Here is a 230686-nt window from a genome sequence, read left to right as displayed (position 1 = left end):
GGGTACCGGTGGAAGATGTTTTTGATAAAGGGATAGGGGATATGTTCGTGGCCCGTGTGGCCGGGAATTTTGTGAACGAGGACATCTTGGGCAGTATGGAATTTGGGTGCAAGGTATCCGGGAGCAAGGTCATCCTTGTTTTGGGCCACGAGCACTGTGGGGCCGTAAAGGCCGCCATTGGCGATGTGAAACTGGGCAATATCACCGCAATGCTCACCAAGATCACCCCAGTGGTAAAGGCCACGGATTTTGATGGGGACAAGACAGCGGACAATCCCGACTATGTACACTTGGTCTGTGTGAACAACGTACTGCACACCATGGAACAAATACGTGAAAAAAGCCCCATTCTAAAGGAAATGGAGGAAAAAGGGGAAATTAAGATCATTGGCGGCGTGTACGACATGGACACCGGAGTGGTCGATTTTCTCTAGTCCCGTACAGCGCTTTTTTAACCAACCCATTTAGTTACAGCCATGCTTAAATCTTTGTATGACACCCAGTTCTTAAAAGGGGACATAACCGGCGGCCTGGTGGCCGGGGTCGTGGCCCTTCCCTTGGCCCTTGCTTTTGGTGTACAATCTGGCCTTGGCGCCATTGCGGGCCTCTACGGGGCCATTGCCGTGGGCATCTTGGCCGCCATTTTTGGGGGTACCGCCACCCAGGCCAGTGGGCCCACCGGCCCCATGACCGTGGTCTCGGCCGCCTTGGTGGCCAGCGCCATTGAAACAGCGGGGAGCCTACAGGACGCCATGGGCATTATCTTGCTCAGCTTCCTCTTGGGCGGCGCCCTTCAGATTGTTTTTGGTCTGATCAACATTGCGGGGTACATCAAGTATTTTCCCTATCCGGTCATTTCTGGTTTTATGAGCGGGGTGGGCCTGATCATTGTGATCCTTCAGATTTTTCCCTTTGTGGGGCTGGATTCGGCCAAATCCACCTTAAAGGTAATGGCCGATCTGCCTCGGCTCTTCAGCGATTTCAATTGGCAGGCCTTGGCCTTGGGGGTCCTCACGGTGCTCATTTACTACCTTTTCCCAAAAATTACAAAAGCCGTTCCCAGCGCCTTGGTGGCCCTTATTGCCGTATCCTTGTTCGCCTACTTCATCCAATGGGACGTTCCCATAATAGGCGAAATACCGTCCGGACTCCCTTCCCTGCAACTCGAGGGACTTTTTAACGTGGATGCCAGCAACTACTTCATGATCTTGGAATACGGTATGGTGCTCGCGGTATTGGGTTCCATAGATTCGCTGTTGACCTCCGTCATTGCCGACAACATGACCAAGACCAAGCACAACAGCAACCGCGAGCTCATTGGGCAGGGCATTGGCAATATGGCAGCCGCCCTCATTGGGGGCATCCCGGGCGCCGGCGCCACCAAAGGCACGGTGGTGAACATCAATTCCGGAGGGCGCACCAGGCTCTCTGGGGCATTGCACGGTGCCTTTTTGTTGGCCATCCTTTTGGGACTCAGTTCCCTGGCCGCCTACATTCCCCTGGCGGTCTTGGCGGGAATCCTTATTCCCATAGGATTCAAGATCGTGGACACCAAAGGTCTAAAACACCTGAACAAGGTGCCCAAGGCAGACGCTGTGGTGCTGATCTTGGTGTTGCTGTGGACCACTTTTGGCAGTCTCATACAAGCCGTGGGCATTGGCGTTACCTTGGCCGCCCTGTTGTTCATGAAGCGCGCCAGTGACATTGGGGAGAAAGGCATGCAAGTGGGCACCTTGGCCGGTTTTGGGGGAGAAAAACCATGGCCGGACGAAAAGGAGTTTCATGAGCGGTTTAAGCACCAAATTTTTATAAAGCATCTCTACGGGCCCCTTTTCTTTGGTTTTACCTCCCATTTCCAGGAACAGATCAAGGCCATTGAGGATGGCATCAGGGTACTGGTGATCCGGATGGACCGGGTTCCCTACGTGGATCAATCCGGGATCTATGCCCTGGAAAACGCCATTCTGAACCTGAACCTAAAAGGGGTAAAAGTAGTCTTCACGGGGCTCCAAGAACAGCCCAGGGACTTGTTGCGCTCCATAGACATCATTCCCAACCTGGTTCCGGAACATCAGGTCTTTGCATCCATGGAAGACAGTTTTGAATGGATGGAAAATGAATTGGAACAGCCCTAGAACACCGCCAAAACACGGAACACAAGTTCGTTGTTTCACCGACCAAAAGCGGAGCGCCGTAGCCAACGCTCCGTTTTTTTTTGGTCCCAAAATCGTTAAGGGCAAGGATGCCGTTTTGCTTTGAGGGTGTCCGGATCGATGGCCCCTGCCCCATCCAGGACACCTCAATTTTAAAAAAAATATAACATCCCATATTTTGTGGCCGATTGCCCATTGGTTAGCTTGAAAAAAAATAGAGATGACAACCTTAAAAAACAAAGTGGCCTATATCACGGGCGGATCCAAAGGCATTGGACTGGGAGTGGCCAAAGCCCTGCTCAACCAGGAAATGCGGGTGGCCATAGGCGGCAGGAGCGAAGAGCGACTGGCAGCGGCCAAAGCAGAGCTCAACCAGGACAAACGCGTCCTTACCCTGGTGTCTGATGTGGCCAAAGCGGATGACGAGGAAAACGCCATAAAGGACATCGTGTCCGCCTGGGGCCAATTGGACGTGGTGTTGGCCAATGCCGGGGTGGGGCACTTTGCCCCGGTGGACGAACTTTCCCTGGAACATTGGACGCAAATGATAAACACCAACCTTACCGGCGCTTTCCACACCCTGAAGGCGGCCGTGCCCCATCTAAAGAAAACGGAGGGATACTATATGACCCTGGCCAGTTTGGCCGGAACCAATTTCTTTGCTTCGGGCGCAGGCTACAATGCCTCCAAATTTGGTGTGGTGGGCTTTACGCAGGCCGTGATGCTGGACCTTAGGCAATTTGGCATTAAGGTGAGCACGATCATGCCGGGCTCGGTGGCCACCCATTTCAACAACAATGACCCCGGGGAAAAAGATGCTTGGAAAATACAGCCCGAGGACATTGGCACTCTGGTCGTGGACCTCTTGCGCATGCACCCCAGGACCTTGCCCAGTAAAGTGGAGGTACGGCCCACGAGACCCGACCTCAAAAAGAAAAATTGAGTCCAACCCAGCGCTTGGGGCACGTGGTGCATCCCTTGCCCAGGAAGATGCTAGCTCCGGCCGGCAAGTCCCCGGAACATCTTGGGCCCTTGGAACGCGTTCATTACTTCTTTTCCTTGAAGGGGATGTCCGTGTCCGTCATCTCATAAAGAAGCGCGTAGAGCATCTCCAGGAAAGCATCTAAGGTATCTTTGGTGATGCTGGGGTCTTTTTCCCGTGCCCTGGCAGAGGCTTTTTTGGCAAAGAACATGGTGCCGGCCGCGAGATTTTTAAAGGAGACGATCCCTGCCCGCATGGGCAATGCGTCCCGTCCTTGGGAAAACATCAGCGCATAGCACAACAATTGAAACGCGGTCTTGTGCCTGTCCTCCCTCCAGATATCTTCCCAAAGGAAGACCGAAACATCCGAGGCATTTACCCTACCGGTCTTGTAATCAATGATCCTCATTTCCCCATTGCACTGCTCTACCCGGTCCAATTTTCCGTGAAGGAACACCTCTTGGCCCAGAAGCGGCTTGGGCAAGGCCATTCGCAGGTTCAGTTCCAGGCCCAACAACTTTACCCGGTTCTGTTCCACATGTTCCATTTCCTGATCCAAGAACCGCTGTATGTACTGCTGTATGACATGATAGGAAAGATAGTTCTTCCCCCTTGCCAACTCACTGTTTCCGTAGGTCTTGTCAAAATTACGCTTCACCACCTTGGGAACGTCCTGTTTTGCCCCCTTTAGAAAGGCCGGGGTAATGTAGTCTCCCAATATGGGCGTATAAAGGGTCTCCAAGGCGTCATGCACAATGGTGCCAAAGGTATTGGCGGCCATGGTCTCCTCTACTTGATCCATCTCCCCGATCCCCAAGAGATCTTGTTTGTAAAAGGTCATGGGGTCTCTAATATAGTTGCCCAGAGCACTGGGCGACAGCCCTTTGGCCATCTTTTCCCGAAGCAGCTCCATAAGGGCCGGCGTCTTTGGAATTTCCTTGACCTTGGGCTGTGCGGCACCTACCTTCGCCGCCACGATCACCTCCCGCACATCCGTTCTTTTGGGATCCGTGAGCAGTTGGGTGATCAGGCGGCTGCGTTCCCCACCTTCCAAACTATCCGGCTCGGTATTATAGAGCAGGTACACTTTTTTGGCGCGCTGCAGCAAGCGATAAAAATGATAGGTATAAACAGCGTCCTTTTCCTTGTACGTGGGCAGGCCGTAGCGCAGTTTCAAATCATGGGGAACAAAGGAGTTCGTTACTTTTCCCGCCGGCAGAATGCCTTCATTGACCGAAGTGATGATCACGGTTTCAAAATCCAGGTTCCGGCTCTCCAGCATCCCCATGATCTGTAGCCCCTGCAGGGGCTCACCCTCATAGTCCAGGCTGTCCGCGGCCAACAGCTCTTTGAAGAACTGTACCAAGGTGCCCATATCCTTTACAAAAGGAAAACGCTCCACCGTGGCTTCCAGCCGATTTACCACGGTCTGTATGCGGTACAGTTCTTCCATGGCCATTGCGTCTTCCTTGGCAGACAATAGCTTCCGCAGATGGGTTATGAGCAGTTGCAGTTGGGTCAGGACCTGGGATATGGTGGCCCCGTCGGCCTCCATTAAACGTTCCACGATGTAGGCACGGCCCTGCGTCTTAACGGTTAGAAAGGCTTTGTCCACATAGCTCCTATTGGCCTCCTTGATTGCGGCCGCGAGCCGTTGCAGGCCGTTTTGTTCCTCAGGATCCAACATACCACCGGGATGCTCCAGAAACCCCAACAGGTCTTTGTGGAACCATCCCCTGTCTCCATGGGCCCGAAGGAGTTCCAGGAACGCCAAGAAATAGGATGCCAGGGGCGTACTGGACAAGGGCATCCCCATGGTAATATTGGCGTGGGGGATGGACTGTGGGATGGCGTTCATTATGGGTTGCAGCAGGTTTTCGTCTCCCAGCACCAAAGCGGTGCGTTCCACTGCTTCCGCCCCGGAATCATGCACATCCTGCAAGATTTTGCCAACATACTTGGCCTGCGCCACACTGCGGGAAACGCCAAAGACCCGTATCTCTTTCTTTGCCAAGTAGCTCCGGTGCACCCCCTCTAGCCCCCCATCCTTGAGGGTGTTCCATTGCTCTCTATATCTTCTGATAAAAAACCCCGCGTCATGCACCGGATCATCCAAGAAATACGGGTCAATGTCCCAATAGATGGTTGAATTGGAAGATTCCAATAGGGCACGGATTAGACGACTTTCGGCGGCATTCAACGCGTTGAACCCCACAAAGCAGTGGGGCCGGCCCAATTCCAGGTAGGGTGCCAGGGAATCCACCGCCCGCCTATAGACCATGCCCTGATTGCCCAGGCCCTTGGCCAAAAGGTCTTTGGCAAAACGCTGGTACAACGGATATAGGCTGTTCCAAAACTTAAGATAATCTTGCACCAACTGGGTCTTCTCCTCTGCCAGGGACCAGTGGTTCAACTCTTGCACATCGGCCAGGTTGCCAAAAATGTCCTTGGCGTTGACCAAGTGACGGTCCACCTCATTGAAATCCTGTAGCAGCGTCGGTGCCCATTTCAGGAAAGCCTCAAAGGTATCCTTGTTGGGGAGGTCCAACTTCAAATAGGACTCATAGAGCAGGAACAAAAGCTGATCTTGTGGGGCGTAGGCTATTCCAGACAATTGCTCCACAAATTCTTCAATACTGTAGATCTCCGGCGCCATACGGACCTCCTCGCTTGCCTTTCCCAGTGCCGCCCTTAAGAAGTTCCCTGCCCGCTTATTGGGCAAAACGAACACCACTTGGCCCAGGTCGCCATACTTGCCCTTTGCAGAGGCCACTACTTCTTCCAAAAAACTACGCATACGCCAAAATAAAAAAAGCTCCGCGAATTGCGGAGCTTTTAGATATAAAACACTTAAGTTTTTAGAAACGCCCTTATTTGATAAGGTTGATTTCCGTCCTTCTGTTCTGAGCCCTGCCAGCGCTGGTATTGTTCGTGGCAATTGGCTTGTCCTCACCGTAACCGATGGCCGTTAACCTATCGGCAGAGATGCCTTCTTTGATCAAGAAGTCACGTACGGAGTTGGCTCTCTTTTCAGAAAGGGATTGGTTCAATTTAGCACTACCACGGCTGTCTGTGTGTCCTTCAACAGTAAACTTGGCCTGTGGGTACTCCCTCAAAATTTTGATGATGTCCACAAAAACAGATACTGTTTCGGTTTTCAATGTAGCTTTACCGGTATCGAACAAAATGGTCTTGGCGTAATCGTTCAATTGCTTCTGAACCTCTTCGGTCACCTCGGGGCAACCATTGTTGGCCACGGTTCCGGCAACGTCTGGACAGGCATCATCCTTGTCCAATACACTGTCGCCATCCTTGTCTGGCCATGGGCAACCATTGTTGGCGGAAGGACCGGCCTCGCTTGGGCACTCGTCATCCTTATCGGCAACACCGTCACCATCGGCATCTGGGCATCCTGCAAGTGCAGCAGTACCAGCCTCGTTTGGACAAGCATCGTCCTTGTCTGCAATGCCATCACCGTCCGCATCTGGGCAGCCGTTCATTTCCATGGAACCTGCCTCGTTGGGGCAGCTATCTTTGCTGTCCTCGATACCATCGCCGTCTGCATCTGGGCAACCGTTGAAAGCCTCTAGACCGGCAACTTCTGGACAAGCGTCGTCTTTGTCATAAACACCGTCACCATCCGTATCGGTTCCGCCAAATTTAACGGAAAGACCGGCCAAGTGCTGAAAATGCTTCACGCCATAATCCTCAAAAGCGTGCTTGTAGTTGGATTGTAGTGTTAGACCGATGTTCTCAGTGAACCAGACATTGAAGCCCAAGCCCCCGTTCACGGTACCGGCACCAATCTCATCTACCCAGGTGTAACCACCACCGATCTCAATAAAGGGATCGATCACGGTTTCCCTTTTGATGAAGTTATATTTAATGGTACCATCCAGAGCATAGTGCGAAAGATCGTCCACCGCATCATCTCCGAATTTGCTGATTTTATTTAATGATCCCCTAGCTCCGATGGAGAAACCATCGCCGATAGACCTGGACACACCAATGAAGGAGATGGAAGGAAGGATGTTCCAGTGGTCTGTGGCATTGAAGAACTCATTGCCAAAAGAACTCACATCCCCAGTGGGATACACGTCTATGGCGTTAACCCCGAACTGCACTTGCCAAGGATTGTTCTCGTCCTGCGCCTGCATGCTGTTAAATCCTACAAAAAGTAGGGCAACAACCAATAACTTGCTAAGATGTTTCATGTTTAAATTTTTAAGTTTAAGTGTTTATTAGCTGCAAATGTAAGTTGTTAAGGATTATTAACAAAATCAATTTCTTATTTTTTTTAACGCATTTAGTGGGATAAATACAGCATTTAAACGATTTTTAAGGTTTGTCCCACCTCCGTAAATGCCCTTATGGCCCGATCGAGATGGCCTTTTGTGTGCGCCGCCGATAACTGAACCCGTATGCGGGCCTTGCCCTTGGGCACAACGGGATAAAAGAACCCAATGACATAAATGCCCTTTTCCAGTAGCATATTGGCCATTGTCTGGGACAGTTTGGCGTCATAGAGCATGACGGGAACTATGGCAGAATCCCCTTCCATGATCTCAAAACCGGCCTCTTTTATGCCTTTTTTGAAATAGGCGGTATTGGACTCCAACCGGTCCCTCAGGCTCGTGTCTTCCTTGAGCATCTGGAACACCTTGATGGATGCGCCCACGATGGCGGGCGCAAGGGAATTGGAGAAAAGGTAGGGCCGGGACCGCTGTCTGAGCATTTCTATGATCTCTTTCTTGCCCGTGGTGTAACCGCCCATGGCGCCCCCCATGGCCTTGCCCAAGGTTCCGGTGATAATGTCTATGCGGCCCATGACCTTTTTGGCTTCCAGGGTGCCCTTGCCCGTGGCACCGATGAACCCCGTGGCGTGGCATTCGTCTATCATGACCAGGGCGTCGTGGGCATCGGCCAGATCGCATATCTTGTCCAGGGGCGCCAAGAGCCCGTCCATGGAGAAGACCCCGTCCGTGACAATGATCTTGAAACGGGCGCCATCTGCCTTGGCCTGCAGGAGCTGTTTTTCCAGATCTGCCATGTCATTGTTGGCATAGCGGTACCGTTTGGCCTTGCACAAACGAACACCGTCAATGATGGAGGCGTGGTTCAGCGCATCTGAGATAATGGCGTCCTCAGCGGTGAGCAGCGGTTCAAAAAGGCCTCCGTTGGCATCAAAGGCGGCCGCGTACAAAATGGTGTCCTCGGTTTGGTAGAATTCCGCTATTTTCTGTTCCAGTTCCTTGTGAATGTCCTGTGTACCGCAGATAAAGCGCACGGAAGACATGCCAAAACCGTGGGTGTCCAGGGTATCCTTGGCCGCCTGCACCACCTCCGGGTGCGAGGAAAGGCCCAAATAGTTGTTGGCGCAAAAATTGATGACCTCTTGGCCGGAATCTATTTTGATCACCGCGTCCTGTGGGGTCACGATGATGCGCTCTTCCTTGTATAACCCCTCTTCCTTGATTTGCTCCAGCTCCTTTTTTAAATGCTCTTGTATTGCTCCGTACATGTTATTGAATTTGTTCTACAGTTATCTTATCTGAAAGATACACAATGATTTTTTGGGCCACAACAAAACCCATTTCTTTATAGGCATTGGCGTAGCGTTTCAGCTGTTGGGCGTATATTTCCTGAGGCTTTCCTGTTTTATAGTCCACAATGGTCACGGCACCCTGAACCAGTACCACGCGATCGGGCCGTAGGTTCTGGCCGTTGGGAATGAAGAGTTCGCGCTCGTTCCAGACCGTGTTTCCCTCTTGATACAAATGTGCCAGGTCCGGGTGGTCCATGACCTGCGCCATCAGTTGCCCCACGTCCCGGGCCTCTTCCTCTGCCAGGCTGCCTTGCGTCACGGCATCTGCCACCACCTTCGCCAGGTCCTTGGCAGTCTTTACCCTGCCAAATAGGGCATGCAACAGATTTCCCCGGTCCAAGGCCTTGTCCCTGCCATTGTCCCAGAGCATGCCGGCCCTTGTCATTACCCGGAATCCCGGTCGGTCTTTTTGGGTATATATATAAGGTATGCCCTCTGGGTGGGTTTGCCCCCCAATATTTTGCGTGCCGCCCTTTCCTTTGGGCAATTCCCCAAAGGTGTAGGTGTCCCTTTCCGGTTGCCATTGCCCAATGGAATCCAAATAATGCATCAACAGGCCCGCGTAGCCCTCTGTCTTATAGTTTCCCTTGTTGTCGGTATCTTTTGGGCTTATGACGTACAGGGCCATTTCGGCACGCGTCATGGCCACATACAGCACGTTCATGCTGTCCAATTGCAATTTCTCGTCCTCCCGGCAGTACCTGTCCCGGGCCAACTCACTGTATTCCAAAACGGTTTTTCTTTTGTTGATCATTACCTCGGAAAAACCATTGAAATGCTCCGCCTTCACGGGAAGCCACATCTTTGGGCCCCTTTCTTCCTTAAGTGGGGTGTTGGCATAGGGGAAGATGACAATGGGAAACTCCAGGCCCTTGCTCTTGTGAATGGTCATGACGCTCACGGCGTCCATGTTTTCCGGGGCACTGATGTTCTTTTCATTTCCCTTCTTCTCCCAAATGGCAAGGAAAGACTGCAGGTCGCCGCCCTTTTTTATGTACACATCCAGCACCAGGTCCATAAAGGTGGTGAGGTGCGCATCGGAAGCCGGGGCCAGATCAAAGGCCTTTATGGCGTATTCCATGGCATCGTACACATGGCTTCCCTTGAATTTCCTCAATGAAAATCCAAAATGTGCCCGCAAATGACTTTCGGGGTCCTGCAAGACCGCTTGCACAAAAAGGTGCTTGTCCTTAACATCTTTGCACAGAAAGTAGGCCAACTCAAAAGCAACGTCCCTAGCGTTTGGTTGTAGGGCGTAGGTGGCCAAATTGACCAAAAAGGCCACTTTAGGGTTGCCCGCCAAGGTCAGTGAGTCTGGGGAGACCACGGGTATGTTGGCTTCCATAAGCCCATTGGCCAAGGCTTTTCCGTGGGCCTTTTTCCGGGTGAGCACGCAAATGTCCGAATGGGCATGGCCCTCCCGGAGGGCCTCATGAATGATGTTCACCGTTTTTGCTATGTAGGCCTCGTCCCCATCATCTTCCAAGAACGTGAGCGACACGTAACCGCCGTCCTTGGCATTGGCCTCTTGGGCATTTCCTTCTTTGTAGAACGCCTCATAGTCTGGCCGGTTCAAAAATTGGCTGGCGGATTGGAAAAAGGCATTGTTAAAATGAACGATTTCCGCGTGGCTGCGATAGTTTCTGGGCAAGACATTGACCTGGGCGGCCACGGAGAACGGATGTTCCTTTTTATTGGCCAGATCAAGGAACTGTTCTGCCTTACCGCCCCTCCAACGATAAATGGCCTGTTTTGCATCGCCCACCAGGAAGAGGCTTCCCTGGCGGCCCTGCATGTCCTGGCTCTCCAAGGCGCTCGCGATCAGGGGCACCAGGTTCTGCCATTGCATGCTGCTGGTGTCCTGAAACTCGTCCATAAAGTAATGCCGGTACTTTTCCCCGAGCCTTTCGTAGATAAAGGGAGCGGGCTGATTTTTTATTTCCTCTGAGATGATGGCATTGAATTCAGAGATCAACATCTGATCCCTTTCTTCCTGGAGGCCCTTTAGCTCTTTCTGTATGTTCCTGAGCAGTCCCAAGGGAACCAGGTTGGCACGCACATTCTTTAAAAAATCATATTGATGAAGTTTCTCCTTGATCTCCAAGTAGGCCTTTAGCAGGTAATCCCCATGCTCGGCCGCATCATGCTTGGCCTTGCCGTTAAAGAACTTGCCAGTGGCCAACTGCTCCTGGAGGGTGTTGGCATACAGGGCACGCACATCCAGGTCTCCCCGGAGCACCTTTGTAAAATGCTTGGGCAGGGTGCCCCTTGAAAAGTCGGCTTCCTCCAGGCCGTTATCGGCCAAATAGGCCACAACCCCTTTTGCGGTTTCCACGCATTGGGCGCCCAGCCGCCGCATGCGTTCCAAAAGTTGCTCCTTTAGCACCAAAAAATCGGTTGTTTCCCGCTTTTCCAGAAGGTGCAGGTGGTGGTGGTAATCTTCCTTAAACAAAATTTGGCCAATGCCAACCAGGTCAAAACCAATGTCCCATGAACGGTCGTCCTCGGTTTTTTCCAAGGCAAAATCCAGCAATATGGAAGTCAGTTCCCGATCCTCCCCGGCCTTGGCCACCACCCTGCCCACGGCCTCGTCCAACAACAGGTCTTTGTTGAGCACCACCTCAAAGGTCTGGGATATCTTAAGGTCCTTGGCAAAGGTACGGACCAACCGGTGCGTAAATTTATCTATGGTGCACACATCAAAAAAAGCATAGTTGTGCAAAAGTTCTTTTAAACGTTCCCTGCACAGGGCGCGCAGTGCGGGGGCGCTCAGTCCCAGTTTGGCCGCCAGCTCCCGAAACATTGGATCCTTGTCACGGGGTGCATCTTCCCTTCCAAATTCGTGGAGGCTGTTTACAATGCGGTGCTTCATTTCGTTCACCGCCTTGTTGGTAAAGGTAATGGCGAGAATGCGCCCAAAGGCCCCTTTTTGGCGAAGTACAATTTCCAAATAGGCCCGGGCAAGCGCATAGGTCTTGCCAGATCCCGCTGAGGCATTATATAGTTTGAATGGGTGGTCCAGTGCTGCTTTTAATCTGCAAATTAAGGATTATGCACCGGTTCTTAACAAATAATTATAGGAATCTAAATGTTAAATTCTCTACATTTGGAAACGTTTGATATTAACCCAAAAAAAATTAAAATTATGGCTTTTGAATTACCAAATTTGCCCTACGCCTATGATGCTTTGGAGCCCCATATAGACGCAAGGACAATGGAGATACACCATACAAAACACCACAACGGCTATACCACCAAGCTAAACGGTGCCATTGAGGGCACCGACCTTGCCGGAAAGTCCATTGAGGACATTCTTGCCCATTTGGACATGGACAACGGGGCCGTACGAAACAATGGCGGTGGTTTTTACAACCACTCCCTGTTTTGGGACATCCTTTCGCCCAATGGTGGCGGGGCCCCCAGCGGGGAATTGGCCAGTGCCATCAATGAAGCCTATGGGTCTTACGAGGCCTTTAAGGAAAAATTCAGTGCGGCGGCCGCCACTAGATTTGGTTCTGGTTGGGCCTGGCTGTGCGTGCATCCTGGAGGCAAGGTGGAGATATGCTCCACTCCGAACCAGGACAACCCATTGATGCCGGGGGTTGGCTGCGGGGGCACGCCCATTTTGGGCCTCGATGTTTGGGAGCACGCCTATTACCTCAATTACCAAAACAGAAGGCCGGACTACATCGGTGCCTTTTTCAACATTGTCAATTGGGACGAGGTGGCCAAGCGTTACGCTGCCGGAAAATAAGCTCTTGGGCAACCGGCAAACTGCCGGTGTCCACTACAAAGAAAGAAACCACTTGGGAATTTCCCAGGTGGTTTTTTTTTAGGTCAAAAATTGAAATAGAAAAGGGCGGAGAAATCTCCACCCTTTTCGTCCCAAATCTTACCATAAACTTAACCTACTTATGCTATGGCAAGACTAAATTACTGGTATTGTGGCAAATAAAAAAAGAATTTTGTTAAAATTTTTCGTTTTGAAAAAACAGATGCTGTGGAAAAACATCCATAAAATGAAAGAAACCAATTGATAGCCATGGAGATACAACATAAAAAAGGCGGGGCATGGCCCCACCTTTTTTCCCCAAATCTTACCATAAACTTAACCTACTTATGCTATGGTTCCCCAAAAGTAATCCCCTTTTGGTTCTTGGTCAAAGGATATGGACAAAGAACAAAAAACTTGGTTAAAATACCCTTATTGCCATGATTTCCCCAAGGCGCTGCCCTCATGAAGCACCATAAAAGACGGTAAGGGCAAAACAAAGAAGGAGCCTGGTTAGGAAATCCCGGCATAGCTTCCAAGGACTTGGTAAGGAAAGTGGCCGAGCCCGGAACAGGGCCCATAGGCTGCCCGCCATTTAACCCAGATTATGCACTGGACTTTCGTTATGAGGGTGTAAAGCCCAATAAAATCAAGACTTTTGCGATTGAGGCGCCCGCCCGAACGTATCGTTCGGTACGGGCGGGTAGCCATCGCTACGGTGAGTGAGCAAAAGTCAGTGCAACGATTGATTTTGAAGGGATTTACAGCCGTAATAGAATTTCTATTGCTTAATCTGGGTTTAAAGGGGTTAACAGGTTGGATGTGCAGCATTGGTGCTTTGGTCAGCGGCACCCACTTGAGAATGGGCAAGTGAACTGTTACTGCCTTTGGTGTTTGGAGATTCACGGCCAAATAAAAAGGCGGAGCAATGCTCCGCCTTTTCCCCAAATCTTACCATGAACTTAACCTACTTATGCTATGGTTCCGTAAAGGTAACCTGCTTCTTGGCCACGCAAAGCACTTCTTTGTTCAACGGTCCAAAAATTGGTTGTAATGCCAGGGGTGCTCAAAGATCGAAACAATACCTCCTGACAAAGGCTGCCTGTGGGCCCGAAATGAGGGAAACATTCAGGACAAACAGGTATCATGGGCAATATAGCTGGTCCTTGAGTTGGAAAATTGAGATCGTTCTGCCTTTGGCGCGCTGGTGTAAAGTGGGCTGCTTCCGGAACTTGGCCCAATGAATGGGCCTCCCAAGTCATTGGTCATGGCCCAGCAAGCCAATTTGTATGGAAGCAACGGATACGGGACGTCCTGAAACGGATTGGTCAAGGTGCAAGGAAGCGCTACGTTTTCAACCAATAAAAAAGGCGGGGAGAACCCCACCTTTTTTGCCCCAAATCTTACCATGAACTTAACCTACTTATGCTATGGTAAAGACTAAATATAGTTCGGGCCGATAGAAGCGTGCCCAATGCTCGTTAAAAGTATCGTTTTAATCGATGAACGGCACATTTGCGTACCTTTCCTACACACTTCCCGATCCCCTACCTTCAATACGCCCTTTGGTTTTTTCCTTCGTAAAAATTGATGAAGGCCCGGTTCACCACCCGGTTGCCTCCCGGCGTGGGGTAGTCTCCGGTAAAATACCAGTCTCCCAAGTTCTTGGGGCAGGCCTGGTGAAGGCCCTCCACACTTTGGTAGATGATCTCCACCTTTGCCTTAATGTCGTCAGGGCTCAACAGCTCCCCTATCTTGGTGGATATTTCCTTTGCCGAAAAGGGGGCGTAAAATTCCTTGACGTAGTTTTTTACTTCCTTGTCCGGGGTGGTGGTCTGTAACAGACATTTCTCGTAGATTTCCTTTACCCTGTGCATGGTATTGCGATCGCGGTGCAGCTCAAGTGCCGCCCTAAAGGCAATAAAATCTTCCAACTTGGCCATATCAATGCCGTAGCAATCGGGGTAGCGTATCTGTGGTGCAGAGGAGACCACCACGATCTTCTTGGGCAAAAGCCGGTCCAGAATACGCAAAATGCTCTTTTTAAGGGTAGTGCCCCGGACAATGCTGTCATCAATAATGACCAAGTTGTCCCCTTTTTTTACAGAGCCATAAGAGATATCGTACACGTGGGCCACGAGATCGTCCCTACTGTCGTCCTGGGTAATGAAAGTGCGCAGTTTGGCATCCTTTATGGCCACCTTCTCTATCCGGGGGCGCACATCCAGTATCTGGTGCAGCTGCTCACTGGTAATTTTTGGGCCCAAGGCCAGGATCTCTTCCTCTTTTTTCTTGTTCAGGTAATTCTGGGCCTCTTTGACCATTCCAAAAAAGGAGGTCTCTGCGGTATTGGGAATGTAGGAAAAGACCGTTTTCTTCAAGTTGCCTCCTATGGCCTCCAAGATTTGGGGAAACACCAGTTTCCCCAGCTCTTTTCGCTCTTGGTAAATCTCCTTGTCGCTGCCACGGGAAAAATAGATGCGCTCAAAAGAGCAGGCCTTTCTTTCCACAGGGGGCAATATTTCCTTTATGCTGCACCGGCCGCTCTTTTTTATGATGATGGCGTGGCCGGGCTCCAGCTCCACCACCTTTTCATAGGGCACATTGAACACGGTCTGTATGGCCGGGCGCTCCGAGGCAATGGCCACGACCTCATCGTCTTTATAGTAGTAGGCCGGCCTTATTCCTGCGGGGTCCCGCAACACAAAGGCATCCCCGTGTCCCAACAGGCCCGCCATGGCATAGCCCCCGTCGAAATTCTTGGTGGACCGCTTCAGGATCTTGGCCACCTTGAGCCTTTCGGCAATAATGGGGGAGGCCTCCTGTTTGGAGTAGCCCTCGCGCTTAATGTCCCGGTAGAGCTTGGCCACGGCATCGTCCAGGAAGTGCCCAATTTTTTCCATCACGGTAACGGTGTCCGCCATTTCCTTGGGGTGTTGGCCCAGTTGAATGAGGTTGTCAAAAAGCTCATCTACATTGGTCATGTTAAAGTTGCCCGCAACGATGAGGTTTCGGTGCATCCAATTGTTCTGCCTTAAAAAAGGGTGCACGCTCTCAATGCTGTTCTTGCCAAAGGTGCCGTACCGGACATGGCCCAGGAGAAGTTCCCCAATGTACGGGATGTGCTTTTTTTGCAGGGCCACATCATCCTCATATTCCGGATGTTCCTTAAAGGCCTGGTTGATCCGCCCGTTTATTTGGCCAAAAATATCCTGTATGGGCTGTTGTTCACAGCTCCGAACCCTGCTCATGTAACGTTGACCGGGCGCCACGTCCAATTTAATGCTGGCAAAACCGGCGCCATCCTGTCCGCGGTTGTGCTGCTTTTCCATCATCAGGTACATTTTGTTCACCCCATAAAAAGCTGTGCCGTACTTTTCCTTGTAGTATTCCAGGGGTTTCAATAAACGGATGACCGAGATGCCACACTCATGCTTAATAGCGTCACTCATTGGTAATTGGGTATTAAAAAACCCCAATATGGGGCCGTTTCAATTTATTTCAATTCAATATCAAATTGGGTCAAGGCCTTGAACTGGTGCAACCTACGGGACACTTCTTCCCGTTTCAGTTCCAAGAGGCGTTCCGTGCCAAAGCGCTCCACACAAAAGGAGGCCATATTGGATCCGTGGATCACCGCATTTTTCATGTTCTCAAAAGAATGGTTGCCCGTGCTGGCCAAATAGCCGGTAAACCCACCGGCAAAAGTGTCCCCGGCCCCTGTGGGGTCAAACACTTCCTTTAGTGGCAGTGCGGGCGCAAAGAACACCTCGTCCTTAAAAAACAACAGGGCACCGTGCTCCCCTTTTTTTATCACCACGTACTTTGGCCCCATTTCAAAGATCCTTTGGGCGGCGGTGACCAGGGAATATTCATTGGTTAGCTGGCGTGCCTCCTCGTCGTTAATGGTAAGGACGTCCACCTTTTTTATGACCTCCATAAGGGGTTCCAGGGCATTGTCCATCCAGAAGTTCATGGTGTCCAACACCACCAATTTTGGTTTTTTGGCCATTTGCTGGATCACGCCCATCTGTACGCTGGGGTGCAGGTTGCCCAGCATGACCACCTCTGCGTCCCTGTGGCCCTCGGGAACCACCGGGGAAAAATCTGCAAGCACGTTCAGTTCCGTGACCAGGGTGTCCCTTGAGTTGAGGTCATTGTGGTACTTTCCCTTCCAGAAAAAGGTCTTGCCGCCCGGAACCACTTCCAGGGCAGAAACATCAATGTCCCGGTCCGTAAAGATATCCAGGTATTCTTTGGGAAAATCATCGCCCACTACGGAGACAACGGCTGCATCCACATTAAAATGGGAGGCGGCCAGCCCAATAAAAGTGGCTGCCCCGCCCAGGATTTTGTCCGTTTTTCCAAACGGAGTCTCAATGGCATCAAACGCAACGGTACCCACAATGACCAATTTTCCCATACTGCCCTAAGTTTTTTAGGCTGCAAATATAAGGTTTTGCAAAGCCACTTGTACCCTTACGTTTTCACAAGTTATTAAATGCGGTGCCCTCCCCGGGGCATTGTCCAATTCCTTGGCGTGTTCATGGGCCTGGCAAGTGTGGGTCCGTGCCGCTCCAACCCAAGTGATGTACGGGACTTTCGCAATGCAGGTGCGGGGCCCAATGAAAGGACCACCGTTGCGGTCTAGGCACGGCCATCACTACTGGCATTGTATGAAAGAAAGCGCAGCAATGGGGTTTTGTGGGGATTTGCAGCCGCCATAAAATTCCAGCGCCTCATTGGGGTTGGCGCCAGGCCGGCCTTTAAAGTGATTTTACCTGTATGTTCCTGAACCAAATGGGCTTGCCGGCATGCTTGCCCTGAAAACCAATGTGGCCCTTGGTGGGCAGTTCAGATTTGGGGACCGAAATCCATTCTGGCACTTCACTCCCATCTGGGTTTATGATGGTGGAGGTAAAGTCTTTCATGTTGATGTGGTTGATCTTCCTATCGTTCAAAAAAACCGTGATTTCCGGACCCTTGGCAATGATATGGTAGGTGTTCCAGATTCCAGGTCGGTGCACCAATTGGGTGTCCACCGCGGCTTGATGCCCAAAAATGGCGCCACATTGCCAGTGTTTGGGGCTGTTGGCCCATTGGGGGTCATGATCGTCCGCAATTTGTATCTCCACGGAGTAGTTGATCCATCTGGGCACATCGCCATAAATAAAAACACCGCTGTTGCTGCCCACATCATTTTTAAATTCCAGCTTCAGCTCAAAGTTTTCATATGTTTCCTTGGACCAGATGGCTTGGTCCTCAGTGGCCGTGAGCACCCCGTCCGTTAGGCTCCATACCCCTTCCGGCCTTATGGTGTTGGACAGGTCCTGGGCAAAAAGCGGTTGCCACCCTTCTTTGGGCGCAGCTTGCTGTTGGGCCTTGCAACCGGATGAAAACAATAGGGCCAGTCCGGCAAAAACCATGGTTCGAAAACGCGAAAGTGAAATCATGGACAAGAAGGTGTTAAAAAGGCAAGAGGCCCAATATCAGGTCTAAAATAGCCATAATAATCCATATAGCGCCCAGCTGCTTGGCCATAAGGGTTTTGGAGATGGATGGCTCCCCCCGTAATAGGCCCTTGGCCAGCTAGGCCCCAAGAACAACAAACGTATTTTTGCCCATTTACGGGAGCCATCAACTACTTTCTGCCAAAATCTGCCGGAATCTCGCCCCAGGCCTTCGTCTCCCATTTTACAATGGGGGTGGTGTAGCTGTTTTTGTTCAACCAGTCCACGGCACGCCTAACCAAATGGAAAAGCTCCCTGTTTTTGTCCGTCTCCACCAGCTTGGTGTTGCACTGCTTCTTGCGCACCCAGCCCATCGCGGTCCTGGAGTCGGTGTAAATGATGCGGTCGCTTTTGTGCTGCTTTAAAAAGGCGAGTCCGTGCACAATGGCCAGAAACTCGCCAATATTGTTGGTGCCCTCCTCAAAAGGCCCTTGTTTAAATAGTTTTCTGCCGGTCTTGGTGTCCACGCCCTGGTATTCCATACGGCCCGGGTTTCCGCTGGATGCGGCATCGACGGAAATGGAATGGTAGTTGGGCCGTCCGATCACGGCCAGTTCTTGGGCCGTAAGTGTCCCTTTGCCCTTACTGCTGCCCTTATGCTCGTCATAACTGCCGTTAAGGGCCCTTTTGGCACTTGCAAGGTCTGGAAAGGACTTGAACTGGGCGCCCGCATAGCCCGCAATGGCCTTTTTACATTGCTCCCAACTGGTATGTATGCCCTCTTGGTGGCCCTTCCAGACCACGTAATATTTTTTCTTTTTAGCCATGGTGTCCTGTTAAGCGCTCCCTTCTTCCGGCCTTTTCCCGGATCCCGTTAACAGACCTTCCAGGACCTTTGGAAAATGGGCGTGTTCCAGGGCATGCACCTTACGGGCAATGTCTTCCGTACTGTCTTGGGGGTGCACGGCCGTGGTTGCCTGGAAGATAACGGCACCCTCGTCATAGTGTTCGTTCACATAATGTATGGTGATCCCGGTCTCTGCCTCGCCGTTCTCGTGTACGGCCCGGTGCACGTGGTTCCCGTACATGCCCTTGCCCCCGTATTTTGGCAATAGGGAGGGATGTATGTTTACCATGCGCTTGGGAAAGGCCCGGACCATGGCCTGGGGTATTTTCCACAGAAAACCGGCCAGGACGATCAGGTCCGGTTGCAGGGATTGCAAGACCTGTAGCACCGTATGGGTCTCATAAAAGGCCGTTCTGTTAAAATAAAGGGCCGGGACCTTGAGCCGATCGCAGCGGTCCAGCACCGGGGCATCTTTCTTGTTGGAGAGCACGGCCACCACCTCCACCTGCCCCCGATGCTTAAAAAAGTGGACAATGTTCTCCACATTGGAGCCGGAACCAGAAGCGAAAAGTACAATTTTATGGGTTTTCAAGAACAAAGATTTTATAAGGTTGTGCCCAGATAATCCGGTCGCAAAGCTACGGAGCCCCTCCTTGGGCAGGTGCCCCGTACAAGACAGCAGGGACGGGCACCGCAGGACCAAAAATACAAAGCACGGAAGAAAAAAGGAGGGAACCAAAACGGGAAGACAAATCCCGATGACACCCGCCCGTTTGTGCCTTAGGGGAACAAAAGGTGTTTTTTTGATTCAAAAACATTAGGCTTTGTCCTTTAATTTACTAAATTACCGTACATTTTGGCGACAAAGGACGTAATTAATCCAAAGTTTTTTACTTTTGCCAACAATTTAAATTTTTAAAACCAATATTATTATGTCAGACATTGCATCAAGAGTCAAAGCTATCATTGTTGATAAACTAGGGGTTGATGAAAACGAAGTGGTATCAGAAGCTAGCTTTACGAACGATTTAGGGGCAGATTCATTGGATACCGTTGAGTTGATCATGGAATTCGAAAAGGAATTTGATATACAGATCCCGGATGATCAAGCTGAAAATATAGCCACTGTTGGCCAAGCCATAAGCTACATAGAAGAAGCAAAGTAATCTCATGGTTTTTTAGAAAGCCTATACATTATCCATGCGGAAAGATTTTCCGCATGGATATTTTTTTTAAATTACATTTGGTTTGTCTTTTAACTTAAACTAAGGTCCATGCAACTAAAGCGAGTGGTGGTTACCGGTCTGGGCGCACTGACGCCCATTGGGAATACGATAGGGGAATATTGGGACGGTCTGGTGAACGGCAAGAGCGGGGCTGCGCCCGTGACCTACTATGATGCGGAAAAATTTAAGGTGAAGTTTGCCTGTGAGCTCAAGAACTATGACGTCAATGACCATTTTGATCGCAAGGAAGGGCGCAAACTAGATCGTTTTGCCCAATACGCACTGATCTCTTCCGATGAGGCCATTGCCGATTCCAAATTGGATCTGGAGCGCCTGGACAAGTTTAGGGTAGGGGTCATTTGGGGGGCCGGCATAGGCGGTCTGGAGACCTTCCAGAACGAGGTGATGAATTTTGCCAAGGGCGATGGCACACCCCGTTTCAACCCCTTCTTTATCCCCAAGATGATCGCGGACATTGCCCCCGGCAACATTTCCATAAAACACGGCTTCATGGGCCCCAACTACACCACGGTCTCTGCCTGTGCGTCCTCGGCCAATGCCATGATAGATGCCCTGAACTACATCCGTCTGGGGCATTGTGACGTCATTGTCACCGGTGGCAGCGAAGCGGCCGTGACCATTGCCGGAATGGGAGGTTTTGGCGCCATGCACGCCCTCTCCACCAGAAACGACAGCCCGGAGACGGCCTCCCGCCCTTTTGATGCCACCAGGGACGGCTTTGTGTTGGGGGAAGGTGCCGGTGCCCTTATCCTGGAAGAGTATGAACACGCCAAGGCCCGTGGCGCAAAGATCTATGCCGAACTGGCCGGTGGCGGAATGACCAGCGACGCCTACCACATGACGGCCCCCCATCCAGATGGCATTGGCGTGGTGCGGGTCATGCAGAACTGCCTCCAGGACGCCGGAATGGACATTGCCGAAGTGGACGCCATAAACACCCATGGCACCTCCACCCCACTGGGCGATGTGGCAGAGCTCAAGGCCATCTCCCAAGTGTTCGGGGAGCACGCCAAGAACATCAACATCAATTCCACCAAATCCATGACGGGCCATTTATTGGGTGCCGCAGGGGCCATTGAGGCCATCGCTTCCATCTTGTCCATGGAACACGGCATGGTGCCGCCCACCATAAACCACGCCACGGTAGATGAGAACATTGACCCTGAACTGAACCTGACCCTGAACAAGGCACAAAAACGGGAGGTAAAGGTGGCCATGAGCAACACCTTTGGCTTTGGGGGGCACAATGCCTGTGTGGTCTTTAAAAAAATAGGATAATCCCAGTTTATGCCCTTTCCCAAGAACATATTCAGTCCCCATCCAAAAGGTGATGGGGATTTTTCTTTGGGCATCAAAAAAATTCTGGGATTCAAGCCCAAGAACATTCAATTTTACAAAAAGGCCTTCCTACATCGTTCCATGAACGCCAAGGATGCGGACGGCAATGCTATGAACTATGAACGCCTGGAATTCTTGGGAGATTCCATGCTGGGCACCATTATCTCCAAGCACCTCTACACGGCCGTGCCCCACGGGGATGAAGGCTACCTTACAAAAATGCGTTCCAAAATTGTGAGCAGGAAACACCTGAACCAACTGGGCAAGGACCTGGAACTGGTAAAATACCTGAAAAGCCGTATTCCCCAGAGCCATTTTGGAGAGAACATACACGGCAATGTCTTTGAGGCCCTGGTAGGTGCCATTTATCTGGACCGCGGGTACAACTATTGCGAAAAATTCATCACGCAGCGGGTAGTGGAACCCTATGTGGACATTGAGCAATTGGAGGGAAAGGTCATAAGCTACAAGAGCCTCATGATAGAATGGTGCCAAAAAAAGAAGAAAACCTTCACCTACACCGTTTATGAAGACACCGGAAATGATGAGAACAAGCACTTTGCCGTAAAGCTCTCCATAAATGGGGACGTGGTGGCGAAGGCCCGCGAAACCTCCAAGAAAAAAGCGGAGGAAAAAGCCTCCAAAAGGGCCTTTTTTGCCCTGCAGAACAAAATGGAGCCAAGACCGTGAAAAGACGGGGTGGCCTTTTGCACAAGAAACAAGTATCTTCCAATGCCCGGGCCATTTTAGGCTTTGTATGTGAATAACGCTATCTTTGTTCCTATTATCATTGCTATAATGGCAGTCCATAAAATCAATGACGCCCTCTATGACGAACCCTTTCTCTTGGTGGCCCTGCACAGCAACCTAAAGGACTATGCCCTGGCGTACGCCCTTAACAAGATGGCGAACACAGGTTTTAAAAGGGCCAAAAAGGATTTTGAGCTCAATGCAGACAGTTCTTTTCCATATTTCGTTTGGGAAGACACGAAAAGCGAGAGCTACTGGGCCCTGGTGGCCAACCAAAGCACAACGGCGGCCCTGACCGTTAACAACGACCTTTTCCAGAACCAGAGCACCCTTTCTTACCAGAGGTTGTTGCCAGAACTGAAGGAAGTGGATTTTTTTATAAAAATTGAAGAAGGGGAGTACGTTGACAAAAAAAAACTGATAGAAAACATAATGGCCGTGCCCAACATAAGGGCGGCCTATGAAATTGATACCGACAAACTGAAATCTAAGAACAACTTAATTTTTTAATAATGCCAAGGAAGAAGAAGACGAAGATAGTGGCCACCTTAGGACCCGCAACCAGCCAAAAAGACGTATTGAGAAACATGATATTGGAGGGTGTGGACGTCTTTCGCATCAATTTCTCCCACGCGGATTATGATGATGTGCGCCAGCGCGTTGAAATGATCAGGGAGCTGAACGAAGAAATGCAGGCCACCACCTCGATCCTTGCAGACCTGCAGGGACCCAAGCTCAGGGTGGGCGTCATGGCCGGGGAAGTGGTCGTAAGCCCCGGGGATGAGATCACCTTTGTCACCGGCACCCCTTTTGAGGGCAATGCCGAAAGGGTGTACATGAACTACAAGGAATTTCCCAGGGACGTAAAGGCCGGAGAGCGTATTTTGTTGGATGACGGCAAGCTCATGTTCGAGGTGGTCACCACCAACCAAAAGGACGAGGTCAGGGCCAAGGTGATCCAGGGCGGCCCCTTAAAATCCAAAAAAGGGGTAAACCTGCCCAACACCAACATTTCCTTGCCGGCCCTTACCGAAAAAGACGTGAAGGATGCCGAGTTTGCCATTTCCCTCAATGTGGACTGGATCGCCCTTTCTTTTGTGCGGTTCAGCCAGGACCTGATCGATCTTCAGGAGATCATTAAGAAACACTCCGAGCACAAAATTCCGATCATTGCCAAGATAGAGAAGCCGGAGGCGGTGAAGAACATAGACAAAATCGTGGCCTATTGCGATGGGCTAATGGTGGCCCGTGGCGATCTTGGCGTGGAAGTTCCCGCCCAAGAGGTGCCCCTGATCCAGAAAGAACTGGTGCTTAGGGCCAAAAAGGCCCGTATCCCGGTGATCATTGCCACGCAAATGATGGAGACGATGATCACCAGTCTTACGCCCACCCGTGCAGAGGTGAACGATGTGGCCAACTCCGTCATGGATGGGGCCGATGCGGTAATGCTTTCCGGAGAGACCTCCGTGGGCAACTATCCGGTACAGGTCATACAGAAAATGAGCAGCATCCTGACCAGTGTGGAGGGTTCCAGCCTCATTAAAGTGCCCCATGAACCGCCGCACGTGCGCACCAACCGCTACATTACCAAATCCGTCTGCTACCACGCGGCGCTGATGGCCAATGAAATCGAGGCCCGGGCCATTTCCACCCTCACCAACAGTGGCTACACCGCCTTCCAGATATCCGCTTGGCGGCCCAGCGCCCATATTTTGGTGTTCACCTCCAATAAGCGCATCCTGACCCAACTGAACCTTTTGTGGGGCGTACGCGCTTTTTATTACGATAAGTTTGTCTCCACGGACCAGACCATTGAAGATGTGAACAGCATTGCCCATAACAAGGGCTTTGTACAAGTGGGAGATATGGTGGTGAGCCTGGCGGCCATGCCCATAAAGGCCAAAGGTATGGTAAACACCCTGAGGGTCACGGAAATTGAGGAAGCCGTGGTGAAATAGGGCAATGGGCCATCGCCGTGCGCCCCCATTGAAAAAACTTGCCGTGCAAACCAAAAAAAACGCTGCATGTCCCTAGGGTCAATGCAGCGTTTTCTTTAGGCCAAAAGTCTTTGGGGGGCCCCTTATCTAGGCCACCTCCCTTTCAAAGGCCACAAAGTTGGTCAACTCCCCGTCAGTGTTAAAAATGGGCCGGCCCTTGATCCAACATTTATAGGGCTGGCCGTCCCTTCTATAATTGAGCACCACCTTCTCAAAAGGACGCCGCTCCCGTATGGCCTCTGAAATCTCTTTCAAGGTCTTGGGGCAGGTATCCTTTCCTTGAAACACTTTGGGTTTCAGCCCCACTACTTCTTCCGGGTGGTAGCGGTTCATTTCCCAGATGTTCTTGGTGGCATACACAATGTTCAGCTGGGCATCCGTTACCACGGCAATGTGTTTTTTGGTGCCCACTTCCTTTTCGAACAGATCGGGCTCCAGGTTCCAATTGTTCTTGTTCCGCATTTGGTTAAGGGCCACCACATCACTGGAAATGGCACAGTCCTTGGCAAACTGGTCGCCGTAAAAATCCCAAACGGTTATAGGCAGGGAATTATAGCTCAGGGTCTGGCCAAAGCGTTGCACGGCCTCGTCATAACTCTTCAGTTCTTTCATAACAATAGGGTAATATTCAACTCTTGACTTGATCGGGATGAGTGAAGCATGCATTGGAATCTTTCCTTTCACAATCAATAAGGGACAATCCAAAAAAACCTTTGGATTGTCCCTGACCATCTCATACCAATTTTTAATAAAGCTATAAAAACTGGCACATCAGAAAAAAAAAAAGGATATGATTAACAATAATGTTTAAGCAATTGCGGCAGTGTAGGGGCCAAACCACAACAAAGTTTGAACAGTGAGTTCCCTGTTTTCACGCTTTTTGGGAAGGCAAATGCCCCTGTGGCCGCTTTGAAGCCGTGCTGTTCCAAGCAGGTTTTTCCCCGTTTTGCACCAACGTTCCCCACTTGGCAAAGTGGGGCAAGATAATCTAAAGTTTAGCGTTTGTTTGGCTGTGGGTTTGCTTATTTCTATCTAGTTTTGCAAAAATTTTACAAAGCATGTTAACAGATTTGATCATGGCAGTGCTCTGGAGCCTTTCGCCCTTTGGCGAGGCCAAGGTGGGCATTCCCTACGGCATTGCCAAAGGGGTGAACAGCCACTTGGTCTTTGTTAGCTGTTTCTTGGCCAATGTGCTGGTTTTTCCCATCATGCTCTTTTTTCTGGAATACATTAACCGGCATCTGGTGCGGTGGCGCTTTTACAAAAAGGGGGCCCTTTGGGTGGCCCGGCGCGCAAAGGCCGGATCCAGTACCAATATCAAGAAATATGGTTTTCTCGGGCTTACCCTCTTTGTCATGATTCCGCTTCCGGGAACCGGGGTGTATGCGGGCAGTATTGCCTCCTATCTCTTTGGCATGGAGCGCAAGCGGGCCTTTTTGGCCAATGCCATTGGCATTTTCTTCTCTTCCCTCATCGTTTGGGCCGTGAGCGTATCGGTGAGCGCCTCCTAAAAATCAAAGGTCAATTGCACGGAGTACTTGGCTTTTTTGTCCTTTGGCCCCCCGCTGTCTTTCCCCGTGTTCAGATTGGCCAGGGAGATGCCCAAAAGGCGTACCGAATTTTGCATTTCCTCTTGGTAGAGCAGGTCCTTTGCCGTGTCCAGGATCAGGTCTTTGTCCGCAATGAAAAAGGGAAGGGTCTTGCTGCGGGTCTGCAGGGTAAAATCGCTGTACTTTATTTTTAAGGTCACCGTTTTTCCGGCCATCTGGGACTTCTTGAGCCTGCGCTCCAACTCCGTGGCTATGTGGTCCAAGCGCTCCAACATAAAGACCTCACTGCTCAGGTTTTGGTCAAAAGTGCGTTCCGCCCCAACTGATTTGGGCGTTCTGTGGGGTTTTACGGGACTATGGTGCACGCCCCGCACCACTTGGTAAAAAAAGGCCCCGCTCTTGCCAAAGTGCTCCTCAAGAAAGGAAGCCGATTTCTGCTTGAGGTCCGCTCCCGTAAAAATCCCCAACCGGTACATCTTCTCTGCCGTGACCTTGCCCACGCCATGGAACTTCCTGATATCCAACGCTTCCAGAAAGGCCTCCACCTCCTCTGGGTTCACCGTCTTCTGGCCATTGGGCTTGTTGACATCGCTGGCCACCTTGGCCACAAATTTATTGATGGAAATGCCCGCAGAGGCCCTTAATCCGGTACGCTCATAGATCAAGGAACGGATTTCCCGGGCCATTAAGGTGGCAGAGGGGTTGCCCTTTTTGTTCTGGGTAACGTCCAGGTAGGCCTCGTCCAGGGACAGGGGTTCCACCAGATCGGTAAATTCATGAAAAATGGAGCGTATCTCCTTGGAAACTTCCTTGTAGCGATCAAAACGGGGTTTCACAAAAATGAGGTCGGGACAATTTTTCTTGGCCAAAAAACCGCTCATCGCGGAGCGCACCCCAAATTTTCGGGCCTCATAGCTGGCGGCCGAAACCACCCCGCGCTGCGCTCCCCCGCCAACGGCCACGGGCTTGCCCCGCAAACTGGGATCGTCATGCTGCTCCACCGAGGCATAGAAGGCATCCATGTCCACGTGTATGATCTTTCGTAAGGGAAGGTCCAAGGCCATTCCCCAAATTTAATTTTTATTTGCGGGTTAAGGGCCAATGCGCATTAAATCCCGATGGGGGGCAATTTTCCGCAGAATGTCCCCATTATTGCTCCCGGGGATGTATCTTTAGCCAAAGACGGGAAACGGTGCACCCCATGCACAACAAAATCCCAAGATCATTGTCCATGGAGCCACAGTCAAAAAAAACGGCCATACTTCTGGGTGCCACCGGCCTTACGGGCGGTATGCTGCTTGGGAAGCTGTTGGATGATGGGCGGTACCAAAAAATCAAGGTCTTTGGCCGGCGCCCCCTGCCCGTGGAGCACCCTAAATTGGAACAGCACCAATGCGACCTCACCCAATTGGTGCGGCAACGATCCCATTTTACCGGGCACGAGGTGTTCTGTTGCATAGGCACCACCAAGGCCAAGACCCCGGACAGGGAAGCTTATGTGGCCGTTGACAAGGGCATTCCCGTCAGTGCGGCCGTTCTCTGCAAAGAGCAAGGGATCCCCACCTTTCTGGTCATCTCGGCGATGGGGGCCGATCCCAAAAGCGCGGTGTTCTACAACAGGACAAAGGGCCAAATGGAAGCTGCCGTGCTAAGCTTGGGCCTCGCCAAGGTCCATGTGCTCCAGCCTGGACTGATCAATGGGCCCCGGAGCGAAAAAAGAACCGGAGAGGACTTCTTAAAGTCGGTCATGAAATTCCTGGACCCGCTCCTTGTGGGCCCTTTAAAAAAATACCGCAGCATTGCCCCCCAAGACATGGCCCGGGCCATGGTGTGGCTGGCCAACCACCCTTACGGGCGGGAACGCATCCCCAATGACATCATTCAAGAACTGGCAAAAAACCAATGACATGCTGGAAGTGGAACGTAAATTTCTGGTGACCTCGGCGGCCTACAAACAAGGGGCCAAGAACAGCACAAGAATAGTACAGGGCTTTCTGAACACGGATCCGGAACGCACCGTACGGGTGCGCATAAGGGACAATGCGGGCTTCCTTACCGTTAAGGGCAAGGGCAACGATACCGGCACCACCCGCTTTGAGTGGGAAAGTGCCATTTCCCTGCAAGACGCCACGGACCTCATTGACCTGTGTGAACCCGGCATCCTGGAAAAAATTAGGCATGAAGTCCCTGTGGGCGACCATCTTTTTGAGGTAGATGAATTCCTGGGCGAGAACAAGGGCCTGGTCATTGCCGAGGTGGAACTGAAGCACGAGGACGAGGTCTTCGTAAGGCCGCACTGGCTGGGGAAAGAGGTCACCGGCCAGGCCCGGTACTACAATTCCCAATTGGCCAAGTTTCCCTTTCGCCAATGACAGTCCTGAGCAAAGCCATCCCAAGCTTTTCCAGGAACCAGACCGGCCCCCTTCCGCTCCCTTTTTAGATGCTTCAAGAACTTGGTACGCTCGTTGGAAAACTTCACACAAATTTAAAGTGGTGCCTTCCTTGAAAGTGTATCAAAAAACCTAACTTAACAAGTTCAACCATCAAGACCGAGCCATGGACAAAACGATACTGGAACAGGAAGGGCTGCAAAAGATACGGAACGACTTTGCCTACCTGATGAACAGCTTTAAGGAAATGTTGGTTTCCTTGGGCGAAGCGGACATTGCCGCGATGATCCCCCTGGAAAATGAAGACACGCCCAAGACCGTGCAACAGGTATCCAACCAAAAGCTGGCGCAGGCCATTGGCATGTCCTTTGAGCTATTGAACCTGGTTGAGGAAAACGCGGCCACCCAATTTAGGCGCAAAACGGAAACGAAGCTGGGATTGGAGACCACCCGGGGCTCTTGGGCAGAGACCTTTGCCCTTTGGAAGCAAGCGGGCCATGACCCCCAAAAAATGGCTTCCCTACTGCCCCAGATCACCGTGACCCCCGTGCTCACCGCCCACCCCACGGAGGCCAAGCGACTTACCGTGCTGGACATCCACAGGGAGCTCTATGTCCTCTTGGTTAAGCATGAGAACCCCTTATGGTCCGCATCGGAAAAGGCAGGCATTAAAAAGGACATTAAAATTGTTTTGGAACGCTGGTGGCGCACCGGGGAGATCTATTTGCAAAAACCCCGGCTGGAAGACGAGCGGAGCAACCTCATGCACTACTTTGTGAACGTTTTTCCCGAAGCCCTTGAGTTAACGGACCAGCGCCTGCTGAACGCGTGGCAATACTCGGGCCTGCCCACGAATCTCTTGGCCTGGCCCGAGCAGTTCCCCAAACTCCAGTTTGGCAGTTGGGTGGGCGGCGACCGTGACGGACATCCCTTTGTAACCCCCCAATTTACGGCAGACACCCTGGCCCTGCACCGGCAGGCCGCGCTTAAAATCCTCCGCAAAGAATTGGTGCAATTGGCCAAGGCCCTGAGTTTTTCGGAATTCCTGAACCCCTTTCCCGAAGATTTTTTGGGAGAATTGCAACGCCAGGCAGCGGCCCTGGGCACAGAAGGAAGGGCGGCCCTGGAACGGAATCCTTCAGAGCCCCTGCGCCAAATGCTGAACCTTATGCTGGTGCGTCTGGACCGCACGGCGCAAGAGAACCTTGGCGGGGATGAAAACACCTTTTACAAACAACCGGAAGCCTTGGCAAAAGACCTAACCAACCTGCGCGCCCTGTTGGTGGGCCTAAAGGCAGAGAACATTGCCAAGCACCACCTCTTTAGGGCAGAAAGGACCTTGGCATCATTTGGCTTTCACCTGGCAAAATTGGACATACGCCAAAACAGTGCCTATCACGAAATAGCCATGGAACAGATTTTAAAGGCCTCTGGTGCGGAAGACCACGCCTATGGCAGTTGGAGCGAAGAAAAAAGACTGGTTTTCATCCACGCGGAACTGGAGCGCAACCGCCCCTTTTTGGTGGCCCACACCCGCTGTGGCGAAGAGGCGGACAATGTGTTGGGCTACCTCAAGGTGGTAAAAAAATATGTTGATGGTTACGGAACGGCCGGCATTGGTTCGGTGATCGTGAGCATGACCCGCAGTCTCAGCGACCTGCTGGTGGTGCACCTTTTCTTGCGCGAGGTGGGCCTCAAGGAGGCCAAGCTTTCGGTGGTGCCCCTCTTGGAAACCATAGACGACCTTATGGCCGGACCGGACATTTTGGAGGCTTTCCTTGGCCACCCCTTTGTGCAGGAGCAGCGGGAGGGAAAAACAGACTTTGTGCAGGAAGTGATGCTGGGCTACAGCGACAGCAACAAGGACGGGGGCATTCTTACCAGCAAATGGAACATTTACCGGGCAGAGGAAAAACTGACACAAACAGGGAACCGCTTGGGGGTAAAACTGCGCTTTTTCCACGGGCGCGGTGGCACCATAAGCCGTGGTGGCGGCAAAATCCACCGTTTTTTGGAGAGCATGCCCCCAGGGGCCATGAGCGGCGATGTAAAGATGACGGTCCAGGGAGAGACCATTGCCAACCAGTTCGCCAACCGCATCAATGCCAGCTATAACCTGGAAATGTTCCTCTCCGGTACGGCGCGGCAGGCCATGCTGCGTCCCAACGGAAAAGAGCACGAAGAACGCTTGTTCGGCATATTGGATAGCCTGGTGAACAGTTCCAGGGAACAGTACCGGCGGCTGCTGGACCACCCGAAATTCATATCGTTCTATAGCCAGGCCACGCCCATAGATGTCTTGGAACAGAGTAAGATCGGATCACGGCCCGCCCGCCGGACCGGCCAACGTTCGCTAAACGATCTGCGCTCCATTCCGTGGGTCTTTAGCTGGAACCAAAGCCGGTTTAACCTCACCGGTTGGTACGGCACCGGTACCGCCCTGCGCAAACTAAAGGAACAACAGCCCAATGATTTTAATTTCCTGAAGGAGAAGGCCGCGGCTTGGCCCTTTTTAAAATTCGGGCTCATACAGATCGAGACCAACCTCCTGAACAGCAATACCCGCATCATGCAGGTTTTTGCCGAGCTGGTAGCGGACACGGAGACCAGGGCCAGCCTTATGGAAATGATCTTGGCAGACTATCACAGTGGGCTGGAGCACATAGAGGAACTTATGGGCGAGCGCGCCTCAGAACGCCGCGTTTCCAGATTGGAGAACAACAAATTGCGCAAAGCTTCCCTGGATGTTTTGCATCGCATACAAGTGGCGAGCCTAACCGAGTGGCGCAGCCTAAGGGAAACCGATCCGGAGGCCGCCAATGCCATGTTGCCCAACCTGTTGCTGTTGGTGAACGCACTGGCGGGAGGGCTCAAGGCCACGGGCTAGGGAAAAAGTACAAAACCCACTATCTGCAAGGTGTGGAACCGCTGTGCACATTTGCTGTGTATGGGCCAAACAACATATGGAACCCTTGTTCCCGGACAGTCCGCAAGATACCTTGTAGCCTTACCATCTTTGGGGGTAAGCCCCAATGCCTTTTCTTCATCGGTTAAAACGTAAAGGGCATGCATCATCTGGTCCTTTTCCTTTTCTGTTTGGTAAATCTGCGATGGACATCTTTTAAATCCACTGCCCTATCCGAAAAACAAGCGGTAAAAGGTCTTAAGCCCAAATGATGTGTTGGCACTTCGTTTTTAAGCTTGGAGCTACCATCCATACCGGGCTTGCATTGATATAAATATGGCATCGACAGGGCTACAACGCAAAAAAATAGGGCAGCGATAGTATTTGCCCCAGCTCGCGGCTGCAATAGTTTTGCCAGTGCAAATTTTGGACTAAACATCTCTTTTAACGGGTTTTACATCAATTGGGAAGATGGTGACAACATCCATGATTGGCCCTGCCAACATAACCGTATTTTTAACCCTTAGCAGAACAGCGTGCAAGAAGCACGGTTGTTTCCAACTTTAAAACCAGCGACATGTTAGCGGCATGCCAAGTGCAGCGTCATTACAAATCAGATGGTAGCCACTGCGCCACTGGTAGGGGAGGCCCATATCTTGTCCTCTTTTTTATACTTTCCCTTTTTTGCTCCAATGGCCTTTTTGCACAGACCGCCACCGATGATTTCAGTGCGATCGGCAATGTGTTCGGCGGAAGTGTCAGCGGAAGCGGTTGGGTAAACGACAGCTGGGTAAGATCGGGAAACAATGGCAATGGCGCAGATGTAAGGGCCCTTGATCCTACAGATCCCGATGACAACATTGGCGGAAATTTATTACAACTTGATGATGAAGATGCAGGCGCATACAGAATAGTGGATCTGAGCGGAGCCACTTCCGCTACCCTGAGCTTTGAGTACGACTATGACAATGCAATGGATGGTGGTGAAGAATTATTGATACGAATGGATCCAGAAAATGACGGCACCTACATCACCCTACAAACAATAACCGCAACCACTACATCGCCCAACCCAAAAGTTCCCGTCACCATTACCGTAACTCCCGCCAATTTGGGAGGGGCCAACACACGTATCCAATTTATTACGGGCACAAACAGTTCCATTAACGCCAATGGAGAGGATTGGTGGATAGACAATGTAACCCTGAACTATACCCTTGCCATAGATACGGATGGCGATGGCGTTCTTGATCCGTTGGACCTGGACGCCGACAATGACGGCATCCTGGATGCGGTTGAAAAATATGAAATAAGCCCGCACACCTTGGAAACCGGAGGGGCCACTACGGTAACCACAGGGCCAATGACTTCCATGGTGCTGGAGGTAAGCTCCTTGGACAACAGCTTTAACCTGAACATAAACGGGGTGCCTTTGGTTCCCACGGAACTACAGTTCAACCCACAAACTTCCCCCATAGGCCGATCCTTGGCCCGTTTTGCCTCAGACAATACATCCCACAACTCAAATGGAAATTCCAATATCTGGAGTTTTAACTGGGACAACGGCAATCCCAATTTTTTGTTGATGCGCATTGTAATTGATGAAAATGGGGCGGTAAGCCTTCAAGGAAAACGTACCATTTCCTCCCCTTTGGAGGATATGGTCATCAACGCTCCCGATCCCGGCTTCAACACCATACCCTTGAACAATACGGGATCAAATGTGATATCCTTTACCCAACATGTACAGGGGCCTACCCATTTTTATTCCATTCTTTATGCCAGACAGATCGTGGATACAGATACGGATGGCGTCCCGGATTACTTGGACCTTGATAGCGACAATGACGGAATACCGGACAATGTGGAAGCACAGACCACTGCGGGCTATGTTCCGCCCAATACCGACACAAACGCGAACTATACCAACAACAATGGGGTAAACTCTGCCTATTTGGGCGGGTTAACACCCGAAAATACGGATGGCACCGACACTTGGGACTTTAGGGACACCAACTCGGACAATGAAGGTGCGAACGACACTACCGAAGCCGGAATTGCACTTTCTGGAATGGATGCGGACAATGATGGTTTGGATGATGCCATAGACACCGATCTATCCGGTTACGGAGATCCCGGCGGAACCATTGATGGCCCCCTTAATGCTCCGGTGCAGCTTTTGGATGCCGATAACGATGCCAACAGCGGTGGGGATGTGGACTTTAGGGACGCTACGGACAACAGACCGGACAATGATATGGACGGTATTGTGGATGTCCTTGATTTTGACGATGACAATGACGGCATTCTGGATGCGGACGAAGGTTGTGGCAATTTAGTGATGAACCCCTCTTTTGAACAGCAAGATTTTTCGAATGCAACCCTGTTCCCAAATGGGGGCACCAGCGCAGCGGGCACTTTCATAGGTTTAAACCTAAACACCAACACCCTGGCCGGATGGAACTATACCCAAAACCTGGACGGATGGATCGAGGGCCAATCCCCATCTTGGGACACCAACAACGTTTTTGCCCAAGCCTATCATGGCTCCCAGTTCATAGATGTTATAGGAAGTAATTCCCAAAATGGCCTTAACAACACCCTGACCCAGACCATACAAACCGAGGTGGGACAAACCTATACCCTTGCCTTTTTTTGGGGAGAAGATATTGGTCATGCCACCGGCGCACCCGTACAGCTTGAAGTTGCCGTTATGGACAGCGGCAATGTAAGCCTCATTGCCCAGACCCTTACCAACGCCGCAGAGGGAATCATAGCAAACGTCAGGGGACCAAAAAAATGGTACTATTTTGAGCGGGAGTTCACCGCGACCACAACAAATACAACCCTTCAGTTCATAACCATTCCCGATGGGCCGTTCAACGGTGCTGCACTGGATTTTGTGAGTGTCACCAAAAATGGGGCTTGCCAAGACACCGATGGAGATGGCGTAGAGGACGCCCATGACCTTGACAGCGACAACGACGGCATATATGATGCCGTGGAGGCAGGCCACGGCCAAGCCCATACCAACGGAGTTGTGAACGGAGCGGTTGGCAATGATGGCGTTCCCGACACGGTACAGAACGCACCGAACAACGAAACCATAAACTACGCCATCAGTGACTCGGACGGCGATGTCGTTCATGATGCTTTCGAAACGGATAGTGATGGCGATGGCTGTGCCGATACCCTTGAAGCAGGTTTTACCGATGGAGACAATGATGGTTTCTTGGGCACATCTCCCATTACGGTGAACGCCAATGGTCTGGTAACGGGACAAGGTGGCTACCTTGCCCCAGCCGACGCCAACGCAAATACCACCTTCGATTTTCAAGAAGTGGGAATAGCCCCCACCATAACCACGGAGCCCTTGGACACGACCACCTTTACCGGCAATGGCGCTTCCTTCTCAGCCGTTGGGGACAATACCATTACCTATCAATGGCAAATTAGTGTTGACGGTGGCTCTACGTTCACCGATTTAACCAATGGTGGGCCGTACACAGGAACCGCTACCCCAAGCCTGAACATAGCCACAACGGACATCGGCATGAACAATTACCAGTATAGGCTTGTGGGCACAAACACGGCCTTTATTTGCGCCACACCCGTACTTTCAAGGGTGGCTGTCTTAAATGTTAGGGTAAGAACGGTCATTACCAACAGGAGAATCACCCACAGGGTGAACGGGAATTAATCCCATTCTCCATTTGAAAATCTGCCTATAAAAAGCTTTTTTTTACACATTCGCCGTCGCCAAATAAAACAATGGCTGCGGCCATCCTTGGATTTTATTCCTGAACCGGTAAACATATTTCAAATTTTCAGTGCGATTTTTAAAACCTAAGTGGCAACCGTTTGAAACACGTCTTCACGGATATGTTTCAAAAAACGCCCGACTATTTGAAAACTAGTAAGTCACAGCTTTTGTATGATGCGGAATATAGTGGAACCGGGGACCCAACATCCAACAAAACACCAAACAAAAACACGGAAATGAAAAAAGCACCGCCGTTGCGGTGCTTTGTGTGGAGAATACCGGAGTCGAACCGGTGACCTCTTGCCTGCCAGGCAAGCGCTCTAGCCAGCTGAGCTAATCCCCCGTTTTAATATTTTTCTTGCGCCATCTGCGGCCCGCTGCTGATTTCATATATTTTTCTCTAACTCTTACTTCTTGTTTGCTCTCGAAGACTTCGGTATGAACAATTTTCCAAGGTTTGAATGCCTTGGTACTCTTTACTTGACCCAAGTTATGAACTTCTAACCTTGCCGCTATTTCATTGGCAATGCCAATGTAAAATCTACCAAATTTATCACTGTAAAGAACGTATTGGTAAACCAAGCTACTAAGTTTTCGCTCCCCGCCCGTACCTAACGGCACGTTCGGGCGGGTAGCCAGCCGAGCTAATCCCCCATTTGACTGGCGCAAAGGAACTACATTTTCAGAAAGTATCAAAATAGTTGGGCATCTTTCTTGTCCTGCACGCGTGGGTGGGAAAAGGGAAGGTGGTCGGGGCATTTTTAAAGGAAAAAAAGCGATGGCCCAAGGAGCCTGTGCACCAAGGACAAGCCTTGCGGCAAACTAATTTTTCGGCTATCTTTTGCCCATGATCGTGCCCGCCGAAAAAAAAGACATCACAGCCCTGCTCCACATTGCCCAGGCGTGCCGCAAGCATATGGAAGCGCAGCACATTTATCAATGGACACCACGGTACCCCGCCCGCCACCACTTTGAAAATGACCTGGCGGACAAGGGACTTTTTTGTCTCAAGGACAACGAACGCATCATTGGCTGTGTGGCCCTTTCCACAAAGATGGACAAGGTATATGGCACCGTTCAATGGCGCACGCCCACAAGCCGCCATCTCTACGTGCACCGCCTGGCCGTTCACCCCCATTTCCAAGGCCAGGGAAATGCCCGGAAATTAATGGATTTTGCAGAAAATAAAGCCCGTATGGACCAAGCGGTCTCCGTAAGACTTGATACCTTTGGCGGCAATAAAAGAAACCAACGGTTTTACGAGCTTCGTGGCTACCAAAAGTTGGGCAAGGTCTATTTTCCCCAACAAAGCGCGCAGCCGTTCCACTGCTACGAACTCATACTTGCACCCAGTTTATGATCAGCACCACGGCGGTCACCTTTAGGAACATAAACCGTTTGGCCATACCCGCCACCATTTCGGGCATCGCCGAGCCCATACTTTCCATAACGGATACGGCCATTGTGGGCAACATTCCAGAAAACGGACTGGAGTCGCTCGCGGCCGTGGGCATTGTGGGCTCTTTTCTCTCCATGCTCATTTGGGTGCTGGGACAGACCCGCAGCGCCATCTCCGCCATTGTTTCCCAGTATCTGGGCGCCGGACGGCTAGAGGATGTGAAAGACCTCCCCGCACAAGCTATTTTTTTGAACATTCTGTTGAGCCTTATCATCCTTTTTGGCACCATTTTTATCGCGGAGGGCATCTTTTCCCTTTTTGGCGCCTCGGGGAAAATTTTGGAGTATTGTGTATCGTACTATACCATCCGCGTCTGGGGCTTTCCGCTCACCCTGTTCACTTTTGCCCTCTTTGGCATCTTCAGGGGACTGCAGAACACCTATTATCCCATGCTCATAGCCATTATTGGGGCCACTGTGAACATTGTCCTGGATTTTGCCCTGGTGTTTGGCATTGAGGGCCTGATCCCCGCCATGCACCTGGAAGGTGCCGCCTGGGCCAGCTTGATCGCCCAGGGCACCATGGCCCTTCTGGTGTTCTTCCTGTTGCGGGCCAAGACCAACATTGGCCTAAAGCTTCAATTTCCCTTTAACAGGGAACTGAAACGCCTGATCTATATGAGCCTGAACCTCTTTGTCAGGGCACTTGCCCTGAACACGGCACTCATCCTGGCCGTGCGGGAGGCCACGGTGCTGGGAGACCGTTATATAGGTGCCCATACCATTGCCATAAACCTCTGGCTCTTTTCGGCCTTTTTCATAGACGGCTATGCCGCCGCGGGCAACAGCATGTCCGGGAAACTGTTGGGCGAGAAAAACTACAATGGCCTATGGTTGCTGGCCAAAAAGATCATGGGTTACGGGATGGTGGTCAGCGTGCTGCTGATGCTGGCCGGATTTGTCTTTTATGAACCCTTGGGCAACATCTTCTCCAATGAGGAAATGGTGCTCAGCACCTTTTACGGCATCTTCTTCATTGTGATCATTGGCCTGCCCATGAACACCATGGCTTTTATCTATGACGGTCTTTTCAAGGGCCTGGGCGAAATGAAGTACCTGAGGAACGTACTGTTGGCGGCCACGTTCATGGGCTTTGTGCCCACCCTGTATTTTGGCAAGTTCATGGGCTGGGGCCTACAGGCCATTTGGATCGCCTTTGTGGTATGGATGGCCATTAGGGGCGGGGCCCTGGTCTGGAAATTTAGGCGCATGTTCCGGCCGCTCCTAAACCCATAAAATGAGCAGGTATTGGGGTGCGCCAAAAGGTCTACACTTTAATGAAGATCTTGCGCTGGTACAGCACGTAGGCCAATAGGCAGTAAAAGGCCACCACGGTCAGGGCATAGAGCAAGGACGACATTTGCAGGGAAAGAAAATCATGCACATAAAGGGTGTTAAAGAGCCATCCGTGAAGGGATTGTGCCTCGTTCACCTTAATGAGCCCCATCACCTTTGTAATAAAGCTCGATAAAAAATACACCACAATGGCGTTGGCCCCGGCATACCGGAAAATACTGCCAAATTTAATGCCCTTTACATCGGTGAGATAGTATATCAAGGCAAGGGTTAGATTGGCCCATCCGGCGGTGACCAGCACAAAACTGCTGGTCCACAGGGCCTTGTTGATGGGAAAAAAGAGGTCCCAAAGATGGCCAATGATCAAGAAAGATCCACCGATGCCCACCAAAATCGTGGCCTTCTTGGGTTGTTTGGAGGTCAGGACAAGGCCGGTAAAAGTGCCCAGCAGCGCGCTGGCAATGGAGGGCAGGGTGCTCAAGAGCCCCTCTGGGTCATAGTCCGGCTGCCACATATGGCTCCCCAAAATGTTCAGGTCCAGATAGTTGGCCAAGTTATTGGCTGCCCGATCAAAGGTTGGGGGCATTCCGTCCACGGGAACAAAGGCCATCAACAACCAATAACCCACCAAAATGGAGATGCAGATACCGATCAAGGTCTTCCAATGTAGGTTGATGAACAGGATGGCGGCAAAAAAGAACACCACCCCAATGCGCTGCAGCACACCGGGAATACGGATGTCTGCCCAATCTTTTATAAATGGGAAACTCAGGGTAAAGGCCCCCAAGAACAGTCCAAGGCCGATCAATTTTAAGCTGCGCACGGTAATTTTCCGGTAGGTGCCGGCATTGACCGCCCTGTTTTTGTAGGAAAACACAATGGACGTGCCCACAATGAACAAGAAGAAGGGGAAAACCAGATCCGTGGGCGTATAGCCATGCCATTCGGCGTGCAACAATGGCGCATAGACCGCGGACCAAGTGCCGGGGGTGTTCACCAAGATCATCAAGACAATGGTGGCCCCCCTAAAAATATCTACCGAAAGAATGCGCTGTTTCATATCATCTACCGCTGTTGGTTAAAAAAATTCGGTACGGTTCTGTAATTTTCATGATGCACGATCGGTTACAGGATATGGTCTTTCATGCGGTTCCATGCCTTGACCAACAAAAAGGCCGAGACCGCGGCCACACCGGTCAAAACCATGGCCGAAGTGGTTTCCCCATAGATCCAGTGCCCCGTGGCGAACATGATGGAATAGATGAGCACGCAGCCAATGAGCATGGCCGTAATGCCGGATGGCACGCTCCACTTCTCTTCCCTGTTCACAATGTTCTGGTTCTCTGCCTTTGCGTCAGACACCACTTTGGTCCATCCAGGTCCGCCGGGCTGTATTTTTCTGTAAAAGCTGCGCAATACCTCTGGTGATTCCGGTTGGGTCATGAATGTGGCCGCCAACCAAATGGCAGTGGTCACCAACACCACAAAAGGGTATTCTGCCCAACTGGGAAAGACGCCCTCTCCCGCGGCAAAAAGCCAGGGCCCCAGGGCCGTGGTCTTGAGCAAAATGGAAATGATGCCCGAGGCGAACATGGCCGTGATTTCGCTCCATGCATTGATGCGCCACCAGAACCACCGCAAGATGAAGATAAGGCCCGTTCCCGCACCAAACACCAACAATATTTCAAACAGCTGAAGGGCGTTCTGCAGGGCCAGGGCCAAAATGGCGCTGAGCACCATGAGCACCACGGTGCTCAAACGGCCCACCGCCACCATTTGCTTTTCCGTGGCCTCGGGGTTTACCTGTTGTTTGTAAAAATCGAACACGATGTAGGAAGAGCCCCAGTTCAACTGCGTGGATATGGTGCTCATGTATGCGGCCACAAGAGAGGCCAACACCACGCCCAGGAGCCCACTGGGCAGTTTGGTGAGCATGGCCGAGTAGGCCAGGTCATGCCCCAGTTTATCTTCCGTTACATTGGGAAAGGCCTCTTGGATACTGGCCAGGTCCGGATAGACCACCAAGGAAGCCAAGGCCACCAAGATCCAAGGCCAGGGACGCAGGGCATAGTGCATGATGTTAAAAAAGAAGGTGGCCCCAATGGCGTGGTTCTCATCCTTGGCCGCGAGCATGCGTTGGGCAATGTAGCCCCCCCCTCCCGGTTCCGCCCCGGGATACCAAGAGCTCCACCACTGCACGGCCAGGGGAATGATCAGCAAAGTGATCAGCGCCTCGGTGTTGCCCAGATCAGGCAGAATATTGAGCTTTCCCTGAACGTTCTCGTGGGCCATCAAGGAGTTTATACCGCCCACCTCGGGTATGTTCACCAAGTAATAGGCTGCACCGATGGCCCCCGCCATGGCCACAAAAAACAACAGAAAATCGGTATAGACCACGCCCTTAAAACCTCCAAGGGCACTGAAGGTCACCGTAATGAGGCCCGCACTGACCACGGTTTGCCAGGGCTCCAGGCCCAGCATGACGCTTCCGATCTTTATGGCGGCCAAGGTCACGGCAGACATGGTGATCACATTGAAGATGATGCCCAGATAAACGGCCCTGAACTTTCTCAAGAAACTGGCCGGTTTGCCGCCGTAGCGCAGTTCATAAAATTCCAGGTCCGTGTTCACGTTGGATTTTCGCCAGAGCTTGGCATAGACAAAAACGGTGAGCAGCCCCGTAAGGAGAAAGGCCCACCACACCCAGTTTCCAGAGACCCCATTGGTACGGACAATGTCCGTGACCAAATTGGGCGTATCGGTGGAGAAGGTGGTGGCCACCATGGAAAGGCCCAACAACCACCAGGGCATGGTGCGGCCAGAAAGAAAAAACTCGGAGGAGTTCTTTCCCGACTTTTTGGACACGAAAATCCCGATGCCTAAAACAATCGAGAAAAATACAATGATAAAGCCGTAATCCAGCGTACTGAGCTCCATAGGTTGGGTTTTGGTTTAAAGGTTAAAGATATGTTTTTTTAACTACCTTTTACCATTTGGAATGCACAGGGATGCACAGGACGGAAACAGTCTTTTGGCTTTCAGAACATAGGGGAGGGAAATTACAGCCCACAGACCCGTTCCAAAGAGGGGTTTTAGCCTCTATCCCTGCCCCTGTCCGCGAAACGTGCACATGTCCAAACGGCCCCAAGGGAACGTTTTGTGGGTTCCAAAAACAAAGAGCGAACCAACGTACATGCATTCCAGAACGGGACAAAACGGCCGGCGCGAACGCCATTGGCCTCCCAACGTTCAAGAAAGATGTCATCCATAAATATCCATACCGTTAATTTCTTTTGCTTTAACTTGCCGCTTGCAAACAAACACGGAGCCAAACGCCTGATAAAATCGGGATGTCTCGGTCTGTAAAAAGTGCGGGCAGACCATGGACAACAACAGGCCCTCCCAGTTCATTAATTTCCAAAACCATTACAATCACACCCTATTTCATAGCATTGCAACCCGGTTTAACGCCCACCCAATGGCTTTTGGGGTTTGCGGCCGCATTTGTCATTGGTATTTCCAAGGCGGGCATAAAAGGGGTGGCCGTGATCAATGTTACCTTTATGGCCCTGGCCTTTGGGGCCAAGGAATCCACCGGTCTGGTGGTGCCCTTATTGGTGCTGGCGGACATCTTTGCCGTGATCTACTACAACCGCCATACCCAGTGGCACTATGTCTTTAAAGTACTCCCGTGGATGGTCCTGGGCATTGTTCTTGGCACCCTGGCGGGCAAGGACCTGCCGGAACAGCTTTTTAAAATAGGTATGGCCATCATCATCTTTGTCACCGTGGGCATGATGTATTGGTGGGACCGCAAAAAGAGCAAGACCGTGCCCACCCACTGGGGCTTTGCCAGTACCATTGGCACATTGGCCGGGTTTACCACCATGGTGGGCAACTTGGCGGACGCCTTTGCCAACATCTATTTTTTGGCCATGCGCCTCCCCAAGAACCACTTCATTGGCACCGCTGCCTGGCTCTTCCTGATCGTGAACATCATTAAACTGCCCTTTCACATCTTTGTTTGGGAGACCATAACCGTGAACACCCTTGTGGTGGACCTAAAACTGCTGCCAGGCATCTTTCTGGGCTTTTTTGTGGGGATCAAGATCGTTAAACAAATTAATGAGGCCTTTTTTAGGAAAATGATTCTGGTGCTTACCGCCTTGGGCGCCTTGCTCATTCTGTTTCGTTAGTGGGCAACAAAGGGTGATTATATAGGGCGAAAGGCTTCAGCCCAATCGAATTTACCTTTACAACATATTGTTATACAGATGTCTGAATATCTTATTTGATTTTTAGGGCCAAGGTTGAAGGGCAAGGCGCACAACGCACTAACACCGCTTCTTACCTCCTTTTACATCCTGCCGGAACCTTTCCCTTTCCCTGGGAAATCAACTCCCAATTATTTGTTAATTACATTGTTTTTGTTTAACTTTATAAAGGATGGATTTTTAAACTGAATGTCATGGACAATTACGAAAACACATTGGACGAGAAGGTCATCATGGATGTGGTGATTTTTGTTTTGGTATTGCTCAGTGCCTTCATCTTGCTGCAGCATGCCGGGGAGATACAACGGGACATCAACACCATTATCATTGGGGTGCTGGAAGATGCGGGCAACTCACTTCCGGCCGCTAACTAAGCCTTTTCTGAATACACGCGCACCCATGGTTTGATGGCAACGGGTCACGAAGGTGATGCTGTAGCAATGTATATGGCCCACGGGAGCATAAAGACCTTTTGGTCTTTATTATCTTTGTGAAAGTCCATTGCCTTTTCCAATGGCTTTATCATTCAATGTTCATCTTAAGTCGCGTTACCCCATGGGCACATCTCCCTCCAACCACATAGAATCCCTTCTCTTGGGCTTACAAGCCCCAAAAACCGATTGGCAGAAATTGTTGGGCCAAATTTTAGAACACTTTGATTGCAGCACCGGTACGCTCCATTTCCTGGATGCTGAAAGTAAGCTGTTGCACGTAGCCGCGCACAGCGGGGTGCCCGATTTTCTGGTGCCCAAACTGGCTGTGATTCCCGTGGGCAAGGGAATGGCCGGAATCGCTGCCCAACGAAGGGAGCCGGTGCAACTGTGCAACTTGCAAACGGACAGCTCCGGAGTGGCCCGCCCAGCGGCCAAGGAGACCAAGGTGGAAGGTTCCCTGGCCGTGCCCATGCTGCATGATGGGAAGCTGTACGGGGTCTTGGGCATTGGCAAACAAGTTCCTTACGATTTTACGCAGGAGGAGACCCGGGCACTGCTGTCCGTTGGAGAGGCCATTGCGAAACAACACGGGCAAAGCTGACCCAGCGGGATACCGTTGCCGGACATAATCACTTCAAGTCCTTGATCTTCAATTGGGGGCTCACCTTTCCCTGCCATTCATTTTCTTCAATGGAAAAGACGGCGTCAAAGGGCTTGCGGCCGCTCACCTTACCGAGCTTGTGCCCCAGGTTAAAGCCTATGCCCCCTATCCGGTGGGTGCCGTCTTGGGTAACCGTAACCTTTAAATGGGCGCCGTCCGATCCAACGCCCTTGGCGTAGCCCGTGTCCCGCAATCTGTTGGCCATAAAGGTGGGGGTCATGTTGCCCGGCCCAAAGGGCGCGAACTGTTTAATGATGCGCATGGTCTTTGGGGTAATGTCCCTCAGGTTTACCTGGGCATCCACTTGGATCTCCGGCACCAGCAATTGGGCATCCATCGATTCCTTCACCACTTTTTCAAATTGCCGCTTAAAGGCTGGGTATTGGTCCTCTTTAAGGGTAAGACCGGCGGCATATTTATGTCCGCCAAACTGCTCTATGTGCGCTGCACACCCCATCAGGGCGTTGTACACGTCAAAACCCTTTACGGACCTTGCCGATGCTGCCAACCGGTCCCCGCTTTTGGTGAACACCAGGGTGGGCCGGTAATAGGTCTCGGTGAGCCGGGAGGCCACAATACCTATGACCCCCTTGTGCCAACTCTCCTTGTACACCACCGAGGTAAAGCCTTCCTCCTCCCCGTTCTCCCGGATCTGTACCAGCGCCTCTTCGGTGATCTGTTGGTCCAGGCCCCGCCGATCGGTATTGAACTTGTCTATCTTGGCCGCCATGATCTGGGCCTTCTCCATATCGGTTTCCGTGAGCAGGTTCACCGCATGCTGTCCGTGCTGCATGCGTCCGGCCGCATTGATCCGCGGGGCAATGATGAACACCACGTCCGTTATGGTCAGGGCAGATTTGTTCACTTGCTCCAAGATGGCCCTAAAGCCGGTCCTGGGCGCCGTGTTGATAACCTGTAGGCCATAAAAGGCCAATATTCTATTCTCCCCGGTTATTGGTACAATGTCTGCCCCTATGGCCGTGGCCACTAAATCAAGGTATTGCGTCAAAACCTCCATGGTTTCGCCTTTTCGGGAGCCCAGGGCCTGTATGAGCTTAAAACCCACCCCACAACCACAAAGTTCATCGTAGGGATAGGTACAATCCGTTCGTTTGGGGTCCAGAACGGCCACGGCGTCCGGTAGGGCCCTTCCCGGTCTGTGGTGATCGCAAATGATAAAGTCAACGCCCTTTTTCTTGGCGTAGGCCACCTTGTCCACGGCCTTTACCCCGCAATCCAGCGCAATGATCAAAGAGAACCCATTGTCCTCCGCAAAATCAATGCCCTTGTAAGACACCCCGTAGCCCTCCCCGTACCGGTCCGGGATGTAGGTGGCCACATTGGGGTAACGCTCCATCAGGTAGGAAGAGACCAGGGCCACGGCCGTGGTGCCATCCACATCGTAGTCGCCATAGACCAAAATGTTCTCGTTCTGGGAAATGGCCCGCTCAATACGGTGTACGGCCACGTCCATGTCCTTCATTAAAAAGGGATCGTGGAGTTGGTCCAAGCGTGGCCTAAAGAAATCCTTGGCCTCATGGTACGAGCCAATGCCCCGCTGCAAAAGCAATTGTGCAATGAGCCCGTCCACGTTCAGGGCCTTGGCCAACTGATCGATCTGTTCCCCTTCCGGTTTTGGTTTTATGGTCCAGCGCATTTTAAAAATTCAAGTTGACGACCAAGCCAAGATGATGTATTTGGAATGATGGTCTCCACGGCCGGGGTCACCGCCAGCAGATGAGCCACGGATTTTCGAGTCCATCCGTTCACCCCACCGTTTTGCCTTCAATCTTGCTTCTTGTCTCTTGCGTCTTTTTTTTATTTCTGATGAAATACCGTCTCTATCTTGAGCTCGGCAAACCTTCGGAACATTTCCATGACCCCACAATATTTCTCCACGGAAAGGTCCACGGCTCGTTGCAGTTTTTCTTTATTGAGCGCACCGCCCGTAAAATGGTAGGCTATGGTCACCTTGTCATAGTACTTCGGATGCTCGTCCGTAAGGTTGGCAATGGTCTCGATGCGAAAGTCGTCCACTTCCAATTTCATTTTTTTCATCAGCATGGCCACGTCCAGCCCGGAGCAGCCCGCCAGGCCGGAGAGCATCAGTGCCTTGGGCCTAAAACCGCTGCCGGCACCGCCGTCTTCGGGTGCCACGTCTATGTTCACCGGATGTCCGGACGGATTGGTGCTCTCAAAGGCCATACCGCCTTTCCAAATTGTTGTAATGTGATTGGTTGTTGCCATCTTCCAAATTTTTTATTGTTGGGCAAAAATACGACAATCCGCTTTGGGCCGTGGGCCTGGTGCCCCAAACAGGGTGCCACAGTATTTGATGGTGATGATGGAAGGAAACAAGCGACGGCGGTACCACAGGGGAGGCCGGCCCGGAAAGTGGTGTGCGGGAAAGCCGTCCATGCACCCACCGCAAACCTTAAAAAAGACATTTTATTTGTCATTATGTAAAGTTTTATATGCATTTAGACCAAAAATATAGCGAAATGAACTTTCAGATCCTGCCCAATTGGTGCAAAAAACTAGGAGCTCTCCTGTTCTTTGTCTGCCTAGTGCTTTCAGGCTATGACGATTTTATGGACGGATTCCTTGGTGTGAATTGTAATTGCAGTGCAGCGGACAGCCTTGAAACGGACGGGGAACGACTCTTTCCCCGGGAAGTGACATCGGCATTGAACATCTTGGCCATGCTGGGTCTTTTTATATATGTGATATCAAAGGAAAAAGTGGAAGATGAGCTCATTGAGCTGCTGAGACTTAAAGCCTTTCAGACCTCCATTTTCATCTTTATCCTGTTGTGTTTTGTCCTCTACATGTTTGACAATGAACTAAAATTTACCCCGGACTATTTCCTATTCCTGTACATGGCGCTCTATCTCCTGATTTTCCGCTTCAAAAAAACGGGCATCACATCATGAAGAACCTTGTAAAAGTAGAGCGCGCCCGCTTGGACCTTACCCAGGCCCAATTGGCGGAACGGCTGGGGGTGTCCCGCCAGACCATCCACGCCATTGAGAAACAAAAGTTCAACCCGTCGGTGACCCTGGCCCTGAAAATGGCTAAATTGTTCAAGCTTTCGGTGGAAGAGCTCTTTACTTTGGATGAGGAATAATGCCTTGGATTTTACTTCGGCAGCACTATTTGAACCAGAACCACCAGCATGTCACAGGCCGTGTTCGGCGCTGTGAATGTTGTCTTGAAAAAGAATCTATCCGGGGCATGGATGGCCACAACTACCCGGCACATGCCCATCATTAAAACCGGCACCCATTGATTTCAATTGCGTTAAAACCAATTTTAAAACGCCATGATTGTTCATTGTCACGAACAAAAACTATTCTAATTTGTCTGTGCTCGCAAACAATTCCATGCAACGCACCGATTTTTTGCTGTAAAAAAGGGTTGCACAACAACATATAAAACAGTTTACAATAGCTGCCGTACGCGTTTTTGAAGGGCTGGTACCACCGCATCCTCATACCAGGGGTTCTTGCTGCGCCAAAAATGATTTACGGGAGAAGGGTGCGGAAGCGGAAAGTAGCGGGGCAGAAAATCACGGTAGTGCGCCACGTTGTCGGTGAGGTTTTTTCTGGAAGTGGCCCCCAAATACTGGTCTTGGGCGTACTTGCCAATGAGCAATACCAATTTTACATTTTTAAATTGCCCCCAGACCCTCTGATGCCATAATGGGGCGCACTCATTCCTTGGGGGCAGATCGCCGGTCTTGCCCTTGCCGGGATAACAAAAGCCCATGGGCAGCACCGCAAAATTGTCGGGGTCATAAAATTGGTGCTCCGTGACTCCCAACCATTCCCGGAGCTTTTTGCCGCTGGGGTCGTACCACGCCTTGTTTTGGATATGGGCCCTTTTGCCCGGTGCCTGGCTCACCATCACAATCTTTGAGTTCTTGGAACCCGAAACAATGGGCTTGGGGCCCAAGGGCAAAAAGTCTGCACAGAGAGTGCAGGTTTTTATCTCCTTTATAAGCTGCTGCATGCCTTGGTGCTATTGTTTTTGTAGCGGCCTCCAAAACCTTTAAAACGGTTCACGTGCCTTTTTTAGCCTTCATAATGGGCTTCCGGTGCCTTTGGAAATTGAATTTGAGGAGGGTGCTGCGCCCATTTATCTCTTCCCTGCCACAGCAATGACGATCTCCCCCTTGGGCGGCCTTTCCGTAAAGTGCCGCAACACCTCTTGCGCCGTGCCCCTTATGGTCTCTTCGTATAATTTGGTCAGTTCGCGTGAAACGGAGGTGGGGCGGTCTGCCCCAAAATATTCCACAAACTGGGTCAGGGTCTTTATCAATTTATGGGGAGATTCATAAAAAATGATGGTCCTGTCCTCGTCTGCAAGGAGCTTCAAGCGTGTTTGCCGCCCTTTTTTCACGGGAAGAAATCCCTCGAACACAAACTTGTCATTGGGCAGGCCACTGTTCACCAAGGCCGGGACAAAGGCAGTGGGGCCGGGAAGGCAATCCACCGGAATGCCCTTGGCGATAGAGGCCCTGACCAACAGAAAACCGGGATCGGATATGGCCGGGGTGCCCGCATCGGAAATCAAGGCCAGGGTCTCCCCATTTTCCATTCGCTGCACCAGGGCGTCCACGGTCTTATGTTCATTGTGCATGTGGTGGGACTGCATTTTGGTGCCAATGCCATAATGCTGCATAAGTTTTCCGCTGGTACGGGTGTCCTCGGCCAAAATGCCGTCCGCTTCCTTCAGCACACGTACGGCCCTAAAGGTCATGTCTTCCAAATTGCCAATTGGCGTTGGCACTAGGTACAGTTTGCCCATAACTATTTTGCATTAACGTCCATGCCCCAAAATTAGGGAAATGTTGCCGCGCAGGGCCAAAAAGATCATATTCCTGTTTTTTATGGGTATTTTTAAGGTGCCTTGACAAAGCTGTTTTTGGATGCGCTGTGCCCTTGTCTCCTTTTTGGCCAATATGTATAAGTCCGCCGGTGGCCGCCTTTTTTTTGTGGTCTGTGGGTTGGGGCCATTGCTGTGGAACTGCCACGGTGCCAAAAAGCTCCCGTCCCCGATCGGGGCCCAGTACCCTGCTCCCATGCAGGAGGCCCTGCGGGACCATGACCGGCGCCCAAACCAAATGCCTCCCGGCAAGGTGGTGGTCATTGAAGGCCTGTTGTCCCGCCCGGTCACGGTCTATCTCTCCGAAAAAAGTGCCCTGACGGACACCCTGGACCTTTTGGTCCATTTCAATGGAGCGGCCCATATCCCTGCTCAGGCCGTGCACGCCCTGGAGCACCCGCCCGCTTTGGCCGTGGTACATGAAGGTGCGGGCTCCTCTGCCTATGCCAAGGCCTTTAAAGATCCCCTTGTGTGGCAACGTTTGCGGGCTGAAATCCAGTTGCGCCTGGGCTTACGGTCCCTGGGACAGGTCCATTGCAGTGCTTTCAGTGCCGGCTACGGGGCTGTTCGGGAGCTGTTGGGACAAGACGGCAATGCCATCGCAGGACTCTTATTGTTGGACGGCCTCCATACCGATTATGTGCCCAAGGGAAAGTCCCTGGCGCAAGGGGCCCATCTGAACACCGAAAAATTACGGCTGTTCTTGGCATTTGCCAGAGAAGCGGCGGCAGGGAACAAAAAGATGCTGCTTACCCATTCTGCCATATTTCCCGGAACCTATGCCAGCACCACGGAAACGGCCCATTGGTTAATGCGCTCCCTGGGCATAAAACCAAGGGCAGTGCTGCAATGGGGCCCCGGAGGAATGCAGCAGTTGGGGGAGGCGCAGCGGGGCAATTTTCAAGTGATGTCCTTTGCGGGGAACACGGCGCCCGATCATCTGGACCACCTTCACGGCCTGCCCGAATTTCTACGTATATTATTGGTACAAAGGTAAATGGGGGTTAGGCAAACCTACGGGCAATGAGGTCCATGAACCTTTTCTCATAGGCCTCTTTCCCCGTCCAATGTCCATAGTCCGGTTTTACCATGTTCACGACAAAGGCAACGGAGCGTTCCTCGGAATCTATGGTGCTCAGTTGGGACATGACCCGGTTAAAATCTTCCGTGCTGCCGTTGAAGAGGTGCTTCACAAAGGCCAGCCGATCGTTCAGGTCCACCTTGAGCTCTTTGTTGCTGAGCCTGTCATTCAGTGATTTGGGTGCGGAAGGCCTTACCTCGCCCTCCGCGGGCATGAAGAGCTCCTTGTCGTTCTTCATGAGTTGTGGCTTGCCCATAAACTCTTGCAGCACTTCGTCCATACCATCTGGACTGGGCATTTCGGAGACCATGTCCTTAATGGTGTCCATTCCCGGCACAATGATGTCCTCTTGGTGGGGGTTGCTCTCTGGAACCGAAGAATTGGCACTGAGCACGGCATTGGCCATGCTCTCAAACTTTTCGGCAATGACGTTTTTGGAAACATCCACCTGGATGTCGTTGAGCTCTTCCTCTATGAACTTCAGCACGGCCAACTTTTCATAGAGCCTTTTGGCGGCTTCGTACATGGCGGGCAGATTGTCCAGGTCCCTGGACGTAATGATCTCCGTGGACATCTTGATCAGTTCCTCTCTTAATTTCTGTTTCATCTGTACACTTGTCTTTGTTGCGGATGCTCCATTTCTGCTCCCCCAGGCCGCCTTTTACGGCCCCGCATGGGTGCTCGAGCCTAAAAAGGACAATCAAATTAGTAAAAATTGGCTCGGGTGGCCGCCATTTTTTAATAACTTTAGCATTCCTTAGCATCAAGAACGGAAAAGCCCATAATTTAGTCTAAAATTACAAAATGTTTCTTGAAAACACCGTTAACCACAAAGAACAGTTCGGTTGGATCGAGGTCATAGCGGGGTCCATGTTTTCAGGCAAGACCGAAGAATTGATCCGCAGGCTAAGGCGCGCCCAATTTGCCAAGCTCAAGGTAGAGATCTTTAAGCCCATGGTGGATACCCGTTATGATGATGAAATGGTGGTATCGCATGACGCCAATGAAATACGTAGCACCCCGGTGCCGGCAGCGGCCAACATCCGTATTTTGGCAGATACCTGTGACGTCATTGGCATAGATGAGGCCCAATTTTTTGACGATGGCATCGTGGCCGTCTGCAATGACCTGGCCAACAAGGGCGTGAGGGTCATCGTGGCCGGGCTGGACATGGACTTCAAGGGCAATCCTTTTGGCCCCATGCCCGCGCTGATGGCCACTGCCGAATACGTTACCAAGGTGCACGCCATCTGCACCCGTACCGGCAATCTGGCCCATTACAGCTTTAGAAAATCCAACAACGCCAACATTGTCATGCTCGGGGAAACCGAAGAATACGAACCCTTGAGCAGGGGCGCCTTTTACAAGGCCATGCTCAGGGACAAGGTAAAACACCTCACCGTGGATGCACAAGAAGTGGGCACCAACAACAACAAGCCCAATGCCCAAGGTTAAGGAAACGGTGCTGCAGTTGGATCTAACCGCTCTGGAACACAACTACCGCCATCTTCGCTCCAAACTGGACCACGGTGTAAAATTTATGGCGGTGGTAAAGGCCTTTGCCTATGGGAGCGATGCCCAAAAGGTGGCCCTTCATCTTCAAAGCCTGGGCGCAGAATATTTTGCCGTGGCCTACACCAAGGAAGGCGTGGCCTTGAGGGAGGCGGGCGTTACCCGGCCCATCATGGTGCTGCACCCACAAGAATTGCACTTGGAAGATATTGTGGATCATTGCTTGGAACCCAGCCTGTACTCGCACCATATTCTTTCGGCCTTTCTTAAAATGGCCGGTGAAAAGGGATTCAAGGACTATCCCATTCACCTAAAGTTCAATACCGGACTTAACCGCCTGGGCTTTTGCGAAAGGGACACGGTGCACCTTTTGGAGATGGCAAGACAAAACCCGGCGGTAAGGGTGGCGTCCGTGCTGTCCCACCTGGCGGCCACGGAAGACCCGGCCGAGAGGGAATTTACCCTACAGCAGATCCACAGGTTCCATAACATCCAAAAAAGAATGACGGAGGCACTGCCGGCGCCGTGCATGGCCCATCTGCTGAACACCTCGGGAATTCTCAACTACCCCCAGGCGCAGTACAGCATGGTGCGGAGTGGCATTGGCCTCTATGGTTATGGCAACGGGGCGGATGAAGATCTGCAAATGCGACCTGTGGCCACCTTGAAGACCATCGTTGCCCAAGTGCACCATTTGGAGGCCGGGGAGAGCGTGGGCTACAACCGCGCCTATACCAGCTCGGAAAAACGCACCACGGCCACCCTGCCCTTGGGGCACGCAGATGGTATTGCCCGTATCTATGGCCATGGCCGGGGCCAGGTCATGGTAAACGGCCAAAAAGCCCCCATTGTGGGCAATGTGTGCATGGACATGCTCATGGTGGATGTCACTGGGATCCCCTGCAAAGAGGGGGACGAGGTGCTGGTCTTTGGTCCGGGCCACACGGCCGCAGCCTTTGCCGAAGGTGCGGGAACCATTTCCTATGAGCTGTTAACAGGGATTTCGCAGCGGGTGGCAAGGCAGTACCATTACGGGCCCCAAGATGCGGACCCCTAAAGAATGCGGAGTGAGGTTGCCGCTTGGGACCAAACCCCTTGTTTTGGACAGTTATAGGTTCAGGGACGCAGGCGGAAAGCGGGCGCCTGTGGAACAAAGGCCACATTGTTTGGAATACTGTGCGGATAGTTCCCCAAACAATTGGTTTTTTTCATACATTGCAACTAAATAACCTAAAAATACATAGCCATGCTCAAAGAATTCAAGGAATTTGCAATGAAGGGAAACCTGGTGGACATCGCCGTGGGTTTCGTAATGGGCGCCGCCTTCAACAAGGTAGTGGCCTCATTTACCGGAGGCATTGTCTCCCCGCTGATCGGTTTGCTGTTTGACACCAACTTCAACGATCTAAAACACATCTTAAAAGAGGGCACCATGAACGATGCAGGGGAAAAAGTGGGCGAAATAGCGCTGCTTTACGGAGAGTTCCTTACCAATGTGCTCGACTTTATCATTGTTGCCTTTGTCATGTTCTTGATCGTAAAGGGCATCAACAATATGAAAAAGAAGGAAGAGGAAGCCCCGGCACCAGCAGGGCCTACCCAAGAAGAGCTTCTTATGGAAATCAGGGACGCCCTGAAAAAATAAATCCCTCGCGGAAGAGGGGCACCGCTCACAAGCGTTTAACATCAAAGCCGTTAGTCTGGAATTCGCGATCCGGACCGACGGTTTTTTTTCGTTGGACCATCTCGCGAAACCTCCTATTGGAAAAGGATTGATGCCAGATTGAACCAACAAAATGTGCCAAATATAACTTTTTGTTATATTTTTAATATTTCGATCTGTTTTGTTTTGGCATCCCCCGTTAATCCGTATTTTTGCCGCTTCATTGGCACCGCCAACGGGTTTGATGCTCAGTGGCCTGCTCGAAATTAAAATTCAGTTTCTTATCAATGCCTCGTGGCTTGCCCCGAGGTAGTTTACTTAAAACAGGTTTACCATGAAAATAGCAGTTGTTGGTGCCACCGGAATGGTGGGGGAAGTCATGTTGAAGGTCTTGGCCGAACGCCAATTTCCCATCACAGAACTCCTTTTGGTGGCCTCGGAGCGCTCCGTGGGCAAAAAGATACCTTTTAACGGAAAGGAACACACCGTTATTGGCCTGGCCGATGCCGTGGCCAAAAAGCCGCAAATTGCCATTTTTTCGGCCGGGGGCGATACCTCGCTGGAATGGGCACCAAAATTTGCCGAGGTGGGCACCAAGGTGATCGACAATTCCTCTGCCTGGCGTATGGATGCCACCAAAAAGTTGGTGGTCCCGGAGATCAACGCACATACCTTGACGGCCAAGGACCACATCATAGCCAACCCCAACTGCAGCACCATACAATTGGTCATGGTCCTGGCCCCCTTGCACAAGAAATACCAGATGAAACGGGTGGTGGTATCCACCTATCAGTCCGTTTCCGGTACCGGGGTAAAGGCCGTGCAACAACTTGAAAATGAGATTGCCGGCACACAGGGAGAAATGGCCTACCCCTACCCCATAGCCAAGAATGCCCTGCCCCACTGCGATGTGTTTCTGGAAAATGGCTACACCAAGGAAGAAATGAAACTGGCCAGGGAACCCCAAAAAATTCTGGATGATCGCAGCTTTTCCATCTCCGCCACAGCGGTGCGCATCCCCACGGCCGGAGGACACTCGGAATCCGTGAACGTGGCCTTTGAAAACGATTTTGAGCTCAACGAGGTGCGTGGCATTCTCAATGATGCCCCAGGGGTAACGGTACAGGACAACCCCGACACCAATACCTACCCCATGCCCATCTATGCGCACGACAAAGACGAGGTTTTTGTGGGGCGCATCCGCAGGGACGAAACCCAGCGAAACACCTTGAACATGTGGATCGTTGCGGACAACCTGAGAAAAGGGGCGGCCACCAATGCCGTACAAATTGCAGAGTACCTCCTTAACGAAAAACTGGTGTAAAAAAGCCTTCCTCCGGTGCATGCCTTGAATAGGCTGTTTTTTAACCTCCAAAATGGGCCCTGCCCTGAATGTTAAAACCTTCAAAACAGCAGGGCCGGGACGGTTTATTAGTCCTATTTTTAAAGCGCTAATATCAAAAAACACCATGAAAACCTCCATCTTTAGCAGCCTGCTATTGGCGTTTGCCTTTACAGCATGCCAAAACGAAAAACAAAGAGAAACCATCGCCGTGAACTATCCCAATACCGCCAAGGTCGATACCGTGGACACCTATTTTGGAACCGAAGTGCCAGACCCTTACCGCTGGCTGGAAGACGATCGTAGCGCCCAGACCGAGGGCTGGGTCACCGAACAGAACAAGACCACATTTGGCTATTTGGACAAGATACCCTTCAGGGAAGATCTGCGCCAGCGCTTGGAGCAGCTCTGGAACTATGAAAAGCTGGGCGCGCCCTTTACCGAAGGGGACCATACGTATTTTTACAAGAACAACGGACTTCAGAACCAGTATGTGGTGTACCGTAGCAAAGGGGACGGCGAGCCCGAGGTTTTCCTGGACCCCAATACCTTCTCTGAAGATGGCACCACCTCCCTGGCCGGGCTCAGTTTTACCAAGGACGGTACTTTGGCCACTTACATGATCTCTGAGGGCGGAAGCGATTGGAGAAAGGCGATCGTGATGGACACCGAGCGTATGGAAATACTGGAAGACACCCTGACCGACATCAAGTTCAGCGGGATTTCGTGGAAGGACAATGATGGGTTCTACTATTCCAGCTATGACAAGCCCAAGGGTAGTGAGCTGTCTGCCAAAACGGACCAGCACAAGCTCTACTACCACAAATTGGGAACGCCCCAAAGCCAGGATCGGCTCATTTACGGTGGCACTCCGGAAGAAAAACACCGCTACATCAGCGGCAGTGTCACCGAAGACGGCAGGTACCTCTTCATATACCCGCGCATTTCCACCTCCGGCAACAAATTGCTGATGCAAGACCTTACCCGGCCCAACGCCCCCTTGGTCACCATATTGGATCATGCCGATACGGACACCTACGTGCTGGAAAACGAGGGGAGCAAACTGTTTTTGGTGACCAATATGGACGCCCCCAACCAAAAGATCGTAACGGTGGACGCTTCCGATCCGGGGCCCGAGAACTGGGAAGACTTCATTCCCGAAACGGAGCACGTGCTCTCCCCGAGCACGGGCGGTGGTTACTTTTTCGCGGAATACATGGTCGATGCCATTTCCAAGGTCTATCAGTACGACTATGATGGCAATAGGGTGCGCGAGGTGTCCCTGCCTGGTTTGGGCAGTGCCAGCGGTTTTGGGGGCAAGAAAGAGGAAAAGGAGTTCTATTTCTCCTTTACCAACTACAGCACGCCCGGCTCCTCTTACAAATACAATGTGGAGACCGGCGAGTACACGCCCTATTGGAGCCCGGACATTGATTTTGACCCCAGTGCCTACACTTCTGAACAGGTCTTCTACACCTCAAAGGACGGCACCAAGGTGCCCATGATCATCACCTATAAAAAAGGCCTGGAGCGCAACGGGAAAAATCCCACCATACTTTATGGCTACGGCGGTTTCAACATTAGCCTTACCCCCTCTTTCAGCATTGCCAATGCGGTGTGGATGGAACAGGGCGGCGTCTATGCCGTCCCCAATCTAAGGGGCGGGGGCGAATACGGCAAAAAATGGCATGACGCCGGCACCAAAATGCAAAAGCAAAATGTTTTTGACGATTTTATAGCCGCCGCCGAATACCTCATTGCCAACAACTACACCTCTTCGGAACATTTGGCCATACGGGGCGGAAGCAACGGGGGGCTCTTGGTGGGCGCCACCATGACGCAACGTCCGGACCTTGTGCAGGTGGCCCTTCCTGCTGTGGGCGTGTTGGACATGTTGCGCTACCATACCTTTACCTCTGGCGCCGGATGGGCCTATGACTATGGGACCGCAGATGAGAGCGAGGACATGTTCCGGTATCTCAAGGGCTATTCCCCAGTGCACAATGTCAGGGCAAACACCGCCTACCCGGCCACTTTGGTCACCACCGGCGACCATGACGATCGCGTGGTTCCGGCACACAGTTTTAAGTTTGCCGCGGAACTGCAGGAAAAACAGGCGGGAGACGCCCCGACCCTGATCCGCATTGAGACCAATGCGGGCCACGGTGCCGGGACACCCGTGAGCAAGACCATTGAACAATATGCAGATATTTTTAGCTTTACACTGTTCAACATGGGGTATGACGCCCTTCCCAACCAAGCCGTGCTCAAGGACTTTAAAGAATGATGGGCACCCCGGGACACCCTAAAAATCCGTTGTATTTTTACTGACGGATTTTTTTGTGTCGCAATGCGATCTTTATGCTACAGATAGAAAACGTAACCTTTGCCTACGGGAACACAACGGTTTTGCACTCCATTTCCGTCACGGCGCAGCGCGGTGAGCATTTGGCCGTAGTTGGGGCCAGCGGCTGTGGCAAGAGCACCCTGCTAAAACTTACGTACGGCCTTATGGACTTGGAACAGGGCCACATTGCCTGGAAGGACAAGCCGATCTTGGGACCGGCCCATAACCTCGTGCCCGGCCCCAAGTACATGAAATATCTGGCACAAGATTTTGACCTGATGCCCTTTCTCTCGGTACGGGACAATATTGGCCAATTTCTTTCCGTCTTCTATCCAGGGCAATTGGTGCAGCGTACGGAAGAACTATTGCAGCTCATAGAAATGACGGCCTTTGCAGATAGAAAGGTGAACACCCTGAGCGGTGGCCAACAACAACGTGTTGCCCTGGCCAGGGTCTTGGCCCAGCGCCCCGAAGTGCTGTTGTTGGACGAGCCCTTTGGCCACATAGACAATTTTTTGAAAAATGGACTGCGTCGCAACATTTTTGGATATTTGAAGGACAATGTCATTACCTGCATAGTGGCCACGCATGACCCCCTGGATGTCTTGCCGTTTGCAGACAACACCCTAGTGCTCAAGGAAGGCCGTATGTTGGCCCAAGGTGCACCCATGGCGCTGTACAAAAGGCCCGGCAGCCCCTATGTTGCTTCACTGTTCGGGGAGGCTTCCGAAGTATCCTTGGACCACTTTATCCCAAACGCCAACAGGGAAGACACCCTTATGGTCTATGCGCACGAGTTCCGGGTTTCCGCCAGCACGGGTATCCCTGTCAATTTGCTGAAATCCTATCCCATGGGCTCCCACTATCTCTGCAGCGGTAGGGCCAAAAACGGGAAGATCCTTTTCTTCAATAGTGCAGAGCCTTTGGAGAACGGGAAACGCGTCTTTCTCAACGTGCCCAACAGCATCATTGAGGGGCGGCTTTAGGTTCCGCTCCATAAATGGAAAAATCCCCTGCCGTTAAGAACACGCCCAACCCTGCAAGGGAAATTGTCCCTTTTTGCTTCGTTCGGCAAATGTAACCCAGATAACGAAGGCCCTGTACTGTCAATGAGGATGTTTCAGGCTACTGCTCCTGCCACTCCGCTATGAAGAGATTGGTGTCTCGGGTACCGCCGTTGTTTCGGTTACTGGAAAAGGCCAGGTACTTGCCATCATTGGAAAACACCGGGAAGGCATCAAAGGTTTTCCCGTGGGTTACCCGTTCCAAGTTCTTGCCGTCCGTGTCTATAAGGTACAGATTAAAGGGGAAGCCTTCTTCCGCCTCGTAATTGCTGCTAAAGAGTATTTTCTTCCCTGAAGGATGGAAAAAGGGACTCCAGTTGGCATTTCCCAAAAAGGTGAGCTGGCGCAGGTCGCTGCCATCGGCATTGCAGATAAAGAGCTCCATGTCCGTGGGCTCCACCAGGCCCTCGGCCAAAAGGTCCTTATACTTCTTTATGGCTTCGGGGGTCTGGGGCCGCGATGCCCTAAAGATCAATTGGGTGCCGTCCGGTGAGAAAAACGCACCGCCATCGTAACCGAGCTCGTCCGTGATCTGGCGCACGTCACTGCCGTCCAGGTTCATGGTGTAGAGTTCCAGGTCGCCGCTGCGGTCCGAGGTAAAGACGATTTTGTCTCCCTTGGGAGACACGGTGGCCTCGGCGTCGTACCCGGGCTCATCCGTTAGCTGCGCCGTGATGTTCCCTTCCAGGTCGGCCACAAAAATATCAAAGGTGTCATAGACCGGCCATACGTAGTTCCCGTTCCTTCTCAGGGGCACCTCCGGGCATTCCTCACCGCCCAAATGGGTAGATCCGTACACATAGTGTTTGTTGTCCGGCATAAAATAGGCGCAGGTGGTACGCCCCAGGCCGGTACTGATCATGGGCGGTTGGCGGTCCTTGAAATCCTCTTCCACGTTCATCAGGAACATCTGGTCGCAGCCCACGCCCCAGGCCTCGTTGTTGCTCTGGAAGACCATCTGCTTGTCGTCCCAGCCCCAGTAGGCCTCGGCATTGTCGCCACCAAAGGTGATCTGCCTAATGCTCTTGAAATATTTCTCCTCCGGATAGATGAGGGTATCGGCGCCGGCCATCAGGGATTGGGGGGCTTCTTGGTTGTCCGCAGGCCGTTTTGGATCGGTTTTGCAGCTGCCCAAGACAAATAGGGCGCATAAAACAAAGGAAAATCTCATTGTGATCTGTATTTTTGGGTAAAAATAACCGCTATGTTGCGTATTCCTTCGTTTTTTCTGCTAATTTTTATGGTGTTCGCTTCCTGTAAGCAAGAGCCTCCCAAAAAAGTGACCTTAAAAGAGGACATTGCCTTCTTGGCCAACGACAGCCTACAGGGACGGGAAACCGGCACCCCCCAAGAGCTGATGGCGGCCAATTACATACGGCAGCGCATGGAAGGTCTGGGGCTGCTGCCCAAGGGCCATGCGGGCACCTACTTCCAGACCTTTAGTTTCAAGCCCAAGACAGACCCCCATTCCGAGGCCCAGTTCGTGTCCGGGGACGGGACGATCACCGGCACCAACGTCATTGGCTATTTGGACAACCAAGCCCATAAGACCGTGGTCATCGGTGCCCACTACGATCACCTTGGCCTGGGCGGCGAGGGATCCCTTTATACCGAAGGGGATGCCGTTCACAATGGTGCGGACGACAATGCCAGTGGCGTGGGCATCATGCTGCAGCTGGCCGAACGGCTTCGCGACAGCCTGCCGGGCAGCAATTATCTGTTCATAGGGTTTTCGGGGGAGGAAATGGGGCTCTTGGGGAGCAACTATTTTACCAAAAACCCCACCATTGCCCTTGAGAAGGCCACCTATATGATCAATCTGGACATGGTGGGACGCCTCCGGGAAGACAAGACCTTATCCATAACCGGTACCGGAACCGCCCCGATATGGAACCAAGTGCTCAACAGCAATAACCCGGGCTTTAAACTGGTGCTGGGGGAATCTGGAATGGGGCCCAGCGACCACACCTCTTTTTATCTCCAAGAGGTGCCCGCCCTCCATTTTTTCACGGGCCAGCACGAAGACTACCACAAACCCTCGGACGACCATGAAAAACTCAACTATGAGGGCATGGAAATGATCACCGATTACCTAATGGCCATCATTGCCGATTTGGACGATGCCCCCAAGCTGAGCTTCCGAACCACCAAGAACGAGAGCGAGGAAGTGCCCCGTTTTAAGGTGGGGCTGGGCGTTATGCCCGATTATCTCTTTGACGGTGAGGGGATGCGCATAGACGGGGTCACCGAAGATCGGCCCGGTGCCAACGCCGGCCTGCAAAAAGGGGACATCGTCATTCAATTGGGAGACAGCACCGTGGTGGACATGATGAGCTATATGCGGGCCCTTTCGGCCTTTGAAGAGGGCAGCACGGCCAAAGTGGTGGTTGATCGGGACGGAAAAAAGGTGGAAGCTGAGGTGAAGTTCTAAGTTGAACCGAAAAGGAGACATCACATAAAAATACCAAGATGATCAAGAATTACAGAAAGGAAATATGGAAGCCCATTGTGTTCGATGACAAGATCGCCGATAATTTCAAGTTCAAGATCAGTAACTACGGCCGTGTCATCAACTGCAACGGGCCCCAAGAATATTTGGTGAAGAAGCAGTACATAAACGGATACCAAAACCTTCCGTTGAAACAGAAAAAGAACGGGAAGAGCACCAGCCGCTACGTGCACAAACTGGTGGCCCAGCACTTCCTGGAAAAGAAGGAGGGCGATCGTTTTGTGATCCACCTCAACTACGACAAAACGGACAATAGGGTAGAAAACCTAAAATGGGCCACCAAGCGCGAAAAAGAAGTGCACCAGTTCACCAACCCGGTGTATTTGAACACGCCAAGAAAACGCTGCTACGCCAAATTGACCGAAAGCAAGGTAAAGCTCATTAAGCGCAAGATCAACGATCCCAACCGGCGCACCAGAATGAAGATGATCGCCAAGCAGTTTGGCATCTCTGAAATGCAGTTGTACCGCATAAAATCTGGCGAGAACTGGGGCTCCGTGACCGAGTACTAGCCGTTTAGGGGGCCTCCCAAGCCCACATCGCTTTATTTTTAGTACCTTTGCCGCCCCAAACCAAAAAAGTCCGTATGCCCAAGATAGGCAACATACAACTACCGGAATTCCCCTTGTTGCTGGCGCCCATGGAAGACGTGAGCGATCCCCCCTTCCGTGCCCTCTGCAAGGAGCAGGGCGCAGATGTGGTCTATACCGAGTTCATTTCTTCCGAAGGGCTGATCCGGGACGCCGAAAAGAGCGTTATGAAACTGGACATCTACGAAAAGGAGCGGCCCGTGGGCATCCAGATCTTTGGGGCCAATATGGATTCCATGCTGCAAACGGTGGACATTGTGGAAAGGAGCAACCCGGACATTATAGACATCAACTTTGGCTGTCCCGTGAAAAAGGTGGTGTGCAAAGGCGCCGGCGCCGGAATATTGAAGGACATTCCGCTTATGGTAAAGCTCACGGAAGCCATGGTAAAGCGCACCCATCTGCCCGTAACGGTTAAGACCCGGTTGGGATGGGACCACGACAGCATCATGATCCAAGAGGTGGCAGAGCGTCTCCAAGATGTGGGCTGCCAGGCCATTTCCATACACGGGCGCACCAGGGCACAGATGTACAAGGGCGAGGCGGACTGGCGGCCCATAGCCGCCGTAAAAAACAACCCGCGCATGCACATTCCCGTCTTTGGCAACGGCGATGTAAATTCTCCCGAGGCCGCGGTACGGATGCGGGACCAATACGGTCTGGACGGCGCCATGATCGGCCGTGCCAGTATTGGGTATCCTTGGTTTTTCCGGGAGGTGAAGCACTTTTTCAGAACCGGTGCCCATATGCGGCCGCCCAGCATGCAAGAACGCGTGGAAGCCGCCCGGAGGCACCTACGGATGAGCATAGATTGGAAGGGTGAAAAACTCGGGGTCTTTGAAACAAGGAGGCATTACACCAATTACTTTAAAGGTATTCCCAACTTCAAGGAACACCGCATGAAAATGGTGACCAGTGACGATGCCGCAGATGTCTTTGCCGCCTTTGACGAGGTGTTGGAGAAGTTTGCCCACCATGAATTTGTGGCCTCTTAAAAACGGGGCTGACTATTCTTCCCGCTCCAAAAACGAAAGGGCCGCTTTCATATAGCCCATGGCATAGGCCATACCGGCATACCAAGGGGCATCACAGCTCATTTGTGGGGTGTGATCGGGGATGAGAACCCCTTTAAAATTGTTCTTTTTCAATATCCTTAGAATCTTGAACATATCTATATCGCCTTCATCCACAAAGACCTCCTTGTACTTGGGCACCTTGCCCACAACGTTCCTGAAATGAACATAGGCGATCTTGTTCTGCTTGCTATAACGTTCCGTGGCCCGGTACACGTCTCCCTCCGTCATTTCTGCTATGGACCCCAAACAAAATTCAAGGGTATTGCAGGGGCTAGGCTTCATATCGATCAGTTTTTGATACAAGTCCGGTTGGTACACAAGGCGTGGTGTCTCCCTAATAAAGGGCATGGGCGGATCATCTGGGTGGGCCGCCAATTTTACCCCCGCCTCCTCTGCCACGGGGACCAGCTCATTTAGAAAATATTGGAGACGGCTCCAGAGCTCATCGTGATCTATTCTGGGCAAAGTGCCCTTGGGCGCATTTTCATCATAGACCATGTTCCACACCATTCCCTTGGGCACTGGTGTATTGTCTGCACCTTCCATTCCCACAGAAATGGCATTGCCCCTGGCATAAGGTGCGGTGGTTCTCGCCGCAACGCCCGCCAGTGAAAAATTATAGCCGAACACCGGAATTCCCGCTCTGCCCACATCCCTTATGAGCTGCTTTAAATTCGCCATCTGTTCTTCCTTTTTGGGCCCGTCCAGCAAAATGTCATGCCAGTGGGCGGGGTCAAAATTCTCAATGGCCTCCAGCTCCAGGCCATGCTCGTTTATTTCTTTTTTGATGGCCACCAACTCTTCGTAAGACCATAGCCTGTCTGGGTCGCCCGCCTTGCCCCAGCCTTGCTTTCCGCCTATGGGTTGATCGGCATTTTCTTTGTTGTGCCCAAAATAATCTACCAAATGAATGACCAAATGGGTGGCGCCGCACTGCTTCGCAAAATTATAGTGCTGCGTATTCAACATATGTTTGTAAAGCCCAAATCCTAGTTTCATTGTCTGTTAGGTTTAATTGTTGCGTTTATATTGTACGTTTTCCAAGATGTGTTTCGCTACCCTTGTTCCATCCTTTTATAAAAATACCGCACATACAGGGGAGAATATCCCCAGGGTCCGAAAACGCTCCTCCAAAGTGCCGTCATGCCCAATTTCATAAACAACGGTGTCATGCGAGTTTTGGTGGCAAGCTATAAGCCATTTACCGTCCGGGCTTAGATTTATTTCGCGCAGTTCCACGCCCCGGGTATATTGGTGGCCCACCAAGACCAAGGTGCTGTCCTTGGTCTTAAAAATGGCTATTGCCCCAGAGGCCCTGTCTGCCGCGTATAAAAAACGCTGGTTGGGATGTATCCTGATGGCAGAGGCACTGGGCATACCGTTAAAGCCCTTGGGAACGGCCAGATGCGTTTCCTTCTCCAAAAATACGCCCTGCTCACTTTCCAGTAGGGATATGTTGCCGCTGAGCTCATTGAGCACATAGGCCAAGCTGCCCGTTTCATTGAAGACCATGTGCCGCGGCCCACCGCCAGGTGACAGGACAACATCCTTGGCGCCATTGGGCACCAATGTCCCTTGATCAAGCCGATACCCCTTGAGCATGTCCAGGCCCAAATCACAAACGTACACATCCTCTTGGTTGGGGTGCAGCGCCACTTGATGTGCATGCGGCCCTTCTTGCCGCTCTTTATGGACGCTTGAACCCTTATGGGCATGTTCCGCCTTTTGGGGGCCTAACCCTCCCGAAGCGGTCACTGGAAACTGCAGCACATTGCCCGTTGCGTAACAGGCCACCAACAGCTGACTTTCCACAAGGGCCAAATGGCAAGGATAACCACCGGAAACGTTCTGCTCGTTAAGGAAGCGCAATGAAAAATCGTCCTGTACGGCATAGGCCACCACCTTGGGGCCTTGGCTTTCGTCCAGTTCGTTCACAGCATACAAAAACCGCCCGTCCTTGCTTAGGGCAAGGTAACTGGGGTTGCGGGTCATGGTGGCGTGCAAGAGTTCCAGGGTACCCGTTTCAGGATGTAATTGCACGGAATAGATCCCTTGCCCTATTCCCCCAAAACCTGGAACGGGGAATTCCGTATAACTACCCATAAAAAAGGTTAACGGTGCTTTGTTCATAATTGGCAGCTTTAAGTTTGATGGCAATCAATGGGTGGTTAGGTGTATCAAGTTCATGTAACGGCAATGATTTCAGAAGGACCACATTCCACCTACCATTTTTCCATTAGGGAATGCCCAACCATACGAGCACTGACAGCGACAACCGCTTCTTGTTCCAATGGTTTATTATCTAGTTTAAATTGTATGATTCTACCTTGTATCCCAATCTTGGTCCCTCTTGCACTTTGCCCTAATGGGGGCACGCCCTTTAGGTAATGGATGTGGCTAAAAAATGGTAGTGCTCCCATTACAAGTTTCCTTATTGTTCCTTTGACCTGTACAGCTCGTTCAAGCGTTTCATTAAAATTCCCGATTCTTCGTCCTTTAGGATGCCCTGGTGCAAGAGTTCCGATCCCCGTTCTTGGAATCCGTTCCAGCCGGGATGCCGCGGGCGCACGTAGGCCCTTTCCATTGTGCCTTGGGTGTTGTGAAAAAACCCTTGACACAGCTCATTGTTTTCCTGGCTTTGCCAAGCTTTTATATTCGCTGGCTGCCCGCCATTTTCTGTGTACAGCTTCTCTTGGGTTTGGGCCTTTGCCACAAAATGGGCGTAGGCCGCAGCGATATCGGGGTGTTCGCAATATCTTGAAACGGCGAGCCCCACGCCGCCCAAGATGGTGGAGACCTGGTTCTTTGGGTTTGCCGGACTATCCAAAAAATGGACAATTTCCTTGGCGAACCCCAACCTGGAATAGTTGGTGTACCCAAAGAGAAATGGACAGTACACAATATTGTCCTTGTTGGCCATTTCATCCAGCACCTGTATGGGGTTCCAGTACAATGACTGTGGATGCACATATTCCAAATGCCCTTTCAATTCATTTAAGACGGCACTTCCAATCTGTTCATCAATGGTCCCTTGCTCAATGAACTGCCTGTTCCCATCCTGGGCACAAAGCGACAAAAAAGAACACCAAAGATCTGTGGCGCACAAGGGCCATGCCACGGCAAGGCTCTGGGGCAAACCTTGGTAAAACTCCCTTAACTGTGATCTTGTTTTGGGGGCAACAAGGCCATAACGGGCCATTAGATCCGTTCTGGAGGCCGCTACGATCGCTGCGGCATCTATGGGCACAGCATATAAATGGTCATTATAGACATAGGTGTCAAAGCTTGGACCAACGGATTCCGCTTTCAGTTCGCGCAGCGCCTCTTTGGGCAAGCTTTTTTCCAGGGGCAGTAACAAGTTGTTCTTATGTGCCTGCCCCATATAGGGGTGATCTATGGTAATGAGATCATATTGGCCTATGAGGTCTTCTATGGGCATGTCCCCAAAAGCTTTCAGGGATCGAATGTCCCAGGTAATGGTCACGCCCGGATTTTCCCGGGAAAATACCTTGGAGGTGGCCCGCAATGGCTCATAACCGCGCGGGTGGTCCCAAGCAATGCCCCTTAATTCTCGTTTTTCTGCCATCGCTGTCTTTATTCTCCTTGATCCCCGCGGGCTGGCCTGGGATCATAGGGTATGGTGCTGTTCATATAGGCCCCATCTATATAGATGTCCGTGCCATTGATGTAATCGGCCATATCACTGGCCATAAAGGCCACGGTCTGGGCCACATCGGCCACGTTGCCTATGCGGCCCTGGGGGATCCAATCTTCAAACTTATCCTTGCCAAATTTGGCGATCTCGTCTCGGTTCATGTCCGTTTCAATGGCACCCGGCGCTATGGAAACCACCCTTACGTTCTTATCTGCCAACTCCAAGGAAAGACATTTTGAAAACATTTTTAATCCGGCCTTGGCAGAACAATAGTGAATGAGGCCCAAGCGCGGCACCACATCATGTATGGAGCTAATATTGATGATCACACCGCCGCCGTCCTTCTCCATTCTCTTTCCCGCTTCTTGGGAACATAAAAAGGGGCCTTTTAGATTAATGTCCAACACCCTGTCCCACTCGGCCTCTGCCATCTCCAGAACGTGGCTCACGGATTCACTTCCGGCATTGTTCACCAAGATATCAATACCGCCAATTTCCTTGTCCATTTGGGCAAAGAGGGCTTTCACCGCTTTGGCATTGGCCACATTGGCCCCTCCGTAGGCCATCTTTACCCCGTGGCGCTGTTCCAATTCCTTGGCCAGGGAGCGCGCCTTTTCCTCATTGCGGTTATAATTGATGAACACCGATGCCCCGCAAGCGGCCAAATGCCTACAGATTTCCGCACCAATTCCTTGGCTACCTCCTGTGACCAAGGCCCGTTTCCCTTTTAAATCAATCCTGTTCATAGCGTTTGTACTTCTAGTATTATGTTTTTTGCCCTACTGCCCCTGTCAATGTCATTGTTTTATGGAGCGCCAATACTTTTGAATTTGCTCCAGGGTCTTCCCCTTGGTCTCGGGAACAAATCTGTAAATGAACCAAATGGCGGGAAGTGTCAGTGCCGCATATAGGAAAAACGTTCCTGACGGGCCTATGCCCTCAATGAGGATGGGGTTGGTAAGGGTTATGACAAAGCCGGTGAGCATGAGCGAAAAACTGCCCAGGCCAACCGCCAGGCCCCGAATGCGCGTTGGGAAGATCTCGCTTATAATGACCCAAACAATGGGACCGTAGGAAAAGGCAAAACTGGCCACGTACATTAACAAAGGCACAATGACATATTGCGAATCCATGGCGAAAAGAAGTCCCACGCCGGCCAAAGAAACAAAGGCCCCCACAACGCCGATCAACAAAAGTCTCCTCCTCCCAAACTTTTCTATGTTCATTATGGCCACAAAGGTAAAGGCGCTGTTAACCACGCCTACCAACACCGCCCCCAGGAAGGCACTTTCCACACGCTGTACCGACTCGTTGATAATGTTCGGGGCAAAGTACATGATGGCGGCAATACCACTTAAATGGGAGAACATGGGCAGCAATACCCCTATTAAGAGCGGAATGCGCAAAAAGGGCTGTAAAAGTTCCTTGAGCCCCCCTTGTTCTTCCTTGGCCAGTTCCTTTATCTCGATCATTTCAGATCGGGCGTGCTCCTCCCCGTGAATTTTTATCATAATGATCTCGGCCTCATTGCTCCTGCCCTTACCTGCAAGCCATCTCGGGGTTTCGGGCACAAAAAAGAGCAAAAAGAGAAAGAGCAGGGCTATGGGAATTTCGGTGCCGAACATGCCCCTCCATAATTCCTCCACAAAAAGCCAATGGAACATATTGGTGTTGCTTCCGGAGATGACCCCGGCGGCCTCTCCGGCGCTGCTCAACACCAACCAATCTACCAGAAATGCCAATAGGATACCTAGGGTAATGGACAGTTGGTACAGGGAAACCATACGCCCCCTGCTCTCCGGTCTGGAAAGTTCGGAAATGTACACGGGGGCCACCACCGATGTAATGCCCACGCCCACACCGCCAATGATGCGCACCACGATCAAGAAATTGAACGCGGTGTCCGTGTTTGAGGTGATCCAAAAGGCTTGGTCCATGGTTCCAAGAAACTGGGGCGGCAGCATGGAGCCCACGGCAGAAACGGTGAGGCAACTGGCGGCCAAGATCAAGGCCTTCTTTCTTCCCAGTGCATCCGTAATGCTTCCGGCAATGACGCAGCCCAAAATGGTGCCCAAGAGGGCCGATGAAACAATCCATCCAAGGGCGGCCGCATCGAGTTCAAAATGCTGCTCCAAAAAGGTGTTGCACCCGGAGATGATGGCCGTGTCATACCCAAAGAGAAACCCTCCTATGGTAGATACAAAACTGATTCCCAACAAATACCTTGATTTTTGAGCTGGCATTTTTTCTGCTGTTTGATGGTTTTGGGCAACAAGTGGTGCCTCACTACATGATGCCAAATTTGTTAAAGGCCTCCACGGTGCTCATGCCCTCTTGCAAGGCTTTCTTCACGGTTTGCTCCCCTCTGGCTTTTTCAATGGCTCCCGTAAACGCTTCGGTAACGGTATCCTTGGGCACGATCAACACCCCGTCCATATCTCCATAGACGATGTCTCCAGGGTGTATCCTTACCCCACCAAACTCAATGGGCACACCATAATCGATCACCTTCCCGCGCGGCCCTTGGTCCTGGGCGTACCCGCCCAGGGAAAAGCAGGGGAAACCCAGTTCCAAAATCTCTTTGGTGTCCCTGGACCAGCCGTTCACCACGGCCCCGGCAGCACCGAGTTTCATGGCCCTGGTGCTCATGAGTCCGCCCCAAAGCGCGTATCTTGGAGAGGCTCCCGAACAAATATAGACCTGGCCCTCCTTTAAGCTGTCCAGTGCCTCGAACATAAGGCCAAAGGGTTTTTGCATTATGGAGCTGTGACCGCTTTCCGAAGACTCCTCAAAAACATCTGCCTCCAAGACGGGCATGGCCCTTCCCAAAACCGTAAAATTCTGGTCCAAGGGCTTTATGTGCGGCGGCAAAAATTGGTGCAGGTGGCCCATTTTATCCAGTATATCGCCCACAAGGGCCACAAAAAGTTCTTCCCTGGCAATCTTAAAAAGCTCTTGGTCGTTCTGCCATAAAGGCGCGGAATGGTTTGTCATCTTTCTCTGAGTTCGTTATTTTGTCCATGGGCCGTGGCAAATTGCCGCGCCCCAAATTCTTTATTTTTCCACCTGTAGGCTAAAGGTCTCAATACTGTACTTGCCCACTTTTAATTCTGGCGCCACCTCTACCGGGTTCTCCTCTATGATATTGGTCTGCTTATAAGAGGCCACGTTAAAAAAGGATTGGACATTTACCCGCTCCTGGGTTTCCTCCACATTGTACATGCGCATGATCAAGTCCTCTGTATCCTCGGCCTTTTTCACCGTGGTGATCATCACGTTCTCCGAATCTATGGAAAAAAAGCTTGCCCTCTCCGGCAAATTGGCCTTGGCGGAAGTTTCAGGATATACGGTAACGTGCAAAGGCTCATTTTTTTGCTTGGCTATTTTCTGTCCCCGGATGCTTCCGGCCTCATTGGAGGTAAGCACATTGTTAAAGTCATGGTGTCCCGCCTGGGAATACTCATTGCCCTCCCAATGGCAAGAGACCCTGCTGGCCAAAAGCAAATGCTGTAAAACCGGTCTCTGGGCATCGTGGTTGGTTGGGTCTATCCAATCTGCGGCGGCAACGGAAGAGCTCAGGGTTATGGAAACCTCATCATCGGTCGCGGAGATCCAATCTATGATCGCCCTGGGGTGCACATCCTTGCAAAGGGGCGTGTAGCGCTCCCCGGCCGTCTCGATCTCGTCCTTGCCCACCCTGACCCTGCCAAAGGGAACTTCATGGGCGATCTCCGCATTTTCCATGTTTACCGGGAAAGCCGTCCTGAATTCCCGGAAGAGCTCCCCGGACCAGTTGCGCAAGGCAGTGTCAAAGTAAATGCGCTTTAGCTCATGATAGACCGTAACCTCTTGTATGGCCACGGCGTGCAAAATCTGCTGTTGTAAACGGTAGGTTGTAAAAACGGGGCCGTCTTCCACCAAGGTCCACTCTGGGGCGTGTTGGCTCACCTTGTCAAAATCTACCATTCTAGGTTGTTGTACGTCTCCAAATTCACCGGCCCCGTTACCAACGGACTCTAGGGTAAAAATATCGCCCACCTTGAAGTTGTCGGTGAGAAAAAGATCCTTGTTCAGTTCTTTGTCATGGATCTGGGCAATGCCCCCTTTGTCAAAAGCCACCTTGTAAAAGGCGTTTTCATAAGCGGAGGCCGTGGCTCTTTTAAAAGATGTTTCCTTGGCCTTTTTGTCCTCACTGAGGTAATAGGTGGCATAGCCTATGGCCGGGATGTCCTTGGCCACAAAAGTGATATCGGCACTTTTTATGCTTCCATCCGCAAAACGTTCCACATTTTGTGTTTGCAAGGCCACCTTCTGTTTTTCCGAAGTGCTCAGGGAAAGGGATCTGTACTGCCCCTGCACGAAGTTTACCGTAGTGGTGACCGGATCGGTACGGGTCCATGACAAGCTGTTGAAAATTACAATGGGCATCCCCTTTTTTTCATCTTTTTTGATGTTACGGGAAAGAAAGTCCACCCCTTTGTTCAAGAGGTTCTGGCCCATTGCCCTGGACTTTACCAAATTTTCCTTGAAGAGATTGTCCGTAATGTCCCCGTCATGGCCTCCCCAACCGTGATCTGGGTAAATTTTTGCCTGCCAGGCCTCATCCAGTTCCTCAAAAGGATAGGGCATCCTTTTGGGGTCCATGATACTGGCCACGGAAAGGAATTTTTCGGCCGCCGGAAGCAATTTTGAGGCTTCCCGGCTCGCCGTAAGTGCTTCCCGATGCCCGGGCCCGTGAATGTACACCCACACATTGGGCCGTTCGCCCATAATGGTATCTACCTTGGTGGCCTTTTGTTCCGCTAGGGGCATGAACTCGTCCATGGTCATCAGCTCCATGTCCGGCAGAAAGACCTCTCGGTCCACACCCTTTTCGTCCTTGACCGACTCAAAACTGTTCCAGTTGTCTATGAACCCGGAATAATCAATGGCCGGAAGCATGTCCTGGCTGGACAATAATGGCGTTTGGATATTGCCGCCATCAAAACTGTTTTCCCAGAACAGCACCTGTTCGGCACCGTATTTCATCTTGTTGTCCATGTCCCTGGAAAGGAAAAGGAGGTCGTTGCCATAGTGCCCTGGGGAATAGGTAAAGACAGAACTGCCATCTGGGCTGGCCCAATGGAACATTCCCTTTGCGTGCCTACTGATCACCATATAGTCCACACCCGCCTTTTTCAATATTTGCGGAGTCTGCAATGATTTTCCGGGCACATCCACGTTCCAGTACACCTTGGAGTCATAGCCCCCAAAGTGCTTCTTCACCCATTTCTTGCCAAGGTATAGTTGACGTACCTGATCCTCGGCATCGTACATGTCCTCGTAAGGGCAGTTGTAGGTGGCCCCAACGGACAGTAATTTTCTGTTCAGTAGCTCCGTGATGCGCTCTTTTGAATCTGGATGCCTTGCCAGATACTCCCGCAAAATAAGGCCATCCTCAATATCAAACCCATAATCTTCCCTGGCAAAGGCGTCCTTAATGACCGGGGTGAGCAATAAGGTGTCCCGCAAAATGATGCAGACTTCCGGACGATCTACCCAGGCAATGTCCTGGTGGCTGGAGTTCATGATGGACACTTGCCCGGCCTCATACTTTTTATCGAAAAAATCTTCATAGGTCCTAAAAAACTCGGGTTTGTACAATTTGGTCAAAGAGGCCCTCCACCCGTTGCTGAAGCCCGATATGTTGTGGTAAATGTAATTGCCCACAATATTGGTCTTGGAAAGGGTGCCGGTGCCATCTTCAAAGGCCATGACTATTTCATCGTCCCCGAACAAAATGGAAAAGGAATTTTTTGGCGGAGACATCCTAAAAGAGGCCTTTGCTATTTCGCCCAAGGGCCTAAACCGCTGCTGTTCGCTCTTATTGCCATCGCTCACCAGCTGTACCTTTCTGCCCTGAAAATGTGCGGGGGCGTCCACGTAGAGCATCCCGTCCTTTTCCTTAATGACAAATGCCGCCTCCGAACGCACCGATCGTTTAATGCGATCCACCACATCCGGTGCCTTAAAGATCATGATCCAGCAATTGCTGTTCTCCCTGTGGCCCACAAAACGTACTTTGGCGCTCTCGCCCTTTTTAATGGATGCAGTGGGAACCGTGAGCCTTAAAACACCTATTCCGTCGCCGTTCAAGTCCCTTTTTACCAAGACAAACTCCACCTTGCCCTTTCCGGGATTGTCCGTGATGGTCAAGGTGCCGTCCTTGTTGGAGTTGAAGGTCAAGAGGGGCTGGTTGTTCACCTGCACGTCAAAGGATTCGCTGAGGTTCAGATCCACATCGGCCAGCATTAGAAAGGTTACCGTATCTTCCCCATGGTCCTTTGGCACTTGGCCCGTAAGGAACTCAAACCCCATTTTTCCCGTGGTGGCCCTTGCGATCATGGATACATTGATGTCTTCGCGCAGCGAAGGGTAGAGGTAAAATTCCGACCCGGACAACATTTCACTATAGCCCTCAATATCGTTTTTCACAATATTGTACAGCATGTAGTTGGTGTTAAGCTCTTGAATGTGCGCATTGCCGTTGCCTTCATGGAACGGTGCCCGATCGGGTAGTGTGGATCCGGGCCATGTTGGCGCAGCAATGCCAGTGTAAAATAAAAGCGAAAGGGAACAGACAAAAAAGGCTGCTCTACGGGCGATGTTCTTCATAACGTTTTTGAATTAATGACCTACTAAATCGGTTTAGTATTTGTTAAAAAATTAAGAGCCGCAAGATTTTCGCACCATCAATTGGGTCTCTAACCTCCTTTGGCCCTTGGGCGCAGCGGTTTTCTTCTCTATTTCGTGCACCACCAACTCCACGGCAGTGTTGCCCATAAGCTCAACCGGTTGCTTGCTTGCGGTTATGGGCGGGCTCACCAGGTCAAAGGCCCCAAGTTCATCAAAACTTATAATGGCCACTTCCGTGGGCACCTTTACCCCAAGGGCTTTAAGTTCCCTTAGTCCGGAGGCTGCCAGATAATGGGTGGTGAACATGATGGCGTCCACGCTGTCCTGGCCCTTGACCATGTCCAAAATTGCTTGCCCCATCTCTTGGGCATGGTTCTCCGCGTTGAGCTCTTTTATGTAATTGCCGGGAGCCTTGTGCCCAGCAATGGACAAAGCGTGCTCATAGCCCAATCTCCTTTGCTGCATGGCATCCAGCCCACTTTCTATGCTCACTAGACCTATACGGGTCCTTCCATTTTTGATAAGGTGCTGCGTCATCTTCTTGGTGCCTTCAAAATTGTCTGCCACCACATAGTTCGTCTTCAGGTCTGGATAATGCCTATCCACCAGGACAAAAGGGAACTTCAACTGTTGCAACTTCACCATGTCTTCCCTGTTCTTCTGGGTAGAGGCAATGATGAGTCCGTCCACTTGCCTGTTGAGCATGGCCCTGATCAGGCCGGTCTCTTTCTCCGGTCGCTCCTTGGAGCTGCTAAAGATAACGGTATAACCCAATTCCATTGCTCTTTGCTCCACACAACCCGCCATTTTGGCATAGAAGGCATCGGAAATATTCGGGATGATCAATCCTATGGTTTCCGTTTTTCCCCTGCTCAGGGCCCTTGCCAACTGATTTGGCACGTAGTTGTGCTTTTTGGCGTAGGCAATGATTCTCTTTTGGGTTTCCTGACTGATTTTATTTTCATCGCCTTTATTGTTGAGCACCAAGGAGACCGCCGTCTTGGAAACGCTAAGGTCTCTGGCTATATCTTTTAGAAATACTCTTTTCAACGGCTTCCTTGTTGCTTGCGGCCAGGCAGCCACAACACCTTTTTTAAAAGTCCCGGTTCTCCATGACCTTCGCCATACGCAGGAACCAACATCTTTTGCCCTAAAAAATTTGGGCATACCACCAAAGATATCCAAAAAAGATGGGGAGTCAAAAAATATTAACGCACGCAGGACTCCTTTGTTGGAGCCCCTAAAAAGGCAGCTTGCCCCTTTGAGCGCCTTGCCCTTTGGCGGCTTTTATACCCAGATGATGCCCTAAAAATGCCCCGCCTGAAAGGAACGGGCAGGTATCACGGTCGCAAATACCTGCAAAATCAACCGCTGACTTTCGCCCGATCACCATAGCAGTGGCTACCCGCCCGTACCGAAGGGCAGGTTCGGGCAGGCCCGCCCGACCCTGCCATTCAGGCGGGTGCCTCAATCGCAAAAGTCTTGATTTTATTGGTCCCGAATGCTCGGGATGCACACTCATTACGAAAGTCCAATACATAATCCGGATTAAAGAGAAAAAGCAGTTACAAAGTTTTGTAACTGCTTTATTTTTATGGTGGTCCCACATGGGCTCGAACCATGGACCCCCTGATTATGAGTCAGGTGCTCTAACCAGCTGAGCTATAGGACCTGCAATTTGCGAGGGCAAAATTAAGGTTTATTTTTTTATGGGCAAAGCTTTTATTGGGGTTTGGCCCGGTTACCGCAGGGGCTGTCCCCCATGGTCATTGGAAGGGACCTCTTGGCAAAGTTCCACCAAAATGCCGTTGGCGGTCTTGGGGTGCACAAAGGCCACCAGTTTGTTGTCTGCCCCCCGTTTGGGCGCCTCGTTGAGCAAGACAAAGCCCTGGGCCTTTAAACGGGCCATTTCCGCTTCAATATCCGAAACTTCAAAGGCCACGTGGTGTATGCCCTCTCCCTTTTTGGCCAAAAACCGGGCAATGGGGCCGTCTTCCGTGGTGCTCTCCAAAAGCTCGATCTTGTTGGGGCCCTTTTTAAAGAAGGCGGTGCGCACCCCTTCCGAGGCCACTTCCTCCTCTTTGTAGGGGCCCACGCCCAACAGCTTTTCAAAAAGGGCATTGGAGGCCTCCAAGCTCTTCACCGCAATGCCCAAGTGCTCTATTTTTTTCATCTGTGGATTCTTACTCATTTTTTAAGATTGTCCCGAAACTGTGGGAGCAAGGGTTCACATGGTCAATGATTGCCCTTTAAGGGTGTTTTTTGGTCTTGGCCGCCAGAATGGCAAAGGCGCATTTCACAGCTGCTCCATTTGTCCCAAATGCGGAGATCATTTCCCTAAGATAGTTTATTCTATGTACTTTTGTGGCATGGAAACGCAAAGACAGCGAAAAATTGCCGGGGTGATCCAAAAGGATATTGTGGACATCCTACAAAAGGCCGCCCTGGAAGGGGGGCTAAAGGGCACGTTGATTTCCGTGAGCAAGGTTTCCGTGACCACGGACCTCTCCATTGCCAAGGTCTATGTGAGCATTTTCCCCACCAAGGGCGCAAAGGAGCTTCTGGAGGGCATACGATCCAACCAGCCATTGATAAAGCATGCCCTGGCCCAGCGCACCCGAAACCAATTGCGACGGGTGCCCGAGCTGCACTTTCACCTGGACGATTCACTGGATTATATAGAGAACATTGAAAAATCCCTTAAGGGTGAAGAAAACCCCATAGAAAATCGCGACCTATTGCCCAGAAGAAAAAAATCCTGAGCTTTGAACTTCTCCCTGTACATTGCCAAAAGGTACCTGCGGTCCAAGAGTTCGCAAAACGCGGTGAACATCATCAATTTCATTACTTTTCTGGTCATTGTCATTGGCGCTGCGGCACTGTTCATTGTCCTTTCGGGCTTTGCCGGGCTCAAGGACTTTAGCCTGTCCTTTACCACCTCTTTTGATCCAGAGCTCAAGGTGGTTCCGGCACAGGGCAAGTTCTTTACCATAAGCCCGGCACAGGAACAACAGCTTTCGGGGTTGGGGGGCGTGGCCAGCTTTGCCAAGGAAATTGAGGAAAAGGTCTATTTGGAGCATCGCGGAAAAAACCACATTGCCTACCTAAAGGGGGTGGACTCCAACTTTGTGGCCGTTACCGGGGTGGACAGCACCCTGTATTTGGGAGACTGGACCATTAATGAGCAACAGGTGGTGGCGGGCATAGGCATCACCAATATTTTGGGGGTAACGCTAAACCAGTTCCGAAGCCCCTTGCAGATCTATGCCTTTAAACCCGGCAAGGGCTCCATTTCCCAACAGGGCGTTGCCTCCTTGTACAATCAGAAACCCATGGTCATTGGCGGGGTCTATGCCATTGAAGCAGACCTGGACAATAAGTACGTCTTTGGTTCCCTGCCCCTGGTACAGGCGCTTTTGGAAAAGGAGGCGCACCAATTCTCGGCCATCAACATCAAAATGGCCCCGGGAGCCAGTGAGTCCCAACTTAGGGAAGCCCTGCAAAAAGTTTTTGGGCCTTCCGTGACCGTGAAGAACAGACAGGAACTGAACAGCACCCTGTACAAAATGCTCAACACCGAGAACCTGGCCACCTACCTCATCTTTACCCTGGTGCTGATCATTGCCCTCTTTAACGTGGTGGGCGCCATCATCATAATGATCCTGGACAAGCAGCTGAACCTGAAAACGCTGTACAGTTTTGGTGCCACCATTAAGGAACTGCGAAACATCTTCTTTTTGCAGGGCCTCTTGGTCACCGGTCTGGGAGGGGCCTTGGGCGTGCTCTTGGGCAGTTTGCTGATCTGGTCCCAAATTGCCTTTGGCTGGTTAAAGATCACCCCATCATTGGCCTACCCCGTGGCCTTTAAGCCCGTTAACGTGCTCATTGTCCTGGCCACCATTCTGGTCCTTGGGGCCCTGGCCTCCAAAATTGCCAGCGGACGGGTGAACAACGCCCTGGTGGGGGCGGCCTGAGTTTTTTCCCTTGCCCGGCGGGAGATGGGCCATGCCCCTATCCCCCCTTGCCCACCCCTTTCCATCCGTGCCCTGCACAGACTCAGACACCGTATGTCCTGTGGAGGTTGGCCACCAAGGGCCGGGACCCTGGTCTTGGCACCAGTCCTGGAAAAAGGGGCGCACCAAAAGATTTAACGTTTTGGCAACGGCGCAGGCAGCCCATGACCCCGTATATACAGCGTTATGAGGCGAATACGGATCGGCAGCACCTTAAAAATCATCTTCAGTTATCTGGTGCTCATTGGCCTGGCCCTACTGGCCGCCTTTTTGGTATATGGCGAGTTGAAACGCTATATGGCCGTGGGGAACACGCTGGAAAACGAGACCAAATTGTTGATGGTAAACGGCCTGCTCACCCAACTGCACGAGGCCGAAGCCTTCTCCAAAATGGCCCTTCGGTCGCAAAAAGAAACGGACATCAGTGCCTATTTGCAAAAAATTGACTCCGTGCAAATGCACATTGCCTCCCTGCAAGGGCTTTCCCAAGATGGAAACCAATACCAGTTGCTGGACAGTCTCCGTTTTTTGTTGAACGAAAAAGTGGAGAACAACCGGGCCTTGATCGCCCTAAGTTCAAAGGACCGGACCAAAACGGCCATTGCCAATGCCCTACAACAGCTAGACACCCTGGAGGCCTCCTTGGGCATTATAACCCCGGAGGCCCTGGTTCCCAACCTGGCCACCCTGCCCCCAAGGGTAAGGGAGACCATTGAAAAAATGGCCCAGCTCTTGAACGAGAACGTGCCGGAGACGGACACGGACGGCGATGCCACCAAAAAAGTGGACAGCCTTTTCTCCCTGGGCAGGAACATCCTAAAAGGCGTTCAGAACGAAACGGCCCTGGCCGCGAGGAGCCTGGCCAAACAGGAAAACGCCATGCATGCCACGGACCAAGAACTATCGCTGCAACTGAGGTCCATCCTTTCTTCCTTGGAAAAAGAGCTTCTGGTGAAGAGTTTTGACGAGAACCGCCAAAGAGAGGCGGTCTTGAGGCGCAGTGTGCAATGGGCGGGAATTGCGGCCGCCCTGGGCCTATTGGTGGCCATTGCCTTTGTGCTGATGCTGAACCGGGATTTCTGGAGGGCCAAAACCTACCGGAAACAATTGGAGGAAGAAAAGAGCCGTACGGAATCCCTATTGGAGAACAGGGAGCAGATCATAAAGATGGTGAGCCATGACGTACGCACCCCGATCAACACCATTTTTGGGAACAGCGAGCTGTTGGCCAGCTCGGACCTTACGGACCGCCAGCGGGAACAGGTGGGCCAAGTGAGGTCTGCCGCACATTATGTACACCGTTTGGTGAAAGATCTGTTGGACCTTTCGCAATTGGAAGCGGGAAAGTTGAGACCGGAAAAGACCCATTTTGATCTGGGCGCGCTCATCTCCGAGGTGGCAGAGCGCATGGCCCTGTACCACAATAAAAAAAGCCTTGCCCTGCGCTTGGACATTGCTCCCGTACAACCGCTTACGATCCACAGCGATTCCCTGAGAATACGGCAGATCCTGACCAACCTTTTGGACAATGCCCACAAATTCACCGATCAGGGGGAAATTGTGGTGCGCGCAAGGCTTTTGGGCCCGTTGGCCCAGGGGGGCGCCGTGGAAATCTCCATTTCAGATACGGGCCGGGGCATTCCCGAGAAGCAGCTGCACCGCATCTTTATGGAATTTGCCCAAGCGCACGAGGAAACGGTGGGCAGCCCCAAGGGGTATGGCCTTGGCCTTACCATTTCCAAAATGTTGGCCCAGCTCCTGGGCGGACAACTCAGGGTAAGCAGTGCCCTGGGCAAGGGGAGTGTCTTTACCCTGACCTTGCCCGTTGCACAAGACAAAGGAACGGCGGGGCAAACCTTCACCACGGCCGGGCCCATGACGAATCTCGCCGGTTCCATCTTGGTATTGGAGGACGATGCGCCCATGCGCCAATTGATCGTGGAACAATTGGCCCGTTTGGGGCTGGAGGCTACGGCCCTGAGCGGCGGCGGGGCACTGCACACCCTGCCAGACCTTAACTACGATTTGGTGCTCACGGACATTGAAATGCCCGGAGCCACGGGCTACGAGGTATTGCAACAGCTTCGTTCCGGCAGATGGAAACACTACCGGGAACAGCCCATTGTGGCCATGACGGGAAGGCAGGATCTGGCCCCGTCAGAACTGCTGGCAGAAGGCTTTTCCGGTGTTTTAAGGAAACCCTTCGGCATGCATCAATTGGAAAAGGTCTTGGGCACTTTCTTGCCGCTGGAAACGCCCTTGCCGCCCAGCAAGCCCAAAAGCGGTTCCCGAAACCAGGAGCCTTTCCGCACGGCAAGTGTTGAAGCATTTTTGGGGAACGACAGCGAAGCATTGGAAGGATTGCTGTTGGCCTTTGAAAAGGACACCAAGGCCCACCGGGCCAAACTGGGAAAGGCCCTAAAGGCCAAGGACGTGGATTCCATTGGGGCATTGGCCCATAAAATGTTGCCCATGTTCCGCCAATTGGAGGTGGTGTCATGCATTGGCGCCCTGGAAACCCTGGAGAAAATGGGGAAGGGGGGAACCATTGGGGAAATAAAGCCCGTCCTGAAAGCCCTCTTCCCCGCCCTGGACGCCCTATTGCAAGCCCTGGCCGAACACCGTGGCGCTACACGTCCAATCCGTACTGATTGATGCGGTTGTAGAGTGTTTTACGGGTAATGTTCAGAAGCTTGGCCGCTTGGGACTTGTTGTGCCCGGTGCGCTCCAAAGCCTTTAAAATACGCTCTTTTTCGTAGGCAGCTTTGGAAAGGGGGGCTCCTTGTCCACGGTCATGGCCCACGTCCAGGTTTCCCGTCATTTCCAAGGGCAGCACGGCAGTTTCCAGAACCTTGCCAGTACTCAGGAGCACCCCCCGTTTGATCACGTTCTGGAGTTCCCTGATGTTGCCCGGCCAGGAATAGCTTTTAAAAATGGCCCAAACGGCCTCGGAACAATGGTGCACCCCCCGATGCAGTTCCCTGTTGGCCCTATCCAAAAAATGGTGCACCAGGACCTCAAGGTCCCCGTCCCTTTTCCGCAGCGGCGGAAGGCTCAGCGAAAATTCATTGAGCCTATGGTACAGGTCTTCCCTAAAACTGCCTTTTTCCACCGCTTTTTTCAAGTCTTCGTTGGTGGCCGATATGATGCGCACATTCACCTCGATTTCCTTATTGCTGCCCACGGGCTTCACCTTGCGCTCTTGCAGGGCACGGAGCAGGTGAATTTGGTTGTCATAGGACAGATTGCCCACCTCATCCAAGAAAAGGGTGCCCCCATCGGCGGCCTCAAAACTGCCAACATGATCGGTAATGGCCCCCGTAAAACTTCCCTTTACGTGGCCAAAAAACTCACTTGGTGCCAATTCCCTGGGGATGGCACCACAATCCAACGCCACAAAAGGGCGGTCTTTTCTCGGGCTACTGTCATGGATGTTCCTAGCGGCCACCTCCTTGCCCGTTCCGCTCTCACCGTTCAACAGCACGGACATGTCCGTGGGCGCCACTAATGCAATGTGCTCACCGAGGGTTTTGGCCGCGGCGCTGCGCAGATCGATCGGGGCCATCTCATTGGTTTTGTCGGAATGCTGTACGTATGGCTGGGAAATCTGGGCGTGACGCTCCACCCTGGGCCCTTTTTTAAGGGCGCCCTCTATCAAGGCCAATAGCCTATCTGGTGTAAAGGGCTTTTCCACATAATCGTATGCCCCCAACTTTATGGCCCTGACCGCCTCGGTCACCTCGGCATAACCTGTCATCATAATGACCGGGGTGCCCTGGGAGACCTTGGTCAATAATGTGGCCCCGTCATAGGCTGGAAGCCTAACATCGGCCACCACCACATCAATGTCATTGTCCTTTAGGATCTTTTCGGCCTGTGGCCCGTCCATACAGGTGGTTACAGAAAATTGTTTTCGGGTCAAGTAGGTACTCAGCAGTTTGGCGAAAGAGGTGTCGTCCTCCACGATAAGAACTTTGGCCATTGGGGCAGGGTCTTGGTTCCCTATATGTACGTGCCAATGGGGATGTGAGGACTTGCCAAGACTGTTAATTCTTTGCTATGGACAGGCGCATTGGCTTTTTCCATACAACAACACCTGCCCAAGCCAGCATGTCGTTGCCCCACCAAAAGAATGGGGGAAAATGCAATTGACAAAAAGCAACTTTTTTTTGCCCTGAGCCCTGGTGTTCTGGTTGTTCAGAAACGTCTCTAAAAGTTCGGGGCACCCCTAACAAAAGAAAAGGAATGACAATGAGTGCCATCCCTTTTCAAACCAAACCAACTACTGTTACCTAATGTCGTCCTTACATGTCTATCCAGTTGCCCTCCTCGTCTGCATACAGGGTGCCGGTGGTGCCATCCCCCAGAACAACCTCCAACTTAAACTGTTTGTCCGCATTGACATAGGCCTTGTCAATGGTGGCCGTGGGATAACTTGTTGCCACCGCCTCGGTTACGGCATCGGGCAGATCCGATGTGGCTATCTGGGTAAAATCGTCTTGCACCACTACCTCAAGGGAGGTGGTATGGTACTGTGGTACATTGTTTGCCATAAGGCTTACACATCCTAGGGCCAGGGCCCCCACTACAACTAACTTTTTCATTTTTCAATAGATTTAGATTATTGTTCCTTTTGTTCACTTGGTACAATGAAACAACGGTGCCAAAACGACTTAAAAACATAGTTGATTGCCAATCAGTTGTTTATAAAAACAGCTGTTTTTTAAAACTGGGTAAAAACGTGTAATCTTTGGGTAAGTGTGTACGGAATGGACACTTTTGGCGGGCAAAGCGCCCTAACTGGCCGTAAGTTTATTTAAAGGACCGTGGGGGCCCTTTCCTAGGGCTGCCCAAAGGTCTTCAGTTCCATTTGGGCACCATCGAACACCCCATAGGTAAAATACTGTATCCAGTCGCCCAAATTGGTGTACTTGGCCTTTTCTTGCAACATGATCTCTAGGGGAAGGTGCCTATGGCCAAAGACAAAATGATCGTAGTGCGCGCCCTGTAACTTTCTATGACAATATTGTACCAGCCACTCTTTGTCCTCCCCCAAAAAAGTGGCATCGCCGTCCCCGGAAATGAGCTTGTTCTTAACGGATAGGTGTTGGGCCAGCCTAACGCCGATATCCGGGTGCAGCCAACGGAACAACCATTGGGCCACGGGGTTGGTAAACACCTTTTTCATGCGTTTGTACCCTTTGTCATGCGGGCCAAGACCATCGCCGTGGCCTATGAAAAAAGTGGTTCCATTGATGTTGAAGGGCTGCGGCGCATGAAAGACCGGTATGTTCAGTTCCTCTTCAAAGTAACCGTTCATCCAAAGGTCATGGTTGCCCACAAAGAAGTAGATGGGAATGCCGGCATCGGTCATTTCGGCCAATTTTCCCAAGGTGCGCGTAAAGCCCTTGGGCACCACGGTCCTGTATTCCATCCAAAAATCGAAAAGGTCGCCCAAGAGAAACACGGCCCCGGCATCTTTTTGGATCTCATTGAGCCAGGCCACGAACCTTTTCTCCCTGGGCAAGCTCTCCTTTGCCGTTGGGGCACCCAGATGGTTGTCACTGGCAAAGTAAACTTTTTTTCCTTGGGGAAGTGCTATGGTGGTCATGCGCGCTTAAGATAAAAAAGAAATGGATCAATGGTCACTGGCGTGCCATTCTGCAAAGGACGATTCCGTTTCCTGCAATTTAAGGGAGTGCAATTGTATCTCCTTGGGAAGGCGTGCCTTGATCTTCTCGGCAAAATCCACCACCATGTTCTCACTGGTGGGCTGGTAGTCTGCCAAGATCACATTGTGCCCCCGTTGGCTCAGTTCGTTGGCCAGTTCCAGATGGGGGGTGTTCTTGTTAAATACCGTGGCGTGATCAAACTTGTCCACAATTTCCTCTTTGACAATTTTTTTCAGGTCGCCAAAATCAATGACCATGCCCAACTTTACGTGCCGGGTATCTGTGATTGGGCTTCCAATGACGGTTACGCTCAACTTATAGCTGTGCCCGTGCACATTTCTGCATTTTCCGTCGTACCCGTAAAGGGCATGGCCGGTTTCAAAACTGAACTGTTTGGTAATCCTAATGACACTCATTATTGGTATGTTGAAAGCACAAAGGTAGCGAATCTGAGCATGGGACAGTGCATCCCTTCCGGGGCCACATAGGTCATTTTCTTGGCGGAACATTGGCTTGGGTCCAAGCCATTGCGTACACGCTTCCCCCAATGGGGTTGTCCCGGGGCTTTGTGCCAGTGCGGCATGGCTTCCGGGAACTACTTCCCGTAAACCCAACAAGCCCGTATGTGAAGGCGGCCCTAACGGCCCTTTTTTAAGGGGGCAGTAGGTTGTTCATCCGCCAAGGATATTGTTCTACAACCACCTGGTGCACCATTTGGCCTCAATGCCCCACATAGAGCAAATAACTGCACCCCAAGACCAATAGCGGGCTGGCAACCATGAGCAAGATCACGCTCCATCGGTACAGGCCCCAAAAGGAGACGGTCTTGACCCCGTCACTTTTTCGGGACGTATAGACAATGGGTACTTCTTCGCCTATTTCATAGGCCGGTGGCTTGCTGCTTATCTTGCTCACAAACTGCCGTTTTTCCAAAGAACGGTCGGTGAACTCAAAAATGGGCCTATAGGTGGTGCCTTTACTGCTTTGGCTGCTCTCATAGCCTATGACGGTGGCCGTTGTGCGCCATCCCGTGCGCAACAGCTTTCGAGATTTTTGGAACTGGGCAAAGGCTTGGTAGGCAAGCAGGCCGCCAATTAAAAAAAGGGCCAAATAGAAAACGGTCCAGTTCATCTCTGCAGGGATTTTATGCCATTATCGTTTAAACCTTCTACGGTCACGAACCCGGTTCACCAAATAAAAGACCAGTACAAACAGGGCCAATAGGGGCAAGACAAGGTCACTGTTCAAAAAACGCAATAGTTCCATTAAAGCATGTTTTATGTTGGGCTAACGTCCCTCTTGCCTTAAAATTGTGTTTCCTGCCCCGAGGTTCCCTGGCCTGGGGGCCGGCAAACCTTGCTACTCCTTCTTTTCCAAATCTGGCTCCTTAAAGCGCCCCAACAGCTCCTTGGCTTCCTTTAGGAGGGTTTGGGCCACTTTGTCCGTGTCCTTTCCGGCCAGGCTGGCGGGGTTGCCCTCGTGGTCCAGCCAAATGATGATGCTGTCATTGCGGATGTAGTAGGTGGTTACCTCCGTTTGGGTCTTTTTGGGGTCGTAATGGGCAGTGTCCCCATATTCGGCGGCCATCTTTTGGTCATAATAAATGGGCCGGTTATACCGGTACTCGGTACGTTCCACCAAAGACGGCACGCCCTCCAGAAAATAATAGGCCGTGTACCGTTTGCCCCGTTCGCCAAAATATGTGGTGGAAAGTTTGCGTATGCTGTCCTGCTCAAAGTAGGCCATAGCCTCGCCGCCCTCGGCAGACTCCCCTTCCATGTCCAGGCTGTGCGCCTGGAGCTGGGGCAGCATTCGATCAATGCGTTGCTGGGCCTCCCGGATGTCTTGCGTACTTTGGGCAAGGGAGGAAAGCGCCACCACAAGGGAGAGGCAACTGAGCAGGGTCTTGGTTCCCGTCATGGAAAATGTTTAGCTGTTCTTGAATTTGTTCAGGGCCTTCTTGGTAAACTCGGACAGGGCCAAGCCACCGGTGATCTTGGCGCGCTCCCGCAGCAGGGTGTCCCAGTGGTCCGTGTTTTCCCAGAGCACCTTTTTCCATTCCAAGAGCGCGGCCGGATGGTAACCGGCCAGTTTTTCCAGATAAAACTCCAGCTCCTTGTCCATTTCCCTGCTGTTCTCAAAAACCCTGGCGTACAGCCCGTGCTCCTGGCCCCAGTAGGCATTTTTCCACTGGGTGGGGTCAAAGGATAGCTGTGCCACGGCGGCGGTGCCCATTTTTCTGATCAGGGCGGGGGCAATGACCAGAGGGGCTATGCCAATGGACAGCTCGGAGAGGCGTATGGAGGCCGCTTCCACGGCATAGACGTGGTCACAGGCCGCAATGAGCCCAACCCCACCGCCAACGGCCTTGCCCTGTACCCGGCCCACAATAATTTTGCGGCATTGGCGCATGGCATTGATCACTTGGGCAAATCCGCCAAAAAACGTTTCGGCCTGCTCCTGGGTGTCAACCTGCAACAACTCATCAAAGGATGCGCCGGCACAAAAGGCCTTTTGGCCTTCGGACTTTAAGAGCACCACCTGCACGGCATCGTCATTGGAAAGGGCGTTCAAAGCCGCCGCCAGCCGGTTCAGCAGCTCCAGGCTAAAGGCATTGCTGGCCGGGGTGCCAAAAAGCACGGTGGCCACGCCGTTTTCCACTTTGGTGTACAAACTTCCGTTGGGTCTATCTGTTGTCATCCATACCGTTTTAGGGGGTTGGGTGCGCCTGGGGTCCATCGACCCAAACAAACGCACCCCAAAGTTACGCACATTTGCCCCAATGGGAGGTTTCCAAACGCGTGGATTTTTATCTGTTCCATTCTCGGGGTATTTAGGACAGCGTGCCATACCGGTTTTTGCCCATACGCACCCAGACAAGAATCATCGTAAGGTAACGGGCGCATCATTTTTTTCTAGGTCGAAGGCAGCCAAGGAAGGCCCTACACCCCGAACAATGCCCCCCCAAGAAGCGTTCGCCTAAAACTTTTAACAGTTTTTTTTGGACGATAATGGGTTCAGGGCGCATATTTTGTTTAATATTTGGGGCAAAATAACAAACAAAATGGTGTCCAACCGGCAACAACAGTCGCTTTACCGCCTCTTTTTATTGGTGATTTTGGCCCTTTTGGGCAGCCCCTTGCTCTCTGCCCAAGTGGTGGGGGAGCTCACGGGACAGGTCACCGATGAGGTGGGCGAGCCCATTATGGGCGCCTCCGTCTTTCTGAGCGGTACCGAACTGGGCACCATTACCAATGAGGAAGGGCGCTATGCCCTGGGCAACTTACCTCCGGGCTCCTACAACCTTACCGTGAGCTACCTGGGCTTTGAGACCCAGACCAAGTTCAACGTCATTGTGCGCTCCAAGGGCAACCCGGCCTACGATTTTATCTTACTGGAAAGTACCGAGAGCCTGGACGAGGTGGTGGTGACGAACAGCCTGATCGGGCGCTCCAAGGAAACTCCGCTGAGCACCCAAACGCTCTCGGCCGTGGAGATCGCCACCTATCCCGGCAGCAACAATGACGTGGTGCAGGTGGCCCAGACCCTGCCCGGGGTCTCCCCTTCTGTGGGCGGCTTTAGAAACGACCTCATCATCAGGGGCGGCGCCCCCAATGAGACCGTGTACTACCTGGACGGGATGGAAGTGCCCAACATTAACCATTTTAGCACCCAGGGCAGCGCCGGTGGGCCCGTAGGACTTCTGAACGTGTCCTTCATTGAGGATGTGACCCTCTCCACCTCGGCCTTTGGGGCGCAATATGACAACCCCTTGAGCGGGGTGCTGCAGTTTAGGCAACGAAACGGCAACGCCCGCAACTTTGGCGGCAATTTCAGGGTCAGCGCCAGCGAGGCCGCCCTGACCCTGGAGGGGCCCCTTTTTAAACAGGGACGGGAAGCGTCCAAAACCACCTTTTTGGTCTCCGCGAGGCGCAGCTACCTACAAGCGCTCTTTAAGCTCATAGGGCTTCCCATTAGACCCGACTATTGGGACTACCAGTACAAACTGGACCACCAGTTGGACGAGTATAATTCCATTTCCGTCCTGGGACTGGGCTCCATTGACGATTTTACCCTGGAGGCCCCGGAAGAATTTGATCCGGACCAACAGGCCACACTGGACCAAGCGCCTTTTATTGAACAGAACACCAACACCATGGGCATCACGTGGAAGAACAGGCTCAAGGATGGCAGCGGTTTTATGCAGACCACCCTGAGCAACAACCGCCTGGCCAATATCTTTACCCGCTATGAAGATTCCCAAAACCAAACGGGCATCATTTTCAGGAACGACGCCGTGGAGTCCGAGACCAAGCTGCGCTACCAGCTCACCAAGTTCTATGGCGATTGGAAGCTGGCCGGCGGCCTTAACCTGCAACATTCCTTTTACAGCAATGAGACGGTGAACGTGCCGGCCGGTCTGGCTTTTGATACGGAAATAGATTTTTTTAAGTACGGGCTCTTTGCCAATGCCACCAACTCCTTCTTTAACGACCAATTGGATGTTTCCTTTGGCCTGCGGGCAGATGCGGACAGCTTTACCGAGGGCAACAGCTTGGCCAGCACCTTGTCTCCCCGTTTGGGGCTTTCTTACGAGTTCAGGGAAAATTGGAAACTAAACGGTTCCTTGGGGCGTTATTTCAAGATACCGCCCTATACCATGCTGGGCTTTAGAAACAACCAACAGGAACTGGTGAACCAAAATCTGGACTACACCCGCAGCGACCATTATGTGCTGGGCATTGAGCATATCTTGGGGCCCGCGGCCAACATTTCCGTGGAAGGGTTCTACAAAAATTATGAGGACTATCCCGTTTCCGTGGCAGACGGGGTGTCCATTGCCAACAAGGGCGGCGGTTTTGAGGTGCTGGGAAATGAGGAAGTGCAATCGGTGGGTCGCGGCCGTACCTACGGCGCCGAATTTCAATTTCAGCAAAAGCTCACCAACAATTTTTACGGCATCCTCTCCTACACCTATTTCTTCAGCGAATTCACCGGGTTTGACCGCGATGTCTATCTGCCCTCCGTTTGGGACAGTCGCCACCTCGTTTCCATGGTGGGCGGCTACAAACTAAAGCGCAACTGGGAGATCAGCGCGCGTTACCGTTTTGCCGGCAGCGCTCCCTTTGTGCCCACGGACCAGGCCCGGACCTTGGCGGTATATCCGGATATTGTGCTGGACTACACTCGCTTGGGTGAGGAGGAACTGGGCATTTTTAGTCAGTTGGATGTGCGGGTGGACAAAAAGTGGAACCTCAAGAACCTTTCCCTGGACGTCTTCATTGAGGTGCAGAACCTCTTGGGACAAGTGAATCCCCAGCCTCCGGAGTTTGGCCTTAACCGGGACGCCTCCGGAGCAGTGGTACAGCCACGCAGCCTGGTGGCCATCATGCAAGACAGTGGGCAGGCCATTCCCAGCATCGGGGTGGTGCTGGATTTTTAGGTAGGTGGATCAGCGGCCCTGCATGAGCTTGGCCACATATTTGCCAATGACATCGAACTCCAAGTTCACCGTACTGCCCACCCCGTAGGTATTGAAACGGGTATGCTCATAGGTATAGGGGATAATGGCCACACCAAAGGAATTCTTTTTGGAGTCCACCACGGTAAGGCTGGTGCCATCTATGGTAATGGAGCCTTTTTCAATGGTGGGGTTGCCCAGGGCGCCATCATATTCAAAGGAGTAGTACCAGCTGCCGTCCGTTTCCCGGACCTGCGTACAGGTGCCGATCTGGTCCACGTGGCCCTGCACTATGTGGCCGTCCAGCCTACTGCCCAGGATCATGGCCCGTTCCAGGTTCACCAAATCACCCTGCCGCAGTTCCCCCAGATTGGTCTTTTGCAGGGTCTCTGCTATGGCCGTTACGGAATACTCGTTTCCCTCAATGGCCACCACGGTAAGGCATACCCCGTTATGGGCCACGCTCTGGTCTATTTTCAATTCGTTGGCAAGCGGGGTCCGGACCGTGATGTGCAGGTTGCCGTCCTTGGGCTCCAAGGCCGTGATACGGCCCAAAGTTTCAATGATGCCGGTAAACATGTGTCAGCTAATTTAAGTAGTTTTGCGTTCCAATAGCAAGAAGACAAAGGTACGGCATATGACGGAAGAAAATAGAAAAATAAGGCTGGGCATTTCCATCGGGGACCTGAACGGAATTGGTTGCGAGGTAATGCTAAAAACCTTTCAGGACAGCAGGATGTTGGACTTTTGCACGCCCATTGTCTTTGCTTCCAACAAGACGGTGTCCAACCAAATGAAGGCGTTGGACCTTACCCTGCCCTTCAACGGGGTGCAAGAGGCTTCCGGTGCCTTGGATGGAAAATTGAACATTGTGAACGTCTGGAAGGAAATACCCGAGCTGCGCTACGGGGAAGCAACGGAAGAGGCGGGCAGTTATGCCATAAAATCACTGAAAGCGGCGGTGACCGAGCTAAAGGAGGGCAACATAGATGTCTTGGTCACGGCCCCGATAAACAAGACCAACGTACAGAGCGAGGAGTTCAACTTTCCCGGCCACACGGATTACCTGGCCCAGGAACTGGAAGGGGAAAGCCTCATGTTCATGGTCACCGAAGATCTGAAGGTGGGACTGCTCACGGACCATGTGGCGGTAAAGGACGTTTCCAAGTCCATCATCCCCCGCAAGGTAAGGGACAAGATCAAGACCATTGAAAAATCGCTCATCATGGATTTTGGCATCCAAAGGCCGCGGGTGGCCCTACTGGGCATTAATCCGCACAGCGGGGACAATGGGGTCATTGGCCAGGAAGACGATGAGGTGCTGCGGCCCGTCATTGCCGAGATGGTGAACATGGGGCACCTCACCTACGGACCCTATGCCGCCGACAGCTTTTTTGGCAGCGACGGATATAAAAAATTCGATGCCATCCTTGCCGCCTACCATGACCAGGGGCTCATTCCGTTCAAGACGCTTTCCTTTGGCCAGGGGGTGAACTTTACTGCGGGGCTCAGCAAGGTACGCACCTCCCCCGACCACGGAACGGCCTACGAAATTGCCGGAAAGGGCATTGCGGACCACGGCAGTTTCAAGGAAGCGGTGTTCATGGCCCTGAAGATATTCAAGAACCGATCGGAATATACGGAGCTTACCCAGAACGTGCTCAAAAAACAAAGGCCCAAACGCTGATTTTCCAAACCGAGGCCCGTGCCCCGTGCCCTTGTGCATAATTCGTTGACAACTATTGTTGTTTATTAAAATAATCCTATCTTTGCACCCGCCTTTTCGGCGTGGAATTTAAATCCGTGTTTAAGCGATGGTACAAAAGGAGTTCAATATTCCTTTCTCTGGATTGAAGCAAGGAAGACACGATTTTAAGTTCCAGATCACCGCTGGGTTCTTTGATGCTTTTGGGTTCGATGAGTTCAACGACGCCAACATTGATTTGGCGCTTACCCTGAACAAGACCTCCACGATCATGGAGCTGTCCCTGATGGCCAAGGGCACGGTCAATGTAAACTGCGATGTGAGCAGCGAAGCCTATGACCAGCCGGTGGATGCGGAAATGGAACTGGTGGTGAAGTTTGGCGAGGCGTACAATGATGAGGACGATGAAATCCTGATTTTGCCCCACGGAGAGCACCAATTGAACATAGCGCAATACGCCTATGAAACCATCGTATTGGCCGTGCCGCAAAAGAGAGTGCACCCTGGGGTTTTGGATGGCACGCTGCAAACAGAGGCCCTGCAGCGGTTAAAGGCCCTTGAACCAAGGGAAGCCCGCACGGAGAAAGAAGAGAACGATCCCAGATGGGACGAATTGAAAAAACTATTAACGGACAAATAACGGTATAAATGGCACATCCCAAGAGAAAGATCTCCAAAACAAGGAGGGACAAAAGAAGAACGCATTACAAGGCCGTGGCCCCAACATTGGCCACCGACTCCACCACCGGTGAAATGCACCTCTACCACAGGGCCCATTGGCACGAAGGCAAACTGTACTACAGAGGCCAGGTTTTGGTGGACAAGACCGAGGATGCGGCAGAGGCCTAACCACCACCTATGGAACATGACAAGCTCCCTCTTGCAAAAGTAGGGAGCTTTTTTTCGCAGCTAGCGAAAAACACAGGCCCATAACCGATTCAAAATCGCGGGGAAATTCACAAAAACGTCCTTTTTGGGTCAAAAAGTCGATGAAAATCATTACTTTTCGTCACTTTTACGTGTCTTTTAAACACACACGATAGCATTCAAGGTATGACCAAAACAACCGCTGCCATTACCGCTGTGGGAGGCTATGTCCCTCAGTTTGTCCTTACCAACCAAATGTTGGAGGGCATGGTGGAGACCAATGACGAATGGATCACCAGCAGAACGGGAATAAAAGAAAGAAGGGTATTGAAGCCCGAAGAGGGTGAAGGCACCTCGTACATGGCCATAAAAGCGGCCCGGGAAGTCTTGGAAAAGCGCGGCATTGATGCCTCGGAACTGGACCTCATCATTGTGGCCACGGCCACCCCGGACAGCCTTGTGGCATCCACGGCGGCCTTTGTGGCCTCGGAGATAGGGGCCACCAATGCCTTTGGCTATGACCTGTTGGCCGCCTGCAGCAGTTTTCTCTTCGGCATGTCCACGGCCGCGTCCTACATTGTTTCCGGAACTTACAGAAAAGTATTGCTGATCGGGGCAGATAAGATGTCTTCCATCATCAATTACAAAGACCGCACCACCTGCATCATTTTTGGAGACGGGGCGGGCGCCGTGCTCTTTGAGCCCAACACCGAGGGCCTGGGGCTGCAGGACGAGTACCTAAGGGCAGACGGCAAGGGACGGCAATTTTTGGGCATGGAAGGCGGCGGCTCCCTGATGCCCGCCACGGAAGAATCCGTAAGGAACAACAAACACTTTATTTTTCAGGACGGCAAGACCGTCTTTAAATTTGCCGTCTCGAACATGGCAGACGTTGCCGCCCGAATTTTGGAGCGCAACCACCTGAAAGGTTCTGACGTGGCCTGGCTGGTGCCCCACCAGGCCAACAAGCGCATCATAGATGCCACGGCCAAGCGCATGGGGCTGGAAGGGGAAAAGGTCATGATGAACATACAGAAGTATGGCAACACCACCTCGGCCACCTTGCCCCTGTTGTTGCATGACTATGAGTCCCGGCTCAAAAAAGGGGACAAACTGGTTTTTGCCGCCTTTGGAGGTGGCTTCACTTGGGGATCGGCCTACCTGACATGGGCCTACGACTAACAACCAAAAAACACATTGAACACTATGGATATCAAAGAAATTCAAAGCCTCATAAAGTTCGTGGCCAAATCTGGCGCAAGCGAGGTGAAACTGGAAACGGACGACATTAAAATCACGATCCGCACGGGCAGTTTGGCCTCCAATGAGCCCACGTACGTGCAGTCCATTCCCCTGCCCCAGGCACCCATTGCACAAGCACCGGCCGCCCCAGCGGAAGCGCCGCCGGCCCCAACGGCGCCCGCCCAGGAGAAATCTGAGGACAAGGACAAGTACATCACCATAAAATCGCCCATCATAGGAACTTTTTACCGAAAGCCCTCACCGGACAAACCTGCCTTTGTGGAAGTGGGAGACACCATTGCCGCCGGCGACGTGCTCTGTGTCATTGAAGCCATGAAGCTCTTTAACGATATAGAGTCTGAGGTGTCTGGCACGATCGTGAAAGTCCTGGTGGACGATTCCTCCCCGGTGGAGTTTGATCAGCCGCTCTTCTTGGTAGACCCATCATAACCCAAACCCCAAGTGCGGCCCCTTGGCACCATGGCGAAAACCCAGGGTTCCTTTGGCCACATCTTAAAAAATTGCCAGCACTATGTTCAAAAAAATACTGATTGCAAACAGGGGCGAAATCGCATTGCGCGTGATCCGTACCTGCAAAGAGATGGGCATCAAGACCGTGGCGGTGTATTCCAAGGCAGATGAAGAAAGCCTGCACGTGCGCTTTGCGGACGAGGCGGTCTGCATAGGGCCCGCCCCAAGCAGCGAATCGTACCTAAAGATTCCGAATATTATAGCGGCCGCGGAGATCACCAACGCAGATGCCATACACCCCGGTTATGGTTTCTTGTCCGAGAATTCCAAATTCTCCAGGATCTGTGCGGAGCATGACATCAAGTTCATTGGTGCCTCCGGGGACCAAATAGACAAAATGGGGGACAAGGCCACGGCCAAGGCCACCATGAAAAAAGCGGGCGTGCCCTGTGTACCGGGTTCGGACGGCCTTTTAAAAGACGTGAAGGACGCCAAGAAAACCGCAAAAAAAATAGGTTATCCCGTGATGATAAAGGCCACGGCCGGCGGCGGCGGCAAAGGCATGCGCGCCGTTTGGTCCGAGGAGGAAATGGAAGCGCTTTTTGAGAGCGCGGTGCAAGAGGCCACCGCGGCCTTTGGCAACGGGGGCATGTACATGGAAAAATTGATAGAGGAGCCCAGGCACATAGAAATACAGATCGTGGGAGACCAGTTTGGCAAGGCCTGCCACCTCTCCGAACGCGATTGCTCCGTACAGCGCAGGCACCAAAAACTAACGGAAGAGACGCCTTCTCCCTTCATGACGGACAAACTGCGCGATCAAATGGGAGAAGCCGCCGTAAGGGCCGCGGAGTTCATTAAGTACGAGGGCGCGGGCACGGTGGAATTTTTGGTGGACAAGCACCGAAAATTCTATTTTATGGAAATGAACACCCGGATCCAAGTGGAACACCCCATCACCGAACAGGTCATTGACTACGACCTTATCCGGGAGCAGATCTTGGTGGCCGCCGGGGTGCCCATTTCCGGAAAGAACTATACCCCAAAACTACATTCCATAGAATGCCGCATCAATGCCGAGGACCCCTATAACAACTTTAGGCCCTCCCCGGGAAGGATCACCACCCTCCACACCCCTGGCGGACACGGTGTAAGGATGGACACCCACGTGTACAGTGGCTATACCATACCGCCCAATTACGACTCCATGATCGCCAAGCTGATCACCACGGCACAGACCCGGGAAGAGGCAATCAATAAAATGAAGCGTGCCCTGGACGAGTTTGTCATTGAGGGCGTAAAGACCACCATCCCCTTCCATAGGCAGTTAATGGACCACCCCGATTATCTGGCAGGAAACTACACCACCGCCTTTATGGACGATTTTGAGATGAAGCCCGAAGCAACGGCATAGGCCCTCCGGGAATTTTGGGCCATAACCCCCGAGCACGGCCCACGGCGTTATGGCCCCTTCATTGTTCCGCTGTGGTGGGCAAGGAAAACCCAAAGACATCGCGTAAAATGGCACTGAGTTATTGGGAACACAAGACCTGGCTTTCCAGAATTGGCTTTACGGTGGTTGGCAGTGGCATTGTGGGCCTCAACTGCGCCCTTGCCCTTAAGCAGGCCCATCCCAAGGCCAAGGTGGTGGTCCTGGAACGGGGCGTGCTACCCAATGGTGCCAGTACCAAAAACGCGGGCTTTGCCTGTTTTGGCAGCGTATCGGAACTACTGAATGACCTGGAACACCACACAGAGGCCCAGGTGGTGCAACTGGTTAAAACAAGGGCAGAGGGCATCTTGGCCCTCAGGGAACTTTTGGGCGATACCGCGTTGGACTACCACCAATGGGGAGGCCATGACCTCTTTTTGAAAGCGGACACGGAACGGTTTGAGCACTGTCTGGGCCAGCTACAGTACCTTAACACCCTTTTGGCACCCATTTTTGGGAAAAAGACCTTTGTGCAAACCAAGAACATCTTTGGTCTTGAGGGCGTGCAAGACCACCTTATTACGCAGGTGCACGAAGGGCAGTTGAACACGGGCAAGATGATGCATGCCCTGTTGCACAAAGTACAACAATTGGGCATTGTGGTGCTCAATGGGGTCACGGTAACGGGCTTTGAGGCCAACCCCGGGCATGTAACGGTGGCCACCGACCATTTTGAGTACCGTACCCAACAACTGTACCTGGCCACCAACGGTTTTGCAAAGCAGCTGATCAAAACGGATGTACAACCGGCCAGGGCCCAAGCCTTGATCACCAAGCCCCTGCCCCTGCCGCCACCAAGGGGAACCTTTCATCTGGACCAAGGTTACTATTACTTTAGAAACGTGGATGGCCGAGTTCTCTTGGGCGGGGGCCGAAATTTGGATTTTGCCACCGAGACCACCTTTGAACAAGGAGAAACCGCATTGGTAAGAAAGGAGCTGGAGCGTTTGCTCAAAGAGGTCATTCTGCCTGGCGTTCCGTTTGAAGTAGATCGGTATTGGAGCGGCATCATGGGCGTGGGACATCAAAAAAAACCAATGGTGGAGGCACTGCACCCCAATGTGGCCTGTGGTGTGGGCCTGGGCGGTATGGGCGTGGCCATGGGTACGGCAGTGGGAAGAAGCCTCGCCGCTGCCTTGGATTAAGTAACTGAAGCCCTGTTCAATGACGCCCATCACCTTGATGCCCTTTCCCCTTTTTAAAAGTAAACTACGGGGTAAAGCCCAGGAGGCATTCATAAGAAACTGAATTTTAATTTCGAGGCAAGCCTCGGAGTATCCAACCCTTTGGCGGTGCCAATCAATGAAAGAAATTACGTTTTTTTTTCACTCCATAAAAGAAACAATTTATGGGCCATTTATCAATTGGGAAGGTGGTATTGGGTACAGCATCCGTATTTTCTTGTTATCTTGTGGTCTGTCCATTTGGTTTGGAACGGCCAAATTTCCAGATAAGGAGGCAGTACGGACACTATCTGAAAATGAAAACAAAGTGCACACGGCGCATACGGAACCCCCGCAGTGTTAAGATCATGAAAAAAGTGGCCTTGGCACTACTGCCCTTGTTGCTTCTGGGCTGCGGTCTTGCCCAGACCGACTATGAAAGAAATTACAATGCCCTATGGCGGCAGATCGTAAAAAGCAAGGCCTGGGAAGATGCCTTGCGTGCCTCCCGGGAAAACAGGCCCGATGTCCTTTACGCCGGCCTGGAAGAAAATGGGGCGCTTCCGGAAACACCAAGGGCAAGCCCCTCCCTTGTGGGTTTTTACAAAACCTATGACGCCTTGGTTTCCAGGGCCTATTTCAGGATTTTATCCGACGCCGAGAAGGCGGACGCCCGTTTGGAGGCCAACTACCTATTGACCCAAGACCGCCTCAAGGCCGCCGGTCCAAACAACAGAAAAGCCTTGAAAAAGGAACAGGAAACAGCCTCCCAACAATTCAAGGCCCACAGGGCCATGCTCAACGGGCTGAAATCTTGGAACCTGTTTGGTGGGCACCGTTCCGGCGACCTTGCCTATTTTAAGGCAGAAAACCAAGCGGCCATTGAAAAAATGATGCTGGCGGGAGCCTCCAACGAAAAAATGGTGCTCTTTCTCATCTATAAGCTGGCAGATCTTTACCACCTTGAAGAATAAGCCCGACTTTCTCCGTGAACAAAAAGCACGTGCCCACGCCCACTGCAAGGAAAGCGTGCGCACCCGTATGGAACGCATCCTAGGGCAATTGGAAGACATCAAGGCGGGGCTCACCGCAGAGACCAAGAGCAGTGCCGGGGACAAGCACGAGACCGCACGGGCCATGCTGCACCTGGAGCGGGAGAAGTTGGGACGCCAGTTGGTGCTCCTTGAAAAAGAAAACGAGCTGCTGAACAAACTGGCCAAACATCAGGGCAAGGCACAGGTTGGGGTGGGCAGTCTTGTAAAAACGTCCCAAGGGCTGTATTACATTGCCATCTCGGCAGGGGAATTCAAAGATGGGGAGGACCGTGTTCATTGTGTTTCGGCACCATCTCCCATTGGGCAGGCCCTATTGGGCGGCAAGCTGCACCAGACCCTGAGCTTTCGGGAACGGTCTTTTGAAATTCTTGGGCTGGCCTAGGCCCTAGTGCTCCGGCCGGGCACGATCTGCCTTTTTTTGGGCATTTCTTTTCTTGGCGCGCAGCCTTTTCTCCATGGCCGAACGTGAGGGTGCACTGGCCTTTCGTTTTTTGGGCACCCGCAGGGCTTGCTTGAGCAGGACAAAAAATCGTTTGATCACCTCCTCCTTGTTTTGATGCTGACTGCGATGCCTATCGCATTGCAGTGCCCATGTCCCGTCTTTGTTGAGCCTATTGGCCAACTTGGTCGCCAACCGTATTTTTTCGGCATCGGACAGTCCGGTGGAATGGGCAAGGTCAAAGACCAACACCACCTTGGAAGACACCTTGTTGGCGTGCTGCCCCCCGGGACCCCCACTTCTTATGGCCTTGAACTGTAGTTCTTGAAGCACTTTGGACTTGTCCATTTCCTGGTTTTTCACAAAAATAACAAAACCCCGCTTAGGCCCATGGGGCCTTTCGGACCAAACAAAACAGGGAGGGCAGGAGCGCGTAAACCCAGATCAAAGCCGGTTGCGCTCGCTTACCCTTTTGCGCTTGTAGTTGTCCCGTATGCCGGTATTGCCAAATTTATAGCGAAAACCGAAAGTGAACAGCCGGTTCTCCTGCCGGGTAAAGGTGGTGTTGTCCTGGTCCAGAAACTGGCGGCGGCTAAACACGTTGAGCCTGTTAAAGATGTCCGTGACCCCAATGGAGATGCTGCCCGCTTTGTTCCAGATGCTCTTGCGCAGCATAAGGTCCAGTCCGTGAATGGCATCAATGCGCTGGTTTCCCCGTATCATTGGAGAACCGTAGTAGAAGGAAAGGTCCAGCAACAAGCTTTGGTCTTCCAGAAAGGTAAAGGTCTGGTAGCTGCGGGCAATGAAAGTGTGAATGGAATTTTCTATGGGCAGGCCCGTGCCAAGGTCCGTGAACACATCGTTCTGAAAGAAATAGGCAAAGAGCACATAGCTGTTCCAAAATGGCGCAATGTCCTTGTCAAAGGTAAAGTCAAGGCCATAGCTGTAGTTCCGTTCCAAGTTCACGTTCACAAAGCGCAAGAGATTGGAGGCATTGTCCTGAAAGACCTGTTCCCGGAAGCGGTCCCTGTTGTGGTCATAGATAAATTCCAACGTATAGGTGTCATCAAAGGTATAGCCCAGGGAAAAGCGGGTGCTTATGGTGGGCAAAAGGGCCGGATTGCCCTCTGCCACGGTAAAGTTGTTCTGAAAGTACTGAAACGGGTTTATGGTATTGTACCTTGGCCGCTGGATGCGGCGGTAATACTGAAACACATAACTGTGCTGCTCGGATTTATTGTACTGCAGGGAAAGGGAGGGGAACCATTCCAGATAAGACCGCCGTATGGGCTCGGGGTCAATGTCCAGGTCGCCCAGGGTTTCCGTGTGCTCTGCCCTGAGCCCCGTTCGCAAGCGCCAGTGCTCCCATCTGTTGTCATAGCTCACATACCCGGCGTAAATATCCTCATCATAATTGAAGACGCCGGCCTCGGTGGGGTTAATGCCCGGTTGGTTTCGGTCAAAGCCCTCCTGCAAAATGGTGCTTTCCGAGGCAATGCCGGCATAGCGCAGGCCCGTTTCAAAACGGGCCTTGTCGCCCAGGGGCAGGGAATGGTCCACTTGGGCGGTAAAGAGATGTATGGTCTGCTGGGAGAGGGTGGTAAAATCGTTTTCCCCGGTAAGGGCGCCGTCCAGGTCCAAAAAATCGGTCTGCAGGTCCTGTGAGCTCTGATCGTCATAGTAGGTATAATGGGCATTAACGGACACCTCTGCCCCTTCCTTTTTCAGCTTGTGGACCCAGTCCCCGTAGAAGGAGGCGTTGGCCTGTTCCCGGAAAGAGGTGTTTGCCGTGGTAAAGCTGGAGAGCAAATCTGCGTTGGGGCCTGTGATCAAGGTCCTGGAATCGTCCAAGGTGTTCACCTTTGGGCTCAAGGCGTTAATGGTGGAAAAACTCAGGGTGTTGCGGTCGTTTATCTTATAGTCCAAAAAAGCGCTCACGTTATGCCGCTGTCTTCGCTGTGTGCGGTCCTGGTTGGCCGTCCACAGTTGGTCCTGCTGGTTGGCGGCGCCCATAAAATTGGTGTTGTCCGTGTAGCGGGTGAGCCATTTGTCCCGGGTAAAGCTGTAGTTCACGGAAAAATCCAGCTTCTTTCCCTTAAAAAATTGGTCCGTTCCCACGGTGTGTTTGGCAAAGACCCCTTGCCGGTACCTGTTGAACAAGGCCCCATTGTATCCGGCCACCACATTTTTGTCCATTTTTATATCAATGAGCACCCCGTCCTCGGCGCTGTACTTGGCCGGCGGATTGGTAATGACCTCAATGGCCGCCACGCTGCTGGCCGAGGTACCGGAGAGCAGGTTCTGTACGTCTTCCCTGGGCAGGTTAACGGGCCTACCGTTGATCATGACCCGTACGGCGGTGTTTCCCTTTACGCTCAGCATCCCCTTTACCTCCGTGACACTGGGGGTGGCCTTTAAAAGCTCCCAAAGGGTACCGTCCACAATGGCGGTATTGGCCACGTTAAACACCAGACGGTCCACTTTGCGCTCCAATTTGGGCTTTTTGTAGGTAACCGTAACCCCCTCCAGCTGCTGTGCGCTCTCTTGGATGATGAGGTTGCCGATCTGGGTGTCTTCCCGCACCTCCACTTCCCTGGCCCCAGAGGTGTTCCGTATGTAACTGGCCTGCAAAAGATAGCGGCCCGGTGCCAGGTTGTCAAAGATAAAATGGCCCCCGTCATCCGTTGCGGTTCCCGCCACGACAACGGAATCGGTTGTTTTTAGGAGCACATTGGCAAAGGGAAGGGGGTTTTGATCCCCGTCCAGCACCCTGCCCCCCAAGGAAAACTCCTGCGCCAGCCCTGCCGCCGCACAAAGGAACAAGAGCATAAGAACGGGGTACCTGCCCCTGGTTCCAATACTTGGTGCGCTTTGGCCGTGCCGGCCTTGCTTAATTGGGTCATGGTGTGTTTTCATTTGTTGTAATGCTATGTTATTGCCCAGTGCCCAGGCGGTCTCGCTCTTCCTTTTCCAATTCACGCTCGTTGTCGCGTAGCCTGAAATTGCCAAAGTTATAGGTGAAGCCAAAACGCACAAACTGGGTCTCGGGAACCACTAGGTACCCGTTGTCTTGATTTAAATAGCGTGAAAAAACAGCCCCGTTGGCACGCCCCAAAACATCGTTTGCGGCCACACTGATCTGGGCCCGGTCTTTCCAGAGCGCCTTTCGCAGGCCAAGGGTAAGGTTGGTGGTTTCCCGCTGTATGAAGCTTCCCTCCAAATAACCGGACAGATAGGCAATGCCGGCCTCGGCCTTGAGGCTTCCGTCCTTGCTCAGGGTAAGGTAATTGGTGAGGTCCACGTAGGCGCCGTTGAAGGAGTTGGTAAATTCTCGTTCGGGGCTCTCCAGGGCCAAAAAGGTCTCGTCTTCATGAAAGAAGGAGACATAGGCATAGAGATACCAATGGTTGGTCACGGAAGTGCCATAGTTAAAGTCCAGACCATAGGAGGTGCTTCCCAGCACATTTTGGGCAACGTCCCTGAGCACCCTGTTGCCGTTGTCCTGAAAGCTCAGGGTACTGATGTAGGCCCCGTTGTCCCTATAATAAAGGTCGAAAAAAAAGGATTGTTTCAGGGTGTAGCCAATGTTGAGGTTATGGCTGAAACTGGGAAGGAGGTTGGGGTTGCCCTCCACAAAATTGTTCTCGTTTATAAACGTCCTAAAAGGGTTGAGGTCGTTGTAACGGGGGCGCTGCAGCTTCCTGGAATAGTCAAGGGCCAGGCTGTGGTTCTCGTTGATGTTGTGCAGCACGTACACGCTGGGAAAAAGTTCAAAATACTCCAGTTCATTGATGGTGTTCAATACGGCCGAGGTTCCTGTGCTCACGGTATGCTCTGCCCGAAGCCCTGCCCTTATGCTCCACTTTTCCCAATCTTTTGTGGTGCTGGCATAGCCCGCATAGACCGCTTCATTGTAATTGAAATTGTCCGAAAGGCCCGGAACAAACACTGTGCCGTTGTTCTCGGAAAAATAGTCCAGTGCGCTGTTGGAGGCAATAAAGGAGCCCTTGGCGCCGAGGTCCAAGGTCCAGCCATTGAAGGAGTTGTTGTAATCTACCTGGGTCGTGGCAATGTCAATGTCCTGGCGGGCCTCCGTCAAGAAACGAAAGTCCCGGAAAAAAGCGCCTGTGGCCCCAAAATACTCGGACCTGGCCTCTTGGCTGCGCTGCAGGTCAAAATAGGTATAGTGGGCATTAAAGGAGAGGCTGCCACCTTTCTCAAAACGGTGCTTGTAAGAAAGGTCTGCGGCAATGTTGTTCTTGGCCTCGTCTTCCAGGCTATTGGTGGTAAAAGTGGAGTCCACTGCCCCCACGGCATTGGTGGCCACGGTGCGCTGGTCGTTCACGTATTGGCTAAACGGGGTGAGCTGGGCATTGGCCGTAAAGTTCAGTTCATTGCGCGCGTTAAAGGTGTAGTCCACCACCACCCCGCCGGCATGGGTTCGGGAGCGCTGCGTACGGTCAAAACCATAGTCCCACCGTGCAAATGGGCCGCCGTTGTCCATGAAGTTCACCTCCCCGCGGGTCTCGGTGAACTGTTTTTTGGGGGCATACCCATAATTGGCGCTGAGATTTAACTTTTTGCCCTTGTAAAAATGGTTGGTGCCAAAGTAATACTTGGGAAAAACACCTTGGGTGTAGCGGGTGGTAACATTGCCCTTGTAGCCCAGGGAAATGTTCTTGCTGGTAACAATGTTCAGCACCGCACCGCCCTCCGCATCGTACCGGGCCGGGGGGTTGTGGATCACCTCTATGGAGGCAATGTGCTGCCCTTGATGGTTTTCGAGCAGGTTTCTGATCTCCTCGCTGCTCAACTGAACCTTTCTGTCATTGATGTACACCGTGGCGGCTTGGTTCCTTATCTGTAGCTCATCTTGGGCAAGGATAACGCCCGGGGTCTGCTTTAAGATTTCCCAGGAACTGCCCTGGGAAAGTACGGTATTGGCCACCTTGAAGACCAGGCGGTCCACCTCCCGGACCACTTGTGGCCTGGAGGCCGTTACCGTAACGCCCTCCAGGGTCTCGTGGCCCTGATCTATGACCAAGGCGCCTATTTTCATATCGGTGCGCAGGTCCAGGGCCACCGGTTCCGAGTTTCGGCCCACATAACTGGCATTGAGAAAATAGAGGCCTTGGGGAAGGTCTTGCAGCAGAAAGGATCCGTCCTCATTGGCAGAAGTGCCCTTGACCAGTACCGAATCGCTAACGCGCGACAAGAACACCGAGGCAAAGGGCAAGGGAGCCCCATCCGTGTCCCTGACCTCCCCGGACAGGCTTACCTCTTGGGCCCGGACAAAGGGGAAAAGGCCCAAAACTAAAAACACAAAAAGATGGGGTCTCACGGTTAGGTTGGCTTAAAAATCAAAACTAACAAAAATATACGCCTTTTCGCACAAAAAATGAGGTTTGAGCATACAAACAATGGATACAACGCGCACAGCAATAAGCATAAAGGGCATCAACAACCCGGGTTAAATAAACTATATTTGCAGCAATATTGTGCCGGCCGGGCCATTGCTGGGCCAACGCACATCTTATATTCCTTTTGCTATGAAGAATATTCGAAATTTTTGCATCATTGCCCATATAGACCACGGAAAAAGCACCTTGGCGGATCGCCTTTTGGATTTTACGGGCGCGGTATCCGAAAGGGAAAAAAAAGAACAGCTTCTGGACAGTATGGACCTGGAGCGGGAGCGCGGCATCACCATTAAGAGCCACGCCATACAAATGGAATATACCCGCAATGGTGAGGAGTTTGTGCTCAATCTCATAGACACTCCTGGCCATGTGGACTTCTCCTACGAGGTGTCCCGATCCATTGCCGCCTGCGAGGGTGCCCTTTTGGTGGTGGATGCCGCACAGAGCATACAGGCACAGACCATAAGCAACCTGTATTTGGCCTTGGAGAACGATCTGGAGATCATTCCGGTGCTGAACAAAGTGGACCTGCCCAGCGCCAATCCGGAAGAGGTCACGGACGACATTGTGGACCTGCTGGGCTGCAAGGCAGAGGAAGTGATCCCCGCCAGCGCCAAGACCGGGATTGGCATAGAGGCCATCCTGGACGCCATCATAGACCGCGTTCCGGCCCCGAAGGGCAATTTGGACGAGCCACTGCAAGCCCTGGTGTTCGATTCCGTTTACAATCCCTTCCGCGGGGTGGAAACCTATTTCAGGGTCATCAACGGAGAAATAAAAAAGGGGCAAAAGATAAAGTTTGTGGCCACTGACAGGAACTACTTTGCCGATGAGGTGGGCACGCTAAAGCTTACCCAGCACCCCAAACAGAGCATTAAGGCCGGGGACGTGGGCTACCTGATCACCGGCATCAAGGACGCCCGGGAAGTAAAGGTGGGAGACACCATTACCGATGCCGCCAAGCCCACCCAGAACGCCATTGCCGGGTTTGAGGATGTAAAGCCCATGGTGTTTGCCGGAATCTACCCGGTGGATACGGAAGATTTTGAGGAGCTGCGCGCCTCCATGGAAAAATTACAGTTGAACGATGCCTCTTTGGTCTTTGCGCCCGAAAGCAGTGCGGCCTTGGGCTTTGGGTTCCGCTGTGGGTTCTTGGGAATGTTGCACATGGAGATCATACAAGAGCGCCTGGAGCGCGAATTCAACATGACCGTGATCACCACGGTGCCCAACGTGAGCTACCACGCCTTTACCCGAAAAGATCCGGAAACCCCGGTGGTGGTGAACAACCCCTCCGACCTACCGGATCCATCGAGCATAGACCGCGTGGAAGAGCCCTACATCAAGGCCACCATCATCACCAAATCGGATTATGTGGGCAACGTCATGTCCCTGTGCATTGAAAAAAGGGGGCAGATCACCAACCAGACCTACCTCACCACGGAGCGGGTGGAGCTTAACTTTGATATGCCCTTGGCAGAAATCGTGTTCGATTTTTACGATCGCCTCAAAACCGTTTCCCGTGGCTATGCCTCTTTTGACTATGCGCCCATTGGGATGCGCACTTCCAAACTGGTGCGGGTGGACATTTTGCTGAACGCCCAGCCCGTGGATGCGCTATCTGCCCTGATCCACGCGGACAACGCCGTGACCATAGGCAAGAAAATGTGCGAAAAATTAAAGGAGTTGATCCCCAGGCAGCAGTTTGACATCCCCATACAGGCCGCCATTGGTTCCAAGATCATTTCCAGGGAAACCACCAAGGCCCTTAGAAAGGACGTTACCGCCAAGTGTTACGGTGGCGATATCTCACGTAAGCGAAAACTGCTGGAAAAACAGAAAAAAGGGAAAAAGCGCATGCGCCAAGTGGGGAACGTTGAGGTGCCGCAAGAAGCCTTTATGGCCGTATTGAAACTGAACGACTAAGGTTTCGCCCTGTTCGTTGGTTGTTTTGGGCCATACGGAGCCTGGCGGTGTCAAGGCGCGGCAGGCAATGGTGGTTTTGCAATGGCCACTGAACTTTTTCTACCGGGCTGCTCCCAGTTTTGTGGAGACCTCAGCATATCATTCGCCGCAGCATCCATGAAAAGGATGCCAGAGGACGTTCGGGCCATGTTAGCCCGCAAACGGGATAAGCTGTTTTTGGGGCAACCCCTGAGGGTCGGGGCACCACCAAGGGAAGTAATGAAAAGGGAAAGTGCCCGCCCGACCCTTGGCGTGGAGGGCACTCCCAGTTGGTGCTTTTGTAAGGTGCCCTAGGTTCAATTGGTAAAGGTGTAGCAATTTTCTTCAATGTCCCGAACAAATTCTGCGGCCGTTGCGCCTTCGAGTTGTTCACTGGACAAGACTTGGGATTCGCCCAAGGTTGTGAGCGTTACCGTTCCGTCGCCATTGTCACAGGCCTCCGTGGTAATCTCCATACCCAAAAGCCCCACCTCACAAGAAGCGCATCTGTTGTCGTCATCATCGGAACATCCCGTAAGGGCCAAACTGGCCACGGCCAGGACACTTAGTACAACCTTTTTCATTTTAATTTGGCTTTATTGGTTTAATAAACCTACCCTTTTGGCCGCCAGCCCCAAAACAATTGTTGTGTAAACGGTAAAAGCAGTGGTAAGCCTCCAACCTGCCCCATTGGCCTCCCCGTGGTGTCCTTTTGTGTTCTTGGCTGCGAGAGGTTTTAAGATTAAACATTGGGTAAATGAAAGGCTTTATTGGGTCTTTTCCATTTGGCGCTTTCGGGACCATGAAGAAATCATCCCATTGGTTCTGGGATGAAGGTATGGATGACCTGACCCAGTGTGGGCAGACCGTTTTACCCCTGGACCTCTCCCATTGGGCCATTGGCAAGCTTTTTCCCAAGGTAGGCCAGCGTATGGCCTTCTGTGATATCGGTAAACTCCTGGCTGTAGGCCGGGATGATCTTGAGTTCCCCTTCCGGGGTTTTCAAGAACAGGGGGACAATGTAGGGATCGGCCTTGGTGATCTCTATGAGGCCCTGGTAATGTTCTGTGTCTTTCAGCGCAATTTCGTGGATCTCAGGGTTCTTCCTGGCAGCTTCGGTAAGTTTCACAAAATCGTCCGTATGGGAGAACAGCCCTTCCTTTGGGTTGTTCTCAGGGTCGTTCATCTCATCGGTGTCCACCAGTCTAAACGAGCCGTTTTCCCCAAAATCGCGCTGAAACTTTTTTATGGCATATTTGTTAATGTCCGAGTTGCCGGTAAGGGCCATTACATAACCCACATCACTAAGCTCCACATAATCACTGAGGGCATCGGAATAGATGTTTGCCTCAAAGGCGTCCAGGCCCAGTTGGTTGGCCTTGTTCACATTGGTCTCATTGTTGTCTATGACCACCACGTGCCGTTTGTTCTCTTGCAGGTAGGCCGCAATGAGCCTGGGCACCTGGGAGGCCCCAATGATCAAAATTCCCTCGCTTTTGGTCAGGAAGACCTTGACCAATTTGGCAAAGCGCCTGGCGGTGGTGGCATTGAGCAGCACGGTGCCCAGCACGATCATAAAGACCAATGGGGTAATGTACTCCGCTCCGGGAACGCCCCGTGCTATGAGCTTGGAGCCAAATAAGGAGGCAATGCCCGCCGCCACGATGCCCCGTGGGCCCACCCAACTGATGAAGAGCTTTTCCTTGAGCATGAGATTGGATCCGGAGGAGCTCAGAAAGACCCCCAGAGGCCTAATGACAAAAACAATGACGGCAAAGAGCGCCACGGTCTGCCAAGTGAGGATCAGTTGCAGGTCCTCTATGTCAATGTTGGCGGCAAGCAGAATGAACAAAATGGAAATGAGCAGCACGCTCAGGGATTCCTTGAAATAGAGCAGCTCCTTTCGGTTGGGAAGGTCCATGTTGCCCATGACCATGCCCATGACCACCACCGCCAAGAGTCCGGATTCGTGTGCAAAGACCTCGGACTCCACAAACACCAGCAGTACCACGGAAAGCGAGACCACATTCAACAAATAATGGGGAATAAAGTTCTTTTTTATGGCAAAGGCCAGCCCGTGCGCAAAGGTAAAGCCAAAGGTAAAGCCAAAGAGCAAGATCTTGCCAAACTCCATTAGCGCGGTAAAGGTATAGGCCTCCCCGCCCCCCACGCTGATAAACTCAAACACCAATACCGCCGCCAAGGCCCCTATGGGGTCTATGAGAATGCCCTCCCATTTTAAAATAGCGGATACGTCCTTCTTCAAGGGAATGTTTCTTAAAATGGGGGTGATCACCGTGGGGCCGGTAACAATGATCAAGGCAGAGAAAAGGAAGGAGATCTGCCAACTTAGCCCAAAAATGAAATGAGCGGCAAAACCCGCGGCCAAAAAAGTGACCAAGGACCCCAGGGTGATCAACTTGGTGATCACCGGCCCAACATTGCGTATCTCCGAACGTTTTAGGGTAAGGCCCCCTTCAAAAAGAATGATGCTAATGGCCAGGGAGACAAAATAGTAGAGTCCATCTCCCGGAAAGAGTCCTTTTTTTCCGTTCCAAATGGGTTCAATGAGCTTGCTGCCGTCCACGGTGTACAGGGTGGCGATCGGGCCCACGATCAACCCGATCAAGATCAGCGGCAATATGGCGGGCAATTTTAGGCGCCAAGCCACCCACTGGGCCACAATTCCCAAAATAATGATTCCGGCAAGCTCTATCATGCAAAACAAATTTGGTTAAAAATAGCAATTAACAAGAAGGGGGGCGGCAATCTTCCCTTTTGTTTTCAGCCTTTTGTCCATATGCGTCCAATATGGCCCCATCCTTTATCCCTTTTGGTGGGTTGCCCCCAGTATGGGAGAATCCTTAAAAAAAAGCTTTTTCCCGCACTGGCAATGGGTGCCTGTAGGACATCAATCCCCAATCCTGAAAGGACATAAAAATAGGGCGTTATGGCCAATTTTGTAAGAAATGTTACCTTTGTCCAATACCGTTGACCATCAACATTAAAACATATCAGGAAGGTTTCCCATATTTTCAAGGTTCTGGGCAGAGCCAATGAACGGATCGTATGTTTGCAATAAGGGGCAGGTTCTTTTCTAAAAATGCGCTGGGCGCAGGGCTGCTTGTTTTTTTGGCGGTACTGTCCTTGTCGCCAACGCTGTTTTATCAACCTTTTCCTTTACAAAAAAACAACGGGCAACAGCGGTTAAATGCGCATGCCCATTGGGGGCAAGAACAAGCCAAGGGCGCATTGGCCCAATTCCCTTCCCGTGCCAGAGCCTTATGGGAACAAAATGTGCTTTTTTCCGCAACGGAAAGTTTGGTCCCGGGCACTTGGACCAAGACTGTTGCCCTTGGCATGGGGGCTTGGCGGCCCCACCTGTTGCAGAACAAAGGGTGGGGAGGGCTTGCCTTGCTGCCCTACCTGGGCCTTGGGCTGTTGGTTTCCTTGATTTGCGGCCTGTTGCTCTGGCGAGTGACCAAACGGCACAGGGGTTCAACCCCCTCGGTGGGCAAGCGCAACAGGGAGCTCAGGGAAAGCCACCAACGGTACAAGACACTGGTAAACCAAGCTTCTGACGGAATTTTCATTACCTCTTCCGCCGGGGTTGTCCTGGAAGCCAACGTTATGGGGGCCCGTATGTTTGGATATTCCCAAAAGGCCATCAAGGGCCTTCACCTTAAAGACCTCTACGATGCAGCCCATTTAAAGGAAAACCCATTGAAGTTAAACCAGCTCATGCGCGGCAAGTCCGTCTTAAAGGAGCGAAAGCTTGTCCGAAAAGATGGGAGCACGTTCTACGGCGAGGTCAACGCCAAGCGCGTGGGCCCTGATACCATTCAAGGCATCTTGAGGGACACTACAGAAAGAAGGGAATCCAAGCAAAGGCTGGAGCAACAATACCAAGAACTGAAGAAGACCAATGCGGTACTGGATCAATTTGTGTACAGTGCCTCTCATGAACTGAGGGCGCCCCTAAGCTCCCTGTTGGGCCTTTTGGACCTAGTGGGACAGGAAGAGTCGGCAAATGCGCGGCTAAAGCCCAAGTTGAAGATGATGGAAAGTGCCATTAAGAACCTGGATGGTTTCATAGGGGACATCATTGCCTATTCCAAGAACAGGCATCTCCCCATAGGCACGGAGCCCATAGATTTCAAGGCCTTGACGGAAGCCTGCATTGAGCGCCTGTGGTACCTTGAGCACACGAAGGCCATGGACATTAGGCTGGAGTTGGAGACAAAAACCCATTTTGTCTCGGACAAAAGACGCATCTCCGTGCTGTTGAACAATTTTATCTCCAACGCCATAAAATATCACCGCATCGATCAAGAAAACCCGTGGATAAAAATTAAAATCGTAACTTATGCAGACCGGGCCCTCATTGAGGTGAGCGACAATGGAAAGGGCATTGGCAAAGCGCACCAAGACCGTGTTTTTGATATGTTCTACCGGGGGCCATCCGATGTCATGGGGTCCGGGATCGGGCTTTTCATTGTCAAAGAGATCGTGGAAAGCCTGCAAGGGACCCTAAGTTTAAAATCAAAAAAAGGAAAGGGCAGCACCTTCACCGCGCTTCTTCCCAATCGAATCCAAAAAACACAGGAAAGATGAGTGCAAAAAACATCTTATTGGTGGACGATTCCGAAATAGACAACTTCATCCACGAGACCTTGTTGAAAAAATTGGATGTGGTGGGCTCCATAACGGTAAAAATCTCTGGAGGGGCGGCGCTGGAGTATTTAAAGGAGCTCCGGGGAAATACCCCTCAATTTCCAGATATCATCTTTTTGGACATTCGCATGCCCGTAATGGACGGCTTTGCCTTTATGGATGCCTACCGCCAACTCTTCCCTGCCGCAACAAAACCCTGTAGGGTCTATATGCTGAGTTCTTCCCTGGATCCCGGCGATCGTGAACGGGCAGCTCAATACCATGAGGTCTGCGGCTTCCTCTCCAAGCCCTTGGCCCACCAACCCTATGAGGACATTATCGGGGGGGCCGCCCCTGCCCTGCGTTAAAAACTCTTAAATAGCACGGCCGTACCGCCTCATTTCACTATTTTTCCCACTAATTTATCAACGCCATAACCACCTTGCCCATTCCTTTAAATACAAGTCTGGAAAGGGAACGGCCCAAGCCGCCCGCTGCATGAACATCTATCCCGTGGAAACCGGAAATTTTAAATTGGATGGTGGTGCCATGTTCGGCGTGGTACCAAAATCCCTGTGGCAGCGCACCAACCCCGCAGATGCGAACAACATGATCGATATCGGGGCCCGGAGCCTGCTCGTTGAAGAGGGCAACCGCCTCATCTTGATAGACGCTGGCCTGGGCAACAAACAATCTGATAAATTCTTTGGGCACTACCACCGCTGGGGAGACCACGACCTGGGCCGTTCGCTCCGAAAAATCGGGGTGCAGGCTGATGACATCACGGACGTTTTCCTGACCCACCTCCACTTTGACCATTGTGGCGGATGCATACAGTGGAACAAGGACCGCAGCGGGTACGAACCGGCCTTTAAGAACGCCCGGTTCTGGACCAACAAAGACCACTGGGAATGGGCCACCCGGCCCAATGCCAGGGAAAAGGCCTCGTTTTTGGAGGAAAACCTGCTCCCCATGCAGCAAAGCGGTCAGCTTCAATTCATTTCCAAGGCCGATGGGCCCTTTGAAAACACCTCCGAACTGGGTTTTGGCATTCATTTTGTAAACGGCCATACCGAAAAGCAAATGCTGCCCCATATTGTCCATAAGGGCAAGACCATAGTCTTTGTGGCCGACCTTATACCCACTGTGGGCCACATTCCGCTCGTTTACGTGATGGGCTTTGACACCCGGCCCCTGTTGACCCTGGATGAAAAGGCCCGTTTTTTGGACGAGGCCGCGGAGAAGGAATACTATCTCTTCTTCCAGCATGATGCCCACCACCAGTTGTGCACCGTAAAAAAGACGGAAAAAGGGGTAAGATTGCACCAATTGCATACTTTTGAAACTGTTTTTAATTTTTAACGACCATTAACCACAACGTATAACCTTAATTTACACCAATGACAAAAATTCCCTTGAAATCAGCGAGCGCACTCTTCTTTGGCGCACTTCTAATGGGCTGTGGCAGTGCCGGTCCCGTGGGCGGACTTATTTTGACCCCAGTGGAGAACATAGACAGCACGCCCTTGAAAATAGAGGAGCTCACCAAAGCCGAAAAAGAGCAATGGGGCCACTTGGACCTAGTGGCGGACACCATTCCAGGAATGAGCGTGAACAAGGCCTATGAAGAGATCATCAAGGGCAATAAGGGCAAGAAGGTCATTGTGGCCGTCCTGGACGCGGGCGTGGACCTGGATCATGAAGACCTGGACGATGTGCTGTGGACCAACAAAAAGGAAAAGCCCGGCAACAACAAGGACGACGACAAAAATGGTTATGTGGATGACATTCACGGCTATAATTTTCTGGGCGATTCCTATCACGAGCAATTGGAGTTTACCAGGATGCTACGCCTTAACATAGGAGACCAGGCCACCCTGGCCAAGGCCCGGGAAAAACTGGAAAGCGAGCGCACCGAGGCACAACAGAACAAACAGCAATACGAACAGATCCTGCAAGCGGTAACCAACGCGGACAATGCCATGAAAAAGCATTTGGGCAAGGATTCCTACACCAAACAAGAGGTTGCCGCGGTTACCCCAAAAGATGAGGGCATGCAGCGCAACGTGGCCATCTTGACCCAGATGTTCGGCATCAAGGAAACCATTCCGGAGGTCTTGGAAGAGCTGGGAGATGGGGTAAAGTACTTTACGGAGCAATTGAACTATAACCTAAAGGAAGATTTTGACGGCCGTAACGTGGTGGGAGACGACCCCTACGACCTGAACGATACCGATTATGGGGACGGCAACCCGGACATTCGCACGGACGATGAAAGCCACGGCACGCACGTAGCGGGCATCATTGCCGCCGAGCGCAACAATGGCATTGGAATGAACGGGGTGGCCAACAATGTGGAGATCATGAGCATCAGGGCCGTGCCCAATGGCGATGAGTATGACAAGGACATTGCCCTGGGCATACGCTATGCCGTGGACAACGGGGCAAAGGTGATCAACGCCAGTTTTGGAAAATCGTTCTCCCCAAGGGCAGAGTGGGTCTATGATGCCCTGAAGTACGCCGCCGAAAAGGACGTGCTCTTTGTGCATGCCGCCGGGAACGACGGGGCCGACCTTGACGACCCCAACAATCCCAACTTTCCCAACGACCAGGTGAACAACGGCCCGGAGATGGTGAACAACGTGATCACAGTGGGCGCCCTGGACCCCAAATACGGATCGGAAATGTTGGCGTCCTACTCCAATTACGGTAAAGTGAACGTGGACATATTTGCCCCGGGCACCGACGTCTATTCGGCCTACCCCAACAACACCTACAAGTTTTCACCGGGCACCTCCATGGCCGCACCCAACGTGTCCGGCATTGCGGCCCTGCTCTTCTCACAGTATCCAAAATTGAGTGCCGCACAGGTCAAGGACATCATTCTCCGGTCCGGTGTGCCCGTGAACGCCACCGTGATCTTGGGTGGGGACAACACCAATACGGCCAGGTTGCGGGAAATTTCCACCACTGGAAAAATTGCCAATGCCTACAATGCCCTGATCATGGCGGACAAAGTGGTAAAAGGACAGTTGAAACTTTAAATCTTTTGTGGGATGCACTTGAAACTATTTTTCGTTTTTCCCTTGTACATCGTCGCCCTAGGCACCTTGGGAACCCATGCGCAGGGCAACAACAGCTACTGGCAGCAACATGTGGATTATACCATGGACGTGCAAATGGACGTGGAAAACTACCAGTACTCCGGGACACAGACCCTGGTCTATACCAACAATTCGCCAGATACGCTGCAAAGGGTGTTCTACCACATGTACTTCAACGCTTTCCAGCCGGGCAGTGAAATGGACATCAGGTTACAGACCATTGCAGACCCGGACGGCAGAATGCTCACGGAAGACAAAAAGAGCAGGATAGCCGCACTGTCGGAGAGCGAAATGGGCTACCTCCGCGCCCAGAGCCTTTCCCAAGACGGCGCGCCGGTGTCGTTTTCAGAGGAGGGCACCGTCCTGGTGGTTGATCTGGCCAAGCCCTTGGCCCCGAGATCGAGCACCACCTTGCAAATGGCCTTCAAGGGCCAGGTACCTTTGCAAATTCGCAGATCGGGCAGGAACAGTAAGGAAGGGGTGGCCCTTTCCATGGTGCAATGGTACCCCAAACTGGCCGAATACGACTTTGAGGGCTGGCACGCCCACCCCTATATTGCGCGTGAGTTCCACGGGGTTTGGGGAGACTTTGACGTAAAGATCACCCTGGACAAGGAGTATGTGGTGGGCGCCAGTGGCTATATCCAGAACCCCGATGAAGTTGGGCACGGATACGAGAGCGCCGGAACCAAGGTCAAGAAGCAACGGGGCAAGACCCTGACCTGGCATTTTGTGGCCCCGGACGTGCATGACTTTATGTGGGCCGCAGACCCGGAATACCTTCATGACACCGTGCAGATGGAAAATGGGCCCACCCTGCACTTTCTCTACAAGGACAATCCGGAGATTCTGGAAAATTGGAAAAACCTACAGCCCAAGACCGTTGCCGCCATGGAGTTCCTGAACAAGAACATAGGCGATTATCCGTATGACCAATACTCCGTTATCCAGGGCGGGGACGGGGGCATGGAATATGCCATGGGAACGCTGATCACGGGCAACCGCTCCTTTGGGAGCTTGGTGGGCGTGATGGTGCATGAACTGGCGCATACCTGGTTCCAAATGGTATTGGCCACCAATGAATCCAAGCATGAATGGATGGACGAGGGCTTTACCTCCTTCATCTCCAGCCTGTGCATGAACGAGATCATGGACCAAAACAAGGACAATCCTTTTGAGCGTACCTACAACAGCTATTACAACTTGGTGCGCTCGGGCAAGGAACAGCCACAGACCACCCATGCAGATCGCTACGCCTTCAATGCTGCCTACGGGGCATCTGCCTACAGCAAAGGGGCCATATTCCTATCACAATTGGGCTATGTGATAGGGCAGGACAAGCTCATGGAGAGCCTGCGCCAGTACTATGCCGATTTTAAGTTTAAGCACCCGGTTCCCAATGACATCAAAAGAACGGCCGAAAAGGTGTCCGGGATGGAACTGGACTGGTACCTAACGGACTGGACCCAGACCACCAACACCATTGACTACGGAATAAAGGAAGTGGCCTCCAAGGACGGAAAAACCCAAGTGACCCTGGAGCGTATTGGGCTCATGCCCATGCCCATGGACGTGCTGGTGGTCTATAACGATGGCAGTCAGGAAACCTTCTATGCCCCCTTGCGAATGATGCGGGGCGAAAAAGACAACCCCTATGGGCAATTAAAGCGCACCGTGCTTCCAGATTGGCCGTGGGCCTACCCCACCTACGGGTTTCAGATCGACCGCCCAATGGAAGACGTCCGCGCCGTGGTGCTGGACCCGTCCCAACTGATGGCCGATGTGAACCTGGAGAACAACGTTTGGCAGGCCCAACCATAGGGCGCCAAAACAAGCAGAAACGATACCAGGCGCACCCGCTCTTTCCGGGTGCGCTTTGTTTAACATCCCAGCAGCTTTCTTTTGCAAAAATTGATTTTCTTTGGAAAGGGGGGGCAAAACACCGGATAAAACCCAGCACCGTAACACCATGGAGGCATCGCCAGAAAAAACAAGGGCAAAGGACCCAAAGGCCCATGGCTTTGGCAAAAGGGAAAAACTGAAGTCGCAGGTTTTGATCTCCAAGGTGTTCTCGGAAGGAAAGCGCTTTGGCAGTGGCCCCTACAAGCTCATTTATCTGGCCACCAACACCTTTACGGAGGTGCCCATAAAGGTCGCCGTGACCGTGCCTAAGAAACGGGTGCGCAGTGCGGTGAAGCGCAATGCCATAAAAAGACGTCTCCGGGAAGCCTACAGGCGCCACAAAGCACCCGTTTTTAACAATACCAAAGGCAACTTTGCGTTTCTATTTTTATACCTTGGCCATGAGGTGCCGGCATCTGCCGAAGTGGAAAAACACATTCAGCGCCTTTTAAGAACATTCAACACCCGTATCAATGAAGAAAATACACCGTAAGCGACTTCTCATTCCCGTTTTTGCCCTGGTCTTCATGGTGGTGGGCAGTGGGTTCAAGAGCGATTTTTTTGAAATTGCCAAACAATTGGAAATCTTCACCACCCTGTTCAAGGAACTCAACATGAACTATGTGGACGAGACCAACCCGGCCGCGTTGATGGACACCGCCATTAAGCACATGCTGGAAGACCTGGACCCCTATACCAAATTCCTTAACGAGCAGGACGTGGAGGCCTACCGCATCAACAATGCCGGTGAATACTCGGGCATTGGCGCCCTGGTGCGCTCCTATGAGGACAAGCTGCTCATTGTGGAACCGCACCAAGGCTACCCGGCGGACAAGGCGGGGCTAAAGGCCGGCGATGAAATTGTCCAGATCGGCGACATCAAGGTGGCCGATTTTAAGGACAACGCCAGCGAATTGCTCAAAGGGGCCAATGGCACCAAGGTGAACGTGACCTACAAGCGCCAAGGGAAAACCTACACCACCGCCATTGAAAGAGGGGGCATAGAAGTGGATGCCGTGCCCTATTACGGAATGGCCAACGAAACAACCGGTTACATTGTGCTCTCCAAGTTCAATGCCAAGGCATCATCCCAGACCAAAGCCGCGCTGCTGGACCTGAAAGGCCAGGGCGCCGAAAAAATAATCTTGGACCTCAGGGGCAATCCGGGCGGACTATTGTCCGAGGCCATCAACGTAACCAATATTTTCGTGCCCAAGGGAGAGGTCATCGTGACCACCAAGGGCAAGGTAAAAAAGTTCAACCGGGAGTACAGGACAAAGGAAAATGCCGTGGATGCGGAAATTCCCTTGGTAGTGCTCGTTAACGGCCGCAGTGCATCGGCCAGTGAGATTGTTTCGGGCAGCCTGCAGGATCTGGACCGGGCCGTGGTGATGGGGGCAAGGAGCTTTGGCAAGGGCCTGGTGCAACGACCGTTGAAGCTTACCTATGGCACCCAGCTCAAGGTAACCATTTCCCGGTATTATACCAGCTCGGGGCGCTGCATCCAGGCCATGGACTACGACCACAGGGACGAGAACGGAAAAGCCGTTAGAAACACCAAATACAATGATTTTACCACCCGGAATGGCCGCAAGGTGCAAGACGGTGGCGGTGTGCTTCCGGATATTGAGGTAAGTGCCCTAAAAACCAATGACCTTACCAAGGCCCTTTTGGAGAACAACATCATTTTTGACTTTGCCACGCGCTACCACTACGCCAACAGCTTGGAACGTTTGGATGATTTTTCCTTTGGCAAAGAAGACTTCAACGCCTTTAAGGACTATGTGAAAGAACGTGGGTTCTCTTTTGAGACCGAGGCAGAGGCGGCCCTTAAAAAAGCAATGGACAGCGAAGCCAATGATTTCCTGGGAAAAGAAGTGGCCCAAAGCTACACCGACCTTCTGGATAAGATTGAAAAGGGAAAAGTGAACGCACTGGACAAATTTCAAGGCGAAATACAGAAAAACCTCGAGGACGAGATCGTGAAGCGCTATTTTTATAGAAAAGGCCTTTATGACTATTATCTGAATCACGACGAAGCCATCATGGCCGCGACGGAACTCTTGGGCAACAACGGCAAGTACGCCGGTATTTTGGCCGGAAGCTGAGGAAGTTTCGTTCTAGGCCCTATCGGCTCCACCCCCTGGGTCCATCCCTGGAACGGGCAAAAGGGGCCCATAGGGATTTTTCGTGCCCCACCACCCAAAAATTTTGGCTAATGGCGAACAGGGTCAAGGGATTGTCTTAAAATGAGTACCTTTCTGTTCCAAATAACCCATTTTTTTGGGTTGGGGCCCCTTTTTATGAAACCGCTGTTACATTCCAATTTATGCTTTCTCGTTGTCCTGCTCCTCTTTGGTTGTTCTTCCAAGGACGTGTTGGGAGAGGACGAAACAGGGCCCAACGAACAAAAAAAACCCTTTATTGAGTCACTGACCAGTGAAGCAAGGGCATCAGTGCTTTGGCACTCCAATTTTGAGGACCGCTCCTTTAAAAGTTGGGAAGACGAGGGCACGGGCCACGAGTATGCCGGCGGGGGCATTTTCAAGACGGACAACGCCAACAGCTCCCTGGAGATCACCCGAGAAATGGCACATTCGGGCCAATATGCCGCTTTGGCCACCATTCGTAACGTAGGGTCGCCCGGAGCACCAAAAGCGGTGCGTTTAATGCGGTGGACGGACCTGCCCTGGAACAAGGGCGGCACCTACTTCCCAAAAGAGGCCTATTACAGCGTCTTTTTGTACTTCCCAAAAGCATATGACCCCAAAAAACCCGAGGACAACAACCCCTTGAACGATGGTGGTTGGTGGAACATTTTTCAGTTCAAATCGGACAACAATGCGGGCAGCCAGCCCATGGCCGTTGTGGATGTTTACAACGAAGGCGGAAAAATGTACCTGGGCCTGGTGGTGAAAACCTATGCCAACCAGGACTCGGACACCCACAGTCTGTCCTATGTTGTACAGCAAGAACCGCTTCCCTTGCCCGTTGGGGAATGGGTGCATCTTGAGGCTTTTTATAAAAAGGCCACTGATGCCAGCGGTGCGCTTTCACTTTGGCAGAACGGTAACCCGATCTTGGAAAAAAAAGGCTTCCAAACCCAATTTTTTGAAGAGGGCGCCACCGTATGGGGCATTGGCAACTACAGTGATTACATCCATGGTGGCAAGGCCCTGGTCTATATGGACGATGCCATCGTCTCCACCTCCCGGATCGGCGCAATGATGACCCCTGGGGAAGGCCAATAAAACGCCTGCCACAACACCCGCCCCCACCACACGGCAAATGACAAGGTTTAGGCCCGGGCCAAGGGGCTTGCCAAGAAAGTTGTGGAACAAAGGGCCAAATGCCCCATCTTTGCTGGTTAAGACCGAAAGTATCTTTATATTTCAGGTTGGCAAAACACCTGGTGTTTTTAACCCAGATGATGCATTAAAAACACGGTTACGGCCGCAAATCCCTGCAAAAAAGGACGCTGTGCCGGTTTTGGCCCGATCACCGTTGCCATGGCTGTGCCTTAATCGCAAAAGCTCTGGTTTTATTGGATTTTGCCACCTCCTGGCAAAAGTCCAATACATCCTCTGGGATTACCTTTTTAAGCGGAAGGGCAAGACAGTGGCCCATGAACACCAATAGGGTGAATGAAAAAACAGTTCGGTGCCACGCTCAAAGTGGTGAACGACACGTTTAATGGATGGGGCTCTTTGCGCCCGTAGGATATGAAACAGGAAAAAAACAGACAAAGAAGACAGCGGCAGGCCAAGGTGCTCCGCATCACGAGAAAGGCACATCGCGTTACGGGAATATGCCTATTTGCCTTTTTTGTGTTCATTGCCACCACGGGAATGCTCTTGGGGTGGAAGAAAAATTCGGGAAACCTGATCTTGCCCAAGACCTACCAGGGAAGCAGCACGGAACTGGAAGAATGGCTGTCCCTGGACGAACTTAAAAAAAGGGCCGTGGCCGCCTACTCGGAAAAGTTTGGGCCCAATGACGAGCCCGTGGTGGACCGGATGGATGTGCGCGCCAACAAGGGCACCTTGAAGGTACGCTTTAAAAACCACTACCACGAAGTGCAACTGGATGGTGCCACCGGTGCGGTGCTCCATGCCGGCAAACGCCGCTCCGACCTCTTGGAACAGATTCATGACGGGTCTATCATAGACAAGTTGTTCGGTTTTGATCTGGGCGCCTTTAAGCTGGTGTACACCTCGGTCATGGGCACTGCCCTGCTCATCTTTACCGGCACGGGTTTCTGGCTGTGGTACGGGCCCAAGCGCATGCGCCGGGAACAAGGCTGAGCTCCCGGTCAGGGTCTTGCTTGGTGGCACCCTCTTGGAACAAAAAGGCCCACAGTGGCCTTGCTCTGTTGGGCGCAAGATGGATAAGGTCCCTTTCCGTTGGGTGCAGCCCCTCAAAGGAATGCCGGGCCGGCTTTATGCAACCGCCCCTTTAAAACCATCCTCATCATCTTTTTTAGTATTTTTAGAAAAACAACCCGTCATGAAAACGTTTCTGTCCTTTCTCGCCTGCTCCCTTTTGCTCTTTTCCTGTGCCCCTAAAAATGAAAGGAAAGGGGTGTTTGACCTGTTGCCCGCCGCAAAGGAATTTGATGTCCAGGGCATAAGTGCCCTGGAATCCGGCTCCCTTCGGTACTATCACCTAAAAGAAGGCGCGGCGCTTCCCGTGATGGGGGCCGGACTGGAAACCTTGGAAGCAACGGCATCGGAAAAAGATGCGGACCTTGTGCTTGCGGTGGACAGTGGGCTGGATGTGCCGGCGGAAGGTTACCACCTCAACATATCCAACGAGACCATAACCATTGTCGGCAAAGATGATGCCGGCCTGTTCTACGGCCTAAAGACCTTGGAGCAGCTCTTAACGGATGCCCGGGAACAAGACGTTAACCTTCCCCTGTGCAACATCAGGGACTACCCACTGTTGGCCTACCGCGCCGTACACCTGGACGTAAAGCACCATTTGGAAAAAACCGAGTATTATTTTGACCTGATGGATAAACTGGCCCACTATAAAGTAAACGCCATTATTGTGGAAATGGAAGACAAATTGGGGTATGTGCGCCAACCCACCGTGGCCTCGGCCGATGCCCTTTCCATTGACACTTGGCGCGAGCTGAGCAATTATGCCAAGGAAAGACACATTGAGATAAGCCCCCTGATCCAAGGATTGGGCCACGCCTCGTTCATCTTGAAGCATCCGGAATATGAAAACCTAAGGGACGACCCGGAGAGCGACTGGGCCTTTAACCCTTTGGACCCCAAGACCTACGAGGTTCAATTTGATCTCTATTTGGATGCGCTCGAGGCCACGCCCCACGGAAAGTACCTTCATGTGGGCGGAGACGAGGTGAACACCACGGGAAGGAACAGTGGCCAATCTGCCCTGGAACTGCAATTGATATGGCTGAACAAAGTGAGCCAGTTTGCCGAAAAACACAATCGCATCCCCATCTTTTGGGATGACATGCCCTTAAAACAGGCCGGGGTGTACGACCCGATGTTCAGGCCGGAAATGGGCCAACGGGAGGTGGACAGCGTATGGGCCCAAAATGAGGAAAAGCTGTTGGCCTTTCTGGACCAATTCCCCAAAAATTGCATTTATATGCGCTGGAACTACAGCGACCCGGAATCTTACGGGAACACCAAGGCCATGGAATGGTTTCGTGGAAACGGGCTTCAGGTCATGGGCGCCACGGCTGGGCAGACCCGTTGGGTACTGATGCCCCAAGAAGAAAGCAATATGGACAATATAAGAACATTTGCCGTAAACAGCATAAACAGTGGGCTCAACGGACTGCTGCTGACCCTTTGGGACGATGACTCCCCCCATTTTGAGCTCTATACCCGGGGCATCTTGGCTTTTGCCGAAAACACCTGGGCGGGGGCACAACGGGAAAAGAGCGCCCTTAAGGCCGCCTACAGGCACCGGGAGTTTTCCCACGCCCTCAGGGATGCTTCCCTGGCCTTTGTGGACGAGCTGGAAACGCCCGTGGCCTTCTGGAAAAATGCCCTGCTCCAGGGAAACAGGAGAAATTACTTGGCCACAATGGAGGCACCCTTGGCAGATGGGGTCATTGACCTTCCCAGCACGGAAAGCCCGGGCAATTGGTCCCAAAAGCACCAAGAACGCCTGGCCCAAGCGGAAACCATAAAAAAGCAGACCGATGTCATTTCCCAGAAAATTGACAGCATGCAGGCCCTGGCACAACGCAACACCTATGCCCTGGACGTTTACGAGCAGGTAAACCTTATGGCCGGTTTTGCGCCCCAGGTGCTCTTAGCACTGGGCGAACTGGACAGTGCCAAGACCCCGGAAGCAAGGCAGGCGGCCTTGGAGCAACTCAGCGGGCTAAAGGAACGTTTTGCCACCTTGAGGAACAATTTAGAAACCGTTTATGCCAAGACCCGCATCCTGGAAAAACCCGCAGACTATATCCTGGACCAGGACCACCACGTGCACCTGGCCAACCAATCCCTGAACTTCGATTGGCAGTTTAGGGCAGAAATGCTGTTTTTTGAAAAGCTGGACCAGGAATTGTTAAACGGGGCCCACTCGAAAAACGCAGACCCCACAAAGAAATAAGGGCCGCCGGCAAACCCCTGTTCTGAAATGGGATGAAACCAAAGTCATGATGGGTGCAGACCCCTTTGCGTAAGACCTACAACCTGGGTGGTTTGCCCCGTGGTTCAACATTTGTGTGAGACCTTGAAGTGCCCGTTCCGCTTGTCCGGCTCATGGGTCAGGGACCAAAAAAGAACAGGGTAATCCGGAATTTTAACAAAAGGGTGCCTTCCTTCCACGAGGGTGTTCCCTGGAACCATCCGGTGTCCCACAACAGGTGGAAGTCCCTAAACGGCAAACGGCCGGCCAGCAGGGGAAACAAGTGGATAACCATGGAATTGGTGCCCACCACCGCAAAAATGGGCAACCCTTTTTTTGTGCCCCCTTACATCAATGGTCCCGTGCAACACGACCCCCGAGCAGGAAGGGCAAGGCCCATGTAAATGAAGCCCCTCGGCCAAACCTGCGAACGCGGTGTGCACCCTTTCAGATGCTGCAAAGAGCAAGAACATCACCAAGCTACGAAAGACATCCAAGGAGCACAAATATTGGGAACGAACCGCAATGGGTGTAGGGATATAACGGTCTAACGGGTTTTAAGGCAACAACGTTTTGATTAATTGTCTATCTTCATCAACAACAACAAATGACTGCGCGCCCCAAACATCCGGTTACCGGCCGTGTTTCCTTGACCACCATGCTAGGGTGCATGAAATATGTGGGGCAGCGGCCCTTGGGCGCAAAGCAATGGCATCCCCAAATAGGAACCCTATGGCACACCTTGAGAACACTGCAAAACAATGGCGAATGAAAATGAGGGGTATCCTGCTGGCACTGTTGTTCATCACGGCGCACAACTTGGCGCAAGACACCGCGCCACAAGGGGTCTCCCTGCTGGTGCTGGGAACGGCCCAAGATGCTGGCGTGCCCCAAATGGGCTGTGAAAAGGAATGTTGTGCCCCCTTCTTCAATGGTAACGGCACCGGGCACCGGGTGGTGTCCCTGGGCGTGGTGGACGCGACCACGGAACAAAGCTTTCTGTTTGAGGCCACTCCGGACATTGCCGGACAGCTGCGGGAACTGCGAAACTTCTCGGGATTCCAAACCACGGATGTCCCCAACGGCATCTTTCTTACCCATGCCCATATGGGCCATTATGCCGGACTCGTGCATTTGGGCAAGGAAGCGGCCAACACGGAGCAGGTACCCGTGTATGCCATGCCCAAAATGAGGGCTTTTTTGGAAAACAACGGCCCGTGGAGCCAGCTGGTCTCCAATGGAAACATTGCACTACGGCCCTTAAGGCACCAACAGGAAACCCGGCTCACCCCTCACTTGAAGGTGGTGCCGTTCAGGGTGCCGCACCGGGACGAGTACTCAGAAACGGTGGGCTACAAGATCAAGGGACCAAAAAAAAGCGCCCTCTTCATTCCAGATATCGATAAATGGGAAAAGTGGAAAACTTCCATCATCACGGAGATCGGCAAGGTGGACTATGCTTTCTTGGACGCCACCTTTTACGATGCGGAAGAAATAAACAACCGGGACATCTCCCAGATTCCACATCCTTTTGTCGTGGAGAGCATGGCCCTGTTTGCCCAGCTGCCATCCGCCGAAAAAAAGAAAATCCATTTTATACATTTTAACCACACCAACCCTTTGTTGCGCTCGGGTGGGGCCGCTTCCAAAAGTGTCCGGGCAAAGGGGTTTGCAATTGCCCCCAAAGGTCAAGTTTTTGAACTTTGAACGCTATGGACAAATCGCTGAGGGCCCACTTGGAATACGTGCTGTGCATCAGGGTGGAAAGTGCCCTCCCTGTTCACGGAGGAGACATCTCACAGGCCTTCCTGGTGAAAACAGCTACGGAACGGTTTTTCTGTAAGGTGAACCAAAACCCCAATGCCCTGGCCATGTTCCAGGCAGAAAAAATGGGCCTGAAAGCCCTTGCAGAGACCAGGACCATTGCCGTGCCCAAGGTATTGCTCTGCGAAGAATGGGAGTCTGGAGGTTTTTTGCTGATGGAATACATTGAACCCAAAAACGGCGCCGCAAAAGATATGGAACTGTTGGGACACCAGCTGGCGGGCCTGCACCAGTTTTCCTCCTCCGACACGTTTGGCCTTGCCACCAACAATTACATAGGAAGCCTTGGCCAAAGCAACACCCCACATCCCGACTGGTCCGTTTTTTACGTGTCCCAACGCTTGCTGCCCTTGTTGAAAATGGCCCAAAACGCCAAATTGCTCTCCCCCGGGGACATTCCAACGGAAACAACCCTATTGCATACCTGTGGCGAACTTCTTTCCGGGGCAACACCCTCCCTTTTGCACGGGGACTTTTGGTGCGGCAATTACCTTATTTCCAGCAAGGGAACCCCGTACCTCATCGATCCCGCGGTCTATTTTGGGCATTATGAGGTAGATTTGGCCATGTCCCGTCTTTTTGGTGGTTTTGATGCCTCTTTTTACGGTGCACATTCCGAACATTTTCCAGGGACGCCGGGGGAAAGGGAACGCCGCGACATCTATCAGTTGTACTATTTGCTGGTGCACCTTAATCTTTTTGGGGGCAGTTATCGCGCTTCCTGCAAAAAGATCCTTCAGCGTTATTTTTATTAGGCGTCCCTAACCAAAATTTCTCTGGCATCCCTCCCCCTTTTTTTCTATTTTTAGAAAAAACAGCTTTGCAAACCCATCCCTTGCTCCGCCCAGGCCTTCCCGTTTATGCCCTTGTGCTCCTTTCCCTAACGCTGTTTTCGTGCACGGGCGAAAAAGAAATCAGGGACACCAAAAAAGCCTATACCACCTGGTCTTCCTATTTGGGCGATCCGGGCAGAAGTCATTACTCTAGCCTATCCCAAATCACCAAAGCCAACGTCAAAGACTTAAAACTTGCTTGGAGCTACGAGGCGGCCGATTGGGGACAGATGCAAATGAACCCCCTGGTGGTGGACTCTATCCTATACGGGGTTACGGCGGCACTACGGGCCGTGGCGCTGCATGCGGCAACCGGGGAGGAACTTTGGACCTTTGGAGATTCCTTGCAGTCTGCCGGAGCATCCAGCCGGGGGGTTGCGTATTGGCAACACGAAAACGATAGGCGTGTTTTGTACGTCGCAGGATCTCATTTATACGCCCTCAATGCCCTAACCGGAAAACCGATCATATCTTTCGGGGATGGCGGAAAAATAGACCTGCGTTCCGGAATGCCCGCGTCGGCAAAGGACAAGTTCGTTAGCTCCAACACGCCTGGCACAATTTACAAGAACCTCATTGTCATGCCGCTACGCTTGTCCGAAGGGGAAGATGCCGCTCCCGGCGATGTCATGGCCTTTAATGTGCTTAGCGGCGCCTTGGAATGGGTGTTCCATACCATTCCGCACCCCGGGGAAAAAGGATACGAAACTTGGGAAGATTCCACCGCCTACAGGAGTCCCGTTGTAGGGGCCGCCAACAATTGGGCCGGAATGGCGGTAGATGAGGAAGCGGGGATTCTCTATGTGCCCACGGGTTCCGCCGCCCCCGATTTTTACGGGGGAGACCGCTTGGGGAGCAACCTGTACGCCAACAGCTTACTGGCTTTGGATGCGGAGACGGGCAAGTATCTATGGCATTTTCAATTCACCCATCACGATCTTTGGGACCGAGATCCGCCCGCACCCCCAAATCTGTTGTTAGTGGAGCGAGAGGGCAAAAAAATACCCGCCGTGGCACAGGTAACCAAACAAGGTTATGTGTATGTTTTTGATAGGCTCACGGGCAAACCTTTGTTCGAAATGGAAGAAGTGCCCGTACCGCCCTCCACCATTCCGGGGGAAGCGGCATGGCCCACCCAGCCTATTCCCTTAAAACCGAAACCCTTTGCGCGGATGTCCCAAGACCTAACAGAGGAAGACATGAGTCCGTTCGCAGAAGACCGAGATTCCTTGTTGCGCTATTTTAAAACGGCGGACAAACGCCAGTACGCGCCACCGGCCCTGACATCTACCTTGCTCTTGCCCGGCTATGATGGGGCGGCGGAATGGGGCGGGGCGGCCACCGATCCAGAGGATGGCATCCTTTACGTGAATTCCAACGAAATGCCCTGGGTGTTGCAGCTTCGGGAGGAAAATGCCATCCCCAGAAACACACCTTTGGGTGCGGCCACCTACCAGAAGTACTGTGTAAGCTGCCACCAGACCGATAGAAAAGGGGTGGCGGCGAGTGGTTTTCCCTCCTTGGTGAACCTAAAACTCCGCCAAAGCAAAGCGGAAGTTACCACCATCATTGCCCAAGGAAAAGGCATGATGACGGGGTTTCCGCAACTAAAGGATGCTGAAATAAAAGCGCTGTTGCGTTTTTTATGGGAGGAGGAATCCCATGATCAAATCGTAAACAATTCCGGAAAAAACGAAATTACAGGTGCCTCGGGCATGGCTTCGGGCACCACAAAGTACAGGCACACCGGCTACACCAAGTTTGTGGACAACCAAGGTTTGCCAGCCATTGCGCCACCTTGGGGCACTTTGCATGCCATAGACCTGAACAGCGGAGAATATATTTGGTCCATTCCTTTGGGCAACACCCCGGAACTGGGCGAGAAAGGTATTGGCACTGGCACCGAAAACTATGGTGGGCCCGTTGTTACCGAGAACGGATTACTGTTCATTGGCGCTACGCGCGATGGCTACTTCCGTGCTTTTGACAAGCATACGGGCCAGAAGCTCTGGGAATACAAACTACCGGCCGCGGCCTTTGCCACCCCCGCCATGTACGAAGTAAACGGCAAACAGTACATTGCCATTGCCTGTGGCGGGGAGAAACTGGGAACGGAGAAGGGGAACCAAATACTGGCGTTTGCGCTACCCAGCCCCTGAGGGGTGGTTGTTATGTGGATGCCCCATCTTTTGCGGGGATACGGCCACCCCACTTTTAATCGTTACAGGGCATTTCCCGGAATGTTCCCCTATGGGGCAGTTGCATCCGGTAGGCCTTGGTCTTGGCCTCCAAATCGAAATTTTCAGTGTCGTAATCGGGGGTGTACAAGACCTTGTCCCAATAGTCGGTTTTAGGGTCGGTGGCCCTGAGGTCCCCGGTGGCGGACATCCACGCCTCTAGGTCCTTTCTCAACCTGGACAACACCATTGCATGTTCCGGGTTGGCCAACTCATTGTTGATGTTGTAAGGGTCATTTGCCAATACATAAAGCTCCTCGGCGGGCCGCTTGCCAAAAGCCAACTGAAAATAGTCTTTGTCCGTGGGCCGTCCCTCCATCTGCATGATCTGGAATTTGGTAATGGAATTGTCCACATCCCCGTACTGGCCCACGCTTTGGTGCGCGTTGGGGTCTCCGGCGGGCCAACGATCGGGCTCAAAATTTCGGATGTACAGAAAATCTTTGGTGCGCACCGCCCTGGCGGGATAACTGAGGTCTCCCATGCGCACATTGGCGTGGCGTTCGCGCTCCAAGAACACCTTGTCCCTGCCCGATTTGCTGCCTTCTTCCGTAAATAGTTCCAACAAACTGTTCCCGCTGAATCCGGAGGGAATTTCCAAGCTGGCCGCTTCCAAAAAAGTTGGGGCAAAATCGACAAAGTTCATAAATTCTGAAATGCGTTTTCCGCCTTCTATACGGCCTTTCCAGTAGATGGCCAAGGGCATTCTGGTGCCGTAATCATAAAGGTTGGCCTTGGCCCTGGGGAAGGGCATACCGTTGTCACTGGTCATGACGATGATGGTGTTCTCCAAAAGGCCCTCTTTTTTGAGCGTGGCGATAAGGTTGCCACATTCCCGGTCAAACCGTTCCACTTCATAGTAGTAGTCCAGTAAATCGTTGCGCACACAGGGCGTGTCCGGAAAGAAAGCGGGCACGGTGACCCTGTCAGGGTCCATTCCGGTCCGTACCCCCGTATTGGTCTCATAAATGCGGTGGGGATCAGCGCTGCCAAACCAAAACGTGAAAGGCTGTCCTTCCTTTCTTTCCTCCAAAAAGGTGTTGAAACTGTCATAATCCTTTCCGGACGGATTGTGCTGGTATCCACCGGCCTCGAAATCGCCCGGTCCCCACCCCTTTCTGGTCTTTCCGGTGTGGTAGCCCGCGGCCTTCAGCAAGCTTACCCAATTGGGAAACTTATCCGGAATAACGGACCAAAGATTTCCCGCACTTTCCATTTGGTGCGGATATTTTCCCAGCAAAATACTGGCCCGTGACGGAGAACAGGAGGGCGCCGCACAATAGGCATTTTCAAACAAAGCGCCCTCACTGGCCAACCAGTCAAAGGTGGGAGTGCGCACCAGGGAGTCGCCATAGGCTCCGGCGTGGGGGCTGGACCAGTCGTCCGCGATCATGAACAATACATTGGGCCTCGAAGTCGGTAATGGTTCCAACTCATGCTTTGGCGCTGTAAATGCCACAGTGAACAGGGCAAGGGCCAAGCAGGCTGCAACCCCGATAACGGTGCCTTGTGATGGTGTTGGTGGTGTCATGCGTTTTGTTTACTTTTCATTAAATATAACGAACCCATTGCAATTAGTAAGGACGTTGTATGGTTTAAGCGTAACCCCTTATGAAAAAAACACGTGTTTTAGTCGTCGGCTGCGGCAATATGGGCAGCTCCCACGCCCGTGCCTACAACCGTTTGGACGGTTTTGACTTGGTTGGACTGGTAAGCCGTACCCCAGAAAGTCGTGAGAAGCTCGCTGCCGATCTCGGGGGCTGTCCCACGTATGCGGACTACGAAACGGCCTTGGCCCTAACGAAACCGGATGCCGTCTCCATAAACACCTACCCGGACACCCACGCAGCTTATGTCCGAGCGGCCTTGAACGCCAATGCCCACGTGTTTGTGGAAAAGCCCTTGGCGCTTACCGTTGAAAGTGCAGCGTCCCTGGTGGCCCTGGCAAAGCAAAGAAATAAAAAAATGGTGGTGGGCTATATCTTGCGGGTGCACCCCGCCTGGGCCAAATTTGTGGAGGTGGCCCGCAGTTTGGGCAAGCCCCTGGTCATGCGCATGAACCTGAACCAGCAAAGCTCCGGGGCCGCTTGGCACACACACAAACAGCTGATGCGCTCCATGTCCCCCATTGTGGACTGTGGGGTGCACTATGTGGACATCATGTGCCTCATGACCCAGTCCGAACCGGTGAGCGTGAGCGCCATTGGTGCCCGACTATCGGATGACATTGACCCTGAAATGTACAATTACGGGCAGCTCCAAGTGCGGTTCAAGGATGGTTCCGTGGGCTGGTACGAGGCCGGTTGGGGACCCATGATGAGCGAAACGGCCTTTTTTGTAAAGGACGTGATCGGGCCCAAAGGCGCTGTTTCCATAACGGACGAGGCCAAGGGCGATTCTGACAGTGTGGACGACCACTCCAGGACCGGTGGCTTAAAGCTGCACCACAGCGCCCTGGATGCCAAGGGAAACTTTACCCGGACCGACGATTATCTGGATACCTCTGACGAACCCGACCATGACGGACTCTGCCAGTTGGAACAAGAATTTTTTTTAAGGGCGATAAGGAAAAACCTGGATGTGGAAGACCATTTGCGCGATGCAGTGAACAGCCTGAGGATCGTACTGGCCGCGGACGAGTCCTTTAAAACCGGGAAAACCGTGGTTTTGTAGCGTTTATGGAAGCTTGGATGAAAATAGGTTATCCCTTTCTCTTGAGAGATCCCCTCCAACACGGATAAAGGAACGAAGCCATCATCTTAGATGCGGCGCTTCAACTACCGGAACAAAGGCACCTTTCTAAGATCAAGCAGGTCTTTGTCCTCTTTTCGCAACAACCTTTTGCTGCGAAGGTACCGGTCCACGTTATGTTCGTCATAATTGGGGGCGGTTTTGTCCACACTGCCAATACGGACCATATCGGAGGCGTGAATGAACTCATTGTTGCCGATCCACATCCCCACGTGCACCACTTTTTCTGGAGTGTCCGCCGTGGCTTCCGTTCCAAAAAAGAGGAGGTCCCCTTCTTCCAGGGCATCAAAGTTGCCTTTTTCATCGACCATTTCGCCAGTGTGCACCTGTTGTGAGGCATCTCGGGGGATGACCATGCCGTTCAGGAAGAAAATGGTCTTGGTGAACCCACTGCAGTCCATTCCTTTGGCAGAGGTGCCGCCCCATAGGTAGGGCACTCCCATAAAACGCTTGGAGGTGGCCACCAAGGCAGCGGAACTTTGGTCCAGGTTGGCCAACCAGTCCTCGTATTTCATGGCCTCATCATGGGAAATATAGGCGTTTCTACCATCGGGAAAACGGACAATATAAAAGGAATCGGCATATTTAATGACCTCTAAAATGTTGCCGGCCACGAGGTCGGACACAACCTCTTTCCGCTCCGGACCAAGGTAGGCGTGACCGTAGGTTTTGGTGTACACCATCTTTTCTGCACTTTCCCAATTTTTGATTTCTTGTTCCGTAAGAAGCACAATGCCCCCATCATCCACCCATGCCAAATAATGGTCCGGTGTCTGTATGTAGTACCAATCCCCCTCCTTTTTCAAAACCTTTACCGGGGTGCCCAAAGTGGCCTGGGTGGCCAGTTCCGCACTGTGCTTGGGCCGGCTTCTGAGGTTGGCCACGGAAATGTTGATGAGGGCCCTGGTTTTCTCCCCGAGCTCTGCCCGGGGCAAGAGGGACACGCTATCGGTAAAGGAAATGGCATTAGCGGCCAGGGAATCATACAGTCTTTGCAGGGCGTTGTGGTCATTGGTCTCTCCCTTTAATACATATCCATTGCCCTGTTGTTGCGCGGCTATGTTAAAAACGGCCACCCTCTTGTCCGGTGCCACCTTACCCTTTAGGTTGTCTATGATTTCTTGGGCCTTGTTTTGGGGCTGGCCCGTGGGATCACAGCCCAGGGCGATGATAAAAATGATGCATAGAATGGCATAGCTGTGGTTCATCGTCTTTCCTTTTCCGTAAAAATACACAATCGGCCATACATCCTGTGGTCCGCGGCCCTTTCCTACCTTAAACCTAGATTAAGCAATAGAAATTCCCCGCCTGAAAGGAACGGGCAGGTATTACGGCTGCAAATCCCTGCAAAATCAATCGTTGCACTGACTTTTGCTCACTCACCGTAGCGATGGCTACCCGCCCGTACCGAAGGGCACATTCGGGCGGGCCTGCCCGACTGAGTCATTGAGGCGGGCGCCTCAATCGCAAAAGTCTTTTTTTTATTGGGCTTTACACCCTCATCGCGAAAGTCTACTATATAACACTCAAGCAACCAAGTTATCCTTTGAAAAATTATGAAGCCATTCATCAGGGGACTAGTGCATAATCTGGGTTAAAAAATCCTTACTTTAGCCCCTAATGAAAAAAGTGACGGTCATTGAGCTTTTTGCCGGGGTGGGCGGTTTTAGACTGGGTCTGGAAGCTGGCCAAGACTATGAGGTGGTCTGGAGCAACCAATGGGAGCCCAGCACCAAAAAACAGCATGCTTCCCTGGTGTACGAAGCCCGCTTTGGAACCAAGAACCACAGCAACGCGGACATTTCCGAAGTGCCCACCGCAGACATCCCGGATGCCGATATGTTGGTGGGCGGCTTTCCGTGTCAGGATTATTCCGTGGCATCCACCCTACAGAACGCCAAGGGGCTGATCGGTAAAAAGGGCGTGCTTTGGTGGAGCATCCATAGAATTTTATCAGAAAAGAAACACCCACCAAAATATTTGTTCCTAGAGAACGTAGATCGTTTACTAAAATCGCCTTCCGGCCAACGGGGGCGCGATTTTGCCATTATGCTCAAAAGCCTTGAAGGTTTGGGCTATGCGGTGGAATGGCGGGTGATCAACGCGGCAGATTACGGCATGCCCCAGCGGCGGCGGCGCATTTTTTTCATTGGCTACCACAAGAGTACCCCGGCCCATGCCGCCCTATTAAAAACCGGGGGCAAGGACTGGCTGCACACAACAGGGGTTTTTGCACGGGCCTTTCCGGTACTGGAAATAAGCACAAAAACAAAGGCTTTTTCCATTGCGCAAGATTTGGTAGGTCTTTCCGAAAACTTCAATTTGGGCCAGCAAGCCTCCCCTTTTGAAAATAGTGGCGTATTTGTTGGGGGCCACGTGCACACTGAGAAAACCCAAGCGGACCATCAAGGGGAGCGCACTGTATTGGGAGACATCTTGGAAACAGGGAACGTACCCGAAGCGTTTTTTGTTTCCCCGGACGATTATCCAAAATGGGACTACCTAAAGGGCGCCAAGAAAGAGGTGCGCACAGCAAAGAACGGCTTTGAATACCATTACACCGAAGGCGCCATGGTTTTTCCGGACGCCCTGGACAAGCCGTCCCGCACCATCATTACCGGGGAGGGCGGCAAATCCCCATCGCGTTTTAAACATGTGGTGGCCCACAAAAAAAGATTGCGCAGGCTAACACCGGTGGAATTGGAACGCCTGAACATGTTCCCCGACAACCACACCCAACTTCAGGGCATCAGCAACGCCAAACGGGCCTTTTTCATGGGCAACGCCCTAGTGGTGGGCGTGGTGGCGCGCACGGCAAAGGCCTTGTACGATCTTATGCAGCGGTACTCCTGAAAAGCAAACACCCTCGGGGCAAGCCCATCAGGCATTACTAAGAAACTGAATTTTAGTTTCCAGGCAAGCTTCGGGGTATCAAACCCTTTGGCGGTGCCAATGAATGTAAACACCGATAATGAATCAGCCTTTTGCAAGGAGAATACAACCTCCAGTATAAATAGATGGAGGTCAGTAGATAAATACGTATTCATTGAACAAGGTAATGGTTTGATTACTTTATGATCAATGATTTTTTCTGTTGTCAGTTCGAACGTCCGCCAGGCAGGCAGTCTAGAACCATTCGCCAGAGAAAATAGGCTATGACAGGCTGCCTCGACTACAATTCAGGCGGGCGCCCGGCCCGACATTTTGGCTATCAACTCGATTTAATATAGATAACCATCTACTACCCTCTAAAAATAGATTTTTGCCATTGATTTTGCAGGGATTTGCCCCCGTAATGGAATTTCCATTGCTTCATCTGGGTGAAACCCCTTTTTTACGGTCCTTTTTTAACTTTTTGGGTTTTGGAGGGCCCAACCGTAAAAACCATACTTTTAGACCGATGGGTCGGTCGTGAAAAAACCACCCTCCAACATGGGTTGAAATGGTGCCGATGGACCCATATTTTTAGCACTATGTCCCAACCAAAGATGCCCTTGCCCAAGGTTGCCCCTTACCAAAACCGACCGATGGGTCTAAAAGTGCCATGCACAACCATATCATGCCCCACCGCCAAGGAAACACAGGGGTGCCCTTGAAAATCCTTACAAAAATTTGCGTTTCTCCCTTTTTTTGCTATCTTATAGGGTATGATATCACAAGACAAGACAGAGAACATTGCTTTTTTAGAGAAATCCATTCACCATTTGGAGGCCACTGGATTTGAAAACATCAAGGCCGATATGGAAGGTTATGAAACCCCAAAATCCTATACCAGAAAAGGGGCGGATGCCAAAGTGACCCCGGACATCGTGGCGATGAAAAATGGGCGCAAGTATTTTTTTGACATCAGTCTAAAATCGGAAAAGCCCAGGTTGCTCAAGTCCAAGTGGCTTTTCTTGGACACTTTGAGCCGTATGAAATCCAACAGGTTCAGAATCATTACCACAAGGGGCCACTACAAGTTCACGGACATGATGTTGGAAGACATTAACCTGAGCAATAAGACCCCCATTAAGATTTGAGCGAGCGCCATACGCTTGTGTTATACCATATCTCGTTTGAAATGCAGCCATAGAAATTGAATTGTTTTTTTGCTGCGCGACAAAGAAAAATCAGGTATGCCCCGGCTAAGGCTCATTTTCATGTTGAAGTAGGGCGTAAAAAGAAACCATTTATCGGATTGTTTTCTATTGGGAAATGGTATTGGAAAGCCTTGGGGAATATGGGTATCCCCACGGTTCCTAAATCACTTGCCTGCAAAAAAGATATGCCACAAGGCATATGGGCAAAATGGGCAGGTATCACGATCTGAGCATCCCAATGTGGGGAATGCCATCTTCCAGATACCCCTCCCCAACTTGCTCAAAGCCCAGTTCTTGGTAAAATTTTTTGAGATGGGTCTGGGCAGATATTTTAATGGCCCTTTCCTTGAACCTTTCTTCAATGGCCGCAATGGAGGCCTTCATGATCACTTTACCGTAACCATGCTTTCTTTGGGTCCCCTGCACCACTACCCGGCCTATGGCGGCCTCTTTAAAATAGAGCCCAGGTTGAAAAATTCGGGTATAGGCCACCAATTCCCCATTTTTTATGCCCAACACGTGCAGGGCCCGATCATCCTTTCCGTCCAAATCCTGGTACACACAATCCTGTTCCACCACAAACACCTGGGTGCGCAGTCGCAAAAGCTCGTAAAGTGTATGAACATCAAGTTCCCCAAAGGTCTTGGTAACAATTTCCATTTTCAATCCTGTACTATGATCTGTTTGCTGTCGCACTTTCCAAATTCGGGCTGTATGTTCACGTGGTTTATGCCGTATTGGTGATACAGTTCGGCTTCGATCTCCATTAAAATGACATCAAATTCAGACAGGCGAATGTCTTCCTTAAAATCTATGTGTGCCTCCAAATGTACTTCATCCTCATTTAACTGCCATACGTGCACATGGTGCACATTTTTCACTTGCTCCCATTTTTTTATGGCATCTACCAGCTGTTGTACCTGAATGCTGTTCGGGGTAAAGAGCATGAGCACCCTAGTAGCGTTCTTCAGCAGGTCATATCCCATGAATATAAGGTAAATGGCTATGGCCAGGGTAAGCAGGGGATCTACCCAATACCACTGAAAAAAACGCATCAGCAGACCGCCTATGAGCACGGCCACCGACGCCATCATATCCGTGAACAAATGGAGGTAGGCAGACTGCATGTTCATGTTGTCCTTGGAATCTTTCCGGAGCAACAGCACACTGAAACCATTGCCCGCAATGGCCACCAAAGAAAGCCAAATGACCAGGTTGGAGGTAATTTCCTGGGGGTCCATAAAACGTTCCACCGCCTCTTTTATCAAAATAATGGAAACGATCATGAGCGAGGCCGCATTTACAAATGCCGCAATGATCTCTGCCCGCTTGTAACCAAAGGTCTTGTTCACCGAAGCGCGCTTTTTGGACAGTTTGGTGGCCACATAACTGATGACCAGGGAAAGTACATCGCTAAAATTGTGAAGTGCATCGGATAAAAGGGCCAGGCTTCCCGAAACAATGCCACCCACCACCTGCGCCAAGGTAATGACAATGTTCAAAAAAATGGAAATGATAAGGTTTCTCCCCTTTAGATCTGGATGTGCATGATCATGACCAATGTGTGCGTGTCCCATAATATCTTGCAAAAGTACGCCCATGGGCATGCAAACTACTTGCATTCATTGCATACCCCGCCAAAGCTAAGGTACACATCTTCCACTTGTGAGCCATCCTTAAGGTAAGGTACCGGCATGGGATGGCCTGGCAAACAAAATAATTTCCGGCAATGTTGACATGAAAAGTGGGGGTGCCGATCCAAATGCCCTTTTTCCGTGCAATCTTTCTGGCAAAGGGTATACTTACGTTCCCCGTCCGGGGTCACCACTGTGTGCAACACCCCTTTATGGACAAAGAGCCGCAAGGTTCTGAAAACAGTGGAGGAATCCGAAAAGTAGAGCTGGTCACAGACATTTGCCAAAGAAAGCCCGGTACGCTGGCTTAAAAAAAGGCGCAGCACCATTACCCTTGTTGGCGTGGCCGCAATGTCCTTTCGCTTTAAAAAAAAGGGTGCACCATGGTCTTCCATACGTTTAGGTACAGGGAATTTTTTCTATACGTCTTTCATGGCGGCCTCCCTCAAAAGAAGTGCTTAGAAAAACATTGACCATTTCCAAGGCCTGCGGCAAAGAAACATATCTGGCCGGGATACTGAGAATGTTGGCATCATTGTGCTCACGGGCCAATTGGGTGATTTCCTTGTTCCAACAAAGGGCGGCACGCACCTTTTGATGTTTGTTGGCCGTCATGGAAGCTCCGTTTCCACTGCCACAGATAATGATGCCCAGAGCCACCCGGGCCTGTTCCACGTCTTCTGCCACCGGATGTACAAAATCAGGATAATCCACACTGTCCGTACCGTCCGTGCCGTAATTGATCACTTCCATTTCCTTGGACTTTAAAAGTCCAACAATGGCCAACTTATATTCTGTTCCGGCATGATCGTTGCCAATGGCTATTCTCATTTTAGGTGGTTTATGCGTTTGTGCTCATAACTTTAAAAATAGTGGGGCTTCCTTTGGTCCACAAAAATACAATAAACCTATGTTCACCACAATAAAAGCTGTTTTCACAACAAATTAAAGGAACATGAAAAAAAGTAGCTGTTAATTGCAAAGGAATAAAAAGGTATTTCCCTTTAAGAAGATGTTCATAACTACTGACGTTTATTTTAAGGGAATGAACTCTTAAAATTGTACTGCAAAAAATAATCGAGTTCTCCTAATTTATCTTTTCCAAAATAGTTGTCCTCTTTTCAAATGGTAGGTATGGGTTATTCCCAATGACCCATGTAAAAAGTTATGAAAAATAGCTGTTGACATAAGTTGTTAACCGCCAACCATAACTTTTTTAAAACGATGGTTTTCAACGTACTCTTCAGTTAATGGATTGTTCACAAAAAACCATAAGCTCGCGTGTCAAGACATGATCCAAAAAGTTATACGGCTTATCAACATCCTATCATAGACACCATTTTTTCTTTAAAATTTTAAAACAAAAAAAATATGGGTGTTATAATTGTTGATAACCCAAGGGATACAATGAAAAGTATTGAAGGCGAAGGCGCAACAGATTATAATTCGTAATTTTCGCACAAATTAAAGATTGAATGTCAAATAGAAACAAAAAGACGAGAAACCACAGGAAGAACGAGATTACAAAGGGAATTTTCAACGTATTGGAAAAAGAGCCCAATAAAGATTTCAATTATAAACAAATCGCTGGAAAACTAAGCATAACAGATGCCCATGACCGCAATACATTGATCAAGCGCCTGAACCAGCTCAAAGAGAGCAAGCGCATACAGGAGCGCGATCGTGGAAGGTACCAAGCCCTGGAAGATGCCAGGGACCATTATGAGGGTGTGGTGGACCTTACCAGCAATGGCAATGCCTACATCATCGTGGAAGATCTGGATGATGACATTTTTGTCCCCAACCATAAACTGAACAAGGCCTTTCACAAGGACAGGGTAACCGTATTGGTGAACCAGGGAAGAAAGGGAAAGAAAAAGGAAGGGGCGGTAAAGGAAGTTCTGGAGCGCCACAAGACGGCATTTGTGGGGGTCGTGGACATGCAAAAATCCTTTGCCTTTGTTAGGCCAACGGACGGCAAGATGTACACCGATATCTTTGTCTCCAAAGATAAATTGGGAAAGGCAGAGGATGGTGACAAGGTGATTGTGGAAATAACGGACTGGCCAGACCGTGTGGACTCCCCTTACGGTAAGGTGGTAGAGGTGCTGGGGAAACCTGGTGAGCACCATACGGAGATCCATTCCATATTGGCAGAGTACGGTCTGCCCCACGAGTTTCCGGTGGAGGTACAGCGCTTTGCAGACGAGCTGGATACGGAGATCAAGGAAAGTGAGATCAAAAAGCGCAGGGACATGCGCGATGTGCTGACCTTTACCATTGATCCCAAGGATGCCAAGGATTTTGACGATGCCCTTTCCTTTAGGGTATTGGACAACGGAAGCTATGAAATAGGGGTGCACATTGCAGATGTGTCGCATTACCTAAGGGAAGGAACTGTTCTGGATGATGAGGCCTATGAACGGGCCACTTCGGTCTATTTGGTGGATCGGGTGGTACCCATGCTACCGGAGATATTGAGCAACAACGCCTGTTCATTAAGGCCCAATGAGGAAAAATATACCTTTTCTGCGGTGTTTACCATGAACGATAAGGCCCAGGTAACGGACCAATGGTTTGGAAGAACAGTTACCAATTCCAACGAACGTTTTGCTTACGAAGAGGCCCAATACATCATAGAGCATGAGAATGGAAACATCCCTGCGGAGGTATCCATAAGGGATGGGGCCTACCAAGTGTCCGGGGAAGTGGTGCAGGCCACCCTCACCATGCAACGTTTGGCCAAGATCATGCGAAGGTCGCGTATGCAAAAGGGCGCCATTTCCTTTGACAAGGTAGAAGTCCGCTTTAATCTAAATGAGGAGAACCAGCCCATAGGGGTGTACTTCAAGGAAAGTAAGGACGCCAATAAACTCATTGAAGAGTTCATGTTGCTGGCCAATAGAAAGGTGGCGGAGTACATAGGAAAGCAGAAAAGCAAAAAAACATTTGTGTACAGGGTGCATGACGATCCCAATGAAGACAAATTAATGGCACTGAACGGTATTGTTTCAAGATTTGGGCACAAGCTCAATTTCAAGGACAAAAAGAGCATCAGCGCTTCCCTGAACCAGCTGTTGGAGGACGTAAAGGGAAAAAAAGAGCAGAATTTGGTGGATACCCTGGCCATTAGAAGTATGAGCAAGGCCATATACACCACGGACAATATAGGGCACTATGGCCTGGCCTTTGATCATTATACCCATTTTACATCGCCCATACGGCGTTATCCGGATGTCATGGTACATAGGTTGCTGCAGCACTATTTGGATGGGGGCAATAGTGCCAAGGAAGCGGAATATGAGGTGAAGTGCAAGCACGCATCGGACATGGAATACCTGGCCGTAAGTGCAGAGCGCGATTCCATAAAGTACATGCAGATCAAGTTCATGCAAGACCACCAAGACCAGGAGTTTGTTGGGGTGATCAGCGGGGTAACCGAGTGGGGCATCTATGTGGAGATCATTGAGAACAAGTGCGAGGGCATGGTTCGCATTCGGGACATAAAGGGAGATTATTATATCTTTGATGAAAAGGAGTATGCCATTGTGGGAGAACGGACCAAAAAGACCTATCAGTTGGGAGATGAGGTCGTGGTGATGGTGAAGAACACGGATCTGGTAAAGCGTCATTTGGATTTCTCCCTGCTCGGAAAGAACGGGTAGCCCCCTTTTTTGGAATGGAATTTGCCCTAAGGCCTTTACTTTACGTGTGTTAAAACCTATGAAATGAAGCATATCATAGTGCTACTGTTCCTTATGGGCACTTTTGTGGTGTCTGCGCAGGGCGGGTCCGAAACCAGGAGCTTAACGGCATTTACCGAGCTCAAGGTCTTCGATGGGCTTTCCGTGAATCTGGTGCCTTCCACAGAGAACAAGGCCGTGCTCACCGGTGAAGATCTGGACAAAGTGGTCATCGTGAACAATGATGGGATCTTGAAGATACGGATGCAGATCACCAAGTTCTTTAGTGGTTACAAGACCTTTATAGACCTACATTACAGTGCGCCCTTGGTCATTATAGATGTGAACGAGGATGCGCTCATACAGGGGGATACCGAGATGGAGCAGGATATCCTGGAGTTAAGGGCCCAGGAAGGTGGTGAAGTCAAGGTGCAGGCCAAGGTTAGTCAAATGTTGATCAAATCCGTTACCGGGGGCATCATCACGGCAAACGGCACGGCAGAGGCCCAGGATGTGCAGATCAATACCGGGGGAAAGTATTTGGGCAGTAAACTACTGACCAAAATATCTACAGTGAACGTCAATGCCGGCAGTAAGGCGGAAGTATTTGCCACCGATTATGTGAAGGCCAGTGTTAAGGCCGGTGGGGAAGTGCTGATCTATGGAAACCCCAAGTCCCTGGATGAGAAGACGGTCTTTGGGGGCGTGATCACCAAAATGTAGGGGCATGATGGAAGATGTACAGGCAGCCATACCGTTGGGCTTTTTATTGAGCTTTATGATCGGCCCTGTATTCTTTGTGTTGTTGGAAACCAGTGCTTTCAGGGGATTTAGGGCGGCCTTGGCTTTTGACGTGGGGGTGTTTGTGGCAGACATACTATTTATTGCCATTGCCTATTTCAGTAGTTTTCAATTGTTGGAGAACTTGAGCAACCAGCCAGGGCTCTATGTTTTTGGTGGCGTGATATTGGTGGTGTACGGGGCCACCATTTTCTTTAAAAGGGGAATGCCCAAAGGAGCGCACAAGACCCGTATCAAAACCACCAAGAGTGGTTATCTGGGGCTGTTGCTAAAAGGTTTTTTGCTCAATTTCATAAACATAGGGGTGCTGGTGTTTTGGTTGGGGGTCATTATCGTGGTGGGTCCCAGCTTGGACAATGACAGTGACCGCATTTTGGTATTCTTCGGCGCCATGTTGCTCACTTATTTTATAACCGATCTGGTCAAGATTTTGTTGGCCAAACAGCTACAGAGAAAATTGACCTCGAATAGGATCGTGATGATAAAGAAGACCATAGGTTTGGTGCTTATCATTTGCGGGATGGTTTTGATAACCAATGGTTTTTTGCCCAGGGACACCTTTGATCTGGAAAGGGAGCTCGAAGACATTGGGGGTCCAGACAAAGACAAAAGCGGCCCGGAGGCCCCTTTTCAATGGGAATAGGGTAGGATTACAAGCCCTTGTGTTAAAGTAATTACCGGGTAAAAAAAGGATTAGTTGGCCTTGTAGTCGTCGTTAAGGAGTTTTACGATGGCATCGGTAAGGTCATGGGCTTCCTTACCGTAGAGTACGCTGCCACCGTCCCCACCACCGAGAATATAGCTGTATCCATTGGCCTTACCGTAAGCTTTGATTTGTTCTTTTACCTTGCTTACGATACTGTCCATTTCAGTTTGGCCCTCCGCCTGTAGGGCGGCATCTTGTTGTTGCAGTTGTTGTCCCAACACTTGGCCGCGTTGCTGAAACTGTGCATATTCTTCCTGGGCCTTTTGCTGGGACATGCTTTGGGCTTTTACCTGAAAGGCCTGTGCTTCCATTTGGAAAGCCTGCGAAATACTGTCTCGCTTTTTGGCCAGGGCATCCGCCTTTTCTTTAAAAGCGGCTTCTACGTCAATTTTTTCTTGGTAAGCATCCATAAGGGCAACGTTGTCCACAAAGCCAATTTTTTCCTGCTGGCAGGATAGAAGGATGAGGGTACTAAGGGCAAACAATAAATTCTTCATGTTTTTTAATTTGATTCGCGCAAAAGTAAGAAAGCTTTTGTAACTGTGACGTGGTGGGGTCGCGAATTAATAGAATTGATAAATCTTATATAAAAACCTTCTTAGATAGAAGAAGTATATTATAAAGAGTCTATTTTAAGGGTGTTTGAGGAATTTTCATCGAAATGGAATAGTTAGGGTAAAATGACACAAAGAAACTCCAGGAGAGGAACTGAAAAGAAGTTTTTATGTTTTTCGAAGGACATAAATGCGGGAAGAATGTTCTTTTGATTGTATTGCTTGAATGTTTGATAGTAAAGCTATTATAAACGCAGAGAAGTAACGATGATGTCCGTTTTTATATTTTTCGGATAAAAGGCTGACATAAAAGGCATCCAGGGGCATGCCCTTGGTCGTTTCAATTTTCATGCGGTGCTTCCTAAAGATGGCTTCAATGCTGTTTCTGGAAAAGTGCCAGAGATGTCTTGGGGTGTCATAGGCGGCCCAGTAGTGTTTATAGTATTGGGCGTCATAGGATTTATAGTTGGGTACCGCAACAAGGAGCTTGCCATTGGCTTCCAGGAGCGATGTAATGTTGGAAATGCTCTGGTCAAGGTCAGGTAGATGCTCCAGTACGTGCCAGAGGGTAATCATATCGAATTGCTGTCGGGGAAGTTGACCCAGATGTTCACAAACGGAAATTCCTTTGTTTGTTGCTGTTGTTCTCGCTTTTTCATTGGGCTCCGTGCCATAGACCTCAAAACCCTTTTCCTGGAGATAATGGAGAAAGTCGCCCGTACCTGTACCAATGTCACAGATGGTTTTGGCGGTGGGGTGTAGTTTTTTGATAAGGTTGTATTTGGATCGGAGGTTTAAGGATTTTGCCCAGCTGTATAGAACTGTAAAAAATGTTTTTTTGGAAGTGCCGTGCGAAATGTAGTCATCAGATTGGTAATATTTTTCAATGTGCTCCGGTACGGGGCGCGTTTCCAGATAGTCCATTTCGGGATGATGCCATAGTTCAAAACGTTCCTGCGTAAGGAAATGATCTTTTGTGGTGAGATAGTGTTTCATGGCATCAAGAGTGAAAGAAAAGAATGGGGATAAGGGCAAGACCTGTCTTGACCTGATCGTTCCACGTGGAACATAATGGCTAGTTATCTACCCAAATGAACAAGCAGCACACTGATATCACTGGGAGTAACACCACTGATGCGCGAGGCTTGTGAAATTGTGGTGGGCTGTATGTCGTTCAGTTTTTCCCGGGCTTCATAGGAGATGGATTGGATGTTACTGTAGTTGAATTGGGCAGGAATTTTTACGTTTTCCAGGCGTTGCAATTTATCGGCATTCGTTTTTTCTTTGGCAATGTAGCCTGCGTATTTCACTTGTACCTCAGTTTGTTCCAGCACGTCAGGGCTTAGGTCTTCCTCAAGGATAAAGCGGGAGACCGGCTCCAACTGTCGCATATGGTGCATGGTAAGCTCGGGACGTGAAAAGAGCTTGTACATTTTATCCGATTGTTTGATCGGAGCCGATTGCACCCTTTCCAGTATGGGATTGATGGCTTCGGGCAAGACGCTGGTTTTCTTGAAAAAATCCACAAAAGCCTTGGATTTGGCTTCCTTTTCTTCCATTTTGCGCAGGCGTTCGTCAGAGGCAAGTCCCAAATCGTGGCTTTTTGGGGTAAGTCGTAGATCGGCGTTGTCCTGTCTCAAGAGGGTGCGGTACTCCGCCCGGGAAGTGAACATGCGGTACGGTTCCTCGGTGCCCTTTGTAATGAGGTCGTCTATGAGCACGCCGATGTAGGCTTCGTCCCTTTGTAGAACAAAGGGGTCTTTTTCATTTATTTTCAAATGGGCGTTTATGCCGGCCATCAGGCCTTGTGATGCCGCTTCCTCGTAGCCGGTGGTGCCATTGATTTGGCCGGCAAAATAGAGGTTGTCGATCAATTTTGTCTCTAGGGTGTGCTTTAATTGGGTGGGCGGAAAGAAATCGTACTCAATGGCATAACCAGGTCTAAAAAACTTCACATGTTCAAAACCGGCCACCGATCGCAACGCCTTGAACTGGACATCTTCGGGAAGGGAAGTCGAGAACCCGTTCACATACACCTCTACCGTATGCCACCCTTCGGGCTCAATGAACATCTGGTGGCGGTCCTTATCGGCAAAACGATGGATCTTATCCTCAATGGAGGGACAATATCGGGGGCCAATGCTCTTTATACGGCCGTTGAACATGGGCGAACGATCAAAGCCTTCCCTTAAAAGGTCGTGTACTTGGGGACTGGTATATGTCATGTGGCAGGCCCGTTGTTCTGTAAGGATAGGGGTATCGGTATAGGAAAATTTATCGGGTTGTTCATCTCCGGGCTGTAAGCTCATCTTGGAATAGTCAAGGGATCGGCCGTCCACCCTAGGGGGCGTACCTGTTTTCATCCGTCCACTTTTAAAACCGAGGTCCGTAAGTTGGGCCGTGATACCGGTGGCGGCGCGCTCCCCTGCCCTACCGCCACCAAATTGTTTTTCCCCAATATGGATGAGTCCGTTAAGGAAGGTGCCGTTGGTGAGCACCACGGACTTGGCATAAATGGCAATGCCCAAGGAGGTGGTGACCCCCACCACGGTGCTTCCTTCCACGATGAGTCCGGAGACCATTTCCTGGTAAAAGTCAACGTTCGGGGTTTTTTCCAGGGCCCAACGCCACTCCTCTGCAAAGCGCATGCGATCGTTCTGGGTGCGTGGGCTCCACATGGCCGGACCCTTGGATTTGTTGAGCATCTTGTACTGTATGGCCGATTTATCGGAAACGATACCGCTATACCCGCCCAGGGCATCAATTTCCCGCACGATCTGGCCTTTGGCAATGCCGCCCATGGCTGGGTTGCATGACATTTGGCCAATGGTCTGCAGGTTCATGGTGATCAACAGGGTCTTGGAACCAAGGTTTGCGGCCGCCGCTGCGGCCTCCGCGCCGGCATGGCCGCCCCCCACTACAATAACATCGTATTTTTCTCCAAACATAACTCAGCGTTCCACGTGGAACATGTTTATTTTCTCTTCTTCTTTTGCTCTCATCAGGACACCATCCTGTTCAGATTTGTCCTTATAGCCCATAAGGTGCAGCAGGCCGTGCACCATGACCCTGCACATTTCCTTTTCAAAAGTTACCTGGTAATGTTGGGCATTGTCGGCCACGCGTTCCACAGAAATAAAAATATCTGCGGACAGTGTGTTTCCCATCACATAATCAAAGGTGATGATATCCGTAAAGGAATCGTGATTTAGATACTCCTTGTTTATTTGTAGCAGGCGTTGGTCGTCACAAAAGACATATGCAATGTCCCCAATGGAAAAACCCTCACTGGCCGCACAGGCCACCAACCACTTTTTGAAACTGGATTCCTTTTCCAACCCAAATCCGGTCTCATAATGAAAATGGATCATTGCTCTTTGAAATAGGCCTTTACCCGGTTTTTGAAATTTTGGCGCAAAGGTAATGCTTGTCTGTTTAAAACTTCCACCTCGTTTTTATAATTCTGTAGTAATGAGGGTTTCGTGATAATGGGATTGCTAAAGTCGCGCAGATTGGTGTTGCTTTCCCTTTCCTTTTTTTCCCCTTGCTTCAATGTGGCATTTTCCAACTGCATCAGTTGGTGGCTAATGGTGTTCATTTTGTTCCGGGTACGTTCGGTAATGCCGTTTTCCAGAAGATCGTTTTCAAAATCTTCCATTTGCTGCAAGAGCTTTTCGCCCAAGTTGCGGTCTTCGGCATTGATCAGGTCCTTTAACTGCTCCTCCAGGGCCTGCCGGATGCGCTGTTGCTCTTGATAGATCTCATAAAGCTCCTGCAGGGCCAATTCCCCCGATCCCGCTGAGCCTTGTCCCTTGCCTTCGCCATCGGCCCCCTCGCCGTTTTGGCCCTGTTCTCCTTCAGAACCCTCCCCGCTTTGGCCATCACCTCTTTTCTTACCGTCTGCTCCGGACATCCCGTCTTGGCCCTTTTGTCCTTCTGACGCTCCTTCGCCCTCTTTTCCTTGGCTCCCTTCCTGCCCAGCTTTTCCCTGTTGGCCTTGTTGCCCCATTTTTTCCTTTAATTGGCCTTGGCTAATGATAATGTCCGGAAGTTTGAAGCCCCCTCCGGAACCTTGCCCCATTTGCATGCTCTGCTGCATGTTTTCAAGAACGTCCGCCAAAAAATCGGCCAGGCCGTTGGAGGCGTTCAACACATATTTTTGGTGAGATACCCCTTGGTACATCTGCCCATCGGCCATACTTTCCAAGGATTTGTCAATGTTGTAATAGACTTCGGTGACCTGTTCGTTCACAAATTCCGAAAGCTCGGCTTGTCTCAGGGAAAGGGCAAAAAGACTGTCGTCCACGTGTTCAAAGAGATTTCGGAGCTCATTTTGGTCGCGAACGGTTCGGGAGTACTGGTTCAGGTCCTGTTCTTCCCGCTGGCTCAAGGCATCGAACAACGCTTCTTGCTTAAAGGAAAAGAGGATGAGGTTGTCTAAGATCTGTCTCAGCATTTCGGCATCTTCCGCAACGGAGGACCCACTGGCGCCCCCGGCCGAAGAGCTGGAGAGGGCCTCGCTCATTTCTTTCATTTTTTGGGCGGCAGACTGTTGTTTCTTTTTCGCCTTGTCCTTTGGGTCGTCCGGACTGCCGCCTTGGGCGTCCTCTTGTTTTTTAAGGGCGTCAAGGGCCTCCTGTTGGTCTTGCTGTACGCCCTCTTTCGTATCCTTGTCAATTTTTAAACCAATTGGTTTTTTAAGTGCCCCGTCATCTTTCTTCAATTCGTCCAAGTCTTTTGAAATCTTGTCAAACGCCTTGTTCAGCTCTTGTTGGGCCTCCGTGCCGTTCTCGTTTTGCTGCTGGGGCAGTTGTTCTTGTTCCTGGGACAGTTTTTCCAGTTCCCGTGACAACTGCGCCGCTTTTTCGGTAACGTAGTAACGCTTGGTCAGTTCCAGGATCTGCTCCAGGCTGCGCTTGCTGTTCTGCTGCTGTTTGGCCAGCTCTTCCAAACGTTTGCCCAGCTCGTCCTTGTTGATCTTGTCTGCCAATTTGTTCAGTTCCTCCAAGAGTTTTTGGTTCTTTTTTGCTTCCATTTCCTGCCGTTCCAGCCGTTCTTGCAGCAATTCGTTCAAGGCATTGGATCGCTCTTCCTTGCTCAGGTTGTCCTTGAGCTCTTTGCTGAACTTTTCCATCATGGCCTCCTGTTGCTCTTGCTTTTGGAGGAAGTCCCGCACTTGACTTTTATCGCTAAAGTTAAGGCTGCTTTTTTCCTTTTGTTCTTTGGTGAGTTTTTCAAGGCGTTCCTCTTGTTCCTTTGCCCTTTCCAAACTGCGGTCCAGGTTTTGTATGAGCGATTCCTGGGTCTCCAGGTCACGGTTCTTTAGGGCATCCCCGTCCAGTATGGTATGGGTATAGCGTGCGCTCTTGGTGGTTTTGCCCCCACGGATGCCATCGTTGTCCGTTACCTCAAAATAAAATTCATAATCCCGGCCCGGAACAATGGTAAGCCCGGAAGGATAGGTATAGTAAAAAGGGGCGAAATTCCCGTTGGGGGAAAGCAGGGAAATGCGCTCTGCCGCCGCCTCATCCCCTTGTGGATAATGCACCAGGTCTATTTTGGCCACGCCGTGGTCATCACTGGCCTCGCCCTGATAATAGGAAACATTGGGATTTAGCGAATCCAAGACCTGGGTGGCCGCAATGACCGGGTAGGCATCCTTAACCACACTGAAGCCATAATCCAAACGTTCGTGGTCCCTCACCTCCGCGCTCGATGTGCTAATGGTGTAGTCCAGGTTGGAATACACCGAGCGCTCAAGGGAAAAGGCATCTCCCGTTTTCTGAAACGATTCCGTAGTGTCCTTGGTGATCAGGTCAATGTCTTCCGCATCTTTGCCCAAAATATTCCAGCGCACCTTGGTGCCCTCGGGCAAGATGGCGTTTCCAGTGCTGTTGATCACCTCCTGGGGCTTGTTCAGGTAGGAGGGGTAGGTAAGGGTCAAGGCAAAGTCCAAGATGGCCGGTGGCTTCAATGCCGTGAGCACATACTCCCGCGAGCGAACATCATTTCCCCTGAACCGGAAGGTGGTGGAACGTATGGGGGGCGAAAGGGTATGGCGGTACACCCCATTTTCCTCTGCCAGCAAGAGCTCTTTGCCATGGATCGACAAAAACACATTTTCTGGGCGCAGTTCACCTTCCGTGCGCACTTCCAGGGTGTAGGGTTCGCTCTCCAAGGTTTTCAAGTCTGCGGAGAGCAATTGAAAGGAAAACGGAGCGGGACGTTCATAGGCCACGTCATAATTCACCACCCGTTCATAGCTCCCCATGAAGGAAGACCATTGCCCACTTGCCCACACCAGCCCCGCCACCAAAAGGGGCAGCACCAAATATTTTGCATTACCCAAGGCCGCCCGGTAGTCTATGGCCTTGGAGAAGGGAATGGGGCGCAGCTGTTGGGAACGTTGCTCCATACTGGCCAAGAGCAGCTCCGATCGTTCCTTGTTTTCCGCAAGGTCCAACAGGTTAAAGAGTTTGTCTCCCACTTCCGGGAAATGGGTGCCGATCATTTTGGCCGCATCCTTGGGGCCTATGCCCCGGCGCAATCGAAACAACTGAAACAAGGGCACTAGGATGTGCACCACCGTGAGCAGCCCCAGCATCAACACAAAGAAGAGAAAAAGCAAAAGCCTGCCCGTGCCACTCAACCAGAGCGCATACTCCACGCCCAGCGTGATCAAAAAGAAAAGACCGCCCAGGGCCAGGAACAGCAGCACCCCTTTCAACAATTTTTGGGTATAGTACTTTTTTATGAATTGATTGAGCTTCCGAAGAATGTGATGATAAACGACCAAAATCCAGTATATTTAATACCAAGATAAGCCGAATACCATCTTTTGACTTAGAAAATACTGTTAAAAGCGACAAAATGAAAGATTTAAAATACGTTGCGGCCTTGAGCCTGCCCGCTTCCGCCCTGCTTGCTTTCCTTTTGGAGGGCCCTTGGAGCTATGCCACTCCCCTCTATGCTTTTGTGGCCATTCCCATTTTGGAGTTGCTGCTTCCCCATGACACCAGCAATTATGGTCCGGAGGAAAGGGAGGAAAAAAACAACAGAAAACTGTTCGATTGGATGCTCTACGTCAATGTGCCCATCGTGTTCGGACTGCTATGGATGCTCTTGCAGAAAACCCAGAACAGTGTGCTCGAAACATATGAATGGGTGGGCCTGGTACTGAGCATGGGCATTGTCTTGGGCACCAACGGCATCAATGTGGCCCATGAGCTGGGCCACCGAAAGAGCCGTTTGCACAGGAGCTTGGCCAAATTGTTGCTGCTCCCCTCCCACTACATGCACTTTTACATTGAACATAATTTTGGCCACCACGCCCACGCCGCCACCAAAGAGGACCCCGCCACGGCCCGGCTCAACCAAAGTGTGTACTCTTTTTGGTTCACCTCGGTCTTTAGGCAGTACGCCAATGCCTGGCGCATTCAGCGCAAGCTCTTGGCCAATGCCAAAGCGGGATTTTTCAGCATCAAGAACGACATGCTCTGGTACACCCTCTTCCAAGTGAGCTATGTATGCGCCATTGCCTATTTCTTTGGCGCCCTTGGGCTTTCCGTGGCCTTTTTCTCCGGGGTGGTGGGCATTCTCATGTTGGAGAGCGTAAACTACATTGAACATTACGGCCTGCTCCGCAAAAAAACGGCTTCCGGGCGCTATGAGCGGGTGCGGGAGGTGCATTCCTGGAACAGCAACCACGTCATGGGGCGCATTGTACTCTATGAGCTAACACGGCACAGCGACCACCATTACAAGGCCTCCAAGAAGTACCAAATACTGGATTATCATGACATATCGCCCCAAATGCCCTTTGGCTACCCCACTTCCATGGTGCTTTCCTTTGTTCCCCCGCTCTGGTTCTCCATTATGAACAAACGCATCCCGAAAGAAATGAGGCTGTCCCCGGCACCATAGGGCAGCAACCCGCTTGGATGTTCCGCAGGGAAAGGGAAACGGGACAAAACAAGGCACATCAACCTAACTGACACCGCAAAACGAGCAAAATTTATGGAAATGGACGGTATTGAAAAGGCCATACAGGAGGCTATGGCAGCGCAAAACAACCGGAAAGTGCCAGACTTTGAAGGCTACTCTCCCGCCGAGATGCATTATTTGCTCCACGACTCCTTTCACAAAGAGAGTCCGCTCACCCTGAAAAGTGCAAAACCCCAACACTTTATGAAAGTTCCCATTTTCAATTTGGTGGGTCATCTCATGGAACATTTGGAAAACCAGGGAGGGATAAAGCTCACACAAAAAGGACATTTGCCCGTTAGATTGGTGGCCGATCTCTATGCCCAGGGCTTTTATGAGGAGGAAGACATCACGAGCGGCATCACAAAACTGTACAAGGAAGAAGACGCAATGTCCATCACCTTGGCCCGCCTGCTTCCCGAATTGGCCGGATGGACCAAAAAGAGAAAGGGCAGGCTGAGCCTTACAAGCCGGGGAAAACGGGCACTGCATGATGATCGGGAGCGCTTTGAAACCTTGTTCAAGGTTTTTGGCACAGCGTTCAATTGGGCATATTTTGACAGGTATGAGAGCGAGGAGATCGGCCAGTTTGGCCTGGGGTTTTCCTTACTCCTCCTTTGTAAGTACGGCAATGAGAAAAGGAGCACCACCTTTTATGCCGAAAAGTATTTCAAAGCCTTTCCCCAACTGCTGCAAGACCTTCAAGAGCCCTGGTTCACGGACCTTCACTCCCAGGTGGCAAGTTGCTATGCCCTCCGATTGTTCAGCCGTTTCCTGAGCTATTTTGGTGTCATCTCCCTGGAAAAGGAAGGGAAGGGCTTTAACGCCCCACTTTTTGTTAAAAAAACCCCGCTTTTCGACACCTTTTTCCACTTGTCCCCGCACCGTTCCCTTTGAGCTTGGAACGACCAGGCCAAAAACCGCAAAAAAACAGAGGCGGCAAAGGGGCATACGGGTATTTTTCAAGAATGCGGCCCGTGAAGAAATGGGCTTGAGTTCATTGGCACCGCCAAGGGTTTTGATGCTGCGAGGCTTGCCTCGAAATTAAAATTCAGTTTCTTATGAATGCCTCGGGGCAAGGCCATGAGGCAGTTTACTATCTTTGGGCCTCAAAAAAAGGTAGTATGGCCAAAAAAGTTCGCGTTCGTTTTGCGCCCAGTCCCACTGGGCCGCTCCATATAGGTGGTGTGCGCACCGCCCTGTTCAATTATCTATTTGCCAAAAAACACGGAGGCGATTTTGTGCTCCGAATAGAGGACACCGATCAAAACCGCTATGTGGAGGGTGCGGAGGCGTATATCGTGGACGCCCTGGAATGGTGTGGCATGGTCATTGACGAAGGGCCAAACACAAAAGGTTCCGCTGCACTGGGGGGCAGCTACGGCCCCTACCGCCAGAGCGAGCGCAGGGACCTGTACCGCCAGTATGCCCTGGAGCTGGTGGAAAAAGGGCACGCCTACTATGCCTTTGATACCCCGGAGCGTTTGGACCATCACAGGAAAAACCACGAGGAAAAGGGAAAAACCTTTATCTACAATTGGCACAATAGGCTAAAACTGGACAATTCCCTCTCCATGCTGCCCCAGGAAGTGGAAGAGCGCCTGGCCAGTGGAGCAGACCACGTTATTCGGTTTCTGACGCCCCCCGACCAAAAGCTTCAGCTGGAAGACAGCATTCGGGGCAGCATTGAAATAGACACCAATGTCCTGGATGACAAGGTGCTCTTTAAAAGTGACGGCATGCCCACCTACCATTTGGCCAATATCGTGGACGATCACCTTATGGACATTACCCATGTGATTCGGGGCGAGGAATGGTTGCCCTCCCTGGCCCTGCACCACCAATTGTACGCCGCCTTTGGGTGGACACCGCCCACATTTGCCCACCTGCCCTTGATCATGAAGCCCACGGGAAAGGGAAAACTGAGCAAGCGCGATGGTGAAAAAGGGGGCTTTCCCGTGTTTCCGCTTTCCTGGAAAGAGTCCCAAGGTTACCGCGAGGCCGGATATTTCCCCGAGGCTGTGGTAAATTTTTTGGCCCTGTTGGGGTGGAACCCCGGTACGGAACAGGAGCTGTTCTCCATGGAGGAGCTGATCGGTGCCTTTGGCCTGGACCGCGTGCACAAGGGCGGGGCCCGTTTTGACCCGGACAAGACCAAATGGTACAACCACCAATACCTACAGCGGAAAAAGACCGCAGCGCTCTTGCCCGCCTTCCAAGAAGTGCTTTCGGCCCACGGCGTACCGGCGGAAAAGCAGGAGACGGCCTTTCTAACCACAGTGGTGGACTTGATCAAGGAGCGGGCCAATTTTGTCTCGGATTTCTGGGAACTGGGCCATTACTTTTTTGTTTCCCCCGAGGCCTATAACGACAAAGCGGTCAAAAAACAGTGGAAACCGGACACCGCGGAACATTTAAGGAAGGTCTCCGAAGTCTTGCGGGCAACGGAGCCCTTTGCCCCCGAGGCCGCCGAGAGGGCCGTAAAGGAATACATCACCGATAACGGGCTTTCCTTTGGCAAGATCATGGGCCCCCTGCGCCTATGTGTTGTGGGCGACCTAAAAGGCCCCCACCTGTTCCATATCCTCTCCTTGATCGGAAAGGAGGAGAGCGTGGCCCGAATTGGGAAAGCCATGGAAAAACTGGCCTAAACCACGGCACAACAAAAAGGTGCAATCATTATATTTTTGGGTACAACCCTTGATGCATAGGTTGGCTTAGGACTGGAGGACATAAGACATAGCATTTTATATGTGGAGTCCCATGAATTATGGCCACTTACTTTATGGGTGTTTGTATTGGGACCTATTTTTGATCTTATGTTCCACGTCCTGGAGTCGCAAGTCGGGCCAAAACCATTTCCGTCACCACAACATCGGTGGTGGAACCAACAAAAAAAAAGTTCCAACCAAATAAAGTGAAACACGTTTTTAAATACCCTATATTTAGAGGATGAATCACAATTTTTCCCTAGTGGGCATTGCCGTCTTTCTGGCCGCTGCGCCGTTTGGTTTTGCCCAAACAAAAGACCACAAGGATTATGTGCAGTCCATCTCGGGCACGGAGTTGGCCATGGACATGGTGGCCATTCCCGAAGGCACGTACACCATGGGAAGTGCGCCGGCAGAAAAAGGAAGAAAGGCGGACGAGGGGCCACGGCACACCGTCATCGTGGATGCCTTTTGGATGGCAAAGCACGAGGTCACCTGGGAACTCTACAATCTGTTCGTCAATAGGAACACGGATACCGAGCACAGCCCCGACAAAGGAAATGAGGTTGATTTGGAGATCGACGCCATTGCCGGCGCCACAGTGCCCTATGTGGACATGAGCTTGGGAATGGGCACTGGGGCAGGACTGCCCGTGGGCAATGTTACCCAACACGCCGCTTTGGCCTTTTGCAAATGGCTCTCTGCCAAGACCGGACATTTTTATCGGCTGCCCACCGAGGCAGAATGGGAATATGCCGCACGGGCGGGCACCCAGACCGCGTATTCCTTTGGGGATGACCCCGCCCTTTTGGACGACCATGCCTGGCACTACCAAAACAGTGGGGGAAGTTACCAGCCCGTAGGACAAAAAAAACCCAATCCCTGGGGTCTGTACGACATGCACGGGAATGTGGCCGAGTGGACGCTGGACCAATACCGGCCAACCGCCTACAAGGACAGGGGCAAGGATGTGCGCAACCCATGGGAAAGGCCCAAAACGGAATACCCCAAGGTGGTGCGCGGCGGATCTTATGACGATGATCCGGAGTACCTGAGAAGCGCTGCACGAACAGCATCTGCCGAAAAGTGGAAAATGCGCGACCCCCAATTTCCAAAGAGCAAATGGTGGAACACGGATGCCCCCTATGTGGGCTTTAGGGTGGTACGCCAAAAAGAAGTGCCCAGCCCCCAAGAAATGGAAGCGTATTGGAACCAAGATATTTAAACAATGGAAATCATGAAAGGAAGCAAAAAAGTAGCTCGGACACAGGATAAGGCAATGAAATCCTCAAGAAGGGGCTTTTGCAAGAACACGGCCCTTTTGACGGCAGGGATGGTCTTGCCCACCATGGAAATGGGTGCCATGGTGAACGTATTGAACGACAAAAAGCTCAAGATTGCGGTGGTGGGCTGCGGCGGGCGCGGCACCGGGGCGGCCAACCAAGCCTTGAAAGCAGATGACAATGTGGAGCTGGTGGCCATGGCAGACGCCTTTAAAGACCGGTTGGACGGCAGCTATGCCAATTTGGAAAAGGCCTATGCCGGCACCAATAAGGTGAACGTGAAGGACAAACACAAATACGTGGGCTTTGACGGCTATAAAAAGGCCATTGACCAGGCCGATGTGGTGATCTTGGCCACCCCGCCCGGCTTTAGGCCCCATCATTTTGAATACGCCGTGAACAATGGCAAGCACGTGTTCATGGAAAAACCCCTTGCCACCGATGTCCCGGGCATCCGCAAGGTCTTGGAAATGGCCAAGGTGGCCAAGGAAAAGAAACTCAATGTGGTGGTGGGCCTACAGCGGCACTACCAGAACAATTATCTGGCCATAGCAGAGCGCATCAAGGCCGGCGATGCGGGCAAGATCGTTTCCGGGCAGGTGTACTGGAACAGTGCCGGGGTCTGGGTGAGGGAAAGAACCCCAGGCCAGACCGAAATGGAATACCAAATGCGCAATTGGTATTACTTCAATTGGCTGTGCGGGGACCATATTCTGGAACAGCACATCCATAACATAGACGTGGCCAACTGGTTCTTGGGGGAATACCCCGTGTCTGCCCAGGGCATGGGAGGCCGCGAGGTGCGCAACGGCAAGGACCACGGGGAGATTTTTGACCATCATTTTGTGGAGTTCACTTATCCCAGTGGGGCCGTGATCTCCAGCCAATGCAGGCATCAGCCCGGCACCTGGTCCAAGGTGGGAGAGGTGTTCCAGGGCACCAAGGGCCTAGTGGACATGAAGGACGCCGGCCGTGCCAGTATTGTGGATTTTGAGGGAAACACCATATTTGAACATCGCGGAAAGAACGACCCCAACCCTTATCAGGTGGAGCATGACAAGCTTTTTGCGTCCATACGCAACAAAGGGGTGATCAGCGATACCGAAAATGGTGCCAAGAGCACCATGAGCGCCATCTTGGGCCGTATGGCCACTTACACGGGAAAGGTGGTGACCTGGGAGGAAGCAATGAAATCAGAGGAACTGTTGGTGCCCGCCGAAATGGACTGGAACAGCACCCCGCCCACCCTGCCGGACGCCAATGGAAACTACCCTGTTCCCGTACCGGGAAAAGCCTAAAGCGCCCTCTTGGTTCGGCCCCTTTCCTTCGGAAACAGGTTGGGGGCGGCGAATCTCTTTTGCAGCCCACTTAAAGGCAATGCGGCCAGGGCGCCCCAACCCCCATCACCACGGGGCCCAACACTTCCTTGCCTGTGCACGGGGAATGGACCTGCGTACACAATCCTTTTTTTTGGAGCCATTGTCCCAGAGCCAAAGGAATGTAAACCCAGATGATGTGTTGGATTTTTGCAATGACGGAGCAATCCCCAATAAAATCAAGACTTTTCCGATTTTGGGGACTCGCCTGAATCTCTCGGTCGGTCCGGCCCTAATGTGCCATTCGGTACGGGCGGGAAGCCATCACCGTGGTGGCGGGACAAACATTGGCGCAGGGATCGGCTTTGCAGGGATGTGCAAGCGTGGGTGAAACCATCAGGATAATCACCGTGGTTCTGGAGCCACCGCAATGAAGCCATGACATACGCAGACGTCTTGCCATCCTATGGAAAAGGACACGGATGGTTTGGCAAGGCGGGCAAAAGACCATCGCCCAAGCACAAACAACAAACCGTTGTTCCCTGCACAACACAGCTTGCGGCATTGCCCATCCCAAAACTACGGGTCAAAACAAGGATGTTCTAAAGGCCAAAACAAAAGGGAGCTTCAAGGGAACCAAAAAGGGCCCCTTGTGGAGTGGATCACAGATAGGAGTGCGAGGTGCTGGTCTTGTCCTCTTCATCATTGTCGTTGAACTTTTTCAACTGGATCATCCAATAAACGAAGGCAACGCTGCCCACGATCACAAAAAGCCAGTTAAAGCCATTTGCGGCCAACCAACTGTCACGTTCCATAAACCTCAAAAAATCAAAAGGGGCAAAAAGTACATTGACGAACAAATCTTCTATGGCTTCAAATAATGACCTCATCTTATTCCTATATTTACAGTACAAAAGTAGGAAAATTGCAGATGATTTCAAGCATTTTTGGGAAAACAAAGCCCATTAACTTCATAATTCTGGCGGCTTTTTTATTGTCTTTTTATGTTTTTGTACAGTGGGGCGTTCTTGTGCAGGGCACGGGCTCGTGGTCTTTTTTCATTGTAGCCCTCTCCTTGGCCCTCCTTCTTTTTTCGCTCTTTGTGGTAGATTTTATAGTGAAGCGCAACAAGCTCACGGAGAACAACTCCTACGCCATTCTTTTTTTTTGCCTGCTCATTGTGCTGGCCCCGGAAGTGCTTGCCAGCCCCAACAACGTATTCTGCCATCTTTTTTTGCTTTTTGCCCTTAGGCGCATCATAAGCCTCAGGTCCTTGAAGGAAGTGAAGCTCAAGGTGTTCGATGCCACTTTTTGGGTGTTGGTGTCCAGTCTTTTTAATCCATTGTCCTTGGTGTTTTTGCTGTTGGTGCTTGTTTCCATTGCCATCTTTGAGCCCAAGAACATTCGCAATTGGCTCAGTATGCTTCCGGCTTTTGTTTCTTTTTTGCTCATGCTCCTGGCCGCGACCTACTTTTTCGGGAGTCCCGGGTTCGTTGGGGAGCATTATCATTTTGGCCATTTGTTGGAGCTGGAGTTCAACTGGGGCATGGGCAGATTTGTAAAGCTGGGGCTGTTTGTGGCGGTGGCCGTCTTCCTGGTGCTTTTCTCCTTTTTGCGAAACGCACGCACAGGGGTGGGCAAGATCCTTTCGTATAGGTTGCTCACCATGGTGGTCATGTTGGGGCTCTTTATGGTGCTGTTGGCTCCCAGTGAAGGGAACGGTGCGCTGTTGATCACGTTTTTTCCCATCACCGTGTTCGCCACCAATGCCATAGAGGCCATAAAACGCGAAAAAATGCGGGAAGCCGTGTTGGTGGGCTGCGTGCTGGGCTCCTTTCTCACCTTTGTGATCACGGCAATACTTGTTTAATTGGGTATCTTTGTAAAAAACTACCTTTATGTTCAGCGCATTTGCATTTAACATCTTCGAGGAAAGCATTGCCAAATACCACATTGAAGACGATGTTTCCCAACCTTTTGAAAACCCGTACCCGAAAGGGGAGGTGGGCCATTTGCTCTATCGCAAGAACTGGATAGACACCGTGCAGTGGCACTATGAGGACATTATTCGCGATCCCGCCATAGACCCCGTTGCCGCACTGCAGTTAAAACGAAAAATAGACGCCAGCAATCAGGACAGGACGGATTTGGTGGAATACATAGACAGTTATTTTTTACAGAAGCACCGGGACGTGACCGTTCTTGAAGACGCCACCATAAACACGGAGAGCCCGGCCTGGGCCTTGGACCGGCTGTCCATCTTGGCCCTGAAGATCTACCATATGCAGGAAGAGGCGCACCGCAAGGACGCCTCGCAGGAACACCTGGCAAAGTGCCAAGAAAAGTTGGGGGTGCTCCTGGAACAGAAAAAGGACCTTTCCACGGCCATAGATCAACTGCTGGACGATATTGCCGCGGGCCGAAAATACATGAAGGTGTACAAGCAAATGAAGATGTACAACGATGATGAACTGAACCCCGTACTGCGCAAAAAATCCGGGCACTGAGCCCAACCACGTCATTTTGCCGGGCCAAGGCGTGGCTTGGGTCGGGCAATGCGGCGGTTTAGGCGTGGTCAGGGAAGGCGGCAAGACCCCAAAAAAACGGAAATGGAAAAGGAGCACTTGTTGGTCGTACGGCTGTCTGCCATGGGGGACGTGGCCATGACGGTGCCCGTGCTCATCGCCCTGCGCCGCAGCCATCCCAGGGTATCTGTTTCCGTGCTCACCAAGCCGGGGTTTGCACCCATTTTTTCCCAATTGTCCTGGATCACGGTGCATACGGCCAAGGTAAAGGCAGAGCACAAAGGGGTGCTCGGTCTTTGGCGACTTTACAAAAGCCTTGGGCAAACAGATGTCACGGCGGTGGCAGACCTGCACCATGTGCTGCGCAGCCGCATCTTAAAGCTCTTTTTTAAGCTTGGCGGGGTTCCCGTGGCGCAACTGGACAAGGGACGTTCTGAGAAAAAGGCCCTTACCGCGCCAAAAAACAAGGTGTTCCGGCCCCTGCGCTCCACCCACCTGCGCTATGCCGATGTGTTTGCCCGTTTGGGCCTCCCCTTGGAGTTAACGCCCAAAGATGTTTTGCCAAAGGCCCAGCTGCCCCAGAATGTTTTGGAAATGCTTCCCAAAGAACAGCGGAAATGGGTGGGCATAGCGCCCTTTGCCGCTTTCCCGGGCAAATGTTATCCAACGGAATTGATGAAAGAGGTGCTCAAAGAGCAAAGCGGAACAGGTGACCGTATGGTTTTATTGTTTGGGGGCGGGGACAAGGAGGAGGCGCTGTTGGCGGAATGGGAGGCCGAGTTTGACCATTGTTTTTCCATGGCCGGCAAGGTATCCTTTGTCGAAGAGCTCAAGGTGATCTCCAATCTGGACCTGATGCTGGCCATGGACAGTGGCAATGCCCATTTGGCGGCCATGTACGGGGTGCCCACCATTACCCTCTGGGGCGTTACCCACCCCTATGCCGGTTTTGCCCCTTTTGCCCAGCCCCCGCAGAACGCTTTGCTCAGCGATGTGGAGCGGTACCCTATGGTGCCCACCTCGGTGTATGGCAACCGTTGTCCGCCCGGATATGGGCGGGTCATGGAGACCATTCCGCCCGCACTGGTTTTGAAGCGCATGGGAGAATTGCTCTTGCCCTAGGCTCAAAGCACGGTCTCCTTGGAGGCAATTGTTCTAAAATAATGTTTTAACTGCTCCATGAACCGATACTTTCGGGTGCTGGGCCTGGAGGTGCCTGCCATTAGGGTGCGTATGCCAAAATAGGCGCTGATCACGTAGGTGGCCACAGCCTCGGTGTCCACGTGCCGGTCCAGATATCCGCTGGCCTTGCCTTTCTGCAAGCTGGTGATCAAATGAACTTCCCACACATTGAGAACGTCCCTGAGGTGTTCCATGATGTTCTCGTTGCGCCCGTTGAATTCGCACAAGAAACCGCTCAGCATACAGCCTACATCCGCTTGGTCGTTGATGGCCGCGTTCAGGGCACTTTCAAAACAGGTCATGATCTGCATGAGGGGGTTGTCCTGGCCCTGTACCGGAGCTATGAGCTTGGTGTACATGGCGTGGGCCAAATGGGTCTGTACGATCTGAACAAAAAAATCTTCCTTGCTCTTAAAATGGTAATAAAAGGCGCCCTTGCTCATATCCAGCTCTTCCAGCACATCGTCCACGCTGGTGTTATAATAGCCCTTGCTGTGAAAAAGGGCCAGGCCGGTTTGCTGCATGCGTTGGGCGGTGGCCATTCGTTTTAGGTGTCTGTCCATAATGTCAAGATTTGGGTTTTAGACCGTTGGGTCTGTACAAAGAACTGCCAACCCTTTCGTGGGCTTGTGAAAATTGGACGTAGCGCATACATTGATCGGCCAGTGCCAAAAAAAACGATGAACAGCACCACCGGCAAGGAACAAAACAGACTGCCCGGTCGGTTAAGGGGTGCTTTTTTTGGGATGAACACCCCCCTAGCGCACAAGAAAATGTGGGCGAGACATCCCATTGCCACACAAAAAGCGTTGGCAAGGGTCTTTTGGAAACCCTCTGGCAGGGCAAAACAATTCTCGTAAGGCAAAAAAATGTCATTTTGTCAGTTTTGAAAAGGCGAAGCGCTATCCGTGAATCCAGGATTTTGGATCAAGGGGCCCAAGGACTAAACCGTGGGGCTCGTTGTGGGCGGAACGGTGAAGAGGTCATTGCGCAAAAGGGAATTTGGGGAGAAAAACAGCATAACTTCAAAAAAGATGTTAAAACAGGCGGTTGTTTTAGTTAATCTTTAGCATTTTATGGCCATGTTGCGGCATAAAAATTGTCTTACTTTGATTGAATTTAAAATAGAGATAAGATGAGCATACTGGGAGCAACCCTATTGTTTTTAATTGTGTCGGCCATTCTTTTATTTGGAGTGAGCAGTCTCTTGGCCCGGGACAACACCAAGCACACCCCATTGAGAATAAGGGTTTGGCCCTTTGGCAGTGACCAAAGACCTCGGGGCCCCAAACGGACCAACTGATCGGGGGCAACCTCCCCCGTACAATAACTATGGGAAGACCTTAAAGGATGTATAAACCACGCGAACAAAACATAGAACAAACCATGGAAAGAGAGAAACAAACAAACAGCACTTGGAAAATCTATTTGTTCTCCGCCCTCATCGCATTGGGCGTGAGCGCATTGGTCCTGGGCATTGACCGGGCCACCGAAAAGGAAGCCCCCACTACGGTGCAGGTAGAGACGGTTTCGGGAAAAAATGTCCTGTACACCAAGGACGATGACGGAAACATAAAACCCTTGGACTTCACGGACACGGCCAAAGAGGTCTTGGATGCGGTGGTGCACATTAAATCGGTACAGTCCGATCCCCACGCCAATATGGACACCGACCAGATGCCGGACGCGTTCCGGGAGTTTTTTGGCGATATGTTCCGCGGACAGACACCGCAGTCACGTCCCCGGGTGGGTACGGGTTCTGGCGTGATCATCAGCGACAAAGGCTATATTGTTACCAACAACCACGTCATTGACAAGGCCGAGGAGGTAGAGGTGACCCTGTACAACAACGAATCTTACAAGGCCACGGTGATCGGAACGGACCCCACCACGGACTTGGCGCTGTTGCAGATCAAGGCCAAGAACCTAAAGACCATGGCCCTTGTGAACTCAGACAATGTGGAGGTGGGCGAATGGGTGCTGGCCGTGGGCAACCCCATGGGCCTCAACAGCACCGTGACCGCGGGCATTGTCTCTGCCAAGGCCAGGAGCATCAACATTAATCCGGACCGTTTTGCCGTGGAGAGTTTTATACAGACAGATGCGGCCATAAACCCAGGAAACAGTGGCGGGGCGCTGGTGAACCTGGACGGCAACCTGGTGGGCATCAACACCGCCATAGCCTCCAGGACCGGAAGTTATACCGGATATGGTTTTGCCGTACCCAGCAATATTGTGACCAAAGTGGTGGAAGACCTCTTGCAGTACGGAGACGTGCAGCGCGGCATGCTGGGCGTTACCATCAGGACCATGGACGGTGCCTTGGCAAAACAAAAAGATGTGGATTTCGTGAAAGGCGTATGGGTAGAGCAAGTGGGAGAGGATAGTGCCGCGGACAAGGCGGGCATGGAGTCCGGTGACATTATCTTGGAAGTGGACGGCAAAAAGACCAATACCTCCCCGCTCTTGCAGGAAATGATCGCCAGAAAACGTCCCGGGGACGAGGTAGAACTGCTGGTGAACAGGGACGGCAAGGAGCGCACCATTACGGTGGTGCTACAAAACGCTCAGGGCAGCACGGCCATTTCACGGGTGGAGAAAAAAGAGATCCTGAACCTGCTCGGCGCCGATTTTGAGACGGTGGACAAGGAGCTGGCAGAAAAGCTGGACATTGACGGAGGTGTGCGGGTAAACAAGTTGTATCCGGGCAAGATCAGGCAAGAGACCCAAATGAGGGAAGGCTTCATCATTACCCATATAGACGGCAAACGCGTTAGGGAAATTGAAGATGTGGCCGCTGCCCTGGAGAACAAAAAGGGAGGCGTCATGCTGGAGGGCATGTACGAGGACGGCAAGAAATATTATTACGCCTTCGGACTGGATTCTTAAATTGGGGTTGCCTACATTTACAGAAATGGAGGTAGATCAAAGTATGGGAGCCAAGGGAATGTGGATTGGCAGTGATGCCTGCCCACACCCCTTGGCTCTTTGTTTTTTTCCAAAGTTACGAGCGCTATGAGACATAAGGCGAGCCTTAGGGAGCTGCAACAGTGCAAATTGGGCTTGGTGCTGTCCGGTGGCGGTGTCCGGGGCATGGCCCACATTGGTGTCATAAAGGCCATGGAAGAGTTTGGGCTGGAGGCCCAGGTGGTGGCGGGCAGCAGTGCCGGGGCCTTGGTGGGCGCCCTATACGCCAAAGGGCACTCCGTGGACCATATGCTCCGATTTTTTAGGGAAACACCCTTGTTCAAATACACCTATTTTGCCCTGGGGAAACCAGGGCTCATCAACACGGAACGTTTTAGTGCAGACTTTGGCGCGCACTTTCCCGAGAACGATTTCAAAGCACTGCAACGGGAGCTCTTTGTGGTGGCCACCAACTTGGAGCAGGGCAGGGAAGAGGTCATTGACCACGGGGAGCTTATTTTGCCCCTGCTCGCCTCCGCCGCCCTTCCGCCCGTTTTCAGCCCGGTGAATTACCGGGGAAACCTCTACGCCGATGGCGGCATCATGAACAATTTTCCTTTGGAGCCGGTAGTGGACAAAGTGGATTGTGTGCTGGGCAGCAACGTGTCCATCGTGGTCCCCGCGGAAAAGAAGCACTTGGCCAACTCCCTGCAGCTTACCGGCCGTACCACCAACCTGATGATCTACGCCATAAACAAGGCCAAACTAAAGGAGTGCCACGTCCTCATTGAGCCCAAGGCCCTGGCCCATATCGGGATACTGGATCGGAAGGGCATTGAAAAAGCCTACGCCATTGGCTACGAGGCCGCGGTGCAGGAGTTTAACAAACTAAGGTAAGGCAAGGAAAGACACGCTGCTCGGGCGGGCCAACGGGAAGCTTAAATTCAGCCTACCGGGCCAACCCCACGGGCTTTTGCGAACTGTTTTATCTTCTGCAAAAGGTAGGGAACCCGCCCACGGCCCGGTTAAACATCATCGTAATCGATCTTCAGGGTAGGGCTTTTGGCGTGGGCCTGGCAAGTGAGGATCAGCCCCTCCTCAATCTCTCCGTCGGTTAAGATCTGGTTTTTTACCATCTCGGCACTTCCCTCCGTCACGCGGGCAATGCAACTGCTGCAAACGCCCCCTTGGCAGGAGTAGGGGGCATCTATGTTCTCCTTGAGCACGGCGTCCAGCACCAACATTTTTTGATCCATGGTAAACGAGAACTCCTCATCGTCCACCACCACCTGTATCTGGGTCTTACCGTCCAGAACGGCCCCGGCTTCCGGTGTTGGCGCGGCAGCGGTGAACAGTTCAAAATGGATTCGGTCTTCCGCGATCCCATTTTCTTTCAGGGTGTCGCTCACGGTATTGATCATGGTCTCAGGACCACAGAGGTAAAACGCATCAAAATCCAGGTGCTTGTAGCGGTTCTTGGTCACCAAGTTCACCGTGGAACGTTCTATGCGCCCAAAAAGGCAATCGGGCTCATTGGCACGGCTGTACAGCCATTGTACAAAGAACCGTTGCGGATATTGGCTTTGCAGGGCCAACAACTCGTCCCGGTACATGGTTTCGGCCGGGTTTTGGTTGCCGTAAACCAGCACAAAGGTACTGTTGTCATCATCTTCCAGCACGGTATGTGCAATGCTCATGATGGGGGTAATGCCACTTCCGGCGGCAAAGGCGCCCACGGTTTTGGCCCCAGCTCCCTTTTCAAAGGTAAAGCGGCCTTCCGGGGGCATGACGTCCAGGGTGTCGCCTGGTTTCAGCACGTCATTGGCGTAGGCCGAAAAAAGACCGTCTTCCACTTTTTTGATGCCCACGGTGAGCTTGCCCGAGGCGGGTGCCGAGGAAATGGAATAGGCCCGGCGCACCTCCATGCCCTTGATGGTGGCCTTGAGGGTAATGTACTGCCCCGCGACGTAGGCAAAAGTATCCTTGAGGGTTTCTGGCAGGTCAAAACTAATCGCCACCGACTTTGGGGTGAGTCGGTCTATGGAAGCAATGGTCAAGGCGTGGAAATCGGACATAGGTGAAATTTTTGTGCAAAACTAAGGATTGCGGGGTTTATGGAGCGCTTCCTTGACAAATTTTTATACCTAGAGCTCTTATGCATAAGAATTTTATGTATATTTGAAGGTCGATGGTTGGTTCATGGAACCCTTTTGGACCCTATTCAAGGACAAGGCACGGCACCGAATTCCACGGGAAATTGAGTTTGTTTTTGGGATATGGAAGGTCGATGCCCATAGCTTTGTTCAACGCCCCTTGGCCACCTGGGCGTCCTACAAAAGAGGAACACAAGGGCAAGGAGATTTTTGTCCTGAACGGGATATTCATTGGCACCGCCAAAGGGTTTGATGCTCCGAGGCTTGCCTCGAAACTAAGATTCAGTTTCTTATGAATGCCTCGTGGGCTTGCCCCGAGGTAGTTTACTTTAACTTGAATTGAAACTTGGGCAGCGTGCCCGGGCATCATTCCAGAAAACAAAAAAAGACAGATGGCCAATTCAAAACTGTACAAGGGCAGCCTGGGCACCATCATCCTAAAATTGTTGGAACAAGAGGGAAAGATGTACGGCTATGAGATCACCCAAAAAGTGAAGGCGCTTACCAAGGGCGAGCTAAAGATCACCGAGGGCGCCCTATACCCTGCCCTGCACAAACTGGAGGCCGAGGGCCTGTTGGACGTGGAAGTGGCCAGGGTGGACAACAGGCTCCGAAAGTACTACAAGCTCACGGAGCAGGGACAGAGGGAAACCGTGGACCGCTTGGCCCAACTGGAAGACTTTATCCGGAGCATGCAGCAATTGGTAAACCCCAAATGGAGCATTGACTAAGACCTGCCCTATGAAATTGGATAAAGCACAACTGCAACAAATACAAAGGTTCCTGGACCGAATGGAACTGCATCAAGAAGATTTAAAAAATGAGGTGCTGGACCACATGGCACTCAGTATTGAAGGCCATTTGGACCGGGGAACCCCTTTTAATGAGGCCTTTGCCCTGGTGCGCAACACCTGGCAGGGAGAATTGAAACTGCACCAAAGCTTTTGGTTGGGACTGCTGTGGACAGGACCAAAAATCTTGATGGACAAGTGTGCACAACTCACCAAGAGGGCCTACTTAAGATCGGCCATCTGGGCCCTTTTGCCCATGGGGGTTATATATGTGTTTGGAAAAGGACTGCCCATGGCTCTTTGGGAAGCCGCCAACACGGCCGTGGGCGGTATGTATCTTCTCTTTTTTTCTTGGCTTCTCTACGCCAATGTGAGGATAAGGGCCACCAAAAGGAAGAGCAGTTATCGCTTCTTGTTCAAGGTGCACGCCATTGCGTTCGGGTTTTTATTGGTCCTTTACAATCCCTTGTTCTCGGATATCTTTGGCCTTGTCCAAGATGGGGCAATGAGCATGCCCGCATTGGCAGTGCATGCCTTTACCTTGGCCTTTTGTTATTCCCTGGTGCGGTTTTACCAGCTGCACATGCAAATTAAATGGAAGCCGGTATGAGCACCATGAACAAAGACCATATACGTTTTATCCATACTTATTTGGAGAAGTCAGGGGTGCGCTTCATTGATGTTCGCATGGAGATGGTGGATCATGTGGCCACAGCGGTCCAGGAAGGGATGCAGGTGCAAGCGCTACCTTTTTACGACGCTTTTAAGTGGTATATGGTGGCGCACAAAAAAGAACTGTTACAGGGATACGAGCGGTTAAGGAAGGATATGCAGAGACAGTCGCTTTATGCTTTGGGAGTTAGGATGACAAGGCCCCTTTTTTTGCTTTTGTTTGTTTTGGCCGTTTTGGTTATCGGGCTTTTTGAGAAGCTAACCCAGGCAGGGTTTCCGTTTCTTCATTTTATAATGGGCCTATCGTTGACCATTGGTGTTGTATATTTTGTGGGTCTTTTTCCCAAACCCAGCAAGTATCGTTTTTCTAGTTTGGAAACTTTGATCACAGGGGTGTTGTTGCCCCTTAACCTTTGTTTTACGTTCATCAGGTTATTCTGGGGCGATTACATTTTTGGAACGCCATCATCTATTGGAACCATACTCTTCACGGCGTTGTTTTTTACCGCTACCATCGCTTTTCTTTTCCTGTTCTTTGAAAAAAGGGCGGCTGTGCGGCGAACCTTGGGCCTATGAAATGCGCTGTGACCAACCTTGAGGCCCGCCAAGAAGTTTATTGGCGAAACCGAAGGTGCATAAACACCATGGAGAAAACAATTGATACGGGGACGTGAACAACGACACCCGCCGGAACCAAATAGGGCAGGTCCTACCCATAAGAACCCATAGAAACAACAGATGAAACTTACGGAAGAACATATCCACGAACTTTACCGCTTTACCCGGGCGCATTATGTGGAGCATTATGACCTGCAAACGGAGCTGGTAGATCATTTGGCAAACGGCATCTGTGCCCAATGGGAAGAAAACCCGGAACGTTCCTTTGAAGCGGCGCGGGACATCGAGTTCAAAAAATTTGGGGTCTTTGGGTTTATGGATATCGTTGACCAGCGGAAGCGGGCCCTGCAAAAACGGTATCTTAAAATTGTCTGGGGGTTTTTTAGGGAGTGGTTCAGCCTGCCAAAGGTCATGGCCACCTTGGCGGCCATCCTTGTCATTTTTACTGTCTTGAACGCCTTGCCCCCCATGGTGCCCAAAAATGAGGGCCTCACCGTTCTGTTTATGGGTCTTGCCCTTTTCTATTTGTTCAGGGTTTTTCAGTTGCAGCGAAGGAACAACCAAGGGCAATGGCGAAAATGGTTGCTCAAAGACATTATTCATCAACAAGGGCTGCTACTACAGACCATTTTGGTAATGGGCAATATATTCAATTTTGGCACCAATTTGGAATGGCCGCACACCATTTTGGGCCTGGGATTTCTCTCGTTGCTTGTCGTGACCTTTCTGTTGCTCACTTATATCTGTGGTTACGTCATTCCCGCCAAGACCGAACATTTTCTCCGGGAAACCTATCCGGAGTATCAAACAGCGGCATAGTTTGGCCTCTGCACCCAGGCACCATATGGGCTTTTTTTGCCCTAGTGTTGCACAAAAGGGGAGTACAAAGCAATAATGTACCTTCCTTTACCGTCCTGGACCTTCAAATAGGGTAAACTGGTGTCCTTTTGGTGTTTTCACCACAGGCGTTCTTCGGAAGATGTTTGCGGCAAACGGCACCGCCGTACGTTGCCCTCCATCCACAAAAAAACCCTCCTAAAGGGGAGGGTTGTTGAGGCATCGAGCGGATTCGAACCGCTGTACAAGCTTTTGCAGAGCTGTGCCTAGCCACTCGGCCACGATGCCATTGCATTAAGGGTGTAAAATTAGCACCTTATTCCATCCTATCAAAATAATACCATCATCTTTTGGCTTTGAGTACAATGGTCACTTTTTCAACATCCCCGTTTATGGGCGGGTTTACCTTGGAAACGAGCAGTTGGGCTTTCTTTACCGTGGGCAGCTCCCCCAAGATGCGATCCAATATTCTTTTGGCCACGTGCTCCAGCAATTTGGCGGGGATGGCCATTTCTTCCTTCACTATGGCGTTGAGGTGCACATAGTCCACCGTATCTTTCAGTCGATCGCTTTTGGCCGCTTTTTTCAGCGGGGCCCAAACGGTCACGGAGACCAAATAATCACTGCCAATGACGGTCTCTTCCGGCAGGCAGCCGTGGTGGGCATAAACCCTAATGTTTTCAACGAGCACTTTTCCCATATCAACCCAAATTGCACATTACGCTGCAAACATAGAAAATGCAATGGAAACCCGAGGGTGTTTGTATCCAAAATAAGGTTGAGCCAAGGCGTTTGCCCCGATCAATAGGTACACCTACAGTTACTGATGCCCTGGAAGAGGTCTACCCCAAGGGTAACCACATGGGTACCGGCGCTGTACCCCAAAATTTCATTGAGGATCACCTGGTAGGAATATCCGAAGTAAAAATTATTCTTTTTGAGGCCCACTATGGGCGCAATGTAGAGGGGATCGCCCACTTGATCGTTCAAAAACCGGTAGGTGACCCCTGCGTAGTAATAGTCCTCAAAATCATACCAGCGGAATTTAACGTTCAAATCCGTCACGGACCTGCCATCACTTTCAAACAACTGGAAGAACACGGAGGGCTCTATTTCCAAATTGCTGTTTTTGTCCTTGCTGTAGCGGTACCCTGTGTACAGATAATAGTTTCTCAGGGTATTGGGCTCAAAGACCGGATTAAAACGTTCCAGGTTTTTTGGGAGCAGGTTGGAGGCATTGGCACTCAGGTAAAACTTGTCGTAACGATATAGAAAGCCAACATCAAAGTTATGGTTGGTGGTGGCCCGGTCATCGGTAACACTGGGATCCAGCGCATCAAAGTTTTCAATGTCTATGCGAAACTGGTTAAAGTTGTAGGAGATGCCAAAGGAAAGGAACTCATCCTCATAGCGATCCAGGGTAAGGTGGTGGGCAAAGGACATTCTTGCCCCGCGCTGGCGGGTCTGTCCGTTGCTGTCATTGTACAGGAGCACGCCCAAGCCCGACTTTTCCCCGACCCGCATGTCCGCGGCAAGGGACTGGGTGTCCGGAGCGTCCTTGATGCCCACCCATTGGGTAAGGCCGTTGACCCGTATTTTCACATGATCGCCTATGCCCGCATAGGTCGGTGCCATGACAAAGGGGTTGTCTGCCAAGTACTGTGACAATTGCGGTATGGTAAGCTCTTGTGCTTTGAGGGAAAGGACAAAGCTTAAAAAGGCCATTACCAGAATTCTATTGCGCATAATCTCTAGCGAGTTAAATTATTATCTATAAAGGGTAAAATGACCAACAAACTCCCGCTCATCTGCTTCACCATTCAGTTTGATCACGTACCAATAATCTCCCGTGGGGAGCTCGTTGCCCCGATATTTGCCGTCCCAGCCCTGGGCCTCGATGACCTGTTCGGAAACCACTCTACCATAACGGTCAAATACTTTTATTAGTATTTCCGGGAACTGTTCAATGTTTTGTGGCATCCACACATCGTTCTGTCCGTCGCCGTCCGGGGTAAAGAAATTGGGGATTTCAATATCTATGAACTCCATAAAAATGTTGGCAATGGCCTCGCAACCGTTCTCGTCCACCACCCGGACCTCATAAGTGTCCGTGGCGGTGATGTAGAACGTGGCATCTGCACCATTCTCCACCCCATTGAAATAATAGGTGTATTCCGGATTGCCGCCCAGGGCCGTGGCCGTGATCTCATTTAGGCTCCCTTGCTCCAAGGTAAGGGTCAAGGGCTCAAAAGGCGCTATGGAGAAATCCACGGTCTGCACGCAGCCATTGGAGTGCGCTATGGCTATGAAATGGTCTCCTGGCGCAATGTTCCTGAAATCAGGGTTCAGTTGCATGGCAGCGGGATCGGTGGTGTCCAGGGCATAGAGCACGTCGCCGATCACTGTGGGGTCCTCCAGGGTGATGTTCACATAATTGTCCGGGGTGTCCGTGGTACATTCATAGACAGGTGTTACCGTGGCATTGAGGTTCACGCCGGCCGCCACATTGATCACAGTGTTGGTCTCACAACCATTGGCATCCCTCACAAAGATGAGGTAGTCTCCAGTGGCCAGATCGGCAAAGGAGGTTCGGTCCTGTACAAAATCTGCGTCGTCATTGCTGTTCATTGCGGTACTGTAGGGCGCTGTTCCGCCAGAGATGTTTATGGATATGGTCCCGTCCGCACTGTCCACACAAAGCTCGGGTGTGCTCGTCGCTTGCATTTCAAGGGTGTCCGGCTCCGTAATGGTATATTCCAGATACTCAAAACAACCGTTTTGGTCCTGGGCAATGATCGTATAGTTGCCCGCGGCCAGTTCGGTAAAGGTGTTCACCGTGTCAAACTGGTTCAAGTTGGGAGAAATGGCATAACGGTAGCCTCCGGCACCCCCGGCGAGGGTCACCGTGATACTGCCATCGCTTTCCCCGGCACAGGAAATGGGCGAAATGGCCTCGGTGTAGGTCAATGGTGCCGGCTCCGTGATCACCACCCTTTCTGCGGGCACGGTACAATCTTCGCTGGTCACCGAAACATAATAGGTGCCGGCGGGAAGGTTTTCAAAAGCACCGTCTGCCTGGGGTCCCGCAATGCGCGAGGCCGGGGCAAGGGAAGCATCGGTGAAGAGTTCAAAGACGTAGTTGCCCAGCCCCCCGAAGGCTTCCACAAAAATGGCCGCCGTACTTTCCCCGGTACAGTTGATAAAACTGGCCGAGGTATCCACCAACAGGGTCAACGGGTCAATGGGGTCTTCGGTAACGGCGTTGGATAGGGCGGCATCACAACCATTTACGGCATCCCTTACAAAGTACCGATAGGTGCCGGCGTTGAACACTCCGGTCTGCGGCAAGCTTATGGAGTTTCCGGCCATGGGCAAAAAGGTAAGATTGTCCGTACTGTATTCATAGGTGCCACTGCCGCCGCTGGCGATCAGCTCAAAAGTCACCCCTGTGGTACAGGTAAGTGGATCGGTACGCAACAAGAGGGCGGTCACGGGATCCGGTGCTGTGATGAGCACGGTATTGGTCTCCACGTCACAGTTCCAACCGTCCACAACGGTAATGCTGTAGGTCCCTGCCCCCAAATCGTTGAAATCTGGACTTGCTTGAAGCCCTGAGCTCTGAACAATGGCGGTTCCCGCAGCGTCATAGTAGTTCAGTTGGTAGGAATAGGCCCCGCTTCCACCACCGGAGACCAGGGCAGAAACAGTGGCTCCGTTGTCGCCAAAACAAGCCAGGTCGGTAACCAGCGGGGTGGCACTGGCCACAATGGGCGTTGCCGGGGCAAGGGCCGCGGTATCGGTAAGGACACAGCCGCCATCATCTGTTATGGTGATGGTAAAGGCACCTGAGGGCAATCCTTCAAAAGCAATGGACTGCACGTTGTTCGCGGTATAGTCCGTTCCTGTCGCCGTATGGGTCATGACAATGTCGTACGGGGCATATCCGCCGTTGGGAACAATGCTGATCTGGCCCAAGTCATCGGTACAGGTGGCGTCCGCGAGCAGGCTTATGTTCGCCGTGAGCGGCATGTCCGGGGAGGCAATGGTCACCGTATTGGTCAATGCACTGCAACGGGTACTTGCGGGGTCGGTCTCATTGATCTGTACATAATAGTTTCCACCAGAAATACCGGGAACGGAGAGGGTGTGCGGATCTGCCGTGGCCGTTCCGCTTCCTGTACCCACCGAGACACCGGCGGCGGTGAACACCTCATAGTCGAACGTGCCTGTATATCCCGTTATGGTCACGTCCAGGCTGCCATTGGAGTCCCCAAAGCACACCGATGCCGCACTGGCAACGGCCGTGGCCTCGATCAGTTCATAGGGAGCAATGGTATAGGGGGCCGTGTCCACATAGCAGTTGGTGGTGGTATTGGTAACGCGGAAGGTGTAGCTCCCCACATTGGCCAGATCAAAAGTGGCCGAGGTGTCCGTGGCCGAGACCAAGGTTCCGTTGCCGTTGGGCACAGGAAGCAAGACAATGTCGTACACATCTCCCGGTGCCCCTGTTTCGGTAACGTTCACGGTGACCCTTTCAGGGTTCTGGCAGCTAATGGCCAGGTCTTGGCCCACATTGGCCGTGAAGGTGTTCAACGGGTCTATGGTGATCGTATCGGTCACTGCACATCCCGCCCCATCGGTCACATATACCGTAAGGTTTTGTTGGGCCCCGGTGTCCAGCACCGTGAAGGTGTTCGCCGTTTGGAAGTTCACATTGTCAAGGCTGTACAGATAGGGAGGCGTTCCAGAAGGGGTTCCCGGAGTTCCGGTTCCGTCCAGGATGTCCACGGTAATGATCGCATTTTGCTCGCTATTGTCCGGTGCACAAGCAAAGGCCGTAGCCGTGGCATTGATGCGCAGCTCGGTGGGCTCGGCAATGGTCTCGTCCCTAAAGGCATCGCAGGCCTTGCTGGAAATGATGCGCACCCTGTAGTCTCCCGCAATGAGGTTATCGAACAGCGGACTCGTCTGTGGCCCTGCCACCGGAGTGGTCAGGTTGGCCATTTCATAGAGTTCGTACTCATAGACCGGATCGGTATTGGTCGTTGGATCCAGTTGTACCGTAATGCTGCCGTCGTTTCCACCAAAGCAGGAAACGTTGGACAGGGCGGAGGGCAAGAGGATCGGCACTATGGGTGCATCCAATTCCGCGGTGATGGTTTTTTCGCAGACCGGGGCCGTGGTGTCCAGGTCGGTGACCCTGAACGAGTAGGTTCCCGCTTGGTCCAGGCCGGCAAATACACCATTGGTGTTGGTTAAGGTGGTGCTACCGTCGGGGAAGGTGACCTCAAAACTCAAATTGGACGAGCCGCCGGCCACAGCGATGGTAATTTGTCCCTCAGGGGTAGGGCTACAATCGATCAACTTGATCACATTGGCGGTCAGGTTCATTTCCTCGTACAACAGTTCCGCTGCCGTGGTAAACGTACAGCCCCATTGATCGGTGATCGTTACCTCGTAACTGCCCGCGCCAAGTCCGCTAAAGGTTCTGGTGGTCTGTGGCGCACGGAAATCGGCACCGTTCAACCGCAATTGATAGGTATAGTTGCTGCCTTGACCACCCGTGGGGAGCGAAACTTCCAGGGCGCCCTGCAGATTGGTGCAATTTTCTTGGGTTATGGTGAGCACGGCGTTTATGGGCAGGGGATCGGCCAAGACCAGGTTGTCTTGTATCAACGCTTCGCAGCCCTGGCTGTCGCGTACCCAAGCCTGGTAGGTGCCCGGTCCCAAAGTGTCAAATCTAGGGGTGGGCAGGTAATCTGTTGGAGCCGTTGGGGCCGTGGAGCCCACATAATACTGGTAACCGCCCCAACCTCCGTTAACATTGGTCAGCTCAATGGCGCCGTCGTTGCCCACACAAGTAATCTCGTCCAGTGCTACAGTTCCGCTAATATCTGTTGATGGGCCGTTGATGGTAAACGCCTCGATATTGGCGCAGAACGGATTGTTGTCTTGGGTAACGCGCACATAATAGCTGCCAGCGGGCAGGTTGATATCTGCCGTTGGCCCATTGCTGGCCTCGGTATTGGCGGCCACGGAGATGTCGTCCCCAGTGTTCGTGGGAGTGCCATTGGTGTCAAAAACCTCCCAAGTGAAGCCTCCTGGATAGGTGGCATCCACCAGGGCAAAGTTCACCGCGCCGGTAGCGGTTCCAAAGCACACCACATCACTGGTCTTGATCACGTTGATGCCAAAGGTATTGGGTTGGTCCAGGGTGGCGCTGGCAGACACCATACAGCCGGTATCCAAATGCCTGGCCAAGATGGTATGGGCACCTGCGGCAAGCCCGCCAAACACATTGGAGGCTTGGTAGGTGGTTCCGTTGTCAATGCTATATTCAAAACGGCTTGGATCTCCGAGGGAAGACACCACGTTCATTGTGAGCTCCCCATCGCTTCCCGGGGTACAGGTAACGGTATTGGTAATGCTCACATTGGCAGATGAAATGGCGTCATACGGTGCGATAAGGGCCGTGGTGCTGCCCAAACAGCCATTGCTGTCATAGACGTTGATGGTGTAGCTGCCACCGGCCACATCGGTTGAAATGAACACGGGGTTGCTGCCGGACTGCACCACTGCAGGGATTTCCACCACCGCGGTATTGGGATCGTCCTCTTCCACAAATTCAAAGCGTACATAACTGCCCGAACCACCGGAAATGGCCGTGGCATCGATGCTGATGGAGGCATTGCCGTTATTGTTGCCCAGGGCACAAAGGAACTCGGTCACGGTTGGGGCTGGGACACTCAAGATTTCGGGCTCTACAATGGTCTGTGAGACCGTGTCCGTACAGCCATTGGCCGCCGTGACCTGGACGGTATAGTCCACTCCCGGGGCAAGCGCTCCCTCCAGACCGGTGAACGTGGCCGTGGTGGCCGTGGCCGAACTGGGTGCAAGCGGGAAGGACATGCCACTCCCGGGCCCCGAAATGATCTCAAAGACATAGGGTCCCGTGCCCACATCTGGCACGGAAACACGGAGGGTGCCGTCATCTGCGCCACTACAGCTGGCATCCGTGGCGCTTACCACACTGATGTTGGGCGTGATCGCCGGGGGCACGTTCACCAAGATGCTGCCCAAGCAATTGGGCACGGAAGTGCTGGTATCATACACCGTAACGGTATAGTCACCGGCAACACTGGCACCGGTCCAGGTAAGGTTGCTTCCGCCCATGGCCGTTCTTGCCTGATCCACGGCGCCGGGCCCATCGATCTCATAGTCATAGCTTCCGGAACCGGAAACGACATCAATGGTAATCTCCGCGTTACCGGCCGTACCCACCTCACAATCCAACAAAGTGGTAAGGGAGGCGTTGAACTGAAGTGGGGGCCATATATCGAAATTCTCCGTGTCCCCACAACCGTTCAAATCCCTTACCGTGACGCTTTGGGCCAAACCAGAGGACAGTCCTGAGACCGTAACCGTGTTGCTGGCATTGAAGGTGACGTTCTGGAAAGCACTTCCGTTTACACTGATCTGGAAGGGGGCCGATGCCAACGCAGGGTTGTCCAGTGCAACACGGAGTTGAAACAGACCTTCGTCCGCACATTCATCCACAATGCTCACGCTTATTTCCGGGCTGGGATCTTCGTTCACGGTAATGGCCCGGTTCTGGATACAGCCATGGGCATCCAGGACATAGACCACATAGTCTCCCGCTTCCACATTGGCAGTGGCGGCACTCGTCCATCCCGGGCTCAAGGCCGTGGGCGGGGTGGCCGTGTCCGGCAGGTACTGGTACTGGTAGGGTGCCGTACCAAAGCGGCCGGTAGCGGCAATGACGCCGGCATCAGGGTTACAATTATCGTTTTGGGGCGAGCTCACGTCCAAGTCCAGGAGATTGGCAGATTGCCTAATGGTAAATTCACCTCCATTTACGGAACAACCATTGTTGGGTCCGCCAACTTCAGTGAGCAAGAGGTAGTATTCCCCTGGGGGCAGGGTGGCAAAATTATTGACGGACACCGAGGTAGGAGGGTTAACGCTGGCCGTGCCCGAGTGCCCGGTGGTGACATTGCTCTGTCGGTTAAAAACCTCATACTGCACCTCCGTGGCCGCGGTATCAAACCCAGAAAACGTAAAGCTAATGTCGCCATCGGCGGCACCGGTACAGCTTACATTGTTCACTTCGTCCAAGGTGGCCGTCATTGCCGAAGGAGTATTTATGGGCGCTGCGGCCTCTTCAAAATAGTGGCAATTTGTGGTGGCATCAAAGACCACAAAGGTATAGGTGATACCAGGGGTCAATCCCGTGAAAGTGGCGGTGTCGCCGCCTGCAACATCGGGCGATTGATAGCTTAAGGAGTACGGAGCCGTATAGGTCTCCAAAATGGCAAATTGATAGTTGCCACTGCCCACGGCAGCACCCACGGTGACCACGGCCGTACCGCCCACCAAACAATCGGACGTGGCGGTGGACACATCAATGTCCAGGTCATTGGGTGGAGAGGCGATGATTTCCGTGGTAAAAGACGAACATCCATTGGCATCCACCACATCCACTTGATAAATACCAAATTCCAGTACGGTGAACGTATGGTCTCGGGCCAGGGGAGTGGTCGTATAGGTCTGCGTGGGGATACCATTGTTTCCAGAAAGGATATAGGTGTATTCCCCTGTACCCCCGGACACCCCGGAGATGGTGATCTCACCAGGGTTGGTGACCCCTGCACCGCTGGTGTCACAGGTAATGGGTACATCTGCCGTGGTATAGACAATGGAGTTGGGCTCGGTTATGGAAACCGGGAAGGGATTGGACACACAGCCCTTGGCATCGGTGATGGTCACTTCATAGTTTCCGGCCGGTAGGCCCGTGGTCTGGGTGCCATAATTTGTGGGTCCACTGGTCTCCACTACGTCAATGGTGTAGGGAGGCGCTCCTATGGCCGTGCTGATCTGTACATCCAGGGCACCTGTCTGTTCACCACTACATAAAATATTGGTGGGCAGCACATTGGAGATGACCGGGGTCTGGGCCTCGTTGATGGTCACGGGGGCCGTGACCACGGTACAGGCCGTGGGCGCAGTGGTGTCCGTAACCCTGAAAACAAAGGTGCCAAAGGTGTTCGTTGTAAACACATTGGCCGTAAAACCGGTGTTGGAATACGTGGTTCCCCCATCATTGGACCACTCGTAGGTATAGCTCCCGGAACCTCCGTTGGCCGTGAGGGTCACGGAAGCATCTGCCAAACAGCTCAGGTCATTGGTGAGCAGGGCATTGGCCGTAAGTTGGGGCGCAATCACCACCGTCTGGATGATCGGTGCCACGGGGCATCCCAAGACATCCCTTACCTCAATGTCATAACTGCCCTCAGAAAGGTTTTGAAAGGTGTAGCTGGTGGCCGTTGCGGGAACCGGGCTCAACCAGGGCCCTCCATCACGTCTAAATTGGTAGCCTCCGTTGCCACTGGTCACGTTCACCACGATCTCCCCGGTGTTGCCACCGTCATAACAGGTGGTGGGCGTGGCCGTGAACACGATCGGGTTGGTGGGGGCAATGGTCACGGGAGTGTCGATCACATCCTCACAACCGTTGGTGTCCCTGGCCCTAACAAGGTAGTCGCCGGGCGCCAGGGAAGAAAACACGGTGTTGTTTCCGTTGGTGGCAAAGTCGTACCCGGCAATGGCAACGCCCGAGGTGTCTTCCAGTTGATACACATAGGTGGGTGTTCCGCCCGTGGCGTTGGCCGTGATGGCACCGCCATCGTTGCAGCTTGCGGGCTGTACATTCACCACCGTGGCCACAACGGGTGCGGGTTCCCCTACGGTCTGGGCAATGGTCACGGCACAGCTGGCATCGTCCGCATCCCGGATATCAATGGTGTAATTTCCGGCCACAAGTCCCGAAAGTACAACGGGCCCGGAGGCCAGCGGGGCAGTGTAGCCACCGCCGTTCACTTGGTACTCAAAACCACTGGCACCAAAATTAGTGGCATCAAACGTAATGCTTCCATCATTGGCACCGGCGCAGGAGGCATCTGAAAAAGCCGTTATTTGGGCTCCCAGTTCGTTGCCAGGCTCAATGATGACATCCATGGTAACGCTTTGAGCACACTGCTCCGGCAGTTGAAAGGCCTCGATATCATCAATGGCGATGTCATTTCCCATGATTACGGCAGAATTGGTTCTGATCACAATGTCCAGATTGGTATTCGTGCCAGGATTGAGGGTCACGTTGTAATTGTGCCAGTCGTTCGCATCGTTGTTCTTGGGTACATTGCCCGTTACCGTACTGGCAATTAGGTTGTTGGAGGGGTCTACCAGTTGTATCTCAATGGAGGGATCGCCCCCTGTGGTGCCCGCTCTGAGCAAGTTGTATGCCCAAAGGGAAATGGTGATGTCCCTATTGGGAACCACTTCAATGCCTCGCTTGGCATATACAATACCGCCCACACCGGCCACACCGCCCACATTAATGGCCAAAAACCGACCATTGGGAAGTGCCGTGCGATCATTGGGGCTGCGCCAAGTACCAAATGGGCTCGCAATGACCTGCGTCACGGAGTATTCCCCATCGTTCACTCTTCCGGGAACGCCGGGTTCGCAGGGACGCATGCTTCCATCTTGGGGCTCATAACAATAGACCGGATCGATCTGTGAAATGCTGGTATTGGCACCGGTTCCAAAATTTTCTGACAAAAGAGTGCTTGGTGTGGGAGCGGCACTGTTCACGTAATCCACGGTAATGGTCTGTGTGCCCACCGGAACATCGGTAAAGACGTTGGAGTTGGGCGGGGTGTTCGGGGTACCGTTCAGGCTATAGGTATAGTCCAAAGAGGTGTTGTCCGGAAGCACCGTTACAATGCCCAGGCCGTTGCAACCATAGTCCACCACAGGGGTAAGGCTAACGTTGGGCGGTGTGGGAACCGCATCAATGGTTACGGACATGGGGAACGTACAACCGTTGGCATCCCTGATCAGGAGCGTGTGGGAGCCAGGCAACAGGAACCCTATGGGATTTGGGTCGTAGTTGAGCCCGGCATCAAAGCTATAGCTGTAGGGCGCCGTGCCCCCTTGGCCGTTGGTGATGCGCACCTCTGCCCCTGTTCCCGGGTTGCACTCGGCCAGTTGGGTCACAGCGGCCGATGCAGATAAGGTAAAGGGTTCCTCAATGTTGTAGATCTGCGCCACTTCACAGTTGTTGGCATCGCGCACCCGAACGTTGTAAGACCCTGCGCCCAGGTTTGCAAAGGTGTTGCTGGTCTGGTAGGTGGTGCCATTGTCCAAACTGTACCGGTAGGGCGCCGTGCCGCCGGTGGCCAGGACGGTAAGCGTGGCCTGGTTTTCGCCGCTGCACAAAATGGGGCTGTTGGTTATGGAAAGCGCCAAGGGGGCGTCTTGAACAATGGTAATGTCACTACCGGCCTCACAGAACGGGGATGTTCCGGAGGCGTCCCTTACATAGATGTCATAGTCTCCCGCGGCACTGACGGTTACCGTATTGTTGGTTCCGAAATCCGTTGGAGAGGGAGGCACGCCGTCGTCCATCACGGCATAGACATAGTTGCCATCGCCTCCGGCCGCTGTAATGGTGATGTCCGTACCACTGCCACAGGCCGTGATGGGGGCGGCGCTTGCCGTTACGGTGAGTTCGGCATCCACGGAGATACTGGCGCTGTCCGTACAATCATTGCCATCGCGCACGGTTATGGTATGTGTGCCCGGGGCCAGTCCCGTAAAGGTGTTGGTGGTACCGAACACCCCACCGTTGAGGCTAAATTCATAACTGCCGTTGCCTCCGGAAATGACATTTGCCGTCAGGGAGAGACCGTTTGTGGCATCATAGCAAAGGGCATTGGGCACTATTTCCAATACGGGGGCCACGGCCGGATCGAGCACAAAGGTGGTATTGGCCACGCAGCCATTGGCATCGGTAACCGTGGCGGTGTAAGTGCCCGTTTGGACCAAGCCATTGAAATTACCGCTGGTGTTGCTTCCAAATGGGGAACCGTCTGGATTGGCAACCGTGTAGTTATAGCCTCCCCAGCCGCCGGTGGCACTGAGGCGCACGTTCCCATCATCAAGACAGGTGGGCTGTGTGGCATTGGCGGTCAGAGCCAAGGGAGCCAAGGGTTCGGCTATGGTGATATTGGCCGTTGCCGTACAATTGGTGCCATTGTCCGTTACGGTGATGGTGTAGGTGCCAGCACCCAATCCCGTAAGGGGGATGTTGGTGGCCGTTTGGCCCGTTTGGGCAGCTCCGGCGTACGATGCCGGGCCTGTAATATTGTAATCGTAGGTGGTGGAAATGTTGCCCACGGTAAAAGTCAGGGCACCGTCCAGGCCTCCCAAGCAACTCACATTGCTGTCCAGAACACCGTTTGCAGTGATTCGCTCCACGGGCAAGATGGTTAGGTCTTCCTCAATGGAGCAGCCCAGGGCATCCGTGGCCCTGAACGTATAGGTTCCGGGCGCCAGATCGGCGAACACGGGACTGTTGGCATTGTTCACCGCAGCTGGCAGTGGCGCAATGATCTCATAGGTAAATATGGGGTTGCCATCCGTTACACTGACGGTGACCTCCGAGGTTTCGGTGGGACAGTTGGGTGCGGTCACCGAAAAATTCAGGTCGGTGGGCTCGTTCAGGGCATTGATCGTAATGGGGTCCGTGGTAATGGTGCAGCCCGCGGCATCACGAACCGAGACCACATAGGTGCCATTGGTCAGATTTTCAAACCTATTGGCGTTGGGTACCGTATCCGGCACAAAGGTAATGCCGTCCAGGCTGTAGGAGTAGGGAGCCGTTCCCCCTGTTACGTTGTTGGCCTCAATAATGGCCTCCTGTGTACAGGTGTAATCCTGGACCAATAGGGAGGTTGCCGCCAGGGGATCTGTTGGCCCTGCTATGGTAAAGCTGTCCGTAATGTCGCAAATGACCCCGCCAAACCTCTGGTTCACCAGTACCGTATAATCCCCTTGGGCCAGATTGGGGAAGAAGCCGGTAGTGTTGTTGGCCAACTCCGTTCCGGCATCGTCAAAGAGAACAAAGGTGATCACATACCCGTTGGCATTGGTAAGGTTGTATTGAATGGCTCCCGATGGTTCTCCAAAACATAGGGCATCGGTCACCGTGGTGGGGTCAAAAGTGGGCAGTGCCCTGGTCTCTACCTGTACGGTGTTGGAGAACACAAAACAGTTGTTGCTGTCCACGACCACAAAAGAGTAGGTGCCCGGCGCGGGGATAATGAAGGTGGTGCCGGTCTGGAACTGGGCCGAAGGAATGTCCTGTGGCCTTGCATAAGAGGTTACGGTGGCCCCAGAGGTGTCCTCATAGTTCCAAATGGCATAGGAATACGGCGCGCTTCCGCCATTGGCGGCAAGCTCAACCGTGCCCGGCTCACAGGTAATGGGCCGGGTGGTGGTGGCATTAAGGGTAAGGTCATTGGTGTCCAGAATGGTCACGTTCTCTTGATGGGTGCACCCGTCCGCCGTTCTGGCGATGACAATATAGTTGCCGGGGTTTAGGTCCGAAAACGTGAAGTTATTGCTTGTTTGGGCGGTCTCATTGTCTATCAAGGTGCCTTGGCCTCCATTGGAGCCATCGTCCAATCGCAGTTCATATTCGTAGTTGGGCTCGGCATTGTTGATCTGTACATTGATGGCACCGGGTGTGGTACAGGTGGCATCCGTGGGGGTCACGTTATAGCTCACGTCCCGGTCCAATATGCCTATTTCAGGGGTTCTAAAGATACAGGCGTTGTTCACCGGTACGCCAGAGGGGTCCAATTGGGTGATCTCCACAATGTAGGTCCCGTTCTCCCCCGGTCCAAAATCAAAGCTTGGGCCATTGTTTGCGCTAAAGGGAATGACCACGGTATTGGTGTCCGCATTGAAGAGCTGATAGCCGTACCCGCCGCCCAGGTTGGTAATGGTGATGTTCCCGGGGTTGGCACAGATAATGTCTTCCTTGGTGTGCCTTATGTCCAGATCGTTCTGGAACACACTGAAATAAAACCGACTGGTACATCCGTTTTGATAGGTTACGGACAAACGATACTCGCCTTCATTGTTCACGGTATGGTTGTTGCCCGTTCCCACTTGGTTCCAGTTACAGTTCAGGGCGCGGTTGGCACAATCGTCTCCCGAAGGGGCACAACTGCCTTCATCCAATTGCTCCCAGACAATGCTTTGGGCGTCCACAATGTTCACTTGCAACAGTTTGGTGTCTGCCGCGCCGCAGAGGAAGAGTTTTGGCAGCAGTGCATTGTCCACACTGCACTGTACAATCTCACCGGGGATGTCGTTGGTGGGGTCCGTATCCCCGTTCACCTCGTTGAAAAACTCAATGATGGGGTTGGGGATGAGTCCGGCACCATAAGGGGTAACCGTAATAAACTCCTTGAACCCCTTACAGGGGTCCGCAACGATTTTGTCCACAATATAGGTCCCGGCCTGGGTCACGGACATGGTGCTGGGGTCGTTGTCCGGGTCGCTGTCCGTTATTACGGTGTCCGTGGGATCTAGAATGTTGTTGCCATTGTCATCGCGCACCCAGATGTAATCGTCAAAACCATCCCCGGCGTCCAACACGGCAGAACTTCCGCAAAGCTCCACCGTACGTGAAAAGTTACAATCGGAAAGGTCATCCAACAAAAAGTTGGTGGCACCTGGAATGACAAAGCCGCAGGCATTGAAGTCGGTGACACTGGGGTCATCGGTAATTACGGCCGAGTTTTCCACGCCCCTATAGGTGGAGTAGGCTAGATTTTGGATAAGGTCCGAACATGCATCAATGAAATCAAAACAGTTTTCGGCCACTTGAACGCGCATGCGCAGGCTATATTCCGGGCCATCCTCTTCCGCCAAATTGTCCGGGATGGTGAAGACCACTTCCCGGGTTGCCGGGGTATAGACGTAGGTAACGCCCGGTGGCAGCACAAAATCCGATGGAATGAAATCGGTTCTGCCATCTGGGGGGGATACGTTCACCGGCAAGATGTCCCTTATGGTGTAGTCCGTGGCATCGTCGTTGCCAATGTTCTCCCAAGTGAGCACATAGTCCAAGACCTGCCCCAGGTTTACGCCCTGTCCGGTAATGTCCACACCTCCCGGGGTGTTCACCCTTTTTTCGAGCACAATGTTGGGCGCTATGATCTCCACATCAAAAGAGGTAAAGAAAATATCGTATTTGTCCTGGGTGGAGGTGGCCCTTAGAACGGCACTGGTGGCATCATTTGGGATGACATTGTTGAAGGGGTTGTCTATTTCCAGCAGGTCCACGTCCCAGCCCAGGGTGTTCACGCTATTGGGTGTTCTGTCCGTGACCAAGGCATCGTTTCTGGTGATGTTGGAATTGAAAAAATTGTTGGCCGGATTCACCGAGTTGGAGAGCGGGGTGAACGTGCCCGCGCCAACCGCGTCTATGGCTAGACCGTCCCCACCTATTCTATTGTCGCCCTCAAGGGCCGCAATGCCAATGTTGGCATTTACCGGAAAGGGGGCTGGCAAGGTGGTGAAACCGTTCACCGGAATATCCACACTTTGGCCAGATTGGATGCCAGCGTAACCATCAAAGGTGGTAATGTACCTACTGCCGGGGAGATTGGGGTTTTCATAGACCACGACCATGGTCCATCCGCCGGAGATGCCCCCGGTGATGCCCCCGCCCAAACTGGCCCTGATGTTGGCCACGGTATATTCTCCATTGGGGTCTGCCAAGCCCGCCACCATGGTGGTAACATCCCGGTATGCGGCATACGGGCTATAGTTTCCAAAATCCACATCGCCGTTTCCGTCAAAGAGGATCTCATCTGCCGTAATGTCCTGGTAGGCCCCACCGGGCATACGGAACCTAATGTTCTCTATATTGCTCCTGTCCGGGTTCACGTAAACGGCAGACCAGTACAGGCCGGCGTAGCGCACCAGGGAGCATGAAGGGTCCGGAATGGTCAGTACGGCGCTGCTGGAACTGAAGGTAGAGGGGTCCGAATCCACATCAATGTACTGCATGTTCAATCGGTCATTGAACTCCGAGGCCGCTCCGGTATCGTTGTACGGATCGTTGGGTGAGGCGGCGGACACGTTTATGGTCACCAAACGCCACCTTCCATTTATGAATTGCCACTCCATGCGGGTACCAGCATCGGTCTGCCGGTTCACGATGTTGTTCCCAATGAAGGTTAGCTCGCCCCGGATGTCTGCCGCGTAGCGCACATCAAAATCATTTTTCACTTGGGCGTTTGCGCCCAGGGCACAGCATACCAAGGCAATTATGGCAAGCCAAGCCGTTGTCCCGTTTATGGCGAAGCGTCTGCAACGAAGCAATTGTTCCAAAATCCTGTCTATTTTCCGCATAAGGAGTAATTCACTGGGCCTTTCCCCGAAAGCCGTTGGTTCGGAAAGACCCAATAACAAATATTACCCTTTAGCCGAGGTTCTGAAACTTAATGTTGTGGCCCAAACACAAGTTGTTGTGAAATGCTACAATTAATAGGTATGTGTGGGGCCATAACCAAAGTTTTTGGGGGTTGTTCCGTTGTGTTTTGGTCAAAGACAGCCAGTCTGCACTAAGGGCAATGGGCCAGGGAACGCCCTTTTTGCAGCTGTTTTTTTGGCCGCCGGACTTTTTGAAAAGACCATCTGGTTAGATGGGAAAAAAGGGCGCTTTTTTGATTTAAAAAGCGACAAAAATAAGCATATAAGCTTATGTAAGAACAGGGTCAAAAAGGGTAAAAAAAGAGGGGAAAGGCCCTTTTTTAGAAGCGGTTTTTCTGCTTAGCACCTAGCCAGGGGCAAGAGGTTATGCAGGAGGGAAAATCCGAAAAAAAACGGGTAATTGGGGTTTCTGGACCGATTAAGCTGTTGGGCACGTGAAGTGCGCAAGTCTTTGGACAAAAAGGAAGGGGCACGTTTTTTTTGGCCTTGCTTCTTTTAACCCAGATTAAGCAATAGAAATTCCCCGCCTGAAAGGAACGGGCAGGTATTACGGCTGTAAATCCCTTCAAAATCAATCGTTGCACTGACTTTTGCTCACTCACCGTAGCGATGGCTACCCGCCCGTACCGAATGGCACATTCGGGCGGGTGCCTCAATCGCAAAAGTCTTGATTTTATGGGGCTTTACACCCTCATCACGAAAGTCTACTGCATAATCTGGGTTTAAAAATTGGCGCAAGAACATTTTTTGGTTTGTTACTGTGGCAAGCGCACCAGCTAAAGGAATGGGCCGGCCAAAATCCATCTGCCCATAAAAAAGGGTGGAAACCGGAGCGAAGCCCCATACAGGGGCAAGAAATGGGCGGTTCAGGCGCCCATTGAACGACAAGAGAGATGGAAAGAACAACGGAAGAGCCCACACCGCACCTCGCGCAGCCCATGCCCCAAAAATTGGTCAAGACCGGATAAGATTCCTGGGCAACTCAAAAAAGGGCCAGGCCCTGGAGGTACTTCTTTACGGGCAAAGCACCTTTTTTTTGGGGCAGGGAGGGCCTCAAGGCCAAGAGGACGCTTGGCCGACAAAACCTTGGAAACCAAAGCTGTCCCAAACCAAGCACCGAGCACGGCCACCTCTTGGTTTTAGCGGTTCTTCTTCCTTTTTTGCACGGCCCCGGAAAAGTCTTGTCGGTATATGGATTGTGCAGCGCCATTGACCGATGCCTAAATGTCATGGGCTCCCTCCGGTACCATCAACGCGTTATCTTGTTCCAAAACCTCACAACAAGCTGTTGTGAAACAGGGTCAAAAACCCTTTTTCCATCAACCCGTACCATATTGCCCATGATGGGGAGTTTCACTTCCAAGGCAACGGCATATCCCGTGGCATGGGACGTGTAAAGAACCGGAAATGGCTTGGTATGGAATGGGCTTCCAAAAGAGGGTAAAGGCGAAGTATTGCAAGGGCGCAATGGACGAGACCCAAAAATATACCGTATAGTTTATGGGTGAAGGCCCCTTGCTATGGAAAGGGGTGCCATAGCCTATGGGCCACCTCCTTTTGGAAAGGGCTTCCCATCCTTTTTCCATACGCCGGGCCCTAGGCCCTGTGGGCATCCAATAACACCGACACCAGACCGGAACTGTAAGCGATCGATCCTGTGTTTAGGCCGCCAGCTGTTGGGGGTTTACCTTCATGATCCACATTTTGTCATTGTAGGCATCATTGAGATTGGTGTAATAGGATAAGAGGGCATTGTTCCAGGATGCATGGCGCTTTAGATATACATACCGATAATTATTTTCCGGGTTGATGAAATAGCTCGCGCTGAGCCCATAGCTGTTGAGCAAAGAAACAAACCGATTGGCATTTTTAGGATTGGCAAAGACATTGGCAATGATGTAGTATTGCGAACCATCTCCGCCAGGGCCAAGATCAAGTGGTTGCGGTTCCTCTTTTTCGGCCACCAATTTGTCCTGGACCACCACATTGGTGCGCAATACATCGGTATCGTATGCATCGGCCCTTTTGTTCAATTTGTCCACGTTGGCGGCATAGGCCTCGTTGCTGTAGCGGTTGTCCACGTTCATGATCCAAGTGGCGCCCTCATATCCGTTGAGCCTATTGTTCGTAATGGCGGCCTCTGCTTCCTCCAGGGTCTCGTAACGGTCCAGATAGACATATTTAAGGCCGTTGTTGGGATTGTCAAGATAGTTGGCATCCACGCCCTTGTCCTTGAGGTTGGTCAGGAACCGGTTCAGGTATTCCTGCCCTTTGTACACATTGGCAATGACGTAGTAGCCGTTGTTGGCCTCGGGAAGGTCTGTAAACTTTCGGTTCTTGATGGCTTTTCGCTGTAGGGTTCTGTCCTGGACCGTGGGGCTTGCCTCGGTTTTGGCCACGGCCACGGCATCTTGGGCTTGGGGCCTGGAAGGGGTGGCCGCTGCCTTTGGCGTTGTGGGCCGCGTTACCTTGGTGGCTACCGGGTTTTGGGAACCATTGGCCGGTGATGGTTGCCTTGTGTTGCTGGCATTGGTCTTTGGGTTTTCCCCAGCACCGTTCCGGGTCACGGCTACCGTTTGGTTTAAGCTGGTATTGGCCAGGTTGGCCGCACCACCATCGTTACTGTTGTTTGCGCCGCTAGTGGCTGCCACTTGGTCCCCAATGGAAAAGATCTCGGCCGCTTTTTGCTCCAGATCTGGTCTTTGTCCCTGGGTCTCGTTCCGCACCATGCGCATGACCATGTTAAAGCGCCGTTCCAGATCTTGTTGTCTGTTGGCCTCCAAGGAGTCTTGGCGAAACATCAATTCTTGGATAATGGCGTCGTTTTCGGCCAGCCTTTGTTTCAGCAGGGCAATATCCTCGTCATCGGCCTCTTCTTCCGGAAGGGCCTCTTGGAACACCATTTCGTCCATACTGTCCTCTTCCAGCAACACCCGGTCTTCGGTGAGATTGGGCGTAAAGGAGTAGGCAAAGGAGATCTCGTGGGTAACCCCAAAGTTGTCAAAATTGTTGGAAAGGCCTTTTTCCATGGTATAGCCCAGGGAAATCCTTCTATTGAGGTTGAAACCCACTCCGGCCGCCGCACCGTAGAAACTGTCGTACCCCGCCTGTACCCAACCGAGCTTTGGCAGGTCCATGATCAGGCTACCGCCCAGGGTAAGCTCTTCGGAGCCCACTTTGCGAACGCGGGCCAAGGGCATGAGCCTACCTTCCGCGAGAACGCCCGACGTATTTTTAAACTGATGGGTATATTGCAGGTGGCCCGAAAAGGTCTTGTCCTGGAAAGCGGTGAGGGATTGGTTGGTGCGCAGATTATAGTCGAACAGGTTCTCGGCAAAGACCCCTACATCAAACTGTCCGTAGGAAAGGTTGATGCCCGGCTGCAAGGACAGCAGGTTTTGATCTTGGAAGCCCGCCAAAAAGGGATCTTCCTCCACCGTAATGGCACGGCCCTCGTCAAAGCCACTGTTGTAATAGGACACATTGGCGCCAAACGTAAGGTTGCTCTTTTCGTTGAGCCTTACGCCGTAGGCATAGTTGGCCAATACCCCAAAATTGGAGATGGTGCCGGTCTGTTGGGTATAGAGGCTTAGCCCAAGACCGGTGCGGTCGTTGATCCGGCCACTGTAGCTCAAAAAGTAGTTCTGGTTGTTGTCGCTAAACTGTACCGATTGGTTTCTATGTAAAAGGTTAATGTAAGACTTGTCTTCCCGCACGGTGGAAAAGGTGGGGTTGATCAAGAACCGGTTGTACTTGAGCAGGTTTTGTGCCGGGACATCATACACCACAAAAGGACTGTCCTCTTGGGCCGTGGCGGTTCCCAGGGCGCTGAACAAAAACAGGAACAGGTATAAAAAACGTTTTGTCTGCATAACGTTAACTATCGAATTACGGTAATGGTACCTTGTTTGAGCACCTCGTTGGCATTTCTGATTTTATAATAGAACACTATGTTTTGTTGGGTAAAGCCGGCGGTGGTTTCCGGCCAGTTGTTCTTATAGTCAAATTCATTGAACACTTCCACCCCTTGGTCATTGTAAATGATGACGTTCACCTCTGGCTTGTTGGCGTAGGAATTGGGAAGGATCCAGCGGTCGTTTATGCCGTCGCCGTTAATGGTAATGACATTGGGCACCTTAAAGGTGTCCAGAAAGGAGACCTGGACCTCCCTCACAATATCGCAGTTGCCAAAGGAGGCTATGAGGGTATAGGTGCCCTCTTCGGTAAGGGAAACCGAGCTGGTGTTGCCCATTTCGTTGTTGTTGGCATCCATCCATCTGTATGCGGTGGCCCCTGCGGCAGTGACCGTGGTGGTGCTTCCTTCCGGTTGCACAATGGGCCCTGCGGGATCTAAGGTGAGCAGTTCCTCGTCCAATGGCGAAATGACCACCTCGTTGGAGATGAGGTCACACCCCGAACGAGTAACAACCAACCGGTATGTTCCGGGGGTGTCCACAATGAGTTCGTTTTGTAAAGTGTTTACCGCACTACCGTCCCTTTGCCATTCATAGCTCTCGGAGCTCAGGTCTGTATCAGTGCTCAGGGCAATGGTATCCCCATTGGCACAGAAGACCGTGCCCGTGGCGTTGATCACCAACGCTTCGTTGGATCGCAGTTGAACGGGAAGGCTGTTTGATGTGGCCGTGTAGGTTTCCAAATTGGCCGTGAGGGCGTAGGATCCATTTTCAGTCTCACTGCCCAAATCAATGGTCTCATTGGACGCACCAGGGGCCATATTGCCATCGCGTTCCCAAGCGTAGGTGAACGCGGTGCGCAGTGCTTCCGTTACGTCCGTTGTGCTGCCGTCCGTGGCCACGGCGTTAATGGTGCTGAGTTCCAGGACCGCGGTGCTGGATTCGCAGGCCGTGTAGGTGTCCTGGTAGTCAATGACCAATTCAAAGGAGGCGGGAGCGACAACTTCGGTCTCTTCCGTGTTTTTTGTGGATATGGCGCAGGCACCCCCTGTTTGGGAGATGGCCGCAAAATATGTCCCTGGTTGTGCAATGGTTAAGCTTGGCCCAGTTTCCCCTGTGATTTCCACACCGTTCCTGAACCAGGCATAGGTGGGTGTGTTGGCCGTAGTGCTCACTTCCAGGGTCTGGGTCTGGGAGGGCAACAACACCATTTGGCCGGGGTTGTCACGGGATACCGTAAAGGCGTCCGCGTTGGTGATGTTCACCACATCCGAACGATCGGCACACAGACCGGGGCCTGAAATCTCTACACTGTAGGCCCCTTCAAAGCCGGGATTGGCCGCATTGACCACAAAGCTGTCTGCCGTAGCTCCGGGGATCATGGCATCGTCCTTGTACCATTGGTAGTTCCAGGCAGGGTCGGTCAGGGTGGGGGCCAAGGTCACGGTATCCGTGCTACAGAGGGCAGTTTGGGCGGGCGGCACAATGGCCACGCCCGTACCGGACCCGCCTATGGTCACGTCCACAATATTGGAGTCCGTATTGCCAGACCCGGTACAAATGGGCCCATAGTCCACAAAGGCATTGTACATGCCACTTTCGGTAACCACTAAAGTGTGCCCGGTTTCCCCGGCAATCGGTGTGCCACTTCGAAACCAAATGTACTGATAGGTTTCTGGATTGGCTATGTTGTCCACTTGGAGCGTGGTGGGTCCGGTGGCACAAATGCTGCCCGGAGGCACGCCGTCGCCAAGGGCGCTGATGTTCAAGTTGCCCGTAACGTCCATAAAGTACATATTGAAGGCCGCCGAAGCCGGCCCGGTCCTTGCGGGGTCGGTAGAGCGAACGCGCAGGGTGTAGCCTTGGCCCCTGGTGGTTTCGGGAATGGCAAAGCGCACATCAAAATCCTGGTTGCTGTTCTGGTCGGTGATGGTCAACAAGGTCTCCGCCTCGTCAAAATTGCCACTGGCATCGGAAAGCTCCAGAATAAATTGGTTGCTGGCGTTGACCGTGCCGGCCCAGCTGATGTTTGCGTAGTATTCGTTAAAGCCACCATTTCCCGCACAGATGGCGGTCCAGGGCGAGTTGCCGGCGAGGTTGGGATTGTCCGCTGGTTCCGGGGCATTGATGACAATGGTCTGTGCCGATAGTTGGGCGCTGCCCAGCAAGGCGAGAAGCCACAAGAAAAACGGATGTTTTGGGAAAATTTTCATAAGCTACGTAGATTTGGGGGCCACTACTTGGGGTTGGAACAACGGTTGGCGAACGTTCAAAAACCGGTATTCACCCACAAATATGGCCTTTATAACGATCTTTTTTTATTTATTGTTGTAGCTGCGTGCAAAAGTGTTGTGAAACTGGTATAGACTAAGGTCAGCCCATTTAAGATCACGTTCTTATCCCAATTTTGCTACTTTTGCAACTTTAAACCAAATGATGAGCGACACACCAAGATCACTGAACTTTATTGAACAGATCATAGAGGAGGACCTACGGGCCACGCACGATCAAAAAGAGCTGCGATTCCGGTTCCCGCCGGAGCCCAACGGCTATTTGCACATAGGCCACGCCAGTGCCATTTGCCTGAACTTTGGGTTGGGTCTGCGCTATGGGGCCCCGGTGAACTTGAGGTTTGACGATACCAACCCGGCAAAAGAGGAAAAGGCCTATGTGGACGCGATCAAGCGAGACGTGGCCTGGTTGGGCTTCAAATGGGATACTGAACGGTATGCCTCTGATTATTTCCAGCAGTTGTACGATTGGGCCGTGGAGCTCATAAAAAGCGGGAAAGCGTATGTGGACAGCCAAACCTCCGAGGAAATGGCCCAGCAAAAGGGAACGCCCACCCGGGCAGGGAGCCCCAGTCCGTTTCGGGACCGAACCGTGGAAGAGAACCTTTCCCTGTTCAAAAGGATGAAGGCGGGCGAATTTCCCGAGGGCACGCACGTGCTGCGGGCCAAGATCAACATGCAGTCCGACAATATGTTGATGCGCGATCCCATTATGTACCGCGTGCTGCACAAGGCGCACCACCGTACAAATACCGAATGGTGTATTTATCCGATGTACGATTGGACGCACGGCGAGAGTGATTACATAGAGCAGGTTTCCCACTCGCTCTGTACGTTGGAGTTCTTGCCGCATCGCGAACTGTACGATTGGTTCTTGGACCAGGTCTGCGAGCCCGGGAAACTGCGCCCCAAGCAACGGGAATTTGCACGCAGGAACCTGAGCCATACGGTGGTGAGCAAGAGAAAACTGCTCCGCTTGGTGGAAGAAGGCGTGGTCTCTTCCTGGGACGATCCCCGGATGCCCACCATTTCCGGCCTGCGCAGGCGCGGCTATACGGCGGAGAGCATTCGCAATTTCTCGGACACCATTGGCATTGCCAAGCGGGACAACCTCATTGATGTCTCCCTGTTGGAATTTCACGCCCGGGAACACCTTAACAAGATTACCCCACGCGTCATGGCCGTGCTGGACCCCTTAAAAGTGGTGATCACCAATTACCCGGAAGGTGGGGTGGAGTGGCTTACCGCAGAGAACAGCCCGGAAGACGATGCCCTGGGGAGCCGGGAAGTGCCCTTTTCCAGGGAGCTGTACATTGAAAAGGCCGATTTTAGGGAACAGGCCAACAAAAAGTTCTTCCGCCTGAAACTCGGGGGAGAGGTAAGGCTCAAGAACGGCTACATCATCAAGGCCGAGAGCTGTACCAAGGACGCCGACGGAAATGTGGTGGAGGTACAGTGCACCTACGATGCCAAGAGCAGGAGCGGCAGCGGAACGCCGGAGAGCCTAAGGCGGGTAAAGGGAACCCTGCACTGGGTCTCCGTAGCGCACGCCCTGCCGGTACAAGTACGGCTCTATGACCGCTTGTTCACCCATGAAAGTCCGGATACCCAGAAAGACACGGATTTTATGGAATTTTTAAACCCCAATTCCCTTGAGGTGGTCACCGGATATGTGGAGCCCAGCTTGTCCACTGCCCAAGTGGAGGACCGGTATCAATTTCAGCGCTTGGGCTACTTCTGCGTGGATCCGGACTCCAGCAAAGAACAATTGGTATTTAACCGGACCGTGGGCCTCAGGGACTCTTGGGCCAAGATCCAGGATGCCAAATAGCTCAATGTCCAAGAAGTGTTTACCGGGTTTACAAAAGTAAAGGAAGCGGCCAGTTCCCGGAAAACCTTAAGGCGGCAGCCATCTTTCCCGCGGCCAAACAACCTCCGCGGGAGCCCATAAAAAACCCCGAAGGTGCCACTTCGGGGTTTTTAGGTCTTGGGCAGGGGGCTTTGGTCTCTATTTTTAAAAGGCCTCATGAACACCCGTAAAAAGGGCTGGACTTATTTCTTGCCTTCCGTTCCTTTGTCCACCTTTGTTTTCTTCATGGATTCCCCGATCATGTTGCTGGCGGTGAAGGAGGCCACCATGTTGTTGAGCATGTCACTGCCGGCTTGCGGGGAGTTGGGCAACAGAATCAGGTTGGTGTTGGTTTCCTCGCCAATGGATTGGAGGGTGTCATAATGCTGTGTCACCACAATGAGCGCGCTGGCTTCCTGGGAGTTGATGCCCACTTTGTTCAGTACTTCCACGGACTCTTCCAGTCCCCGGGCAATTTCCCTTCGCTGATCGGCAATGCCCTGTCCCTGTAAGCGCTTGCTCTCCGCTTCGGCCTTGGCTTTCTCCACGATGAGGATACGGGCGGCATCCCCTTCAAACTGGGCGGCGATCTTTTCGCGCTCCGAAGCGTTGATGCGGTTCATGGCCTCCTTTACCTGGGCATCGGGATCAATGTCGGTCACCAGGGTTTTGATGATGTCAAAGCCATATTCGGACATTGCGTCGTTCAGCTCGGCCTTCACCGCCAGGGCAATGTCGTCCTTCTTGACAAACACATCGTCCAGTTTCATTTTGGGCACTTCGGCACGCACCACATCAAACACATAGGAAGTGATTTGTTCGTGCGGATAATCCAGTTGATAAAATGCATCATAGACCTTTTCCCTGATCACCCGGTACTGTACGGATACTTTGAGCCGCACAAAGACATCGTCCAGGGTCTTGGTCTCAATGATCACGTCCAGCTGCTGGATCTTTAGGCTCAGCCGGCCCGCTATGCGCTGTATGAAGGGAATTTTGAATTGCAGGCCAGAATGCCTGATGCTGCTGAACTTGCCAAAGGTCTCTATGACGGCGGCCGTTTTTTGTTTAACGATGAAGATAAAGGAGAAAAGAACAAGGCCCAAAAAAAAGACCACTGGAATCCAAATGAAACCACCCATGACAAATTGTTTTTAGTTGTGGAGTGAATGTACAAAAACTTCTTGGGATATGGAACGGTGAAAAGCCCCCAAAAAGGGACAAAGCATTTTTTTTCATGGATGCGGGGGATGGAGGGATAACGGTTTGGGCAAATGGGGAGCTGGACGATCACCCAAACCCCCGAGGCGGGATGGGATCAGGAACATCCCAAACTTCAGGGGCCAGTGGCCAGGGAACTGCGATTTAGGGCATCAAATGTAAGACCAATGAGTATTTTCTAAGAAGAACACGTCATCCAAGGGCCCTGGCTAAAGGTCAAAACCCAGATCTTTCCTGTAGTGCATTCCTTCAAAGGAAATCTTGCCCAGCTCACGATAGGAATGGGCCAGGGCTTCCTTAAAATCCGCGCCAAAAGAGGTTACCGCCAAAACGCGCCCCCCGTTGGTGACCACTTCCCCATCCTTGTTGGAGGTGGTGCCGGCCTGAAACACATGGGAAGCCCGGACCTCATTGAGCCCGTGGACCACCTTGCCTTTTTCGTAGCTGCCCGGATAACCGCCCGACACCGCCATCACGGTGGCCGCGCTCTTTTCGGATACCGATAATTTTATTTCGTTCAGTTTTACGGAAGCCACGGCTTGGAAGACCTCCAGCAGGTCATTTTCAATGCGGGGCAGTACCACCTCGGTCTCCGGGTCTCCCAAGCGCACGTTGTATTCGATCACCTTGGGGGCATCCTTTACCTTTATGAGGCCAATGAAGATAAAGCCCTTGTAGGGCAGGCCGTCTTTTTTAAGACCTTGTATGGTGGGCTTCACCACCTGTTCCTCTGTCTTCTCCATAAATTGTGCGCCCGCAAACGGAACGGGCGAGATGGCCCCCATGCCCCCGGTGTTGAGTCCGGTGTCGCCCTCGCCAATACGTTTGTAATCCTTGGCGGTGGGAAGCACTTTGTAGTGTTCCCCGTCCGTGAGCACAAAGACACTGAGCTCTATGCCATCCAAGAATTCCTCGATCACCACGGTGCCGCTGGCCGCGCCAAATTTGGCGTCCCGCAGCATGGCGGTGAGCTCTTGCTTTGCTTCTTGTAGCGTGCGAAGGATCACCACGCCTTTTCCTGCCGCGAGGCCGTCCGCTTTTAGCACATAGGGCGGTTGCATGGTCTCTAGGAAGGCGTGTCCCTCTTCCAGGGTGTTTTTGGTAAAGCTCTCGTATTTTGCCGTGGGGATGTTATGGCGCAACATGAACCGCTTGGCAAACTCCTTGCTTCCCTCCAGGGCCGCGGCCGCTTTTTGGGGCCCTATGACCGGGATATGGGCAAGGGCTGCATCCTGTAGAAAAAAATCGTGCACCCCATTCACCAAGGGATCTTCCGGGCCCACGACCAGCAGCTGTATATTTTCGCCCAGCACCACGTCCTTAATGGCCCGGAAATCATTTACACCAATGGGTATGTTTTTGGCAATGGCCGCTGTACCGGCGTTTCCGGGGGCCACGAAGAGGTTGTGGAGAGAGGCACTCTGTTTAATTTTCCAGGCCAGGGCGTGTTCCCTGCCGCCGGCCCCTAAGATGAGAACATTCATGGTACACAGTTTGGGCAAAAATAGGCCACCGTGATGGAATAGGGCCTATTTGGAGGAGAAATTACGGTGTTCTTTTTTTTGCAGTTCTTCCGGCGAAAGGGACCTAAAATAATCATATACGATTTTTAGGCCTTCCTTACGGCCCACTTGGGGTTCCCATCCCAAGAGCTTTTTGGCCTTGGAGATGTCCGGTTGGCGCTGTGTGGGATCATCCTTGGGCAGTGGCTTGTACACGATCTTTTGATTGGCCCCGGTGAGGGCCAAGATCTCTTCGGCAAATTCTTTGATGGTGGTCTCGTGCGGGTTCCCTATGTTCACGGGCCCGGGATAATCGCTAAATAACAGTCGGTATATACCTTCTACCTGGTCATCTATATAACAGAAGGAACGGGTTTGCGATCCGTCCCCGAACACGGTCAGGTCTTCCCCGCGGAGTGCCTGTCCCATGAAAGCGGGCACCACCCGGCCATCGTTCAGGCGCATTCTGGGCCCGTAGGTGTTGAAGATGCGCACAATGCGGGTCTCCAGTCCGTGGAAACGGTGGTAGGCCATGGTGAGCGATTCCATAAAGCGCTTGGCCTCATCGTAAACGCCCCGGGGCCCCACCGGGCTCACATTGCCGTAGTATTCCTCGTTTTGGGGGTGCACCAGGGGATCGCCATAGACCTCGGAAGTGGAGGCCACCAGGATGCGGGCCTTCTTGTCCTTGGCCAGCCCCAGTAAGTTCAGGGTGCCAAGCGAGCCCACTTTCAGGGTCTGGATGGGTATCTTAAGATAATCTATGGGGCTGGCCGGGGAGGCAAAGTGGAGAATATAGTCCAGCTTGCCCGGAACATGGACAAAGTTGGATACGTCATGGTGGTGAAACTCAAATTGCTCCAAGGGGAAGAGGTGGGCAATGTTCTTGAGGTCTCCGGTAATGAGGTTGTCCATGCCAATGACGTGGAAGCCCTCCTTTACAAAGCGGTCGCAGAGGTGGGAACCCAAAAAGCCGGCCGCGCCCGTGATCAATATTTTTTTCATTTTTGCTTACCTTGTTTTATGGGTTTTGCCCAAAGAACGGACCAAACAGGAAGCAAGTTGGTTGCGGGATGTTGGTCTTTGGGCATAAGGGATCACCGACATTGGTGGGTGGTATCAATCTTTTTCGTCCTCTATTTGGGTCAAACTTTTTTTCTTTTCCCTACCCTTTCCCAGTTTTAATTTTTCTACCTGTCTGCGCAGCTTGATCTTTTGTTTCAGGGTGGTGAAATTATAGTTGTACTTGAAAAAAACAAGGCCCAGGACAATGACCACGCTCACCAGGATGATGGCCATGCCCAGGTTTTTGGCCTTGCTGCCCAAAACTATGAACAACACCACGAAAACCAAATTGAAACACCCAATGATAAAGCTGGCCTGCTTGTGCGAGAGCCCCCAATAGTCTATGAGCACATGGTGGGTATGGTTGCGATCGGCTGAAAATGGCCCCTTTTTGTTGGCGAGCCTTATGGCAAAGACCCTTGCCGTGTCAAACAGCGGCACAATGAGGATGCTAATGGCGATAAGAGGTGCATTTTCCAACAAAAACGGGAGATCGGTATAGGATTCAGGGGATAGCGCCAAGAATTTTAACGTCAATATACTGATGATGAAGCCCACGATCAAAGAACCGGTGTCTCCCATAAAAATTTTGCGCTCTGAGGAGACATTGAAGCCGAAAAATGCGATCAGGCAAGCGTTCAGGGTAATGCTCAATAGCGCAAAGAAATACTCGCCGGTGGAGTAGAAGATGGTGGTATAGATCACCATTATGACAATGCCCACCACGGAGGCAAGACCGTCGATCCCATCGATAAGGTTGTAGGAGTTTATGATGGTCACCATCATGAAGGCCCCTATGATCAAATACAGGTAGTAAGGAATTTCATAGATGTTCAAAAAACCGTTCAGGGAATAAATGGTAAAGCTGTCATTGACCAGGATGAAAGCTACCGCGCATACTTGCGCAATGAGCTTGGAACCTGGGGAAATAACCACAAGATCATCTTTTAGACCTACAATAAAAAGGATGGTCAGTCCAGGAATAATGTGCATTGCCTCTTCAAAGCTGTCTCTGCCGTGTATAAAGAAAAGTGCGAAAACCAAGGTGTAGAAAAAAGACACTCCACCAAGAGTGGGGGTCTTTGAACTATGTGAACTACGGAGGTTGGGGCTGTCCATTAATCGCTTGTGCTCCACCACTCCAATAATTTTTGGTATGGTCAAGTAGGTGATCAAAAAAGCACCTATGAATAATGATATGGCGGTTTCAAGGAAGAACACAACGTTTTGTTATTAGGTAAAAGCTAAAAGTAGTATTATTTTTTAAGGAAGTCCAACATATTCTGAGCAAGTCTTTCCAGGTCAATAATATCTTTCACCCCAGCATCCAAATCTACCTTTAAATGTTTTGGTTTTTCATTTATAAGTTCAACGGCCGACAGGAAGTCTTGTTCATTTTCTGGAAGGTAGCATAAACCCAAATTGTAATTTCTTATAAATTCTTGAGCTTCTCCTTTAACTCCAAGTAAAATAGGTTTTTTCATGGCAATCAGTTCATTCATTTTCGACGGGAGGACACCTTCGAATACAGAGGAATCAATGAGGTTTACCAAGCCATAGTCAAAAATGGAGATATACTTTTTCACGTCCGTTTTGGATACAGGGCTTAAAAAGGAGGTGTTTTTAAGACGTAATGTTTCATTTAACATCAATAAATTGTTTTTCTCTGCACCTGAACCAATAAATAAAAAGTGTATTCTATTGGTCTTCAATTTGGAAGCAGCCCTAAGGATAAAGTCCAAACCGTGAGCCATACCGTGGGTACCCAAATAGCCGATAACGATTTTGCCCTCAAGATTAAGCTCTGAAATCAACTCTTTATTTTTTGGAAGGGGATAGAACTCTTTGAAATCCACCCCATTGCGTATCACTTTTATTTTTTCGCTAGGTATGTTGTGCTTATTTTGAATGGTTTGACCCATAGAATGGGTGACTGGGACGATTTTCCAAGCACTTTTGTAAAGATCATGTTCAACAGATTCAAAAAAACGAATTATAAGGTTATCTTTCATCACCCCTACACCCTTTAAGGATTCCGGCCACAAATCCCTTACTTCCATCACCCATTTTTTACGCTTCCAGAAAGCAAGCCATCTGCCGCAGATTGCCGTGAAAAACTGTGGAGAAGTAGCAACGATTATATCGGTTTTAACAAATAGACCTGCGACAAAGGCAGAAACCATAAAGCTACAGAAATCTAATATCCGTTTTAGAAAACCTTTATTTTCGGCCATATAGGACCAAACACGGATCACCTTTATTCCCTCTACCATTTCTATTTGAAAGAGTTTGTTTTTATATCCATCGTAAACTTTGCCATACGGAAAATTTGGAGCACAGGTGATAACGGTGACTTCAACCCCTTGTTTTACCCACTCTCTAGCATGTTTGTAGGTTCTATAGGCAGGAGCGTTCGTTTCTGGGATAAAATTATCCGTTAAAAAAAGAATTTTCATTTGAGCGGCGATGGGTTAAAAATTAATGAGGCCTTTTACGGGCACAGGAAATACAGTTTAAGTCATCGATTGCATCTAATTTAATGTACTGGGAATAATCCAAAAGTTCAAATAGTGGAAAGTGATCACCCAGCCTGCCTTCAATCGGCTCCTAGTAAATTAGGCTTGTGAAACCACCAATGTGGTATTCATTTTAAATGCCTAGTGGTCATGGTTTAAGCAATCCCCAGACTCTTGTTGGTGAGACCGCCATAAACCTTAAACAATGTCTTTTTTTCGATTTCCCAATTATATCTCTCCAAAACAGCCTTTTTTCCATTCTCTCCCATTTGTTGTGCCATACTATCGTTACTTAAAATTGATTTAATCGCTTTCGCAATCTCAGCGGTATTTACGGGATCAACGCAGATTCCACATTCGGATCCCTCCACAATGGTTCTCCAAAGTTTAAAGTTAGAGGCAATGACAGGGATACCAGCGGCCATATATTCGAACATTTTTACGGGAAGGGAATCAACATAATTTACCGTTGGGTGCAATGTGACCATGCCTGCTTTTGACCTTGCCAAGATAGAGGCCATTTCTTCCCTATTCACGAACCCCGCAAATTCTACATATTTCCAGCCTTTGGATTTTTCGCACTTTTCTTGGAACTCCTTTGGTTGGAAAACACCGGCCAAAATCATTTTTAGTCCTGAACTCCCTAAAGCTTCAATGTTTTCGTAAATTCCCCTGACTTCATAAATCCCGCCAATGTAACAGATCGCTTGTTCCTTTTCTTCCCATCGGGATGTAATACTTTCGTATTCTGAAAGTAGTGGATAATTATGCACCACATATGTCTTTTTATTTAAAGTTAGAAAGCGATTTCTAATATGCGGAGTGGCCGTGATTATAACATCGTATTTTTTGGCCATTTTGTTTTCCAGTTTCTCTATCATCACAGAAACTAAGCGCATAGCAAACTTCGGAAGATAAGGTTTTGTAAAAATTTGCCTCGGTAAATCTTCGTGCACATCGTAAACCACCCGTTTTCCTCTACCAATCAATTTACCGCCAACGAACATCAATTCGGGGTCGTGGAAATGAAAGATGTCGGCATCAATTTTTATTGCTTTTTTAAAAATTTTTGATGAGAACAACAGCATGCGTTGAAGTTTTCCGTTCGGGCGACCGATATCATGAATTTTAACGCCCTCTTTTTCTTCATTGCCCAAGCCATCTGCAACAACCAAATGTACGTTGTAACCCCAAACGGCAAGTGCGGTACATTGCTTTATAAAAATGCGGGTATCTGATCGTTTATGAACAGTGGTGAGATGGCATACCGTAGGTAAAGTACTCATTTTCGAATAGATTATGCCTTTCAAAGATACGAGCATTGATTATAATGGGGCATGAACGTTTTATATGGTAAGCAAATCATTATTTCATAAAAGACCCCACGCAGGAAGATGATAGCTATAAATGACTGTAAATAAGCGATTAAGGAGCCATAAAAACATCTTTCAAAGCACAACAAACAATATGATTTTTTTCTAATCATATTGTGACTTTTGAATCATTAAACACCTTTGGTTATCCAAAACAAACATCCGCCCGTGCTTTCCTTTTGCTAAGGGCAAAGCAAAAAAAAGGGGGGGGGTGAATCGGCAGGAACTGGGCTTCAAAGCAGCTTTCCATTCTTAGCCAGTTGTAAAAAAGAGCCTTCTCGAAAATACAGCACTGTTTTTTGACACAACCTCCAACCAAGACCCGTTCCACATAATTGTCTCATAAACAGATATGGCATAGATAACAATTAAAACCGGTTTCATGCAATGTTAAAAGACTATCTGGATTTTATTAACGGGTTGATCGGTTCTTCTTGTTTTAAGATTCAGGTATTTTTTTTTCATTGAGTAAAAAAACAGACACAATCAACAAGGCTAGGGCACCATGGGTAAGAAACACGGTAAAGGTAGAAGAACTTATAAATGAGAACATAACGAGTGCAAAAAGACCAAAAAACCTCGTGGGTATGTTTAAATTGTTCAAAAGCATAAAGTAACCGGCCACTAAGACACAATTGATGGCTACTCCCAAACCGCCAAAATTCATAAAACCATCAGAAATCAATCCATTGTTGGCCGCCATTTCGGGTGAATCAAAATAATTTTTCCCGATTAGGTTCACATGCGGCAGATCATAGGGGTATTCCACAAAACGCTTAAAAATAGACCCCGACCAATAAATGGGTTTTGAATCAAAAAAATCAAAGTAAGCGATATCCAGTAGTGATGGTATAAAATGCACTCTTCTAAAGGTAAGAATCCAGGGAAAATCGTATCCTATCATTGCCAACAACCCAAAGAGCACAATGCCAAATATGGAGTACTTTAAGATGAACTTTACACTTTGCACATAGCTAAACGTATAAAAGGCCAAAACAACCAACAGGCTTGCGTAAACTGTTTTGTGAGCTCCAAAGAGATAAAACAATATTAAATAGAAAACGCCAAGAACCATCCAAGCCTTTTTTTTCAACTCAAGGGAGAAGATTATTATCAATGGAATCATGATTTTGGTGAAAATTGAGTATGTGTATCCAAAATAGGAGTTGGAAAGTTTGCCCATGGCCGCTCGTGTTTGATACACGTCCAATAAGGCCAAGTTCTTAAGATTTATGAGCGGGCCGTAAACAATAAGATAAGGGATGATGCCGATTGTGGTGAGCCCTAACAAGAGATATAGTGCCTGAGTCTTGTTTAACACGGGGATCTTGCTTAAATCAATGCGAACTTTGGATAAAGTAAAAAGCGAGAAATAAAAAAATTGGTGGTAAAGCATTATGGAGCTTGGATATATCTCCCCAGACGTATAGGATATTAAGGATGGTACGGTAAGCAACGAAAAAAATATGGCAAGTACAATAAACGCAAGTTTTGTGCGCCTTATTCGGGTCAAAAAATACAGGTTTATGGAAAAAATTATTGTGGCCAGAAAAACCCTTGCCCAAGATAATCCGAAATCGGCATCCTGAAGTTCGCTTATGTATGTCCAATAAAAATAAGTTTTTACTTTATAATGGTACAAACCCATTAGAAGGAAGAAGTAAAGCACAAAGTAATGGGATATGGTTAGTTTTAGCTTCATGATTTAGTGCCCCCTACTTTCTTGATTGAAAAAATAAAACAAACCAAAAACGCAATAAATGAAATCCCGGAAAACCGATTGAACAACCCTTCAAAAAGGGAGTTGATCAACAGGAGTAGCGTAAAGGCCAAAAACAGATTGGAGCCGTTACTCTCTTTAAAAAGCACATAGAAAACCCAAAACAGCAATATTATGGCCAATAGTCCGTTTTCCAGCCACGACTGCAACCAAAGATTATGTGCGTTATATTGTTCTTTTAGCGGATGGGTGTAGCCGTTTATTTCATACCTTTTGTTCAGTGCTTTTTGTGACCCACCATATCCGTAACCTAAAATTGGGGCATCCTTTATCAAGGAAATAGCAGTATCCCAGCTCAACAGCCTTGTAGAAAAGCCATATCGCGCCTCCGGGTTAAGGACCAGATTGCCTTGGGCTATTTGTGCAGCACTTTCATAGACCCTGGGGTTTAAAAGCATAAATGCCATCAGTACAACTGAAAGGGCGGCAGCGCCAATGATCTTTTTGTTCCTTCCCGCCTGCCACGTACAAAACTTCAAGGCAAAGACTACGGATAAGCCAATAAAACCTGCCTTGTTGGAAATTAGAAACACAAAAATGGTGAAAACAGAGAGAAGCACAACTCTTATTTTGAAAGCAAGTAACCTCGGAACAAAAAGCAATATTGCGACCCCGGAACAAAGGTAAAGGGCATAATACACTGTTTGGTGAAAAACGGACAGGTGTCTGCCAAAAAAGAAGTTGCCGCCATAAAGAATAGATTCCATAAATCCTTTGCCCTCTTCAACGGCTGCTTGAAAGCCAAGACTCCCGTTCAAAAAATGAAGAGAATTGTAAAGGGCCCAAAAAAAGCAAGTAATGGCCGAGACAACCAACCCCCAAACAAAAGCTTTATATATGCCATCCCGCATTTTTTGGTCATAAAAATTTAGAAAAAAGAGCAATGGAAAGACAAGGAGGGAAAGTTTGTGTTCCAGAAACTTTAGAGAGAGGGTTTCATAGCTTAAGAACCCTATGAAATAGGTAAAGTAGAATAGCGGTAGCAGCAACAGTCTTTTGTTCCTTACTGTATTTGATGCGTTGAAACCAATGAACGAAAGAATGGTCCAAACAATTAAGGAAACAGTCACCATTTTTTGAGGGAAGGGTATTAGAAACGCATAGAGCAATGCTCCGTAACAAAACCCTTTTTCTTTTAATTGTTTCACGTCCCTAGCTGCTAATGGTTCTTACCATTGGTGATTTTAAATCGTATTACGTAATACTGTATGCTCAAATATAAGGTGTACAATATTATTTCATGAACCACATATACCACCAAAAGGCTTGTCACCGGTAACTTTAAAACAGCGGCACAAACAATTAAAGTGGCAAAGGTGCTTATAAAATATAAAATCTGCCAAACGGAAGCAATGCGAAGGGTGTTGGTGGCGTTAAAAATGGAAGACAAGGGACTGACCACTAATCTCACCCCAAAACTAAAGGCTAATATTGTGGCGAACTCTCCAGAACGGATCCAATTTTCACCGAAAATAAAATGGAACAAGCTTTCTCCAAAAAAAAACAATATTAAACAGATGGGCGCACTCAATGACAACAAGGCTAGAGTAGATTTTTTAAAAAACCCCATGGCCAGATGATATTGCCGGTGCATTACCAAAGATGCCATTTTTTGATAAAAAACATCTTTATATGAGTTTCCGATTAAGGTTAGAGGTGCACTCAACACCATAAGGGTTAATCCATAATGGCCCAAATCATCCGTGGTGTAGTATTTGGTCAATATCAAAACTAGGGCTTGTAGGCTCACAGTGTTCAAAAAGGCGGGCCCTATGCCGTATTTAGGGTAATCAACATATGTTTTTGCAACTTTCTTCAACTTTACCAAGGGCACAATTTTTAAACGAGCAATGGATTTTTTGTGCAAGAAAAAGTAAGAAGCCACCGTGCCCAATATTTTTGCAATGACCAAACCAAACGAGAGGAATTTAATTGCTCCAAGGCCAATGGCCGCAACGATATAGCCAATGGATTGTATCACTTTGGCATAAGCGTTGGTAGCAAACCTTTTTTGTCTTATGGATTGGTTGATGTATGCGCTCCAAACACCAAAGAACAGCACGTGGGGCGCCACAAAGTATAGTGCGTTTTGCAAATCCTTAGGGAAAAAACCATGGAACATTGGAAGCAGCAAGGCAATTAAAAAAGCATAGCCAAAGGTTACATAAATGCTAAGCACAAAGAGGTTCTGGGCATCTTCTTCTTTATGTGGCAGCACAATGGCCAATTGATATTTTCCGCCAACACCAACGGCAAAAATGCTGGCCACAGCAAAGAAAGAAGTATAAACAGCAAAGTCTGCCTCCGTAAACAGCCTGGTCAATAGTGGTGTTGCTAAAAAGGGAAGTGCTTGAGCCGTTCCAGTACCCAAAATCTGGGATGAAACATTTCTTGAAAACTCAGATTTAGAGAACTTGGACCAGCTTTTTGAGAACAAATTAATCTTGGATTTCTTTGTTGTTATAAATTTCGATCCCCTTCAGGCAAAATGGGACTTAATGAAGAAATTTATGATATTCCCCCTTCAGCCCAACCGGTTCAGAGTTCCGAATATCGTGCACAATTTCAATTGCCGTTCTGGCAGACTCCAATCCATAGCCCTTCCCATCTAAAATATCTTGATAGACCATGGTATGAAGGTCGGTAAACCCACCACTGAACTCCAATTCCTCGCCATCTATGGTAATGGACCTGAACGTGGTCTGCCCTTTTTCTTTTATGTCTTCAGGTAGATAGTCAGCATTTATGGAAAGGAACCAGCGAACACGGGCATTTTCAAACTCGAGGTATCCGGCGGCCCTATCTTTATCGTGAACGTGGACGACGTTTTCTTGCACATCCCCAAAAATCCACGAGAGCATATCATAGAAATGCACGCCAATGTTTGTGGCAATGCCCCCAGATTTACTTTGGTCGCCCTTCCACGAGGTATAATACCAGTGGCCACGGGAGGTTAAATACGTAAGGTCCACCTCAAATTTGGCGTCTTTTTTCGCCTTTTTCACTTTTTCCTTTAACGCAATGATACTGGGGTGTACCCGCAGCTGAAGAATATTGTATATGGTCTTACCTGTGTTTTCCTCCACCTTTTTAAGCTTGTCTATGTTCCAAGGATTGAGCACCAAAGGTTTTTCACAAATGGCATCAGCTCCGGAACGCAAGGCAAAACGGATATGGGCATCATGCAAATAGTTGGGCGAACAGATGCTCACATAGTCTAAGAACAGGTCTTTTTCATACTTCAGTTTTTCAATGTGCCGATCGAACCGCTCAAATTCCACAAAAAAATCGGCATTTGGAAAGTGGGAATCCATAATGCCCACGCTATCTGCCCTATCAAAAGCAGCTAACAGATTGTTGCCTGTGTCCTTTATGGCCTTCATGTGCCTTGGGGCTATATAGCCGGCCGCCCCTATCAACGCAAAATTTTTCATTTCAATGATCTTAACAAATTTGATGTGATGTAATCTATTTCTTTTTCTTGGAGAAATGGGTTCATGGGCAAGCTCATGACTTCATTGGCACAGGTTTCGCTCACGGGGAAATCTCCTTTTTTGTAACCGAGATGTTGAAAGCACTCCTGTAGGTGCATGGGTATGGGATAGTGCACCGCCGTGGGAATCCCAACTTTTTTTAAGCTTTCCTGGACTTTTTCACGTCCTTGCACCCTAATGGTATATTGCGCCCATACAGATGTCCTGTCTTCTTGCACTACCGGCGTTGAAAGGGAAGATTTTAGTCGTTCCGTATATTTTTGGGCCACTTCTTGCCTTCTGATGATGTCTTGCTCATAATATTTCATCTTAACGTTAAGGACTGCCGCCTGTAAATTGTCCAGTCTTCCTCCCATGCCAATATACTTGTGGGTATAGCGCTTGGTTTGCCCGTGCACCCGCATGGCCTTCATTTTTTCATATAGTGCCGCACTTTGCGAAAAAACGGCGCCTCCGTCACCAAAACAGCCCAATGGCTTGGCCGGGAAGAAACTGGTGCACCCAATGATGGATGCGTTACAGCTTCTGGTTCCCTTGTAGAGCGCGCCAAAACTTTGGGCGGCATCCTCAATGACGGCAAGGCCATATTTTGCGGCAATACGGTTTATTTCGTCCATATGGGCCATTTGTCCGTAGAGCGAGACGGGCATGATCGCCTTGGTGTTTTCGGTTATGGCCGCTTCAATCAACGACGGATCTATGTTGTATGTTTCTTCATTGATGTCCACAAAAACAGGTTTTGCACCTAGGCAAGCAATGGTCTCGGCGGTGGCTATAAAGGAAAATGGTGTGGTGATCACTTCATCCCTTGAACGTATCCCCAAGGCCATTAGGGCCAACAACAGGGCATCTGTTCCTGAGGAACACGCCAAGGCATGGGCCGAACCGGTGAATTCCCGGAGCCTTTCCTCCAGTTCCTCTGTTTCTTTTCCCAAAATATAGCGAGCGGAGGACATCACCTCCAAGGTAGCCTCGGTAAATTCTTTTTCGTGTTCCTGGTACGCTTTGTCCAAATTGGCAAAATCTATGTTCATCTGCTAGGTTATTCTTTTTACGGTATTGTTTTTGAGCAGGTAGGTCTGGCCGCTTTCTTGGCATACGGCCTTATTGTTCCCACCAAAGCGCAACTTATGGCCATATTCACCCACCCAGCCTATTTGTCTGGCAGGATTGCCCACCACAAGGGCATATGCGGGCACGGTTTTGGTCACTACGGCCCCCGCGCCGATAAAGGCATACTCCCCAATGTCATTGCCGCAAACAATGGTGGCGTTTGCCCCAATGGAAGCTCCTTTTTTTACCACAGTGGTGGCGTACTCCCCCCTTCTGTTAATGGCACTGCGTGGGTTGATCACATTGGTAAAAACCATGGAGGGCCCCAAAAAGACGTCATCTTCGCATGTTACTCCCGTGTAAATGGAAACATTGTTCTGAACCTTCACATTGTTGCCTAGGACCACTTGTGGGGAGACAACCACATTTTGTCCAATATTGCATTTTTCACCAATGGTGCATTGCGTCATAATATGCGAAAAATGCCAAATTTTAGTGTCTTTGCCAATGGTGCAATGGGTGTCTATGACAGCCGTTTCGTGTGCAAAATAACCTAAATCCGTCATAGAGTGTAGAACTGTTTATAGCATTTAACGTTGTCAAAAGTACGATAATTCCCAAGCTAATAAATGGTTTTGCACTATGCTTGATGCCTTTTGGTCATTTTGGAAGCTGATGACCATCACCCCAACCCCATCAAATACCCTCCGTACCCACTTTTCATAAGGGGCGCTGCCAATTTAAGGAGCTGTGCTTTGTCTATAAAGCCCATGGCGTAGGCCGTTTCCTCTATGGATCCTATTTTTAGGCCTTGTCGCTCCTCAATGACCTGCACAAATTGCGCGGCCTGCATCAGGGAGGCAAAGGTGCCCGTGTCCAGCCAGGCCATGCCCTTGTCCAAGATGCTCACCTGTAACTTTCCGGCGCTCAGGTAGGCTTGGTTCACGGCTGTGATCTCCAGTTCGCCACGCGGGCTGGGGCGGATGCTTTTGGCAATGTCCACCACCTGATTGTCGTAGAAATAGATGCCCGGCACGGCATAGTTGGTCTTGGGGAATTCCGGTTTTTCCGCAATGGAGGTGGCGGTTCCGTTCTCGTCAAAGTCCACCACCCCGTAGCGCTCCGGGTCGTTCACATGATAGGCATAGATGATGCCGCCTTCAGGATCGTTGTTTGCCTGTAGCAGCTTGGAAAGTCCAGAGCCATAAAAAATATTGTCGCCCAAAATAAGGGCCACTTTCTCTTTCCCTATGAATTTTTCCCCAATGATAAAGGCTTCTGCCAGTCCGTTGGGCGCTTGTTGAACGGCATAGGAAAAGGAACAGCCCAGTTGCGCCCCATCTCCCAACAGTTTTTTAAAGAGCGGGGCATCTTGGGGGGTGGTAATGATCAATATCTCCCGGATGCCCGCAGACATCAAGGTGGACAGCGGATAATAGATCATGGGTTTGTCATAGACGGGCATAAGCTGTTTGCTCACCGATAGGGTAAGGGGGTGCAGGCGCGTTCCGGACCCTCCGGCCAAGATGATTCCTTTCATGGGTTGTGTGGTTATATGGTGGAACGGTTGTAAGTTACGAGGTTATACGGCTCAAGGGTTATATGGTTAAGGGGTAATCTAATTAAAGGGTAGGGGAGTATAGGTTTATATGGTCATGGGTTGCATTATTTGAGACTTTTTATTAGGCCGGAAAGCATCTTTCTTATGAAGAAAATACTGGGCTCGTTGTTTTTAAAATAATCTTCAGAAATATAGTTTAGTCTTCTGGCGATTTCCAATTGTGTTTCAACTTCAGAAAGTGAGCCTAGGGAAATGTATAAAAACCTCATAAACTCTTTGTTGCTCTTTCTTCCTGCTCCCTCGGCTAAATTTGATGGAATGGAAACTGCTGCTCGTCGAATTTGAGAAGAAAGTCCATAAACTTCGTGCTTGGGAAAATCATCAGAAAGCTTGTAAACCTGCACTACAAAATCCATAGACGCTTGCCAAACTTTTAAATCTTTGTGTGATTTTATGTTGTTCATGAGTTAAAGAGTTAAAGGGTTAAAAGGTGATGCGATTAAACGGTTTATGGGTGATGCGGTTAAAGGGTTATAGGCGGAGCGATTTTTTTCAAATTAACTGCTTGCTTTTTCTTTTGCACCATATTATAAAAGCCTTCACCTCATCATCGTATCACCTTGTCACCTTTATCACCTCATCACCTCATCACCGTATCACCTCATCACCTTTATCACCTGCTAACCTCCATATTGCTCTTTATAATACCGTTGATAATTGCCATTGATAACATTTTGTAGCCATGCTGTATTCTTCAAATACCAATCTACGGTTTTCTCCAAGCCTTCCTCAAAGGTTACGGAAGGTTCCCAGCCCAGCTCCCGGTTGATCCTGCTTGCATCCATGGCATATCTAAAATCATGTCCGGGACGATCTTTGATGTGGGCGATCAGTTCTTTGGAGCTCCCTGTTGCCCTCCCCAATTTACTGTCCATGATATCGCAAAGCAAATGCACCAAAGCAAGGTTCTTCCACTCGTTGAAACCGCCAATGGCATAGGTCTTTTGGTTGGCCCCCTGGTGAAAGACCAGATCAATGGCCGCTGCGTGGTCCTTGACGTACAGCCAGTCACGGGTGTAGTTGCCATCTCCATAAACGGGCAATTCCCGGTTTTCCAGAATATTGCGTATGAACAGGGGAATGAGTTTCTCGGGAAACTGGTTGGGCCCGTAGTTGTTGGAGCAGTTGGAGATCACATAGGGCAGGCCATAGGTTTCGCCATAGGCCCTTACAAAGTGATCGGAGCTGGCCTTTGAGGCCGAGTAAGGAGAATTGGGGTCGTACGCGGTGGTTTCGGAGAAAAGTCCCGTTTCGCCCAGGGAACCATAGACCTCGTCCGTGCTAATGTGGTAAAAGCGCCTGTGCTCTCCGTGTTTTCTCCAGAACGTTTTGGCGGCGTTCAACAGATTCACCGTGCCAATGACGTTGGTGCGCACAAAGGCCATGGGGTCTGCAATGGAACGATCTACATGAGATTCTGCCGCGAGGTGTATGACCCCATCAAAGTTGGTTTGCCCAAAGAGCTTTTCAAGGAATGCCGCTTGGGTAATATCCCCTTTGATGAAAGAATAATTTGGGGCGTTCTCCACATCCTTTAGGTTTTCCAGGTTGCCCGCATAGGTCAGGGCATCCAGGTTATGGATATGGTATTCCGGGTAGCGGTGCACCAACCGCCGGACAAGGTGCGATCCTATGAAACCGGCACCGCCCGTAATGAGAATGTTCATGTCTGCTTTTTTGGGCACTGTACGTTCCTTTTTTGTTGGACAAAGGTTGAACTCTTGTGTTTGGAAAACCCTGTGTTTTTGCGCAACCTTGGTTTATCCCGTCCCCAAGGTGCGCTCCATTTTTTTGGGCGCCCGTGCAAGGTTCTACGGGAGGATCTAATTTCAGGTTCTCCCGAGGGTTGCCCTCGGTGCTCGTTGCCCATGGCATTTGCCCATACCATGACTGCTCCTATTTACCACACCCAACCTCCGGCAAGCAAAGGACCTATGATGGTATTTCCTGTGCTTTCTGGTTCAAGTACCTTAAAAGGACAAAAAGAAAGAAGAGGCCCAGCAAAATCGCAGGTACCAGCAGGACGGTGTTTTCAAACCTTGCCTTTTGTATGGGGTGTGGTTGTCCAAAATTGATGATTTTTATAGGCTCACTGACATTCTCAAGCTCCAATTTTTTACTCTCAATATCGCGGATGAGGTCGTTCTTTAGTTTGAAAAGGCCGGTAATGTCCAAACGTTCTTGGTTGTCCAGTACAATTTTGTCCGTGGCGGTGGTGTTGTCCGTTCGCGCAAGCTCGTTCGAGTAGTTTTTGATGATGTCATCCACTTGGGCCAACAAATGCTCATTGGCCTTGATGCGCTCTTGGGCATTTTCCCGGTAAATGCTGATGAGCCCATCAAAATACTCATTGGTATTGATGTATGCCATCACCTTGGTGGCAAACACTTCGCCAAACGCCGCATTGCTGTAAAGAAAAGTGATGCGATGGTTAAAGGAACTCTTGTTCTGTAGTTCTGCCCTGACGATGTCCGCAATGGCCTCCGTGTTCTCAAAATCCTGCAGCAGTTCCAAATATTCCAAGTCGGTTTTGGAACCACCTTCTTCTTGGACCCTGGCAACGCTGACTTCCAGCCCATCGAAAACCACATCATCGATACCCAGGCTATTGAAGAACAGTGTGTCCCTGGCCCTTATGTTGGCCTGTATTTCGGCCACCACATCATAGAGATAGTTCTTACTGTCCATCTGTGGCTTTACGATCACCTCGGTCTTCATTTTCTTGGTCATGAGCTGTTTAAGACCATAGCCAAGGGCCGCACCCACCACAAGGAGCCCCATTAGAAGCAGGGCGTTCCGCTTTAGGAAGAGAAAAAATCTAAGGAAACCGTTAAAGAGGTTCCGAAAGCCATTGCCGATCATCTGGAACAATTGGCCCAGATCAATTTCGTCAGTACTGTTTTGGGGCTTGTTGTTTGGAGTTTCTGCCATAAGGGTAGCGTTTTCGATATAACGACCGGTATGTTATGCCGGCTGTGTCCTTGGTTCCTTTACCCGGCGATCCGTTAGGAACACCTGTTTCAATATCCTGTCCGTGATCAAATACGTGGGCTTTACCCCGGTGGTGCCCAAGCCTCCGGAAGCCAGGGTGCTGCCGGTTTTCAAGGGGTTGTCAGAGGCATAATAGGCATAGCGCACCTTAACATCGCCACGAATGCTCTTCCGTATTTTGGAGGCAGATTGTATGGCTTTCTGGTAGTGCACGCCCTCCATTTCCAGGCCAATGACGTTCCAGGTGGACCGGTGGAAAAACTTTAAGATGTCCTTGTTCTGCAAAGAGGTGCCCAATACGGTCACCATGGTGCCCTCAAAGACCCGTAGCCTCTTACCTTTAAAATCTGCCGCACAGAGTTCGTTCTCAAAGGGGTAATTGTCTGCCGTGCCCTCAAAGATATGGGCAGAAGGGATCATGATATCGCCCTTGTCGCCCTCCAGGATGCCCGCTTTGCCCATAATGGAAAGGGAGGCCACGTTCAGGAAAACGGTGGTTCCATCATTACCACGGTAGGGCTTTAACAGTTCATCTATGGTTTCAAAGGCCTGTTCGCCAAAGGCATAGTCCATGACAATGATGAGTGGCTTTTCGTCTGCCCCCAAATGCCCAAGGTCATAGCAGCAGGCATTTTCGGCAAAACGTTCGGTATCAAAAATCTGAACGTCTATGTTGGTTCCCGAGGCGTCGTCCAAGGACAGCATGCCATTGGCCTCTGCATAGGTTTTGACCTTCTCCCGGAGCGATTCGTTCTCCGGATTGCTCAAGGCCTTGTAGATATCCAGGTTGTTGGCGCCGTTGAACTCGTCCACCAGGGCCCTTTTGGCAAACAGGGAATTCATGACACTGTGCATGTTGGCCGAGATGATGTGTATGGGCCGCTGCAGCAGACCGTGCCCTTGCAAGGTCTTCTTTATGTTGTTGGCCCAGATTTCGCCGTGAATGTGGTGCCCCAACCGCTCCCGTAGCAATGAGCTAAAGGTAATGGTGCGCTTTTCTCCCGTCAACTCTTCTTCCAGGGCCAATTTTCCCAACCAATAGACGATTTTTAAAAATTTGTCGGGATTTGTCTCTGTTGCAAATTTTTGGTGCACCTGGATCATTTCTTCAAAGGAGCGTCCCAGGATGTTGGCACTGTGTATGAGGGCTATTTCACGTTCGGCCCTGGAAAGTTTGTCTTTCAGGATGGCCTGTTCCAGTTTTTGCCAGTCCCTAATGGTCTTGTTGCTCTCGGGGATCAAGACCCGTTTGCATATTTTTTCGGACTCCACGAACAGAAAGGTGAGGTGGGTCAATATGTCATAGATATCAGAACGCCCGCGGGTGATCTCAATGTTCATTTGCTCTTTGTCAATACGGTAGCAATTGCGCCTTCTTTTGGGCGGGATGATGGGGGAAATGTGCGATTTGGCAAAGCCTTCGTCCGAGGTAAGGTTTATGAAGCGGCATTCCTCTATGCCCTCCGGCAAACGGTCCAACACGTAGATGAGCCCATTGAGCTCTGCCTTGGCTTCCGCTATGGCACCATAGATCTCGGGCCGAAGCAACAAAAGTGCGTTCTTGAGCGCCTCCCCGGACACTCCCGTGGGCTTGTAAAACCCGCGGTTGAAGAGGTGCCTCATGGTAATGTAGAGGCGTTCTATGGCGTTGGTGCTCTCTTGCGCCCTGGTGGTCGTGTTATTGGTGGTTGCCATAAATGGATTTTAATCAAAATTACAACAAATTTTTAGATGCCATCGGGGGGCTTGGAGACTTTGTGGGGCAAAAGGGCCTCTGCCAGGGAGCGGTCATTGCAAAGGCGCTGCACCTTGTTCTGCCCGCCCAATTTTCCCTTGGCCTTCATGTGGGCCTTGAAGCCGCCCACCTCAATGGCGGTCACTTTAAGGGGCTGTAGAACGGCACCGCGGATCAAATCGTCATAATAGCTGTTCTGTGTTCTCAGGGAGGTTTCCAGCGCTCTTTCAAAGGCTTCCATGTCACTGGGGGCACGATCAAACTCCACCAGCCATTCATGATGGGGAAGTTCGTTTGCCGGTGGCGTTATCTGTGGCGCCACCGTAAATTCATTTACCCTGGCGTTTGTCTTTTGCACGGCGGTGGCCATGGCCTGTTCCACTTCCTTGGCAATGACATGCTCGCCAAAGGCAGAAATGAAATGCTTTATCCTGCCCGAGACCAGCACTTTATAGGGTTCCTTTGAAACAAACCGAACGGTATCCCCAAGGTCATAGGCCCAAAGGCCTGCATTGGTGCTTATGATCATGGCATAGTCCACGCCAAGCTGCACCTCGGTAAGGGGGATGCGCTCACGGTCCTGGTCAAAAAAAGTGTCTGCCCGGATGAACTCGTAAAAGATGCCGGAGTTCAGCAGCAGGAGCATCCCCTTTTCCCCTTGTTTGTCTTGATAGGCAAAAAAACCTTCACTGGCCGGAAAAAGCTCTATGCTGGGCACTTTTCTGCCAATGAGTCCTTCAAACTTTTTTCGGTAGGGCTCATAATTCAGCCCTCCGTAGATGAACAGCTCAAAATTGGGGAACAGTTCACCGATGTTACGGCCGGTTTTTTGCTTGAGCCGCTCAAAGTACATCTGTACCCAAGAGGGGATGCCTGCTATCACGGTCATGTCCTGGTTTTGTGTTTCTTCAACAATGGCATCCACCTTGGTTTCCCAATCTTCAATGCAATTGGTTTCCCAAGAGGGCAACCGGTTTTTTTGCAGGTAATTGGGCACATAGTGGGCAGAGATACCGGAAAGTCGTCCCAATTTGATCCCGTTTTTTTCCTCTAGCACGGGGCTTCCTTGCAAAAAGATCATTTTGCCGTTCACAAAGTTGGCCTTCCCGCTTTCGTGGATATAGGCAAGAATGGCGTTGCGGGAGGCTTGCACTTGGTATTTTATCGAGGCCTTGGTAATGGGGATGTACTTGGCCCCCGAGGTGGTGCCCGAGGTTTTGGCAAAGTAGATGGGCCGGCCTGGCCAGAAGACATCCTTTTCCCCCGCCACTGCCCGTTCCACATAGGGCTTTAGGTCTTCATAGTCACGTACCGGCACGGCTTTTTTGAAGTCTTCGTAATGCTGTATGTCACGGAAGCCGTGGTCTTGGCCAAACTGGGTCTTTTTTCCTTCGGAGAGCAGATTCTTTAAGACCCTTTCCTGGGCCAAATGGGGTTTTTGGGACCACTTGGCGGTTTTCTTGGCAATATGGGCCGCAAAGATTTTTGCGGCAAGGGCTTTTATGGACATACGGTTCAGTTAAAATCTATAAAATCTTCGGGATCTATGGGATCCCCGTTGTCCCAAAGTTCAAAATGGAGGTGGGGCCCCGTGCTAAATTCGCCGGTGTTGCCCACGGCCGCCACCACCTCTCCCGCACGGACTATGTCCCCTTGCGCCTTGGCAAGGGAGCCATTGTGTTTGTAAACGCTCAAGAGACCTCCCTCGTGCTCAAGGATGATCACATAGCCGGTGTCCGCCGTCCACTCCGAAAAGATCACGGTGCCATTGGCCACCGCCTTCACGGGAGTTCCGGATGGGGCCACAACATCTGTGGCGTAGTGCTTTTGCTCCAGATCGAACGGCATGGACACATTGCCCGTGATCGGCGGGAAAAGGATGGGGTTGTTCTTGTCCGTGTTTCGCTCAAAAAGGTTGTACTTGTCTTCCAGGGCCACTTCTGCCCGCAGCAGGGAATCTTGTCTAACAGGGGTAAGGTCCACAGTGCTCGGGTCCAGTTTAAACTGTTCAAAAAGGGAGTCCCTGTTCATTTCATTGTTTTCAATGTCCCCTTTGAGCACCATACGGATGTTTTCCAAATACTTATTGGTATATTCCAAGGTTCTTACCAGGGAATCGGTCTTGTAGGTGAGGTCCGTGGCCCTTTTTTTGAGCTGGGTGGAAGAGTAGCCCGGAATGTATTCCCTGAGAGGGGTAAAGGCAATGAGCAAAATGGTGAGCCCAATGAGCCCAATGGTGAGCAAGGTACCGGTCACGAAAACATTGAGCCTGCTCAACTTGAACGACACCTTTTCCTCAAAGGTGTTTTCGTTGAGAATCACCAATCGGTATTTGTGCAGTAACTTGCGTTTTATTTTGTTTCTTTTTTTTCCCTTGGTGGCCATACGGACAAAGATACGCTACTGCTGCGATTTATAACAACGCCACTGCGTGTTGAGTCTTAGGGTGGAGTGCATGCCGCTTTGTTTTCCCCTTTGCTGTACCAAGATATGGCCTAAACGTTAATATTCTAGTACGCTTAACTAGATTTTAGTACCTTTGGTTTCACTAAATATGTATCAATGATAACTCTATCTACTTTTTTGGCCATTGGAGCTCCCCAGATCATACTCATTGTGGTCGTGGTTTTATTGTTGTTTGGTGGTAAAAAAATCCCTGAGCTCATGCGCGGTCTGGGCAGCGGCATCAAGGAATTTAAGGATGCCTCCAAGGACGATGAACAGTTGGAGGAAAAGAACAACGATAAAAAATAGGCTCGTACCTACCTGACAACATTCATAAACCAAAGGTTCCTCATTTTAGGGAGCCTTTTTTTGTGCCCGTTCCCCTTCGGGCAAACTTTCTGGGGAATAACCTGCCTTTAAACCCTTAGGTTCCCGTCCTAAACTTGCCGGGGACCGATATGGCCCCAGACATCCCTGTCCGCCCCATCTTGGGTCAGGTGAAATTTGGGAATGTGTCCTTTGATAGGCCATTTTATGGGCATTTTTGCAAAATGGCAAAAGGTACTAGCTACAATAATCTTCCGGTACGCGACACAAACAAAACGTTTCACAACAAAAAATTAGCCAGGCTTTAATGAAGCACTATTTTCGGCGTTGGGTAAGCTTTGATGTCTTTGCAGGGCCTATGTGCCGTTTGTGCGTCAAGGACATTTGCAGGGCTTACATTATGTAGGAAGTATGAAAAAGAGTATCGTTTTTTTGTTTATGGCTTTTGGCCTGTTGGTCCGTGGACAGGGATTCCAGGAATCGCAGCAACCTGACTCCGGAACCGTAGGACAATCCGTGTCCACTTCAGAAGAGGGCAATGGGCTCAGCGAGTCAGAGCGCTTTGAAACCGCTACGGCGGCACGTAAAATTCCGCAGCGCACCTTCTACCATGCCATTGACGCAAAAAAGGGATATTATGCCATTGCCGGGGTTTTTAAATCGGACGAGAAACTGGACAAGCAGGTGCGCAAATTGGCCAAGAAAGGTTTTGCGGCAGGCTATTTCTTAAACCCAAAGAACAAATTGCACTATTTGTACCTTAACCATTACCTCAGTTTTTCACCGGCCATTGCGGCCATTGACTCCAAGTTTGGGGACAAGTATCAAGATGATGTTTGGATCTTGCGCATACAAGAAGGCAAGGTAGAGGAGTCTTGGGCACCCGAGCCAAGGGAAACAAAGGAGGAGGCACCCGTGGTAAGTGCACCTGAATCCAAAATTGCCGTTCCTGCACAGAAAGCTGGGGTGCCCACGGGGTCACAGTTCCCCTCCATTGCAGAGATCGTTGGCACGGAAGGCCCGGCCGCAGAAGGCGGTGCTGAGGACGCCAACGGGCTGATGGGAGCCCCTACCTCCGAGCCAGCCATACCAAGGGACCTCTCCCCCCGAGCGGGCTCTTTGAAGGAGCGTGGTGCCACAACCTCAAAAAAGGTGGTGGGAGACCAGGAGAACGCGCTGCTCAAACAAGATACCTTTTCCAGTTTCAAGGTGTTGCCAAGTGATGGGTTGGCCATTGCCGATAAAGAACCGGTGGCACCTTCTGCCAATGATGCACAGAACAGAATGGAGTCCAACATGGCCACCATGGGTGTTCCAAAGAATATCCTTCCAAAAAACAGCCTCCTAAAAAGGGCCGACGAATACTTTAACAAGATGTGGTATGCAGAAGCGGCCATACTCTACGAAGAGGCTTTGGAACAAAATCCCGACAAGCGCTCTTTTGAGGTCTTGAAAAGGGCGGGCGATTCCCACTACTACAACACCAATATGAAAGAGGCCTTTAAATGGTACGATCTCATGTACCAGGCTTATGAAGATGAGTTTACGGCCAACGATCTCTTTAAATACGCCCATGCCCTAAAGGGGAACAAAAAGTATGCAAGGTCAAAAAGATTGATGCGCCTGTACCACAAAAAAATGCGCAAGGCAGATGCGCTTGGCGGGGAAGACCAGTTTAACCTCCAGCAAGAGCAGACCTTGGACAATATACTGAACAGTACCAGGGAGGTGTCCTTAAACAACATTACGGAAAACAGTGAATACTCGGATTTTTCGCCCATGTACTACGGAGAGGACAAGGTAGTGTTCGCCTCTGCCATGGACTCCTCCTTTCTAACCACAAGACGGTATAAATGGGACAACCAACCTTATCTGGACCTTTATGTGGCCGAGTTGAACAAGGAATCCCTGGAGCTTCGCAATGCCACTAAGTTTTCCAAGGAGATCAACACAAAATACCACGAGGCCTCCGTGACGTTCACCCCAGACGGAAAGACCATGTTCTTTACCCGAAACAACTACGGCAAAAAGCTGCGCCGGGACAAGAACGGCATCAACCATTTAAAAATCTACAAATCCCTAAAAGAAGGGGAAAAATGGACAGAGGCAGTGGAAGTGCCCTTTAACAGTGACGAATATTCCACCGGCCATCCCGTGCTGAGCGAAGACGGCAAAAAAATGTACTTTGTCTCGGATATGCCGGGGACCATGGGGGAAACGGACATCTTTGTGGTGGACCTCCTGGAAGACGGCTCCTTCTCACAACCCAAAAACTTGGGGCCCGAGGTAAATACCGAGCAGAAGGAAATGTTCCCGTTCATTGCCGGCGCCAAACTGTACTTTGCCTCCAACGGGCATCCCGGACTTGGCGGATTGGATGTTTTTGTCTCCGAAATCTCCGACGAGGCGGGCTTTGGGGCGCCACGGAACCTGGGACAGCCCATAAACAGTAACCAGGATGATTTCTCCTATATAGTGGACAAAGCGTCCGAAACCGGCTTTTTTGCCTCCAACAGGGATGGGGGAAAGGGGCGTGACGACATTTACTCCTTCAAAAACCTGGCGCCCGAGGAGGTCAAGGATGTCAATAGCGCCATTGCCGGTATCGTTACCGACCGGGTCACGGGGGCTTTCTTGCCCAAGGCCTTGGTGGAACTGTTGGATGAAAACAACGTGAAGCTGAAAGAAATGGAGACCCAAGATGGGGGCAACTTCATTTTTGAAGATCTGGATGCCGACACCAAGTACACCCTGCGCACCAACAAGGATCCGTACACCGAGGATGTGAGGGAGGTGGTCACGGTTGAAAATGATACCGTTTTGGAAGATATTGCCCTGAAGAAGCTACAGGACATGATCGCCGTACAGGACGGCATTAAGAAACTGAAGACCGAAATGATCCATTTTGATTTTGACAAGTCCTACATACGGCCCGATGCCGCATTGGAACTGGACAAACTCGTGGAAGTCATGAAGGAAAACCCGTCCCTGGTCATTAAGGTGGAGTCCCACACGGACAGCAGGGGAAGCAAGGTGTACAACCGTTACCTTTCGGACAAAAGGGCAAAATCAACCAGACAGTACATCATTTCAAAGGGCATTGCCCCAGAACGTATAGAGAGCGCCATTGGTTATGGCGAAGATCGCCTGCTCAATGAATGTGATGGCACGGTGCGCTGTACGGAAGAGAAACATTACCTGAACCGTAGATCAGAGTTCATCATCGTAAAGATGTAGCGGTAACCGCCCGTTGGGCAGATTTGGGAGAAGCCATCCCAAGGGCCACAAAAGTAGTGCGGCATCGGGTGGGCCCATAGTGCTGTTCTGGCCGGCCGCCAGCAATTAAAACCAAAAGGTATATTTTGGGCCCGCAAACAGGTGCTTGTTTCCCGTTTTTCAGTGTTTTTTGCTTTCAACGGTTTACGGTATTTTTTTGGTAGGCCCATGACAGGGTTCAAGGTCCAAGGTAAACCTCCATGTCACGTTTTTGAGGGTGTTCATCTGCCCAATATCGGGGCATGGTGTTGTGCAAGATCTTTAATGGACAATGGGCACCGGCTTTTTATCGAATGTAACGGGGCTTCATCCAACCAACATACCAACGGCATGCCCTAGGCAGTGTTTATACATCCCTTCATCTATTTTTTTTCTTTTCCCACGCTCGGACACCCATTTTTGTAGTCCAGCATTGAATGGACGTAAAGGTGCCTTCAAACCCTTGGAGGTGCCATTGAAACGTTTGGAAATGTCTATGACGCAGATTTTGGCCCGTTGGGCCAATTTGGAATCAAGGAAAAGAACATTGATAATACGGAATGATGGAAAAACTACTGTTGCTGCAAGAAATTTATTTGGAAGCTTTTAGAAACTGGAGAAACATAATTTTAGAGCGCTATTTTAAACTCTTTTCTTGGGTCTGTCTAGTGCTATGGCTGATCACGGTGTATGCTTTCGTTTTCCGATTGGCCACTGGCTTTTCCTTGGACAGTGTTTAGTAAGGGCGCATGGAAAGTGGGCAAGCAATCCCATATTGGCGTTACAATTTCTAAAGGGAACCTTTTGGTGGCCGAAAAACCTTACGGAACATCCCGTGCCAAGGGCGCACTGGAGCGCCTAGGCAAAAATGCCCAGAGGTTCAAAAGCCATGTGGGACTAGGGTTGCCCCGGCGCCAAATCGGTGCTTTTTAAGATGGCTTCCAGCTCAAACATATAATCCCGTTTCTCCGTGGCCGGGGCAAAGGTAAAACCTTCCACCACCACTTTTCGGTCATTGGGCCGGTCATTGATAATGTAGGTGAGAAAGGGCCCCGCCATGGGATAGCCAGACATTTCCCATATGCCACGGACCTCTGCGGCCTTGCGTCCGTTTATTTCCGCGGGAAAGACATAGGGGGAAAATGCCTTCTCCGTGATCATGTGGTTCTCCTTTCCGGGCACTTCCGTACCCGGTATGAATAGTTTCCCTATGGAGTCGCGCATTTTTATGATGTCCTGTACAAATGTGCTGTCATTGCTAAAGGTGTTCCAGGGCACGGAATAGGCAATGACGTTCATGTTGCCCTTTTGGATCTGCCTGTCGATCCACACAAAGTTGTCTTCCTGCCGGCCCACTTTGTAGATAGAGGGCATGTTCATGGAGATGCCCAAGGCCTCTTCCAGGGCTTTTTCCTTGTTCAAAGAGCGCAGGAAGCGCGTTTGCAATTGTTCCAGTTCCTGTTTTTTAAAGGCTTCGGTGAACTCGGCCGCCTTTTTCTTTACGTTGTCTATGATCTCCTCTTTGTTACGGCCTTTAATGACCCCTATCTTCTGGGGCTTGGAGTACATGTTCGTTTTGATATGGGCAATGTTCAGCGAGTCTTCCATCACATAGAGCACAGATCGGGAGTTTCTTATGGATCCCGAGAAGACCTGGTGGGGTATTTGGGTGATGCTAAAGAGTGCCTCATCAAAAGTGACGCCCAGAATGGGGGAGGCAAAGTTCTCCCTGATCGCATCGCCCACCTCTGTTTTCCAAAGCTCATTGTCTATGACAACGGTAAGGGCGTTCACAGCGCCCACGGATTCCGGCAGGTAGTCTTTTTCGCCCTCGTCCTTGCACCCCATGAATAAGAAAGGGACAAGGAAGAGCAGGGTTCTGAAAGTGTTCATTTTGGTATTTGGTTTACGATGGACAATCGCACAATTTCAATTTTGTGCCTGGTTTTAGATTGTTACCGCTAATACCGTTCCATTTTCGTAAATTTTCAATACTAATTCCAGGATATTTTCTGGAAATGGTCCAAAGGGAGTCGCCCCGTTGCACTTCGTGTACTTTGTTTCCGTGGTTTGCCACCGGGTTTTTGGGTGTTTGCCTTGGGGTTACGGAAGACGCCACGGGAGTGCGCTTGGGGTATATGGTAAGCCGCTGCCCTATGCGCAACTTATTGCTGCGCAGGCCGTTCCAGCTTTTCAGCTGGCTTACCCCAACACCGTAGCGTTGGGCGATCTTGCCAAGGAAGTCGCCACTGCGCACGCGGTAGCGAATTTGGTTTTGCTGCGCCTCTTTCACCAATGCTGGCAAGGGGCTCTGTTTTCCTTCGAGTTCTTTTTCCACTAGGGCGTACACTTGGTCCTCATGGGCCACAAATTTGCCCATTCCCGTCACGGGCAATCGCAGCACCTGTTTTTTGCCCTCCACATACGGGATCACGTCCAATTTATAGGAAGGGTTCAGCAGCTGTAGCTCTTCTTTGTCAATTCCCGTGAACTGGGCTATTTGGTCAAAGGTGATGATGTTCTTTACGTGGATGGTATCGGTCTCAAAATAGGCCACGTCCGCGCGCTTTCCTTTGAGGCCGTGCTCTTCCGCGTGCTCAAAAATATACATGATGGCCTGGAAGGCGGGCACGTAACCAGCGGTTTCCCTGGGAAGGTTTGCCCTAATGTCCCAATAGTTGCGCTGCCCACCCGAGCGCCTAATGGCCTTGTTCACATTTCCGGGCCCCGAATTGTAGGCGGCCAGGGCCAGGTCCCAATCATCATAGATGCGATAAAGGCGGTTCAGGTACTGGGACGCTGCCTTGGTGGATTTCATGGGGTCGCTGCGCTCGTCCACATAACTGTTGATCTCCAATTTCATCTCCTTGCCCGTGCCGTACATGAACTGCCACAGTCCGGTGGCGCCCACCCGGGAGCGGGCCTTTGGATTCAGTGCAGATTCCACAATGGCCAGATATTTCATCTCCAACGGAATGTTGTGCGCGTCCAGTTCCTGCTCAAACATAGGGAAATAGAACTGGCTCTTGGTGAGCATACGCTCCAAAAATCCCCGTTTGCGGGTCAGAAAGGAATTGATGACATTTTCCAAAGAGGGGTTGTAGGCCACATTGAAAGGGGTTCTTTTGTCCAGCCTTTGCAGGCGCTGTTTCAAGGTGTCCGTTGGCAGATTGTACGCATAGGGGGTCTCCGTGTCCAAATGGGCAATTTCCTCGTGTATTTCCTCAAAAAGCGGTGCGGAGTCAATGAGCTCCCGTATCCAAAGACTGTCATATTTGGCGGCCACCGGATGGTCCGTGAGCAAATAGGTGCTGTCTTCCAAAATACGGAACAGTGCCGCTTCCTGCTGGGCAGGGGCCGGGGCCTGTTCGGCGACCACGGGCAACAAGGTGTCCTTCAGGCGTTCCTTTACCAGATCGGAGGGCTTTTGTTGGGCCGTTGCCAATAGTGGAAAGGACAGAAGGGCCGCGAAGAGTGCGCGGCAAGGGGCAGTGTTTTTCATAAGGCGTCATTTAAGTAAACGGGGAACAAACGAAAATCGGACATTTTTCCAAGAGATTAAAATTAAAACTCTTAAAAAAATGCTTTTTCTTGTTGTGCCGTTTATCGATAACGCCTTTAAGCGTGCAATATTGCAGCGATTCCGGGAAGGGTTTTGCCTTCAAGGCTCTCCAGCATGGCCCCGCCTCCGGTGGAGACATAGCTCACCTTGTCCCCAAAGCCAAATTGCTTCACCGCGGCAACGGAATCGCCACCGCCAACCAGGGAAAAGGCGCCCTCTTTTGTGGCTGCCGCAACGTGGTTGCCCACCGCAATGGTTCCCTTGGAGAAGTTGTCCATTTCAAAGACGCCCACCGGGCCGTTCCAGAGGATGGTTCTGGAGCCCAAAATGACCTTTCCAAATTGTTCCAGCGTCCTTGGGCCGGCATCCAGGCCTTGCCAACCTTCCGGAATCTTGTCCACATCCACAATTTGGGTGTTGGCCTGGTTGTTGAAGTCGTCTGCCGCGACCACATCCACGGGAAGGTGCACCTGCACCCCTTTGTCCTTGGCCTTTTCCAAGATTTCCAGGGCCAGATCGGTCTTGTCTTCTTCGCAGATGGAACCGCCCACCTGGCCTCCCTGTGCCTTGATGAAGGTGTAGGTCATGCCCCCACCAATGATCAAGTGGTCCACCTTGTCCAGGATGTTCTCAATGATCGTGATCTTGGAGGAGACCTTGGCGCCGCCCAAGATGGCGAGCACCGGTTTTTGCCCGGTCTGCATCACCTTGTCTATGGCCTTGATCTCTTGGGCCAAGAGGTAGCCAAAACATTTGTGGTTCGGAAAGAACCGCGCCACGATGGTGGTGGAGGCGTGGGCCCTGTGGGCGGTGCCAAAGGCATCGTTTACATAGATGTCTCCCAAGCGGGACAGTTGCTCCGCGAACTCCTCACTGCCCTCGGTCTCGGCGCCGTGAAACCTCAGATTTTCCAGTAGCAGCACCTCGCCGTCCTTTAGGGACGCCACGGCATCGGTCGCGGCGGGCCCCACACAGTCCTCGGCAAACTTCACCTGCACCCCTATGATATCGGACACGGTCTCACAGATGTGCTTTAGGGAGAGGTCTGGATTTTTTTGGCCCTTGGGCCTGCCCAGGTGGCTCATCAACACGGCGCTTCCGCCATCTTCCAATACTTTTATGATGGTGGGTTTGGCCGCCACGATCCTGCTGGTGTCCGTAACCTCGAAATTCTCGTTCAAGGGCACGTTGAAGTCAACCCGTATCAGTGCTTTTTTATGTTGAAAGTTGTAATGCTCCACAGTTTTCATGTCCATTGTCTTTTGTTTTCAAGAAAGGCAAATGTAAAGATTAAATGGTTTTCAACTTTCATTGCAGATCATTAATGTGCCATTTTGGGCAAAAACCTGGGGCGCGCCCTGGCTGCCCCTATTTCCCCTGGCCGCTGGTGCCCGTTTTTGGGACGGTCTTTGCCCACCGGTGCCTCCAAGGGCCCTTTCCTTGGCAAATGGGCAGCTGGGCCACAAGGCCGCTGGGTTTGGAAGGGAATGCTGCAAAAACCGTTATCTTTGGGCCATGCTGTTCAAGGACATCTTGGGGCTATCCCACATCAAGAACCACCTTTGCTCCAGCGCCAACGCTGGCCGTGTGCCCCATGCACAATTATTTGTGGGGCCGGAGGGCTGTGGCCTCTTGCCCATGGCCATTGCCTACGCCCAATATGTCATTTGTGGCAACCTGGGGGGCGAGAACAACGGGGAGAACAGGGACTGTAACCTAAAATTCAATGCCCTGGGCCATCCGGACCTTCATTTTGCCTATCCGGTGGCCGCTTCGGGCAAGGTGTCCAAAAATCCCGTGAGCGACGATTACATAGCCGAATGGCGGCAGTTTGTCAAGGAACAGCCCTACGGCAACCTTTTTGATTGGTACCGGCTGTTGGACATAGAGAAGAAACAGGGCAAGATCGGCGTGCACGAGGCCAGGGAAGTGGTAAGAAAGCTCTCGCTCAAATCCTACGAAGGGGGCTATAAGGTGATGCTCATCTGGATGGCCGAAAAAATGAACCTGGAAGCCTCCAACAAACTGTTGAAGCTCATAGAGGAACCGCCACAGAAAACCTTGTTGCTCTTGCTTTGCCAGGATGAGGAACAGATCATACAGACCATTAGGAGCAGGTGCCAGGTACTGCACTTCCCGCCCTTGCCGGAAGAGGTCATTGTAAAGGGACTTGTAGATCAAGGGGCCACAAAGCAGGAAGCCGTGCGCACGGCGCAAGAGGCCAACGGCAACTACAACAAGGCACTGGACCTCCTTAACAATGATTCAGAGGACCTGGTCTTTGAGAAGTGGTTCATTCAGTGGGTTAGAAGCGCTTTCAGGGCAAAGGGCAACAAGACGGCCATACACGAGCTGATCTTGTGGAGCGATGAAGTGGCCAAGACCAACCGGGAGACCCAAAAAAAGTTTTTGCATTACTGCCTTATGGCCATGCGACAGGCGCTCATGCTCAATTACGGTGTGGACGAACTGGCCTATATGAAAATGCACACGGATGGCTTTGCGCTGGGGAAATTTGCGCCCTTTGTGCACGAGAACAACATCACCGACATTGTGCAGGAGCTGGAAACGGCCCTTTATCACGTAGAACGCAATGGCAATGCCAAGATCATCTTTACGGACCTCAGCATAAAATTAACCCGGTTGCTTCACAAAAAGGCAACCCAAACACCTTGAACTATGGAATACGTCTTGCAATATGCCACGGAACTGCTCTTACTGCTTTTTTTGGTCATTACCTTTCTCCAGAGCGGGCTGGACAAAGTGTTGGACTGGAAGGGAAATTTGGGCTGGCTCACCGGCCACTTTGAGAAAACGCCCTTAAAGGCCGTGGTGCCCTTGTTGTTGGGCACCATCACGGTGGTGGAGGTCGTTGCCGGCGTCTTGTCTGCCTTGGGCATGTACCAACTGCTGGCCTCCGGGGAGACCGATTTGGCGCTCTACGGCGCCGTACTGTCTTGCGTGGCCCTGATGATGTTGCTTTTTGGCCAGCGTATGGCCAAGGACTATGTGGGGGCCAAGACCATTGTGGTCTATTTTATGCCCGCCGTGTTTTTGGTCTATCTGTTGCAAGGGTAGGCCAAGTGCCAAAATAGGCCCCTTTTGGGATGGATTCGGAGTATTTTTTGTCATGAATTGCGTCACGGTCTGTAACAAATGGCCTAAATTGTGCACTCATTCCAATAAGAAAACCAAAGCATTGCTATGTTCAAAAGGTTGTTTGACCTCCAATGGAAATCTTTTTTCAGATCCGCTTCCTTCAAGACGGAGATTTGGATAAAAATTTTGATGGCCCTGGGGGCGCTCTATTTTATAGTCGTGTTTCTCGGTCTGGGTTTTGGCGTCTATTTTTTGATAGAGAAGGCAGAAATGGGAGACCCCCTGCGCGTGGTAAACCGCTATATGGTCTATTACCTGGCCCTTGACCTTGCCTTTAGGTACATGCTGCAAAAGATGCCGGTGACCAACATAAAGCCATTGCTCTATTTGCCCATGAAGAAACGGGAGGTGGTGCATTTTTCACTGCTCAAGACCGTGGTCTCCTTTTTCAATTGGACCCACGCCTTCTTTTTTATACCTTTCAGTATAGTGCTGCTTGCCCAAGGCTATGGCGCTGTGAACGTCATAGGCTGGCACTTGGGCTTTATGGCCTTGATCTATTGCAACAATTTCATTAACGTGCTGGCCAACAACCAGGACCGTGTGTTCTATGTTTTTGCCGGCGCGATTGTGCTACTGGGAATTTCCCAATATTACAATTGGTTCGATGTCACCGTTTATACCGCACCACTTTTTAACGCCCTGTACGATCTGCCCTGGACCGCGATCGTGCCCTGGGCCCTCTTGGCCGGTCTGTTCACGGCCTCCTTTCGCTACTTCAAGGCCAACATGTACTTGGATGGCGGCCTGGCCACCAAACAGGCCGAAGCCAGAACGGAGAACCTGGAGTGGTTGGACCGCTTTGGCAACTTGGGCACGTTTCTCAAGAACGACATAAAGCTCATTAAAAGGAACAAGCGCTCCCGGACGGCGGTGATCATGGGCTTCTTCTTCATTTTCTATGGACTGTTGTTTTTCACGGGGTCCATAGAGGCCTATGACGGTCCGTTCTGGCGCATTTTTGCGGGCATCTTTGTCACGGGCGGCTTTTTGTTCAGCTTTGGGCAGTATGTGCCCAGTTGGGACAGCAGCTACTATCCTCTGATGATGAGCCAGAACATTCGGTATCGCGAATATTTGTCCTCCAAATATTACCTGGTGATCATTGCCACCATCATAACCACCATCCTCTCTTCCTGGTACCTTTATTTTGGTTGGGAAGTGTACGCCGCCGTGCTGGTGGGCGCCATTTACAATATTGGCATCAATGCCTATATGGTGCTCTGGGGCGGGGCCTACGTAAAATCGCCCATAGACCTCACCAGCAACAAAAAGGCCTTTGGAGACAAGCAGGCCTTCAATGCCAAGACCCTTTTGCTCACCTTGCCCAAGTTGCTGTTGCCCATGGTGATCTATGCCTTGGGGCACTATCTCATAAACCCCACTGCGGGCTACCTCTTTGTTGCGGGCTTTGGGCTCTTGGGCTTTCTGTTCAAGAACAAGGTGTTTACCATGATAGAGAAGATTTATAAAAAGGAAAAGTACAAGACCCTGGCCGCCTACAGGCAAAAGGCGTAGGGCATGGGAGTGTCATGCCCCACGGATTTTAAATATAGATGCAAATGATAAAGATCAACCAACTCTCCAAAACCTACGGCAAGCAGACCGTGTTGAACATAGAGGCCTTGGAGATCCCCAAAGGACAGAGCTTTGGCCTTGTGGGCAACAACGGAGCGGGGAAGACCACCCTTTTTTCATTGCTGCTGGACCTTATACAGCCCACTACCGGACATATAGACAATAATGGAGTCCGTGTGGATGAGAGCGAGGCCTGGAAGCCCTTTACCTCGGCCTTCATAGACGAGACCTTTCTCATAGGGTACCTGACCCCCGAGGAGTATTTCTATTTCATAGGCGAACTGCGCGAGTGCAACCGTGCCGATGTGAACGCCCTCTTGGCGCAGTTCCAGGATTTCTTCCACGGCGAGATCTTGGGACAAAGGAAATACCTCAGGGACCTCTCCAAGGGAAACCAGAAAAAAGTGGGCATTGTGGCCAGTTTCATTGGCAACCCGGAAGTGGTGATCCTGGACGAGCCCTTTGCCAACCTGGATCCCACCACGCAGATCCGGTTAAAATCCATCATTAAGGAACTTGCGGCCCGCGAAGGGGTCACCGTATTGGTCTCCAGCCATGACCTCATGCACGTCACCGAGGTCTGCGAGCGCATTGTGGTGCTCAACAAGGGCGTCATTGTAAAGGACATCAAGACTTCCGCCGCGACCCTGAAGGAACTGGAGGCCTTCTTTTCCGGGACCGATACCGTTGAGGTTTCGCAATAAGACGTCATTCCAGACCGCTATCGGAGCTTTTTACCGGTTAACGGGGATTTTTCAAAAATGCGGGGTTTTCCGGGAAACCTTGATCTGGGTTTAAGCATGGCCACTGCCATGTGATCGGGCAAAAGCCAGCAGCGATCGGTATGGCCGGTTTTGTGGCCGTAATGTAATTTCCATTGCTTGATCTGGGTTTAACGCATCAACTGGTTGCCATCACTTTTCACCCAACAACAGCAGTGTATTTGCCCTACTTAGGTGTACGGTGTTCTTTTCCTTGTAGAAATCCAGTTCGGCAAAGATGAGCAGTGCCCTTAGGCTGTCGTTCTCCGCCCTGAGCAAAAACTCCTTGGGTGCCACCTCGCTAAGGTCGTTGTCCATTTTGGACAAAGCCGTCAATCTATTTTTTATGGGTATCCGTAAGGTGGCCTTCTTCGCATCTGTCTTGTGGAACAAGTCAACGCTCATATCCTTATGGTTATAGGTTATTTGGTAATCGCCTATGAACCGATCATTCTTCTTGTAATTGGTCCAGAACCGGAAGGGAACCATTTTTTGATAGTCCTCTATTGCATAGGATATGGGCAGATTGCTGCCATTGTAGTAATAAAAGTTGTTGGAGCTTAGGTCATTTTGGGCTCCATTTTCTACAACAAGTCCCAAGGAATCCAACACTTTTTCGGGGCTATACCAACCGCTTTCGCCTTTAGATCCGCTGGGGGTGCCGTTGGTGTAGAACCTGTTCAGGTTTAATCCGGTGACCTCATTGAGATCGGCAAGTGCTTCTCTTTCTTCCAGATAGTTCAGAATGGACTCCAGTTGGCCGTACTGTGCCTGGGTGGCCTTCTTTTCGTTGTCCAATACCGTTTGGTACACTTTTTTGAACTGGCCCAGCTGACTGCGCTGCGACACGCTGGCCGCGCCCCAAAACCCGAAAGAAGCAAGGAGGCACAGCACAAACAGGGAAGTGGGCAGTACAACGAGCTTTCTGCCTTTGTGGAAGAGCAGATAGAGGACAATTCCCAATATCCAACAGGCAATGGCCACCACAAAATAACGGTTTTCGGTAATGCCATAGTCAGATATCCTTCTAAATATGGCCACGAACAACAGGCCCACCAGCGGGAGCATCAAACGGTAGAACCAGGGGTGAAATTTGCTGATGGTCCATGAGTCCGACTGTTTTTGTACCGGATCGATCATCACTTGCACCAGAAAACCGAGCAGGGCCAAAGCAGTGACCAAGTAGGAGACCCAGCCTTGCGGAAGTTCCCATTGGAGGGCTATTTTGGCGGCATACGCGTACAGAATAAGCATATACAACATAATGAGCGGGATAAGGATGTACTTCACCAGCACCTCCAGGGCTTTCCTAAAGTGTATTTCGTTGTGTTGGTGCATATCCTTTGGAAAATCGGACAGATAGATCCAGGTGTTCACGATGCCCAGGCAAAAGAGGAATACTTGAAAGTAAAGGTCGCCATCGACCCGCACCCCAAACAGGGCATCAACGGCCGATAGGGCCAATATGAGCCCTAAATACAGGACGCCCGAAAAGAAACCGCTCCTTAGAACGGAAGTGACCAAAGCGTTCAGGTAGTTCCAATACGCCCTGTGGTTCCACTTCCCCACAAAAGGGGCGAAAAAAACAAAAAGGTGCCCCGCGATCAGAAACAGAAAAAAACGGGTGATGTATTCGGGCAATTCATCAAAAACGGAAATATCGGGAATATGCCAATAGAAGAGCACAAGCAGCAACAGCATCATTGGTTTTAGCCAAAGCCATTTTCTGGGATGTTTTTGTTGTTCCACAAAGAACTGCAGCCCTATGAGCCAACTTACCCCCAAAACAAGGGTCAGGATCATTTTCGCTTGGGCATCCTTGTCCTCTCCCAAGGTTCCCTCCACGCTCAAAATGGCATAAATGGTCCCAAGTACGGCCCATGCCAAGGACACCGGAAACCGTTGAAACGTACTGCTCGCTTTACCTGCTAGTTCGCTAAGGGAGGGAAAGGTCATTTCTTGTGTTTTTAGCCGTTGTGTACAAAGGTAGTGTACAAAACAAGCTTTTAAACCCCTGGATATTGGGATATTTCCCTGGGCTGTCCCTCGGCCTTGCGGCTTTTTTTTATGGCGATCCGCCATGGTCGCTCCGTTCAGCTTTTGGCCCCTGTCTGGAAACAAAGCCTTTTCGTATCTTTCAAATCCATTTTAAAACCGTTTTTATGATGAAATTGATTCCGCCCTTGACCCTAGTGATTTTTTGTTTTGTGTCGATGCTGAAGGTAGGCGCCCAGGAGGCCCATTTTTTATCGGATCCCACCCTTTCCCCGGATGCCACCACCATTATTTACGCCTATGATGGCGATTTGTGGAAAGTGGCCGCCACCGGAGGTACTGCCGTGCGCTTAACCGCCATGGACGGCGAGGAAAGCCTGCCCAGAATTTCCCCGGACGGCAAATGGCTGGCGTTCACGTCCACCCAATTCGGTAATAAAGATGTGTATGTGATGCCCTTGGATGGCGGCGCCATAAAACAGCTCACCTATCACGATGCCGCGGACGATGTGGATAGCTGGTCTTGGGATTCGCAAACGGTCTATTTTACCTCTTCCAGAAACAACCGCCACGCCGGGCATCAGGTGGCCAGGGACGGTGGCACACCAAGACCCCTGTTCTCGCACTACTTCAATACCACCCATAACATAGCCGTGCACCCTAAAACCAATGAAATTTTCTTTAACGAGAGTTGGGAAAGCAAGAGGTTTGCCCACCGTAAGCGGTACAAAGGCGCTTTTAACCCCAACATAAAATCCTATGACCCCACCACAAAGACCTACAGGGAACATACCAATTATGGGGGTAAGGATATGTGGGCCACTTTTGATCAAAATGGAAGCCTGTATTTTGTGTCCGATGAAAATACCGGAGAGTATAATCTCTTTGTTTTCAACAACGGGGCAAAAACGGCCCTCACCACTTTTGACACCTCCATTGGCAGGCCGCAAGTAAGTGCCAACGGAACGGCCGTGGTCTTTGAAAAGGATTACCAGCTTTACTTGTTTGATGTGGCCTCCAAGACAACCAAAAAAGTGGCGGTGCAAATGCCGATCAACAATACCTTGGAAAAAAACCAAGATTTTAAGGTGGCGGATAACATTACCCATTTTGATGTCTCGCCCGACGGCAAAAAAATGGCTTTTGTGTCGCGCGGGGTGCTTTTTGTGACCGATGTAAAAGGCAAATTCACCAAATCCGTGCCCACCAAAACGGGCGAGCGGGTGCTGGAGGTAAACTGGCTCAAAGACAACAAGACCTTGTTGTTCACCAGGACCCACAAGGGTTACAGCAATATTTTCACTATTTCCGCCAACGGCGATGGTCAGGAAAAACAGCACACCAACGAACTGCGCAACAATGTGAACATTCAACTGGATACAGCCTTAAGTAAAGCCGTTTACATCAGTGGCAGGGACGAACTTCGTCTGTTGAACCTGTCTTCCTTGAAGAGCGATGTTTTGGTGACCGATGAATTTTGGGCCCTATACGCCCCACAGCCCCAATTTTCTCCGGGCGGCACGCACATCACCTACAGTGCCTACCGGAATTTTGAATCGGACGTGTTCGTGCTGCGCCTATCGGATAAAAAAATATGGAATTTAAGTGAAACAGGGGTCAGCGAGCGGTCCCCGGTGTGGTCGCCAGACGGCAAACACCTATTTTTTGCGTCCAATTTGGTAAAACCCAGTTATCCCTACGGTTGGCGGGAAGCACAGATTTACAAAATGCCCTTGGACAAGTACGATGTACCCTACCGATCCGAAAAATTCGAGGCATTGTTCAAAGAAGACCCGGAAAAAGCAAAGGAAAAGGACAAGAAGAAAAAAAGCGCCAAAAAACCGGCGAGCATAAAAAAAGAGGAGATCCAGATCAACACCTCCAATATTATGGAACGTATTGATGCCATTGGCCCGTCTTTTGGGTTACAGCAAGAACCGGTTGCCATTGCCAAGGACGAGGCTACGCACCTATATTACCTGAGCAACCACGACAAAGGGGACACCAAACTCTGGAAAACCATCATTGCCCCTTTTGAGAAGAATAAAATAGAGAAAGTGAGCGATGAAGAAATAAACGGTTTTAACATCGTAAAATCCAAGGACACCTATTTTTTGTTGGCCGATAATGCCATACACACCTTGGATATTGAGAAAAATAAAGTGGAAAAAATCGATATGGACCACACCTTCCGAAAAAGTTTGGCCGAAGAGTTCAACCAGATGTTTATGGAGGCTTGGGCCGGTTTTGAGGAGAATTTTTACGATGGCGGTTTTCACGGGGAAGATTGGACGGCACTAAAGGAAAAATACGGGCAGTACTTGCCCTATTTGACCAACCGTGCCCAATTGCGTTCCCTTTTTAATGATATGTTGGGCGAACTGAACACCTCCCATTTCGGATTCAATTCCAGCGGCAAGGAAGAAAGCGAGTTTTACGAATCCAGGACAAACGCCATTGGAGTGTGGTTTTCCAATGAAAATCCTTTTGAGGTGGAGCGCATCATCACCAACGGCCCAATGGATGTTGCCGGCAAAGACCTTAAAAAAGGCGATGTTTTGGTGGCCGTGAACGGAAAGCGCGTAAATGCGAACACCAACCGTGAATCCTATTTTGTGGAAGCATCCAGGGACAAAGAGCTGCCATTGGTGTTCGATCGGGGTGGCAAGGAGATCAAGGTGATGGTAAGGCCCATTTCCAGCGGCGCACAGCGTACCTTGCTGTACGATGAATGGGTAAAGAACAATCAGGCCTATGTGGATGCAAAAAGCGATAAAAAAGTGGCCTATGTACACATGAAGAACATGACGGGCGGACAATTGGAAAACTTTAAACGGGAAATGGTGTCCGAAGCCAATCAAAGAGAAGCCCTTATTCTGGACTTAAGGTACAATACCGGCGGTAACGTGCACGATGAGGTGTTGCAATTTTTATCGCAAAAACCCTATTTAAACTGGAAATACAGAGACGGTGCGCTGTCTCCACAACCCAATTTTGCCCCTGCCGCAAAACCTATCATCTTATTGATCAACGAGCAATCCCTGAGCGATGCCGAAATGACGGCCGCGGGGTTCAAAGCACTGCAATTGGGCAAGATCATTGGGGTGGAAACCTACCGTTGGATCGTGTTTACCTCCTCCAAACGCTTGGTGGACGGTTCCTCCTATCGGTTACCTTCTTGGGGCTGTTACACCTTGGAAGGGGCCAATTTGGAAAAAACGGGCGTGGCACCCGACATTGAGGTGCCAGAAACATTTGAAGATAGGTTAACAGGCAACCAACCGCAACTGGACAAGGCCTTGGAAATTATTTCTGAAGCACTGGAAAAATAAGGTGTAGGCGTGCCATTGGTGCAAGGTGCGCTCAAAGGTTGCTTGGCGGTTGTACGCAGAAAGACCATAAAGCTCCTTTACAGGACCGCGGTCCTGGAACTTTACATTGTTTCAACAAGGTGCCGTTGTTCCCGGTCAGGGCATCAAGTGCCGTAAACCCCATTGACCAACACTAAATAAAACAATACCATGACCACCAAAACGGCACCAATGATGTAAAGTCCAATGGAACGTCTTTTGGGTTTCCTGTCCTGCCTATCCTTGTCTTGCTGTCCCATATTCTCCTATTTTGCCTCAAACTAAAAAAATAGGGGGACAAGGATTATCGTTCTCACATCAAATAGTAACGTTAAACCCAAATCATGTATTGGGGCTGTTAGGGCATTTCCAAGGTCTGTTTTGGGTTTAACCTTTACGTCCCACGTATTCAGGCGACGGCGGCCATCTGTTGACTCAATTTGCCGGAAGCAGCAGATTTCCTTCTCCCTGTGGTTTGTGCTTTGTGCCTTGCAAGGACGTTTCAAGACACCAATACTTTGATTTTCCTTTAGTTTAAAGACCACCGTCATCGCGAGGAGCCATTTCTAGGTTGAAGGTTTGGCCATCAGGTTTCAGCGACGCGGCCATCTGTTGAATCAATGCTCGGGAAGTTGGCGCTTTGGGCCTTGCAACAAGGGTTCACAAGGCCCACGTTTTGAACTAGAACCCAAAGGCATTTCCGACCCTCCGGTCGGTTTACATAAAAGGGGCCGGCCCCTGCCAGGGCGGCATATCGGACAAAGGGCAAAGCCACATCGGCAAGCTGCAATGTTTTGGGCTGTTTTTGGCCATGTTCATTCCGTACAGACCGCCGGGTCGGTAAAACTGGGGCAAAAACTGCCGGCCATTGCCTTTTTTGGGGCAAAAAGAATTGTACCTTTTGTCGATGAACCGTATAATAATCCCGTTCTTTTTAAGTTAACCATATACCCACTCAAGACAATTTTGAAACAAAGGACCATATATTCCATTGCCGTGTTTTTGGGCCTCATGGCCATTGGCGGCTGTTCCACCAAAAAGGACACCTTGGTGAGCCGCAACTGGCACGCCCTTAACTCCAAGTACAATACCCTGTACAATGGGAACATGGCCTTTGAGGAAGGCAGGCAGACCCTGAACGATTCCTACCAGGACGATTACTTTGAACTCCTGCCCATAGAGCGCCTTAGCGTTTCCGGCGAAGTGAAACTGGATTCCGAGGACAACAACCCCAATTTTATAAGGGCAGAGGAAAAAGCCACCAAGGCCATACAAAAGCACAGCATGGACATTGCCGATGTGGAACGCAACCCACAGACCGATGAGGCCTTCCTGCTCCTGGGCAAGGCCCGCTATTTTGATGAGCGCTACATTCCCGCCCTGGAGGCCTTCAATTATGTGCTCAAGAAATACGAGAGCAGTGACAAGCTCAACGAGGCCGCCATTTGGAGGGAAAAGGTGAACATTAGGTTGGAGAACGAGGAGCTGGCCATTAAGAACCTAAAGCGCCTTTTGAAGTACGAGAGGCTCAAGGACCAGGAATATGCAGATGCCCGGGCCATGTTGGCCCAGGCCTACATAAACCTGAACGTTCCGGACACGGCCCTGCAACACCTAAAGGCCGCCTCCTACTACAGCCAGAGCAACCCCGAAAAAGGGCGCTATTACTATATCATAGGACAGCTCTACAACCAATTGGGGCACAAGGACAGTGCCAACTACGCCTTTGACAAGGTCATTGCACTGAACCGCCGATCGCCCCGGGTGTACATGATTAATGCCGAGCTACAGAAAATCCGGAACCTGGACATTGTCCCCGAGAACAGGGAAGAGGTGCTGCTGCAGCTCACCGATCTGGAAGAGAACCGGGAAAACCGTCCTTTTCTGGACAAGATATACCGGCAGATCGCCGAATTTCACTTGGAACAGGAATCGGACAGTTTGGCCGTTGCCTATTTCAACAAATCCCTTAGGGCCACCCAGAACGAGCCCAAACTCAATGCCATGAACTACACCGACCTGGCAGAATATAATTTTGACCGCAACGAATACCGCCGTGCAGGGGCCTATTACGACAGTGTGCTGCCCAATCTCAAAGAGAACAGCAGAACGTACCGCAACATCAAGAAAAAACTGGACAACCTGGAAGACGTCATAAAATATGAGGACATTGTGCAGTACACGGACAGCGTCATTACCATTTATGAAATGCCCGTGGATGACCAGATCGCTTATTTTGAAGGCTACATCGAAGAACTAAGGGCCGCCGAGGAAGCCGCCCAAAGGAAGGAGCGGGAAAAGATCACCGAGGGCTTCAGTTCCTTTCTGAACAGTAAGGGGGGCAAGGAGAACAAGGGAAAATTCTATTTCTACAACATCACCAGTTTGGGCTATGGCCAAAATGAGTTCAAGAACCGCTGGGGCAACCGGGAACTGGCAGATGATTGGAGATGGAGCAACAAGACCGTGGCACGCCCGGACCAGGATGCCGGTCAGGATCTGGCCGGCGGGCCCGCACAGGATGCCGCCGCGGCCCCCCAGGAAGAAAAGTTCTCCTTGGATTATTATATGGACGCCCTGCCCCAAGATGTGGCCGTGGTGGACAGCCTCCGGGCCGAACGCAATTTTGCCAATTACCAACTGGGGCTCATTTACAAGGAGAAGTTCAAGGAAAATGGCTTGGCCGCCAGCAAGTTGGAGACCGTGCTGAGGTCTGCCCCGGAAGAAAGGCTGGTGTTGCCTAGCAAGTACAACCTCTACAAGATCTACGAGGAAGAAGGCAGCCCCCTGGCCACGGAGGTGAAACAAGACATCATTGCCAACCACCCCGACTCCCGTTATGCAGAGATCTTGCTAAATCCCCAGGCGGCCCTTACGGCAGACTCGGACAGT

General features: G+C 51.2%; 177 protein-coding genes and 3 tRNA genes (2 of these 180 cut by a window edge). 91 read left to right on the top strand and 89 right to left on the bottom strand.

The window, feature by feature from the left end:
* The 3 genes from ACKWCC_RS02650 to ACKWCC_RS02640 all read left to right on the top strand — a co-directional run.
* On the top strand, positions 1-434 hold the 3' portion of the coding sequence (locus ACKWCC_RS02650) for a carbonic anhydrase family protein (RefSeq protein WP_413994347.1). It extends 253 nt beyond the left edge of the window; only the last 434 of its 687 coding nucleotides appear in the window; its start codon lies beyond the left edge, outside the window; it ends in the stop codon at positions 432-434.
* 42 nt (positions 435-476) lie between these two features.
* The gene (locus ACKWCC_RS02645) at positions 477-2135 is read left to right on the top strand and encodes a SulP family inorganic anion transporter (RefSeq protein ID WP_413994346.1); all 1659 of its coding nucleotides are present in this window, start codon (positions 477-479) and stop codon (positions 2133-2135) included.
* Between the two features lie 238 nt (positions 2136-2373).
* Positions 2374-3096 (top strand): SDR family oxidoreductase, encoded by a 723-nt coding sequence (locus tag ACKWCC_RS02640; RefSeq protein WP_413994345.1) that lies wholly within the window; start codon positions 2374-2376, stop codon positions 3094-3096.
* A gap of 103 nt (positions 3097-3199) precedes the next feature.
* Here the strand turns inward: ACKWCC_RS02640 and ACKWCC_RS02635 are convergent, their stop codons facing one another.
* The 4 genes from ACKWCC_RS02635 to ACKWCC_RS02620 all read right to left on the bottom strand — a co-directional run bounded on the left by ACKWCC_RS02635 (position 3200) and on the right by ACKWCC_RS02620 (position 11762).
* The gene (locus ACKWCC_RS02635) at positions 3200-5932 is read right to left on the bottom strand and encodes a PD-(D/E)XK nuclease family protein (protein ID WP_413994344.1); all 2733 of its coding nucleotides are present in this window, start codon (positions 5930-5932) and stop codon (positions 3200-3202) included.
* A 73-nt stretch (positions 5933-6005) separates the two neighbouring features.
* The gene (locus tag ACKWCC_RS02630; RefSeq protein ID WP_413994343.1) at positions 6006-7349 is read right to left on the bottom strand and encodes an OmpA family protein; all 1344 of its coding nucleotides are present in this window, start codon (positions 7347-7349) and stop codon (positions 6006-6008) included.
* A 113-nt stretch (positions 7350-7462) separates the two neighbouring features.
* A complete protein-coding gene (gene kbl / locus ACKWCC_RS02625) occupies positions 7463-8656 on the bottom strand; it encodes a glycine C-acetyltransferase (protein ID WP_413994342.1) in 1194 nt (397 codons plus the stop codon).
* 1 nt (position 8657) lies between these two features.
* The gene (locus ACKWCC_RS02620; protein ID WP_413994373.1) at positions 8658-11762 is read right to left on the bottom strand and encodes a UvrD-helicase domain-containing protein; all 3105 of its coding nucleotides are present in this window, start codon (positions 11760-11762) and stop codon (positions 8658-8660) included.
* 123 nt (positions 11763-11885) lie between these two features.
* On the opposite strand from ACKWCC_RS02620, the gene ACKWCC_RS02615 reads away from it, so the two are divergent.
* Complete coding sequence (locus tag ACKWCC_RS02615) at positions 11886-12494, top strand: superoxide dismutase (RefSeq protein ID WP_413994341.1); 609 nt, start codon at positions 11886-11888, stop codon at positions 12492-12494.
* A 1571-nt stretch (positions 12495-14065) separates the two neighbouring features.
* Here ACKWCC_RS02615 and ACKWCC_RS02610 read toward each other — a convergent pair.
* From ACKWCC_RS02610 to purN, 5 genes are all read right to left on the bottom strand, one after another.
* The gene (locus ACKWCC_RS02610) at positions 14066-15964 is read right to left on the bottom strand and encodes an amidophosphoribosyltransferase (RefSeq protein ID WP_413994340.1); all 1899 of its coding nucleotides are present in this window, start codon (positions 15962-15964) and stop codon (positions 14066-14068) included.
* Positions 15965-16008: 44 nt separating this feature from the next.
* Entirely contained in the window at positions 16009-16935 is a 927-nt protein-coding gene (locus tag ACKWCC_RS02605; protein ID WP_413994339.1) for a PfkB family carbohydrate kinase, read from the bottom strand.
* A gap of 343 nt (positions 16936-17278) precedes the next feature.
* Entirely contained in the window at positions 17279-17965 is a 687-nt protein-coding gene (locus tag ACKWCC_RS02600; RefSeq protein ID WP_413994338.1) for a 3-keto-disaccharide hydrolase, read from the bottom strand.
* Between the two features lie 188 nt (positions 17966-18153).
* Entirely contained in the window at positions 18154-18789 is a 636-nt protein-coding gene (locus ACKWCC_RS02595) for a ribonuclease H1 domain-containing protein (protein ID WP_413994337.1), read from the bottom strand.
* A 9-nt stretch (positions 18790-18798) separates the two neighbouring features.
* Positions 18799-19401: a phosphoribosylglycinamide formyltransferase gene (gene purN, locus ACKWCC_RS02590; protein ID WP_413994336.1), complete on the bottom strand. Its 603-nt coding sequence runs from the start codon at positions 19399-19401 to the stop codon at positions 18799-18801.
* A gap of 340 nt (positions 19402-19741) precedes the next feature.
* On the opposite strand from purN, the gene ACKWCC_RS02585 reads away from it, so the two are divergent.
* The 5 genes from ACKWCC_RS02585 to pyk all read left to right on the top strand — a co-directional run bounded on the left by ACKWCC_RS02585 (position 19742) and on the right by pyk (position 24102).
* The gene (locus tag ACKWCC_RS02585; protein WP_047247024.1) at positions 19742-19975 is read left to right on the top strand and encodes an acyl carrier protein; all 234 of its coding nucleotides are present in this window, start codon (positions 19742-19744) and stop codon (positions 19973-19975) included.
* A 108-nt stretch (positions 19976-20083) separates the two neighbouring features.
* Complete coding sequence (fabF, locus tag ACKWCC_RS02580; RefSeq protein ID WP_413994335.1) at positions 20084-21334, top strand: beta-ketoacyl-ACP synthase II; 1251 nt, start codon at positions 20084-20086, stop codon at positions 21332-21334.
* A 9-nt stretch (positions 21335-21343) separates the two neighbouring features.
* On the top strand, positions 21344-22084 hold the full coding sequence (gene rnc, locus ACKWCC_RS02575) for a ribonuclease III (RefSeq protein WP_413994334.1): 741 nt from the start codon (positions 21344-21346) through the stop codon (positions 22082-22084).
* A gap of 108 nt (positions 22085-22192) precedes the next feature.
* Entirely contained in the window at positions 22193-22654 is a 462-nt protein-coding gene (locus ACKWCC_RS02570) for an IPExxxVDY family protein (RefSeq protein WP_413994333.1), read from the top strand.
* A gap of 2 nt (positions 22655-22656) precedes the next feature.
* The gene (gene pyk, locus ACKWCC_RS02565; RefSeq protein WP_413994332.1) at positions 22657-24102 is read left to right on the top strand and encodes a pyruvate kinase; all 1446 of its coding nucleotides are present in this window, start codon (positions 22657-22659) and stop codon (positions 24100-24102) included.
* 126 nt (positions 24103-24228) lie between these two features.
* On the opposite strand, the gene ACKWCC_RS02560 is transcribed toward pyk, so the two are convergent.
* Entirely contained in the window at positions 24229-24753 is a 525-nt protein-coding gene (locus ACKWCC_RS02560; protein ID WP_413994331.1) for a PAS domain-containing protein, read from the bottom strand.
* Between the two features lie 446 nt (positions 24754-25199).
* On the opposite strand from ACKWCC_RS02560, the gene ACKWCC_RS02555 reads away from it, so the two are divergent.
* Positions 25200-25652: a COG2426 family protein gene (locus ACKWCC_RS02555; protein ID WP_413994330.1), complete on the top strand. Its 453-nt coding sequence runs from the start codon at positions 25200-25202 to the stop codon at positions 25650-25652.
* Here the strand turns inward: ACKWCC_RS02555 and dinB are convergent.
* Complete coding sequence (dinB, locus tag ACKWCC_RS02550; protein ID WP_413994329.1) at positions 25649-26755, bottom strand: DNA polymerase IV; 1107 nt, start codon at positions 26753-26755, stop codon at positions 25649-25651. The genes ACKWCC_RS02555 and dinB overlap by 4 nt on opposite strands.
* 137 nt (positions 26756-26892) lie before the next feature.
* Here dinB and ACKWCC_RS02545 point away from each other — a divergent pair, with 137 nt between their 5' ends.
* The 4 genes from ACKWCC_RS02545 to ACKWCC_RS02530 all read left to right on the top strand — a co-directional run bounded on the left by ACKWCC_RS02545 (position 26893) and on the right by ACKWCC_RS02530 (position 34686).
* Positions 26893-27597 (top strand): NAD(P)H-binding protein, encoded by a 705-nt coding sequence (locus ACKWCC_RS02545; protein ID WP_413994328.1) that lies wholly within the window; start codon positions 26893-26895, stop codon positions 27595-27597.
* A 1-nt stretch (position 27598) separates the two neighbouring features.
* Positions 27599-28063, top strand: a complete 465-nt coding sequence (locus tag ACKWCC_RS02540; protein ID WP_413994327.1) for a CYTH domain-containing protein — start codon at positions 27599-27601, stop codon at positions 28061-28063.
* Positions 28064-28247: 184 nt separating this feature from the next.
* Positions 28248-30968: a phosphoenolpyruvate carboxylase gene (locus ACKWCC_RS02535; protein WP_413994326.1), complete on the top strand. Its 2721-nt coding sequence runs from the start codon at positions 28248-28250 to the stop codon at positions 30966-30968.
* 595 nt (positions 30969-31563) lie between these two features.
* Positions 31564-34686 (top strand): hypothetical protein, encoded by a 3123-nt coding sequence (locus tag ACKWCC_RS02530; RefSeq protein ID WP_413994325.1) that lies wholly within the window; start codon positions 31564-31566, stop codon positions 34684-34686.
* Positions 34687-35018: 332 nt separating this feature from the next.
* Here the strand turns inward: ACKWCC_RS02530 and ACKWCC_RS02525 are convergent.
* Both ACKWCC_RS02525 and ACKWCC_RS02520 read right to left on the bottom strand, forming a co-directional pair.
* Positions 35019-35092 (bottom strand) — tRNA-Ala (locus tag ACKWCC_RS02525).
* Positions 35083-35445, bottom strand: coding sequence for a GIY-YIG nuclease family protein (locus tag ACKWCC_RS02520; RefSeq protein ID WP_413994324.1), 363 nt, complete (start codon positions 35443-35445; stop codon positions 35083-35085). Before ACKWCC_RS02520 ends, ACKWCC_RS02525 begins: the two co-directional genes overlap by 10 nt.
* A gap of 151 nt (positions 35446-35596) precedes the next feature.
* Between ACKWCC_RS02520 and ACKWCC_RS02515 the strand changes: the two genes are divergently transcribed.
* Positions 35597-36109, top strand: coding sequence for a GNAT family N-acetyltransferase (locus tag ACKWCC_RS02515; RefSeq protein WP_413994323.1), 513 nt, complete (start codon positions 35597-35599; stop codon positions 36107-36109).
* The gene (locus ACKWCC_RS02510) at positions 36106-37443 is read left to right on the top strand and encodes an MATE family efflux transporter (protein ID WP_413994322.1); all 1338 of its coding nucleotides are present in this window, start codon (positions 36106-36108) and stop codon (positions 37441-37443) included. The genes ACKWCC_RS02515 and ACKWCC_RS02510 overlap by 4 nt, the downstream gene beginning before the upstream one ends.
* Positions 37444-37474: 31 nt before the next feature.
* On the opposite strand, the gene ACKWCC_RS02505 is transcribed toward ACKWCC_RS02510, so the two are convergent.
* Together ACKWCC_RS02505 and ACKWCC_RS02500 are read right to left on the bottom strand one after the other, a co-directional pair.
* Positions 37475-38563 (bottom strand): acyltransferase family protein, encoded by a 1089-nt coding sequence (locus ACKWCC_RS02505; RefSeq protein WP_413994321.1) that lies wholly within the window; start codon positions 38561-38563, stop codon positions 37475-37477.
* Positions 38564-38628: 65 nt separating this feature from the next.
* Positions 38629-40440, bottom strand: coding sequence for a sodium:solute symporter family protein (locus ACKWCC_RS02500; RefSeq protein ID WP_413994320.1), 1812 nt, complete (start codon positions 40438-40440; stop codon positions 38629-38631).
* A 515-nt stretch (positions 40441-40955) separates the two neighbouring features.
* Between ACKWCC_RS02500 and ACKWCC_RS02495 the strand changes: the two genes are divergently transcribed.
* From ACKWCC_RS02495 to ACKWCC_RS02485, 3 genes are all read left to right on the top strand, one after another.
* On the top strand, positions 40956-41699 hold the full coding sequence (locus ACKWCC_RS02495) for a sulfite exporter TauE/SafE family protein (RefSeq protein ID WP_413994319.1): 744 nt from the start codon (positions 40956-40958) through the stop codon (positions 41697-41699).
* 272 nt (positions 41700-41971) lie between these two features.
* On the top strand, positions 41972-42151 hold the full coding sequence (locus ACKWCC_RS02490) for a hypothetical protein (RefSeq protein ID WP_413994318.1): 180 nt from the start codon (positions 41972-41974) through the stop codon (positions 42149-42151).
* A 181-nt stretch (positions 42152-42332) separates the two neighbouring features.
* Positions 42333-42812, top strand: coding sequence for a GAF domain-containing protein (locus tag ACKWCC_RS02485; RefSeq protein WP_413994317.1), 480 nt, complete (start codon positions 42333-42335; stop codon positions 42810-42812).
* 28 nt (positions 42813-42840) lie between these two features.
* Here the strand turns inward: ACKWCC_RS02485 and recJ are convergent, their stop codons facing one another.
* Both recJ and ACKWCC_RS02475 read right to left on the bottom strand, forming a co-directional pair.
* Positions 42841-44529 (bottom strand): single-stranded-DNA-specific exonuclease RecJ, encoded by a 1689-nt coding sequence (gene recJ, locus ACKWCC_RS02480; protein WP_413994316.1) that lies wholly within the window; start codon positions 44527-44529, stop codon positions 42841-42843.
* A gap of 161 nt (positions 44530-44690) precedes the next feature.
* Entirely contained in the window at positions 44691-45119 is a 429-nt protein-coding gene (locus tag ACKWCC_RS02475; protein WP_413994315.1) for an OsmC family protein, read from the bottom strand.
* A 254-nt stretch (positions 45120-45373) separates the two neighbouring features.
* On the opposite strand from ACKWCC_RS02475, the gene ACKWCC_RS02470 reads away from it, so the two are divergent.
* Positions 45374-45805 carry a hypothetical protein gene (locus ACKWCC_RS02470; RefSeq protein WP_413994314.1) on the top strand — a complete coding sequence of 144 codons (432 nt, stop codon included), beginning with the start codon at positions 45374-45376 and terminating at the stop codon, positions 45803-45805.
* Complete coding sequence (locus tag ACKWCC_RS02465) at positions 45802-45999, top strand: helix-turn-helix transcriptional regulator (RefSeq protein ID WP_413994313.1); 198 nt, start codon at positions 45802-45804, stop codon at positions 45997-45999. Before ACKWCC_RS02470 ends, ACKWCC_RS02465 begins: the two co-directional genes overlap by 4 nt.
* 314 nt (positions 46000-46313) lie before the next feature.
* Here ACKWCC_RS02465 and ACKWCC_RS02460 read toward each other — a convergent pair whose 3' ends face one another.
* Both ACKWCC_RS02460 and rsmI read right to left on the bottom strand, forming a co-directional pair.
* Positions 46314-46883: a uracil-DNA glycosylase family protein gene (locus ACKWCC_RS02460; RefSeq protein WP_413994312.1), complete on the bottom strand. Its 570-nt coding sequence runs from the start codon at positions 46881-46883 to the stop codon at positions 46314-46316.
* 126 nt (positions 46884-47009) lie between these two features.
* A complete protein-coding gene (gene rsmI / locus ACKWCC_RS02455; protein ID WP_413994311.1) occupies positions 47010-47681 on the bottom strand; it encodes a 16S rRNA (cytidine(1402)-2'-O)-methyltransferase in 672 nt (223 codons plus the stop codon).
* Positions 47682-47802: 121 nt separating this feature from the next.
* Between rsmI and ACKWCC_RS02450 the strand changes: the two genes are divergently transcribed.
* Positions 47803-48756, top strand: a complete 954-nt coding sequence (locus ACKWCC_RS02450) for a hypothetical protein (RefSeq protein ID WP_413994310.1) — start codon at positions 47803-47805, stop codon at positions 48754-48756.
* 7 nt (positions 48757-48763) lie between these two features.
* Here ACKWCC_RS02450 and ACKWCC_RS02445 read toward each other — a convergent pair whose 3' ends face one another.
* Positions 48764-49447, bottom strand: a complete 684-nt coding sequence (locus ACKWCC_RS02445) for a hypothetical protein (RefSeq protein ID WP_413994309.1) — start codon at positions 49445-49447, stop codon at positions 48764-48766.
* A gap of 197 nt (positions 49448-49644) precedes the next feature.
* Here ACKWCC_RS02445 and ACKWCC_RS02440 point away from each other — a divergent pair, with 197 nt between their 5' ends.
* From ACKWCC_RS02440 to ACKWCC_RS02415, 6 genes are all read left to right on the top strand, one after another.
* Entirely contained in the window at positions 49645-50295 is a 651-nt protein-coding gene (locus tag ACKWCC_RS02440) for a thymidine kinase (RefSeq protein ID WP_413994308.1), read from the top strand.
* Entirely contained in the window at positions 50282-51409 is a 1128-nt protein-coding gene (gene alr, locus ACKWCC_RS02435; protein ID WP_413994307.1) for an alanine racemase, read from the top strand. Before ACKWCC_RS02440 ends, alr begins: the two co-directional genes overlap by 14 nt.
* A gap of 189 nt (positions 51410-51598) precedes the next feature.
* Positions 51599-51997: a large-conductance mechanosensitive channel protein MscL gene (gene mscL, locus ACKWCC_RS02430; RefSeq protein WP_413994306.1), complete on the top strand. Its 399-nt coding sequence runs from the start codon at positions 51599-51601 to the stop codon at positions 51995-51997.
* 352 nt (positions 51998-52349) lie between these two features.
* Positions 52350-53339, top strand: a complete 990-nt coding sequence (locus ACKWCC_RS02425) for an aspartate-semialdehyde dehydrogenase (RefSeq protein ID WP_413994305.1) — start codon at positions 52350-52352, stop codon at positions 53337-53339.
* A gap of 145 nt (positions 53340-53484) precedes the next feature.
* Positions 53485-55644 carry a prolyl oligopeptidase family serine peptidase gene (locus tag ACKWCC_RS02420; RefSeq protein WP_413994304.1) on the top strand — a complete coding sequence of 720 codons (2160 nt, stop codon included), beginning with the start codon at positions 53485-53487 and terminating at the stop codon, positions 55642-55644.
* A gap of 74 nt (positions 55645-55718) precedes the next feature.
* Positions 55719-56690: an ABC transporter ATP-binding protein gene (locus ACKWCC_RS02415; RefSeq protein WP_413994303.1), complete on the top strand. Its 972-nt coding sequence runs from the start codon at positions 55719-55721 to the stop codon at positions 56688-56690.
* Between the two features lie 139 nt (positions 56691-56829).
* On the opposite strand, the gene ACKWCC_RS02410 is transcribed toward ACKWCC_RS02415, so the two are convergent.
* On the bottom strand, positions 56830-57939 hold the full coding sequence (locus tag ACKWCC_RS02410; RefSeq protein WP_413994302.1) for a TolB family protein: 1110 nt from the start codon (positions 57937-57939) through the stop codon (positions 56830-56832).
* A gap of 33 nt (positions 57940-57972) precedes the next feature.
* Here ACKWCC_RS02410 and ACKWCC_RS02405 point away from each other — a divergent pair, with 33 nt between their 5' ends.
* The 3 genes from ACKWCC_RS02405 to dusB all read left to right on the top strand — a co-directional run bounded on the left by ACKWCC_RS02405 (position 57973) and on the right by dusB (position 60862).
* Complete coding sequence (locus tag ACKWCC_RS02405) at positions 57973-59199, top strand: M28 family peptidase (protein ID WP_413994301.1); 1227 nt, start codon at positions 57973-57975, stop codon at positions 59197-59199.
* A gap of 38 nt (positions 59200-59237) precedes the next feature.
* Entirely contained in the window at positions 59238-59789 is a 552-nt protein-coding gene (locus ACKWCC_RS02400; protein ID WP_413994300.1) for an HNH endonuclease, read from the top strand.
* Between the two features lie 74 nt (positions 59790-59863).
* The gene (gene dusB, locus ACKWCC_RS02395; protein ID WP_413994299.1) at positions 59864-60862 is read left to right on the top strand and encodes a tRNA dihydrouridine synthase DusB; all 999 of its coding nucleotides are present in this window, start codon (positions 59864-59866) and stop codon (positions 60860-60862) included.
* Between the two features lie 12 nt (positions 60863-60874).
* On the opposite strand, the gene ACKWCC_RS02390 is transcribed toward dusB, so the two are convergent.
* The 10 genes from ACKWCC_RS02390 to mce all read right to left on the bottom strand — a co-directional run bounded on the left by ACKWCC_RS02390 (position 60875) and on the right by mce (position 73446).
* A complete protein-coding gene (locus ACKWCC_RS02390) occupies positions 60875-61942 on the bottom strand; it encodes a mannonate dehydratase (RefSeq protein ID WP_413994298.1) in 1068 nt (355 codons plus the stop codon).
* A gap of 75 nt (positions 61943-62017) precedes the next feature.
* Positions 62018-63073, bottom strand: coding sequence for a lactonase family protein (locus ACKWCC_RS02385; protein ID WP_413994297.1), 1056 nt, complete (start codon positions 63071-63073; stop codon positions 62018-62020).
* Positions 63074-63374: 301 nt separating this feature from the next.
* Positions 63375-64529 (bottom strand): ABC transporter substrate-binding protein, encoded by a 1155-nt coding sequence (locus tag ACKWCC_RS02380; protein ID WP_413994296.1) that lies wholly within the window; start codon positions 64527-64529, stop codon positions 63375-63377.
* An 8-nt stretch (positions 64530-64537) separates the two neighbouring features.
* On the bottom strand, positions 64538-65344 hold the full coding sequence (locus ACKWCC_RS02375) for an SDR family NAD(P)-dependent oxidoreductase (RefSeq protein ID WP_413994295.1): 807 nt from the start codon (positions 65342-65344) through the stop codon (positions 64538-64540).
* 51 nt (positions 65345-65395) lie between these two features.
* Positions 65396-66841, bottom strand: a complete 1446-nt coding sequence (locus ACKWCC_RS02370; RefSeq protein ID WP_413994294.1) for a sugar porter family MFS transporter — start codon at positions 66839-66841, stop codon at positions 65396-65398.
* A gap of 43 nt (positions 66842-66884) precedes the next feature.
* Positions 66885-67592 carry an RraA family protein gene (locus ACKWCC_RS02365; protein ID WP_413994293.1) on the bottom strand — a complete coding sequence of 236 codons (708 nt, stop codon included), beginning with the start codon at positions 67590-67592 and terminating at the stop codon, positions 66885-66887.
* A 60-nt stretch (positions 67593-67652) separates the two neighbouring features.
* A complete protein-coding gene (locus ACKWCC_RS02360) occupies positions 67653-71252 on the bottom strand; it encodes a glycoside hydrolase family 38 N-terminal domain-containing protein (protein WP_413994292.1) in 3600 nt (1199 codons plus the stop codon).
* Positions 71253-71303: 51 nt separating this feature from the next.
* A complete protein-coding gene (locus tag ACKWCC_RS02355) occupies positions 71304-72323 on the bottom strand; it encodes a LacI family DNA-binding transcriptional regulator (RefSeq protein WP_413994291.1) in 1020 nt (339 codons plus the stop codon).
* 545 nt (positions 72324-72868) lie between these two features.
* A tRNA-Ile gene (locus ACKWCC_RS02350) sits at positions 72869-72945 on the bottom strand.
* Between the two features lie 69 nt (positions 72946-73014).
* Positions 73015-73446, bottom strand: coding sequence for a methylmalonyl-CoA epimerase (gene mce, locus ACKWCC_RS02345; RefSeq protein ID WP_413994290.1), 432 nt, complete (start codon positions 73444-73446; stop codon positions 73015-73017).
* 196 nt (positions 73447-73642) lie between these two features.
* Between mce and rbfA the strand changes: the two genes are divergently transcribed.
* The 3 genes from rbfA (at position 73643) to ACKWCC_RS02330 (ending at position 77941) form a co-directional block, all read left to right on the top strand.
* Positions 73643-74035, top strand: coding sequence for a 30S ribosome-binding factor RbfA (gene rbfA, locus ACKWCC_RS02340; protein ID WP_413994289.1), 393 nt, complete (start codon positions 73643-73645; stop codon positions 74033-74035).
* A gap of 3 nt (positions 74036-74038) precedes the next feature.
* Positions 74039-75247 carry an FtsX-like permease family protein gene (locus ACKWCC_RS02335; RefSeq protein ID WP_413994288.1) on the top strand — a complete coding sequence of 403 codons (1209 nt, stop codon included), beginning with the start codon at positions 74039-74041 and terminating at the stop codon, positions 75245-75247.
* 225 nt (positions 75248-75472) lie between these two features.
* Entirely contained in the window at positions 75473-77941 is a 2469-nt protein-coding gene (locus ACKWCC_RS02330) for an ATP-binding protein (RefSeq protein WP_413994287.1), read from the top strand.
* Here ACKWCC_RS02330 and ACKWCC_RS02325 read toward each other — a convergent pair.
* From ACKWCC_RS02325 to ACKWCC_RS02290, 8 genes are all read right to left on the bottom strand, one after another.
* Complete coding sequence (locus tag ACKWCC_RS02325) at positions 77916-79268, bottom strand: sigma-54-dependent transcriptional regulator (RefSeq protein ID WP_413994286.1); 1353 nt, start codon at positions 79266-79268, stop codon at positions 77916-77918. The two genes, ACKWCC_RS02330 and ACKWCC_RS02325, sit on opposite strands and share 26 nt — an antisense overlap.
* Before the next feature lie 64 nt (positions 79269-79332).
* Positions 79333-79548: a hypothetical protein gene (locus ACKWCC_RS02320; RefSeq protein WP_413994285.1), complete on the bottom strand. Its 216-nt coding sequence runs from the start codon at positions 79546-79548 to the stop codon at positions 79333-79335.
* A 42-nt stretch (positions 79549-79590) separates the two neighbouring features.
* Entirely contained in the window at positions 79591-79890 is a 300-nt protein-coding gene (locus ACKWCC_RS02315; RefSeq protein WP_413994284.1) for a hypothetical protein, read from the bottom strand.
* Between the two features lie 236 nt (positions 79891-80126).
* Positions 80127-80897, bottom strand: a complete 771-nt coding sequence (locus tag ACKWCC_RS02310) for a UDP-2,3-diacylglucosamine diphosphatase (protein ID WP_413994283.1) — start codon at positions 80895-80897, stop codon at positions 80127-80129.
* Positions 80898-80924: 27 nt separating this feature from the next.
* Positions 80925-81374, bottom strand: a complete 450-nt coding sequence (locus tag ACKWCC_RS02305) for a 6-pyruvoyl trahydropterin synthase family protein (protein WP_413994282.1) — start codon at positions 81372-81374, stop codon at positions 80925-80927.
* A 304-nt stretch (positions 81375-81678) separates the two neighbouring features.
* Positions 81679-82089: a DUF3592 domain-containing protein gene (locus ACKWCC_RS02300; RefSeq protein ID WP_413994281.1), complete on the bottom strand. Its 411-nt coding sequence runs from the start codon at positions 82087-82089 to the stop codon at positions 81679-81681.
* Between the two features lie 228 nt (positions 82090-82317).
* On the bottom strand, positions 82318-82878 hold the full coding sequence (locus tag ACKWCC_RS02295) for a hypothetical protein (protein WP_413994280.1): 561 nt from the start codon (positions 82876-82878) through the stop codon (positions 82318-82320).
* A 9-nt stretch (positions 82879-82887) separates the two neighbouring features.
* Positions 82888-83658 (bottom strand): enoyl-CoA hydratase/isomerase family protein, encoded by a 771-nt coding sequence (locus ACKWCC_RS02290; protein ID WP_413994279.1) that lies wholly within the window; start codon positions 83656-83658, stop codon positions 82888-82890.
* Positions 83659-84022: 364 nt separating this feature from the next.
* Here ACKWCC_RS02290 and ACKWCC_RS02285 point away from each other — a divergent pair, with 364 nt between their 5' ends.
* Positions 84023-86401 carry a TonB-dependent receptor gene (locus tag ACKWCC_RS02285; RefSeq protein ID WP_413994278.1) on the top strand — a complete coding sequence of 793 codons (2379 nt, stop codon included), beginning with the start codon at positions 84023-84025 and terminating at the stop codon, positions 86399-86401.
* Between the two features lie 9 nt (positions 86402-86410).
* Here ACKWCC_RS02285 and ACKWCC_RS02280 read toward each other — a convergent pair whose 3' ends face one another.
* Positions 86411-86998 carry a riboflavin synthase gene (locus tag ACKWCC_RS02280; protein WP_413994277.1) on the bottom strand — a complete coding sequence of 196 codons (588 nt, stop codon included), beginning with the start codon at positions 86996-86998 and terminating at the stop codon, positions 86411-86413.
* Between the two features lie 58 nt (positions 86999-87056).
* On the opposite strand from ACKWCC_RS02280, the gene pdxA reads away from it, so the two are divergent.
* The 9 genes from pdxA (at position 87057) to ACKWCC_RS02235 (ending at position 94796) form a co-directional block, all read left to right on the top strand.
* A complete protein-coding gene (gene pdxA / locus ACKWCC_RS02275; RefSeq protein ID WP_413994276.1) occupies positions 87057-88106 on the top strand; it encodes a 4-hydroxythreonine-4-phosphate dehydrogenase PdxA in 1050 nt (349 codons plus the stop codon).
* Positions 88107-88233: 127 nt separating this feature from the next.
* Positions 88234-88764: a YceD family protein gene (locus ACKWCC_RS02270; RefSeq protein WP_413994275.1), complete on the top strand. Its 531-nt coding sequence runs from the start codon at positions 88234-88236 to the stop codon at positions 88762-88764.
* A gap of 8 nt (positions 88765-88772) precedes the next feature.
* Positions 88773-88973 (top strand): 50S ribosomal protein L32, encoded by a 201-nt coding sequence (gene rpmF, locus ACKWCC_RS02265; protein ID WP_413994274.1) that lies wholly within the window; start codon positions 88773-88775, stop codon positions 88971-88973.
* A gap of 204 nt (positions 88974-89177) precedes the next feature.
* Positions 89178-90173: a beta-ketoacyl-ACP synthase III gene (locus tag ACKWCC_RS02260; RefSeq protein ID WP_413994273.1), complete on the top strand. Its 996-nt coding sequence runs from the start codon at positions 89178-89180 to the stop codon at positions 90171-90173.
* A 24-nt stretch (positions 90174-90197) separates the two neighbouring features.
* Positions 90198-90683: an acetyl-CoA carboxylase biotin carboxyl carrier protein gene (gene accB, locus ACKWCC_RS02255; protein ID WP_413994272.1), complete on the top strand. Its 486-nt coding sequence runs from the start codon at positions 90198-90200 to the stop codon at positions 90681-90683.
* 82 nt (positions 90684-90765) lie between these two features.
* The gene (gene accC / locus ACKWCC_RS02250; protein WP_413994271.1) at positions 90766-92118 is read left to right on the top strand and encodes an acetyl-CoA carboxylase biotin carboxylase subunit; all 1353 of its coding nucleotides are present in this window, start codon (positions 90766-90768) and stop codon (positions 92116-92118) included.
* A 107-nt stretch (positions 92119-92225) separates the two neighbouring features.
* Positions 92226-93341: an NAD(P)/FAD-dependent oxidoreductase gene (locus tag ACKWCC_RS02245; RefSeq protein WP_413994270.1), complete on the top strand. Its 1116-nt coding sequence runs from the start codon at positions 92226-92228 to the stop codon at positions 93339-93341.
* A 335-nt stretch (positions 93342-93676) separates the two neighbouring features.
* A complete protein-coding gene (locus ACKWCC_RS02240) occupies positions 93677-94333 on the top strand; it encodes a hypothetical protein (protein ID WP_413994269.1) in 657 nt (218 codons plus the stop codon).
* Positions 94323-94796 carry a 3-oxoacyl-ACP synthase gene (locus ACKWCC_RS02235; protein ID WP_413994268.1) on the top strand — a complete coding sequence of 158 codons (474 nt, stop codon included), beginning with the start codon at positions 94323-94325 and terminating at the stop codon, positions 94794-94796. Before ACKWCC_RS02240 ends, ACKWCC_RS02235 begins: the two co-directional genes overlap by 11 nt.
* A gap of 3 nt (positions 94797-94799) precedes the next feature.
* Here the strand turns inward: ACKWCC_RS02235 and arfB are convergent, their stop codons facing one another.
* The 3 genes from arfB to ACKWCC_RS02220 form a co-directional block, all read right to left on the bottom strand.
* On the bottom strand, positions 94800-95201 hold the full coding sequence (gene arfB / locus ACKWCC_RS02230) for an alternative ribosome rescue aminoacyl-tRNA hydrolase ArfB (RefSeq protein WP_413994267.1): 402 nt from the start codon (positions 95199-95201) through the stop codon (positions 94800-94802).
* A 96-nt stretch (positions 95202-95297) separates the two neighbouring features.
* On the bottom strand, positions 95298-97769 hold the full coding sequence (locus ACKWCC_RS02225) for an outer membrane beta-barrel protein (RefSeq protein WP_413994266.1): 2472 nt from the start codon (positions 97767-97769) through the stop codon (positions 95298-95300).
* Between the two features lie 16 nt (positions 97770-97785).
* Positions 97786-100194: a TonB-dependent receptor domain-containing protein gene (locus tag ACKWCC_RS02220; RefSeq protein ID WP_413994265.1), complete on the bottom strand. Its 2409-nt coding sequence runs from the start codon at positions 100192-100194 to the stop codon at positions 97786-97788.
* A gap of 208 nt (positions 100195-100402) precedes the next feature.
* On the opposite strand from ACKWCC_RS02220, the gene lepA reads away from it, so the two are divergent.
* A complete protein-coding gene (gene lepA, locus ACKWCC_RS02215; RefSeq protein WP_413994264.1) occupies positions 100403-102199 on the top strand; it encodes a translation elongation factor 4 in 1797 nt (598 codons plus the stop codon).
* A 335-nt stretch (positions 102200-102534) separates the two neighbouring features.
* On the opposite strand, the gene ACKWCC_RS02210 is transcribed toward lepA, so the two are convergent.
* Together ACKWCC_RS02210 and ACKWCC_RS02205 are read right to left on the bottom strand one after the other, a co-directional pair.
* On the bottom strand, positions 102535-102801 hold the full coding sequence (locus ACKWCC_RS02210) for a hypothetical protein (protein ID WP_413994263.1): 267 nt from the start codon (positions 102799-102801) through the stop codon (positions 102535-102537).
* 287 nt (positions 102802-103088) lie between these two features.
* Positions 103089-104936 carry a cation:proton antiporter gene (locus ACKWCC_RS02205; RefSeq protein WP_413994262.1) on the bottom strand — a complete coding sequence of 616 codons (1848 nt, stop codon included), beginning with the start codon at positions 104934-104936 and terminating at the stop codon, positions 103089-103091.
* A 578-nt stretch (positions 104937-105514) separates the two neighbouring features.
* On the opposite strand from ACKWCC_RS02205, the gene ACKWCC_RS02200 reads away from it, so the two are divergent.
* The 13 genes from ACKWCC_RS02200 (at position 105515) to ACKWCC_RS02140 (ending at position 123316) form a co-directional block, all read left to right on the top strand.
* Complete coding sequence (locus ACKWCC_RS02200; RefSeq protein ID WP_413994261.1) at positions 105515-106831, top strand: PAS domain-containing sensor histidine kinase; 1317 nt, start codon at positions 105515-105517, stop codon at positions 106829-106831.
* Positions 106828-107238 carry a response regulator gene (locus tag ACKWCC_RS02195; protein ID WP_413994260.1) on the top strand — a complete coding sequence of 137 codons (411 nt, stop codon included), beginning with the start codon at positions 106828-106830 and terminating at the stop codon, positions 107236-107238. The genes ACKWCC_RS02200 and ACKWCC_RS02195 overlap by 4 nt, the downstream gene beginning before the upstream one ends.
* A gap of 130 nt (positions 107239-107368) precedes the next feature.
* Positions 107369-108232 (top strand): MBL fold metallo-hydrolase, encoded by an 864-nt coding sequence (locus ACKWCC_RS02190; RefSeq protein ID WP_413994259.1) that lies wholly within the window; start codon positions 107369-107371, stop codon positions 108230-108232.
* Positions 108233-108270: 38 nt separating this feature from the next.
* On the top strand, positions 108271-109914 hold the full coding sequence (locus ACKWCC_RS02185) for a S8 family peptidase (RefSeq protein ID WP_413994258.1): 1644 nt from the start codon (positions 108271-108273) through the stop codon (positions 109912-109914).
* Between the two features lie 12 nt (positions 109915-109926).
* On the top strand, positions 109927-111795 hold the full coding sequence (locus tag ACKWCC_RS02180) for a M1 family metallopeptidase (protein ID WP_413994257.1): 1869 nt from the start codon (positions 109927-109929) through the stop codon (positions 111793-111795).
* A 100-nt stretch (positions 111796-111895) separates the two neighbouring features.
* Positions 111896-112369, top strand: a complete 474-nt coding sequence (rnpA, locus tag ACKWCC_RS02175; protein ID WP_413994256.1) for a ribonuclease P protein component — start codon at positions 111896-111898, stop codon at positions 112367-112369.
* Positions 112350-113984, top strand: a complete 1635-nt coding sequence (locus ACKWCC_RS02170) for a S41 family peptidase (protein WP_413994255.1) — start codon at positions 112350-112352, stop codon at positions 113982-113984. Before rnpA ends, ACKWCC_RS02170 begins: the two co-directional genes overlap by 20 nt.
* A gap of 195 nt (positions 113985-114179) precedes the next feature.
* The gene (locus ACKWCC_RS02165) at positions 114180-115127 is read left to right on the top strand and encodes a heparin lyase I family protein (RefSeq protein WP_413994254.1); all 948 of its coding nucleotides are present in this window, start codon (positions 114180-114182) and stop codon (positions 115125-115127) included.
* A gap of 471 nt (positions 115128-115598) precedes the next feature.
* The gene (locus tag ACKWCC_RS02160) at positions 115599-116180 is read left to right on the top strand and encodes a PepSY domain-containing protein (RefSeq protein WP_413994253.1); all 582 of its coding nucleotides are present in this window, start codon (positions 115599-115601) and stop codon (positions 116178-116180) included.
* Positions 116181-116382: 202 nt separating this feature from the next.
* Positions 116383-118482 carry a glycoside hydrolase family 20 zincin-like fold domain-containing protein gene (locus ACKWCC_RS02155; RefSeq protein WP_413994252.1) on the top strand — a complete coding sequence of 700 codons (2100 nt, stop codon included), beginning with the start codon at positions 116383-116385 and terminating at the stop codon, positions 118480-118482.
* A 786-nt stretch (positions 118483-119268) separates the two neighbouring features.
* Complete coding sequence (locus ACKWCC_RS02150) at positions 119269-120207, top strand: MBL fold metallo-hydrolase (protein WP_413994251.1); 939 nt, start codon at positions 119269-119271, stop codon at positions 120205-120207.
* 5 nt (positions 120208-120212) lie between these two features.
* Positions 120213-121079, top strand: a complete 867-nt coding sequence (locus ACKWCC_RS02145) for a fructosamine kinase family protein (RefSeq protein WP_413994250.1) — start codon at positions 120213-120215, stop codon at positions 121077-121079.
* Positions 121080-121144: 65 nt separating this feature from the next.
* Positions 121145-123316 carry a pyrroloquinoline quinone-dependent dehydrogenase gene (locus ACKWCC_RS02140; RefSeq protein ID WP_413994249.1) on the top strand — a complete coding sequence of 724 codons (2172 nt, stop codon included), beginning with the start codon at positions 121145-121147 and terminating at the stop codon, positions 123314-123316.
* Between the two features lie 55 nt (positions 123317-123371).
* Here the strand turns inward: ACKWCC_RS02140 and ACKWCC_RS02135 are convergent, their stop codons facing one another.
* Positions 123372-124925: a sulfatase family protein gene (locus tag ACKWCC_RS02135; RefSeq protein WP_413994248.1), complete on the bottom strand. Its 1554-nt coding sequence runs from the start codon at positions 124923-124925 to the stop codon at positions 123372-123374.
* 80 nt (positions 124926-125005) lie between these two features.
* Between ACKWCC_RS02135 and ACKWCC_RS02130 the strand changes: the two genes are divergently transcribed.
* Complete coding sequence (locus ACKWCC_RS02130) at positions 125006-126067, top strand: Gfo/Idh/MocA family protein (RefSeq protein WP_413994247.1); 1062 nt, start codon at positions 125006-125008, stop codon at positions 126065-126067.
* Between the two features lie 104 nt (positions 126068-126171).
* On the opposite strand, the gene ACKWCC_RS02125 is transcribed toward ACKWCC_RS02130, so the two are convergent.
* A complete protein-coding gene (locus ACKWCC_RS02125) occupies positions 126172-127353 on the bottom strand; it encodes a C40 family peptidase (protein WP_413994246.1) in 1182 nt (393 codons plus the stop codon).
* A 412-nt stretch (positions 127354-127765) separates the two neighbouring features.
* On the opposite strand from ACKWCC_RS02125, the gene dcm reads away from it, so the two are divergent.
* Positions 127766-128998 (top strand): DNA (cytosine-5-)-methyltransferase, encoded by a 1233-nt coding sequence (gene dcm / locus ACKWCC_RS02120; protein ID WP_413994245.1) that lies wholly within the window; start codon positions 127766-127768, stop codon positions 128996-128998.
* Between the two features lie 794 nt (positions 128999-129792).
* Positions 129793-130167, top strand: a complete 375-nt coding sequence (locus ACKWCC_RS02115) for a hypothetical protein (RefSeq protein ID WP_413994244.1) — start codon at positions 129793-129795, stop codon at positions 130165-130167.
* A 279-nt stretch (positions 130168-130446) separates the two neighbouring features.
* Here the strand turns inward: ACKWCC_RS02115 and ACKWCC_RS02110 are convergent, their stop codons facing one another.
* From ACKWCC_RS02110 to rpiB, 4 genes are read right to left on the bottom strand one after another with little or no spacing between them, the layout of a single operon-like run.
* Positions 130447-130887: a GNAT family N-acetyltransferase gene (locus tag ACKWCC_RS02110; RefSeq protein ID WP_413994243.1), complete on the bottom strand. Its 441-nt coding sequence runs from the start codon at positions 130885-130887 to the stop codon at positions 130447-130449.
* A 2-nt stretch (positions 130888-130889) separates the two neighbouring features.
* Positions 130890-131804 (bottom strand): cation diffusion facilitator family transporter, encoded by a 915-nt coding sequence (locus ACKWCC_RS02105; RefSeq protein ID WP_413994242.1) that lies wholly within the window; start codon positions 131802-131804, stop codon positions 130890-130892.
* Between the two features lie 35 nt (positions 131805-131839).
* Positions 131840-132256 (bottom strand): Fur family transcriptional regulator, encoded by a 417-nt coding sequence (locus tag ACKWCC_RS02100; protein WP_413994241.1) that lies wholly within the window; start codon positions 132254-132256, stop codon positions 131840-131842.
* A 4-nt stretch (positions 132257-132260) separates the two neighbouring features.
* On the bottom strand, positions 132261-132692 hold the full coding sequence (gene rpiB / locus ACKWCC_RS02095; RefSeq protein WP_413994240.1) for a ribose 5-phosphate isomerase B: 432 nt from the start codon (positions 132690-132692) through the stop codon (positions 132261-132263).
* Positions 132693-133336: 644 nt separating this feature from the next.
* Here rpiB and rnr point away from each other — a divergent pair.
* The 3 genes from rnr (at position 133337) to ACKWCC_RS02080 (ending at position 136988) form a co-directional block, all read left to right on the top strand.
* A complete protein-coding gene (rnr, locus tag ACKWCC_RS02090) occupies positions 133337-135526 on the top strand; it encodes a ribonuclease R (protein ID WP_413994239.1) in 2190 nt (729 codons plus the stop codon).
* Between the two features lie 63 nt (positions 135527-135589).
* Entirely contained in the window at positions 135590-136267 is a 678-nt protein-coding gene (locus ACKWCC_RS02085) for a head GIN domain-containing protein (protein ID WP_413994238.1), read from the top strand.
* Between the two features lie 4 nt (positions 136268-136271).
* Positions 136272-136988, top strand: a complete 717-nt coding sequence (locus tag ACKWCC_RS02080) for a LysE family translocator (RefSeq protein ID WP_413994237.1) — start codon at positions 136272-136274, stop codon at positions 136986-136988.
* 50 nt (positions 136989-137038) lie between these two features.
* Here the strand turns inward: ACKWCC_RS02080 and ACKWCC_RS02075 are convergent, their stop codons facing one another.
* From ACKWCC_RS02075 to ACKWCC_RS02055, 5 genes are all read right to left on the bottom strand, one after another.
* The gene (locus tag ACKWCC_RS02075; RefSeq protein ID WP_413994236.1) at positions 137039-137548 is read right to left on the bottom strand and encodes an OmpH/Skp family outer membrane protein; all 510 of its coding nucleotides are present in this window, start codon (positions 137546-137548) and stop codon (positions 137039-137041) included.
* A 225-nt stretch (positions 137549-137773) separates the two neighbouring features.
* Positions 137774-138601 (bottom strand): class I SAM-dependent methyltransferase, encoded by an 828-nt coding sequence (locus ACKWCC_RS02070; RefSeq protein WP_413994235.1) that lies wholly within the window; start codon positions 138599-138601, stop codon positions 137774-137776.
* Between the two features lie 83 nt (positions 138602-138684).
* Positions 138685-140553 (bottom strand): tRNA uridine-5-carboxymethylaminomethyl(34) synthesis enzyme MnmG, encoded by a 1869-nt coding sequence (gene mnmG, locus ACKWCC_RS02065; protein WP_413994234.1) that lies wholly within the window; start codon positions 140551-140553, stop codon positions 138685-138687.
* A 3-nt stretch (positions 140554-140556) separates the two neighbouring features.
* Positions 140557-140976 carry an rRNA maturation RNase YbeY gene (gene ybeY, locus ACKWCC_RS02060; RefSeq protein WP_413994233.1) on the bottom strand — a complete coding sequence of 140 codons (420 nt, stop codon included), beginning with the start codon at positions 140974-140976 and terminating at the stop codon, positions 140557-140559.
* Positions 140973-144401: a hypothetical protein gene (locus tag ACKWCC_RS02055; protein ID WP_413994232.1), complete on the bottom strand. Its 3429-nt coding sequence runs from the start codon at positions 144399-144401 to the stop codon at positions 140973-140975. Before ACKWCC_RS02055 ends, ybeY begins: the two co-directional genes overlap by 4 nt.
* Before the next feature lie 74 nt (positions 144402-144475).
* On the opposite strand from ACKWCC_RS02055, the gene ACKWCC_RS02050 reads away from it, so the two are divergent.
* From ACKWCC_RS02050 to ACKWCC_RS02030, 5 genes are all read left to right on the top strand, one after another.
* On the top strand, positions 144476-145528 hold the full coding sequence (locus ACKWCC_RS02050; protein ID WP_413994231.1) for an alkane 1-monooxygenase: 1053 nt from the start codon (positions 144476-144478) through the stop codon (positions 145526-145528).
* A gap of 99 nt (positions 145529-145627) precedes the next feature.
* Positions 145628-146485: a hypothetical protein gene (locus ACKWCC_RS02045; RefSeq protein WP_413994230.1), complete on the top strand. Its 858-nt coding sequence runs from the start codon at positions 145628-145630 to the stop codon at positions 146483-146485.
* A 227-nt stretch (positions 146486-146712) separates the two neighbouring features.
* The gene (gltX, locus tag ACKWCC_RS02040; protein ID WP_413994229.1) at positions 146713-148239 is read left to right on the top strand and encodes a glutamate--tRNA ligase; all 1527 of its coding nucleotides are present in this window, start codon (positions 146713-146715) and stop codon (positions 148237-148239) included.
* A gap of 301 nt (positions 148240-148540) precedes the next feature.
* A complete protein-coding gene (locus ACKWCC_RS02035; protein WP_413994228.1) occupies positions 148541-149524 on the top strand; it encodes a formylglycine-generating enzyme family protein in 984 nt (327 codons plus the stop codon).
* A 12-nt stretch (positions 149525-149536) separates the two neighbouring features.
* Positions 149537-150880 (top strand): Gfo/Idh/MocA family protein, encoded by a 1344-nt coding sequence (locus ACKWCC_RS02030; protein WP_413994227.1) that lies wholly within the window; start codon positions 149537-149539, stop codon positions 150878-150880.
* Positions 150881-151560: 680 nt separating this feature from the next.
* Here the strand turns inward: ACKWCC_RS02030 and ACKWCC_RS02025 are convergent.
* On the bottom strand, positions 151561-151788 hold the full coding sequence (locus tag ACKWCC_RS02025; protein WP_413994226.1) for a DUF6341 family protein: 228 nt from the start codon (positions 151786-151788) through the stop codon (positions 151561-151563).
* A gap of 41 nt (positions 151789-151829) precedes the next feature.
* Between ACKWCC_RS02025 and ACKWCC_RS02020 the strand changes: the two genes are divergently transcribed.
* The 3 genes from ACKWCC_RS02020 (at position 151830) to ACKWCC_RS02010 (ending at position 154545) form a co-directional block, all read left to right on the top strand.
* Complete coding sequence (locus ACKWCC_RS02020; RefSeq protein WP_413994225.1) at positions 151830-152768, top strand: DUF6427 family protein; 939 nt, start codon at positions 151830-151832, stop codon at positions 152766-152768.
* Between the two features lie 28 nt (positions 152769-152796).
* Positions 152797-153405, top strand: a complete 609-nt coding sequence (locus ACKWCC_RS02015; RefSeq protein WP_413994224.1) for a DUF4254 domain-containing protein — start codon at positions 152797-152799, stop codon at positions 153403-153405.
* A gap of 102 nt (positions 153406-153507) precedes the next feature.
* Positions 153508-154545 (top strand): glycosyltransferase family 9 protein, encoded by a 1038-nt coding sequence (locus tag ACKWCC_RS02010; protein ID WP_413994223.1) that lies wholly within the window; start codon positions 153508-153510, stop codon positions 154543-154545.
* Positions 154546-154547: 2 nt separating this feature from the next.
* On the opposite strand, the gene ACKWCC_RS02005 is transcribed toward ACKWCC_RS02010, so the two are convergent.
* Positions 154548-155168, bottom strand: coding sequence for a TetR/AcrR family transcriptional regulator (locus ACKWCC_RS02005; RefSeq protein WP_413994222.1), 621 nt, complete (start codon positions 155166-155168; stop codon positions 154548-154550).
* 117 nt (positions 155169-155285) lie between these two features.
* Between ACKWCC_RS02005 and ACKWCC_RS02000 the strand changes: the two genes are divergently transcribed.
* The 4 genes from ACKWCC_RS02000 (at position 155286) to ACKWCC_RS01985 (ending at position 158409) form a co-directional block, all read left to right on the top strand.
* Entirely contained in the window at positions 155286-155465 is a 180-nt protein-coding gene (locus ACKWCC_RS02000) for a hypothetical protein (RefSeq protein ID WP_413994221.1), read from the top strand.
* A 275-nt stretch (positions 155466-155740) separates the two neighbouring features.
* A complete protein-coding gene (locus ACKWCC_RS01995; protein WP_413994220.1) occupies positions 155741-155908 on the top strand; it encodes a hypothetical protein in 168 nt (55 codons plus the stop codon).
* Positions 155909-155991: 83 nt separating this feature from the next.
* Positions 155992-157494: a Do family serine endopeptidase gene (locus tag ACKWCC_RS01990; protein WP_413994219.1), complete on the top strand. Its 1503-nt coding sequence runs from the start codon at positions 155992-155994 to the stop codon at positions 157492-157494.
* A gap of 126 nt (positions 157495-157620) precedes the next feature.
* Positions 157621-158409, top strand: a complete 789-nt coding sequence (locus tag ACKWCC_RS01985; protein ID WP_413994218.1) for a patatin-like phospholipase family protein — start codon at positions 157621-157623, stop codon at positions 158407-158409.
* A gap of 128 nt (positions 158410-158537) precedes the next feature.
* On the opposite strand, the gene ACKWCC_RS01980 is transcribed toward ACKWCC_RS01985, so the two are convergent.
* Entirely contained in the window at positions 158538-159587 is a 1050-nt protein-coding gene (locus ACKWCC_RS01980; RefSeq protein ID WP_413994217.1) for an FAD-binding oxidoreductase, read from the bottom strand.
* 470 nt (positions 159588-160057) lie between these two features.
* On the opposite strand from ACKWCC_RS01980, the gene ACKWCC_RS01975 reads away from it, so the two are divergent.
* The 4 genes from ACKWCC_RS01975 to ACKWCC_RS01960 all read left to right on the top strand — a co-directional run bounded on the left by ACKWCC_RS01975 (position 160058) and on the right by ACKWCC_RS01960 (position 162565).
* Positions 160058-160396, top strand: a complete 339-nt coding sequence (locus ACKWCC_RS01975) for a PadR family transcriptional regulator (RefSeq protein ID WP_413994216.1) — start codon at positions 160058-160060, stop codon at positions 160394-160396.
* Positions 160397-160406: 10 nt separating this feature from the next.
* Complete coding sequence (locus ACKWCC_RS01970) at positions 160407-161066, top strand: hypothetical protein (RefSeq protein ID WP_413994215.1); 660 nt, start codon at positions 160407-160409, stop codon at positions 161064-161066.
* Complete coding sequence (locus ACKWCC_RS01965) at positions 161063-161704, top strand: hypothetical protein (protein ID WP_413994214.1); 642 nt, start codon at positions 161063-161065, stop codon at positions 161702-161704. Before ACKWCC_RS01970 ends, ACKWCC_RS01965 begins: the two co-directional genes overlap by 4 nt.
* Before the next feature lie 162 nt (positions 161705-161866).
* Positions 161867-162565 carry a hypothetical protein gene (locus ACKWCC_RS01960; RefSeq protein WP_413994213.1) on the top strand — a complete coding sequence of 233 codons (699 nt, stop codon included), beginning with the start codon at positions 161867-161869 and terminating at the stop codon, positions 162563-162565.
* Between the two features lie 235 nt (positions 162566-162800).
* Here the strand turns inward: ACKWCC_RS01960 and ACKWCC_RS01955 are convergent.
* The 4 genes from ACKWCC_RS01955 to ACKWCC_RS01940 all read right to left on the bottom strand — a co-directional run bounded on the left by ACKWCC_RS01955 (position 162801) and on the right by ACKWCC_RS01940 (position 178876).
* Positions 162801-162871 (bottom strand) — tRNA-Cys (locus tag ACKWCC_RS01955).
* Between the two features lie 55 nt (positions 162872-162926).
* Positions 162927-163283: a dihydroneopterin aldolase gene (gene folB, locus ACKWCC_RS01950; RefSeq protein ID WP_413994212.1), complete on the bottom strand. Its 357-nt coding sequence runs from the start codon at positions 163281-163283 to the stop codon at positions 162927-162929.
* A 101-nt stretch (positions 163284-163384) separates the two neighbouring features.
* A complete protein-coding gene (locus ACKWCC_RS01945; RefSeq protein ID WP_413994211.1) occupies positions 163385-164329 on the bottom strand; it encodes a PorP/SprF family type IX secretion system membrane protein in 945 nt (314 codons plus the stop codon).
* 21 nt (positions 164330-164350) lie between these two features.
* Positions 164351-178876, bottom strand: a complete 14526-nt coding sequence (locus ACKWCC_RS01940; RefSeq protein ID WP_413994210.1) for a T9SS type B sorting domain-containing protein — start codon at positions 178874-178876, stop codon at positions 164351-164353.
* 166 nt (positions 178877-179042) lie between these two features.
* Between ACKWCC_RS01940 and ACKWCC_RS01935 the strand changes: the two genes are divergently transcribed.
* Positions 179043-179300 carry a hypothetical protein gene (locus ACKWCC_RS01935; RefSeq protein WP_413994209.1) on the top strand — a complete coding sequence of 86 codons (258 nt, stop codon included), beginning with the start codon at positions 179043-179045 and terminating at the stop codon, positions 179298-179300.
* A 1318-nt stretch (positions 179301-180618) separates the two neighbouring features.
* Here ACKWCC_RS01935 and ACKWCC_RS01930 read toward each other — a convergent pair.
* Positions 180619-182829, bottom strand: coding sequence for a PorP/SprF family type IX secretion system membrane protein (locus ACKWCC_RS01930; RefSeq protein ID WP_413994208.1), 2211 nt, complete (start codon positions 182827-182829; stop codon positions 180619-180621).
* A gap of 8 nt (positions 182830-182837) precedes the next feature.
* Positions 182838-185084, bottom strand: a complete 2247-nt coding sequence (locus ACKWCC_RS01925) for a T9SS type B sorting domain-containing protein (protein WP_413994207.1) — start codon at positions 185082-185084, stop codon at positions 182838-182840.
* Between the two features lie 223 nt (positions 185085-185307).
* Between ACKWCC_RS01925 and ACKWCC_RS01920 the strand changes: the two genes are divergently transcribed.
* Positions 185308-186993, top strand: coding sequence for a glutamine--tRNA ligase/YqeY domain fusion protein (locus tag ACKWCC_RS01920; RefSeq protein WP_413994206.1), 1686 nt, complete (start codon positions 185308-185310; stop codon positions 186991-186993).
* 221 nt (positions 186994-187214) lie between these two features.
* Here ACKWCC_RS01920 and ACKWCC_RS01915 read toward each other — a convergent pair whose 3' ends face one another.
* From ACKWCC_RS01915 to ACKWCC_RS01825, 19 genes are all read right to left on the bottom strand, one after another.
* On the bottom strand, positions 187215-188153 hold the full coding sequence (locus ACKWCC_RS01915) for an SPFH domain-containing protein (protein ID WP_413994205.1): 939 nt from the start codon (positions 188151-188153) through the stop codon (positions 187215-187217).
* 288 nt (positions 188154-188441) lie between these two features.
* The gene (gene purD, locus ACKWCC_RS01910; protein WP_413994204.1) at positions 188442-189716 is read right to left on the bottom strand and encodes a phosphoribosylamine--glycine ligase; all 1275 of its coding nucleotides are present in this window, start codon (positions 189714-189716) and stop codon (positions 188442-188444) included.
* A gap of 45 nt (positions 189717-189761) precedes the next feature.
* Positions 189762-190739, bottom strand: a complete 978-nt coding sequence (locus tag ACKWCC_RS01905) for a UDP-glucuronic acid decarboxylase family protein (protein WP_413994203.1) — start codon at positions 190737-190739, stop codon at positions 189762-189764.
* Between the two features lie 114 nt (positions 190740-190853).
* A complete protein-coding gene (locus ACKWCC_RS01900) occupies positions 190854-192020 on the bottom strand; it encodes a glycosyltransferase family 4 protein (RefSeq protein WP_413994202.1) in 1167 nt (388 codons plus the stop codon).
* Between the two features lie 35 nt (positions 192021-192055).
* Positions 192056-193255 carry a glycosyltransferase family 4 protein gene (locus tag ACKWCC_RS01895; protein ID WP_413994201.1) on the bottom strand — a complete coding sequence of 400 codons (1200 nt, stop codon included), beginning with the start codon at positions 193253-193255 and terminating at the stop codon, positions 192056-192058.
* A 215-nt stretch (positions 193256-193470) separates the two neighbouring features.
* Positions 193471-194601 (bottom strand): glycosyltransferase family 4 protein, encoded by a 1131-nt coding sequence (locus ACKWCC_RS01890; RefSeq protein WP_413994200.1) that lies wholly within the window; start codon positions 194599-194601, stop codon positions 193471-193473.
* Between the two features lie 526 nt (positions 194602-195127).
* Positions 195128-195871, bottom strand: coding sequence for a hypothetical protein (locus ACKWCC_RS01885; RefSeq protein ID WP_413994199.1), 744 nt, complete (start codon positions 195869-195871; stop codon positions 195128-195130).
* Positions 195872-196386: 515 nt separating this feature from the next.
* Positions 196387-197616, bottom strand: a complete 1230-nt coding sequence (locus ACKWCC_RS01880) for an O-antigen ligase family protein (RefSeq protein ID WP_413994198.1) — start codon at positions 197614-197616, stop codon at positions 196387-196389.
* A gap of 11 nt (positions 197617-197627) precedes the next feature.
* The gene (locus tag ACKWCC_RS01875; RefSeq protein WP_413994197.1) at positions 197628-198905 is read right to left on the bottom strand and encodes an oligosaccharide flippase family protein; all 1278 of its coding nucleotides are present in this window, start codon (positions 198903-198905) and stop codon (positions 197628-197630) included.
* A gap of 58 nt (positions 198906-198963) precedes the next feature.
* Positions 198964-199902: a Gfo/Idh/MocA family protein gene (locus ACKWCC_RS01870; RefSeq protein WP_413994196.1), complete on the bottom strand. Its 939-nt coding sequence runs from the start codon at positions 199900-199902 to the stop codon at positions 198964-198966.
* On the bottom strand, positions 199899-200996 hold the full coding sequence (locus ACKWCC_RS01865) for a DegT/DnrJ/EryC1/StrS family aminotransferase (protein WP_413994195.1): 1098 nt from the start codon (positions 200994-200996) through the stop codon (positions 199899-199901). Before ACKWCC_RS01865 ends, ACKWCC_RS01870 begins: the two co-directional genes overlap by 4 nt.
* Before the next feature lie 3 nt (positions 200997-200999).
* Entirely contained in the window at positions 201000-201581 is a 582-nt protein-coding gene (locus ACKWCC_RS01860) for an acyltransferase (RefSeq protein ID WP_413994194.1), read from the bottom strand.
* 116 nt (positions 201582-201697) lie between these two features.
* On the bottom strand, positions 201698-202555 hold the full coding sequence (rfbA, locus tag ACKWCC_RS01855; protein ID WP_413994193.1) for a glucose-1-phosphate thymidylyltransferase RfbA: 858 nt from the start codon (positions 202553-202555) through the stop codon (positions 201698-201700).
* Between the two features lie 125 nt (positions 202556-202680).
* A complete protein-coding gene (locus tag ACKWCC_RS01850; RefSeq protein ID WP_413994192.1) occupies positions 202681-203040 on the bottom strand; it encodes a four helix bundle protein in 360 nt (119 codons plus the stop codon).
* A 216-nt stretch (positions 203041-203256) separates the two neighbouring features.
* Complete coding sequence (rfbB, locus tag ACKWCC_RS01845) at positions 203257-204303, bottom strand: dTDP-glucose 4,6-dehydratase (RefSeq protein ID WP_413994191.1); 1047 nt, start codon at positions 204301-204303, stop codon at positions 203257-203259.
* Between the two features lie 265 nt (positions 204304-204568).
* Positions 204569-205567 carry a hypothetical protein gene (locus ACKWCC_RS01840; RefSeq protein WP_413994190.1) on the bottom strand — a complete coding sequence of 333 codons (999 nt, stop codon included), beginning with the start codon at positions 205565-205567 and terminating at the stop codon, positions 204569-204571.
* Between the two features lie 33 nt (positions 205568-205600).
* Complete coding sequence (locus ACKWCC_RS01835) at positions 205601-207322, bottom strand: DUF6909 family protein (protein ID WP_413994189.1); 1722 nt, start codon at positions 207320-207322, stop codon at positions 205601-205603.
* A 32-nt stretch (positions 207323-207354) separates the two neighbouring features.
* Positions 207355-208872 carry a GH3 auxin-responsive promoter family protein gene (locus tag ACKWCC_RS01830; protein ID WP_413994188.1) on the bottom strand — a complete coding sequence of 506 codons (1518 nt, stop codon included), beginning with the start codon at positions 208870-208872 and terminating at the stop codon, positions 207355-207357.
* 5 nt (positions 208873-208877) lie between these two features.
* Positions 208878-209747 carry a M23 family metallopeptidase gene (locus tag ACKWCC_RS01825; RefSeq protein ID WP_413994187.1) on the bottom strand — a complete coding sequence of 290 codons (870 nt, stop codon included), beginning with the start codon at positions 209745-209747 and terminating at the stop codon, positions 208878-208880.
* Between the two features lie 177 nt (positions 209748-209924).
* On the opposite strand from ACKWCC_RS01825, the gene ACKWCC_RS01820 reads away from it, so the two are divergent.
* The 3 genes from ACKWCC_RS01820 (at position 209925) to ACKWCC_RS01810 (ending at position 214129) form a co-directional block, all read left to right on the top strand.
* Positions 209925-210116 (top strand): twin-arginine translocase TatA/TatE family subunit, encoded by a 192-nt coding sequence (locus ACKWCC_RS01820; RefSeq protein ID WP_413994186.1) that lies wholly within the window; start codon positions 209925-209927, stop codon positions 210114-210116.
* A 429-nt stretch (positions 210117-210545) separates the two neighbouring features.
* Positions 210546-213371, top strand: a complete 2826-nt coding sequence (locus tag ACKWCC_RS01815; protein WP_413994185.1) for an OmpA family protein — start codon at positions 210546-210548, stop codon at positions 213369-213371.
* Between the two features lie 581 nt (positions 213372-213952).
* On the top strand, positions 213953-214129 hold the full coding sequence (locus ACKWCC_RS01810) for a DUF6747 family protein (protein ID WP_413994184.1): 177 nt from the start codon (positions 213953-213955) through the stop codon (positions 214127-214129).
* A 157-nt stretch (positions 214130-214286) separates the two neighbouring features.
* Here the strand turns inward: ACKWCC_RS01810 and ACKWCC_RS01805 are convergent, their stop codons facing one another.
* The 3 genes from ACKWCC_RS01805 to ACKWCC_RS01795 all read right to left on the bottom strand — a co-directional run bounded on the left by ACKWCC_RS01805 (position 214287) and on the right by ACKWCC_RS01795 (position 218201).
* The gene (locus ACKWCC_RS01805) at positions 214287-215282 is read right to left on the bottom strand and encodes a DUF4837 family protein (RefSeq protein WP_413994183.1); all 996 of its coding nucleotides are present in this window, start codon (positions 215280-215282) and stop codon (positions 214287-214289) included.
* 13 nt (positions 215283-215295) lie between these two features.
* Entirely contained in the window at positions 215296-216891 is a 1596-nt protein-coding gene (locus tag ACKWCC_RS01800; protein WP_413994182.1) for a LysM peptidoglycan-binding domain-containing protein, read from the bottom strand.
* Positions 216892-217007: 116 nt separating this feature from the next.
* The gene (locus ACKWCC_RS01795) at positions 217008-218201 is read right to left on the bottom strand and encodes a phosphoglycerate kinase (protein WP_413994372.1); all 1194 of its coding nucleotides are present in this window, start codon (positions 218199-218201) and stop codon (positions 217008-217010) included.
* 265 nt (positions 218202-218466) lie between these two features.
* Between ACKWCC_RS01795 and ACKWCC_RS01790 the strand changes: the two genes are divergently transcribed.
* The 4 genes from ACKWCC_RS01790 to ACKWCC_RS01775 all read left to right on the top strand — a co-directional run bounded on the left by ACKWCC_RS01790 (position 218467) and on the right by ACKWCC_RS01775 (position 222392).
* Entirely contained in the window at positions 218467-219627 is a 1161-nt protein-coding gene (locus ACKWCC_RS01790) for a DNA polymerase III subunit (protein WP_413994371.1), read from the top strand.
* A 3-nt stretch (positions 219628-219630) separates the two neighbouring features.
* Positions 219631-220029 (top strand): DoxX family protein, encoded by a 399-nt coding sequence (locus ACKWCC_RS01785; protein WP_413994181.1) that lies wholly within the window; start codon positions 219631-219633, stop codon positions 220027-220029.
* Between the two features lie 126 nt (positions 220030-220155).
* Positions 220156-221628 (top strand): DUF5687 family protein, encoded by a 1473-nt coding sequence (locus ACKWCC_RS01780; RefSeq protein ID WP_413994180.1) that lies wholly within the window; start codon positions 220156-220158, stop codon positions 221626-221628.
* A 44-nt stretch (positions 221629-221672) separates the two neighbouring features.
* Entirely contained in the window at positions 221673-222392 is a 720-nt protein-coding gene (locus ACKWCC_RS01775) for an ABC transporter ATP-binding protein (protein ID WP_413994179.1), read from the top strand.
* Between the two features lie 210 nt (positions 222393-222602).
* Here ACKWCC_RS01775 and ACKWCC_RS01770 read toward each other — a convergent pair whose 3' ends face one another.
* Positions 222603-224405, bottom strand: a complete 1803-nt coding sequence (locus tag ACKWCC_RS01770) for a DUF4153 domain-containing protein (RefSeq protein ID WP_413994178.1) — start codon at positions 224403-224405, stop codon at positions 222603-222605.
* A 206-nt stretch (positions 224406-224611) separates the two neighbouring features.
* On the opposite strand from ACKWCC_RS01770, the gene ACKWCC_RS01765 reads away from it, so the two are divergent.
* Positions 224612-227776 (top strand): S41 family peptidase, encoded by a 3165-nt coding sequence (locus ACKWCC_RS01765; protein ID WP_413994177.1) that lies wholly within the window; start codon positions 224612-224614, stop codon positions 227774-227776.
* Between the two features lie 143 nt (positions 227777-227919).
* Here the strand turns inward: ACKWCC_RS01765 and ACKWCC_RS01760 are convergent, their stop codons facing one another.
* Positions 227920-228054: a hypothetical protein gene (locus ACKWCC_RS01760; RefSeq protein ID WP_413994176.1), complete on the bottom strand. Its 135-nt coding sequence runs from the start codon at positions 228052-228054 to the stop codon at positions 227920-227922.
* 706 nt (positions 228055-228760) lie between these two features.
* Here ACKWCC_RS01760 and porW point away from each other — a divergent pair.
* Positions 228761-230686, top strand: partial view of a type IX secretion system periplasmic lipoprotein PorW/SprE gene (gene porW, locus ACKWCC_RS01755; protein WP_462042102.1) — the 5' portion only. It continues 633 nt past the right edge of the window; 1926 of the gene's 2559 nt are visible here — the first part of the coding sequence; its start codon is at positions 228761-228763; the stop codon falls past the right edge of the window.

Source organism: Maribacter aquimarinus, assembly GCF_047345505.1.
Lineage (GTDB): Bacteria > Bacteroidota > Bacteroidia > Flavobacteriales > Flavobacteriaceae > Maribacter.
The sequence above is the reverse complement of the archived record's forward strand: the minus strand, read 5'-3'. Positions and strand labels throughout refer to the sequence as shown.

Bases quoted from the DNA above. Each gene is read 5' to 3' on its own strand.
- ACKWCC_RS02645 (WP_413994346.1), top strand. From the start codon at position 477: ATGCTTAAATCTTTGTATGACACCCAGTTCTTAAAAGGGGACATAACC.
- ACKWCC_RS02640 (WP_413994345.1), top strand. From the start codon at position 2,374: ATGACAACCTTAAAAAACAAAGTGGCCTATATCACGGGCGGATCCAAA.
- ACKWCC_RS02635 (WP_413994344.1), bottom strand. From the start codon at position 5,932: ATGCGTAGTTTTTTGGAAGAAGTAGTGGCCTCTGCAAAGGGCAAGTAT.
- ACKWCC_RS02630 (WP_413994343.1), bottom strand. From the start codon at position 7,349: ATGAAACATCTTAGCAAGTTATTGGTTGTTGCCCTACTTTTTGTAGGA.
- kbl (WP_413994342.1), bottom strand. From the start codon at position 8,656: ATGTACGGAGCAATACAAGAGCATTTAAAAAAGGAGCTGGAGCAAATC.
- ACKWCC_RS02615 (WP_413994341.1), top strand. From the start codon at position 11,886: ATGGCTTTTGAATTACCAAATTTGCCCTACGCCTATGATGCTTTGGAG.
- ACKWCC_RS02610 (WP_413994340.1), bottom strand. From the start codon at position 15,964: ATGAGTGACGCTATTAAGCATGAGTGTGGCATCTCGGTCATCCGTTTA.
- ACKWCC_RS02605 (WP_413994339.1), bottom strand. From the start codon at position 16,935: ATGGGAAAATTGGTCATTGTGGGTACCGTTGCGTTTGATGCCATTGAG.
- ACKWCC_RS02600 (WP_413994338.1), bottom strand. From the start codon at position 17,965: ATGATTTCACTTTCGCGTTTTCGAACCATGGTTTTTGCCGGACTGGCC.
- ACKWCC_RS02595 (WP_413994337.1), bottom strand. From the start codon at position 18,789: ATGGCTAAAAAGAAAAAATATTACGTGGTCTGGAAGGGCCACCAAGAG.
- ACKWCC_RS02585 (WP_047247024.1), top strand. From the start codon at position 19,742: ATGTCAGACATTGCATCAAGAGTCAAAGCTATCATTGTTGATAAACTA.
- fabF (WP_413994335.1), top strand. From the start codon at position 20,084: ATGCAACTAAAGCGAGTGGTGGTTACCGGTCTGGGCGCACTGACGCCC.
- rnc (WP_413994334.1), top strand. From the start codon at position 21,344: ATGCCCTTTCCCAAGAACATATTCAGTCCCCATCCAAAAGGTGATGGG.
- ACKWCC_RS02570 (WP_413994333.1), top strand. From the start codon at position 22,193: ATGGCAGTCCATAAAATCAATGACGCCCTCTATGACGAACCCTTTCTC.
- pyk (WP_413994332.1), top strand. From the start codon at position 22,657: ATGCCAAGGAAGAAGAAGACGAAGATAGTGGCCACCTTAGGACCCGCA.
- ACKWCC_RS02560 (WP_413994331.1), bottom strand. From the start codon at position 24,753: ATGAAAGAACTGAAGAGTTATGACGAGGCCGTGCAACGCTTTGGCCAG.
- ACKWCC_RS02555 (WP_413994330.1), top strand. From the start codon at position 25,200: ATGTTAACAGATTTGATCATGGCAGTGCTCTGGAGCCTTTCGCCCTTT.
- dinB (WP_413994329.1), bottom strand. From the start codon at position 26,755: ATGGCCTTGGACCTTCCCTTACGAAAGATCATACACGTGGACATGGAT.
- ACKWCC_RS02545 (WP_413994328.1), top strand. From the start codon at position 26,893: ATGCACAACAAAATCCCAAGATCATTGTCCATGGAGCCACAGTCAAAA.
- ACKWCC_RS02540 (WP_413994327.1), top strand. From the start codon at position 27,599: ATGCTGGAAGTGGAACGTAAATTTCTGGTGACCTCGGCGGCCTACAAA.
- ACKWCC_RS02535 (WP_413994326.1), top strand. From the start codon at position 28,248: ATGGACAAAACGATACTGGAACAGGAAGGGCTGCAAAAGATACGGAAC.
- ACKWCC_RS02530 (WP_413994325.1), top strand. From the start codon at position 31,564: ATGTTAGCGGCATGCCAAGTGCAGCGTCATTACAAATCAGATGGTAGC.
- ACKWCC_RS02515 (WP_413994323.1), top strand. From the start codon at position 35,597: ATGATCGTGCCCGCCGAAAAAAAAGACATCACAGCCCTGCTCCACATT.
- ACKWCC_RS02510 (WP_413994322.1), top strand. From the start codon at position 36,106: ATGATCAGCACCACGGCGGTCACCTTTAGGAACATAAACCGTTTGGCC.
- ACKWCC_RS02505 (WP_413994321.1), bottom strand. From the start codon at position 38,563: ATGAAACAGCGCATTCTTTCGGTAGATATTTTTAGGGGGGCCACCATT.
- ACKWCC_RS02500 (WP_413994320.1), bottom strand. From the start codon at position 40,440: ATGGAGCTCAGTACGCTGGATTACGGCTTTATCATTGTATTTTTCTCG.
- ACKWCC_RS02490 (WP_413994318.1), top strand. From the start codon at position 41,972: ATGGACAATTACGAAAACACATTGGACGAGAAGGTCATCATGGATGTG.
- ACKWCC_RS02485 (WP_413994317.1), top strand. From the start codon at position 42,333: ATGGGCACATCTCCCTCCAACCACATAGAATCCCTTCTCTTGGGCTTA.
- recJ (WP_413994316.1), bottom strand. From the start codon at position 44,529: ATGCGCTGGACCATAAAACCAAAACCGGAAGGGGAACAGATCGATCAG.
- ACKWCC_RS02475 (WP_413994315.1), bottom strand. From the start codon at position 45,119: ATGGCAACAACCAATCACATTACAACAATTTGGAAAGGCGGTATGGCC.
- ACKWCC_RS02470 (WP_413994314.1), top strand. From the start codon at position 45,374: ATGAACTTTCAGATCCTGCCCAATTGGTGCAAAAAACTAGGAGCTCTC.
- ACKWCC_RS02465 (WP_413994313.1), top strand. From the start codon at position 45,802: ATGAAGAACCTTGTAAAAGTAGAGCGCGCCCGCTTGGACCTTACCCAG.
- ACKWCC_RS02460 (WP_413994312.1), bottom strand. From the start codon at position 46,883: ATGCAGCAGCTTATAAAGGAGATAAAAACCTGCACTCTCTGTGCAGAC.
- rsmI (WP_413994311.1), bottom strand. From the start codon at position 47,681: ATGGGCAAACTGTACCTAGTGCCAACGCCAATTGGCAATTTGGAAGAC.
- ACKWCC_RS02450 (WP_413994310.1), top strand. From the start codon at position 47,803: ATGCGCTGTGCCCTTGTCTCCTTTTTGGCCAATATGTATAAGTCCGCC.
- ACKWCC_RS02445 (WP_413994309.1), bottom strand. From the start codon at position 49,447: ATGAAACAGAAATTAAGAGAGGAACTGATCAAGATGTCCACGGAGATC.
- ACKWCC_RS02440 (WP_413994308.1), top strand. From the start codon at position 49,645: ATGTTTCTTGAAAACACCGTTAACCACAAAGAACAGTTCGGTTGGATC.
- alr (WP_413994307.1), top strand. From the start codon at position 50,282: ATGCCCAAGGTTAAGGAAACGGTGCTGCAGTTGGATCTAACCGCTCTG.
- mscL (WP_413994306.1), top strand. From the start codon at position 51,599: ATGCTCAAAGAATTCAAGGAATTTGCAATGAAGGGAAACCTGGTGGAC.
- ACKWCC_RS02425 (WP_413994305.1), top strand. From the start codon at position 52,350: ATGAAAATAGCAGTTGTTGGTGCCACCGGAATGGTGGGGGAAGTCATG.
- ACKWCC_RS02420 (WP_413994304.1), top strand. From the start codon at position 53,485: ATGAAAACCTCCATCTTTAGCAGCCTGCTATTGGCGTTTGCCTTTACA.
- ACKWCC_RS02415 (WP_413994303.1), top strand. From the start codon at position 55,719: ATGCTACAGATAGAAAACGTAACCTTTGCCTACGGGAACACAACGGTT.
- ACKWCC_RS02410 (WP_413994302.1), bottom strand. From the start codon at position 57,939: ATGAGATTTTCCTTTGTTTTATGCGCCCTATTTGTCTTGGGCAGCTGC.
- ACKWCC_RS02405 (WP_413994301.1), top strand. From the start codon at position 57,973: ATGTTGCGTATTCCTTCGTTTTTTCTGCTAATTTTTATGGTGTTCGCT.
- ACKWCC_RS02400 (WP_413994300.1), top strand. From the start codon at position 59,238: ATGATCAAGAATTACAGAAAGGAAATATGGAAGCCCATTGTGTTCGAT.
- dusB (WP_413994299.1), top strand. From the start codon at position 59,864: ATGCCCAAGATAGGCAACATACAACTACCGGAATTCCCCTTGTTGCTG.
- ACKWCC_RS02390 (WP_413994298.1), bottom strand. From the start codon at position 61,942: ATGAAACTAGGATTTGGGCTTTACAAACATATGTTGAATACGCAGCAC.
- ACKWCC_RS02385 (WP_413994297.1), bottom strand. From the start codon at position 63,073: ATGAACAAAGCACCGTTAACCTTTTTTATGGGTAGTTATACGGAATTC.
- ACKWCC_RS02380 (WP_413994296.1), bottom strand. From the start codon at position 64,529: ATGGCAGAAAAACGAGAATTAAGGGGCATTGCTTGGGACCACCCGCGC.
- ACKWCC_RS02375 (WP_413994295.1), bottom strand. From the start codon at position 65,344: ATGAACAGGATTGATTTAAAAGGGAAACGGGCCTTGGTCACAGGAGGT.
- ACKWCC_RS02370 (WP_413994294.1), bottom strand. From the start codon at position 66,841: ATGCCAGCTCAAAAATCAAGGTATTTGTTGGGAATCAGTTTTGTATCT.
- ACKWCC_RS02365 (WP_413994293.1), bottom strand. From the start codon at position 67,592: ATGACAAACCATTCCGCGCCTTTATGGCAGAACGACCAAGAGCTTTTT.
- ACKWCC_RS02360 (WP_413994292.1), bottom strand. From the start codon at position 71,252: ATGAAGAACATCGCCCGTAGAGCAGCCTTTTTTGTCTGTTCCCTTTCG.
- mce (WP_413994290.1), bottom strand. From the start codon at position 73,446: ATGAAAAAAATAGAGCACTTGGGCATTGCGGTGAAGAGCTTGGAGGCC.
- rbfA (WP_413994289.1), top strand. From the start codon at position 73,643: ATGGAAACGCAAAGACAGCGAAAAATTGCCGGGGTGATCCAAAAGGAT.
- ACKWCC_RS02330 (WP_413994287.1), top strand. From the start codon at position 75,473: ATGAGGCGAATACGGATCGGCAGCACCTTAAAAATCATCTTCAGTTAT.
- ACKWCC_RS02325 (WP_413994286.1), bottom strand. From the start codon at position 79,268: ATGGCCAAAGTTCTTATCGTGGAGGACGACACCTCTTTCGCCAAACTG.
- ACKWCC_RS02320 (WP_413994285.1), bottom strand. From the start codon at position 79,548: ATGGCACTCATTGTCATTCCTTTTCTTTTGTTAGGGGTGCCCCGAACT.
- ACKWCC_RS02315 (WP_413994284.1), bottom strand. From the start codon at position 79,890: ATGAAAAAGTTAGTTGTAGTGGGGGCCCTGGCCCTAGGATGTGTAAGC.
- ACKWCC_RS02310 (WP_413994283.1), bottom strand. From the start codon at position 80,897: ATGACCACCATAGCACTTCCCCAAGGAAAAAAAGTTTACTTTGCCAGT.
- ACKWCC_RS02305 (WP_413994282.1), bottom strand. From the start codon at position 81,374: ATGAGTGTCATTAGGATTACCAAACAGTTCAGTTTTGAAACCGGCCAT.
- ACKWCC_RS02300 (WP_413994281.1), bottom strand. From the start codon at position 82,089: ATGAACTGGACCGTTTTCTATTTGGCCCTTTTTTTAATTGGCGGCCTG.
- ACKWCC_RS02295 (WP_413994280.1), bottom strand. From the start codon at position 82,878: ATGACGGGAACCAAGACCCTGCTCAGTTGCCTCTCCCTTGTGGTGGCG.
- ACKWCC_RS02290 (WP_413994279.1), bottom strand. From the start codon at position 83,658: ATGACAACAGATAGACCCAACGGAAGTTTGTACACCAAAGTGGAAAAC.
- ACKWCC_RS02285 (WP_413994278.1), top strand. From the start codon at position 84,023: ATGGTGTCCAACCGGCAACAACAGTCGCTTTACCGCCTCTTTTTATTG.
- ACKWCC_RS02280 (WP_413994277.1), bottom strand. From the start codon at position 86,998: ATGTTTACCGGCATCATTGAAACTTTGGGCCGTATCACGGCCTTGGAG.
- pdxA (WP_413994276.1), top strand. From the start codon at position 87,057: ATGACGGAAGAAAATAGAAAAATAAGGCTGGGCATTTCCATCGGGGAC.
- ACKWCC_RS02270 (WP_413994275.1), top strand. From the start codon at position 88,234: ATGGTACAAAAGGAGTTCAATATTCCTTTCTCTGGATTGAAGCAAGGA.
- rpmF (WP_413994274.1), top strand. From the start codon at position 88,773: ATGGCACATCCCAAGAGAAAGATCTCCAAAACAAGGAGGGACAAAAGA.
- ACKWCC_RS02260 (WP_413994273.1), top strand. From the start codon at position 89,178: ATGACCAAAACAACCGCTGCCATTACCGCTGTGGGAGGCTATGTCCCT.
- accB (WP_413994272.1), top strand. From the start codon at position 90,198: ATGGATATCAAAGAAATTCAAAGCCTCATAAAGTTCGTGGCCAAATCT.
- accC (WP_413994271.1), top strand. From the start codon at position 90,766: ATGTTCAAAAAAATACTGATTGCAAACAGGGGCGAAATCGCATTGCGC.
- ACKWCC_RS02245 (WP_413994270.1), top strand. From the start codon at position 92,226: ATGGCACTGAGTTATTGGGAACACAAGACCTGGCTTTCCAGAATTGGC.
- ACKWCC_RS02240 (WP_413994269.1), top strand. From the start codon at position 93,677: ATGAAAACAAAGTGCACACGGCGCATACGGAACCCCCGCAGTGTTAAG.
- arfB (WP_413994267.1), bottom strand. From the start codon at position 95,201: ATGGACAAGTCCAAAGTGCTTCAAGAACTACAGTTCAAGGCCATAAGA.
- ACKWCC_RS02225 (WP_413994266.1), bottom strand. From the start codon at position 97,769: ATGAAAACACACCATGACCCAATTAAGCAAGGCCGGCACGGCCAAAGC.
- lepA (WP_413994264.1), top strand. From the start codon at position 100,403: ATGAAGAATATTCGAAATTTTTGCATCATTGCCCATATAGACCACGGA.
- ACKWCC_RS02210 (WP_413994263.1), bottom strand. From the start codon at position 102,801: ATGAAAAAGGTTGTACTAAGTGTCCTGGCCGTGGCCAGTTTGGCCCTT.
- ACKWCC_RS02205 (WP_413994262.1), bottom strand. From the start codon at position 104,936: ATGATAGAGCTTGCCGGAATCATTATTTTGGGAATTGTGGCCCAGTGG.
- ACKWCC_RS02195 (WP_413994260.1), top strand. From the start codon at position 106,828: ATGAGTGCAAAAAACATCTTATTGGTGGACGATTCCGAAATAGACAAC.
- ACKWCC_RS02190 (WP_413994259.1), top strand. From the start codon at position 107,369: ATGAACATCTATCCCGTGGAAACCGGAAATTTTAAATTGGATGGTGGT.
- ACKWCC_RS02185 (WP_413994258.1), top strand. From the start codon at position 108,271: ATGACAAAAATTCCCTTGAAATCAGCGAGCGCACTCTTCTTTGGCGCA.
- ACKWCC_RS02180 (WP_413994257.1), top strand. From the start codon at position 109,927: ATGCACTTGAAACTATTTTTCGTTTTTCCCTTGTACATCGTCGCCCTA.
- ACKWCC_RS02170 (WP_413994255.1), top strand. From the start codon at position 112,350: ATGAAGAAAATACACCGTAAGCGACTTCTCATTCCCGTTTTTGCCCTG.
- ACKWCC_RS02165 (WP_413994254.1), top strand. From the start codon at position 114,180: ATGAAACCGCTGTTACATTCCAATTTATGCTTTCTCGTTGTCCTGCTC.
- ACKWCC_RS02160 (WP_413994253.1), top strand. From the start codon at position 115,599: ATGAAACAGGAAAAAAACAGACAAAGAAGACAGCGGCAGGCCAAGGTG.
- ACKWCC_RS02155 (WP_413994252.1), top strand. From the start codon at position 116,383: ATGAAAACGTTTCTGTCCTTTCTCGCCTGCTCCCTTTTGCTCTTTTCC.
- ACKWCC_RS02150 (WP_413994251.1), top strand. From the start codon at position 119,269: ATGAAAATGAGGGGTATCCTGCTGGCACTGTTGTTCATCACGGCGCAC.
- ACKWCC_RS02145 (WP_413994250.1), top strand. From the start codon at position 120,213: ATGGACAAATCGCTGAGGGCCCACTTGGAATACGTGCTGTGCATCAGG.
- ACKWCC_RS02135 (WP_413994248.1), bottom strand. From the start codon at position 124,925: ATGACACCACCAACACCATCACAAGGCACCGTTATCGGGGTTGCAGCC.
- ACKWCC_RS02130 (WP_413994247.1), top strand. From the start codon at position 125,006: ATGAAAAAAACACGTGTTTTAGTCGTCGGCTGCGGCAATATGGGCAGC.
- ACKWCC_RS02125 (WP_413994246.1), bottom strand. From the start codon at position 127,353: ATGAACCACAGCTATGCCATTCTATGCATCATTTTTATCATCGCCCTG.
- dcm (WP_413994245.1), top strand. From the start codon at position 127,766: ATGAAAAAAGTGACGGTCATTGAGCTTTTTGCCGGGGTGGGCGGTTTT.
- ACKWCC_RS02115 (WP_413994244.1), top strand. From the start codon at position 129,793: ATGATATCACAAGACAAGACAGAGAACATTGCTTTTTTAGAGAAATCC.
- ACKWCC_RS02110 (WP_413994243.1), bottom strand. From the start codon at position 130,887: ATGGAAATTGTTACCAAGACCTTTGGGGAACTTGATGTTCATACACTT.
- ACKWCC_RS02105 (WP_413994242.1), bottom strand. From the start codon at position 131,804: ATGGGACACGCACACATTGGTCATGATCATGCACATCCAGATCTAAAG.
- ACKWCC_RS02100 (WP_413994241.1), bottom strand. From the start codon at position 132,256: ATGGAAGACCATGGTGCACCCTTTTTTTTAAAGCGAAAGGACATTGCG.
- rpiB (WP_413994240.1), bottom strand. From the start codon at position 132,692: ATGAGAATAGCCATTGGCAACGATCATGCCGGAACAGAATATAAGTTG.
- rnr (WP_413994239.1), top strand. From the start codon at position 133,337: ATGTCAAATAGAAACAAAAAGACGAGAAACCACAGGAAGAACGAGATT.
- ACKWCC_RS02085 (WP_413994238.1), top strand. From the start codon at position 135,590: ATGAAGCATATCATAGTGCTACTGTTCCTTATGGGCACTTTTGTGGTG.
- ACKWCC_RS02080 (WP_413994237.1), top strand. From the start codon at position 136,272: ATGATGGAAGATGTACAGGCAGCCATACCGTTGGGCTTTTTATTGAGC.
- ACKWCC_RS02075 (WP_413994236.1), bottom strand. From the start codon at position 137,548: ATGAAGAATTTATTGTTTGCCCTTAGTACCCTCATCCTTCTATCCTGC.
- ACKWCC_RS02070 (WP_413994235.1), bottom strand. From the start codon at position 138,601: ATGAAACACTATCTCACCACAAAAGATCATTTCCTTACGCAGGAACGT.
- mnmG (WP_413994234.1), bottom strand. From the start codon at position 140,553: ATGTTTGGAGAAAAATACGATGTTATTGTAGTGGGGGGCGGCCATGCC.
- ybeY (WP_413994233.1), bottom strand. From the start codon at position 140,976: ATGATCCATTTTCATTATGAGACCGGATTTGGGTTGGAAAAGGAATCC.
- ACKWCC_RS02050 (WP_413994231.1), top strand. From the start codon at position 144,476: ATGAAAGATTTAAAATACGTTGCGGCCTTGAGCCTGCCCGCTTCCGCC.
- ACKWCC_RS02045 (WP_413994230.1), top strand. From the start codon at position 145,628: ATGGACGGTATTGAAAAGGCCATACAGGAGGCTATGGCAGCGCAAAAC.
- gltX (WP_413994229.1), top strand. From the start codon at position 146,713: ATGGCCAAAAAAGTTCGCGTTCGTTTTGCGCCCAGTCCCACTGGGCCG.
- ACKWCC_RS02035 (WP_413994228.1), top strand. From the start codon at position 148,541: ATGAATCACAATTTTTCCCTAGTGGGCATTGCCGTCTTTCTGGCCGCT.
- ACKWCC_RS02030 (WP_413994227.1), top strand. From the start codon at position 149,537: ATGAAAGGAAGCAAAAAAGTAGCTCGGACACAGGATAAGGCAATGAAA.
- ACKWCC_RS02025 (WP_413994226.1), bottom strand. From the start codon at position 151,788: ATGAGGTCATTATTTGAAGCCATAGAAGATTTGTTCGTCAATGTACTT.
- ACKWCC_RS02020 (WP_413994225.1), top strand. From the start codon at position 151,830: ATGATTTCAAGCATTTTTGGGAAAACAAAGCCCATTAACTTCATAATT.
- ACKWCC_RS02015 (WP_413994224.1), top strand. From the start codon at position 152,797: ATGTTCAGCGCATTTGCATTTAACATCTTCGAGGAAAGCATTGCCAAA.
- ACKWCC_RS02010 (WP_413994223.1), top strand. From the start codon at position 153,508: ATGGAAAAGGAGCACTTGTTGGTCGTACGGCTGTCTGCCATGGGGGAC.
- ACKWCC_RS02005 (WP_413994222.1), bottom strand. From the start codon at position 155,168: ATGGACAGACACCTAAAACGAATGGCCACCGCCCAACGCATGCAGCAA.
- ACKWCC_RS02000 (WP_413994221.1), top strand. From the start codon at position 155,286: ATGAACAGCACCACCGGCAAGGAACAAAACAGACTGCCCGGTCGGTTA.
- ACKWCC_RS01995 (WP_413994220.1), top strand. From the start codon at position 155,741: ATGAGCATACTGGGAGCAACCCTATTGTTTTTAATTGTGTCGGCCATT.
- ACKWCC_RS01990 (WP_413994219.1), top strand. From the start codon at position 155,992: ATGGAAAGAGAGAAACAAACAAACAGCACTTGGAAAATCTATTTGTTC.
- ACKWCC_RS01985 (WP_413994218.1), top strand. From the start codon at position 157,621: ATGAGACATAAGGCGAGCCTTAGGGAGCTGCAACAGTGCAAATTGGGC.
- ACKWCC_RS01980 (WP_413994217.1), bottom strand. From the start codon at position 159,587: ATGTCCGATTTCCACGCCTTGACCATTGCTTCCATAGACCGACTCACC.
- ACKWCC_RS01975 (WP_413994216.1), top strand. From the start codon at position 160,058: ATGGCCAATTCAAAACTGTACAAGGGCAGCCTGGGCACCATCATCCTA.
- ACKWCC_RS01970 (WP_413994215.1), top strand. From the start codon at position 160,407: ATGAAATTGGATAAAGCACAACTGCAACAAATACAAAGGTTCCTGGAC.
- ACKWCC_RS01965 (WP_413994214.1), top strand. From the start codon at position 161,063: ATGAGCACCATGAACAAAGACCATATACGTTTTATCCATACTTATTTG.
- ACKWCC_RS01960 (WP_413994213.1), top strand. From the start codon at position 161,867: ATGAAACTTACGGAAGAACATATCCACGAACTTTACCGCTTTACCCGG.
- folB (WP_413994212.1), bottom strand. From the start codon at position 163,283: ATGGGAAAAGTGCTCGTTGAAAACATTAGGGTTTATGCCCACCACGGC.
- ACKWCC_RS01945 (WP_413994211.1), bottom strand. From the start codon at position 164,329: ATGCGCAATAGAATTCTGGTAATGGCCTTTTTAAGCTTTGTCCTTTCC.
- ACKWCC_RS01940 (WP_413994210.1), bottom strand. From the start codon at position 178,876: ATGCGGAAAATAGACAGGATTTTGGAACAATTGCTTCGTTGCAGACGC.
- ACKWCC_RS01930 (WP_413994208.1), bottom strand. From the start codon at position 182,829: ATGCAGACAAAACGTTTTTTATACCTGTTCCTGTTTTTGTTCAGCGCC.
- ACKWCC_RS01925 (WP_413994207.1), bottom strand. From the start codon at position 185,084: ATGAAAATTTTCCCAAAACATCCGTTTTTCTTGTGGCTTCTCGCCTTG.
- ACKWCC_RS01920 (WP_413994206.1), top strand. From the start codon at position 185,308: ATGAGCGACACACCAAGATCACTGAACTTTATTGAACAGATCATAGAG.
- ACKWCC_RS01915 (WP_413994205.1), bottom strand. From the start codon at position 188,153: ATGGGTGGTTTCATTTGGATTCCAGTGGTCTTTTTTTTGGGCCTTGTT.
- purD (WP_413994204.1), bottom strand. From the start codon at position 189,716: ATGAATGTTCTCATCTTAGGGGCCGGCGGCAGGGAACACGCCCTGGCC.
- ACKWCC_RS01905 (WP_413994203.1), bottom strand. From the start codon at position 190,739: ATGAAAAAAATATTGATCACGGGCGCGGCCGGCTTTTTGGGTTCCCAC.
- ACKWCC_RS01895 (WP_413994201.1), bottom strand. From the start codon at position 193,255: ATGAAAATTCTTTTTTTAACGGATAATTTTATCCCAGAAACGAACGCT.
- ACKWCC_RS01890 (WP_413994200.1), bottom strand. From the start codon at position 194,601: ATGAGTACTTTACCTACGGTATGCCATCTCACCACTGTTCATAAACGA.
- ACKWCC_RS01885 (WP_413994199.1), bottom strand. From the start codon at position 195,871: ATGGGCAAACTTTCCAACTCCTATTTTGGATACACATACTCAATTTTC.
- ACKWCC_RS01870 (WP_413994196.1), bottom strand. From the start codon at position 199,902: ATGAAAAATTTTGCGTTGATAGGGGCGGCCGGCTATATAGCCCCAAGG.
- ACKWCC_RS01865 (WP_413994195.1), bottom strand. From the start codon at position 200,996: ATGAACATAGATTTTGCCAATTTGGACAAAGCGTACCAGGAACACGAA.
- ACKWCC_RS01860 (WP_413994194.1), bottom strand. From the start codon at position 201,581: ATGACGGATTTAGGTTATTTTGCACACGAAACGGCTGTCATAGACACC.
- rfbA (WP_413994193.1), bottom strand. From the start codon at position 202,555: ATGAAAGGAATCATCTTGGCCGGAGGGTCCGGAACGCGCCTGCACCCC.
- ACKWCC_RS01850 (WP_413994192.1), bottom strand. From the start codon at position 203,040: ATGAACAACATAAAATCACACAAAGATTTAAAAGTTTGGCAAGCGTCT.
- rfbB (WP_413994191.1), bottom strand. From the start codon at position 204,303: ATGAACATTCTCATTACGGGCGGTGCCGGTTTCATAGGATCGCACCTT.
- ACKWCC_RS01840 (WP_413994190.1), bottom strand. From the start codon at position 205,567: ATGGCAGAAACTCCAAACAACAAGCCCCAAAACAGTACTGACGAAATT.
- ACKWCC_RS01835 (WP_413994189.1), bottom strand. From the start codon at position 207,322: ATGGCAACCACCAATAACACGACCACCAGGGCGCAAGAGAGCACCAAC.
- ACKWCC_RS01830 (WP_413994188.1), bottom strand. From the start codon at position 208,872: ATGTCCATAAAAGCCCTTGCCGCAAAAATCTTTGCGGCCCATATTGCC.
- ACKWCC_RS01825 (WP_413994187.1), bottom strand. From the start codon at position 209,747: ATGGCCACCAAGGGAAAAAAAAGAAACAAAATAAAACGCAAGTTACTG.
- ACKWCC_RS01820 (WP_413994186.1), top strand. From the start codon at position 209,925: ATGATAACTCTATCTACTTTTTTGGCCATTGGAGCTCCCCAGATCATA.
- ACKWCC_RS01815 (WP_413994185.1), top strand. From the start codon at position 210,546: ATGAAAAAGAGTATCGTTTTTTTGTTTATGGCTTTTGGCCTGTTGGTC.
- ACKWCC_RS01810 (WP_413994184.1), top strand. From the start codon at position 213,953: ATGGAAAAACTACTGTTGCTGCAAGAAATTTATTTGGAAGCTTTTAGA.
- ACKWCC_RS01805 (WP_413994183.1), bottom strand. From the start codon at position 215,282: ATGAACACTTTCAGAACCCTGCTCTTCCTTGTCCCTTTCTTATTCATG.
- ACKWCC_RS01800 (WP_413994182.1), bottom strand. From the start codon at position 216,891: ATGAAAAACACTGCCCCTTGCCGCGCACTCTTCGCGGCCCTTCTGTCC.
- ACKWCC_RS01795 (WP_413994372.1), bottom strand. From the start codon at position 218,201: ATGAAAACTGTGGAGCATTACAACTTTCAACATAAAAAAGCACTGATA.
- ACKWCC_RS01790 (WP_413994371.1), top strand. From the start codon at position 218,467: ATGCTGTTCAAGGACATCTTGGGGCTATCCCACATCAAGAACCACCTT.
- ACKWCC_RS01785 (WP_413994181.1), top strand. From the start codon at position 219,631: ATGGAATACGTCTTGCAATATGCCACGGAACTGCTCTTACTGCTTTTT.
- ACKWCC_RS01780 (WP_413994180.1), top strand. From the start codon at position 220,156: ATGTTCAAAAGGTTGTTTGACCTCCAATGGAAATCTTTTTTCAGATCC.
- ACKWCC_RS01775 (WP_413994179.1), top strand. From the start codon at position 221,673: ATGATAAAGATCAACCAACTCTCCAAAACCTACGGCAAGCAGACCGTG.
- ACKWCC_RS01770 (WP_413994178.1), bottom strand. From the start codon at position 224,405: ATGACCTTTCCCTCCCTTAGCGAACTAGCAGGTAAAGCGAGCAGTACG.
- ACKWCC_RS01765 (WP_413994177.1), top strand. From the start codon at position 224,612: ATGATGAAATTGATTCCGCCCTTGACCCTAGTGATTTTTTGTTTTGTG.
- ACKWCC_RS01760 (WP_413994176.1), bottom strand. From the start codon at position 228,054: ATGGGACAGCAAGACAAGGATAGGCAGGACAGGAAACCCAAAAGACGT.